General features: G+C 63.6%; 211 protein-coding genes, 1 tRNA gene and 1 pseudogene (2 of these 213 only partly in view). 99 read left to right on the forward strand and 114 right to left on the reverse strand.

What is annotated here, in order from left to right; genetic code table 11:
* On the forward strand, positions 1–1,184 hold the 3' portion of the coding sequence (locus IEV38_RS03830; protein WP_188394866.1) for a SurA N-terminal domain-containing protein. The gene continues 736 nt to the left of window position 1, outside the view; only the last 1,184 of its 1,920 coding nucleotides appear in the window; its start codon lies beyond the left edge, outside the window; it ends in the stop codon at positions 1,182–1,184.
* Positions 1,185–1,244: 60 nt separating this feature from the next.
* Here IEV38_RS03830 and IEV38_RS03835 read toward each other — a convergent pair whose 3' ends face one another.
* Positions 1,245–1,853 (reverse strand): arylesterase, encoded by a 609-nt coding sequence (locus IEV38_RS03835; protein ID WP_229728618.1) that lies wholly within the window; start codon positions 1,851–1,853, stop codon positions 1,245–1,247.
* A 37-nt stretch (positions 1,854–1,890) separates the two neighbouring features.
* Here IEV38_RS03835 and IEV38_RS03840 point away from each other — a divergent pair, with 37 nt between their 5' ends.
* Complete coding sequence (locus IEV38_RS03840; protein ID WP_188394868.1) at positions 1,891–2,574, forward strand: ABC transporter ATP-binding protein; 684 nt, start codon at positions 1,891–1,893, stop codon at positions 2,572–2,574.
* Positions 2,575–2,591: 17 nt separating this feature from the next.
* Here the strand turns inward: IEV38_RS03840 and IEV38_RS03845 are convergent, their stop codons facing one another.
* The 3 genes from IEV38_RS03845 to IEV38_RS03855 all read right to left on the reverse strand — a co-directional run bounded on the left by IEV38_RS03845 (position 2,592) and on the right by IEV38_RS03855 (position 5,788).
* Entirely contained in the window at positions 2,592–4,124 is a 1,533-nt protein-coding gene (locus IEV38_RS03845) for an NAD(P)H-hydrate dehydratase (RefSeq protein ID WP_229728621.1), read from the reverse strand.
* A gap of 80 nt (positions 4,125–4,204) precedes the next feature.
* Complete coding sequence (locus IEV38_RS03850; protein ID WP_188394869.1) at positions 4,205–5,467, reverse strand: D-amino acid dehydrogenase; 1,263 nt, start codon at positions 5,465–5,467, stop codon at positions 4,205–4,207.
* A gap of 171 nt (positions 5,468–5,638) precedes the next feature.
* Positions 5,639–5,788 (reverse strand): lmo0937 family membrane protein, encoded by a 150-nt coding sequence (locus IEV38_RS03855; protein ID WP_188394870.1) that lies wholly within the window; start codon positions 5,786–5,788, stop codon positions 5,639–5,641.
* A 288-nt stretch (positions 5,789–6,076) separates the two neighbouring features.
* Between IEV38_RS03855 and IEV38_RS03860 the strand changes: the two genes are divergently transcribed.
* The 4 genes from IEV38_RS03860 (at position 6,077) to IEV38_RS03875 (ending at position 12,710) form a co-directional block, all read left to right on the forward strand.
* Positions 6,077–7,255, forward strand: a complete 1,179-nt coding sequence (locus IEV38_RS03860; protein WP_229728628.1) for an AI-2E family transporter — start codon at positions 6,077–6,079, stop codon at positions 7,253–7,255.
* Positions 7,256–7,326: 71 nt separating this feature from the next.
* Positions 7,327–7,731: a DoxX family protein gene (locus IEV38_RS03865; RefSeq protein ID WP_188394871.1), complete on the forward strand. Its 405-nt coding sequence runs from the start codon at positions 7,327–7,329 to the stop codon at positions 7,729–7,731.
* A gap of 178 nt (positions 7,732–7,909) precedes the next feature.
* On the forward strand, positions 7,910–11,920 hold the full coding sequence (gene purL / locus IEV38_RS03870) for a phosphoribosylformylglycinamidine synthase (protein WP_188394872.1): 4,011 nt from the start codon (positions 7,910–7,912) through the stop codon (positions 11,918–11,920).
* Positions 11,921–12,032: 112 nt separating this feature from the next.
* Entirely contained in the window at positions 12,033–12,710 is a 678-nt protein-coding gene (locus IEV38_RS03875) for a DJ-1/PfpI family protein (protein WP_188394873.1), read from the forward strand.
* 75 nt (positions 12,711–12,785) lie between these two features.
* Here IEV38_RS03875 and IEV38_RS03880 read toward each other — a convergent pair whose 3' ends face one another.
* From IEV38_RS03880 to IEV38_RS03900, 5 genes are all read right to left on the reverse strand, one after another.
* On the reverse strand, positions 12,786–13,562 hold the full coding sequence (locus tag IEV38_RS03880) for a peptidylprolyl isomerase (RefSeq protein ID WP_188394874.1): 777 nt from the start codon (positions 13,560–13,562) through the stop codon (positions 12,786–12,788).
* Between the two features lie 71 nt (positions 13,563–13,633).
* Positions 13,634–13,903 (reverse strand): BolA family protein, encoded by a 270-nt coding sequence (locus tag IEV38_RS03885; RefSeq protein WP_188394875.1) that lies wholly within the window; start codon positions 13,901–13,903, stop codon positions 13,634–13,636.
* 31 nt (positions 13,904–13,934) lie between these two features.
* Entirely contained in the window at positions 13,935–14,555 is a 621-nt protein-coding gene (locus IEV38_RS03890; protein WP_188394876.1) for a septation protein A, read from the reverse strand.
* Positions 14,556–14,570: 15 nt separating this feature from the next.
* Positions 14,571–14,978, reverse strand: coding sequence for a peptide-methionine (R)-S-oxide reductase MsrB (msrB, locus tag IEV38_RS03895; protein WP_188394877.1), 408 nt, complete (start codon positions 14,976–14,978; stop codon positions 14,571–14,573).
* Entirely contained in the window at positions 14,975–16,456 is a 1,482-nt protein-coding gene (locus IEV38_RS03900; RefSeq protein ID WP_229728635.1) for a protein adenylyltransferase SelO, read from the reverse strand. Before IEV38_RS03900 ends, msrB begins: the two co-directional genes overlap by 4 nt.
* A 180-nt stretch (positions 16,457–16,636) precedes the next feature.
* Between IEV38_RS03900 and IEV38_RS03905 the strand changes: the two genes are divergently transcribed.
* The 5 genes from IEV38_RS03905 (at position 16,637) to IEV38_RS03925 (ending at position 21,636) form a co-directional block, all read left to right on the forward strand.
* Positions 16,637–17,896 carry a branched-chain amino acid ABC transporter substrate-binding protein gene (locus tag IEV38_RS03905; protein WP_188394878.1) on the forward strand — a complete coding sequence of 420 codons (1,260 nt, stop codon included), beginning with the start codon at positions 16,637–16,639 and terminating at the stop codon, positions 17,894–17,896.
* A gap of 88 nt (positions 17,897–17,984) precedes the next feature.
* A complete protein-coding gene (locus IEV38_RS03910) occupies positions 17,985–18,926 on the forward strand; it encodes a branched-chain amino acid ABC transporter permease (protein WP_188394879.1) in 942 nt (313 codons plus the stop codon).
* Between the two features lie 27 nt (positions 18,927–18,953).
* Positions 18,954–20,159, forward strand: coding sequence for a branched-chain amino acid ABC transporter permease (locus IEV38_RS03915; protein WP_188395427.1), 1,206 nt, complete (start codon positions 18,954–18,956; stop codon positions 20,157–20,159).
* Positions 20,156–20,938, forward strand: a complete 783-nt coding sequence (locus IEV38_RS03920; RefSeq protein WP_371869833.1) for an ABC transporter ATP-binding protein — start codon at positions 20,156–20,158, stop codon at positions 20,936–20,938. Before IEV38_RS03915 ends, IEV38_RS03920 begins: the two co-directional genes overlap by 4 nt.
* Positions 20,935–21,636, forward strand: a complete 702-nt coding sequence (locus IEV38_RS03925; RefSeq protein ID WP_188394880.1) for an ABC transporter ATP-binding protein — start codon at positions 20,935–20,937, stop codon at positions 21,634–21,636. The genes IEV38_RS03920 and IEV38_RS03925 overlap by 4 nt, the downstream gene beginning before the upstream one ends.
* A gap of 13 nt (positions 21,637–21,649) precedes the next feature.
* Here the strand turns inward: IEV38_RS03925 and cls are convergent, their stop codons facing one another.
* Complete coding sequence (cls, locus tag IEV38_RS03930) at positions 21,650–23,068, reverse strand: cardiolipin synthase (RefSeq protein WP_188394881.1); 1,419 nt, start codon at positions 23,066–23,068, stop codon at positions 21,650–21,652.
* A gap of 277 nt (positions 23,069–23,345) precedes the next feature.
* On the opposite strand from cls, the gene IEV38_RS03935 reads away from it, so the two are divergent.
* Positions 23,346–23,948: a DUF924 family protein gene (locus tag IEV38_RS03935; protein ID WP_188394882.1), complete on the forward strand. Its 603-nt coding sequence runs from the start codon at positions 23,346–23,348 to the stop codon at positions 23,946–23,948.
* A gap of 88 nt (positions 23,949–24,036) precedes the next feature.
* Here IEV38_RS03935 and IEV38_RS03940 read toward each other — a convergent pair whose 3' ends face one another.
* A complete protein-coding gene (locus IEV38_RS03940; protein ID WP_188394883.1) occupies positions 24,037–24,666 on the reverse strand; it encodes a TetR/AcrR family transcriptional regulator in 630 nt (209 codons plus the stop codon).
* 273 nt (positions 24,667–24,939) lie between these two features.
* Here IEV38_RS03940 and IEV38_RS03945 point away from each other — a divergent pair, with 273 nt between their 5' ends.
* From IEV38_RS03945 to IEV38_RS03965, 5 genes are all read left to right on the forward strand, one after another.
* Complete coding sequence (locus IEV38_RS03945) at positions 24,940–25,122, forward strand: hypothetical protein (protein ID WP_188394884.1); 183 nt, start codon at positions 24,940–24,942, stop codon at positions 25,120–25,122.
* A gap of 180 nt (positions 25,123–25,302) precedes the next feature.
* The gene (locus IEV38_RS03950; protein ID WP_188394885.1) at positions 25,303–26,538 is read left to right on the forward strand and encodes an efflux RND transporter periplasmic adaptor subunit; all 1,236 of its coding nucleotides are present in this window, start codon (positions 25,303–25,305) and stop codon (positions 26,536–26,538) included.
* A 39-nt stretch (positions 26,539–26,577) separates the two neighbouring features.
* On the forward strand, positions 26,578–29,793 hold the full coding sequence (locus IEV38_RS03955) for an efflux RND transporter permease subunit (protein WP_188394886.1): 3,216 nt from the start codon (positions 26,578–26,580) through the stop codon (positions 29,791–29,793).
* 1 nt (position 29,794) lies between these two features.
* Positions 29,795–31,258 (forward strand): efflux transporter outer membrane subunit, encoded by a 1,464-nt coding sequence (locus IEV38_RS03960; RefSeq protein WP_188394887.1) that lies wholly within the window; start codon positions 29,795–29,797, stop codon positions 31,256–31,258.
* A 95-nt stretch (positions 31,259–31,353) separates the two neighbouring features.
* The gene (locus IEV38_RS03965; RefSeq protein WP_188394888.1) at positions 31,354–32,538 is read left to right on the forward strand and encodes a multidrug effflux MFS transporter; all 1,185 of its coding nucleotides are present in this window, start codon (positions 31,354–31,356) and stop codon (positions 32,536–32,538) included.
* Here the strand turns inward: IEV38_RS03965 and IEV38_RS03970 are convergent.
* From IEV38_RS03970 to IEV38_RS03980, 3 genes are all read right to left on the reverse strand, one after another.
* The gene (locus IEV38_RS03970) at positions 32,528–33,385 is read right to left on the reverse strand and encodes a DUF3014 domain-containing protein (RefSeq protein WP_188394889.1); all 858 of its coding nucleotides are present in this window, start codon (positions 33,383–33,385) and stop codon (positions 32,528–32,530) included. The two genes, IEV38_RS03965 and IEV38_RS03970, sit on opposite strands and share 11 nt — an antisense overlap.
* Positions 33,386–33,515: 130 nt before the next feature.
* Positions 33,516–34,628, reverse strand: coding sequence for an alpha-hydroxy acid oxidase (locus tag IEV38_RS03975; protein ID WP_188394890.1), 1,113 nt, complete (start codon positions 34,626–34,628; stop codon positions 33,516–33,518).
* A gap of 7 nt (positions 34,629–34,635) precedes the next feature.
* Positions 34,636–35,316, reverse strand: coding sequence for a Fe2+-dependent dioxygenase (locus IEV38_RS03980; RefSeq protein ID WP_188394891.1), 681 nt, complete (start codon positions 35,314–35,316; stop codon positions 34,636–34,638).
* 229 nt (positions 35,317–35,545) lie between these two features.
* On the opposite strand from IEV38_RS03980, the gene IEV38_RS03985 reads away from it, so the two are divergent.
* Positions 35,546–37,765: a TonB-dependent receptor gene (locus IEV38_RS03985; RefSeq protein WP_188394892.1), complete on the forward strand. Its 2,220-nt coding sequence runs from the start codon at positions 35,546–35,548 to the stop codon at positions 37,763–37,765.
* Between the two features lie 110 nt (positions 37,766–37,875).
* Here the strand turns inward: IEV38_RS03985 and IEV38_RS03990 are convergent, their stop codons facing one another.
* From IEV38_RS03990 to ku, 3 genes are read right to left on the reverse strand one after another with little or no spacing between them, the layout of a single operon-like run.
* Positions 37,876–38,088 carry a hypothetical protein gene (locus IEV38_RS03990; RefSeq protein WP_188394893.1) on the reverse strand — a complete coding sequence of 71 codons (213 nt, stop codon included), beginning with the start codon at positions 38,086–38,088 and terminating at the stop codon, positions 37,876–37,878.
* Positions 38,089–38,098: 10 nt separating this feature from the next.
* On the reverse strand, positions 38,099–40,768 hold the full coding sequence (gene ligD / locus IEV38_RS03995) for a DNA ligase D (protein WP_188394894.1): 2,670 nt from the start codon (positions 40,766–40,768) through the stop codon (positions 38,099–38,101).
* Positions 40,769–40,770: 2 nt separating this feature from the next.
* Positions 40,771–41,814, reverse strand: coding sequence for a non-homologous end joining protein Ku (gene ku / locus IEV38_RS04000; protein WP_188394895.1), 1,044 nt, complete (start codon positions 41,812–41,814; stop codon positions 40,771–40,773).
* 161 nt (positions 41,815–41,975) lie between these two features.
* Between ku and IEV38_RS04005 the strand changes: the two genes are divergently transcribed.
* Together IEV38_RS04005 and IEV38_RS04010 are read left to right on the forward strand one after the other, a co-directional pair.
* Positions 41,976–42,911 (forward strand): DNA ligase, encoded by a 936-nt coding sequence (locus tag IEV38_RS04005; protein ID WP_188394896.1) that lies wholly within the window; start codon positions 41,976–41,978, stop codon positions 42,909–42,911.
* Between the two features lie 96 nt (positions 42,912–43,007).
* Positions 43,008–43,700, forward strand: coding sequence for a DUF4197 domain-containing protein (locus IEV38_RS04010; protein WP_188394897.1), 693 nt, complete (start codon positions 43,008–43,010; stop codon positions 43,698–43,700).
* Positions 43,701–43,778: 78 nt separating this feature from the next.
* On the opposite strand, the gene IEV38_RS04015 is transcribed toward IEV38_RS04010, so the two are convergent.
* On the reverse strand, positions 43,779–44,783 hold the full coding sequence (locus tag IEV38_RS04015; RefSeq protein ID WP_188394898.1) for a zinc-binding alcohol dehydrogenase family protein: 1,005 nt from the start codon (positions 44,781–44,783) through the stop codon (positions 43,779–43,781).
* 121 nt (positions 44,784–44,904) lie between these two features.
* On the opposite strand from IEV38_RS04015, the gene IEV38_RS04020 reads away from it, so the two are divergent.
* Positions 44,905–45,822: a LysR family transcriptional regulator gene (locus tag IEV38_RS04020; RefSeq protein WP_188395429.1), complete on the forward strand. Its 918-nt coding sequence runs from the start codon at positions 44,905–44,907 to the stop codon at positions 45,820–45,822.
* 48 nt (positions 45,823–45,870) lie between these two features.
* Here IEV38_RS04020 and IEV38_RS04025 read toward each other — a convergent pair whose 3' ends face one another.
* The 5 genes from IEV38_RS04025 to IEV38_RS04045 all read right to left on the reverse strand — a co-directional run bounded on the left by IEV38_RS04025 (position 45,871) and on the right by IEV38_RS04045 (position 51,871).
* Positions 45,871–46,794, reverse strand: coding sequence for an NAD-dependent epimerase/dehydratase family protein (locus IEV38_RS04025; protein ID WP_188395430.1), 924 nt, complete (start codon positions 46,792–46,794; stop codon positions 45,871–45,873).
* A 169-nt stretch (positions 46,795–46,963) separates the two neighbouring features.
* Positions 46,964–49,399 carry a TonB-dependent siderophore receptor gene (locus IEV38_RS04030; RefSeq protein WP_188394899.1) on the reverse strand — a complete coding sequence of 812 codons (2,436 nt, stop codon included), beginning with the start codon at positions 49,397–49,399 and terminating at the stop codon, positions 46,964–46,966.
* 179 nt (positions 49,400–49,578) lie between these two features.
* Positions 49,579–50,586 (reverse strand): FecR family protein, encoded by a 1,008-nt coding sequence (locus IEV38_RS04035; protein WP_188394900.1) that lies wholly within the window; start codon positions 50,584–50,586, stop codon positions 49,579–49,581.
* 2 nt (positions 50,587–50,588) lie between these two features.
* Positions 50,589–51,113 (reverse strand): sigma-70 family RNA polymerase sigma factor, encoded by a 525-nt coding sequence (locus IEV38_RS04040; RefSeq protein WP_188394901.1) that lies wholly within the window; start codon positions 51,111–51,113, stop codon positions 50,589–50,591.
* A gap of 215 nt (positions 51,114–51,328) precedes the next feature.
* Positions 51,329–51,871, reverse strand: a complete 543-nt coding sequence (locus IEV38_RS04045; protein ID WP_188394902.1) for a M15 family metallopeptidase — start codon at positions 51,869–51,871, stop codon at positions 51,329–51,331.
* 129 nt (positions 51,872–52,000) lie between these two features.
* On the opposite strand from IEV38_RS04045, the gene IEV38_RS04050 reads away from it, so the two are divergent.
* The 3 genes from IEV38_RS04050 to IEV38_RS04060 all read left to right on the forward strand — a co-directional run bounded on the left by IEV38_RS04050 (position 52,001) and on the right by IEV38_RS04060 (position 54,952).
* Positions 52,001–52,582: a restriction endonuclease gene (locus IEV38_RS04050; RefSeq protein WP_188394903.1), complete on the forward strand. Its 582-nt coding sequence runs from the start codon at positions 52,001–52,003 to the stop codon at positions 52,580–52,582.
* Positions 52,583–52,766: 184 nt separating this feature from the next.
* Positions 52,767–53,195 carry a MarR family winged helix-turn-helix transcriptional regulator gene (locus IEV38_RS04055; protein WP_188394904.1) on the forward strand — a complete coding sequence of 143 codons (429 nt, stop codon included), beginning with the start codon at positions 52,767–52,769 and terminating at the stop codon, positions 53,193–53,195.
* Between the two features lie 23 nt (positions 53,196–53,218).
* Positions 53,219–54,952 carry a chloride channel protein gene (locus tag IEV38_RS04060; protein ID WP_188394905.1) on the forward strand — a complete coding sequence of 578 codons (1,734 nt, stop codon included), beginning with the start codon at positions 53,219–53,221 and terminating at the stop codon, positions 54,950–54,952.
* Positions 54,953–55,029: 77 nt separating this feature from the next.
* Here IEV38_RS04060 and IEV38_RS04065 read toward each other — a convergent pair whose 3' ends face one another.
* On the reverse strand, positions 55,030–55,485 hold the full coding sequence (locus tag IEV38_RS04065; RefSeq protein WP_188394906.1) for a PAS domain-containing protein: 456 nt from the start codon (positions 55,483–55,485) through the stop codon (positions 55,030–55,032).
* A 62-nt stretch (positions 55,486–55,547) separates the two neighbouring features.
* Positions 55,548–56,723: an HPP family protein gene (locus tag IEV38_RS04070; RefSeq protein ID WP_188394907.1), complete on the reverse strand. Its 1,176-nt coding sequence runs from the start codon at positions 56,721–56,723 to the stop codon at positions 55,548–55,550.
* Positions 56,724–57,035: 312 nt separating this feature from the next.
* On the opposite strand from IEV38_RS04070, the gene IEV38_RS04075 reads away from it, so the two are divergent.
* Positions 57,036–58,220 (forward strand): alpha-hydroxy acid oxidase, encoded by a 1,185-nt coding sequence (locus IEV38_RS04075; protein ID WP_188394908.1) that lies wholly within the window; start codon positions 57,036–57,038, stop codon positions 58,218–58,220.
* A gap of 50 nt (positions 58,221–58,270) precedes the next feature.
* On the opposite strand, the gene IEV38_RS15450 is transcribed toward IEV38_RS04075, so the two are convergent.
* Both IEV38_RS15450 and IEV38_RS04080 read right to left on the reverse strand, forming a co-directional pair.
* Positions 58,271–58,603 carry a Rap1a/Tai family immunity protein gene (locus IEV38_RS15450; protein ID WP_371869835.1) on the reverse strand — a complete coding sequence of 111 codons (333 nt, stop codon included), beginning with the start codon at positions 58,601–58,603 and terminating at the stop codon, positions 58,271–58,273.
* Between the two features lie 29 nt (positions 58,604–58,632).
* The gene (locus IEV38_RS04080; protein WP_188394909.1) at positions 58,633–59,604 is read right to left on the reverse strand and encodes a hypothetical protein; all 972 of its coding nucleotides are present in this window, start codon (positions 59,602–59,604) and stop codon (positions 58,633–58,635) included.
* Between the two features lie 203 nt (positions 59,605–59,807).
* Here IEV38_RS04080 and IEV38_RS04085 point away from each other — a divergent pair, with 203 nt between their 5' ends.
* Complete coding sequence (locus IEV38_RS04085; RefSeq protein WP_188394910.1) at positions 59,808–60,950, forward strand: PA0069 family radical SAM protein; 1,143 nt, start codon at positions 59,808–59,810, stop codon at positions 60,948–60,950.
* Positions 60,951–60,960: 10 nt separating this feature from the next.
* Here IEV38_RS04085 and IEV38_RS04090 read toward each other — a convergent pair whose 3' ends face one another.
* Entirely contained in the window at positions 60,961–61,716 is a 756-nt protein-coding gene (locus IEV38_RS04090) for an SDR family NAD(P)-dependent oxidoreductase (protein WP_188394911.1), read from the reverse strand.
* Positions 61,717–61,848: 132 nt separating this feature from the next.
* Between IEV38_RS04090 and IEV38_RS04095 the strand changes: the two genes are divergently transcribed.
* The 4 genes from IEV38_RS04095 to IEV38_RS04110 all read left to right on the forward strand — a co-directional run bounded on the left by IEV38_RS04095 (position 61,849) and on the right by IEV38_RS04110 (position 65,475).
* A complete protein-coding gene (locus tag IEV38_RS04095; RefSeq protein WP_188394912.1) occupies positions 61,849–62,760 on the forward strand; it encodes a LysR family transcriptional regulator in 912 nt (303 codons plus the stop codon).
* Positions 62,761–62,862: 102 nt separating this feature from the next.
* Entirely contained in the window at positions 62,863–63,174 is a 312-nt protein-coding gene (locus tag IEV38_RS04100) for an ArsR/SmtB family transcription factor (protein ID WP_194429325.1), read from the forward strand.
* 28 nt (positions 63,175–63,202) lie between these two features.
* Complete coding sequence (locus IEV38_RS04105) at positions 63,203–64,381, forward strand: MFS transporter (RefSeq protein WP_188394913.1); 1,179 nt, start codon at positions 63,203–63,205, stop codon at positions 64,379–64,381.
* 35 nt (positions 64,382–64,416) lie between these two features.
* Positions 64,417–65,475 carry an alkene reductase gene (locus tag IEV38_RS04110; protein ID WP_188394914.1) on the forward strand — a complete coding sequence of 353 codons (1,059 nt, stop codon included), beginning with the start codon at positions 64,417–64,419 and terminating at the stop codon, positions 65,473–65,475.
* Between the two features lie 62 nt (positions 65,476–65,537).
* On the opposite strand, the gene IEV38_RS04115 is transcribed toward IEV38_RS04110, so the two are convergent.
* Complete coding sequence (locus tag IEV38_RS04115) at positions 65,538–65,867, reverse strand: GNAT family N-acetyltransferase (RefSeq protein ID WP_188394915.1); 330 nt, start codon at positions 65,865–65,867, stop codon at positions 65,538–65,540.
* 79 nt (positions 65,868–65,946) lie between these two features.
* On the opposite strand from IEV38_RS04115, the gene IEV38_RS04120 reads away from it, so the two are divergent.
* Positions 65,947–66,375 (forward strand): YybH family protein, encoded by a 429-nt coding sequence (locus IEV38_RS04120; RefSeq protein ID WP_188394916.1) that lies wholly within the window; start codon positions 65,947–65,949, stop codon positions 66,373–66,375.
* A 16-nt stretch (positions 66,376–66,391) separates the two neighbouring features.
* Here IEV38_RS04120 and IEV38_RS04125 read toward each other — a convergent pair whose 3' ends face one another.
* The 3 genes from IEV38_RS04125 to IEV38_RS04135 form a co-directional block, all read right to left on the reverse strand.
* Entirely contained in the window at positions 66,392–66,790 is a 399-nt protein-coding gene (locus IEV38_RS04125; protein WP_188394917.1) for a lysozyme inhibitor LprI family protein, read from the reverse strand.
* Positions 66,791–66,921: 131 nt separating this feature from the next.
* Positions 66,922–67,683 carry an ABC transporter permease gene (locus IEV38_RS04130; RefSeq protein ID WP_188394918.1) on the reverse strand — a complete coding sequence of 254 codons (762 nt, stop codon included), beginning with the start codon at positions 67,681–67,683 and terminating at the stop codon, positions 66,922–66,924.
* 10 nt (positions 67,684–67,693) lie between these two features.
* Positions 67,694–68,620, reverse strand: coding sequence for an ABC transporter ATP-binding protein (locus IEV38_RS04135; protein ID WP_229728640.1), 927 nt, complete (start codon positions 68,618–68,620; stop codon positions 67,694–67,696).
* 228 nt (positions 68,621–68,848) lie between these two features.
* Between IEV38_RS04135 and hemN the strand changes: the two genes are divergently transcribed.
* From hemN to IEV38_RS04155, 4 genes are all read left to right on the forward strand, one after another.
* A complete protein-coding gene (hemN, locus tag IEV38_RS04140; RefSeq protein ID WP_188394919.1) occupies positions 68,849–70,288 on the forward strand; it encodes an oxygen-independent coproporphyrinogen III oxidase in 1,440 nt (479 codons plus the stop codon).
* A gap of 416 nt (positions 70,289–70,704) precedes the next feature.
* Positions 70,705–72,861 carry a cellulose biosynthesis cyclic di-GMP-binding regulatory protein BcsB gene (bcsB, locus tag IEV38_RS04145; protein ID WP_188394920.1) on the forward strand — a complete coding sequence of 719 codons (2,157 nt, stop codon included), beginning with the start codon at positions 70,705–70,707 and terminating at the stop codon, positions 72,859–72,861.
* Between the two features lie 11 nt (positions 72,862–72,872).
* Positions 72,873–74,057 carry a cellulose synthase complex periplasmic endoglucanase BcsZ gene (gene bcsZ, locus IEV38_RS04150; RefSeq protein ID WP_229728644.1) on the forward strand — a complete coding sequence of 395 codons (1,185 nt, stop codon included), beginning with the start codon at positions 72,873–72,875 and terminating at the stop codon, positions 74,055–74,057.
* Entirely contained in the window at positions 74,054–78,079 is a 4,026-nt protein-coding gene (locus tag IEV38_RS04155) for a cellulose synthase subunit BcsC-related outer membrane protein (protein WP_188394921.1), read from the forward strand. The genes bcsZ and IEV38_RS04155 overlap by 4 nt, the downstream gene beginning before the upstream one ends.
* A 60-nt stretch (positions 78,080–78,139) precedes the next feature.
* Here IEV38_RS04155 and bcsG read toward each other — a convergent pair whose 3' ends face one another.
* The 4 genes from bcsG to fnr all read right to left on the reverse strand — a co-directional run bounded on the left by bcsG (position 78,140) and on the right by fnr (position 84,190).
* Positions 78,140–79,705 (reverse strand): cellulose biosynthesis protein BcsG, encoded by a 1,566-nt coding sequence (gene bcsG / locus IEV38_RS04160; RefSeq protein ID WP_188394922.1) that lies wholly within the window; start codon positions 79,703–79,705, stop codon positions 78,140–78,142.
* A gap of 24 nt (positions 79,706–79,729) precedes the next feature.
* Positions 79,730–82,366 carry a UDP-forming cellulose synthase catalytic subunit gene (bcsA, locus tag IEV38_RS04165; protein WP_229728652.1) on the reverse strand — a complete coding sequence of 879 codons (2,637 nt, stop codon included), beginning with the start codon at positions 82,364–82,366 and terminating at the stop codon, positions 79,730–79,732.
* A 134-nt stretch (positions 82,367–82,500) separates the two neighbouring features.
* Complete coding sequence (locus IEV38_RS04170; protein ID WP_188394923.1) at positions 82,501–83,271, reverse strand: YoaK family protein; 771 nt, start codon at positions 83,269–83,271, stop codon at positions 82,501–82,503.
* Positions 83,272–83,425: 154 nt separating this feature from the next.
* Positions 83,426–84,190 carry a fumarate/nitrate reduction transcriptional regulator Fnr gene (gene fnr / locus IEV38_RS04175; RefSeq protein WP_188394924.1) on the reverse strand — a complete coding sequence of 255 codons (765 nt, stop codon included), beginning with the start codon at positions 84,188–84,190 and terminating at the stop codon, positions 83,426–83,428.
* Positions 84,191–84,492: 302 nt separating this feature from the next.
* Between fnr and IEV38_RS04180 the strand changes: the two genes are divergently transcribed.
* Positions 84,493–86,850, forward strand: coding sequence for a penicillin-binding protein 1A (locus IEV38_RS04180; RefSeq protein WP_229728863.1), 2,358 nt, complete (start codon positions 84,493–84,495; stop codon positions 86,848–86,850).
* Between the two features lie 58 nt (positions 86,851–86,908).
* On the opposite strand, the gene IEV38_RS04185 is transcribed toward IEV38_RS04180, so the two are convergent.
* Positions 86,909–88,471, reverse strand: coding sequence for a bifunctional diguanylate cyclase/phosphodiesterase (locus IEV38_RS04185; RefSeq protein WP_188394926.1), 1,563 nt, complete (start codon positions 88,469–88,471; stop codon positions 86,909–86,911).
* 210 nt (positions 88,472–88,681) lie between these two features.
* On the opposite strand from IEV38_RS04185, the gene IEV38_RS04190 reads away from it, so the two are divergent.
* Positions 88,682–89,008 (forward strand): hypothetical protein, encoded by a 327-nt coding sequence (locus tag IEV38_RS04190; protein WP_188394927.1) that lies wholly within the window; start codon positions 88,682–88,684, stop codon positions 89,006–89,008.
* A gap of 12 nt (positions 89,009–89,020) precedes the next feature.
* On the opposite strand, the gene def is transcribed toward IEV38_RS04190, so the two are convergent.
* Positions 89,021–89,545, reverse strand: coding sequence for a peptide deformylase (gene def / locus IEV38_RS04195; RefSeq protein WP_188394928.1), 525 nt, complete (start codon positions 89,543–89,545; stop codon positions 89,021–89,023).
* A 61-nt stretch (positions 89,546–89,606) separates the two neighbouring features.
* Positions 89,607–90,062 (reverse strand): Cd(II)/Pb(II)-responsive transcriptional regulator, encoded by a 456-nt coding sequence (gene cadR, locus IEV38_RS04200; RefSeq protein WP_308633541.1) that lies wholly within the window; start codon positions 90,060–90,062, stop codon positions 89,607–89,609.
* A gap of 101 nt (positions 90,063–90,163) precedes the next feature.
* Between cadR and IEV38_RS04205 the strand changes: the two genes are divergently transcribed.
* The 9 genes from IEV38_RS04205 (at position 90,164) to IEV38_RS04245 (ending at position 101,954) form a co-directional block, all read left to right on the forward strand.
* A complete protein-coding gene (locus IEV38_RS04205; protein ID WP_188394929.1) occupies positions 90,164–92,407 on the forward strand; it encodes a heavy metal translocating P-type ATPase in 2,244 nt (747 codons plus the stop codon).
* Positions 92,408–92,449: 42 nt separating this feature from the next.
* Complete coding sequence (locus IEV38_RS04210) at positions 92,450–92,800, forward strand: DUF2946 family protein (protein WP_188394930.1); 351 nt, start codon at positions 92,450–92,452, stop codon at positions 92,798–92,800.
* Positions 92,801–92,897: 97 nt separating this feature from the next.
* Positions 92,898–94,262 (forward strand): TolC family protein, encoded by a 1,365-nt coding sequence (locus IEV38_RS04215; RefSeq protein WP_188394931.1) that lies wholly within the window; start codon positions 92,898–92,900, stop codon positions 94,260–94,262.
* Positions 94,259–95,557 carry an efflux RND transporter periplasmic adaptor subunit gene (locus IEV38_RS04220; protein ID WP_188394932.1) on the forward strand — a complete coding sequence of 433 codons (1,299 nt, stop codon included), beginning with the start codon at positions 94,259–94,261 and terminating at the stop codon, positions 95,555–95,557. Before IEV38_RS04215 ends, IEV38_RS04220 begins: the two co-directional genes overlap by 4 nt.
* A 12-nt stretch (positions 95,558–95,569) precedes the next feature.
* Entirely contained in the window at positions 95,570–98,704 is a 3,135-nt protein-coding gene (locus IEV38_RS04225) for an efflux RND transporter permease subunit (protein ID WP_188394933.1), read from the forward strand.
* Positions 98,705–98,884: 180 nt separating this feature from the next.
* The gene (locus IEV38_RS04230; protein WP_188394934.1) at positions 98,885–99,604 is read left to right on the forward strand and encodes a DUF4198 domain-containing protein; all 720 of its coding nucleotides are present in this window, start codon (positions 98,885–98,887) and stop codon (positions 99,602–99,604) included.
* A 21-nt stretch (positions 99,605–99,625) separates the two neighbouring features.
* Positions 99,626–99,916, forward strand: a complete 291-nt coding sequence (locus tag IEV38_RS04235) for a DUF3649 domain-containing protein (protein WP_188394935.1) — start codon at positions 99,626–99,628, stop codon at positions 99,914–99,916.
* Positions 99,913–101,604, forward strand: a complete 1,692-nt coding sequence (locus IEV38_RS04240) for a PepSY-associated TM helix domain-containing protein (protein WP_188394936.1) — start codon at positions 99,913–99,915, stop codon at positions 101,602–101,604. The genes IEV38_RS04235 and IEV38_RS04240 overlap by 4 nt, the downstream gene beginning before the upstream one ends.
* Complete coding sequence (locus IEV38_RS04245; protein WP_188394937.1) at positions 101,601–101,954, forward strand: DUF3325 domain-containing protein; 354 nt, start codon at positions 101,601–101,603, stop codon at positions 101,952–101,954. The genes IEV38_RS04240 and IEV38_RS04245 overlap by 4 nt, the downstream gene beginning before the upstream one ends.
* A gap of 56 nt (positions 101,955–102,010) precedes the next feature.
* On the opposite strand, the gene urtE is transcribed toward IEV38_RS04245, so the two are convergent.
* From urtE to IEV38_RS04295, 10 genes are all read right to left on the reverse strand, one after another.
* On the reverse strand, positions 102,011–102,709 hold the full coding sequence (gene urtE, locus IEV38_RS04250) for an urea ABC transporter ATP-binding subunit UrtE (RefSeq protein ID WP_188394938.1): 699 nt from the start codon (positions 102,707–102,709) through the stop codon (positions 102,011–102,013).
* 16 nt (positions 102,710–102,725) lie between these two features.
* On the reverse strand, positions 102,726–103,589 hold the full coding sequence (gene urtD, locus IEV38_RS04255; RefSeq protein WP_188394939.1) for an urea ABC transporter ATP-binding protein UrtD: 864 nt from the start codon (positions 103,587–103,589) through the stop codon (positions 102,726–102,728).
* Positions 103,586–104,710, reverse strand: a complete 1,125-nt coding sequence (urtC, locus tag IEV38_RS04260; protein ID WP_229728658.1) for an urea ABC transporter permease subunit UrtC — start codon at positions 104,708–104,710, stop codon at positions 103,586–103,588. The genes urtD and urtC overlap by 4 nt, the downstream gene beginning before the upstream one ends.
* Complete coding sequence (gene urtB / locus IEV38_RS04265; RefSeq protein WP_188394941.1) at positions 104,707–106,323, reverse strand: urea ABC transporter permease subunit UrtB; 1,617 nt, start codon at positions 106,321–106,323, stop codon at positions 104,707–104,709. Before urtB ends, urtC begins: the two co-directional genes overlap by 4 nt.
* A 127-nt stretch (positions 106,324–106,450) precedes the next feature.
* Positions 106,451–107,704: an urea ABC transporter substrate-binding protein gene (gene urtA, locus IEV38_RS04270; RefSeq protein ID WP_188394942.1), complete on the reverse strand. Its 1,254-nt coding sequence runs from the start codon at positions 107,702–107,704 to the stop codon at positions 106,451–106,453.
* A gap of 253 nt (positions 107,705–107,957) precedes the next feature.
* Positions 107,958–108,680 carry a GntR family transcriptional regulator gene (locus IEV38_RS04275; protein ID WP_229728660.1) on the reverse strand — a complete coding sequence of 241 codons (723 nt, stop codon included), beginning with the start codon at positions 108,678–108,680 and terminating at the stop codon, positions 107,958–107,960.
* 14 nt (positions 108,681–108,694) lie between these two features.
* Positions 108,695–112,297, reverse strand: coding sequence for an urea carboxylase (gene uca / locus IEV38_RS04280; RefSeq protein ID WP_188394943.1), 3,603 nt, complete (start codon positions 112,295–112,297; stop codon positions 108,695–108,697).
* Positions 112,298–112,325: 28 nt separating this feature from the next.
* Positions 112,326–114,137: an allophanate hydrolase gene (gene atzF / locus IEV38_RS04285; protein ID WP_188394944.1), complete on the reverse strand. Its 1,812-nt coding sequence runs from the start codon at positions 114,135–114,137 to the stop codon at positions 112,326–112,328.
* A 246-nt stretch (positions 114,138–114,383) separates the two neighbouring features.
* On the reverse strand, positions 114,384–115,163 hold the full coding sequence (locus IEV38_RS04290; protein ID WP_188394945.1) for an SDR family oxidoreductase: 780 nt from the start codon (positions 115,161–115,163) through the stop codon (positions 114,384–114,386).
* Entirely contained in the window at positions 115,163–115,489 is a 327-nt protein-coding gene (locus tag IEV38_RS04295) for a nuclear transport factor 2 family protein (protein ID WP_188394946.1), read from the reverse strand. The genes IEV38_RS04290 and IEV38_RS04295 overlap by 1 nt, the downstream gene beginning before the upstream one ends.
* Before the next feature lie 97 nt (positions 115,490–115,586).
* Here IEV38_RS04295 and IEV38_RS04300 point away from each other — a divergent pair, with 97 nt between their 5' ends.
* The 3 genes from IEV38_RS04300 to IEV38_RS04310 all read left to right on the forward strand — a co-directional run bounded on the left by IEV38_RS04300 (position 115,587) and on the right by IEV38_RS04310 (position 117,713).
* Positions 115,587–115,943, forward strand: coding sequence for a winged helix-turn-helix transcriptional regulator (locus tag IEV38_RS04300; RefSeq protein WP_188394947.1), 357 nt, complete (start codon positions 115,587–115,589; stop codon positions 115,941–115,943).
* Between the two features lie 109 nt (positions 115,944–116,052).
* Positions 116,053–116,628, forward strand: a complete 576-nt coding sequence (locus IEV38_RS04305) for a M23 family metallopeptidase (RefSeq protein ID WP_229728670.1) — start codon at positions 116,053–116,055, stop codon at positions 116,626–116,628.
* 74 nt (positions 116,629–116,702) lie between these two features.
* Positions 116,703–117,713 (forward strand): alpha/beta fold hydrolase, encoded by a 1,011-nt coding sequence (locus IEV38_RS04310; RefSeq protein WP_188394948.1) that lies wholly within the window; start codon positions 116,703–116,705, stop codon positions 117,711–117,713.
* Positions 117,714–117,731: 18 nt separating this feature from the next.
* On the opposite strand, the gene IEV38_RS04315 is transcribed toward IEV38_RS04310, so the two are convergent.
* Positions 117,732–118,244, reverse strand: a complete 513-nt coding sequence (locus IEV38_RS04315; RefSeq protein ID WP_229728671.1) for a gluconokinase — start codon at positions 118,242–118,244, stop codon at positions 117,732–117,734.
* A 97-nt stretch (positions 118,245–118,341) separates the two neighbouring features.
* Entirely contained in the window at positions 118,342–118,629 is a 288-nt protein-coding gene (locus tag IEV38_RS04320) for a PsiF family protein (RefSeq protein WP_188394950.1), read from the reverse strand.
* 218 nt (positions 118,630–118,847) lie between these two features.
* Here IEV38_RS04320 and gntA point away from each other — a divergent pair, with 218 nt between their 5' ends.
* The 10 genes from gntA (at position 118,848) to IEV38_RS04370 (ending at position 130,020) form a co-directional block, all read left to right on the forward strand.
* Positions 118,848–119,645 carry a guanitoxin biosynthesis heme-dependent pre-guanitoxin N-hydroxylase GntA gene (gene gntA, locus IEV38_RS04325; protein WP_188394951.1) on the forward strand — a complete coding sequence of 266 codons (798 nt, stop codon included), beginning with the start codon at positions 118,848–118,850 and terminating at the stop codon, positions 119,643–119,645.
* A gap of 2 nt (positions 119,646–119,647) precedes the next feature.
* Positions 119,648–120,253: a DUF1989 domain-containing protein gene (locus IEV38_RS04330; protein WP_188394952.1), complete on the forward strand. Its 606-nt coding sequence runs from the start codon at positions 119,648–119,650 to the stop codon at positions 120,251–120,253.
* Between the two features lie 195 nt (positions 120,254–120,448).
* Positions 120,449–120,736 (forward strand): hypothetical protein, encoded by a 288-nt coding sequence (locus IEV38_RS04335; RefSeq protein WP_188394953.1) that lies wholly within the window; start codon positions 120,449–120,451, stop codon positions 120,734–120,736.
* Between the two features lie 120 nt (positions 120,737–120,856).
* The gene (gene fdnG, locus IEV38_RS04340; RefSeq protein WP_188394954.1) at positions 120,857–123,928 is read left to right on the forward strand and encodes a formate dehydrogenase-N subunit alpha; all 3,072 of its coding nucleotides are present in this window, start codon (positions 120,857–120,859) and stop codon (positions 123,926–123,928) included.
* A 3-nt stretch (positions 123,929–123,931) separates the two neighbouring features.
* The gene (gene fdxH / locus IEV38_RS04345; protein ID WP_188394955.1) at positions 123,932–124,876 is read left to right on the forward strand and encodes a formate dehydrogenase subunit beta; all 945 of its coding nucleotides are present in this window, start codon (positions 123,932–123,934) and stop codon (positions 124,874–124,876) included.
* Positions 124,877–124,885: 9 nt separating this feature from the next.
* The gene (locus IEV38_RS04350) at positions 124,886–125,506 is read left to right on the forward strand and encodes a formate dehydrogenase subunit gamma (protein WP_188394956.1); all 621 of its coding nucleotides are present in this window, start codon (positions 124,886–124,888) and stop codon (positions 125,504–125,506) included.
* A gap of 22 nt (positions 125,507–125,528) precedes the next feature.
* Positions 125,529–126,548, forward strand: a complete 1,020-nt coding sequence (fdhE, locus tag IEV38_RS04355; RefSeq protein WP_188394957.1) for a formate dehydrogenase accessory protein FdhE — start codon at positions 125,529–125,531, stop codon at positions 126,546–126,548.
* A complete protein-coding gene (selA, locus tag IEV38_RS04360; protein ID WP_188394958.1) occupies positions 126,548–127,996 on the forward strand; it encodes an L-seryl-tRNA(Sec) selenium transferase in 1,449 nt (482 codons plus the stop codon). Before fdhE ends, selA begins: the two co-directional genes overlap by 1 nt.
* A 7-nt stretch (positions 127,997–128,003) precedes the next feature.
* Entirely contained in the window at positions 128,004–129,917 is a 1,914-nt protein-coding gene (gene selB / locus IEV38_RS04365; protein WP_188394959.1) for a selenocysteine-specific translation elongation factor, read from the forward strand.
* A gap of 7 nt (positions 129,918–129,924) precedes the next feature.
* Positions 129,925–130,020 (forward strand) — tRNA-Sec (locus IEV38_RS04370).
* A gap of 49 nt (positions 130,021–130,069) precedes the next feature.
* Here the strand turns inward: IEV38_RS04370 and IEV38_RS04375 are convergent.
* From IEV38_RS04375 to IEV38_RS04410, 8 genes are all read right to left on the reverse strand, one after another.
* Positions 130,070–130,684 (reverse strand): class I SAM-dependent methyltransferase, encoded by a 615-nt coding sequence (locus tag IEV38_RS04375; protein WP_188394960.1) that lies wholly within the window; start codon positions 130,682–130,684, stop codon positions 130,070–130,072.
* A 14-nt stretch (positions 130,685–130,698) separates the two neighbouring features.
* The gene (phnE, locus tag IEV38_RS04380) at positions 130,699–131,496 is read right to left on the reverse strand and encodes a phosphonate ABC transporter, permease protein PhnE (RefSeq protein WP_188394961.1); all 798 of its coding nucleotides are present in this window, start codon (positions 131,494–131,496) and stop codon (positions 130,699–130,701) included.
* Positions 131,493–132,323 (reverse strand): PhnE/PtxC family ABC transporter permease, encoded by an 831-nt coding sequence (locus IEV38_RS04385; RefSeq protein ID WP_188394962.1) that lies wholly within the window; start codon positions 132,321–132,323, stop codon positions 131,493–131,495. Before IEV38_RS04385 ends, phnE begins: the two co-directional genes overlap by 4 nt.
* Before the next feature lie 4 nt (positions 132,324–132,327).
* Positions 132,328–133,143, reverse strand: a complete 816-nt coding sequence (locus IEV38_RS04390) for a phosphonate ABC transporter ATP-binding protein (protein ID WP_188394963.1) — start codon at positions 133,141–133,143, stop codon at positions 132,328–132,330.
* 54 nt (positions 133,144–133,197) lie between these two features.
* Complete coding sequence (locus IEV38_RS04395) at positions 133,198–134,073, reverse strand: putative selenate ABC transporter substrate-binding protein (RefSeq protein ID WP_229728672.1); 876 nt, start codon at positions 134,071–134,073, stop codon at positions 133,198–133,200.
* A 129-nt stretch (positions 134,074–134,202) separates the two neighbouring features.
* Positions 134,203–135,258 carry a selenide, water dikinase SelD gene (gene selD / locus IEV38_RS04400; RefSeq protein ID WP_188394965.1) on the reverse strand — a complete coding sequence of 352 codons (1,056 nt, stop codon included), beginning with the start codon at positions 135,256–135,258 and terminating at the stop codon, positions 134,203–134,205.
* Positions 135,259–135,297: 39 nt separating this feature from the next.
* A complete protein-coding gene (gene mnmH / locus IEV38_RS04405) occupies positions 135,298–136,362 on the reverse strand; it encodes a tRNA 2-selenouridine(34) synthase MnmH (protein WP_188394966.1) in 1,065 nt (354 codons plus the stop codon).
* Positions 136,363–136,373: 11 nt separating this feature from the next.
* The gene (locus IEV38_RS04410) at positions 136,374–136,544 is read right to left on the reverse strand and encodes a hypothetical protein (protein ID WP_188394967.1); all 171 of its coding nucleotides are present in this window, start codon (positions 136,542–136,544) and stop codon (positions 136,374–136,376) included.
* 238 nt (positions 136,545–136,782) lie between these two features.
* Here IEV38_RS04410 and IEV38_RS04415 point away from each other — a divergent pair, with 238 nt between their 5' ends.
* On the forward strand, positions 136,783–137,097 hold the full coding sequence (locus tag IEV38_RS04415) for a hypothetical protein (protein WP_188394968.1): 315 nt from the start codon (positions 136,783–136,785) through the stop codon (positions 137,095–137,097).
* A gap of 199 nt (positions 137,098–137,296) precedes the next feature.
* A complete protein-coding gene (locus IEV38_RS04420) occupies positions 137,297–137,467 on the forward strand; it encodes a hypothetical protein (RefSeq protein WP_188394969.1) in 171 nt (56 codons plus the stop codon).
* Between the two features lie 145 nt (positions 137,468–137,612).
* Here the strand turns inward: IEV38_RS04420 and IEV38_RS04425 are convergent, their stop codons facing one another.
* The 6 genes from IEV38_RS04425 to IEV38_RS04450 all read right to left on the reverse strand — a co-directional run bounded on the left by IEV38_RS04425 (position 137,613) and on the right by IEV38_RS04450 (position 141,863).
* Positions 137,613–137,951: a copper-binding protein gene (locus tag IEV38_RS04425; RefSeq protein WP_188394970.1), complete on the reverse strand. Its 339-nt coding sequence runs from the start codon at positions 137,949–137,951 to the stop codon at positions 137,613–137,615.
* 36 nt (positions 137,952–137,987) lie between these two features.
* Entirely contained in the window at positions 137,988–139,262 is a 1,275-nt protein-coding gene (locus tag IEV38_RS04430) for a multicopper oxidase family protein (protein ID WP_188394971.1), read from the reverse strand.
* A 10-nt stretch (positions 139,263–139,272) separates the two neighbouring features.
* The gene (locus IEV38_RS04435; protein ID WP_188394972.1) at positions 139,273–140,703 is read right to left on the reverse strand and encodes a TolC family protein; all 1,431 of its coding nucleotides are present in this window, start codon (positions 140,701–140,703) and stop codon (positions 139,273–139,275) included.
* A complete protein-coding gene (locus tag IEV38_RS04440; protein ID WP_188394973.1) occupies positions 140,693–141,022 on the reverse strand; it encodes a hypothetical protein in 330 nt (109 codons plus the stop codon). The genes IEV38_RS04435 and IEV38_RS04440 overlap by 11 nt, the downstream gene beginning before the upstream one ends.
* 76 nt (positions 141,023–141,098) lie before the next feature.
* Positions 141,099–141,530 (reverse strand): hypothetical protein, encoded by a 432-nt coding sequence (locus IEV38_RS04445; protein ID WP_229728673.1) that lies wholly within the window; start codon positions 141,528–141,530, stop codon positions 141,099–141,101.
* A gap of 60 nt (positions 141,531–141,590) precedes the next feature.
* On the reverse strand, positions 141,591–141,863 hold the full coding sequence (locus IEV38_RS04450) for a metal/formaldehyde-sensitive transcriptional repressor (protein ID WP_188394974.1): 273 nt from the start codon (positions 141,861–141,863) through the stop codon (positions 141,591–141,593).
* Positions 141,864–141,922: 59 nt separating this feature from the next.
* On the opposite strand from IEV38_RS04450, the gene dmeF reads away from it, so the two are divergent.
* Complete coding sequence (gene dmeF / locus IEV38_RS04455; protein ID WP_188394975.1) at positions 141,923–142,855, forward strand: CDF family Co(II)/Ni(II) efflux transporter DmeF; 933 nt, start codon at positions 141,923–141,925, stop codon at positions 142,853–142,855.
* 15 nt (positions 142,856–142,870) lie between these two features.
* On the opposite strand, the gene IEV38_RS04460 is transcribed toward dmeF, so the two are convergent.
* Positions 142,871–143,566: an alpha/beta hydrolase gene (locus IEV38_RS04460; RefSeq protein ID WP_188394976.1), complete on the reverse strand. Its 696-nt coding sequence runs from the start codon at positions 143,564–143,566 to the stop codon at positions 142,871–142,873.
* Positions 143,567–143,726: 160 nt separating this feature from the next.
* A complete protein-coding gene (locus tag IEV38_RS04465; protein WP_188394977.1) occupies positions 143,727–145,301 on the reverse strand; it encodes an OpgD/OpgG family glucan biosynthesis protein in 1,575 nt (524 codons plus the stop codon).
* A 272-nt stretch (positions 145,302–145,573) separates the two neighbouring features.
* Here IEV38_RS04465 and IEV38_RS04470 point away from each other — a divergent pair, with 272 nt between their 5' ends.
* Complete coding sequence (locus tag IEV38_RS04470) at positions 145,574–145,801, forward strand: hypothetical protein (protein ID WP_188394978.1); 228 nt, start codon at positions 145,574–145,576, stop codon at positions 145,799–145,801.
* 231 nt (positions 145,802–146,032) lie between these two features.
* A complete protein-coding gene (locus tag IEV38_RS04475) occupies positions 146,033–146,863 on the forward strand; it encodes a serine hydrolase (protein WP_188394979.1) in 831 nt (276 codons plus the stop codon).
* Positions 146,864–146,935: 72 nt separating this feature from the next.
* Here IEV38_RS04475 and IEV38_RS04480 read toward each other — a convergent pair whose 3' ends face one another.
* The 3 genes from IEV38_RS04480 to IEV38_RS04490 are packed head-to-tail and all read right to left on the reverse strand — an operon-like array spanning position 146,936 to position 149,328.
* Complete coding sequence (locus tag IEV38_RS04480) at positions 146,936–147,235, reverse strand: DUF6587 family protein (RefSeq protein ID WP_188394980.1); 300 nt, start codon at positions 147,233–147,235, stop codon at positions 146,936–146,938.
* On the reverse strand, positions 147,232–149,064 hold the full coding sequence (feoB, locus tag IEV38_RS04485; RefSeq protein WP_188394981.1) for a ferrous iron transport protein B: 1,833 nt from the start codon (positions 149,062–149,064) through the stop codon (positions 147,232–147,234). Before feoB ends, IEV38_RS04480 begins: the two co-directional genes overlap by 4 nt.
* A gap of 24 nt (positions 149,065–149,088) precedes the next feature.
* A complete protein-coding gene (locus tag IEV38_RS04490) occupies positions 149,089–149,328 on the reverse strand; it encodes a FeoA family protein (RefSeq protein WP_188394982.1) in 240 nt (79 codons plus the stop codon).
* 171 nt (positions 149,329–149,499) lie between these two features.
* Between IEV38_RS04490 and IEV38_RS04495 the strand changes: the two genes are divergently transcribed.
* Positions 149,500–149,709: a DUF3820 family protein gene (locus tag IEV38_RS04495; protein ID WP_188394983.1), complete on the forward strand. Its 210-nt coding sequence runs from the start codon at positions 149,500–149,502 to the stop codon at positions 149,707–149,709.
* A gap of 20 nt (positions 149,710–149,729) precedes the next feature.
* On the opposite strand, the gene IEV38_RS04500 is transcribed toward IEV38_RS04495, so the two are convergent.
* The gene (locus IEV38_RS04500; RefSeq protein ID WP_229728677.1) at positions 149,730–150,359 is read right to left on the reverse strand and encodes a TetR/AcrR family transcriptional regulator; all 630 of its coding nucleotides are present in this window, start codon (positions 150,357–150,359) and stop codon (positions 149,730–149,732) included.
* A gap of 108 nt (positions 150,360–150,467) precedes the next feature.
* On the opposite strand from IEV38_RS04500, the gene IEV38_RS04505 reads away from it, so the two are divergent.
* The 3 genes from IEV38_RS04505 to IEV38_RS04515 are packed head-to-tail and all read left to right on the forward strand — an operon-like array spanning position 150,468 to position 151,625.
* Complete coding sequence (locus IEV38_RS04505) at positions 150,468–150,911, forward strand: YybH family protein (protein ID WP_188394985.1); 444 nt, start codon at positions 150,468–150,470, stop codon at positions 150,909–150,911.
* Positions 150,912–150,936: 25 nt separating this feature from the next.
* Positions 150,937–151,134 (forward strand): hypothetical protein, encoded by a 198-nt coding sequence (locus tag IEV38_RS04510; RefSeq protein WP_188394986.1) that lies wholly within the window; start codon positions 150,937–150,939, stop codon positions 151,132–151,134.
* On the forward strand, positions 151,131–151,625 hold the full coding sequence (locus IEV38_RS04515; protein WP_188394987.1) for a VOC family protein: 495 nt from the start codon (positions 151,131–151,133) through the stop codon (positions 151,623–151,625). Before IEV38_RS04510 ends, IEV38_RS04515 begins: the two co-directional genes overlap by 4 nt.
* A 29-nt stretch (positions 151,626–151,654) precedes the next feature.
* Here IEV38_RS04515 and alkB read toward each other — a convergent pair whose 3' ends face one another.
* The 6 genes from alkB to IEV38_RS04545 all read right to left on the reverse strand — a co-directional run bounded on the left by alkB (position 151,655) and on the right by IEV38_RS04545 (position 158,189).
* On the reverse strand, positions 151,655–152,305 hold the full coding sequence (alkB, locus tag IEV38_RS04520; protein ID WP_188394988.1) for a DNA oxidative demethylase AlkB: 651 nt from the start codon (positions 152,303–152,305) through the stop codon (positions 151,655–151,657).
* A gap of 112 nt (positions 152,306–152,417) precedes the next feature.
* A complete protein-coding gene (locus tag IEV38_RS04525) occupies positions 152,418–153,725 on the reverse strand; it encodes an MFS transporter (RefSeq protein ID WP_188394989.1) in 1,308 nt (435 codons plus the stop codon).
* A 312-nt stretch (positions 153,726–154,037) separates the two neighbouring features.
* Positions 154,038–154,406 carry a response regulator gene (locus tag IEV38_RS04530; RefSeq protein ID WP_188394990.1) on the reverse strand — a complete coding sequence of 123 codons (369 nt, stop codon included), beginning with the start codon at positions 154,404–154,406 and terminating at the stop codon, positions 154,038–154,040.
* An 18-nt stretch (positions 154,407–154,424) separates the two neighbouring features.
* Entirely contained in the window at positions 154,425–154,976 is a 552-nt protein-coding gene (locus tag IEV38_RS04535; protein WP_188394991.1) for a hypothetical protein, read from the reverse strand.
* 17 nt (positions 154,977–154,993) lie between these two features.
* A complete protein-coding gene (locus IEV38_RS15435; protein ID WP_188394992.1) occupies positions 154,994–155,716 on the reverse strand; it encodes a methyl-accepting chemotaxis protein in 723 nt (240 codons plus the stop codon).
* A gap of 58 nt (positions 155,717–155,774) precedes the next feature.
* A complete protein-coding gene (locus IEV38_RS04545; RefSeq protein WP_188394993.1) occupies positions 155,775–158,189 on the reverse strand; it encodes an Hpt domain-containing protein in 2,415 nt (804 codons plus the stop codon).
* A gap of 300 nt (positions 158,190–158,489) precedes the next feature.
* Between IEV38_RS04545 and IEV38_RS04550 the strand changes: the two genes are divergently transcribed.
* The 4 genes from IEV38_RS04550 (at position 158,490) to IEV38_RS04565 (ending at position 163,508) form a co-directional block, all read left to right on the forward strand.
* Complete coding sequence (locus tag IEV38_RS04550; protein ID WP_188394994.1) at positions 158,490–159,158, forward strand: tRNA-uridine aminocarboxypropyltransferase; 669 nt, start codon at positions 158,490–158,492, stop codon at positions 159,156–159,158.
* A gap of 94 nt (positions 159,159–159,252) precedes the next feature.
* Entirely contained in the window at positions 159,253–160,887 is a 1,635-nt protein-coding gene (locus IEV38_RS04555; protein WP_188394995.1) for a VRR-NUC domain-containing protein, read from the forward strand.
* A complete protein-coding gene (locus IEV38_RS04560; RefSeq protein WP_188394996.1) occupies positions 160,884–163,133 on the forward strand; it encodes a helicase C-terminal domain-containing protein in 2,250 nt (749 codons plus the stop codon). Before IEV38_RS04555 ends, IEV38_RS04560 begins: the two co-directional genes overlap by 4 nt.
* Positions 163,134–163,262: 129 nt before the next feature.
* Complete coding sequence (locus IEV38_RS04565) at positions 163,263–163,508, forward strand: hypothetical protein (protein ID WP_188394997.1); 246 nt, start codon at positions 163,263–163,265, stop codon at positions 163,506–163,508.
* Between the two features lie 31 nt (positions 163,509–163,539).
* Here the strand turns inward: IEV38_RS04565 and IEV38_RS04570 are convergent, their stop codons facing one another.
* Complete coding sequence (locus IEV38_RS04570) at positions 163,540–164,097, reverse strand: flavin reductase family protein (RefSeq protein WP_188395439.1); 558 nt, start codon at positions 164,095–164,097, stop codon at positions 163,540–163,542.
* Positions 164,098–164,250: 153 nt separating this feature from the next.
* Between IEV38_RS04570 and IEV38_RS04575 the strand changes: the two genes are divergently transcribed.
* Positions 164,251–164,841, forward strand: a complete 591-nt coding sequence (locus IEV38_RS04575; protein WP_188394998.1) for a TetR/AcrR family transcriptional regulator — start codon at positions 164,251–164,253, stop codon at positions 164,839–164,841.
* Between the two features lie 22 nt (positions 164,842–164,863).
* Complete coding sequence (locus tag IEV38_RS04580; protein WP_188394999.1) at positions 164,864–166,141, forward strand: MFS transporter; 1,278 nt, start codon at positions 164,864–164,866, stop codon at positions 166,139–166,141.
* Between the two features lie 15 nt (positions 166,142–166,156).
* Here the strand turns inward: IEV38_RS04580 and smpB are convergent, their stop codons facing one another.
* On the reverse strand, positions 166,157–166,609 hold the full coding sequence (gene smpB / locus IEV38_RS04585; RefSeq protein ID WP_188395000.1) for an SsrA-binding protein SmpB: 453 nt from the start codon (positions 166,607–166,609) through the stop codon (positions 166,157–166,159).
* Between the two features lie 123 nt (positions 166,610–166,732).
* Here smpB and IEV38_RS04590 point away from each other — a divergent pair, with 123 nt between their 5' ends.
* From IEV38_RS04590 to IEV38_RS04600, 3 genes are all read left to right on the forward strand, one after another.
* A complete protein-coding gene (locus IEV38_RS04590; RefSeq protein ID WP_188395001.1) occupies positions 166,733–167,461 on the forward strand; it encodes a sulfite exporter TauE/SafE family protein in 729 nt (242 codons plus the stop codon).
* 175 nt (positions 167,462–167,636) lie between these two features.
* Positions 167,637–168,221 (forward strand): biliverdin-producing heme oxygenase, encoded by a 585-nt coding sequence (locus IEV38_RS04595; RefSeq protein ID WP_188395002.1) that lies wholly within the window; start codon positions 167,637–167,639, stop codon positions 168,219–168,221.
* Positions 168,218–170,422, forward strand: a complete 2,205-nt coding sequence (locus tag IEV38_RS04600) for an ATP-binding protein (RefSeq protein WP_188395003.1) — start codon at positions 168,218–168,220, stop codon at positions 170,420–170,422. Before IEV38_RS04595 ends, IEV38_RS04600 begins: the two co-directional genes overlap by 4 nt.
* 34 nt (positions 170,423–170,456) lie before the next feature.
* Here the strand turns inward: IEV38_RS04600 and IEV38_RS04605 are convergent, their stop codons facing one another.
* Positions 170,457–170,894: an NUDIX hydrolase gene (locus tag IEV38_RS04605; protein ID WP_188395004.1), complete on the reverse strand. Its 438-nt coding sequence runs from the start codon at positions 170,892–170,894 to the stop codon at positions 170,457–170,459.
* A 431-nt stretch (positions 170,895–171,325) separates the two neighbouring features.
* On the opposite strand from IEV38_RS04605, the gene IEV38_RS04610 reads away from it, so the two are divergent.
* Positions 171,326–171,745 (forward strand): GreA/GreB family elongation factor, encoded by a 420-nt coding sequence (locus IEV38_RS04610; RefSeq protein WP_188395005.1) that lies wholly within the window; start codon positions 171,326–171,328, stop codon positions 171,743–171,745.
* Between the two features lie 145 nt (positions 171,746–171,890).
* On the opposite strand, the gene IEV38_RS04615 is transcribed toward IEV38_RS04610, so the two are convergent.
* Complete coding sequence (locus IEV38_RS04615; protein WP_188395006.1) at positions 171,891–172,826, reverse strand: response regulator; 936 nt, start codon at positions 172,824–172,826, stop codon at positions 171,891–171,893.
* Entirely contained in the window at positions 172,786–176,157 is a 3,372-nt protein-coding gene (locus tag IEV38_RS04620; protein ID WP_188395007.1) for a hybrid sensor histidine kinase/response regulator, read from the reverse strand. The genes IEV38_RS04615 and IEV38_RS04620 overlap by 41 nt, the downstream gene beginning before the upstream one ends.
* A 274-nt stretch (positions 176,158–176,431) precedes the next feature.
* Between IEV38_RS04620 and fmdA the strand changes: the two genes are divergently transcribed.
* The 3 genes from fmdA to IEV38_RS04635 all read left to right on the forward strand — a co-directional run bounded on the left by fmdA (position 176,432) and on the right by IEV38_RS04635 (position 178,637).
* Positions 176,432–177,661, forward strand: a complete 1,230-nt coding sequence (gene fmdA / locus IEV38_RS04625) for a formamidase (RefSeq protein ID WP_188395008.1) — start codon at positions 176,432–176,434, stop codon at positions 177,659–177,661.
* A 10-nt stretch (positions 177,662–177,671) separates the two neighbouring features.
* Entirely contained in the window at positions 177,672–178,016 is a 345-nt protein-coding gene (locus tag IEV38_RS04630) for an FmdB family zinc ribbon protein (RefSeq protein ID WP_188395009.1), read from the forward strand.
* Between the two features lie 108 nt (positions 178,017–178,124).
* Positions 178,125–178,637 carry an AmiS/UreI family transporter gene (locus IEV38_RS04635; RefSeq protein ID WP_188395010.1) on the forward strand — a complete coding sequence of 171 codons (513 nt, stop codon included), beginning with the start codon at positions 178,125–178,127 and terminating at the stop codon, positions 178,635–178,637.
* 27 nt (positions 178,638–178,664) lie between these two features.
* Here the strand turns inward: IEV38_RS04635 and IEV38_RS04640 are convergent.
* Positions 178,665–179,338: pseudogene (locus tag IEV38_RS04640) on the reverse strand (MarC family protein).
* 173 nt (positions 179,339–179,511) lie between these two features.
* Here IEV38_RS04640 and IEV38_RS04645 point away from each other — a divergent pair.
* Positions 179,512–179,706 carry a hypothetical protein gene (locus IEV38_RS04645; protein ID WP_188395011.1) on the forward strand — a complete coding sequence of 65 codons (195 nt, stop codon included), beginning with the start codon at positions 179,512–179,514 and terminating at the stop codon, positions 179,704–179,706.
* Here the strand turns inward: IEV38_RS04645 and asd are convergent.
* The 4 genes from asd to IEV38_RS04665 form a co-directional block, all read right to left on the reverse strand.
* Positions 179,703–180,575, reverse strand: coding sequence for an archaetidylserine decarboxylase (asd, locus tag IEV38_RS04650; RefSeq protein ID WP_371869837.1), 873 nt, complete (start codon positions 180,573–180,575; stop codon positions 179,703–179,705). The two genes, IEV38_RS04645 and asd, sit on opposite strands and share 4 nt — an antisense overlap.
* Positions 180,576–180,621: 46 nt before the next feature.
* Positions 180,622–180,843 carry a hypothetical protein gene (locus tag IEV38_RS04655; protein ID WP_188395013.1) on the reverse strand — a complete coding sequence of 74 codons (222 nt, stop codon included), beginning with the start codon at positions 180,841–180,843 and terminating at the stop codon, positions 180,622–180,624.
* Between the two features lie 80 nt (positions 180,844–180,923).
* The gene (locus IEV38_RS04660) at positions 180,924–182,780 is read right to left on the reverse strand and encodes an AsmA family protein (RefSeq protein WP_229728685.1); all 1,857 of its coding nucleotides are present in this window, start codon (positions 182,778–182,780) and stop codon (positions 180,924–180,926) included.
* Between the two features lie 200 nt (positions 182,781–182,980).
* A complete protein-coding gene (locus IEV38_RS04665) occupies positions 182,981–184,180 on the reverse strand; it encodes an NAD(P)H-dependent flavin oxidoreductase (protein WP_188395015.1) in 1,200 nt (399 codons plus the stop codon).
* Positions 184,181–184,339: 159 nt separating this feature from the next.
* On the opposite strand from IEV38_RS04665, the gene IEV38_RS04670 reads away from it, so the two are divergent.
* From IEV38_RS04670 to IEV38_RS04680, 3 genes are all read left to right on the forward strand, one after another.
* Positions 184,340–185,068, forward strand: a complete 729-nt coding sequence (locus IEV38_RS04670) for a VIT1/CCC1 transporter family protein (protein WP_188395016.1) — start codon at positions 184,340–184,342, stop codon at positions 185,066–185,068.
* Between the two features lie 93 nt (positions 185,069–185,161).
* Positions 185,162–186,115, forward strand: coding sequence for a DnaJ C-terminal domain-containing protein (locus IEV38_RS04675; protein ID WP_188395017.1), 954 nt, complete (start codon positions 185,162–185,164; stop codon positions 186,113–186,115).
* Positions 186,116–186,119: 4 nt separating this feature from the next.
* Entirely contained in the window at positions 186,120–186,443 is a 324-nt protein-coding gene (locus IEV38_RS04680; RefSeq protein ID WP_188395018.1) for a chaperone modulator CbpM, read from the forward strand.
* On the opposite strand, the gene soxR is transcribed toward IEV38_RS04680, so the two are convergent.
* A complete protein-coding gene (gene soxR / locus IEV38_RS04685) occupies positions 186,440–186,907 on the reverse strand; it encodes a redox-sensitive transcriptional activator SoxR (protein ID WP_188395019.1) in 468 nt (155 codons plus the stop codon). The two genes, IEV38_RS04680 and soxR, sit on opposite strands and share 4 nt — an antisense overlap.
* A 68-nt stretch (positions 186,908–186,975) precedes the next feature.
* Between soxR and IEV38_RS04690 the strand changes: the two genes are divergently transcribed.
* Positions 186,976–187,551, forward strand: a complete 576-nt coding sequence (locus tag IEV38_RS04690) for an NADPH-dependent FMN reductase (protein ID WP_188395020.1) — start codon at positions 186,976–186,978, stop codon at positions 187,549–187,551.
* A gap of 50 nt (positions 187,552–187,601) precedes the next feature.
* On the opposite strand, the gene IEV38_RS04695 is transcribed toward IEV38_RS04690, so the two are convergent.
* The 6 genes from IEV38_RS04695 to IEV38_RS04720 all read right to left on the reverse strand — a co-directional run bounded on the left by IEV38_RS04695 (position 187,602) and on the right by IEV38_RS04720 (position 193,344).
* Positions 187,602–188,486, reverse strand: a complete 885-nt coding sequence (locus IEV38_RS04695) for an efflux RND transporter periplasmic adaptor subunit (RefSeq protein ID WP_188395021.1) — start codon at positions 188,484–188,486, stop codon at positions 187,602–187,604.
* Between the two features lie 12 nt (positions 188,487–188,498).
* Positions 188,499–188,696 (reverse strand): DUF1656 domain-containing protein, encoded by a 198-nt coding sequence (locus IEV38_RS04700; RefSeq protein WP_188395022.1) that lies wholly within the window; start codon positions 188,694–188,696, stop codon positions 188,499–188,501.
* A complete protein-coding gene (locus IEV38_RS04705) occupies positions 188,686–190,896 on the reverse strand; it encodes an FUSC family protein (protein ID WP_188395023.1) in 2,211 nt (736 codons plus the stop codon). The genes IEV38_RS04700 and IEV38_RS04705 overlap by 11 nt, the downstream gene beginning before the upstream one ends.
* A gap of 5 nt (positions 190,897–190,901) precedes the next feature.
* Positions 190,902–191,396 (reverse strand): MarR family winged helix-turn-helix transcriptional regulator, encoded by a 495-nt coding sequence (locus IEV38_RS04710; protein WP_188395024.1) that lies wholly within the window; start codon positions 191,394–191,396, stop codon positions 190,902–190,904.
* The gene (locus tag IEV38_RS04715) at positions 191,393–192,889 is read right to left on the reverse strand and encodes an efflux transporter outer membrane subunit (protein ID WP_188395025.1); all 1,497 of its coding nucleotides are present in this window, start codon (positions 192,887–192,889) and stop codon (positions 191,393–191,395) included. Before IEV38_RS04715 ends, IEV38_RS04710 begins: the two co-directional genes overlap by 4 nt.
* Before the next feature lie 164 nt (positions 192,890–193,053).
* The gene (locus tag IEV38_RS04720) at positions 193,054–193,344 is read right to left on the reverse strand and encodes a DUF378 domain-containing protein (RefSeq protein WP_188395026.1); all 291 of its coding nucleotides are present in this window, start codon (positions 193,342–193,344) and stop codon (positions 193,054–193,056) included.
* Between the two features lie 252 nt (positions 193,345–193,596).
* Here IEV38_RS04720 and hpf point away from each other — a divergent pair, with 252 nt between their 5' ends.
* Positions 193,597–193,962, forward strand: coding sequence for a ribosome hibernation-promoting factor, HPF/YfiA family (hpf, locus tag IEV38_RS04725; RefSeq protein WP_188395027.1), 366 nt, complete (start codon positions 193,597–193,599; stop codon positions 193,960–193,962).
* Between the two features lie 43 nt (positions 193,963–194,005).
* Here hpf and IEV38_RS04730 read toward each other — a convergent pair whose 3' ends face one another.
* The 5 genes from IEV38_RS04730 to IEV38_RS04750 all read right to left on the reverse strand — a co-directional run bounded on the left by IEV38_RS04730 (position 194,006) and on the right by IEV38_RS04750 (position 197,318).
* A complete protein-coding gene (locus IEV38_RS04730; protein WP_188395028.1) occupies positions 194,006–194,920 on the reverse strand; it encodes a DMT family transporter in 915 nt (304 codons plus the stop codon).
* Positions 194,921–195,025: 105 nt separating this feature from the next.
* Complete coding sequence (locus IEV38_RS04735; RefSeq protein ID WP_188395029.1) at positions 195,026–195,415, reverse strand: tautomerase family protein; 390 nt, start codon at positions 195,413–195,415, stop codon at positions 195,026–195,028.
* A 47-nt stretch (positions 195,416–195,462) separates the two neighbouring features.
* Positions 195,463–195,879 carry a MarR family winged helix-turn-helix transcriptional regulator gene (locus IEV38_RS04740; RefSeq protein ID WP_188395030.1) on the reverse strand — a complete coding sequence of 139 codons (417 nt, stop codon included), beginning with the start codon at positions 195,877–195,879 and terminating at the stop codon, positions 195,463–195,465.
* 74 nt (positions 195,880–195,953) lie between these two features.
* On the reverse strand, positions 195,954–196,172 hold the full coding sequence (locus tag IEV38_RS04745; RefSeq protein ID WP_188395031.1) for a hypothetical protein: 219 nt from the start codon (positions 196,170–196,172) through the stop codon (positions 195,954–195,956).
* Positions 196,173–196,199: 27 nt separating this feature from the next.
* Positions 196,200–197,318, reverse strand: a complete 1,119-nt coding sequence (locus IEV38_RS04750) for a methyltransferase (RefSeq protein ID WP_188395032.1) — start codon at positions 197,316–197,318, stop codon at positions 196,200–196,202.
* Positions 197,319–197,644: 326 nt separating this feature from the next.
* On the opposite strand from IEV38_RS04750, the gene IEV38_RS04755 reads away from it, so the two are divergent.
* Together IEV38_RS04755 and ppnN are read left to right on the forward strand one after the other, a co-directional pair.
* The gene (locus IEV38_RS04755) at positions 197,645–198,601 is read left to right on the forward strand and encodes a DnaJ C-terminal domain-containing protein (protein ID WP_188395033.1); all 957 of its coding nucleotides are present in this window, start codon (positions 197,645–197,647) and stop codon (positions 198,599–198,601) included.
* A gap of 92 nt (positions 198,602–198,693) precedes the next feature.
* Positions 198,694–200,064 carry a nucleotide 5'-monophosphate nucleosidase PpnN gene (gene ppnN, locus IEV38_RS04760; RefSeq protein WP_308633542.1) on the forward strand — a complete coding sequence of 457 codons (1,371 nt, stop codon included), beginning with the start codon at positions 198,694–198,696 and terminating at the stop codon, positions 200,062–200,064.
* 54 nt (positions 200,065–200,118) lie between these two features.
* Here the strand turns inward: ppnN and IEV38_RS04765 are convergent, their stop codons facing one another.
* Together IEV38_RS04765 and apbC are read right to left on the reverse strand one after the other, a co-directional pair.
* Positions 200,119–201,627 (reverse strand): DUF1631 family protein, encoded by a 1,509-nt coding sequence (locus IEV38_RS04765; protein ID WP_188395034.1) that lies wholly within the window; start codon positions 201,625–201,627, stop codon positions 200,119–200,121.
* A gap of 157 nt (positions 201,628–201,784) precedes the next feature.
* Positions 201,785–202,873 carry an iron-sulfur cluster carrier protein ApbC gene (apbC, locus tag IEV38_RS04770; protein ID WP_188395035.1) on the reverse strand — a complete coding sequence of 363 codons (1,089 nt, stop codon included), beginning with the start codon at positions 202,871–202,873 and terminating at the stop codon, positions 201,785–201,787.
* Positions 202,874–203,097: 224 nt separating this feature from the next.
* On the opposite strand from apbC, the gene moaA reads away from it, so the two are divergent.
* The 3 genes from moaA to moeA are packed head-to-tail and all read left to right on the forward strand — an operon-like array spanning position 203,098 to position 206,226.
* Entirely contained in the window at positions 203,098–204,210 is a 1,113-nt protein-coding gene (gene moaA, locus IEV38_RS04775; RefSeq protein WP_188395036.1) for a GTP 3',8-cyclase MoaA, read from the forward strand.
* Between the two features lie 29 nt (positions 204,211–204,239).
* Positions 204,240–204,830 (forward strand): molybdenum cofactor guanylyltransferase MobA, encoded by a 591-nt coding sequence (gene mobA, locus IEV38_RS04780; RefSeq protein ID WP_188395037.1) that lies wholly within the window; start codon positions 204,240–204,242, stop codon positions 204,828–204,830.
* Between the two features lie 19 nt (positions 204,831–204,849).
* A complete protein-coding gene (gene moeA / locus IEV38_RS04785) occupies positions 204,850–206,226 on the forward strand; it encodes a molybdopterin molybdotransferase MoeA (RefSeq protein WP_188395038.1) in 1,377 nt (458 codons plus the stop codon).
* Positions 206,227–206,455: 229 nt separating this feature from the next.
* On the opposite strand, the gene IEV38_RS04790 is transcribed toward moeA, so the two are convergent.
* From IEV38_RS04790 to mltG, 7 genes are all read right to left on the reverse strand, one after another.
* Entirely contained in the window at positions 206,456–207,130 is a 675-nt protein-coding gene (locus IEV38_RS04790; RefSeq protein ID WP_188395039.1) for an ankyrin repeat domain-containing protein, read from the reverse strand.
* Between the two features lie 12 nt (positions 207,131–207,142).
* On the reverse strand, positions 207,143–207,922 hold the full coding sequence (locus IEV38_RS04795; RefSeq protein ID WP_188395040.1) for a TatD family hydrolase: 780 nt from the start codon (positions 207,920–207,922) through the stop codon (positions 207,143–207,145).
* A 51-nt stretch (positions 207,923–207,973) separates the two neighbouring features.
* The gene (locus IEV38_RS04800; protein ID WP_188395041.1) at positions 207,974–208,483 is read right to left on the reverse strand and encodes a GNAT family N-acetyltransferase; all 510 of its coding nucleotides are present in this window, start codon (positions 208,481–208,483) and stop codon (positions 207,974–207,976) included.
* A gap of 67 nt (positions 208,484–208,550) precedes the next feature.
* Entirely contained in the window at positions 208,551–208,913 is a 363-nt protein-coding gene (locus IEV38_RS04805; RefSeq protein ID WP_188395042.1) for a PilZ domain-containing protein, read from the reverse strand.
* Positions 208,914–208,923: 10 nt separating this feature from the next.
* On the reverse strand, positions 208,924–209,952 hold the full coding sequence (locus tag IEV38_RS04810) for a DNA polymerase III subunit delta' (protein ID WP_188395043.1): 1,029 nt from the start codon (positions 209,950–209,952) through the stop codon (positions 208,924–208,926).
* The gene (tmk, locus tag IEV38_RS04815; protein WP_188395044.1) at positions 209,949–210,563 is read right to left on the reverse strand and encodes a dTMP kinase; all 615 of its coding nucleotides are present in this window, start codon (positions 210,561–210,563) and stop codon (positions 209,949–209,951) included. The genes IEV38_RS04810 and tmk overlap by 4 nt, the downstream gene beginning before the upstream one ends.
* 15 nt (positions 210,564–210,578) lie before the next feature.
* Positions 210,579–211,562 (reverse strand): endolytic transglycosylase MltG, encoded by a 984-nt coding sequence (gene mltG, locus IEV38_RS04820; RefSeq protein ID WP_188395045.1) that lies wholly within the window; start codon positions 211,560–211,562, stop codon positions 210,579–210,581.
* Positions 211,563–211,677: 115 nt separating this feature from the next.
* Between mltG and ygfZ the strand changes: the two genes are divergently transcribed.
* From ygfZ to IEV38_RS04835, 3 genes are read left to right on the forward strand one after another with little or no spacing between them, the layout of a single operon-like run.
* Entirely contained in the window at positions 211,678–212,724 is a 1,047-nt protein-coding gene (ygfZ, locus tag IEV38_RS04825; RefSeq protein ID WP_188395046.1) for a CAF17-like 4Fe-4S cluster assembly/insertion protein YgfZ, read from the forward strand.
* Entirely contained in the window at positions 212,724–213,035 is a 312-nt protein-coding gene (locus tag IEV38_RS04830; RefSeq protein WP_229728689.1) for a DUF4936 family protein, read from the forward strand. The genes ygfZ and IEV38_RS04830 overlap by 1 nt, the downstream gene beginning before the upstream one ends.
* Positions 213,026–213,820, forward strand: coding sequence for an NRDE family protein (locus IEV38_RS04835; RefSeq protein ID WP_188395047.1), 795 nt, complete (start codon positions 213,026–213,028; stop codon positions 213,818–213,820). Before IEV38_RS04830 ends, IEV38_RS04835 begins: the two co-directional genes overlap by 10 nt.
* 29 nt (positions 213,821–213,849) lie before the next feature.
* On the opposite strand, the gene IEV38_RS04840 is transcribed toward IEV38_RS04835, so the two are convergent.
* Together IEV38_RS04840 and IEV38_RS04845 are read right to left on the reverse strand one after the other, a co-directional pair.
* Positions 213,850–214,746, reverse strand: coding sequence for an SDR family oxidoreductase (locus tag IEV38_RS04840; RefSeq protein ID WP_188395048.1), 897 nt, complete (start codon positions 214,744–214,746; stop codon positions 213,850–213,852).
* Complete coding sequence (locus IEV38_RS04845) at positions 214,743–215,186, reverse strand: PaaI family thioesterase (protein WP_188395049.1); 444 nt, start codon at positions 215,184–215,186, stop codon at positions 214,743–214,745. The genes IEV38_RS04840 and IEV38_RS04845 overlap by 4 nt, the downstream gene beginning before the upstream one ends.
* A gap of 244 nt (positions 215,187–215,430) precedes the next feature.
* Here IEV38_RS04845 and IEV38_RS04850 point away from each other — a divergent pair, with 244 nt between their 5' ends.
* The 4 genes from IEV38_RS04850 to nadB all read left to right on the forward strand — a co-directional run bounded on the left by IEV38_RS04850 (position 215,431) and on the right by nadB (position 222,888).
* Positions 215,431–217,092, forward strand: a complete 1,662-nt coding sequence (locus IEV38_RS04850; RefSeq protein ID WP_188395050.1) for an MFS transporter — start codon at positions 215,431–215,433, stop codon at positions 217,090–217,092.
* A 196-nt stretch (positions 217,093–217,288) separates the two neighbouring features.
* The gene (gene purT / locus IEV38_RS04855) at positions 217,289–218,521 is read left to right on the forward strand and encodes a formate-dependent phosphoribosylglycinamide formyltransferase (protein WP_188395051.1); all 1,233 of its coding nucleotides are present in this window, start codon (positions 217,289–217,291) and stop codon (positions 218,519–218,521) included.
* Positions 218,518–221,175: an EAL domain-containing protein gene (locus tag IEV38_RS04860; RefSeq protein WP_188395052.1), complete on the forward strand. Its 2,658-nt coding sequence runs from the start codon at positions 218,518–218,520 to the stop codon at positions 221,173–221,175. The genes purT and IEV38_RS04860 overlap by 4 nt, the downstream gene beginning before the upstream one ends.
* A gap of 108 nt (positions 221,176–221,283) precedes the next feature.
* Positions 221,284–222,888 carry an L-aspartate oxidase gene (nadB, locus tag IEV38_RS04865; protein WP_188395053.1) on the forward strand — a complete coding sequence of 535 codons (1,605 nt, stop codon included), beginning with the start codon at positions 221,284–221,286 and terminating at the stop codon, positions 222,886–222,888.
* A 62-nt stretch (positions 222,889–222,950) separates the two neighbouring features.
* Here the strand turns inward: nadB and nadC are convergent, their stop codons facing one another.
* The 4 genes from nadC to ldcA all read right to left on the reverse strand — a co-directional run.
* On the reverse strand, positions 222,951–223,817 hold the full coding sequence (gene nadC, locus IEV38_RS04870) for a carboxylating nicotinate-nucleotide diphosphorylase (RefSeq protein ID WP_188395054.1): 867 nt from the start codon (positions 223,815–223,817) through the stop codon (positions 222,951–222,953).
* A complete protein-coding gene (gene nadA, locus IEV38_RS04875; protein WP_188395055.1) occupies positions 223,814–224,953 on the reverse strand; it encodes a quinolinate synthase NadA in 1,140 nt (379 codons plus the stop codon). Before nadA ends, nadC begins: the two co-directional genes overlap by 4 nt.
* A gap of 188 nt (positions 224,954–225,141) precedes the next feature.
* Positions 225,142–226,743 carry an ABC-F family ATPase gene (locus IEV38_RS04880; protein WP_188395056.1) on the reverse strand — a complete coding sequence of 534 codons (1,602 nt, stop codon included), beginning with the start codon at positions 226,741–226,743 and terminating at the stop codon, positions 225,142–225,144.
* Between the two features lie 102 nt (positions 226,744–226,845).
* Positions 226,846–227,491: the 3' portion of a muramoyltetrapeptide carboxypeptidase gene (gene ldcA, locus IEV38_RS04885; protein ID WP_188395057.1), read on the reverse strand. It continues 314 nt past the right edge of the window; 646 of the gene's 960 nt are visible here — the last part of the coding sequence; its start codon lies off the right edge, out of view; its stop codon occupies positions 226,846–226,848.

The following is a 227,491-nucleotide window of genomic DNA, read 5'->3' on the forward strand; positions in this document are numbered from 1 at the left end:
TCAGCGATGCGGACATCGAGTCGTACTACGAACAGAACAAGTCGCACTACGGCACGCCGGAGCAGCGCCGCGCCAGCCACATCCTGATCGCGGTCGACAAGAACGCGCCGCAGGCCGAGCAGACTGCCGCGAAGGAAAAGGCCGAGAAGCTGCTGGCCGAAGTGAAACAGAACCCGCAGCAGTTTGCCGAGCTGGCAAAACAGAATTCCGATGATCCCGGTTCGGCCGAGCGCGGCGGCGATCTGGATTTCTTCTCGCCGGGCATGATGGTCAAGCCTTTCGAGGATGCTGCGTTCAAACTCAAGCAAAACGAGATCAGCGATCTGGTGCAGTCCGATTTCGGCTATCACATCATCAAGGTAACGGCCATCAAGCAGGCGGCAGCGCGTCCGCTGGCGGAAGTGAAGAACGAGATCGGCAACGAGATTCGCAAACAACTGGTGGCGAAGAAGTTTGCGGAAACCGCCGAAGTGTTCAACGACACCGTGTATGAGCAGTCGGAGAGTTTGAAAGCGGTGGCCGACAAGCTGCAGTTGAAGATTCAGACGGTCGACAATCTGTCCCGTCAGGCCGATCGCAATGCGGGCGATGCGCCGTACAACAACCAACGTTTCCTGTCGGCGCTGTTCGCCGACGATTCCCTGCGCAACAAGCGCAATACCGAGGCTGTGGAAGTTGCACCCAACACCTTGATCGCGGGACGTGTGGCCGAATACACGCCAGCCAGCAAGCGCCCGTTCGAGCAGGTGAAGGCCGCGGTGCGTGAGCGCGTCATTCAGCGCGACGCCATGGCGCTGGCCAAGGCAGCGGGCGAAGCCAAACTGGCGGCGTTGAAGGAGAAGGATGATGCAGCAGGTTTCGGTGCGACGCAGACGTTCTCGCGCGCCAGGGCGCAGGGTGTCAATCCGGCGTTGTTTGTCGCGGTCATGAAGGCCGATACCGGCACCTTGCCATCCTATGCCGGCGTCGAATTGCCGAATCAGGGATATACCGTGATTCGTCTCACGCGCGTGGTGCAGCCGACCAATATCGATACGGCCAAGCGCGATGCGGAAAAACAGCAGATTGCCGAAGTGCTGGCAGAGGAAGAGACCCTGGCCTATATCGAAGCGTTGAAGGAGCGTGCCAAGGTGAAGATTCTCAAGCCGATCGCGGCCAAGTCGCAGGATGGCGAGCAGGAGTGATCCGAATCGAAGAATAAAAAAAGCCGCATGATGCGGCTTTTTTTATTGCGAGATCAGTCTTCACTTTGCGATCAGCGGTTTGATGCGTGGCCAGATGTTATCGAGAATGATGGGATGCGCCGCTGGTGCCGGATGAATGCGATCGGGCTGGAATAGTTCCGGTTTTTCTGCGACGCCCTTCAGCATGAAGGGAACCAGTGCAGCACCGGTTTCCTTGGCCACCGCAGGGAACACGGCAGCGAACTGCCTGGTGTAATCGCCGCCGTAGTTGGGCGGGATTTGCATGCCGACCAGCAGTACCTTGGCCTTGACGGCCTGCGCGCTCTTGACCATGTTCAGCAGGTTGTCGCGCGTGGAGGAAAGAGGCAGGCCGCGCAGGGCATCGTTGCCGCCAAGCTCGACCACCACCACATCAGGCTTGTGACGTTCGAGCAGCCCTTGCAGGCGGGCGCGTCCGCCGCTGGTGGTTTCGCCGCTGATGCTGGCATTGACGATGGTGCCCTGGATCTTTTCGGCAGCCATGCGCTGTTGCATCAACTGAACCCAGCCTTCGCCGCGCTGCAGGCCGTATTCGGCGGACAGGCTGTCCCCGAGCACGACGATGACTTTTGATGCAGAATAGGCGTTCACCGATAACGCCAGCAACGCAACCGCCAGCGTTGCGCGCATCGTCTTCCCGATCTGGAAACTCCTGAAAACAACCTGCATGCCTGAATCCTCTCTCTCGTATCCTGCGATCGAAGCAATCAACCTGACAAAACGTGTGGCCGATGCAACGGGTGAACTGACCATCCTGCATGGCATCGATTTTACCGTGCAAGCCGGCGACACGCTGGCCATCGTCGGTGCATCAGGTTCGGGAAAGTCAACCTTGCTGGGTCTGCTGGCGGGACTGGATACGCCCTCAAGCGGTACGGTGAAGCTGGGCGGCATCGATATCTTCGAACTCGACGAGGATGGCCGTGCCGGTTTGCGCAAGGCGCAGCTCGGTTTCGTGTTCCAGTCGTTCCAGTTGCTTGGCCACTTGAACGCGCTCGAGAACGTGATGCTGCCGCTCGAATTGCGCAGCGATCCGGCGGCGCGCAGCAAGGCCGAATCGATGCTGGCGCGCGTGGGTCTGTCGAGTCGTCTCAAGCATTATCCGAAATATCTGTCGGGCGGAGAGCAGCAGCGCGTGGCGCTGGCGCGCGCCTTCGTCAGCGAGCCGCCGCTGCTGTTTGCCGACGAGCCGACCGGCAGTCTCGATGCCGCGACCGGCGAGTCGGTGATCCGCCTGATGTTCGAGTTGAACGAGGAACGCAATTCGACGCTGGTACTGGTGACCCACGATCCTTCGATCGCGGCACTGTGCAAACGCACGATCACGATTGCAGCTGGCCGCCTGGCCTGAATTTTTAGACGGGGGCGTCAGCGGGTCCGGCGCTTGCCGGCGTGGCTGGCGATCAACCGATTGAACGTGCTGCGGATTTCAGGAATCAATTCTCCGGCCAGCAGGCCGACGGGACCAATGCCGCGCGCGACCAGTTGATCGGCTGCCGCGCCGTGCATCCAGGTTGCCGCCAGCGCCGCCTCCCATGCAGGCCATCCCTGCGCCAGCAGGGCGCCGCATACGCCTGACAGCACATCGCCCGCGCCTGCGGTCGCCAGCGCCGGATTGCCGTTGGGGTTGATGGCGACGTTGCCTTCCGGTGTGGCGATGACCGATCCCGATCCCTTCAGAATCACCGTGGCATGCAGGCGCGACGCCAGCGTGCGGGCTGCTGTGATGCGATCGTTCTGCACCTCGCGCGTCGTGCTTTTCAGAAGACGGGCGGCTTCGAGCGGGTGCGGCGTCACGATCAGCGCTCGCCGATGGCCGCGCAGTTTCTTCTGCAAGCCGGGCTCTTCGGCAATCAGGTTGAGGGCATCGGCATCGAGAACGGCTGGTGCGTCCGTGGCCAGCGCGCGTACCAGCGCATCGTGTGCCTCGCGCGTCGTGCCCAGGCCGGTGCCGAGGATCAATGTCTTGTCCTGATAATCGATTTCTCGTGCCAGGCGCCACATGATTTCCGGCCGCAGCGGATCGAGCGAGAAATCGTCGGAGATGGCGGCGACGAACACGCGGCCGGCACCCAGCATGGCGGCACAGCGGGCGGCGAGCATCGCTGCACCCGTCATGCCGCGTGCGCCGCCGAGCACGGCGACATCGCCATAGCTTCCCTTGTGCGTATTGTGGCGACGGGGCTGCAGATGCTCGGCAAAGGCACGCACATCGTTGAGCGTCATGTGTGCGGTTTGCCCGGCAGCGGCGATGCCGAGTTCCGCGACGGATACCTCGCCGGCATGGTCGCGGCCGTCGCCGGTATGAAGGCCGGGCTTGTCGGCGATGAAGGTAATGGTATGCGTGGCTTCGATGGCGCAGCCGTCGGGAGCGCCGACGATGACGCCGGTATCGGCATCCAGTCCGCTCGGCACGTCGAGGGCAAGCACCTGCGTGTCGAGGCGGTTGACGGTATGGATCAATGTGGCGACCGGCTCGGCGATCGCGCGCGTCAGACCGATGCCGAACAACCCATCGATGACCAGCGACCAGTCGGTGCCGGTGATCGCGTCGAGGTCATCGATATCGAGATGCGTCATGTCGGCAGAGCGCGCATGTTGCCAGGCTTGTGTGGCGTCTGCCGGCAGACGTGCCGGGTCGCAGGTCAGCAGGAGAGAGACGCGGCATCCGTTCCGGGCAAGCAGCCATGCGGCTTCCAGCGCATCGCCGCCATTGTTGCCGGGGCCGGCGAGTACCAGCACTTCCGGTCGGGCCGGTGCAGCTGCCAGCAGTTCGGTCGCCAGCGCGGCGGCTGCCGCGCCCGCCCGTTGCATCAGGGTAAAGGCGGGCAGGGCGTCGAGTGCGGTTCGTTCCATCCTGCGGATGGTGCCGACGGAATGCAGGGCAGGAATGAGTGGCATGCGGTCGTTGTTCTGAGAGGTGCGGCGGAGACCGTGCAGGAACGTCCGGCACGGCGGCACATGCTCGATTCTAGCCGACTCTATGCGGCGGCTGCGGTTCGCTGATAGCGCAGCGGCGTGAGACCGTCCAGATCGATGTCGGCAGCACGCGACGACATCAGGTCGGCCAGCAGTTTGCCGGATCCGGCAGCCATGGCCCAGCCGGCATGGCCGTGACCGATATTGAGATAGACATTTTCCAGGCCGCTCGGCCCCAGCAGCGGCACGCCGTCGGGCAGCGCCAGGCTGCTGCCGCTCCAGAACGTGGCGGCATTGTAGTTGCTGGCATCGGGGAACCAGTCGTAGGCAACCTTGAGCAGCGCCTGGATCGCATCCTCGCGCGGGGTGTCCTGGCGCGAGCCGAGTTCGGCGGTGCCGGCAATGCGCAGCCGGTTGTCGAGACGCGTGATCGATATCCGGTGGTGTTCATCGAACAGCGCATTGACGGGTGTCGATTCGAAGTTGCGGATGCGCGCCGTCATGGCATGATGGCGAACCGCAATGGTCGGCAGCGCAAGCCGCAGCGATCGCAACAGGCTGCCGCTGTCGGCGCCGGTCGCCAGCACGACCGCATCTGCCGAGTAGTGCACGCCGTCAACCTCCAGCATGACGCCGCGATGCGATCGATGGATATCCTGCACGTGGCAGCCGAAATGAAACTGGACGCCGAGCTGCTGGGCAAGCTGGCGCATCTGGCGCGTGAAGAGCGGGCAGTTGCCGGATTCCGCATCGGGCAGATGGAGTGCGCCGGCCATGGCGGTCTGCGCATGCAGGGCAGGTTCCAGTGCATGCGCTTCCTCGGCACCGATGAAGCGATGCGCGATTCCCGCTGCCTGCAGGAAGTCGCGCGCGGCCTGCAGGCGCTGCAGGTCTTTCTCGGTGCGGAATATCTGCAGCAGTCCGGTGCCTTGCTCGTAGTCGAGCTGATGATGTTCGCGCAACTGCTGCATGACGGACTGGCTGTAGGCGGCGACGCGATGCATGCGCTCGCGATTGAGACGGTAGCGTTCCACATCGCATTCGCGTCCCCATTGACCCAGCCATTTCCAGATCTCGGTATTCCATTTGCGCTGCACGAAGAACGGCCCATCCGGTTTGCGCAGCAATTGCAGCATGGAGGTGGGCATGCCGGGACCGGCCCATGGCGCGACGGCATCGGCCGCCATCAGCCCGGCATCGCCGAAACTGGCTTCCTCGGCGACATGGTTGCGGCGTTCCATGACAACGACTTCGTGACCAGCCTCGGCCAGAAAATAGGCCGTGCATACGCCAATCACTCCCGCACCGACAACCGCAACTTGCATGTACCGTCACCTTTCGCCAAATCGAGGCGCCATGTTACCAAGGCAGGAGCGGGAAAACATGGCCGTGCGGAAATTTTCATGCGTCGGCCGGTGGCTGCCGTATTCGAAGAGCGGCGCCGGATATGAAAAAGCCGCTTCCGGGGAAGCGGCTCAAGGGGAAGTGTCTGGTCCCTACATCGGCTTGCGGCCGGTGATGATGCGCAGCAGAACCAGCACGATGGCGATCACCAGCAGGATATGGATGAAGCCGCCGATGGTATAGGAGCTTACCAGGCCAAGCAGCCAGAGGATAAGCAGGACGACAGCAATGGTATAGAGCATGGCAGTTCCTTTCTTTATGATGTGACGAGCTGCCCGGGGCAACCTTGCTGCAGGCGCCTGCAGCGGCATTCGGCGCTGGCCGAACAACGATGCATGCGTCTGGTTGACACCTTTGCAGCGACACGGGGCTTCGGTTGCGAGGCCCCTCTTCGACTGTGAGGCCAGTCTATCGGGACGTTCCTGGCGGCATCTGTACGTTAGCGTACATTGATAGAGTGACAATCGGGTGCATGATCGATCCCGCAACATGGCTTGTCATCAGCAGGTTTCACTCATATCAAAAAAAGCATGTCGAACGATCATAGAGACCCGGCACCGCCCTCGACCGCCATGACCGCCTTGTCCGGGACGACAGAAGGGGAGCGCGCGAATTCGCCCCTGATGGATTTTCCGGTCGATGCGCGAGGTCTGTCGCTGAAAATCCTGGCGGTTCTGGCGGTGGTGTTCGCATTGTCTGCCGGGCACAGCTTCTTCATCCCGCTGGTATTCGGCATTTTCTTCGCCTACATGCTCAATCCTCTGGTGCGATGGCTGGAGCGCATTCATATCCCGCGTGCGGTGGCAACCAGTCTCGTACTGGGCAGCCTGGTGGTGGGCTCGCTGACGGGTGCCTACAATCTGCGCGACGAATTCAATACCATCCTCAAGGATCTGCCGGTCGCCACCAAGAAAATGTCGCGCGCCCTGCAGTCCCTGAACGATGGTGAACCCGGCACTTTTCAGCAGATGCAGGCGGCTGCGGCGGAAATTGAAAAGGCCACCAACCAGGCGGCCGGCGTGCGTGTGACGCCCAAGAGGGCGATGACCGACCAGTCGGTCGTCAATCTCACGCAATGGCTGTGGGCAGGCTCGATGGGGGCGGTGGCCTTCGCCGGGCAGACCATGATGGTGATCTTCCTGGTGTTCTTTTTTCTGCTATCCGGCGATACCTTCAAGCGCAAGCTCGTGAAAATCAGCGGCCGTTCGCTGTCAACGCGCAAGATCACGGTGCACATCCTCGATGCGATCAACATGTCGATCCAGCATTACATGCTGATCCTGCTGGTGACCAATGTCCTGTTCGGACTCATGATGTGGATCGGGCTGAAGATCATCGGCGTCGAGAATGCCGGTGCGCTGGCGGTGGCTTCGGCCTTCATCCACATCATTCCGTATTTCGGCACGGTGCTGATCATCGGCCTGCTCGGCATGACGGCCTTCATGCAGTTCCAGACCATCGCTTCCGTGGTGGCAGTGGCGGCGGCCACCGTGATCGTGGCAACCATCGTCGGTACCTTCGTCACGACCTGGATGACAGGGCGGATCGCCAAGATGAACGCCGCCGCCGTGTTCGTCTCGCTATTGTTCTGGACCTGGCTGTGGGGCGTGTGGGGCATGTTGCTGAGCATCCCCATCATCTTCATCGTCAAGGTGATTTCCGATCATGTGGAAGAACTGCACGGGGTGTCGGAACTGCTCGGCGAATAGCATCTTGTCATCGTCTGTCAGAGGCGTATCATGCTGCCGCATGCCGCAAGGCGATTTAAACGGAGCAAGACATGGGCAATACCGACGATCTGGGAAAACTGCTGCTGCGCCTCGCACTGGGCGTGCTGATTCTGCTGCACGGCATCGCCAAGGTGCTGTCGGGGCCGGGCTTCGTGCTGAGCGCCGCGGCCGGCGCCGGCCTGCCGTCGGCCATCGGCTATCTGGTCTATGTCGGCGAGGTGCTGGCACCGGTATTGCTGCTCCTGGGCGTCTGGTCGCGCCTGGCGGCCGTCATCGTGGCCGGCAACATGCTGTTCGCAATCTACCTGGTGCACATGAAGCAGCTGTGGTCGCTGAACTCGACCGGCGGCTGGTCGCTCGAGCTGCAGGGCATGTTCCTGGCGACCGCGGTGGCAATCGCGCTGCTTGGCGCCGGACGCTTCAGCATCGGCGGTCGCGGCGGCCGCTGGAACTGACGGTTCCCCCCGTCCTGCCGCCGTTTCGGGCGGCGGGCGGAATTGCTCTCTCGCCGGTGCCGCACGGCCTGTTTTGTTCGATGGCAGGCGCCCCGGCGGGGTATAATCCTGCATTCTGATTCAACACGCGGGAGAGGGCGAAAACGCCGCTTTCTTCCGCTTCAACCATCATCTCGCCATGCTCATTCTGCCAGGTTCCGACGCCCTGTCTGCCTTCCGTACCCACCGCCTCCTGCAGCAACTTCACCAGATCGATTCCGCGATTGCCGATATCAGCGCCCGCTACCTGCATTTCATCGATGCATCGGCGCCGCTGTCCGCGACCGACGTGCAGCGTCTGGAAGGGCTGCTGACCTACGGCGAACCGTTCGAGGGCGGTGCCGAAGGCGAGGAATTCGTGGTGATCCCGCGCTTCGGCACGATCTCGCCATGGGCCAGCAAGGCAACCGACATCGCGCACAACTGCGGCATGCCGCAGGTGCGCCGCATCGAGCGCGGCATCAGCTACGTGGTCCACATGAAGACGGGACTGCTCGGCGGCGAGAAGAAGCTGCCGCCGGAAGCGGCCGAACAGATCAGGGAACTGCTGCACGACCGCATGACCGAAACCGTGCTGCGCAGCGCGGACGAGGCCGCCGGCCTGTTCGATGAACTCGAAGCCAAGCCGCTGGCGTTCATCGATGTGCTGCAGGGCGGCAGGCAGGCGCTGACGGAGGCGAATGCCGAACTGGGTCTTGCCCTGTCGGACGACGAGATCGACTACCTGTTGAACGCCTTCACGACCGCCAAGCGCAACCCGACCGACGTCGAACTGATGATGTTCGCGCAGGCCAACAGCGAACACTGCCGCCACAAGATCTTCAATGCCGATTGGACCATCGATGGCGAGCAGCAGGACCGCTCGCTGTTCGCGATGATCCGCAACACGCACCAGCTGGCGCCGCGCGGCACGGTGGTTGCCTACAGCGACAACTCGTCCGTGATCGAAGGCGCCAGCGTCAAGCGCTTCTATGCGCGCGGCGCGGCGGCCGGCAATCAGTACGCCGAGTCGGAAGAACTCACGCACATCCTGATGAAGGTCGAGACGCACAACCATCCGACCGCGATCTCGCCATTCCCGGGTGCCTCCACCGGCGCCGGCGGCGAAATACGAGACGAGGGTGCAACCGGCCGCGGTGCCAAGCCGAAGGCCGGTCTGTGCGGTTTCACGGTCTCCAACCTGATGCTGCCGGATGCGATCCAGCAATGGGAAAACCGTCACGACGTGACGCAGCCGCTGGCGGACGGCGAACAGCCGCCAGCCTACGGCAAGCCGGAGCGCATCGCCTCGCCGCTGCAGATCATGATCGACGGTCCGATCGGCGCGGCTTCCTTCAACAACGAATTCGGCCGTCCGAACCTGACCGGCTATTTCCGCGCCTACGAACAGAACGTCGGCGGCACGGTGCAGGGCTATCACAAGCCGATCATGATCGCCGGCGGTCTCGGCAACATCTCGGCGCAGCACACGAAGAAGCACGACCTGCCGGTCGGCAGCCTGCTGATCCAGCTCGGCGGTCCCGGCATGCGCATCGGCATGGGCGGCGGTGCCGCTTCGTCGATGGCGACCGGTGCCAACACGGCCGACCTCGATTTCGACTCCGTGCAGCGCGGCAATCCGGAAATGGAGCGGCGCGCGCAGGAAGTCATTAACGCCTGCTGGGCGATGGGTGAACACAACCCGATCCTGTCGATCCATGACGTCGGCGCCGGTGGTCTGTCCAACGCCTTCCCGGAAATCACCAACGACGCCAAGCGTGGCGCGATCTTCGACCTGCGCAAGGTGCCGCTCGAGGAAAGCGGCCTGTCGCCGCGCGAAATCTGGAGCAACGAATCGCAGGAGCGCTACGTGCTCGCGATCGCGCCGGAAAGCCTGACGCAGTTCCGCTACCTGTGCGAACGCGAGCGCTGCCTGTTTGCGGTGGTCGGCACCGCGACCGAGGAGCGCCAGCTCAAGGTGATCGATCCGGAACACGACAATAACCCGGTCGATATGCCGATGGACGTCCTGCTCGGCAAGCCGCCCAAGATGCACCGCGACGTGCAGCACGTGCAGCAGCAACTGCCGGCGCTGGAACTGACGGGCATCGATCTGCTGGAAGCCTCGATCCGCGTGCTGCGCCTGCCGACCGTGGCCGACAAATCGTTCCTGATCACGATCGGCGACCGTACCGTCGGCGGCATGTCGGTGCGCGACCAGATGGTCGGCCCGTGGCAGGTGCCGGTGGCCGACTGCGCGGTGACCGCGATGAGCTTCGAAGGGTATCTCGGCGAAGCGATGGCGATGGGCGAACGCACGCCGCTCGCCGTCATCGACGCCGCCGCTTCCGGCCGCATGGCGGTCGGCGAGGCGATCACCAATATCGCCGCGGCACCGATTGCCGACATGTCCGACATCAAGCTGTCGGCCAACTGGATGGCCGCCTGCGGCCAGCCGGGACAGGATGCTGCGCTGTTCGACACCGTCAAGGCGGTCGGCATGGAACTGTGCCCGGCGCTCGGCATCAGCATCCCGGTCGGCAAGGATTCGCTGTCCATGCGCACCACGTGGCAGGATGGCGACGAAGACAAGGCGGTGGTGTCGCCGGTGTCGCTGATCGTCTCGGCCTTTGCGCCAGTGACCGACGTGCGCCGTTCGCTGACGCCGCAGCTGCGCACCGACCTTGGCGATACCGTGCTGATCGCGATCGACCTCGGTCGCGGCAGGAGCCGCCTCGGCGCATCCGCCTTCGCGCAGGTCATGCAGCAGATCGGCAACGACGCGCCGGACGTCGATAACCCGCAGGATCTCAAGAACTTCTTTGTCGCGATCCAGCGCCTGAATCAGGAAGGCCGGCTGCTCGCCTATCACGACCGTTCGGACGGCGGCCTGTTCGTCACGCTGTGCGAGATGGCCTTCGCGGGTCACGCCGGCCTGTCGGTCAACCTCGACATCCTGACGCTGGCAGGCGGCCATGCCGACGACGAGGGCGATGCCAAGAACTGGACCACGCAGGTTGCCGAACGCCGTAACGAAATGACGCTGCGCGCGCTGTTCAACGAGGAACTTGGCGCCGTGATCCAGGTGCGCGAGAGCGAGAAGTCGGACGTCATGAACGTGCTGCGCGAGTACGACCTCGGCGCCTGCAGCCACATCATCGGCAAGCTGATCCCGGAGAACACGATCGAATTCACGCGCGACGGCAAGGTCATCTACAGCCAGGCGCGCATCGACCTCCACCGTTTCTGGAGCGAGACCAGCTGGCGCATCGCGCGCCTGCGCGACAATCCCGATTGCGCCGACGAGGAATACAAGCGTCTGCTGGACAAGCTCGATCCGGGCATGAAGCCGCTGGTACCGTTCAACCTGCAGGAAGACATCGCCGCGCCGTTCATCGCCAGCGGCAAGCGTCCCAAGGTCGCGATCCTGCGCGAGCAGGGCGTCAACTCGCAGGTCGAGACCGCCTACGTGATGCACAAGTCGGGCTTCGATGCGGTTGACGTCCACATGAGCGACCTGATCGCAGGCCGTGCCGACCTGGCCGACTTCAAGGGCGCGATCGCGGTCGGCGGCTTCTCCTACGGCGACGTGCTGGGTGCGGGCGAGGGCTGGGCCAAGACCATCCTCTTCAACGCGCAGCTGGCCGAGCAGTTCGCGACCTTCTTCAGCCGCGCCGATACCTTTGCGCTCGGCATCTGCAACGGTTGCCAGATGATGAGCAACCTCAAGTCCATCATCCCGGGCGCCGAAGCCTGGCCCAAGTTCACGCGCAACAAGGCCGAGCAGTTCCAGGCACGCTTCTCGATGGTCGAGGTGGCGTCGTCGCCATCGATCTTCTTCGACGGCATGGCCGGCACCCAGGCGCCGATCGCGATCGCGCACGGCGAAGGCTTTGCCGATTTCTCGCAGACCGGCGACATTGAAAAGGCCATCGTCGCGATGCGCTTCATCGACAACAAGGGCAACGAGACCGAACTCTATCCGTACAACCCGAACGGCTCGCCGCAGGGCATCACTTCGGTCACCACGCCGGACGGCCGCTTCACGGTGCTGATGCCGCATGCCGAGCGCGTGTTCCGTACCGTGCAGCAGTCGTGGCATCCGGACGAGTGGGGCGAGTATTCGCCGTGGATGCGCATGTTCCGCAATGCGCGCAAGTGGGTCGGCTGATCCCGCAGGAGAAAGAAAAAAGAGAGGCGCATGCCTCTCTTTTTTTATGTCCTGCTATGCTCGGATATTCCTTCACCATGCGACCGCCCGAGCGGTTGCTCAGGATTCCGTCATGCGCGTCAATTTCCTTCTGTTCCCGGCCCTGACACAGCTCGATCTGACCGGGCCGTTCGAGGTACTGGCCCGGGTTCCCGGTTTCGAGATCGACCTGGTGTCGGCCTCGATGGAACCGGTGCGGTCGGACCGCGGACTCGTCCTCATGCCGACCGCCACGCTTGCATCGGCGTTGCCCTGCGATGTGCTGGTGGTGCCGGGCGGTCCGGGTACCGACGATATTCTGAACGACCGGCCTTGGGTTGATTTCGTTGCGCGCCAGGGTGCGCAGGCGAAGTTCGTGCTCGGCATCTGCACCGGATCGCTGTTGCTGGGTGCTGCCGGACTTCTGCGCGGCAGGCGTGCGGCCTGTCATTGGCAGGCGATCGAATTTCTGGCGTCGTTCGGCGCGATCCCGGATGCCTCACGCATCTGCGTTGACGGGAACATCTTCACTTCGGGTGGTGTGACTTCCGGCATCGACATGTCACTCAAGGCGGTGGCGCTGATACGCGACGAAGACACGGCGCGCCAGATTCAGCTGCAGATCGAGTACGATCCCGCTCCGCCATTTGCCGGCGGATCACCGAATACCTCGCCCGCGCATATCGTCGAGCGTTGTCTGGATGCGAACAGTGCGCGTCGCGAGGTTCGCGCTGCTGCGGTGGCGCGCGCAGCGCAAGCACTGGAAAGATGAGCCAGACAGATCGTGTTTTAAATATGAAAAAAGCCGCTGAAATTCAGCGGCTTTTTCGTTGGTGCGATCAGGCTCTTACTTGATGACTGCCTTGGAGCGCAGTTCCTGCTGGTAGGCCTGCAGTTTGCGCTGTTGCAGCGATTCGGCGACCTGCGGCTTGACTTCTTCCAGCGTCGGGATCTTTGCCGCGCGTACGTCGTCAAGACGGATCACGTGGTAGCCGAACTGGGTTTGTACCGGGGTTTCGAGCAACTGGCCTTTCTTCAGCGAGACCATCGCGTCGGAGAACGGCTTCACGAAGGCAGACGGGGCCGCCCAGTCGAGATCGCCGCCGTTGGCAGCCGAACCTGGATCCTTGGATTGCTTGGCCAGGTCTTCGAACTTGGCGCCGCCCTTGAGCTTGGCGATGATGGATTTGGCTTCATCCTCGGTTTCCACCAGGATGTGGCGCGCATGGTATTCCTTGTCGCTGGCCTGGGCGCGGAACTTGTCGTACTCGGCCTTGATATCGGCATCCTTGACCGGATTCTTCTTCAGGTAGTCGGCGACCAGTGCGCGGATCAGGATCGACTGGCGTGCGATTTCCATCTGCGCCTTGACGTCGGCATTGTTGGCGAGGCCGAGCTTGTCGGCTTCCTGGATCAGGATTTCACGATTGATCAGTTCTTCCTTGACCATGGCGCGCAGTTCGGGCGTGTCCTGCTGGCCTTGCGCGGCCATCTGCTTGATCATGGCGTCGGCGCGGGAAGAGGGGACGTTCTTGCCGTTCACCACGGCGAGGTTCTGCGCCATGACGGGCACGGAGGCGGATACGAGCAAAGCGACCAGCAAATGAGCGGGTTTCAGGATCATAAGGTTTCCTAGAGGATTTTTAGAGTCGTTATGGATGGCAATTTCGGGCGTGAGCCCGGGAACGGCGCATGTCAGACTTCGGATGGCGCCAGTGCCGTAATGGCCAATGCATGGATGTCTTTTTTCATCATGTCATCCAGGCAATCATACACCAGCCGATGCCGGTTAACGCGACTCTGATTTTCAAATTTCGCTGCAACAATGGTCAGGCGAAAATGCCCGCCACCCGAGGCAGCGCCTGCATGTCCGGCGTGTAAGGCCGACTCGTCCTCCAGTTGACACACCTGGGGAGAGAAAGTTTCGAGAAGGCGGCTGCGGATGCGTTCGATGCGGTCGGTCATGGGTTCCTTTTATACGTTCTTCCGTGCAGTTTTACTGCGGTTCTTTCATGTGCTTGGACAGCACCAGGCTCTGCACCACGATGAACAGGAACATCAGGCCCATGCCGCCGAACATCTTGAAGTTGACCCAGGCCGCGGTCGAGAAGCTGTAGGCGACGAACAGGTTGAGCAGGCCCATCGTGATGAAGAAGGCGACCCACGACAGGTTGACACGGCGCCACAGGCCTTCCGGCAGCGACATCTGCTTTTCGAGCATGGCGCGCACCAGGTTGCGGTTGAAGAACATCTGGCTGAACAGCAGCACTGCGGCGAAGCACCAGTAGAGCACGGTCGGCTTCCACTTGATGAAGGTCTCGTTGTGGAAATAGATGGTGGCGCCGCCGAACACGGCGATGATCGCCAGCGAGATCCACAGCATGTTATCGACCTTCCTGCCGCGCACCAGCAGGTAACCGATCTGCGCGAAGGTGGCGAGGATGGCGATCGCGGTCGCCAGCAGGATCGGCGCCTGCGCGGCGGTCACCGTGCCGTCGGAGACGAGCGCCGACAGGTACTGCTGGCCGATCGCCTGCGCGGTCTCGGCATTGCCTTCGCCCCACTTGAAGACGCCGAAGAAGAGGATGACGGGGAACAGGTCGAACAGGAACTTCATGGAAGGCTCGCGTGGTCAGGTCAGATCGGTCAGCGGGGAAAAGCGCAGCGCCCCGGAATTGATGCAGTAACGCAGGCCGGTCGGCGGCGGGCCGTCGTTGAAGACGTGGCCGAGGTGCGCGTCGCAGACGTTGCAGATGACTTCGGTGCGCACCATGCCGTAGCTGCGGTCGAGCTTTTCCTTCACCAGCTTCGGATCGAGCGCCTTGAAGTAGCTCGGCCAGCCGCAGCCGGATTCGAACTTGGCGTCGGATGCGAACAGCGGCGTGTCGCAGCAGACGCAGGTGTAGATGCCGGCTTCGTGGTGATCCCAGTAGCGGCCCGAGAACGGCGCTTCGGTGGCGGCGTGGCGCGTGATTTCGAATTCCTCGTCGCCGAGCAGTTCGCGCCATTCGGCTTCGGTCTTGATTACTTTGTCGGTCATGATGAGCAACTCACTTCCAGGTCGTTGGCCCAGTCGGGCGGCAGGGCGGCGTAATGGTCGTTTTCCGGCTGTTCGTCGAACGGTCTTTCGAGCACGGCGAGCAGCCGCGCGACTTCCGAAAAATCCTTGTGCTGCGCCTTTTCGATCGCATTCTGCGCCAGATAGTTGCGCAGCACGTACTTGGGATTGACGGCGTTCATCGCCGCTTTCCGCTGCGCATCGTCGCTGTCTTCCGCTTGCAGGCGTGCCGCGTATTGTAGCGCCCAATCGTCGAAGGCGGCGCGGTCGAGGAACAGGTCGCGCACGCCATCTGCCTGCTGCGGACGCGCGGTTTCGAGCTCGGCCAGACGGCGGAAGAACAGCGTGAAATCGGCGCGGCCATCCTGCATCAGGCCGAACAGCGCATCGAACAGTTCGGGGTCCTCGTTCTGCGCCGTGCGCAGGCCGAGCTTGGCGCGCATCAGGTCCATGAAGTGTTCGGCAAAGGCCGGACGATAAATGCGCAGGGCCGCCTGCACGCCTTCCACCGAACCGATCAGCGGCAGCATCGCCTGGCCCAGCGCATGGCAGTTCCAGTCGCCGATCTGCGGCTGGCGCGCATACGAATAGCGGCCCTGCTGGTCGGTGTGGTTGCAGATGTGGTGCGGGTCGAAGGCTTCCATGAAGCCGAACGGGCCGTAGTCGAGCGTCAGGCCGAGGATCGACATGTTGTCGGTGTTCATCACGCCGTGCATGAAGCCGACCGCCTGCCAGTGCGCGATCAGTTGCGCGGTGCGCAGCGTGGCCTCGGTCAGCAACGCCCGGTAGGGATTGTCGGCGGTGCGGAAGTCCGGATAGAAGGTGTCGATCACGTAGTCGGCCAGCGTCTTCAGTTCGTCGTGCTGCTTGTTGTAGTACCAGTGCTCGAAGAAGCCGAAGCGCACGAAGCTGGGTGCCATGCGCGTGACGACGGCGGCGGTTTCCGGCCGCTCGCGCAGCACCATCTGGTCCGAGCCGGTGATGCAGAGTGCGCGCGTGGTCGGGATGCCGAGCGCGGCCATCGCTTCCGAACACAGGAATTCGCGGATTGACGAGCGCAGCACGGCGCGGCCGTCGCCCATGCGCGAATAGGGCGTGAGTCCGGCGCCTTTCAACTGCAATTCGAGGCGCGCACCGCCATTGGCGGCCGGCACGTCGCCGAGCAGGATGGCGCGGCCGTCGCCGAGCTGGCCGGCCCAGACGCCGAACTGATGGCCCGAATAGACGGCGGCCAGTGGCTCGATCTGCTCGGGCACCTGGTTGCCGGTGAACAGCGCAATCGCGTCGGTATCGCGCAGGAAGTCCGGCTCAAGGCCGATCAGGCGGGCGGCGGCAGGGCTGGATGCCACGGCGTAGGGCGCCGGCAGCGGCGTCGGCATCAGTTTGGTGTAATGCGTGGCGGGCAGTGCGGCAAAGCCGCTGGCAAAGGCGAGCTGCTGGGGCGAGACGGAGGAATTCAATATGCGGCGTCCTTGTCGAGGTCGGTCCGTGAAGAGGCAAAAGGTGCCGGAATGTGGCGCAAGACCTCATTCTGACAGAGAGCAGAAAAGCATGTCGGCCAGAGCGATTTCACATTGGTGAATACCATGAATATGGTATAAACAACATCAGTTGCCATAAAGAACGATCAGAGACGCCTCATGACGATTTCCCTCCCTGTTTTTCCTCGCTCCTGGCGCAATGTCGCTACGGCCCTGCTGCTCTGCGGCGCGGCCGGCAGTGCTGCCGCGGAGACAGTGCGCATCGCCTTCATCGATCCGTTGTCCGGCCCGTTCGCGCCGGTCGGCAACAACGTGCTGCGCAGCTTCCAGATGGTGGCCGAGCTTGCCAACGGTGAGCAATGGGCGCAAGGCCATACCATCGAGGTCAACGGTTTCGACAACAAGGGCAGTCCGCAGGAATCGCTGATCCAGCTCAAGTCCGCCATCGACCAGGGTTACCGATACGTCACGCAGGGCAACGGCTCGGGCGTGTCGCTGGCGTTGATCGATGCGATCAACAAGCACAACGCGCGCAATCCGGGTAAGGAAGTATTGTTCCTCAACCATTCTGCCGGCGATCCGGTGCTGACCAACGGCAAATGCAGCTTCTGGCATTTCCGCTTCGACGCCAACTCGGACATGAAGCTCGAATCGCTGACGAGCTACATGGCGACGCGGCCGGAAATCCGCAAGGTCTATCTGATCGGCCAGAACTATGCATTCGGGCGGGAGGTCGCTCGTTCGGCACGCGCCTATCTGCAGCGCAAGCGGCCTGACATCCAGATCGTTGGCGACGAGCTGCACCCGATCGGGCAGGTCAAGGATTTTTCTCCCTACGTTGCCAAGATCAAGGCTTCGGGCGCCGACACCATCATCACCGGCAACTGGGGTACCGACCTCGCGCTGCTGGTCAAGGCTGCGCGCGATGCCGATCTGAAGGCGAACTTCTACACGCTGTATGCCGCGACTACCGGCGTGCCGACCGCGATGGGCGCAGCCGGCCTCGACCGCGTGCGCTACATCGCCTACTGGAATCCCAACAACGAAACCTACGCCGGCAAGGAACTGATCGCGCAGTTCAAGAAGCGCTACGACGACGATTACTATGCGATGGTCTCCTACACCATGCTCGCGATGCTGGGCAAGGCGATCACGGCGACCAACTCCACCGAACCGCTGCGCGTGGCCTATGCGCTGGAAGGCATGAAGGTTAAGAGCCTGAACGGCGAGGTCGAGATGCGCGCAACCGATCACCAGGCGCAGCAGCCGCTGTACATCGGCAACTGGGTGCGCAGGAACGATACCGACGTGCGCTTCGATTCGGAAAATACCGGCTTCGGCTGGCGCACCGAGCGTAAAATCGACGCCTATGTGGCTGCGCAGCCGACCTCCTGCCAGATGAAGCGGCCATCGCGTTGAACGGCCGCCGTCGCTGCGCCATACGCTCGTCGATGAGTGGCGTCGGCGGCCGCAGGCATTTCGTGGATGCATGGCCCGGGACCGCTCCGTGGAATTCTTTCTGATCTCTTTGTTGAACGGCGTCAGCTACGGGCTGCTGCTGTTCATGCTGTCATCGGGCCTGACGCTGATCTTCAGCATGATGGGCGTGCTGAACTTCGCGCATGCGAGCTTCTACATGCTCGGTGCCTATTTCGCCTATGCGCTGAGCCAGTTCGCCGGTTTCTGGGTCGCGCTGCTGCTGGCGCCGCTGACGGTCGGCGCGCTCGGCATGCTGGTCGAGCGCTACGGCCTGCGCCGCGTGCATCGCCACGGCAAGATTCCCGAACTGCTGTTCACCTTCGGCCTGGCTTACGTGATCGTCGAACTGGTGCAGCTCGTATGGGGCCGCATGGCGGTGCCGTATGCGATTCCGGGTGCCCTGCAGGGTTCGCTGTTCACGCTCTACACCACCACCTTTCCCGTCTATCGCGCCTTCATGATGCTGGTGGCGGTCGTCATGCTGCTGAGCCTGTGGCTGCTGTTGACGCGCACGCGCATCGGCCTCGTGATCCAGGCCGCGCTCACGCATCCGCAGGCGGTCGAGGCGCTCGGCCACGACGTACCGCGCGTGTTCATGTGGGTGTTCGGCGGCGGCTGTGCGCTGGCGGGGCTGGCCGGTGTCATCGGCGGCAATGCCTTCGTCACCGAACCGGGCATGGCGCATGCGCTGGGCAGCATCATCTTCGTGGTGGTCGTGGTCGGCGGCATGGGATCGTTGACCGGCGCACTGGCGGCCTCGCTGCTGATCGGCGTGCTGCAGACCTTCGCGGTTTCGCTCGACGTGTCGCTGGCGGATCTGCTGCACGCGCTTGGCGCATTGGCGGGTGGCACGGCGCATCCCTTGTTGACGATCACCATCTCGCAGGTGGCACCGGTGCTGCCGTATCTGCTGCTGGTCGGCATGCTGATCCTGCGCCCGCGCGGGCTGCTCGGCAGGCGGGAGGGCTAGGTGGCGCATCGTTCCTGGAAGCCGTGGATGACGTGGGGCGCGTATGCCGCCGTGCTGATTGCGGCACCGCTGGTGTTCAACGGCGGTGCCTCGGTCTCGCTGCTGTGCCAGATGGCGACCTTCATCGTGCTCACGCTGTCGTGCAACATGCTGCTGGGGCAGGGCGGCATGCTGTCGTTCGGCCATGCCGTCTATTCGGGACTGGGAGCGTTCTGCAGCGTGCATGCGCTGAACATGGCGGCCGACGGCTGGCCGCTGCCGGTTTCCCTGATACCGCTGGTCGGCGGCGTTGCCGGCATGCTGTTCGGTGTGCTGTTCGGTTACGTCACCACGCGCAAGGCCGGCACCACCTTCGCGATGATCACGCTCGGCATTGCCGAACTGGTGTTCGCCTGCTCGCTGATGTTTCCGGGATTCTTCGGCGGCGAGGGCGGCGTCATGAGCGATCGCGTGATCGGACAGCCGGTGTTCGGCATCACCTTCGGTCCGCAGATCGAGGTCTATTACCTGATCGCGTTCTGGCTGTTCGTCTGCACGGTGGCGATGTACGCCTTCACGCGCACGCCGCTGGGCCTGATCCTCAACGCCGTGCGCGACAATCCCGAGCGTGCCGAATTCATCGGCTACGACGCGCGTCGCGTGCGCTACCTGGCGCTGATCCTGTCGGCCTTCTTCGCTGGCGTCGGCGGCGGGCTGACGGCGATCAATTTCGAGATCGTGAGCGCCGAGAACGTCGGCGTGATCCGCTCCGGCACCATCCTGCTGTTCACCTTCATCGGCGGCGCCGGCTTCTTCTTCGGTCCCGCCATCGGTGCCGTGGTCGGCGTGCTGCTGACGGTCAGCCTGTCGGGCCACACGCCGGCGTGGCAACTCTATCTTGGCCTGTTCTTCATTGCGATCGTGATGGCGGCACCCGATGGGTTGGCCGGACTCGGCATGCGCATCCTTGCCGCATGGCGCAGCGGACGGCGCACGCAGATGCTGCCATTGGCGGCCGCCGTGCTGCTGATTGGCGCGTCGCTGCTGGCCGGACTGATCCTGCTGGTCGAGATGCTGTACCACCTGAGCCTGGAACGCCATGGCGCCAGCGAGATGGCCGTGCTCGGCTTCACGATCGATCCGCACCACGTGGTGACCTGGCTGGCGGCGGTCATGCTGCTGCTCAACGGCGTGGTCGGCTGGCGCGTGGTGCTCGGCATGGTGAACGAGCGACGGCGCGAGGTGCAGGCATGAGCATGCAGGCTCCGAATTCCACGCCCGCGCTCGAGCTGCGCAATGTCCGCAAGGATTTCGGCGCGCTGGCCATCCTGCGCGACGTCAGCCTGCAACTGCAGCAGGGCGAGCGGCTGGCGCTGATCGGGCCCAACGGCGCTGGCAAATCGACGCTCTTCAACCTGATTTCCGGCCGGCTGGCGCCACAGGGCGGCGAGATCTTCCTGCTCGGGCACGACATCGCCGGCCGCAAGCCGTATGAAATCAATCGCCTGGGTCTTGCGCGCAGCTTCCAGATCACGCATCTGTTCCCGCGCCTGAGCGTGCTGGACAACCTGCGTTGCGCCGTGATGTGGTCGCATGGCGGCCGCTACGCGTTCTGGCAGCGCCTGAGCCGGATGACGGCGGTGCGCACCCGTGCCGAGGAAGTCATGCTGCAGATCGGTCTCGAGGCGCGGCGCGATGTGGCGGCGGGCGAACTGAGCTATGCCGAGCAGCGCGCGCTGGAGATCGGCGTGACGGTGGCCGGCGGCGCCGAAGTGATCCTGCTCGACGAACCCACGGCCGGCATGAGCCGCGCCGAATCGGAGGCCGCCATCGCCCTGATCCGGCACGCCACGCAAGGACGCGCACTGCTGATGGTCGAGCACGACATGAGCGTGGTGTTCGGCCTGGCCGACCGTATCGCGGTACTGGCGCAGGGTGAACTGATCGCCTGCGACACGCCCGAGCGCATACGCGCCGACCAGCGCGTGCAACAGGCCTATCTCGGCGACCTGGCAAGCGAGGAGAGGCAATGAGCGCGCTGCTCGAGATCGAGGACTTGCAGGCTTGGTACGGCAAGAGCCATGTGTTGCGCGGCGTCGGCCTGCGCATCGAACGCGGCGAGATCGTCGGCCTGCTGGGCCGCAACGGCTCCGGACGTTCGACGCTGGTGAAGGCGGTGATGGGGCAGGTGCAGGCGAGCGGTTCGGTTCTGTTCAGGGGCGAGCAATTGCTGGGACTGCCGACCAGCCGCATCGCGCGCGCCGGCATCGGCTACGTGGCGGAAAACCGCGACATCTTCCCGACGCTGACAGTGGCGCAGAACCTGACGCTCGGGGTGCAGCGTAGCCGGCCCGGCAGGTGGTCGCTGGCCGACGCGCTGCGGCTGTTTCCGCAACTGGAGGCACGCATGCAGGTCGCGGCCGGCGTGCTGTCGGGCGGCGAGCAGCAGATGCTGGCGCTGGCGCGCGCCATGATGGGTAATCCCGAGCTGATGCTGATCGACGAGCCGACCGAAGGATTGGCGCCGCAACTGGTGGCGGCGATTGCCGTCTTCCTCGAGGAACTGGCCTCGCGCGGCACGGCGGTGCTGCTGATCGAGCAGAAGCTGGCGATCGCGCTGGCGGTTTCGCAGCGCATCTATCTGCTGGGCCACGGCCGCGTGGTGCATCACGGCGCGCCGGACAGCCTGCGTACGCAGCCCGAACTGAGCCGCGATTGGCTGGCGGTTTGAACCGCCCGCGTACTCAGAGCCAGTAGCCGAAGCGCCGCGCCAGCCATTCGCGCATGCGGTCGCCCGTCGGGCGCTTCTCCCATTCTTCCGGCGTGATCTCGATCGAATTGCGCAAGTCTTCCTGGAAGGCGCTTTCCATGATGGCGCCAAACTCCAGGTCCAGTGCGATCAGGTTGACCTCGGTGTTGTGCAGGAAGCTGCGCATGTCGAGGTTGGTGGAGCCCACCGTGGACCAGTAGCCGTCGATGACGGCGGTCTTGGCATGCAGCACCGACGCCTGCAGTTCGAAGATGCGCACGCCCGATGCCAGCAGTTCGCTGTAGAACGAGCGGCCTGCATGCATGACCAGGCTGGCGTCCGACATGCCGGGGAAGATCAGCTTCACATCGACGCCGCGCCGCGCGGCACCGGTCAGCGCATCGATCAGTTGCGCATCGGGCACGAAATAGGAGTTGGTGATGTGAATGGTCTTCCTGGCTTCCTGCATTGCCAGCACATAGGCTTTGTAGACTTCGTAGTCGCTGCCGGGCTCGCTGGCGATCACGCGCACGATCTTGTTGCCGGCCGCCTTCAGCGGCGGGAAATAGTTGCGGTCGGCGAGGTTGTCGTTGCGCTGGCTGACCCAGGTCTGCATGAACAGCCACTGGAAGGATGCCACGGCCGGGCCTTCGATGCGGATATGCGTGTCGCGCCAGCCCAGATTTTCCTGGTTCTTGGCGCGCGAACGGAACAGCGAGGCGGAAGAATATTCGTTGGTGATGTTGATGCCGCCGGTGAAGGCGACCTTGCCGTCCACCACGAGGATCTTGCGATGGTCGCGGTTGTTGAGCTTCCAGCGGCCGAAGCGCGCGAAGGGATTGATCGGATTGAATTCGACCACGGCCACGCCGGCATCGCGCAGGCGCTGGAAGAATTCGGGCGGCGTGGTCATGGAGCCGACGCTGTCGTAGATCAGGTTGACCTGCACGCCTTGCTTCTGTTTCTCGATCAGCAGGTCGGCGAATTCCTGCCCCAGTCCTTCCTTGCCGAAGATGTAGGTTTCGAGGTTGACGTGATTGGTGGCGGCGCGGATGGCCTCTGTCATGGCCGCGATGGTTTCGGGGCCGTCATTGAGCAGCTTGAGTTCGTTGCCGGCGATCAGCGGGCTGCCGGTCGCGGCTTCTTCCAGCGCCGCCAGTTGCGGCAGGTCGACCTTGTCGCGTCGCAGCCGCTTGGCGAGCAGCGATTCGGCCTTTGTGCCGGAGAGTTTGCCGTCGGCGGTCTTGATGGTAGGGGAGGAGGGGGTGTCGAGCGAGGTGTTCAGATAGCGCACATCGGGCAGCGACGCGCAGGCAGCAAGAACAAGACTGGCAGCGGCGACGGCGAGTCGCGAAAGCAGGGCGCGAGACAGGATGCGGTGCGGCAGAGAGCCTTGATGAAAAACGACATTCATTTTTATTATCCTGAGTGAATCTTGCGTCGTGCCGGAGCACGCAGGGACAAAAATCGCGCAGCGAACAATGCCTCAAATTTCCGGAGCGGGCAAACGACATCGACGATAGGACCTTCGTTTGCGACAAAAGTTGTCCTGCGGATAAAGATCGCGAGACGAATGTGCGCTTTCTCGCATAGGATGCGACTGACGAACCATTCCCGTTCGGCTGCTGTCCATCTGCTGCAGTGGACGATGGAGCGCATCGCCGCGTCGAGACACTCATTGGGAGCATACATTGACCGAAACATCCGAATCGATACTCGCCTTCTGGTTTGGCACCGGCAAGGACGACACCGCCGTCGCCAGGGCGCAGACGAAGCTTTGGTGGGCCAAGGACGAACACACGGATCAGGAAATCCACCGCCGTTTCGAGAGCAGCACCGAGGCTCTGGGGCGTGGCGAGATCGACGACTGGGCCGCAACGCCGCGCGGCTTGCTGGCGATGGTGCTGCTGGCCGACCAGTTCCCGCGCAATATGTACCGCGGCCTGCCGGAATCCTTTGCCTTCGATCCGCTGGCGCTGCGCTGGAGCATGCATGCGCTCGAGCGCGGCATGGACGGCAGCCTGCGACCGATCGAGCGTGTGTTTCTCTATCTGCCTTTCGAGCATTCCGAGTCGCTGGCCGACCAGCAGCGGGCAGTCTTCCTGTTCGAACAATTGCTCAAGGATGTGCCGGAAGAGCAGCGCGACATCTTTGCCGGCTTTGTCGATTTCGCGATACGCCATCGTGACGTGATCGAGCGGTTCGGTCGTTTCCCGCACCGCAATCGCATACTGGGACGCGAATCGACAGCGGAGGAAACCGCTTTCCTCAAGCAGCCGGGCTCGTCGTTCTGAGCCGATGCGCACGTCACGCAGGAGCTCATGCCGCAACAAAAACGCCCGTTCATGACGGGCGTTTTCAATTAGACGGAGCGAACGGTTGCTAACCGTTTTTGCCGGGCCAGGCGCGCATGGCCGCGTTGGCGATCGCCAGCAGGCGGTCGCGGTTGCCGCCGGTGTCGCGCGCCTGCATCGACATGCCCTGCAGCACGGTGCTGTAGAAGCCGGCCAGCACGCAAGGATTGGTGTCGGCCGGCAGTTCGCCGTCGGTCACGGCCTGTTCGAAGCGGTGGCGGATGATGGATTCCACGTCGTCGCGCCGCTCGCTGACCGCATCCTGCACATGCGAGGCGGAGGCCGAGCAGTTGACGGCGGAGGAGGCGACCAGGCACCCCGGCGGATGGCTGGGGCAGGTCATCTCGACGGCGCTGCTTTGCAGCAGGCGCTCGATGGCGTCGCGCGCGGTCGGTGCTTCGTGCAGCAGGCACTGCAGGCTGTCGCAGCGCTCGGACGAGTAGCGCTCGACGGCTTCCAGGTAAAGCTTTTCCTTGTCGCCGAAGGCCGCGTACAGGCTGGGCGGCGTGATGCCCATCGCCGAAGTCAGTTCCTGCAGCGAGGCGGCCTCGTAGCCGTAACGCCAAAAGACCAGCATCGCGCGTTCAAGCGCCGCTTCGCGATCGAAGGAAAGCGGGCGGCCCGACTTCTTGCGTGGTTTTTTGGATACGTCTTCCATTTTCATAGCGATCGTTATTAAAACCCTTGACAGCTTAAAACAAGCTGACTAAAGTCTCAACTATATTTCGTAGTGATCGATACGAAATATAAAAAGTGTAACTGGCGAAACATTCACGGAGCGGCGGCAACCGCTCCGGGCAGAAGGGCAAGGACAGGCGGCAGAGTTTTCCGCACGCATGTCCCGTTCGCCGCATCCACCTGCATTTCATCTCATGGAGGGTGGTTTTCCCGTTCCGCTTCGGGACGGAAAGGCCACCGGGAGCTGCGTCAAATGAAAAAGAGAATATACCAAGTTACGGCACTTGCTGCCGGTTCCATTGCGCTTTCCGCCGCGGTCCACAGCGGACCCTTGCAGGAAACGCTGTGCGACAGCGCCATGGCGGGCGGTGCTGTATGGGCGAGCGCCACCGCTTCGCTCGGCGACCTCGGCCGCATGCTGGCGCCGGATTCCTGAACCGCGCCGATGTGCGCACACTTTCTGGAACACAGCCATGAACCGATGTCGTCGCCCCGCGCCAGACCGGCGCTGATCTAGTCCCCCGAACCGAATTCCCGATGCGATGGATGCGCTTGCGCGTCCCGGGTATCGCTTTGTTTTTTTAGCCGTTTTTGAACAATTTTCGACAGGAAATCCATGAAGAACCCTATTCAATCCCATACTGTGTCGCGACGTTTTTCGCGCAGCGCCATCGCGATTGCGGTCGGCGCACTCCTGATCGTCGGCGCCGCCGGCTATTCGCTGTCCGGCCACGCCGAAAAACCGGATGCCGCCAGCGCCGCGCCGCCGGCCACGCCGGTGACGGTGGCCGGCGTGCTCGAACGCTCGATCATCGAATGGGACGACTTTTCCGGCCGTGTCGAATCGGTCGAGCGCGTCGATATCCGGCCGCGCGTTTCGGGCACCATCGAAGCCGTGCACTTCAAGGACGGGCAACTGGTGAAGAAGGGCGACAAGCTGTTCACCATCGACCAGCGGCCGTACAAGGCGGAACTGGCGCAGGCCGAAGCTACACGGGCCGGTGCCCAGGCGCGCGCCGCGCTGACGCGCACCGAACTCGAGCGCACGCGGCGCCTGATCGAGGACCGCGCAGTGGCGCGGCGTGAACTCGACGAGCGGGAGAACGCCTGGCATGAAGCCGAGGCCAACCTGAAGGCGGCCGAAGCCGCCGTCATCTCGGCACGCCTGAACCTGCAATACACGGAAATCACCGCGCCGGTCAGCGGCCGCGTCTCGCGTGCCGAGATCACGGTCGGCAACCTGGTCGCCACCGGCCCGACCGCGCCGACGCTGACCACCGTGGTGTCGGTGTCGCCGGTCTATGTCAACTTCGAGATCGACGAACCGACCTACATTCGCTACGCCAGCACCGGCGCGGTCGGCAATGCCAACGTGCAGCGCATCCCGGTCGCCATCGGCCTGACCAGTGAGACCGGTTATCCGCGCGAAGGCCACGTGCAATCCTTCGACAACCGGCTCGATACCGGCTCCGGCACGATCCGTGTGCGCGCAGTGTTCGACAATGCCGATGGCACGCTCACTCCAGGCATGTACGCGCGCGTGCGCACCGGCGACGCCAATGCCAAGAACGCCTTGCTGATCGACGACCGCGCGGTCGGCACCGACCAGGACAAGAAATACGTGATGGTGGTCGGCAGCGACAACAAGGCCGTCTATCGTCAGATCACGCTGGGACCGATGGCGGATGGTCTGCGCGTGGTGCGCGGCGGTCTGAAGAAGGATGAGCGCATCGTGGTGAACGGTCTGCAGCGCATACGCCCGAATGATGCCGTGACACCCGAAGTGGTGGCTATGGATGCACGCGTGGCGGGGCTGAACAAGGCGGCCGGGCAGATGGCTTCGGCGCAGTAAGCGCGGCCGTGCTTGCATATTTAAACAAGAAGAATCCTCATGAATATTTCCCGCTTTTTCATCGACCGGCCGATCTTCGCCGGTGTGCTGTCGGCCATCATTCTGATGGGCGGCCTGATCGCGATGCTGAACCTGCCGATTTCCGAATATCCGGAAGTCGTGCCGCCTTCGGTCGTGGTCAAGGCTAACTTCCCCGGCGCCAACCCGCAGACCATCGCCGAAACCGTCGCCACGCCGATCGAGGAACAGATCAACGGCGTCGAAGGCATGCTCTACATGTCGTCGCAGGCTACCTCGGATGGCCTGATGACGCTGACCGTCACCTTCAAGCTCGGCACGCCGCCCGATCTGGCGCAGCAACTGGTGCAGAACCGCGTCAACCAGGCGCTGCCGCGCCTGCCCGACGTGGTGCAGCGGCTTGGCGTGACCACGGTCAAGAGTTCGCCCGACATGACGATGGTGGTCCACCTCGTCTCGCCGAACGACCGCTACGACATGACCTACTTGCGCAATTACGCCGTGCTGAACGTCAAGGACAACATCGCGCGCCTGCCGGGCGTGGGGTCGGTGCAATTGTTCGGCGCGGGCGATTATTCGATGCGCGTCTGGCTCGATCCGCGCAAGGTGGCTGAACGCGGTCTGGCGGCCAATGATGTGGTGGAGGCGATCCGCGAACAGAACGTCAACGTGGCAGCCGGCGTGATCGGTGCATCGCCGTCGGTGCCCGGCGTCGATTACCAGATGTCGGTCAATGCGCAGGGCCGCCTCAAGACCGAGGACGACTTCCGCGACATCGTGATCCGTACTTCGCCGGACGGCGTGGTCACGCGTCTGCGCGACGTGGCACGGGTCGAACTTGGCGCCAGCGAATATGCCTTGCGTTCGCTGCTCGACAACAAGCCGGCGGTGGCGATGCCTATCTTCCAGTCGCCGGGATCCAACGCGCTGGAAATTTCCGACAACGTGCGCAAGCTGATGGCGGAACTCAAGAAGGACATGCCGGAAGGCGTCGATTACAGCATCGTCTACGATCCGACCCAGTTCGTGCGCGCCTCGATCAATGCCGTCGTGCATACGCTGCTGGAAGCCATCCTGCTGGTCGTGATCGTGGTGATCGTGTTCCTGCAGACCTGGCGCGCGTCCATCATTCCGCTGCTGGCGGTGCCGGTCTCGGTGATCGGCACCTTCGCGGTGATGCTGGGCTTCGGTTTTTCGATCAACGCCTTGAGCCTGTTCGGGCTGGTGCTGGCGATCGGCATCGTGGTCGACGATGCGATCGTGGTGGTGGAGAACGTCGAGCGCAACATCGAAGAAGGCTTGACGGCACGCGAGGCGACCTACAAGGCCATGCGCGAAGTGTCGGGTCCGATCGTCGCGATTGCGCTGACGCTGTGCGCGGTGTTCGTGCCGCTGGCTTTCGTCAGCGGCCTGACCGGGCAGTTCTTCAAGCAGTTTGCGCTGACGATCGCGATATCCACCGTGATCTCGGCCATCAACTCGCTGACGCTGTCGCCGGCCTTGTCGGCTCTGCTGCTCAAGGGCCACGGCGCACCGAAGGACAGGTTCCAGTTGCTGATCGATAGGTTGTTCGGCTGGTTCTTCGTGCGCTTCAACAAGGTCTTCCATCGCGGTTCTGGCAATTACGGCAACGGCGTGCAGGGCATCCTCAAGCGCAAGTCGATGTCGCTGGTGGTCTATGCGGTGCTGATCGGCGCAACCATGCTGCTGTTCAACAAGGTGCCGGCCGGCTTCATCCCGGGACAGGACAAGCAGTATCTGGTGGGCTTTGCGCAGCTGCCTGATGCGGCATCGCTGGACCGTACCGAAGACGTGATCCGCCAGATGTCGGAGATCGCGATGAAGACGCCGGGCGTGGAATCGGCGGTGGCTTTCCCAGGCCTGTCGATCAACGGCTTCGTCAACAGCCCCAACTCGGGCATCGTGTTTACCACGCTCAAGCCGTTCAACGAACGCACCAGCGCAGACCTGAGCGGCGCGGCCATCGCGCAGAAGCTGAACCAGCAGTTCTCCGGCATCCAGGGTGCGTTCATTGCGATGTTCCCGCCGCCGCCGGTGCAGGGACTGGGCACGATCGGCGGCTTCAAGCTGCAGATCCAGGATCGCGCCGCACTCGGCAAGGAAGCGCTCAACGATGCGCTGAAGGCCTTCATGACCAAGGCATACCAGACGCCCGAACTGGCCGGCATGTTCTCGAGCTACCAGATCAGCGTGCCGCAGTTGTATGCGGACCTGGATCGCACACGTGCCCAGCAACTGGGGCTGTCGATTCCGGCGGTGTTCGACACGCTGCAGATCTATCTCGGCTCGTTGTACGTGAATGACTTCAACAAGTTCGGCCGTACCTTCCAGGTGCGCGTGCAGGCCGATGCGCCGTTCCGCGCGCATGCCGAGGATATCGGGCTGCTGAAGGCGCGCAACAAGAATGGTGAGATGGTGCCGCTGTCGTCGGTGTTGAAGATGACGCAGAGCTATGGCCCCGACCAGTTCGTCCGTTACAACGGATTCCCGGCTGCCGATGTGAATGGCGGTCCTGCACCCGGCTACTCGACCGGGCAGGCGCAGGCGGCCATCGAACGCATCGCGGCCGAGACGCTGCCGCGCGGCATCAGCTTCGAATGGACCGAGATCACCTATCAGGACAAGATCGCCGGCGACACGCTGTTCATCATCCTGCCGCTGGCGATGCTGCTGGTGTTCTTCGTGCTGGCTGCGCAATACGAGAGCCTGACGCTGCCGCTGGCGGTGCTGCTGATCGTGCCGATGGGCCTGCTGTCTGCCATCTTTGGCGTCTGGCTGACCGGCGGCGACAACAACATCTTCACGCAGATCAGTCTGATCGTGCTGGTGGGACTCGCATGCAAGAACGCGATCCTGATCGTCGAGTTCGCACGCGAGCTCGAGCATCACGGGCGCGGCACGTATGAAGCGGCGATCGAGGCGGCCCGTCTGCGGCTGCGTCCGATCCTGATGACCTCGATCGCCTTCATCGCCGGCGTGGTACCGCTGATCCTGTCGTCGGGCGCCGGCGCAGAGATGCGGCATGCGATGGGCGTGGCGGTGTTCTCCGGCATGATCGGCGTGACCGCCTTCGGCCTGTTCCTGACGCCGATCTTCTACGTGCTGCTGCGCACGCTGGAGAAAAAATTCACACCGAAGCACGAGCCGGAAGAAGTCGCCTATGGCGCGCATCCGGCGCCGCTGGCGGTGGAAGCACCACATCATTACGAGGGTTGAGATGAAAAAAACGATATGGACATTGAGCGCGCTGGCCGCCGCATTGGTACTGGCCGGCTGCTCGACGGCGCGGCCGCCGGCCGAGGTGCACCTCGAACTGCCGAACCAGTACCGCGAGCAGGCGAATCTGGACGGCGCGTGGAAACTTGCTGCGCCGGCCGATGACAAGGATCGCGGCGCATGGTGGACCGTCTATGGCAACGAGGAGCTGAACCGGCTCGTCGTCGCTGCCACCGAATCCAACCAGAACCTCGCCATTGCGCTGGCGCGCGTCAAGGATGCGCGTGCGGCGGCCGGCGTGGTGGATGCCGACCGCGGCGTGCAGGCCGACGTCGGCTTCGGCCCGACGCGCAGCGGCAATGCGCAGGGCGCATCGACCACCTATCGCGCGCCGCTGTCGTTCTCGTACGAGGTCGATCTGTTCGGCCGTCTGTCGGACGCCAGCCGCGCCGCGCAACTCGACGCGCAAGGGCAGGAGGCCGCCTACCGCTCGGTGCTGCTGGCGCTGCAGTCGGACGTCGCGCAGCTGTATTTCACGATCCGCTCGCTGGATTCGGAAATCGACGTGCTGCGCAAGACCATCGCGCTGCGGCAGGAAGCGCTGGACCTCGCGCAGCGGCGTTATGACGCCGGCGACACCAGCGAACTCGACGTGGCGCAGGCCAGGACCGAATGGGCGACCACCAGTGCCGAGCTCGAAGGCGTGACGCGCGAGCGTGCGCAGCGCGATCATGCGCTGGCCTTGCTGCTGGGCCGCGCGCCGGCCGAGTTCTCGCTGGCGGCGGCGCCGTTCAATGCGCCCATCGTCACGGTGCCGGCAGGTCTGCCGTCGGATCTGCTGGAACGCCGGCCCGACATCGCGCAGGCGCAGCGCCAGTTGGCGGCGGCCAGTGCGCGTATCGGCGCTGCCAAGGCGGCGTTCTTTCCGCGCCTGCTGCTGACGGGTTCGGCCGGTTATGAATCGGACGAGCTGCGTGATCTTTTCAAGTGGTCGAGCCGCAGCTGGCTGCTGGGACCGCTGGTCGGCACCATGCTGAGCATGCCGATCCTCGACGGTGGCCGCAACCGTGCCAACCTCGCGCGTGCCGACGCCGGTTACGAGGCGACGGTCGCCAATTACCGCCAGCAGATCCTGGTCGGCTTCCAGGACGTCGAGGACAATCTGGCCGCCTTGCGCACGCTGGACCGCCAGATGGTGTTCGAGGAACAGGCGATCAACTCGGCGCAACTGGCGGCGCGGCTCGCCGATTCGCGCTACCGCAACGGTTCGGCCAGCTACTTCGAGGTCATCGACGCGCAACGTTCCAATCTGGCTTCGCAGCGCGCGCGCATCCGCAGCGCAGGACAACGCGCAGTGGCTTCGGTCGGCCTGATCCGTGCGCTCGGCGGCGGCTGGCAGACCGAACCGCACGGAGAGCTGCAGACAGGGCAGGCGACGCCGGTGGCCTTGGCACGAAATCCGTGAACGTGAAATAATCACGTGCCGGCAAGGACTTGGTCTTTGCCGGCTTTTTCTTTTTGCGCGGCCGGTCCGTGCTTCCGTTTTTTTCCTTTGCTTCAATGAACAACCATTTCTTCAAGAACGCGCTGGTGCTCGGCCTCTTGTCGGCCATCGGCCCGTTCGCCATCGACATGTACCTGCCGGCGCTGCCCTCGATCGGGCAAAGCCTGAATGCGCCAATGAACGCGGTGCAGGCGAGCCTGATGGCATTCTTCATTTCGCTCGGCATCGGGCAACTGCTGTACGGCCCGATTTCCGACATGGTCGGCCGCAAGCCGCCGCTGTACTTCGGCCTCGGGCTGTTCGCGTTGTGCAGCGTCGGCTGCGCGCTCGCGCCCGACATCGAAACGCTGATCGTGCTGCGCTTTCTGCAGGGCCTGGGCGCGAGCGCCGGCATGGTGATTCCGCGCGCCGTGGTGCGCGACCTGCATACGGGCAACGACGCGGCCAAGCTGATGGCGCTGCTGATGCTGGTGTTCAGCGTGTCGCCGATCCTGGCGCCGCTGGCCGGCAGCTTCCTGATCGAATGGGCGGGCTGGCGCAGCGTGTTCTGGTCGGTGACGGTGGCGGCCGTGATGGCGCTGGTGCTGCTGGCGACCGGGCAGAAGGAAACGCGTCCGGCCAGCGAGCGCGCCGGCAGCAGCGTGCGCGGGGCCTTGCAGGCCTACTGGCTGCTGCTGCGCGACTGGCATTTCCTGGGGCTGGTGTTCATCGGTGCCTTCGGCATTTCGAGCTTCTTCGCCTATCTCGCCAATTCCTCGTTCGTGCTGATCGACCATTACGGCCTGACGCCACGCCAATACAGCATTGCCTTCGCGGCGAACGCGGCGGCCTTCATCGGCGTGTCGCAACTGACCGGCAACCTGACGCGCCGTTTCGGCCTCGGGCCGCTGGTGAAATTCGCGGTACGCGGCTACGCGCTGTTCATGGTGGCGCTGCTGGTGCTGAACCTGTTTGGCATGGACAGGTTGGATGTGATGCTGGGGATGCTGTTCGTCGGCTTCGGCTTCCTCGGCCTGGTGATTCCGACCACGGCGGTGCTTGCGCTCGAGGAACACGGAGCGATCGCCGGTACCGCATCGGCGCTGATGGGTACCTTGCAGTTCGTCACCGGCGCGGTGGTGATGGGTGTGGTCGGTCTGTTCGCCAATGGACTGGCCGGGCCGATGATCGCCGGCATCGCCGGCTGCGCCATCCTTGCCGCACTGGTGGCAAGGCTGACGCTGCCGCACGTTAAGGTGTAACTGCGGGTGTAGTTGCAGGCGTGGCTGCAGGTGCCGGTTGACGGGTGATTGCCGCACGCAGTTCGCGCAGCTTCATCTTGACGATCTGCGCATTCTCGACGCCGATGCGCAGCATGATCTTCTGTCCGGCCGAACGTTTTTCGAGGTCGGGATCGGCGAACTGGTAGATTACCTTGTCCTGCATCAGGCGCGGCGCTTCCAGCGGTTCCGGCGTTGCCAGCAGATCGTCGATCGTGACCACCAGGCGATCGTTGAAGTAGGCGTCCGGATAGCCGAGATCGGCATAGGCTTGCTGGAACAGCGGATAGTACCTGCGGTAAATGGTCACTGCCTTGTCGACCGGCACGTTCTGCACCAGCGTCATGTAGGGCGCATAACGTTCGGCGTTGGCGGGCGAGATGATGAGGTTGCCTTCGCCGCCGACGGTTTCCATCCAGGTTCCGGCCGGCTGCAGCGGCCACAGTTTGGCTGACGCTTCACGGCGCGGCAGGTTATCGACGGTGGTGACGATGCGGCGAATGATTTCTTCCGGATAAAACAGTTCGCTCCAGGCCTGCTTGCCGACCAGCGCCGATAGCGGTGGCGTGATCAGGCTGTCGCTGTCGCGCACGGCGGGCAGCGTTTCCTCGACAGGTGCCGGTTCTATCGGATGCTGAACCGGCTGCGGCGCATCCCAGGCGGGGGCTTCGGGTGCGGGTTCGGCTTGTTCCACCAGTGCCGGGGTTTCCGGCGCAGCGGCTTGTGGTGGCGGGGCCGGCGTGCGGTCTCGTTGCAGCCAGTAGTAATAGCCGGCCGCAAGTGCGGCGGCGACGGTGATGGCAATCAATATGCGGGTGACGGTCTTCAATATGGACTCCTGGCTGATACGGCGTGGCAACGCCTGCGGATAAACAATCCGCCGATGGACAGGGTGAGGGAAGCAGTCAGTCTACCGCATGCGAGGGTAGTCGGCTTTCAAGCGGCCGGCATGCGCCTTGTCAGCTATTGCGAAAGAGCAGTTCCGCAGAGACCTGTTCGAGCGTGGCGACGCCGCTCAGCGCCATCGCGATCTCCAGTTCGTCGCGCAACAGCCGGATGACGTGCGCCACCCCCATGGCCCCCGCATTGGCAAGGCCATGGACATACGGTCGTCCGATCAGTACGGCGTTGGCACCGAGCGCGATCGCTTTCAATACATCCGTGCCGCGCCGGATGCCGCCGTCCACCAGCAGCGGCATGCGGCCGCCAACCGCCTGCGCGATGCGCGGCAGGACGGCTGCGGTGGCGGGCGTGGAATCCAGCGTGCGGCCGCCATGGTTGGAAACGATGATGCCGTCGAGTCCAAGGCCCGCCGCGATGCGCGCATCTTCTTCATGCAGCACGCCCTTGATCAGGACCGGCAGGCGGGTATGGGCTTTCAGCCATGCGAGATCGTCCCAGCCCGGCGCGGCCAGCAGCAGATCGTCGAACAGCGCACTTTGCCCCGGCTCGAGTTGGCGGCTTTGACGATACTGCTGCGCCAGATGAACCGCCGAGACGCCATCGGGAAGACGAAAGCCGCTGCGCCGTTCGCGGTCGCGCACACCGCTGGTCGGCGCATCGACCGTAACCACCAATGCTTCATAACCGGCTTCTTCAGCCTGCCGCACGAGGTCGAGCAGGAACCCGCGCTCGTAATGCATGTACAACTGAAACCACATCGGCCCGCGCGCAGGTTCGGCCTGCACGGCCTGCGCGATGGTCTGCATCGCCACGCTGGTCTGCATGCTCAGCACGAAACCGGCACCTTGTGCGGCTGCCGCATAGGCGCTCGCCAGTTCGCCGTCGCCATGCGCCATGCGTTGGTAGGCAACCGGTGCCAGCAGGACCGGATGCTCGAGCGTGCGACCGAACAGGGAGATGCGCGTATGTCCGCGCGCCACGGGTCGCAGGATGCGCGGCTGCAGCTGCAGCCGGGTCCAGGCGTCGCGGTTGTCGCGCAGCGTGTATTCGTCGCCGGCGCCGCCGCTGAAGTAGGCCCAGGCGATCTCGTCCATGCGCGTTTGCGCCTGTGTGGCGTGATCTTCCAGATTGGTCAGTCCCGGCGGAAGCGATTGAAGCTGTGCAGTCATGTGTTCCTCAGGTATCCGACCATTGGCGCAACAGGTTGTGATAGACGCCGCTCAGCTTGAGGACAGCGGGGTTGTCCGGTGCATCGGCGCTCAGTTGCTGGATCGCCGTATCGAGCTCGAACAGCATGGTGCGCTGCGTGTCGTCGCGGACCAGGCTCTGCACCCAGAAGAATGCCGCCAGCCGTACGCCGCGGGTGACCGGCGTGACGTGATGCAGGCTGGTGCCCGGGTACAGCACCATGTCGCCGGCCTTGAGCTTGACCGCATGACGGCCATAGGTATCGGACACCACGAGTTCGCCGCCGTGGTAACTGTCGGGCTCCGACAGGAACAGCGTGCACGAGATGTCGGTACGCACGCGGTGTGGGGTGCCGGGCACGCTGCGGATCGCGCCGTCGACATGGTCGCCATAGGTGCCGCCACCTTCGTAGCGATTGAACATCGGCGGCACCACCTTCAGCGGCAGGGCGGATGACAGGAACAGCGGATTGTTGCCCAGCGCTCCCAGAATGAAATCCGATAACTGCTGGGCGACCGGATCGTCGGCCGCCAGTTGCCGGTTGTTCTTGGCCCTGGCGGCCATGTGGCCGGCCGTGTTCCTGCCGTCGTGCCATTCCTGGCGCAACAGCGCGTCGCGGAACTGTTCCGCCTGTTCCGGCGTAAGGAAGCCGGGAATCTCCAACATCATGGAAATGGCCTTTCGACTGCGAGGGAAGCCCGATGGTAATGCACAAGCGCCGGGTTGTAAAAACGGAACATTAGCCGTTCCTGCATAGAAATTTTGTTGTAAATCTGCTTTTTCGGAAACAAACGTAAAAATTACGTTAAGAAATAAATGGAAATGCCAATGATAAGCGTTACTATTTGTCTCGCGGTAACAATTTTAGCCGTTCATTAATACAGAAAAGGGACAAGTAATGAAAAATCACGCTTTTCGTTTGACGCCAATCGCGTTCGCCATCCTGTCGCTGAGCGCGCATGCGCAGACCGCGCCGGCGGCTTCCACCTTGCCGGCCGTGGAAGTCTCGGCCGACCAGGAGCGCCAGTCGTCGCCCAAGGCAACCGCGCCGCTGGTCGATACGCCGCAAACCGTGCAAATCATTCCGAAGGAAGTCTTCAACGAGCAGGGCGCGCGCAACCTGACCGACATCCTGCGTAACACCACCGGCATCACCTTCAACGGCGGCGAGAACGGCTTTGCCACCAGCACCGCCAACTTCAGCCTGCGCGGCTTCGACACCAGCGGCAACATCTTCGTTGACGGCTTCCGCGATTCCAACAGCTACAACCGCGATGCCTTCAATCTGGAACAGGTCGAAGTCGTGAAGGGGCCTGCCGCCGACAACGGCCGCGGTGCGGCGGGTGGTTACGTCAATCTGGAAACCAAGTCGCCCAAGCTGCAGAACTTTGCGACCGGTAGCGTCAGCTTCGGTTTCGATTCCGAGGATTCGGACAACCGTCAGCGCATCACGGCAGACATCAACCGCGTGCTGAGCGAAACCTCGGCCTTCCGCATCAATCTGCTGGCCGAAGACGGCGGCGTCGCCGGCCGCAAGCATGCACAGGTCAATTCCATCGGCATCGCGCCATCGGTCGCCTTCGGCATCGGCACGCCGACCACGGTGACGTTGTCGTATCAGCACGTGACGCAGAAGGACCGGCCGGACTTCGGCGTGCCGGGCGCGATCGTCGAGGGTTTGCAGACCTACAATCCGGCCTTTGCCGGCGTCAGCCGCGACAACTTCTACGGCTTGCTGTCCGATTATGACGACGTGAAGTCGGATTCCTTCCTGGCCAAGGTCGAGCATCGCATTTCGCCGAATGTCCTGTTGAGCAACCATACGCGCTGGGCAAGAACCGATCGCGACGCGCGCTTCATGGTGTTCGGCAATCCGGCGGTGGCAGCGGGTACCGAGAACGTCTCGACCTCGCGTGCCGGTTACAACCGCGAAAACAACTCGCTCGCCAACAACACCAATCTGTCGGTCAAGCTGGATGCGGGCGGCGTCAAGCACAACCTTGCGTTCGGCCTCGAACTGTCACGCGAGGAAGCCGACGCGACCGGTTTCGGCAATGCAGGAACCGGACCGACGAACATCTTCAATCCCGATCCGGGCCGTGCCGATCCGAGCCTGCCGGTGACGCAGACCTCGACCGTCAAGGTGGATACGGCTGCGCTCTACGCCTACGACACCATCGAGTTCAATCCGCAATGGCAGTTGACCGGCGGTCTGCGCGCCGAGCATTACAAGGTCAGCATTAACGGCACCAATGCAGCCGTTGACGGCTATGACGTTTCGGAAACCACCTTCGGTGGCAAGCTGGGGGTGGTGTACAAGCCGGCCTCGAACGGTAGTGTGTATGTTTCCTACGGCCAGTCGGCTTTGCCGCCCGGATCGTTCCTGTCCAACTCGGACATCTCGCGTTCGGACGCGGCTGCGTTTCCGGGCCTGACCGGGCAGAACAGCCAGGGTTCGCGCGTGCAGAAGGCGGCCAATCTCGAGATCGGCACCAAATGGGACCTGCTGGATAATCGTCTGTCCACCACTGCCGCCATTTTCCGCACCGAGCGCAGCAACATCGGCATGGGGCCGACTGCCAATGGACCTACCGGTTACGGCAAACAGATCGTGCAGGGCATCGAGCTCGGCGCCTTGGGTCGCGTCACCAATGCATGGACGATATCGGGCGGCCTGACGCTGCTCGACAGCGAACGCAAGCATAGCGCGGCGATCGACGATGCAATCCGTTCCACCGGCGACTACGGTCCGGGCGTGTTGTCGACCAATGGCGACGAACTCGCGTTCACGCCCAAGGTCACTGCCAACCTGTGGACCACGTATCGCGTGCAGCCGAGCCTGACGGTTGGTGGCGGCGTGCAGCACGTCGGCAGCGCCTATATCGGCCGTCCGGACAATGCCGATCGCGTGATCAAGAACGGCCGCTATGGCAAGACGCCGAGCTTCACCGTGCTGAACCTGATGGCCGCATACGAGGTGAATCCGAACCTCACGCTGCGCTTCAATATCGACAACGTGACCGACAAGGAATATGTGATCGCCTCGAACTGGAACGCTCAGCGCGTCATGCTCGGCGCGCCGCGCACCTTCCTCGTCAGCGCCGATATCAGGTTCTGATCGAATCGTTGTTGCTTTGCCGGAAAAGCCTCTTCTTCGAAGAGGCTTTTTTATTGGAGCAGGGTGTTTGTCATGCGCGGCGCCATGGGAACTGGCACGGCCATGCCGGTTCAGGAGATGAGCAGCCTGGCGCGCGCGATGGCTTCGGTTTCGAGCTGTCTGATCGTCAAGGCCTCCGCATCGGCTTCCGATATGGCGATGGTGAAGACTCCGTAGTCGGTCTTGCGTGTCTTTTCATCGTCTTCATGGAAAGTGGCGCTGAGCTTGACGAGATAGCCGGGCGTGAGGAGGTCGTGTTCGATCGAGATGAGTTCCAGCTTCATGAAGTCCTTTCTATTTCTGCTTGACCGGTACAAAGCCTAGCATGCGCATGGCGGCGGTCAGCGATTGCGCGGATTTGGCGTAGTCCTGCCACGGCGCGTTGCCCTGGTCGAGCCGGGTGTGGATGTTGGCGACATGCCATTGCGCGCTGCCATGCAGTTTCTCGATCTCGTCCCAGCCGACCGGCACCGAGACGCCTAGTCCCGGTCGCGAACGGATCGACCAGGCCGATACCGTGGTGGCGCCGAAGCCGTTGCGCAGGTAGTCGATGAAGATCTTGCCGACGCGGTTCTTCGGGCCGCTCTTGGCGACGAAGCGCATCGGCAGCGTGTTCGCCATGTGTTCGACGATGGCCTTTGAAAAGTCCTTGACCGTGTCCCAGTCGTACTGCTGCTTGAGCGGAACGATCACGTGCATGCCCTTGCCGCCGCTGGTCTTGGCGAAGCTTTTCAGGCCGAGCTGCTCGAGAAAGGATTTCATCAGCAGCGTGGCTTCCTGCATCAGCGGCCATTCCACGCCTTCGCCCGGATCGAGGTCGAAGGTCATGCGGTCGGGCGTGCCGATGGCGGTCTTGACTGCGTTCCACGTATGGAACTCGACCACGTTCATCTGCGCCGCCGACAGCAGGCCGAGCGGCTTGGCGACTTCCATCAGCGAGGCATGGTCGGGATCGAGCGCCGGGTCGAGCAGGGCGATGCCGTCCAGCTTGTGTTCCATGTGCTTCTGGAAGAACAGCTGGCCGCCGATGCCCTCGGGCGCGCGCACCAGCGACACCGGCCGGCCTTTCAGGTGTTCCATCATCAGCGGCGCGACCAGTGCGTAATAGCGGATCAGGTCGATCTTGGTCAGCCCGCTTTGCGCGTCAACCACGCGCTCGCCATGGGTGACCTTGAAGTCCTTCGGCAGCGTGCCCGGCAGATCGGGATGGTTGGCGGCGGCGGATCTGGACTGGGCTTTCGAATTTGCATTTGAGTGCGTGCCCGCGCCCGATTTGCCGTTCACGTGGGTTGCCTGTTCGCGCACGATGCTGCGCGCCTTCTTGTCCGTGCGCAGGCCGTGAAAGACAGAATGGCGGATACGGCCGGTGTTGGTCCATTCGCCGAACGAGACTTCCGCCATCAGCGCCGGCTTGACCCAGTGTGCCTTGCCGGTATCGGTCTCGGACGAAAACGGGTTCTTGTCGCTGCCAATCGCGTCGAGCTGGCGGCGCAGTTCGGCCAGCGTGCGTTCGCTGAAACCGGTGCCGACATTGCCGGCGTAGAGCAGGTTGCCTTCCTGGTCGTGCACGCCGAGCAGCAGCGAACCGATGCCCTTGCGCGAGCCCTTGGGGTCGGTAAAGCCGCCGATCACGAATTCCTGACGCTGCGCGCACTTGAGCTTGATCCAGTCGCGCGAGCGGCGTGTCACGTACGGTGAATCCTTGCGCTTGCCGATCAGGCCTTCGAGCCCGATGCGGCACGACGACGCCAGCAGGTCCTGCACCGAGGCGTCGAAGGAATCGCTGTAGCGCACCAGGTCACTGGGCGAGCGTTGCAGCACCATCTGCAGGATGCGGCGGCGTTCGATCAGCGGCACCTGCCGCAGGTCGTGGTCGGCGCAGTAGGGCAGGTCGAACACGTAATAGGCGATGTTCTGTGTCCTTGCGGTATCGAAGGCGTTCTGCAGCGCCTGGAAATCCGGCAGGCCGTTCTCGTCGGCCACCACGATCTCGCCGTCGAGCCAGCACGACGGCAGCTGCATGGAGGCGAGCGCCTGCGCGAGCGCCGGCAGCCTGGCGGTCCAGTCGTGGCCGTTGCGCGTGACGAGGCGCACCTCGCCGCTATCGATGCGGGCGACGATGCGGTAGCCGTCGAACTTGATTTCGTAGAGCCAGTTTTCCGTGTCGGCAGGGGGGGCGTCAACCAGTGTCGCCAGTTGCGGCGACAGGGAGTCTGGCAGCGTCGAAGGGACGGCACCGGCCGGCGGACCGGCGTGAGGGTGCACGGCTGCGTCTGAAGAAGCCGTGCCGCGTTGCTTGCGTGCTGGCTTGGCAGAAACGTTGGCTGCGGCTTTACGCGTGCTTGCACCGCGTTTGCCATTGCCGGTGTTGGCCGCCGCCGACTTGTCGTTCGCCGGCTGCGCGCCATCCGGCATGGGCAGCGCAGCCACGCTGTCCGGCAGTTCATCGACCACGCTGTATTCGGTGGCGGGACGCATGAACGCGTCCTTTTCCTTGATCAGCAGCCACGGCTCCTGTTTTTCACCCTTGCCCTTCATGCGCACCAGCACCCATTTGCCGCGCAGCTTGTGGCCGCGCAGCTCGAATTTCAGGTTGCCGTTGCGATAGCCTTCGCGCGGATCGCCGAGCGGAATCCAGGTGCCCTTGTCCCAGATGATGACCTTGCCGGCGCCATACTGCTTTTCGGGAATCGTGCCTTCGAAGGTGTTGTACGAGATCGGATGGTCCTCGACGTGGACCGCCATGCGCTTGTCCTTCGAATCGAAGCTCGGGCCCTTGGGCACGGCCCAGCTTTTCATGGTGCCGTCCAGTTCGAGCCGGAAGTCGTAATGCAGGTGCGACGCCCAGTGCTTCTGGATCACGAAGGAGCGCGCCTCGACGTTCGGCTCGCCGCCTTCCTTCGGTTCGGACGTGATGTCGAAATTGCGCTTGCTGCGGTAGATGCTCAGGGAATCGAGTGCCATGGTCATGCCGTCCTGCGCGTTTTGGGTTTGGCGGCGCTCTTGCTTGCCGCGCTACGGGGGGCGGATTTGGCGGCTGCCTTCTTTGCTGCGGTCTTCGCGGCTGTCTTTGCAGCGGTCTTTGCCGCCGGCCGCTCGGCGTCCTTGCCGGTCTTGCGCGCCGCGGCCTTGGCGGCGGTCTTGATCGAGACCGTCTTTGCCGGCGCCGCATCCTCGTCATCCCTGGCGGGCTTGGCCTTGCCGGATTTTCCCTGCAGGCTGCGCTGCAGCATCTCGGTGAGGTCGTAGATGCGCGCGGTCTCGCCGCTTTCCGCCGATTCGACGGGCGTGACGGTTTCGGTCTCGCCGGCCTTCACCTTTTCCTCGACCAGCTTCAGGATCTGTTCCTTGAAGGAGTCGGTGAAGTGCTCGGGATTCCATTCGCCGCTCATGTCCTCGACCAGTTGCTCGCCCATTTTGATTTCCTTGTCGGTCAGGCCGGCCGCCTTGGCGCCCTTGGCCGGCAGGTCGAGTGCTTCCCAGCTGCGCACCTCGTCGCCCCAGCGCAGCAGGTTGAGCACCAGCGCCGGGCCGACCGGGATCAGCACGGCCAGGTGCTGCTTGGTCTGGATCACGACCTTGGCGATGCCGACCTTGCCGCTGCGCTGCAGGATCTCGCGCAGCAGCGCATAGACCTTGTGGCCCTTGTTGATTGGCGAGACGTAATAGGGCCGTTCCAGGTACATGAACGGAATCGCGTCGGCCTCGACGAAGGATTCGATCTCGATGGTCTGCGTGGTCTTGGGAAAGGCGGCGCTGATTTCCTCGGGCGAGAGCACCACGTAGTGCCCGTCTTCGATCTCGATGCCCTTGACGATGTTCTCGCGCGCGATTTCCTTGCCGGTCTTCTTGTTGACGCGCTTGTAGCCGACCGGGTCCATGGTGCGCTTGTCGAGCCAGTCGAAATTGAGGCTGTGCTCCTCGGTCGCGGTGTGCAGGGCGATCGGAATGTGCACCAGTCCGAAGGAGATGGCGCCTTTCCACAGGATGCGTTTGCTGGTGGTAGCCATGGTCGATGAACGTAGCGATAGAGGAGCCATGATGCGCCGCGCTCTGGCATGTCGTCTGTAGGACGAGTCCGAAATTCCTGTCGGAACTCCCGAATAATGGGGATGTTGCCCACATGCATCGCGGCTTATGCTGACAGCTTTCTCATTGCTCGATGCACGCCATGTCTTTCCTCATCCGTTTTTCAATCGCCCTGCGGCTTGTGCTGCTTCTTTCGTTTTCCGCCTTCATGGGCACGGCTCCGGTCCTTGCGCAGACGCCGGCGCCGGTCATGCTGGCGAATACCTATCATCCGGGGATCGACCTGTCGGCCTACTGGGTCAGCGAGAAATACGACGGCATCCGTGCCTACTGGGACGGCACGCGTCTGCTCACGCGCGGTGGCGAGATCATCCATGCGCCGGCATGGTTCGTCGCGCGCTGGCCGCGCGTGCCGCTCGACGGTGAACTGTGGGCCGGGCGCGGCGGGTTTTCGGAGGCGGTCTCGACCGCGCGCACGCAGGTGCCGGACGAGGCGGCCTGGCGCCGCCTGCGCTTCATGGCGTTCGACCTGCCCGCGCACGGCAGTACCTTCGACCAGCGCCTGCCGGCCCTGCGTCGGACCGTGGAAGCCATCGGCAGCACGTGGGTGCAGGCCGTGCCGCAGGAGCGCATCGCCAGCCATGCGCTGCTGCGCAAGCGGCTGCAGGAAATCGGCAGGGGCGGCGGCGAAGGGCTGATGCTGCATCGCGGCGATTCCTTCTACAAGGCCGGGCGCAACGACGACCTGCTCAAGCTCAAGCTGCACGACGATGCCGAGGCGCGCGTGATCGGCTATCTGCCGGGCAAGGGCAGGCACCAGGGACGGCTCGGCGCCTTGCTGGTGGAAACCGAGCACGGATTGCGCTTCCGCCTCGGCACCGGCTTCACCGATGCGCAGCGCGAGGCGCCGCCGGCGATCGGCACCTGGGTCACCTACCGTCATCGCGGTTTCAACGACAGCGGCATTCCGCGCTTCGCGAGTTTCCTGCGGGTTCGCCCTGACGTGGCTCGTCCTGACGCGGGTCGCCCCGATATGCCGCCGGCAGCGGATGAGGTAAAGTCACGGACAGGTTTGTAGCCAGGGGATGCCGCGTTGTGCTGGCAGCGTCGCCGGGCGCTTTGCCGTTCCAGTCCCGCCGCTGCGGTCCGCGGCTTCATCTTCAGGAGAATAAGCATGTCGTTTTTCAGACTTCCCCATGTCGTCACCGCTGCCGCCTTGCTGTCGGCTGCTTCGCTGGCCTGTGCCTTGTCGCTGTCCGACCTGAGCAGCAAGGATGCGACCAGCGGCGTCAAGACCGCGCTCGAGAAGGGCGCGACGGTGGCGGTCGCCAAGCTCGGCGTGCAGGACGGCTTCCTGAACAACGACAAGGTGCGCATCGGCCTGCCCGGCCCGGTCGAGAAGGCCAAGCCGATCCTGAAGATGCTGGGCCAGAGCAAGCGGGTCGAGGAGCTCGAGGTATCGATGAACCACGCGGCCGAATCGGCCGTGGCCGAGGCCAAGCCACTGCTGCTGGATGCCGTGAAGAACATGTCCGTCACCGATGCCAAGAACATTCTGACCGGTGGCGAGACCTCGGTGACCGAATTCTTCCGCGGCAAGACCTCGGCTTCGCTGACCACCAAGTTCCTGCCCATCGTCAAGAAAATCACGGACGGCAACGGCCTGTCGGCCCAGTACAACACGCTGATGAGCAAGGCCAACGCCTCCGGCCTGACCAAGGAAAATGCCACCGTGGAAGATTACGTGACGCAACGCGCGCTCGACGGCCTCTACACCATCATCGCCGACGAGGAAAAGGCGATCCGTGCCGATCCGGTCGGCACCGGCAGCGCGATCCTCGGCAAGGTGTTCGGTGCGGTGAAGTAATCGCTGCGCTGCACGATGCAGTCATCGCAAACGAACGGCGCCATCAGGCGCCGTTTTTCATTGCGGAATGCCGACGATTCAGAACCCTTCGAGCACGATCTTGCCCTTCGCGGTATTGCTCTCGATCAGCGCATGTGCGCGCTTCAGGTTGTCCGCGTTGATGGTGCCGTAGTGCTCGGCCAGCGTGGTGCGCAGCGTGCCGGCATCCACCAGCCGTGCCACTTCGTTCAGCAGCGCGTGCTGCTTTTGCATGTCCGGCGTTTCGAACATGGAACGCGCGAACATGAATTCCCAATGGATCGCCGCGCTCTTGCGCTTGAGCGGCATGGCGTCCAGCACGGCGGGATCGTCGATCACGGCAAGATGGCCTTGCGGCGCGATCAGCTTGACGATCTCTGCGTAGTGGCGGTCGGTCTGGTTCAGGCTGGCGACGTACTTCACTTCCTTGAAACCGATGCCTTCGAGTTCCGCGGCCAGCGGTTTCGTATGGTCAATGACGTGATGCGCGCCGAGTTCCTGCACCCATTGCCGCGTTTCCGGGCGCGAGGCGGTGCCGATCACGGTCAGGCCGGTCAGCTTGCGCGCGAGTTGTACGAGGATGGAGCCGACGCCGCCGGCCGCGCCGATCACCAGCAGCGCATCCTTGCTGTCGACGGTGACGGCCAGCCGGTCGAACAGCAGTTCCCACGCCGTGATCGCGGTCAGCGGCAGGGCTGCGGCCTGCGCGAAATCGAGCGAGGCCGGCATGCGGCCGACGATGCGCTCGTCCACCAGGTGCAGCTCGCTGTTGGCACCGGGGCGCGTGATCGAGCCTGCGTAGAACACGCGGTCGCCCGGCTTGAACAGCGACACGCCATCACCGACTGCCTTCACCACGCCGGCGGCGTCCCAGCCGATGACCTTGTGTTCGCCGTCCGGCGGATTGGCGCTGCCGCGCACCTTGATATCGACCGGATTGACCGAGATCGCACGCACCTCGACCAGCAGGTCGCGGTTGCCCGGAACCGGATCGGGCAGGGTGACGTCGAGCAGGGCGTGCGGGTCGGTGATGGGCAGGGCCTGGCGGTAGGCGACGGCTTTCATGTTCTTTTCCTTTACAGTGAACGGTTGGGTGGCGCTGTGATGTCGTTGCCTGCAGTTTCGGCTATATTCGCTTATCGATAAATATGCCTAATCCAATAACACTTTCAAAATAAAAATGAAAATGCCGCGCATCGAGGACTTGCAGCTGTTCGTCTGTGCCGCCGACCACGGCGGGCTGTCGGCCGCCGCGCGTGCACTCGACATGGCGCCGGCCGCCGCCAGCGCCGCGCTCAAGCGCCTGGAAACCGCGCTCGGCGGACGGCTGTTCGTGCGGTCCACGCGCAGCCTGCGCCTGACGATGGAGGGCGAACGCTATCTGGCCTACGCGCGCGGCGTGCTGCAACTGCTGGAAGAGGGCGCGGCCAGCGTGGCACAGGCCTCGGCCGTGATCGGCGGCGAACTGAACCTGTCGATCCCGTCCGACCTCGGCCGCAACGTGCTGCTGCTGTGGCTCGACGATTTCCAGGCGCGGCACCCGGACGTGCGCCTGCGCATCCGCATCAGCGACCGCCTGGCCGACCTGTACCGCCAGCCGGTGGATATCGCGATCCGCTACGGCGAGCCGGAGGATTCGAGCATGGTGGCCTTGCCGCTGGCGCCCGACAACCGGCGCGTGCTGTGTGCCGCGCCGGCCTACCTGAAGCGGCATGGCGCGCCACGCGCCGTGAGCGATCTGGCCGCGCACAATTGTCTGCGCTTCGTACTCGGCGAGCAGATTCACGAACGCTGGACCTTTCATCGCGGCAAGCGCACCGAGCAGGCGACGGTGCAGGGCGACCGCATCGGCGACGACGGCGACCTCGTACGGCGCTGGGCGCTTGCCGGGCAGGGCCTAGCGTACAAGTCCACGCTCGACGTGGCCGACGACCTGCGGCGCGGGCGGCTGGTGGCGCTGCTGGAAACGCATCAGGGAGAGACTGCGCCGCTCAATCTGGTCTGCGCCCATCGCCTGATGCTGTCGCCGGCCGTGGTTGCGCTACGCACCTTCCTGCAGGAGCGGCTGGCAAGGCACGCCGTCGTTGCGCGTCCCACGAAATGAACAACCCGGCGCCTGGCCGGGTTCTCGATGGAGCAGGTCTGCCGACGATCAGCGCGGATTGACGACCGGCAGGTCGGTGCGCATGTCGTCGAGTATCCATTCGAATACCGAGGTGTGGCGCGGCTGCCAGCCCAGTTCACGGCGCGCCTTGTCGGCCGTCACGCGGCTGTTGGAGCCGAACGAATAGACGGCGTGGCCGAAGCCCCATTCCTTGATCGCTTCTTCCACCGGCCACGCTTGCGGTTCGCCGAGGTTCAGGCGGCGGGCGATCGCGGCCACGATGTCGGCATAGGATGCCTCGCCGTTCTCGACGAAGTAGAACGAGCCGGCCGGCGCTTTTTGCAGCGCCAGCAGGTAGAGCTCGGCCACATCTTCGATGTGCACATTGGACCAGACGTTGAGCCCGCGTCCGACGTAGCGTGCGATGCCGCTTTTCTGCGCCTGCGCCACCAGCGGCGGAATCTGCACGCTGTTCGGGCTGGCGCCGAGGCCGGTGCCGTAGATCATGGTGTTGCAGAGAATGACCGAGCGCACGCCGCGCTGCGCGGCATCGAGGATCAGCTTGTCGAGCGCGGCGCGCGCGGCTTTCTCGGGCACCACCTCGACCGGCGTGTTCTCGGCAAACACCTGTTCCGACTTCCATTCGCCGCGCGCATCGTCGCCGACCACGCTGGAACCGCTGGTGTGGAGGAACGGCTTGCCCGAGCCTTCGAGCGCGTCGAGCATGGCCTCGACCGAGGGCCGGTGATCGGAGCTGGCGGCGTTGATCACGGCATCCGCCGCCGCGGCTTCGCGCGCCAGGATGCCTGCATCGTCGAGCGTACCGATGACGGGATCGATGCCGAGCGCACGGATGCGCTCGGCCTGTTCCGCCGTGCGCACCAGTCCGCGCACGCTGTGGCCTTCGCGCAGCATCCGGTGGGCGACCGAGCCGCCGATGTAGCCGGCTGCGCCGGTGATGAAGATGTTCATGGTGACGTCCTTTCGTTTGAATGACATGCCGCGCGCTCCGGCGATGACGTCACTATGCTGGTTTTGATTGCGGAGAAAAACGGCTGGAATGGAAAAAGATATTTGCCTGTCGATCAGTAATGGCCAGGAAAAATGGCTGCCGCGCCGGAGAGCGCGGCAGCCGGTGCCGTCAGAACGTGTATTTGAGATTCAGCATCACGCTGCGCGGTTCGCCCCAGGTGTAGGTGCTGTACCAGTCGAAGACGGTGTGGTACTTCTTGTCCAGCAGGTTGTTGACGTTGACCGAGCCGGACAGGTTGTCGCTGAACTGGTAGCTGGCCATCGCGTCGAGCAGCCAGTAGCTCGGCGTCACATGTTTGACGCTGCTGTTGTCCGGCAGGTACGCCATGCTCCAGCTCTTGTCCTGCCAACGTGCGCCGCCACCGAGGGTCAGGCCCTGCCATTGCCCCTGCAGCTTGTAGCTGGTGAAGAAGCTGAACTGGTTGGCGGGATTGAGCGTGGTCACGCGCTCGCCCTGCTGGCGCGACACGCTGTGCGTGTAGCCGGCCTGCACCTGCCATGCCGGAGAGAGCTGGCCCGATATTTCGAGCTCGTAGCCACGCGTCTTCACACCCTGTGCCGCGCGGAAGGCTGGCGTTCCTCTGGGCGTGACGCCACCGGTCGCCAGCGCGAAGTTGTCCTGCACGAGGTCGAAGTAGGCGGCGCTTGCATTCAGCCGGCCATCGAGGAAGGCTGCCTTGAGACCGATCTCCCGGTTCTTGCCTTCGAGCGGATCGAGCGTGCGGCCCTGTTCGTCCTGTGCCGACTGCGGTTTGAAGATGCCGGTATAGCTGGCATAGACGGAATAGTTCTGGTCGAGGTCATAGACCACTCCCAGGTAAGGCACGAATACACCGGATTCGTCGAGTTCCTGGTCGCGGTTGCGGTAGCTCGACCAGCGTCCGCCCGTGATCAGCTTGAGGTCGTCGCGCAGGTTCCAGCGCGCGGTGGTGTAGAGACCGTGTTCACGCGTGGTTTCGTTGTTCGAGTAGTCGGGCGCGCCCCATGCAGGTTCGGGCGCGTTGCCCTGCCACTGGTAATAGTCGGGGACCGTGAAGTCGTAGCCGGGCAGGTTCCAATAGCCGTCGTTTTTCCAGCGCCGCTTGGCGAAGCTGCCGCCAATCACCAGTTCGTGTTCGCGCCCGACAAGCGAGAAGGGACCGCTCACATAGACGTCGGCTGCATCGCTGGTGGTGCGGCCGATGTATTGTCCGACCCAGAGTTCGGTGCCGGTGCCGTTGGCCGGATTCGGATAGCCGGCCGCCGCTGCGCCCAGGTTGGCGTCATAGCCGTTGATCTGGTGATTGAGCTGCATCTTCGCGACCCAGCCGTTCTCGAGCTGGTGTTCGAGCGTGGCGAAGGCAGTGCGCGTGTACTGCTCCCAGTGGCTCCAGTTGGCGCCGTTGTTGAACGAGCGCGGCATGTCGTTGAAATTGCCGTTGCTGTCGTGGATTGGAATGCCGCCCCAGGTCGAGCCGCGCGGCTTGTTGTTCTGGTAGTCGGCGCCCAGCGTCAGCAGCGTGCGTGGACCGAGATCGGCTTCCAGGATGCCGTAGAACACCGTGGTATCGCGCTGGTAGCGGTCGAGATGCGAATGGCGGTCCTGATAGGTGGCGACGGCACGCGCCCGCAGCGAGCCGCTTTCGTTGACCGCGCCGCCGACATCGACCTCGGTACGGTAGTTGTCCCATGACCCCGCGCCGACGGCGACATGACCCTGGAACTGCCTGGTCGGCTTTTTCCGCACCAGATTGATGGTGGCCCCCGGATCGCCGCTGCCGGTGAGCAGGCCGGTCGCACCTTTCAGGACCTCGACGCGGTCGTAGATCGCCATGTCGCTCAGGGTATTGCCGGCCGAATAGGCGGAGTCGCGCTGCATCGGAATGCCGTCGTACTGGAAGTTCTGGATCGCGAAGCCGCGCGAATAATATTCGGTGCGCTCGCTGTCCCAGGTCACGATGCTGATGCCAGGCGTATGGGCCATCACGCTGTCGATGGAAGTCAGGTTGAAGTCGTCCATCTTCTGGCGCGTGATGACGCTGACGGACTGCGGCGTTTCCCTCGGCGTCAGCACCAGCCGTGTCGCGGTGGCGATGGCGCCGGCTGTGTAGGAGCCGGTGCCTTCGGAAATCTCTCCCAGCTGATTGGCCATGACGGTGACCTGCGGCAGCACCGAGTCGTCGGGCGCGGCATCGCCGGCATTGGATGCGGCCGGCAGCAGCACGTAGCCGGCCGGTGTCTTGCCGATGCGGAATCCGCTGCCCTGAAGCAGCACGTAATAGCCGCGTTCGACACTGTAATTGCCCTGCAGGCCGCGCGTCTGCAGACCCTGCAGCCTGTCGGCCTCGAACGAGAGCGGTGTGCCGGACTGCTGGGCGAACAGGCTCAGCGCCTCGGCCAGCGAGCCGGCCGGTATCGTGTAGCTGGCGGTGCTGCCTGCCTGTTGCGCCTGCGCCGGCTGTATGCCGGCGACGATCAGGCCGGCGCACGCCAGATGGACGGCCAGCGCGAGGGCCGGTAGTGGTTTGCGGGAAAAGGGAAGTGCGCGGAGTTGCGGCGAATGCATGAAGTCCATCCTCTGATTACGTTGAGCCCTGCGGGCGGGTAACGAAAACCGGGAACTGGCTAATGCTGGAATCTCTGCGCTTGGCGGTCCGCTTTCGTCGTGCTGTGCGTTTCATGTGCCTTGACGGATGAAACGCGCGAACACGAACCTGTCGGAAGAAAAATTTTTGAATGCCCGGTTCAGTGATCGCCGGCAGGGCGGTCAACCATGACCAGATACGGGGTGAGCCGACGTATGCGCAGGCCGGGTACGCTGTTGGCAAGCAGTTGCAGCGCCTGCCCGGTGTCTTCCAACGGCAGCACGGCGGTCATGCGGATGTCCTGCAGTTGATCGGCGTCGTAGAAGATGCGCCCGCTGTGGTAGCGATCGAGCTCGTCGAGAATCTGCGGCACCGGACGCGCGCTGACCACGAGCTGATGACGGTTCCAGGCGCTTTCCAGGCGTTCCTGGTTTACGGTCTCGATGGTGCCGAGGCCGTCGCCGTCTATGCGCAGGCGCTGGCCTGCATGCACGATCAGGTGATCCTTGCCATGCGCCGTGCGTACCAGCGTATCGGATTCGAGCATGCTGAGCGTGGTGGTGTCGCGATGTCGATCGACGATGAAACGCGTGCCGAGGGCGCGAATGTCGGCTTCGGCCGTGTCCACCACGAAAGGGCGGGCTGCATCGTGCGCCACATCGATCAGGATGTTGCCGTCCACCAGTTCGATGCTGCGTCGCTCCGCGCTGAAATGGAGATTGACGGCGCTGCCGCCGGCAAGCGTGAGGCGCGTACCGTCTTCGAGCACGTGCGACTGCCACTCTCCGCTTGCCGTCCGCAGGTCTGCGGTCAATGCAGCCGGCGGAAAGGCCTGCGTGGCGAGCCATCCCGCCAGCACCAGGCATAACGCCGACAGGCCGACGGTCACTGCGCGGCGCATGCGCTGCTTCGTCTGCAGGCCGCTTTTCAGTGCGGCCTGCGCCGGCTCCGTGCGGCCGTCAGTCGCTGCACGGATGTCGTCCATCCTGCCAAGCACGCTGTGCAGGCGCGCGGCGGCTTCGGCATGGCTTGGGTCGCGCTGCTGCCAGGCTTCGAATTCGGCGCGTGCCTGCTTGCGCTCGGCCGGTGTGCCGTAGCTCAGCAGCACGATCCAGTCGGCGGCCTGTTCGGCGATCTCGGGCGGCAGCCCGGCGACGTCAGTCTGCATGGTCAGTGTCGCTCGTCCGCCAGCGCCGCGTGGCAGTGCAGCAGCGCCTGCGCCAGATACTTTTGCACCATGCGCACGGAAATGCCGAACTCGGCGGCGATTTCGGGCTGAGTTTTCTCATGGAAGTAGTGCAGGATGAAGGCTTCGCCGGCCTTGGCGGGCAGGGCGGCCAGCGCGTCGGCAAACTGCCGCAATGCCTGGACCGCCATCAGTACGGCTTCCGGCGAGGGTGCGACCGGCAGGTCGTCGGCGATCAGGGCCAGTTCCGCAAGGTAGGCCTGTTCGATCTGCTGGTGGCGTGCGCGGTCGATCAGCAGGCGGCGCGCCATGGTGGTCAGAAAGGCGCGCGGCTCATGGACGCCCGGCAGGATGTCACGTGCGGACAGCAGCTTGAGAAAGGTGTCGTGGGCCAGATCGGCGGCCTGGTCGTGGCAGCCGAGTTTGCGCCGCAGCCAGTTGCGCAGCCAGCCATGGTGATGGCTGTAGAGGGCTTCAACTTGCTCGGTATGGGAATCGGCGGCCGACATGCGTATTTCGGGATCGGCAGGCGACCCGGATGATCGAGAATGATTCGCAATTATAGGGTGGCGCTTCGCCGTGGCGCAAACACGATCGTGTTGGCGGATTTGGTGCCGCAAGCGGTCTGACGTCAAGAATCCATGCTCATGTATTACATGATGTGTATGTGAAATTCTTTATTAATCAATAAGTTGAAATTAAAACTTAATGTAATTTATTGATTTTAATTTTCGTTGTAGAACCAGTGCCACGGCTCGTGAATAAAACCCAGAGTGTTGTCTTTGGGGTACGAAAGGGTGAAGCCGAAGCCGCCGGCATGCGCTTGCAGCCAGCGGTAGGCGTCGGTGTCCTCGAATTCCGGCTCGGTGGCGCGGCAGCCCGGCGTGTTGATGTCGAGCGCGCAGCCGGTGTGGTGTTCGCTGTAGCCGGGCGGCGCGCTGAGGGTCAGGATTTTCTCCATCGGCATGTTGCGGTCGAGCTTGGCCTGGATGATGTCGATCTGCCGTTCGATGGTGCGGAAGGACGACACCACTTCGAGCACGATGCCGTCGCCGCGCGCGGCCATCTTCATGGCCGCCCAGGCGCGGCTGGCGCCCGGCGTCATCAGGCATTCGCGGCCTTCGGGGCTGAAATCGCCGAGCACCAGTTCCCGTGCTTCCGGGTAGAAGGGCAGTTTTTTGTCTGTTATCCACTGCATCGGAATGCCAAGGCGATGCAATTCGCGATGAATGCGCTGCCGGTAGTCGTCGTCCTGCTCAATGTTCATGCGGGTTTTCCGTGATCGGGTGAATCGATGGCGATTTATTCGGCGCGCGCCTACGTGAAATCCCGTATGCGTCCGCCCAACTTTGCTATCATGCCGCCTGCAAAGGAGAGCTTATCCGTGAAATTGAAGATGGCAAAGAATTCGGTGTTCGCTGTGCTGCTGCGCTCGAACTGGTGGGTCAGCGGCGTGGTCGGCCTGGTGTTGGGGCTGATCGGCGTGGTCAGCATGCCGCCCGGATACCGATTGTTTGGCACCATCATGGGCATTCCGTTCCTGATCATCAGCATGATTCGCTTCAAGCAGCAGTGGGACGAGCCAGGCCCGATGCGCACCGAGGAAGTCCTGCAGAAGATGCGCAAGCTGAGCTGGGACCAGTTTGCCGCCGAGGTCGAGGCGGCGCTGCTGCGCGACGGTTTTGCGGTCACGCGCGTGCAGATGGCGGAAGCCGATTTCTCGATCACGGCCGACGGCCGCACCGCGCTGGTGGCCTGCAAGCGCTGGAAGGTACCGAACACCGGCGTCGAGCCGTTGCGCGAACTGCACAAGGCGGTGCAGCGCGAGGGTGCGCACGAGGGGTTCTACATCACCTCCGGTGAATATACGGATACTGCGATCCGCTTTGCGGCCGAAAAGAACATCCGTCTGGTCAATGGCATGCCGCTGGTCAAGCTGCTGCGCGAACTGCGTTATACGGAGACCGGCAAGGTCTGACGGGCAAGGAATTCCGGAGCCTGGCGCAGGGCGTGTCCTGCATCAGGTAGTGGAGGAGGCAGAAGAGTCGGCACAAGCCGACCTGCAACAGAAACCGGCGGGCCGGGCGGCTCGCCGGTTTTTTTATGCGGATTTATATCATAAAGTGATATGATTCCGGCTCGACTTTTCCGGGCCGGATTGCATGGACACGCCTTCCACACTGAAAAAAAGCGATTTCGAGGCGCTCTCGGAATTCCGCTACCAACTGCGCCGCTTCGTGAAGTTCAGCGAGGAAGCGGCCCAAAACGCGGGACTGACGCCGCTGCATTACCTGGTGCTGCTGCATATCAAGGGCTTTCCGGGGCAGGACTGGGCCAGCATCGGCCAGATCGCCGAGCGCCTGCAAATCCAGCATCACGGCGCGGTGGCGCTGGTGTCGCGCTGCGAAAAGGCCGGGCTGGTCACGCGTTCGCCGGGACGCGAAGACCGGCGCCAGGTGCGCGTGCACCTGACCGCGCTGGGCGAGAAGCATCTGCACCACCTGGCCGACCTGCACCGCAAGGAACTGCGCTCGCTTGGCCACGTGTTCCGCGTGGCGCAGATTTCCGCCTTCAACGACGGCGACGCCTAGGCTTCGTCTCTCCAGGATTCTTCATGCACAATCATCTGCGCGATTTCTCGGTTGACCGCCGCCTGCTGTTCTTCTGCACGCTGGCGCTCGTCATCGGCATGGTCAGCACGCTGGCGGCCTGGGTGCTGCTCAATGCCATCCATTTCTTCACCAATCTGTTCTTCTTTCAGGAACTGTCGTTTGCGGACCGGTCGCCGGCCGGGCATACGCTGGGGCTGTGGGTGATCGCGCTGCCGGTCGTCGGCGGGCTGATCGCGGGGCTGGTTGCGCGCTACGGCTCGGACAAGATTCGCGGGCACGGCATTCCGGAAGCGATCGAGGCGATCCTGTTCCGCAAGAGCCAGATGTCGCCCAAGGTCGCGGTGCTCAAGCCGCTGACCTCGGGCATCGTGATCGGCAGCGGCGGGCCGTTCGGCGCCGAAGGGCCGATCATCATGACCGGCGGCGCGATCGGTTCGCTGATCGCCCAGCATTTCCGCATCACTGCGGCCGAACGCAAGGTGTTGCTGGTGGCGGGTGCCACCGCCGGCATGACGGCCGTGTTCGGCACGCCGGTGGCAGCAGTTATGCTGGCGGTCGAACTGCTGCTGTTCGAACTGCGCCCGCGCAGCCTGCTGCCGGTCATCATGGCCTGCGCGACGGCGGCGTTCTGCCGGCCTTTCCTGCTGGAGGGCGGCCCCTTGTTCGCGATGCAGACGGCGGCGCCGGTGTTCCAGGACTTTGCGATCTGCCTGGCTGCCGGTGTGCTGTGCGGCGCGCTGGCGACCCTCATGTCGCGCTGCCTGTACCTGGTCGAGGACTGGTTTTCCAGCTTGCCGCTGCACTGGATGTGGTGGCCCGCCATCGGCGGGCTGATCGTCGGCATCGGCGGCTATTTCGAGCCACGCGCGCTCGGTGTGGGCTACGACGTGATCGCGGACCTGCTCGGCAATCATCTGGCGGTGACGGCGGTAGTCTCGCTGCTGGTGGTCAAGGCCGTGATCTGGATCTTCGCGCTCGGTTCGGGCACCTCGGGCGGCGTGCTGGCCCCGCTATTGATACTCGGCGCCGGACTCGGCACGCTGGTGGCGAGCGTGGCGCCCGGCAGCGATGCCAACCTGTGGCCGCTGGTCTGCATGGCGGCGGTGCTGGCCGGCGTGCTGGGCGCGCCGTTGACGGCGGCCATCTTCGGTCTCGGACTGACGGGCGACTTCAATGCCTTGCTGCCGCTGCTGCTGGCGACCGGCGTGTCCTACGGCTTCACGATCCTGGTCATGCGCCGTTCCATCATGACCGAGAAGATCGCGCGGCGCGGCCTGCATATCTATCGTGAATACGGCGTCGATCCGCAGGAGCGGGCGTTTGTGGCAGACGTGATGTCGGCCGATCCGCTCAGCCTGTCGGGCAGCATGACGTTCGAGGCCGCGCACCGGCTGTATTTCGGTCCCGAACAGCGCTATCGCTTCTATCCGGTGACTGACGACGAGGGCGCCATCGTCGGCATGATGGATCGCAACCTGCTGGCGCGCGGTCTGCGCCTGCATCCCGGGGCCGGCCTGGCCTCCGTTTTCGAGCAGGGGCCGCAGGTAGCGCTGACGACCGAAAGTTGCCAGCGCGTCGGACGCCGCATGGCCGACCTGAACCTGGAATGCCTGCCGGTGGTGGCCGATCTGCATTCGAAGAGATTGATCGGCGTGGTCAGTCGCAGCGACCTGCTGAAGCCGTCGCGTTCCGTCTTCCATGAAGAGCACGTGCGCGAGCGGTTGATCGGCGGCTAGGACGGGACGATAAAAAAGGGGAGCGCATGGCTCCCTTTTTTCTGGCTTGCATCGATCCCTCGATGACGCAGTCTTTTTTACGCGGTCTTTTCCGCCAGCGCCTTTTCGAGTTCGGCCATCTTGACGCGCGTGGCGGCGTCGTTGGCCTGGCGCTCGGTGACGTCGCGCGCGAAGGCGACCGCGCCGAGGATGGTGCCGGCCGCGTCGCGCACCAGATCGAAGCTCATATCGACATAGATGCGTGAGCCATCCTTGTGCATGGAGCGCGTGGTCAGCACCTTGTTGACGTACTTCATCTCGCCGGTCTCGACCGCGTGGTCGAAGCCGCGGTTGTGGGCATCCACCATGCGTTCGGGGATGATGATGTCGAGCTTGCCGCCGATCACGTCTTCCGCCTTGTGGCCGAAGATGCGTTCGGCACCGGCGTTCCAGACCTGCACCAGGCCGTCGCGGTCGGCGAAGATGATGGCGTCGGTGGCGTGGTCGATGATGCTCTTGGCAAGAGCGGGATCGTAGTCGTTGGGGGTTGGCATGGCTATCTCCAGTTGGCTGTGCGCAAGGGTTCGGGCGGAATGCGTGTGTTTTTGCGTGTTTCTCAGCGATCCGCCATCGTGTGTTCGTAGAGGGCGGCGATCAGGTCGCTTTGCGACAGGATGCCGACCAGTTGCTGCTTGTCGTCGATGACAGGCACCTGATGCAGTTCGCGGTCCGACATCAGCGGCACCAGATCGACGATCGACTGCGTGGCCTGGGCCGTGACGACTTCGCGCGTCATGATCTGGCCGACCACCTCGTGCTTGTCGCTGTGACTCATCTGCGACGGCTTGATGAAGTGCGCCAGGCGCTGGCCAAGGCCGGCGTGCGTGTCGCCGGCCGCGTGCGCCAGGTAATCGGCCTTGGTGATGATGCCGATCACATGACGGCCGCGATCGATCACGGGCAGGGCGGTCAGGTCGTGCCGCTGCAGTTGCAGCCAGGCTTCAGCAAGAGGCGTGCCGAACTCGGTGGTGACGACGTCCTTCGACATGATGTCCGCACAGCGCGTGGCACCGACCTTGCGGCGGTAGGCCTGCATCTCGGTCTGCAGCATGATGGCCTCGAGGTCGCCGCGGCTGATGTCGAACACCTGGTTGTAGCGCTTGAGGACTTCGTCGAGGTCCTGCGCCGTGATGCCGGTGCGTTCGGTCGGCGGCGGATCGGCGGTGTCGTGCTTCTTGTTCTGTTCGGCCAGGGCCTGCGGATGGTGCGGGTAGGTGCGGCGCGTTGCATTGTTGTAGAACAGCGCCATCAGGACCATCAGGAAGGAATTGACCATCACCGGCGCCAGCACGAATTCATAGCCCATCGCATGTACCGCGGGGCCGCCGAGCACGGCAGTCAGGGCCACCGCGCCGCTTGGCGGGTGGATGCAGCGGAACCAGAACATGCAGCCGATGGACAGCCCGGCCGCGACGCCGGCCGCCACCACCGGCGCATCGATGAGCTTGACGCAGGTGACGCCGATCACCGCCGCGACGAAATTGCCGCCGATGATGGACCACGGCTGCGCCAGCGGGCTCGACGGCACGCCGAACAGCAAGACCGAAGAGGCGCCCATGGGCGCGATCAGCCAGGCGGTGCCCACCGTGTCGCCGAGCATCAGGTAAGTGACGGAGCCGGTCAGCACCAGGCCGAACAGCGCGCCTGCCGAAGCGCGCATGCGTTCGTAGCGATCGACATAACCCTGGGTAGGAAGAAACCTGCGAAGCCAGTTGCTGAGTAGTGGATGCATGCGGTGTGATGACGACGTTCGAATTCGGGTTGCCGATGATACAGGCAAGGCGTCAGTTTAAATAACATGCATTTTATATGCAATATTGAAGGGAGGTGGACGGATGGGGAAACTGCGTAGTGCGGCGGGCAGGGCGCATGAAAAGCTTTCATCCATACGCCGGGAAGATGCACCGTTTTTGCGCCGCGCCCGCACAAGAGGAAATAGAATGCTTCCAGCATAAACCGAAACCGGACCCAGAACCGGCCTGCGCCGCAAGACCGCATCGCAGTACGTCAGCGCGGCAGGACAATCGACCACCGAGGAGACTGCATGCCCGTCATCACCTGCATCGAAGACCTGCGCGTGCTCGCGCAAAAGCGCGTCCCGCGCATGTTCTACGACTACGCCGACGCCGGTTCGTGGACCGAATGTACCTACCGCGCCAATTGCAGCGACTTCGCGCCGATCAAGTTCCGCCAGCGCGTGGCGGTCAACATGGAGAACCGCACGCTGCGCACCACCATGGTCGGCGAGGATGTGCGCATGCCGGTCGCGCTGGCGCCGACCGGCTTTACCGGCATGCAGCATGCGGACGGCGAAATCCTCGCGGCGCGCGCGGCCGAGCGCTTCGGCGTGCCGTTCACGCTCTCGACCATGAGCATCTGCTCGATCGAGGACATCGCCGCGCATACCAGCAAGCCGTTCTGGTTCCAGCTTTACATGATGAAGGACCGCGCCTTCATCGAACGCCTGATCGCACGCGCCAAGGCCGCCAACTGCTCGGCGCTGGTGCTGACGCTCGACCTGCAGGTGCTGGGCCAGCGCCACAAGGACCTCAAGAACGGCCTGTCGGCGCCGCCCAAGCTGACGCTGCCGAACATCGTGAACATGATGACCAAGCCGCGCTGGTGCCTGGGCATGCTGGGCACGCAGCGGCGCGGTTTCGGCAACATCGTCGGCCATGCGAGCGACGTGTCGGACCTGTCGTCGCTGTCGGCCTGGACTGCGCAGCAGTTCGATCCGGCGCTGTCGTGGGCCGATGTGGAATGGATCAAGCAGCGCTGGGACGGCAAGCTCATCATCAAGGGCATCATGGACCCCGAGGATGCGCGGTTGGCGGTACAGAGCGGGGCGGATGCGATCGTGGTGTCCAACCACGGCGGGCGCCAGCTCGACGGCGCGCTGTCCAGCATCGCCGCCTTGCCGGGCATCGTCGATGCGGTCGGCAGCGAGATCGAGGTCCACATGGATGGCGGCATCCGCTCGGGGCAGGACGTGATCAAGGCGCTCGCGCTGGGCGCCAAGGGCGTCTATATCGGCCGCGCCTTCCTGTACGGACTCGGTGCGATGGGCGAGGCCGGCGTGACCAAGACGTTGGAAATCATCGAGCGAGAACTCGACCTGACCATGGCCTTCTGCGGCTTGACCGACGTGCGCAAGGTCGATAAGGCGATCCTGATTCCGGGCACCTGGCAGGTTCCGCAGAGCTATATTCTTCCTGGCGATCTGGCATAAGAGATATGCGAGATGAAAGAAAGATACCAAAGACAAAGGCGATGGTAGCCTCATCTACAAGGAAACGTATCCTTAAGTAATCCTCCAAACAGGACTTCCGAAGGTAGATGACGTATTTGAGGTTCGTCGCGCAATTGTTTCTTGAATAAGTCGATGAGTTGTAACGTAGTCACATGCTCAGGGAGACAAAAGAATTTTTGCTGCTTCGTAAGATATGCTTGTGCACTTACACCATTCATGAAGCCATTTATAAAACCTACGCAGATGCCTTCTCTCGCATCCTTCGCATTGCAGACATTGTGGTAGTAGTTGCCGTCCAAAGCGAATGTATTAAATGAGCCAACAAGAAGCATTTGCATTAATAATATATTTTTAATTTTCATTTTATGAATAGGAAGTTATTCAAGATTAATTAAGATTGCACAGTCTTTATAAGTTGGGCTGCACGAATCTGTCCGCGAATGATTGTTGCATTAACTTCCAGCTTTACCGGTAGACGTTTTTCAGCACATTCCCAAATTTTCTTGCGGCTGTCTGCATCGATTTCTTCATCTAGGATTGTGATCGAAAACTCACCAGTTTCAGCACTCGCAAGCCAGATTTTTGTGGCACTTTCTCTAAACTCCATGCGAACGATGACAAAATCGTTGGAGATAATTTTTGCGTCTGCCTTTTCTTTTGCAGCTCGCTGATTAATTTCTTGAATTTCTTCCGAATCGAAGGTGATTCTGCCAATTTTTATTTCGGCAGCATCTGATGCCCCTTTAACGATTGCACGAGTACCTTCTTCCGAGGCTTTAGAAAAACGTGCTGCTACTTGGTTCTTCTCAGCTAGTTTGCTGAATTCTTGTAACCGCGCAGTTTCTTGCTGGTTTCCATCAATTGCTATCTGCGCAGCGATTTCAGCCTTTTTAACATCTGCCAATGTCTCGGTAATAGTTATAGCTCCCCATCCAATTGCAATAATTAACGCGACAGTAATGATGGTTTTCCGTTTATCTATGCTATCCATAGAGGTCATGCCTTCCGCGAGCTTTTCTAAAAATCCAGTAATAACAGCAGTAATACTGGTGGAACCTTCATTCACATTGAAAATGAGTTGAAAATCAATTCGCTGCTCACCAGTGAGTTTCCGAATATCATCTGATCCATACAAAGCAAAGGCGGCCGCCCTGTAGAGTTGTTCTTGAAATTCCCACAAGCCTCGAGCAAGTTCAGCTGGGATGCTCGAATCGTATTTCGTGCCTTCAATATGGGCAGTCCATTCCGAAAGTTCTCCAGTAAAAACCAACGGCACGTCAAATTTAGCCCCGTCAGAAATTTTTAAAAGTGCTTCGTCAATTGTTGAGATTAATTCAGCTTGATTATCATTGCGGCCGGGCATTAGAGTTCCTTTTTGTTTTTTGTAAAAGATATTTTTACTTTTCGTAAGTTGCCATACGAGATGGCGAAAGTTTGACGTTTCGTGGATGTACCTTGAAAAGCCTCATGTAACCCCTAATTATCATTGCTAAACAGTAATGTTGCACCACATAAATATGGGATGCCGCCCTGTTTAACTGTATTTATATACAGTATAGTGGGCGCATGATTAATCGTGATTGGCCTCTTGTCTTCAAGCCGTTTCCACTCAAGGCGGAAAAAGGGCGCGGCGCTGTCTCCAATCTGCAGGGCCGCTACGAGGTGCTTGGGCGCGAACGCTTCGACGACGGCTGGACACATGAGGACGAGGAAGAAGACGGCCGCCGTATCGTCACTACCGTCCACCACGAGCAGGCAAAAACCATCCTGAGCCGCAACGCCTCGCCCGACATCCCGTTCGGCGTGTCGCTGAATCCCTACCGTGGTTGCGAGCACGGCTGCATCTATTGTTTCGCGCGTCCCACGCACAGCTATCTGGGCCTGTCGCCCGGCATGGACTTCGAGACGCGGCTGTTCGCCAAGGTCAACGCGCCGGAACTGCTGCGGCAGGAACTGGCGAAGCCTTCCTATATGCCGGAACCGATCGCGCTCGGCATCAACACTGACGCCTACCAGCCCTGCGAACGCACGCTGGGCCTGACGCGGCGCGTACTCGAGGTGCTGCACGAATGCCGTCATCCGGTCGGGCTGATCAGCAAGTCGTCGCTGATCGAGCGCGACATCGACCTGCTTGCGCCGATGGCCGCCGACCGCCTGGCCGGCGCCGCCGTCACGCTGACCACGCTCGATCCGACCATCGCGCGGACGCTGGAACCGCGCGCGGCGGCACCGGCGCGTCGTCTGCGCACGATACGCACGCTGGCCGAGGCCGGCATTCCGGTCAGTGTCAGCATCGCGCCGGTGATCCCGTTCGTGACCGAGCCGGACCTCGAGCACATCGTGCAGGCCGCCTTCGATGCCGGCGCCTGCAGCGCGCACTACATCGTGCTGCGCCTGCCGTGGGAAGTCAGCCCGCTGTTCCGCGAATGGCTGGAGGCGCATTTCCCGGACCGTGCGCAACGCGTGATGAACCGCATCCAGGACATGCGCGGCGGCAAGGACTACGACGCCGACTTCGCCACGCGCATGAAGGGCGAGGGCATCTGGGCCGACCTGATCCGCCAGCGCTTCGAAAAGGCGGTGGCGCGCTACGGCGTACAGGGACCGGACCGTTTTGGCGGGCTCGATACCTCGCAGTTCCGCCGCCCGCTGACGGTGCCGACAAAAGAAAAGGCCGGCAAGCATGCCGGCCAGCTCGACCTGTTCTGATAGAAGGTTCTTAAAGGAACATGCCGCCCGAGGCCTCGATGCGCTGCGCGTTGACCCAGCGGTTGTCGTCCGACAGCAGCGAGGCGATCACGCCGCCGATATCGTCCGGCAGGCCGACGCGGCCGAGCGCGGTCTGCGCGGCGATCATGTCGTTGAGCTGCTTGTTGTCGCGTACTGCGCCGCCGCCGAAATCGGTCTCGATCGCGCCGGGCGCCAGCGTGTTGACCGCGATGCCGCGCGCGCCGAGTTCCTTGGCCATGTAGCGCGTCAGCACCTCGATGCCGCCTTTCATGGTGGCGTAGGCGGCATAGCCGGGCAGGGCGAAGCGGGCCAGGCCGCTCGAGATGTTGATGATGCGTCCACCGTCGGCGATCAGCGGCAGCAGCTTCTGCGTCAGGAAGAACGGCCCCTTCAGATGGATATCGACCAACTGGTCGAACTGTTCCTCGCTGGTGTCGGCAAACGACGCGTGGATGCCGATGCCGGCATTGTTGACGAGGAAATCGAAGCGATCGCGCTGCCAGGTGTTCTGCAGTTCGGCGCGCAGGGCATCGGCAAAGGCGGCGAAACTGGCGCTGTCGGCCACGTCGAGCTGCAGCGCAACGGCCTGCCGGCCGAGGCGGCGGATCTGCGCGACGACCTCGGCCGCCTCGTCCTTGCCGCTGCGGTAGGTCAGGATCACATCGTGGCCCTTGGCCGCCACGTGCAGGGCGGCGTTCTTGCCGAGGCCGCGGCTGGCGCCGGTGATGAGTGCAATCTTGGTCATGTCGTTTCTCCTTGATGAGATTGGTTTGAAGGGTTGGGAAAGGCTGGAAACAAGTCTAGGCGCAGCGCGCGCGTGGATAAATCGGCTTGTTCCAATTACACTGTTCATATAAAGCGAACAATCGGAGCAAAAATGGACAAACTGGAAGCGATGCGCACCTATATGCGCGTGGCCGAACTCGCCAGCTTCACACGTGCGGCCGACAGCCTGGGTTTGCCCAAGGCCAGCGTTTCGACCTCGGTACAAAAGCTCGAGAACCTGCTCGGCACGAGGCTGCTGCACCGGACCACACGGCGTGTGCAGATGACGCAGGACGGGCAGGTGTTCTACGAACGCTGCAAGGACATGCTGGGCGACATGGACGAGCTCGAGTCGCTGTTCCGGCAGACGCCCGACAGCCTGCGCGGACGGCTGCGGGCGGACATGCCGACCGTGGTCGCGCGCGAGGTCGTGATGCCGCGGCTGCCTGAATTCCTGGCGCGTCATCCGCACGTGCGCATCGAACTGAGCAGCACCGACCGTCGCGTCGATCTGGTCGAGGAAGGCTTCGACTGCGTGGTGCGTGCCGGCACGCTGCAGGAATCCGACCTGATCGTGCGGCCGCTCGGCATGCTGCCGATGGTCAATCTCGCCAGCCCGGCCTACATCGAACGGCATGGCGCGCCGGAATCGATTGCCGACCTGGCGCATCACTTTGCGGTCGGCTACGCACCGCGTCTGGGCAGCAGGCCGGACGGCTTCGAATACATGGATGGCGACCAGCGACGCTGGGCAGAGATCGGCATCATCCTTACCGTCAACAACGTGGATGCCTACCAGCAGGCCTGCCTGGCCGGACTCGGCATCATCCAGGTGCCGCGCGCCGGTGTGCGTGCGCTGCTGGCGCAGGGCAGGCTGGTCGAGGTGCTGCCGCAGGTGGGTGCGGCCCCCATGCCGTTGTCGCTGCTGTATCCGAACCGGCGCCACCTGGCGCGGCGCGCGCAGGTGTTCATGGACTGGCTGGCCGGTTTGCTGAAGGATGACTACGCCGAGCAGGCAGGGTAAGCGGCGCGTTTCGCCGGTATCCTGCACGCTTTTCATTTATATCGTAATATGCCGATATAAATTTTTATTTTTCCCGATATTTATTTCGGATTGTTTCGAACCATGACCGACACTCACATCGACATCGACGCCATCCACAAGGCGCTGGCCAATCCCGTGCGACGCCAGATCCTGGCCTGGCTCAAGGAACCGGAAAAGAATTTCCCGGAGCAGGAGCATCCGCTCGACTTCGGCGTCTGCTGCGGCCAGATCGACAAGCGCAGCGGCCTCTCGCAGTCAACGATTTCGGCGCACCTGGCGACCCTGCAGGCGGCCGGCCTCGTCAATTCGCGCCGGGTCGGGCAGTGGGTTTTCTACAAGCGCAACGAAGCGGCCATCGAAGCCTTCCTCTCTTCCATCCACAGCGATCTCTGATCTCCGTCCACCTTCTGCGGACCATCCCATGCCTTTTGCCTTGCTCGTCCTGGCGCTCAGCGCCTTTGCCATCGGTACCACCGAATTCGTCATCATGGGTTTGCTGCCCGACGTCGCGCGCAGCCTGTCCGTTTCCATTCCGAGCGCCGGCTGGCTGATCAGCGGCTATGCGCTGGGCGTCGCCATCGGCGCACCCATCATGGCGGTGGCGACCGCCTCGCTGCCGCGCAAGCGCGCCTTGCTGATCCTGATGGGCATCTTCATCGTCGGCAACGTGCTGTGCGCGGTGGCCGGCAGCTACGGCTTCCTGATGCTGGCGCGCGTCGTCACCTCGCTGTGCCACGGTGCCTTCTTCGGCATTGGCTCGGTGGTGGCTGCCAGCCTGGTCGCGCCGAACCGCAAGGCGTCGGCGGTGGCGCTGATGTTCACCGGCCTCACGCTGGCCAACGTGCTCGGTGTACCGCTTGGCACCGCGCTCGGCCACCTGGCCGGCTGGCAGACGCCGTTCTGGGCAGTGGCGGTGCTCGGCCTGCTGTCGCTGGTCGGCCTGTGGTTTGCGATGCCGTCGCGCAGCGACGAGGAAAAGACCGACCTGCGGGCCGAGATCGGCCAGCTGCGCAGCGCCGGGCTGTGGGTCGCGCTGTCGATGACGGTGCTGTTCTCGGCCGCGATGTTCGCGTTGTTCACCTACATCGCGCCGCTGCTGGAAGAAGTCACGCACCTGCCGCCGCAGGGCGTCACGTGGTCGCTGTTCCTGATCGGCCTCGGCCTCACGGTCGGCAACTACATTGGTGGCCGGCTTGCCGACTGGCGCCTGGGCGCGGCGCTGACCGGTATCTTCATCGCGCTGGCGGTGGTCGGCTCGCTGGTGCGCTGGAGCAGCCCGCACCTGATCCCGATGGAAATCAACCTGTTCCTGTGGGCGCTCGTGAGTTTCGCCGCGGTACCGGGTTTGCAGATCAACGTGATGACCTTCGGCAAGGACGCGCCCAACCTGGTGGCGACGCTGAACATCGGCGCCTTCAACGTCGGCAATGCGCTTGGCGCATGGGCCGGCGGCAGCGCCATCGATGCCGGTCTCGGCCTGCAGTCGGTGCCGCTGGTGGCCGGCGCGCTCGGCGTGCTGGCGGTGGTGGCCACACGCATCTGCATGCGGCTGGCGGCACGCGCCGAGCGGCGCGCGGCGGCTGTGGTCGCCTGCCACTGATTCTCTTTTTTCGATCAACCCAACAGGAAGGAAACATGAGCAATACTCTTTTCACCCCCATCAAGGTCGGCGATCTGGAACTGCCGAATCGTGTTTTCATGGCGCCGCTGACGCGCCTGCGCAGCAGCCCCGGCCGTGTGCCGAACGCGCTGATGGCCGAATACTATGCGCAGCGCGCCTCGGCCGGCCTGATCCTGAGCGAGGCGACCTCGGTCACGCCGCAGGGCGTCGGCTATCCCGATTCGCCGGGCATCTGGTCGGAAGAGCAGGTCGCGGGCTGGAAACTGGTGACCGAGGCCGTGCACAAGGCCGGCGGCCGCATCTTCCTGCAGCTCTGGCACGTGGGCCGCATTTCCGATCCGGTCTATCTCGATGGCGAGCTGCCGGTGGCGCCGAGCGCGATCGCGGCCGAGGGCCACGTGAGCCTGGTACGTCCGAAGAAAGGCTATGAGACGCCGCGCGCGCTGGACCTGGCCGAGATTCCGGGCGTGGTCGCGGCCTACCGCAAGGGCGCGGAGAACGCCAAGCGCGCCGGCTTCGACGGTGTCGAGGTGCATGGCGCCAACGGCTACCTGCTCGACCAGTTCCTGCAGGACAGCACCAACAAGCGCACCGATGCCTACGGCGGCCCGGTCGAGAACCGCGCGCGCCTGATCCTCGAGGTGGTGGACGCCTGCGTCGATGTCTGGGGTGCGCAACGTGTCGGCGTGCATCTGTCGCCGCGTGGCCAGTCGCATTCGATCAGCGACAGCGATCCGCTGGCGACCTTCGGCTACGTGATGAAGGAACTCGACCGCCGCAACGTCGCCTTCGTTTGCGTGCGCGAAGTACTGGGTGACGACCGCCTCGGCCCGCAACTGCGCAAGCTGTATCGCGGCGTCTATATCGTCAACGACGGCGTCTCGCAGGAACAGGCGGAACGTGCGCTGGCGACGGGAGAGGCCGATGCCGCCGCCTTCGGCCGCGTCTTCATCGCCAACCCGGACCTGCCGGCGCGGCTGCAGAAAGGCTTGCCGCTGAATGCGCAGCATCCGGAAACCTTCTATGGCGGCGGGGCGGAAGGCTATACGGATTATCCGGCTGCCGCCGCGTAACCGTAAGGCTCTTGAAGAAAAGCCCTTCCATCGCGGAAGGGCTTTTTTGTTGGCGGCTGCCGTTAGCCGGCGGTATCGCTCCCGCCGATCGCGAACAGCTTTGCCGTCTCCGCGCTGACCATGTCGTGATGCTGCGGCCGCGTGCGCAGGAAGTGCGCAAAGAAGGCGCAGACCGGCACGATGTGCGCGCCCGTCGCCCGGAAATGCGCGACCGCGCTTTCGGCGACGGCGCTGCCATGTCCCTTGCCTTGCAGCGCGGGATTGGTCTCGGTATGCACGAGGACGATGGTGCTGCCGAAGCGGTAGTAGTCGATGAAGCCGAGCAGCGTCTCGCCGTCGAAAACGCGATGGCGTTCGGCCGGCGGGGAACCGTGGGGCAGGGAATCATTCATACTGGTGATGTTCGCATGTTTGTGGCGCTGCCGCATGCATGCTGCACGCAATCCATCATCACAAGAAAGGAGACCCGGCATGCCCGCCGACAAAAAACCGAACAGCCGTACCGCCATGCAGCCCGACGATGCAAGCCGCATCCTGGTCACCGCGATCGAGGTCGGCGACATCGAGACCATCGTCGCGCTCTACGAGCCGGATGCCATCCTGTTCAGCAAATCGGGACGCGCGATGCAGGGCGCGGAGGCGATTCGCCAGGACAATCTGGGCCTGATCGCGCTCAAGCCGACCTTCACGATCGACTTCATCACGGCCACCGTCAGTGCCGACGGTCAGCTCGCGACCAACCGCATGAAGGCCGATCTGGCCTGGACCGACAAGGAAGGGAAGGAAAAGCGGGGCAGCGTGGATACGCTGGAAGTGCTGCGGCGCCAGGCCGACGGATCGTGGCGATACGTGATCGACGATCCGTACGGCAGCATGCGCGCCAATCTGGAACGGCGCTAGGCCGTCATCGCAGCGATCAGGACTTGGGCGCGCGCACGAAGCGGCTCAGGTCGTGGATGCGCTGGTCGGTATGCACACGCATGCAGGAGAAGTACTCGATGCCGCGCAGCGCCGAGCCGCGGTTGTAGATCGCGATGGCCTTGCAGTCGGCGTCAACGAAGTTTTCCCAGGCGCTTTGCGCCTTGTCCATCTGCCTCTTGACGGCCTTGTACGGAATGCCGTCCTCGTCCTTGGATGGAATCTGCTTGAGCAGCGCGGCGTGCGTCTGCGCCAGCTTTTCTTCCGACTCGCGGTAGCGCGCTTCGGCACAGGCGCTCATTTCCTGCGCATTTTCTTTCGACAGGCAGGGGTCAACCTGCTGGGCGAAAGCGGAAACCGGCAGCAGGGCAAGGGCGAACAGGAGGCTTTTTTTCATTGTGGACTTTCCTGAAAGAGGGGAAGAAACCGATGTCGGCCGCGTATGGCGGCGGCCGTTATCATCATGCGCGGACAGCTTGCGTGAAAATTTGCGCAAGGTCAATAAAACCCGTCTTTTTCCCTCGGCAATCAGTGTTTGAGGCGGTAGCCGGTGCGGAAGATCAGCGCCGTCACGCCAAGGCAGACCGCGAGGAAGAACAGCGTCATGCCGATGCTGACGCCGACGCTGACGTCAGCCACGCCGAAGAAGCTCCAGCGGAAGCCGCTGATCAGATAGACCACCGGGTTGATCAGCGCGATCTTCTGCCAGATGTCCGGCAGCATGGAGATCGAATAGAAGCTGCCGCCGAGGAAGGCGAGCGGCGTGATGACCAGCAGCGGGATGATCTGCAGTTTTTCGAAGCCGGTGGCCCAGATGCCGATGATGAAGCCGAACAGGCTGAAGGTGACCGAGGTCAGCAGCAGGAAGAAGATCATCCACAGCGGATGCAGGATCTCGAAGGTGACGAAGAACTCCGACGTGACCAGGATCAGCAGTCCCAGGATCATCGACTTGGTGGCGGCCGCGCCGACATAGCCCATGACGATCTCCGCATGCGAGATCGGTGCCGACAGGATTTCATAGATGGTGCCCGCGTACTTGGGCATGAAGATGCCGAACGAGGCGTTCGAGATGCTCTGCGTCATCAGCGTCATCATGATCAGGCCGGGCACGATGAAGGCGCCATAGCTGACGCCATCGATCTCGGCCATGCGCGAGCCGATGGCGGCGCCGAACACGACGAAGTAGAGCGAGGTGGAAATGACCGGCGAGGCGATGCTCTGCATCAGCGTGCGCCAGGTGCGCGACATTTCGAAATGGTAAATGGCACGGACAGCATAGAGATTCATGACGGCGCTTTCAGGAGTCGGCGTGGACCAGGTTGACGAAGATTTCCTCGAGCGAACTCTGGCTCGACTGCAGGTCGGTGAAATCGATCCCGTATTCGCCCAGGCGGCGCAGCAGGTCGGCAATCCCGGTCTGCTCGGCCTGCGCGTCGAAGGTATAGACGAGCTCGCTGCCGTCGGCCGACAGTTCGAGCTGCGGCGAGGCGAGCGCGGCCGGAATCGCCGCCAGCGGTTGCCGCAGCTGCAGGCGCAGCTGCTTCTTGCCGAGCTTGGCCATCAGCGCATGCTTTTCCTCGACCAGGATGATCTCGCCCTTGCGGATCACGCCAATGCGGTCGGCCATTTCCTCGGCTTCCTCGATGTAGTGCGTGGTCAGGATGATGGTCACGCCGCTTTCGCGCAGGCCGCGCACCATTTCCCACATGTCGCGCCGCAGTTCGACATCGACGCCGGCGGTCGGCTCGTCGAGAAACAGGATCTGCGGCTCGTGCGACAGCGCCTTGGCGATCATCACGCGCCGCTTCATGCCGCCGGACAGCGCGAAGATCTTGCTGTCCTTCTTGTCCCACAGCGACAGCGCGCGCAGCACTTTTTCCACGTGCGCGTGATCCTTCGGCTTGCCGAAGATGCCGCGGCTGAAGTTGACGGTGGCCCAGACGGTCTCGAAGGCGTCGGTTGACAGCTCCTGCGGCACCAGCCCGATCTTGGCGCGCGCGGCGCGGTAGTCGGCGATGATGTCGTGGCCGTCGGCCAGCACAGTGCCGCTGCTCGGATTGACGATGCCGCAGATGATGTTGATCAGCGTGCTCTTGCCGGCGCCGTTGGGGCCGAGCAGGGCGAAGATTTCGCCGCGCCGGATATCGAGATCGATGTCCTTGAGCGCCCGATAGCCGGACGCATACTGCTTGGTCAGTTGCCGGACCGAGATGATGGATTGCAAGCGAACTCCGGAAATGATTCTGCAATCGGGCATTGTAGCGCCGCCGACGCGCCCGTGCATTTGGGGCTTCATGACGCATGGCATGCGGTCGTTGCCTGATATGCATCGGTGAGGCGAGACAGGTCGAGTCGCGCGTTTTTGATGTAAATCAATCGTCCCGCACATGTGCAACCTACACTGCATGCATGGCGCGGCATTCCGGCGGCGCCGCATGGCGGAGCAGGTGGTATGACAGTTTTCAAGGCGGCAACGGCGGACGGAACGGGCATCGAATTCGACACGGCGCTGATACGGCGTCTGGACCGGCCGGGCCCGCGCTACACCTCCTATCCGACGGCCGATCGTTTCGATCCGGGGTTTTCGTCGCGCGATTATCTGCAGGCGGTCAACGGCGCGGCGGTGCGCGGCAATGTACCGCCGCTGTCGCTCTACATCCATATTCCATTCTGCGAATCGATCTGCTACTACTGCGGCTGCAACAAGATCGTCACGCGCGACCGCAGCAAAGCGGCCACCTATCTCAGTTATCTCAAGCGCGAAATCGACATGCACAGCCGGCTGCTGGCCGATGTCAACCGCGTCGAACAGCTGCATTTCGGCGGCGGTACGCCCACCTATCTGAGCGACGAGCAGATGGGCGACCTGATGGCGCATCTGCATCGTCGTTTTCGCTTTGCGCCGGATGCGGAAGGCGAATACTCGATCGAAGTCGATCCGCGCACGGTCACGCGCGAACGTGTGCTGAACTTGCGGCGACAGGGATTCAATCGCATCAGTCTCGGCGTACAGGATTTCGACCCGCAGGTGCAGAAGGCGGTCAACCGCATCCAGCCCGAGGAGGAAACGCGCGCCATCATCGCCGCCGCGCGCGAGGCACGGTTCCGTTCCGTGAGCGTCGATCTGATCTACGGCCTGCCCAAGCAGAACCTGGCGACCATGCAGACCACGCTGGACAAGGTGATCTCAGCCGACCCCGATCGTATTGCGATCTACAACTACGCCCATCTGCCGCATCTGTTCAAGCCGCAGCGACGGATCGACGAGGCCGATCTGCCGATTGGCGATGTCAAGCTGGCGATGCTGGCGCTGTGCATCCAGCGGCTGACGGCAGCCGGCTATGTTTACATCGGCATGGATCATTTCGCCAAGCCGAGCGACGATCTGGCAATCGCGCAGCGGCAGGGCCGGCTGCACCGCAACTTCCAGGGCTATTCGACGCATGCGGAAGCCGATCTGATCGCCTGCGGTGTATCGGCCATCGGCGCGGTGGGCGCGATCTATACGCAGAATGCCAAGACCCTCGACGATTACTACGAAAGACTGGATCGCAACGAGCTGCCGATCGTGCGCGGCCTGCAGCTTGGCATGGACGATCTGCTGCGGCGCATCGTGATCCAGATGCTGATGTGCCACTTCGAGTTGTCGATCGCCGCGATCGAGCTGGCTTATCCGGTGACGTTCGCCGAGTATTTCGCGACCGAACTCGATGCGCTGCGCGAACTCGAGCAGAACGGCTTGCTGGTGATGGACGACGAATGGATCACCGTCACGCCCAAGGGCAGATTGCTCATCAGGAACATCTGCATGGTGTTTGATCGCTACCTTCGTACATCGGCCAAGACCGACGAGGCAGCGGCGCCACTGCGGCGCTATTCACGCGTGATCTGAATTTCCATACGCACGCAGATTCTTCTTTCGGTTCCCTGAGGCAACGAAGCGCGCAGGACTTCTTGCGCGTGGGCACGTATTTTTGCGCATGCAAAATCCACACGGTGCGTAAATATTTCGGTCAGGGAATTTTGTCATGAAAAATATGTCTGAATCATGACTTTGCGTGAAAGAGATGCCGCTACAATCTGGCGTCGCGTCATTGCCTTTCATGTGCGCGTAGTGCCTGTAGGCGTGTGGAAACATGGTCTTCCATCATCTGCAGAGCGCCGACCTCGTTCAACCTTTCCTCGTTGCCGATGCCGACATTTACGTCTCGTCTTTCCTTTCTTCTGTTCTTCATCGCACTGTCGTATTGCATCGCCATTGACGTGGCGGCCCAGCAGCCGCCTGAAGAAAGAGATGCACTGCAGAGCATGACTCCTTCGGCCAATGCGCCCGTGCGCAAGGCCAGCGTGACGCTGCAGAGTCTGGGACTGGGGCGGCCGATGGAACTGCGTGGTGTGGAGGGCGCGGGAGAGATCGGATTCTCCGTGCGGCTCGACGAGATCGTCACGCGCGCGCGGCTCAACCTGAATTACACACTGTCGCCGGCACTGCTGCCGGGACTGTCGCACATCAAGGTCTTCCTCAACGACGAAGTCGTGCAGATCATTCCGGTCACGCGCGAGAACGTGCTGGCGCCACAGCGCATTGCGCTCGATCTCGATCCGCGCTACATGACCGATTACAACCGCCTGCGCTTTCAGCTCATCGGTCATTACACGATGGAGTGCGAAGCGGCGTTCCACTCGAGCCTGTGGGCCAACATCAGCAATCAGAGTTCGCTCGACATCGACTACCAGTCGCTGCCGCTGCGTGACGATCTTGCCACCTTTCCGGTCCCGTTTTTCGACCCGCGCGACAACAGCCAGTTGAACCTACCTTTCGTGTTCGGCGCACAGCCGGACCTGGCGACGCTGCGTGCGGCCGGCGTGCTGGCCTCGTGGTTCGGCGCGCAGGCCGATTATCGTGGCGCGCGCTTCCCGACCTTCTTGAACAGTCTGCCGACCAAGCACGCGATCGTGTTCCTGACCAATGCCGAGCGGCCGGTATTCCTGGCCGACCTGCCCAAGGTGGATGCGCCGACCATTTCCGTGATTCCGCATCCGAACCGGCCGGGCCAGAAGCTGTTGCTGGTACTCGGGCGCGATGCGGCCGATCTGCAGAAGGCGGCCGACGCGCTGGCCTTCGGCCAGTCGGGCATGACGGGCGACACGATCACGGTCACCGATCTCAAGTATCCGAAGCGCCGCGCTGCCTATGACGCGCCGCGCTGGTTGCCGGTCGGCCGGCCGGTGCGCTTTGGCGAACTGGTCGCCAACCCGTTCGAGTTGCAGAACCGTGGCATCTCGCTGGGCGGCATCAGCGTCAACGCGCGCATGCCGGCCGACCTGTTCGGCTGGGATACCAAAGGCGTGCTGATCAACCTCAAGTACCGGCACACGCCGGTGACCGAAGGGCAGAACGCGCGCCTCAACGTCGAGATCAACGACGAGTACGTGGATTCCTTCGAACTCGGCACCGGACGCCGGGCCGACAGCAGCAGCCGTCTGCAGTTGCCGGTGCTGCGCGACGACCTGACCGTTTCGCGCACCGACATCAACATCCCGGCGTTCCGCATCGGCAGCGACAACCGGCTGTTCTTCAAGTTCGAGATGCCGCCGGCCGAAACCGGCCGCTGCGGCTCGGGCAACATCAGCGAAAGCCGCGCCGAGATCGATCCCGATTCGACCATCGACCTTTCGCGCTTCGACCATTACGCGGCGATGCCCAACCTGGCCTTCTTCGCCAACAGCGGTTTTCCGTTCACCAAGTTCGCCGATCTGGCCGAAACCACGGTGGTGATCCCGGATCAGCAGAACGCGAGCGAGCTGTCCACCATGTTCGGCGTGCTGGGCCGCTTCGGCGCATCGACCGGTGCGCCGGCCACGTATTTCAAGCTAGCCGCGATGCGCGACATCGACAAGACCGGCAACACCGACGTGCTGATGATCGCCGGCAGCGGCAAGGCCGAGGCGCTCGACAAATGGGGCAAGGCGATGCCGGCGCTGATCGATGCCGCCCAGCGCAGCTTCAAGCCGCTCGGCGGCGTGCTGGATCAGGTCTATGACTGGCTGGGCTTCAACCGCAAGCCGCCTGAAATCCACGGCGCGGCATCGACGCTGCGCGGCGACGGTCCGCTGGCGGCCATCCTCGGTTTCGAGTCGCCGCTGTCGAACGGCCGCAGCGTGGTGGCATTGACCGCTACCAGCGCCGATTTGCTGTCGGGCGCGCTCAATGCGATCGAGGATCCGGGCAAGGCGCGCAACGTGCGCGGCGATCTGGCGCTGATCAGCGGCGCCGAGGTGCAGAGTTTCCGTACCAGCGACGATCCGTACTACGTCGGCCGCCTGCCGTGGTGGCGCTGGATCTGGTTCTACTTCACCAGCCATCCGATCCTGGTGGCGCTGATCGGCATCGTGGTCGCCATTCTGGTGTCGCTGCTGGCATTCCGCGCATTGCGACAACTGGCTGCGCGCCGTCTGAAGTGAAGGGCAGCGGATTGAAGCGTCCCGACCTGTCGCGACGCAGCGCCTTGCTTGCGCTGGCCGGCATGCCGCTGCTTGCGCTGGGTGCGCCGCAGCGTGTATTGCAGCATGTACCGCAGACACTGGTCACGCCGGCTGTTTGCGGCGGCGGCTGGCCCGCGTGGGAGAGTTTCAAGCGGCGGCTGCTGAGCAAGGATGGACGCGTCATCGATCCCAGCCTCGACACGCAGGGGACGACCTCGGAAGGACAATCCTATGCACTGTTCTTCGCGCTGGTTGCCAACGACCGCGCCGCGTTTGCGCGCATCCTCGAATGGACCGAGAACAATCTGGCCGACGGCGACCTGACCGCACGACTGCCGGCCTGGCTGTGGGGCAGGAAGCCGGACGGCGGCTGGGGCGTGATCGACGGCAATTCGGCTTCCGATTCCGACCTGTGGATCGCCTACGCGCTGGGCGAGGCCGGCCGGCTCTGGCGCCAGCGTCGTTACATTGCAATGTCCGCCTTGCTGGCGAACCGCATCCTGGAAGCCGAAACCGCCGACCTGCCGGGGCTGGGGCCGACGCTGCTGCCGGGACCGCAGGGCTTTGTGCCCATGCCGGGATTGTGGCGCCTCAATCCGAGCTACCTGCCGCTGCAGCTCATGCAATGGTTCAGCGACAACAACAGCGACCCGCGCTGGGAGCAACTGCTGCACAGCGCGCGCCGCGTGATTTACGAATCATCGCCGCAAGGCTACGTGCCCGACTGGATTCTGTATGCGGCCGACAAGGGCTTCCTGCCCGACGGCGGCGGCACGGAAAAAGGCGAGGGCGCCTATAACGCGATTCGCGTCTATCTGTGGGCAGGCATGCTGGCCGAGGACGGCGCGGACCGCGCGGCGCTGCTGACGCATCTGGCGCCGATGCGCGCCTACATCGAACGCGAAGGCGTGCCGCCCGAATCCATCGACATCGCCACCGGCGTTGCGGCGCGCGCCGGTTCTTCCGGCTTTTCGGCGGCGATGCTGCCATTCCTTGCGGCTTCGGGCGCCGAGCGCGCGGTACGCGAACAGCTGCAACGCGTGCAGGCACAGCCGATCGCTGCCGATGCCTATTACGATCAGGTGCTCGGCCTGTTCGGGCAGGGCTGGATGGAACGTCGCTATCGTTTCGATGCCGGCGGCCGTTTGCTGCCGGCCTGGAGGGAATGCCGATGAAGGCGTCTTCTCTGATGCTGGCTCTGATGTTGCCGCTGCTGGTACCGATCGCGCTGCCGCCGGCGCTGGCCAACGCGCCTGTCTCGCAGGAAGAGAACCTGCGCAACCTGCTGCAGGCGGCGCGCCTGTGGGATGGCAAGGACCGCCCCGACATCGCGCGCGACTTCCTGCAGAAGGCGCTGCTGATCCGGCCCGATTATGCCGATGCCATCCTCATGCTCGGCATGGTCGAACTGCGCACCGGGCGCAACAACGTCGCGCTGCAGCTGCTGCAGCGGCTCGAGCGCGTCGCGCCGGGCAGCCGGCAACTGGCCGAGCTGCGCACCAGCTATCGCGTGGCGACCTACGACAAGGAAAAGCTCGCGCGCATGCGCCTGCTGGCGCGCGCCGGCCAGATCGAGGAGGCCGAAAAACTGCTGCGCCAGCTCTATCCGAACGGGCCGCCGCGCGGCGAGGCGGCGCTCGAGTACTACAGCATCATCGGCAGCGCGCCGCGCAACGCGGCACAGGCACGTGCCGCGCTGGCCAGGCTCTATCACGAGACCGGCGACGTGCGCTACCGGCTCGGCGAACTGAACATCCTCGCCGACGATTACGACACGCGCCACGCCGCCATCCGCGGCTACGAGGAACTGGCGGAGTCGCGCAGCGTCAACACGCGCCGGCTGCAGGAGTCGTGGCGCCACAATCTCTACCGCCTGCCCAACGATGCAGCGACGGTGGACGCAATCCGGCGCTATCTGAAGACCTTCCCGGACGATCAGTCCATGGTCACGCAGATCGCCGCGGTGGAGAAGAACGCGGCGCAGGAGGCGAGCGTGGAAGCCGGCGGCGGTTCGGAAATCGTGCTCGACAGGCAGGCCGCCGATCCCTACATCGTGGCGCGCGCGCAGGCGCTGGATGCGCTCAACCACGGCCGCTTTGATGCCGCCGAGCGCCAGCTGCAGCAGTTGCTGCGCGCGCGTCCTAACGACGACGAAGTGCTGGGCGGGCTGGGCCTGCTGAACCTGCGGCGCGGCCGCCACGCCGAGGCCGAGGACTATTTCGTGCGCGCCGCGCGCGCGGCCGGCGGCAGCAGCCGCTGGAACAGCCTGGCGGGCACCGCACGCTTCTGGCAATACCTGGCCGAGGCCGACGCCTATCTCGAAGCCGAACGCCTGCTCGAGGCCGAGGCCATGGTGCGCAATGCGCTGGCGCTGCAGCCGGGCAGTCCCGACGGTCTGGCGCTGCTAGGCAACGTGCGGCTGGCGGCCGGCGATCCGGCCGATGCCGAACGGCTGTTCCGCGACGCGTTGCGGCGCGAGGGCGACAACGGCCGCGCAATGCGCGGTCTCGTCAGCGTGCTGTCGCGCACCGAACGGCGCGAGGAAGCGTACGCCTTGCTGGCCGATTTCGCGCGCCGCCATCCGAAGGAAGACATGAAGTACGCCGGCGTGCATGCCGACCTGCTGCGCGAGGAGGCCGATGCCGAACTCGCCGCCGGCCGCCCCGGCAGCGCGATCCAGGCGCTGGAGGCGGCCGTCGTGCTGCAGCCGGACAATGCCTGGCACCGCTTCACGCTGGCGCGGCTGTATGCCTCGCTCGACCTGCCGCAGCTGGCGCGGCAGGTGATGGACGATGGTGTGGCGCGCCTGCCGGCCGACCCGGAAATGCGCTATGCGCGCGCGCTCAACTTCATCAGCCTCGGCGAGAATGCGCGCGCGCTGGACGACCTGTCGCGCATCTCCGAGCGCGACCGCAGCGAAGGCATGCGCAGCGCCGAAGTGCGCGCGGCGCTGAACCTGGCGATCGAATCGGCGCGCCAACGGCTGGCCGCCGGCGACGCGGACCAGGCACGCCGCATCATGGGTGACGCCGAATACATCGCCACCCGTGCCGACAGCATGTCCGCCACGCGTCAGGTGGTGGAGGCATGGTTCTCGCTGGACCAGCCCGAGCGCGGCCTGTCGCTGATGCGTGCGCGGCTGGAACCGGACAGTGCGGTTGACGACCAGCTGTATTTCGCCTCGCTGCTGAACCGCGCGCAGCGCGACGCCGAACTGGCGGCCTGGCTGCCGGCACTGACCGACGCCGTGGCGCAGCAACCGCCGGGCGATCTGCTGGCTGGCAATGCGGTGCGCCTGCATGAAATCCGCAGCGCGCTGCAGGACCGCGACCTGGTGCGCCTGGTGGACAGTGGCAGGCTGGAAGAGGCGCGTCGCATGGTGGCGGCGCGTGCCGCCGGCGAGCAGGGCGATCCGTCGCGGCGCACGCTGGCGCGGCAGTGGCTGATCGTGCGCAAGCCGGAGCAGGCGATCCCGCTGTTGCAGGGATTGGTGCGGCGCCAAAGCTCCGATGCCGAAAGCCGCAGCGCGCTGGCAGTTGCCTATCACGAGGCCGGCGACCATGCGGCGGCGCGCCGCGAAACCGCCGAACTGCTCACGATGACGCGCGCCGACGATCTCTCGTCACGCATCGAGATCGCGCGCCTCATGATCCGCATCGAGGATTACAGCGGCGCGCAGCAGATGCTGGCGGCGCTGTCGGCACAGGCGCAGAACAATCCGGACATCCTGTTCCTGCAGGGACGCGCCGCGCGCGGCCTCGGCGATTACCGCCAGGCGATGCAGTATCTGAAGCGCAGCGAGGCGATGTCCTCGACCGCGCACCTGACGACGCAGGTCGCGCCGGAAGTGGCGCGCGACCTGCTGCCGCCGCAGGCGCCGCGGCAGACCGAGGCCGTGTCGTCGGGCCAGGAGCGGCCATGGAATCGTCTGTTGACGCCGATGGCGGGCGCGGCGGTGCCGGCGGCCGGCGACAGCCTGCCGGTGCTGACCGCGAGCGGCAATCCGGAACGCGACCGTGCGCGCGAGGAGATCGCCGCCATCGAGGAACGGCGACAGCCGCGCATCGAGGCTGGTTTCGATTTCCTGTCGAAGTCCTCGTCCGATGGAACGTCCACCTTCCATGGCCGCGAGGTGCCGCTGGTGGCGTGGGTGCCGGTCGGCTACGATGGCCATGCCTTCGTCCATGCCGACCGCGTTGAGCTCGATGCCGGCAACCTGCCGGCGGCGCGTTACGACGCCTCGCTGTTCGGCACCGTGCAGCTCGGTGGCACGGACCTGCCGGGCGACGTGCCGCAGCGCGTATCCGGCACGTCGGTCGGCGTCGGCTACGAGAAGGACCGTTTGCGCTACGACATTGGCGTGATCGGCTTCGGCTTTCCTGTGACGAATGTGGTCGGCGGCGTGCAGAAGGAATGGCGCGTGGGCGACATCGACTACGCGCTGGGCTTCGCGCGGCGGCCGCAGGTGTCGAGCCTGCTGTCGTATGCGGGTGCGGTCGATCCGCTGAGCGGCCGTACCTGGGGCGGCGTGACCGACAACGCTGTGACGGCGCGCGCGTCCACCAAGGTCAACGACAATTATCTGTTCGCGAGCGCCGCCTACGGTCTGCTGCGCGGGCGCAATACCAGGGACAACGACCGGCTGGCGCTGCGCGCGGGCGTCGATCGCGACCTGTACCGGACCGACAGGCTGATCGTCAATGCCGGCCTGACCCTGAGCCATCTGCAGTACGGCAACAACCAGGGCTTCTATACCTACGGCCACGGCGGCTATTACAGCCCGCAGCGCAGCACGGGACTGTCGATTCCGTTGCAGATCAATGGCCGCACCGAACGGCTGTCGTACATGCTGCGCGCCAGCGTCTCGTATTCGGATACGCGCGAGGATGATGCCGATCTCTATCCGAACGATCCGGCGCTGCAGGCGCAGGCGGTGGCGGCCGGCAGCCCGTATCCGGCCTATTACGACAGCGCCCGGCATCCGGGCAGCAAGGGTGGCGGCATGGGGCATGCGCTGCGCGCGGTGGCCGAGTATCGCCTGACGCCGCACTGGACGCTCGGTGGCCGCATCGACATCGACCGTTCCGCCTACTACACGCCGAACGCGGCGCTGGTCTATCTGCGTTATCACTTCAAGCCGCAGACCGGTCCGGTCTCGCTGTGGCCGACCACGGTCACGCCATACTCGCGCTACTGATATCGGCGGTCCGTGTCCGGTTTGCGGCCGGGCACGATTCGGTCGTGGTTCAGCCCTGGTTCAGTCGTTGTACCTGATCCAGGTACCTTCGGCCGAGCGCATGAAGTAGTCGTTCTCGCCCTGCATCACGATGATCTTTTCGTTCTCGCTGACGAAGCGCGTGGCGGGCAGGGTCTTGGCCATGTCGGCCAGCTGCAGGCGGTCGAGCGTCGATGCTTCCTGACCCAGGATGGACGACAGCAGCGTGAACAGCGCGGTGTAGCTGGTCGGATGGTCAACGAACACCGGCGGCGAGGGCTGGCCTTCGTTCTTCATGCCGATCACCTTGACCGCGGCCGGCACCAGCGTCACCCGCGGGTTCGGAATCTCGCGCAGGCCGGCGATCTGCACCTTGTCGCCGCGCAGCGCCGCGCCATGCTCGGGCACCATGATCACCACCACCGGCCGTCCGGCGTCCTCGAGCTGCGTGATGAAGCGGTCGAAATCCTGCAGCATCTTGTCCAGGCGCGGCTTGTAGGTCTGCAGGCTGCCGCGGCCCTTCATGCCTTCGACCACGTTGCCGTCGTGCAGCGAGATGGTGTTGTAGTAGAGCGCGACCGGCTTGGTCGATCCGGTCGGCGTGTTGAGGCGATGCGCGTTCCACCACCTGGACAGCACGGAGAGATCGCCATAGATCGGGCGGCCGTCAAAGCTGCGCATCGCCACTTCGCCCTCGGTGGCGATTTCCGGATGCTGGCCCAGTCCGCTGTAGGTTTCGAGATCGCTGGCGAAATGACCGAACACGCCGTCATGGTTGAGCAGGGCGTGGGCATCGTAGCCGGCCGCCGTGAAGTTCTTGAACAGCGAACATTCGTCGGTGACGGCGCTGTACAGGCTCGCGTGCGCAGTCTGGCCGCAATTGCCGCGCAACACGCGCAGCGCGGCGGGGCCGCTGTAGCTGGCGGCCGAGTTGAAATGGCGGAAGATCACGTCGAAGCGCTTGAGGATTTCCGGATTGCCTTCGCCGACGAAGTCAAGGTCGTCCCACGACAGTGAGCAGACGTGCAGCAGCACCACGTCGAACGGCAGGCGACCGCTCTGGGTGGCGGGGAAGCTGATCGGCACGCGCGCGCGTTCCTCGGTATAGAAGGCGTCGAGCAGCGCCGCCGGGTCCTGTGCGTTGAGCGGGGCCTGGCCGGCGCGTGCGGTCATGACGGCCTGGCGGTCGTCCACGGGCTGGCGGAAATGCGTGACCACCGGCACCATGAAGATCACCAGGAAGGCGAAGCTCGTGAAGCGGATGCGCGAAGCCAGCAGGCGATAGACGAGCAGCATGGCGGCGACGATTGCCAGGTCGCGCCAGTTGACGAAGCGCCCGATCAGCTCCATCAGGTAGCCGGGGCTGAAGCCGGCGAGATCCTTGGCGGCGGCCAGCGCGCGTTCTATCGGGGGCAGGTTGGATTCGCTGTAGAGCAGGGCAATGGCGACCGGAATCGCGATGCATTGCTGCGCGATGCGCCAGCGGCGGTCGCGGAAGCGCAGGCTGACGAAGATCGCCAGCAGCAGGTTGGACAGCCAGCCGAAGCGGATGACCTCGGCCAGGAACAGTCCGAACTTGGCAAAGAAATACAGGCTCCAGTAGTGCATTGCGTCCTTTCGGCAATGTCGATGTTAGCGGCTGGCCTTGCGCGCGAAGCGCGCGCGCATGCCGGCCTTGCGTCGGGTCCAGCCGTCGGCCAGCATGTGCAGCAGCTTGCGATAGCCTGCCACGCCCAGCGTGAAGATTTCGTGCAGACCCTGCATCGGGCGGTCGACGTCCTGGTCGTCCTTCCAGCCGCGCCAGGCTTCGGGGCGCGCGAAGGTGCACTGCACGAGGTCGGCCTGCGCCTGCACGTCGAGCGGCGCGAACTGCAGGCCGACGGTGCCGGTGTTGCGCACCACCACGCGCGCCGGGAAGCGGTGTTCGCGCAGGCCGTTCCACAGCGAGACCTGTACCTCCATGCCGAGCGCCAGCGCATGCTGGTCGGAGATTTCCAGTCCCAGACCGTTCATCGAATAATCCTGCGTGAAGCACGGCACCGTCGTGCTGTCCGGCAGGTGCAGCGCCGCCGGCAGGCGCGAGGCGACGCGATGCGCGCTGCGCACCTGGCGTGTTTCAGTCGCCACGCCGACCGCCACACCCAGCATCAGGAAGTTGTAGAGCGTCCAGACCATGTTGAGCAGGACGGTGCCGGCCTCGTGCGAATTGAAATAGAACAGCCGCAGCAGTCCGGCTGCCAGTCCGGCGAAGTTGAGCACGATCAGCAGCAGATAGGGGCGCGAGATATGCCAGTCGAAATAGGTCTTTTCGATCAGGCCACCCTTGCTGGTGACGTTGAAGCTGCCGGCCGAGGGCTTGAACATGGCGATCGTGGTCGGCAGCGCGATGTACCACGCCAGCACCGTCTCATAGACCTCGGCCCAGAACGAATGGCGGTACTGGCCCTGGATGTGGGCGTTGGCCAGATTGGACATGACGATGTGCGGCAGCACGTAGAGCGCGATCATGCCGGCCGCCGCGTTGATCACGTGCAGCTCGAAGAACAGGTAGGCCAGTGGCGCAGTCAGGAAGATCAGGCGCGGGATGCCGTAAAAGAAGTGCAGCATTGCGTTGCCGTAGCAGATGCGCTGGAAGAAGCTCAGGCCCTTGCCGAGGAAGGGATTGTCGATGCGGAAGATCTGCGCCATGCCGCGCGCCCAGCGGATGCGCTGGCCGATGTGGCTGGAAAGACTCTCGGTCGCGAGTCCGGCCGCCAGCGGCGTGTTGATGTAGGCCGTGGTGTAGCCGAGCCGGTGCAGCTTGAGCGCGGTATGCGCGTCCTCGGTCACGGTCTCGACCGCGATGCCGCCGATCTGTTCGAGCGGCTTGCGCTTGATGATGGCGCAGGAGCCGCAGAAATAGGTGGCGTTCCAGAGGTCGTTGGTGTCCTGGATCAGGCCGTAGAACAGCGCGCCTTCGTTCGGCACGCGGCGGAAAGTGGACAGGTTGCGCTCGAACGGATCGGGCGAGAAGAAATGGTGCGGCGTCTGCAGCATCGCGCACTGGCTGTCGCGCTGGAACCAGCCCATGCATTCGTGCAGGAAGCTGCTGGTCGGCAGGTGATCGCAGTCGAAGATGGCGACGTATTCGCCCGAGGTCACCGCCAGCGCATGATTAAGATTGCCGGCCTTGGCGTGGCGGTTGTCGGGACGTGTCAGGTAGCCGATGCCGGCTTCTGCGGCGAATGCGCGGAAGGCATCGCGGCGGCCGTCGTCGAGCAGGTGGATGCGCAGCTTGTCGGCCGGCCAGTCCATGCTGCGCGCCGCCAGCACGGTCGGCCTGACCACGCTCAATGGCTCGTTGTAGGTCGGGATATAGACATCGACGGTCGGGTAGTCGCTGCGTTCGCCGGCCAGCCGCGTGACCGGACGCTTCAGCGGCCACGCGGTCTGGATGTAGCCGAACAGCAGGATGATCCAGGTGTAAGCCTCGGCCAGCAGGAGCAGCGCGGCGAAGAAGGTTTCCCAGCCGGTCTCGAGGTCCAGCGTCGAGGTCAGGCGCCACCACGCGTAGCGCGCCGAAGCCATCAGCGACAGCGCGATCAAGATCAGCTTGGACATGTTGCCCATCACGCGCCGCACGATCAGCGCGGCCAGCCACATCGCGAGCAGGAACACGAGCTGCGCCTGCAGCGAGAACGGCGTGGTGCAGACGATGGCGAACATGGCCAGCGCCAGTGCCAGCGTGGCCCAGCGCACCGCAGGCAGCGCGAGCAGGTCGCTGGAGGCGAGCCGGTCCAGCCTTCTTTCGAGCTGCAGGAAATCCAGGTCAGGCAGTCGCGCCGAGAGGAAGTCGGTGGCGCGCTGGGTAAAGGCGATGAGCTGGCCGAACAGCGTCAGCACCAGGCGGATCAGCAGGTCGAGCGAGCGGAAGGTGGTATGGACCGCGAAGCGGGCCGGCCGGAAATTCGAGGCGTGCGCAGCGCGCTGCGCCGGCGGCACGAAAAACAGGGCCGACAGCCAGGCCTGCCAGCCGGCACCGGCGGCAATCCCGAAATGCGCGGCGAGCCGGTGCGGCAGCTCGGCAATCTCGTCGGTGGCGATCGTGACAGCTTCGCTCGGGGACGGCCGCAGGAACGCACCGCGCAGCCACGAGCGCAGGCGAGCCGGATGGGCGACCTGCATGCGTGTCGCGAGTCGGGCGACGGCGCGCTGCCAGAGCGGCGGTGTGTGGTCCGACGCCGGTGGCGTCGTGTCTGCGTGCTGATCGGTCGGAATGAATGATTCCACAGGGAAAATTCACTGAGGGTGCGCAGGCCCGCAAAGCAGGCAATCGCCGGAATCCGGTCATCGTTCGCCGTGGCGACGGAAAAAGCCGGGTCTTCGTTGTTCTTTCTCTCAGAGTGGAAACGGTGGCGGCAGGTTCAATCGGCGGCCGACCTTCTTTTGCGCAGGATGGCGAGCGCATCGTCGCCGAGCGGAATGCAGGCCAGCAGCACCAGCAGCGCCGAGAACGGCAGCACGGTGGAAAAGCCGAAGGTCTTGAAGCCGACCGCGCCGATCAGGCAGCCCGAGAAGAACATGCCGAGGATCAGCAGGTGGGTGATCAGCTTTTCGCGGTTGGCGTGCACGTGGCCGTCGCTGTCGGGACGGTGGGTGTGGTTCCAGTAGATCATCTTGCCGAGTTCGATGCCGAGGTCGGTGATGACGCCGGTGACATGCGTGGTGCGGATTTCGGCCTGCGACAGCTTGGTCACCAGCGCGTTCTGCAGTCCCATGATGAAGCACAGCAGCAGCACCGTGGCCGGCAGCGTGATGGCGATGAAGGATTGCAGGTTGGCGCCGAGCAGGCCGAACAGGAGCAGCAGCAGGGCTTCGATCATCAGCGGCAGCGCGTATTCCGAGAACAGGCGCCGGTGCCGCGCCCAGTTGACCATGACCGAGGTGGAGGCCGCGCCGCCGAGGAAGGAAAGGATGGAAGAGACGCCACCAATGACCAGCAGCGTATTGCCGAGCACGAGGTTGTCGGCGATCGCCGAGACGAAACCCGTCATGTGGGAGGTGTACTGCTTGACGGCAAGAAAACCGCCGGCGTTGACCGCGCCGGCGACCAGCGCCAGCATGGCGCCGAGCTGGCGATTGGCACGGCGGGTGCGTTGGTTTCCGGACAGATGACGCAGGTAATTCAGAGGCATTCGACATCCAGGGTGCGAATGAGGCAATCGGTCGTTGCGCTCGCATTGCAGTACGTCAACCATAGCACAAGCATGTCGCGCCTAACGCGGCAAGGCTGGACCCACCCGTTTCGCACGGCAAAAAACAACAGCCGTGTGACCCTCGATCACTTGCTCAGGGACAGACTTCGGTGCCGGCCGCCATGGCCTTCAGGGTCGGCATGTCGAGCAGTTCGATCTCGCGGTTGTTGACCTTCAGCAAGCCTTCCTTCTTGAAGCGCGACAGCAGGCGGCTGATGCTTTCGATGGTCAGGCCCAGGTAGTTGCCGATGTCCTCGCGCGACATGCGCAGCTGGAAGTTGGTCGAGGAATAACCGCGCGTGGTGTAGCGCGACGCCAGGTTGACGAGGAAGGCGGCGAAGCGCTGTTCGGCGCGCATGTTGCCGAGCAGCAGCATCACGCTCTGCTCGCGCGTGATTTCCTGGCTCATCATGCGATGGAAGTGGCGCAGCAGGGTCGGCATGGTGCCGAACAGTTCTTCCAGCCGGTGGAAGGGGATCTCGCAGACTTCGCTGTCTTCCAGCGCGATGGCGTCGCAGTGGTGGCGGTCGGTGCTGATCGCATCCATGCCCAGCAGTTCGCCCGTCATCTGGAAGCCCGTGATCTGCTGCTCGCCGCCGGCGTTGACCTGGCAGGTCTTGAAATGGCCGAGCCGCACCGCGTACAGATTGGTGAACGGATCGTTCATACGGTACAGGTGGGTGTCGCGCGGCACCTTGCGGCGGCGGCCGATGATCTGGTCGAGGCGGTCCATGTCGTTTTCTTCCAGACCCATCGGCAGGCACAACTGGTGCATGCTGCAGGTCGCGCATCGCGCGCGCAGCGCCTGTACTTCGACGGTGTCGGCGGAGGGCGCGGAGCGGGACAGGGCTTTATTCATGAGTTCAGGAATGAATGCGATTGAAAACAGTCAATGAAAGGACGTTTCGCCTGACAGGGTGCTGCCATTGTAAGGGCAGTAGGAGGATGGTGCCAGTCGCACGACCGGCAGAGCAGGAAATCCCGCGCGGACCACACCTTCCGACGACTTGACAGGAAAGCAAGAAATAAATGGTTTCAACCTCGTTGGGCAATGCCTGATAAAGTTGCGGCGCAGATTTTTGGATTTTCAGGGGTTTTGCCTTGCGTTTTTTTTCGACCATCTCTTCCGCCATCGTTGCATGGTCGGAACGTCCGACCGACATCAAGCTTCGCCAGGCGGCCATCGCCGCCGCCATCGGATTCGCCTCGCTGCTGCTCCTGCTGGCAATCTGGGTGTTCGCCTTCATCCTGCCCAACTTGCCGTCCATCGATGCGCTGACCGATTACCGGCCGAAGATTCCGCTGCGCGTCTATACCGCCGACAACGTGCTGATCGGCGAATACGGTGAGGAACGGCGCGACTTCGTGCCGATCGCGCAGGTGCCGGACAGCCTCAAGAACGCCATCATCGCGATCGAGGACAACAACTTCTACGAACACGGCGGCGTCGATTTCCTCGGCATCGTGCGGGCCGGGCTCGCCAATCTGGTGCGCAGCAAGTCGCAGGGGGCCTCGACTATCACCATGCAGGTGGCGCGCACCTTCCTGTTGACGCGGAAGAAAACCTACAGCCGCAAGCTGCAGGAAGTGCTGCTGGCCATGCGTATCGAACGCAACCTGAGCAAGGACCAGATTCTCGAGCTCTACATGAACCAGATCTATCTGGGGCAGCGCGCCTACGGCTTCGGCAGCGCGGCGCGCATCTATTACGGCAAGCCGATCGGACAGCTGACGATCGCCGAATCGGCGATGCTGGCCGGCCTGCCCAAGGCACCGGCCAGCGCCAATCCGGTGGTCAACCCCAAGCGCGCCACCGAACGCCAGCAATACATCCTCAAGCGCATGCACGAGCTCGGCTTCATCACCCAGGCCGAATACGACCAGGCGCGCGCCGAGGAACCGAGCGTGCACAAGGATGGCGGACAGTACCGCACGCACGCAGAGTACGCGGCCGAATCGGTGCGCCGCTTCATGTATGCGCAATATGGCGACGACATCTACACCAGCGGCTTCACCGTCTATACGACGCTGGTCAAGGCCGACCAGGACGCCGCCTATGCGGCGGTGCGGCGCGGCGTGCTCGATTACGACCGCCGCCACGGCTATCGCGGACCGGAAGGCCACGTCGAACTGCCAGCCGATGCAGAAGACCGCCAGGATGCGATCGAGGATGCGCTGGTCAAGCATCCGGACAGCGACGACCTGAAGGCGGCGGTGGTGCTGGAAGCATCGCCCAAGCGCGTGCAGGCGGTGCTGCTGTCGGGCGAAACGGTGGAAGTCGCGGGCGAAGGCCTGCGCTTTGCGGCGTCCGGCCTCGCGGCCAAGGCGGCCGAAGCGAAGAAGATCAAGCCGGGTTCCATCGTGCGCGTCGTCAAGCTCAAGGACAAATGGTCGCTCGTGCAGCTGCCGGAAGTGGCGGCCGCCTTCGTCGCGCTCAACGGCAGCGACGGCTCGATCCGCGCCATGGTCGGCGGCTTCGACTTTGCGCTGAACCAGTTCGACCACGTCACGCAGGCGTGGCGCCAGCCGGGGTCGACCATCAAGCCCTTCATCTATTCGGCTGCGCTGGAAAAGGGCTTCTCGCCGAGCACGCTGATCAATGACGCGCAATTGTCGGACGACGGCGGCCTGCAGCAGGACGGCAAGATCTGGAATCCGGGTAACGACAACGGCCAGTACGACGGCCCGATCACCATGCGCAACGGCCTGAAGCGCTCCAAGAACCTGGTTTCGATCCGCATCCTGCGCAAGATCACGCCGCCTTACGCGATCGACCATCTCGCGCATTTCGGCTTCGATCCGGCGCGTCAGCCATCCAACCTGACGCTGACGCTGGGCACAGGTTCGGTCACGCCGCTGCAGATGGCGGGTGCCTATGCGGTGTTCGCCAACGGCGGCTTCAAGCTGCCGCCGTACCTGATCCAGAAGGTGGTGGACGGGCAGGGCAAGGTAGTGCTGGAAGCCGATCATCCGCAGGCCGGCGATGAAGTCGCGCGCGCGATCTCGCCGCGCAATGCCTTCGTCACCGATTCGATGATGCGCGACGTGGTGCGTTCGGGCACCGGCTATCTGGCCGGCCAGCGCCTGGGTCGCGGCGATCTCGCCGGCAAGACCGGTACCACCAACGATTCCATGGATGGCTGGTTTGCCGGCTACGGGCGCGACATCGTCGGCGTCGCCTGGATGGGCTACGACAAGCCGCGCTCGCTCGGCGGGCGCGAGTTCGGCAGCACGCTGGCACTGCCGATCTGGACCGACTACATGCGCGTGGCGCTGCGTGGCAAGCAGGAATTCTCGCCGGTGGTGCCGACTGGTCTGGTGCGCGTGGACGACGACTGGATGTACACCGAGTATGTTGACGGCGATGCGGTCAAGTCGCTCGATATCGACGAGGAAAAGAGTTTCTGGGAGCGTTTCTTCACGCCTTCCGACCAGCCGGTGCCGGTTCCCGGCGAGCCAGTACCCGGCAGTCCGGAAGAGCAGGAGAGAAAACGGCTGGAAGAGCTGTATCGCGGCTAGCAGTCGCGATGAAGCAAGTGAAAAAGGCGGAAATCCCGCCTTTTTCTTTGTCCGTCGTTCAGTTCGAGTTGTGTGCGGTCGCGACGCGGCGGCGACCGGTTTCCTTGGCGCGATACATGGCGACGTCGGCGCGTTGCAGCAGGATTTCCGCCGTGACCCCCGATTCCGGATAGCTGGCCACGCCGATGCTGGCGGAAATATGCAGTACCAGGTCGTCGATTTCGTAGGGCAGCGACAGGCTGTCGACCAGCTTGCCGGCAACGATCGCGCTGTCGTGCATGGTGGCACCGACCATGATGATGGCAAATTCGTCCCCGCCCAGGCGCGATACCATGTCCGAATGGCGGCTGCCGGCCTTCAGCCGGGAGGCGACGTTGCACAGCAGCTTGTCGCCGACCTCGTGCCCGTGCCGGTCGTTGATGGCCTTGAAGCCGTCGAGGTCGATGTAGAGGATGGAAAGGACCGAGCGATTGCGTTCGCACAGCGACAGGTGCTGGTTCAGCATTTCGTCGAACAGCGCGCGATTGGCAAGGCCGGTCAGGATGTCGTGATTCGCCCGATGCTGGGCGTGATGCAGCATCTCGGAGACCCGCACCAGCGAGGCGCCAACCTCGTCTGCCTCGCGCAGGTTCAACGGCGGCACCGTCACGATCTCGCCGGAACCGAGCGCCAGCGCCGGCCCGGTCAGGCCGTGAATGGATTCGGCGATGCGACCGCCGATCAGCCATGCCGCGCCGAGGCTGCTGCTCAGCAGGGCAATGGTGGCCAGCACCAGCCACATCATGGTGATGCGCAGTTCCTTGTTGATCAGCTCGGTCGGAATGCCGATCGCAAGCGACCAGTCGGAGACATTGGAATGGCTGACCGCCGTATGTACCTTGGTGCCGTCATAAGTGGTCGAAATGAACAGCGGTTCGCCGGCCTGCATGTGCTGCAGCAGCGAGGGCGATCCCTTGCGGCCGACGAAACGCTGCATTTCCGCGCTGCGCGCGATGATGGTGCCCGAGCTGTCGAACACCGCAGCGACCCAGTCCGAAGGCAGGCGCTGCTGCTGTAGCAGCTTCTCGAAGCGTTCCGGATAGATGGCAGCGTGCAGCGTATGGCGTGTGGCTTCGGTTGCCGGCACCGGCACGCCGATCGTCAGCAGGTGGCGATGCGTGATCGGACTGACGAACAGGTTGGAAACGAAGGGCTTGCCGCTTTCGCGAATGGTGCCGAAACCGACCGCCGCCGAATAGTCGGGCAATGCCTCGCGAAAAGGACGGCGTGTATTGAGTATCTGGCGGCCATGAATATCGAGCAGGGCGATATGGGTATTCTCGCCGCTGTTCTGTATCTTCAGGACGGTTTGTGCCTGCGCATAGAAGCTGCGAAAATTGCCGGCCTGCAGTTGCGACGAAGTCGCCAGCGCCACCAGCGACGATTCGATGCTGGCGATGTCGCGGTCGACCACCGACATCATGGTGCGCGCCGTCGTCAGCAGATTGAAGAGCAGGTGTTCGCGGGCGCGCTGGTATTCGTGCGCGATCAATACCACCGCCATCAGCGAAGCCGGCACCACGCACGCCAGGACCAGCATGACGAGCTTGGAGCGGATGGTGGGGGCGCGCTTTGCCTTCATTTTCCGTGCAGGGAATGATGGGGAGGAGATTGACCAGCGGCGATTCTAGCGCAGGCGGCTCGCCGGATTGTTGCAAAGCGGAAAACCAAATGTAGATGATTGTTAAATGTTGCTTTTAACGTTTTTAACGCTAGCGGATATCGACCGGGCGGCGCGGATACGGCGTTTGCGCGCGATTCGCACCAAACACACTAATGATGAGCAGGAAAGATGAAGACCTGGATTGAGATACACGGCTGTTTCCCCGCACTGCGCACGCTCGACGCGCGGCAGTTTTCCGAAGCCATCGCGCAGCGCCTGATCGACATTCGCAACCCGGCGACCGGATTGCAGGTTGATCTGTTCGGCAAGGTCGGTCAGGTGGAAATCAACGAGGAACAGGGCAGGGTGCGCGCCGAACTCGATATCGACGATGCCTTCTTCAGCCGCCACGGCCTGACGCGCGAACAGATCGATCCATTGCTGGCGGCGCGCGTCTCCAAGCTGCGCCATCCGGCTACCGGCGCCATGCATCCGGTATCGGCCAGGCTTTCCTGAAAAGCCTGATAGTCAGCGTGTGCGCCGGCCCGGTGCGCGCGCTTTTGCGTGGCCGCTCGCGCGTTCCTTCTCGAGCCGCGCGCGTTGCGCGGTCGGCAGGTGGTCGGTAAAGACGATGCCCTGCAGATGATCCATCTCGTGCTGGATGCACATCGCTTCCAGGCCGTCGGCGCGTACCTCGAACAGTTCGCCGCGTTCATCGACAGCCTGCACCTGCACCCATTCCGCGCGCCGCACGCGCACCGACACGCCGGGCACCGACAGGCAGCCTTCCTCGTGGCTGGCGCTGCCGCCTGAGCGCACGATCTCGGGATTGATCAATACCAGCAATTGATTTTGTTGATCGGAAACGTCAACCACGATCACGCGCTGGTGCACGTCGATCTGCGTGGCGGCGAGGCCGATGCCCTGCGCGGCGTACATGGTCTGCGCCATGTCGGCAATCAGCGTGCGGATGCCGTCGTCGATGACGGCGACCGGCGCCGCCACCTTGTGCAGGCGCGGATCGGGATAGCGGAGAATCTTGCGGCGCGTCATGGCAGGGCGATGCGTTCAAAAGTCGGCAAGCATACCGTGTTCACGGCGCTGGCGGCATGTTTCAATGGCAGCCGCCCGCGTGCGTGCCGAGGTTGCGCGGTTCCGCGGCCTCTGCATTCTCGAGTTCGTGCAGGATGCCGCAGGCATCCGTGCTCTGCACGGCCTGGCAGCGGCTGCGCAACTCCTGCAGCTGCGCCTGCAATCCCTGCAGTTCCGCAATCCGGTGCGCGACGTGTTCGATGTGATGATCGAGCACCTTGTTGACGCCGCCGCAATCGGCCTCGGGCCGGTCGCGCAGGGCAAGCAGGGTGCGGATCTCGTCGAGCGTCATGTCGAGCGAGCGGCAGTGGCGGATGAACTGCAGGCGCTTGACGTGCAGCTCGCCGTACAGCCGGTAGTTGGCGGCCGAACGTGCCGGCGGCGGCAACAGATCCTGCTGCTCGTAATAGCGGATGGTTTCCACGGTGGAGCCGGTCTGGGCCGCCAGCTCGCCGATCTTCAAGGCCTGGGACGTCATGAGATGCCTTTCGACAATATTTCCAAAAAAGATGCTTGACCCTAAAGTGGCTACAGGGTCTTTAATTGCAAGGGTATATTGAATCCGCAAGGAGAGGGGCCATGAGCTGTTGCGACCACGATCATTCCTGCTGCGCCGGCAACGCTGCCGCTGCTACCGGTGCGTCTGCTGCCGCCGTGCAGCCGACGGTGCCCGGCGCCGCGCAGGCGGTGCTGCTGATCCGCAAGATGGATTGCCCGACCGAGGAAAAGCTGATCCGCGACCGCTTCCAGAAAATGGACGGCATCGTCGGCATGCAGTTCAACCTGATGGCGCGCGAACTGACCGTGCAGCACACGCTGCCGTCCATCGCCGGCATCGTGCAGGCGCTGAAGAAGATCGATCTGGAACCGCTGGTCAAGTTCGATTCGCTGGATGCGGAAGCCGACGCGCACGGCGACATCGGCGCCGACCTGCACATCGCACCGCACAAGCGCTGGCTGATGGCGGTCTCGGGCGTGGCCGCCATCGGCTCCGAGATTCTTGCGTGGGCCACCGGCAGCGACAGTTCGCCGCTGGTGATCGCGCTCGCATTGCTGGCGATTGCGACCGGCGGCCTCGATACGCTGAAGAAGGGCTGGATCGCGCTGCGCCACCTGTCGCTGAACATGAACTTCCTGATGTCGCTGGCGGTGATCGGCGCGATCGCGATCGGCCAGTGGCCGGAAGCGGCAGTCGTGATCTTCCTGTTCGCGCTGGCCGAGATGATCGAGGCCATGTCGCTCGACCGCGCGCGCAACGCGATCCAGAGCCTGATGGCGCTGACGCCCGACATGGCGACCGTGCGCGATGCCGACGGTGCATGGCAACCGCTGCCGGCGGCCGAGGTGCCGCAGGGCGCGATCGTGCGCATCCGTCCCGGCGAACGGCTGCCGCTGGACGGCGTCATCACGCAGGGCAGCAGCACCATCAACCAGGCGCCGGTCACCGGTGAGAGCATCCCGGTCGAACGCAGCGTCGGCGACCAGGTGTTCGCCGGCACCATCAACGAGCACGGCGGTTTCGAATACCGCGTGACGGCGGTGCAGGCCGAATCGACGCTCGCACGCATCATCCGCAGCGTGCAGCAGGTGCAGGGCGAGCGCGCGCCGACGCAGCGCTTCGTCGATGCCTTCGCGCGCTATTACATCCCGGTCGTGGTGCTGCTGGCGCTGCTGGTGGCGGTGCTGCCGCCGCTGCTGTTCGGTCAGCCGTTCCAGCCGTGGCTGTACAAGGCGCTGGTGCTTCTGGTGATCGCCTGTCCGTGCGCGCTCGTGATCTCGACGCCGGTCACCATCGTCAGCGGACTGGCTGCTGCCGCGCGGCACGGCATCCTGATCAAGGGCGGCGTCTATCTGGAGATGGGACGCAAGCTCAAGGCCATCGCGCTCGACAAGACCGGCACCATCACGCTCGGCAAGCCCAAAGTGGCCGAGGTGCTGGCGCTCGACGGCGAGCGAGACCAATTGCTGGCAATCGCCGCCAGCCTCGGCCATCTGTCAGACCATCCGGTGTCGGGCGCAGTGTTCGCGGCATGGCGTGCGGAGACGCAGAACGAGCAGGATGCGCTCCATGCCGTGACGGATTTTGCGGCGCTGCCGGGTCGCGGCGTGCGTGGCACGGTACAGGGCCGCAGCTGGCATCTCGGCAATCATCGCCTGATCCATGAGATGGGCATCTGCAGCGCCGAACTCGAAGCACTGCTCGACAGCCACGAGCGAAAAGGACGGACCGCCGTGGTGCTGGCCGACGACAGCGGCCCGCGGCTGGTGGCGACCGTGGCCGACAGCGTGCGTGAAGGCGGCCGCGAAGCGGTAGCACGGCTGCAGAAACTCGGTGTGCACGTGGTCATGCTGAGCGGCGACAACGCGCACACCGCGCAGGCGATTGCCGGAGAGGTCGGCATCGCGGATGCGCGCGGCGACCTGCTGCCGGACGACAAGCTGGCCGCGATCACCGAACTCGGCGCACGGCACGGCCGCATCGGCATGGTCGGCGACGGCATCAATGACGCGCCGGCGCTGGCCAAGGCCGACATCGGTTTCGCGATGGGCGCGGCCGGCACCGACACCGCGCTGGAAACCGCCGACGTCGCGCTGATGGACGACCGCCTCGGCAAGCTGGCAGACTTCATCGGCCTGAGCCGCGTCACGCATCGCGTGCTGGTGCAGAATATCGCGATCGCGCTCGGCATCAAGGCGGTGTTCCTCGCCATGGCGCTGGCCGGACAGGCCACGCTGTGGATGGCAGTGTTCGCCGACATGGGCGCTAGCCTGATCGTGGTGGCCAACGGCCTGCGGCTGCTGCGTGCGCCGCGCGTGCTATGATCCGCTCCGCCTGATTGCCCGCCATTGCGCATGAAAACCTGCATGAAGCGTATCCTGCTCATCCTCCTGATCGCGATCCTGCCGTACCAGTTCAGCTGGGCGGCGGCGGCCGTCTATTGCGAGCATGGCGGGGCGGCGTCGGCCAATCATTTCGGCCATCACGCGCACAAGGTCGATGCCGACTACCATGCCAAGCACGGCGATGCCGAGCTGGCCAAGGTGCACGGCGACTGCGGCTACTGCCATGCGGCCGCGTCGCAGGCATTCTTCACGGCGCCGGTGCTGCCGGCCGTGGTGCCGCCGCCGCGCGTCTATCTCGATGCGCCGCCCGCGCGCTTCACCTCTCACGTTCCCGAGGGCCCCAGACGGCCCGATCGTCTGCCCGCCGCCTGACGCGGCGGGACCGGCCAGCTTTTCCATCATCAACACCGGCATGCGCCGGTACTGATCGCCGTCCCGTCGAATTCCATCCGTTTTTCAGGAGAATTCGATGTACAGGGTATTGCTTTCGCTGGGCATGGCGTGCGCGCTGTTGCCCTTCATTCCGCGCCACGCGATGGCGCAGGCAGGCGAGCCGCCTGCGCCGCCTGCCTATGATCTCAACCATGTTCTTGAACCTGCGCCGACGCGTCCGTCCGCGCTGCCGCCGGTCGAGACCATCGGCCTGCAGCAGGCCCTCGATCTGGCGCTGGCTGCCAGTCCGGAACTGTCGGCCGCACGGCATGAATCGGACGCGGTCGCCGCGACGATCCGACAAGCTGGCCTGATCCCCAATCCCTCGGTCAGCATGGGCATCGAGGATACGCGGCGCGACACGCGCACCAGCACGCTCGAGATCAGCCAGCCGATCGAACTCGGCGGCAAGCGCGCCGCGCGCGTGACCGCCGCCACACGCGCGCACGAGGCGGCGCAGGCCGAACTGTTGGGCCGCCAGGCCGACGTGCGCGCCGCCGTCATCACCGCCTTCTTCACCGTCCTGCATGCGCAGGAACGCCTGGAGCTGGCCGAGGCCTCGCTCGACATCGCGCGCCGCGGCAGCGAGATCGCGGGCAAGCGCGTCAAGGCCGGCAAGGTGTCGCCGGTGGAAGAGACACGCGCGCGCATCGCCGAGGCCGGTGTGCGGCTGGAGGCCAACCAGGCAGCCGGCGAGCTCGCGGTGGCGCGCCGCAAGCTGGCCGCCACCTGGGGCCGCGGCCAGCCGCATTTCGCGCGGGCCGACGGCCGCATGACGGCGCTGCCGGAACTGCCCGCACTGGCGACGATGGAAGCGCAGCTGGACGCGTCGCCCGCAATGCAGCGTGCCCGCGCCGAGGTGCAGCGCTGGGAAGCCGTCAGCGATCTCGAAAAGCGCAAGCGCACGCCCGATCTCACCGTGAGCTTCGGCGTGCAGCGCGAGGCCGAGCTCGGGCGCAACCAGGGCCTGATCGGCGTATCGATTCCATTACCGCTGTTCGACCGCAACCAGGGCAACCTGCTGGAAGCCCTGCGCCGCACCGACAAGGCGCGCGACGAGCTGCAGGCCGCCAGCCTGCGGCTGGATGGCGACCTGGCGCAGGCGCATGAACGGCTGAACCAGGCGCGCATCCAGGCCGGCACGCTGGAGCGCGAGGTGCTGCCGGCCGCCCAGAGTGCCTACGATGCGGCGGCCAAAGGCTTCGAGTTCGGCAAGTTCGACTTCCTCGACGTGCTCGACGCACAGCGCACCTTGCTGCAGGCGCGCTCCCAGTATCTGCGCGCCCTGGCCGAGGCGCACACGGCCGCGGCCGAAATCGAGCGCCTGCTCGGCAGCGCCGCGCCATCCCCGATTCCCGCATCGCCGCATGGCGATGCCATCCCGCATAGCGCAGGACGATGAACATGAAAAACACACTGAACAAGAAACAGACGCTGGCCATTGCCATCATCCTCGTGGTCGGCCTGCTGCTGGGCGGGCTGATCCTGCTGAGCGATCGACAGTCCGCATCGGAAAACGGCCATGCGCATGAGCATGGCAAACAGGAGCATGCCGATGACGACCATGATCATGGCGAGCATGCGCACGACGATGACGATGACGGTCACGACCACGGTGACGAGAAAGAGGGCAAACCGGCTCCTGCGAAGGAAGAAGGTCACGCCGACGACAAGGTGGCGATGAGCGCTGCGCAGATAAGCGCCGCCGCCATCCGTATCCTGGCGGCCGACCATGCGCTGATCCGCACCGTTTCCACGCTGCCCGGCGAAATCCGCTTCAATGACGATCGCACCGCGCACATCGTGCCGCGCGTGGCCGGCGTCGTGCAGAGCGTGCCGGCCAACCTCGGGCAGCAGGTGAAGAAGGGCGAGGTGATGGCCGTGATGGCGAGCACCGCGGTGTCGGAACAGCGCAGCGAACTGCTGGCGGCGCAGAAGCGGCTGACTCTCGCGCGACTGACCTGGGAGCGCGAAAAGACGCTGTGGGAAGAAAAGATTTCGGCCGAGCAGGATTTCCTGCAGGCGCGCCAGGCGGTTCAGGAAGCCGAGATTGCGGTGCAGAACGCGCGCCAGAAACTGGCGGCCATCGGCGCCGCGACCGATGCGCGGGATGCGCTGAACCGCTATGAAATCCGTGCGCCATTCGACGGCATCGTGGTCGAGAAACACATCTCGCTGGGCGAGGCGCTGAAGGAGGACGCCGCCGTCTTCACGCTGTCCGATCTATCGACCGTGTGGGCCGAGATCGCGGTGCCGGCCGGCGACCTCGATCGCGTGCGCGTGGGCGAGAAGGTCACGGTCAAGGCCGATGCCTTTGATTCCTCCGCCAGCGGCACGGTGGCGCACGTGGGTTCGCTGCTCGGCGCGCAGACGCGTACCGCGACCGCGCGCGTGACGCTCGCCAATCCGAAGGGAAGCTGGCGTCCGGGTCTGTTCGTCACGGTCGAAGTGCTGACCGGCGAAGCCGAAGTGCCGGTCGCCGTCACGCGCGAGGCCGTGCATCGCATGGAAGGGCGCGACACGGTCTTCGTGCGCACCGCCGACGGTTTCGCCGCGCAGACGGTCAGGCTCGGGCGCAGCGACGGCCGCATGATCGAGATCGTCGAGGGCCTGCAGGCCGGCACCGAATACGCGGCCGACAACAGCTTCGTCGTGCGCTCCGAGCTCGGCAAGGCCGGCGCCGAACACGCGCACTGACGGGAGACGCACATGTTCGAACGACTCATACGCTTCGCCATCGAGCAGCGCTGGCTGGTCATGCTGCTGACTTTCGGCATGGCCGCCATCGGCATCTACAACTACCAGCGCCTGTCCATCGACGCGGTGCCGGACATCACCAACGTGCAGGTACAGGTCAACACCGCCGCGCCCGGCTATTCGCCGCTGGAAACCGAGCAGCGCATCACCTGGCCGCTGGAAACGGTGCTGGCCGGGCTGCCGGACCTCGAGCAGACGCGCTCGCTGTCGCGCTACGGACTGTCGCAGATCACGGTGATCTTCAAGGACGGCACCGATATCTATTTCGCGCGGCAGCTCGTCAACGAGCGCATCCAGGAAGCGCGGCAGAGCCTGCCGCCCGAGATCGTGCCGGCGATGGGACCGATCTCCACCGGTCTCGGCGAAATCTACATGTGGACGGTGGAAGCCGACAAGGACGCGCGCAAGCCCGACGGCACGCCCTATACGGCCATGGACCTGCGCGAGATCCAGGACTGGATCATCAAGCCGCAGCTGCGCAACGTGCCGGGCGTGGCCGAGGTCAACACGATCGGCGGCTTCGAGCGCGAATACCAGGTCGCGCCGCTGCCGGAACGGCTCGCCGCCTACGGGCTGACGCTGCAGGACGTGGTGCTGGCGCTCGAGCGCAACAATGCCAATGTCGGCGCCGGCTACATCGAGAAGAACGGCGAGCAACTGCTGATCCGCGCGCCGGGGCAGGTGGCGACGGTGGAAGACATCGGCAACATCATCCTCGGCAACAGCGGCGGCGTGCCGATCCGCATCCGCGAGGTTGCCGAGGTCGGCCTCGGGCGCGAGCTGCGCACCGGGGCGGCCACCGCCAACGGCGAGGAAACCGTGCTTGGCACCGTGTTCATGCTGATCGGGCAGAACAGCCGCGCGGTGTCGCAGGCGGTTGACGCCCGCATGCAGGACATCAACCGCACGCTGCCGGCCGGCGTGAAGGCGGTCACCGCGTACGATCGCACGCATCTGGTCGATAAGGCGATCGCCACGGTCAAGAAGAACCTGCTCGAAGGCGCGGTGCTGGTGATCGTGGTGCTGTTCCTGTTCCTCGGCAACGTGCGCGCGGCGCTGATCACGGCGCTGGTGATCCCGCTGTCCATGCTGTTCACCTTCAGCGGCATGGTCGGCTACAAGGTCAGTGCCAACCTGATGAGCCTGGGCGCGCTGGACTTCGGCATCATCGTTGACGGCGCGGTGGTGATCGTCGAGAACTGCGTGCGGCGTCTCGCCCATGCGCAGGCGCACGCGGGCCGTGTGCTGACGCGCAGCGAGCGTTTCAAGGAAGTGTTCGCGGCGGCGCGCGAGGCGCGGCGGCCATTGATCTACGGCCAGCTCATCATCATGGCCGTCTATCTGCCGATCTTCGCGCTGACCGGCGTCGAAGGGCGCATGTTCCATCCGATGGCGATCACGGTGGTGATGGCGCTGGCCGGCGCCATGATCCTGTCGATCACCTTCGTGCCGGCGGCGGTCGCGCTGTTCATCGGCGAGCGCGTGGCCGAAAAGGAAAACGTGCTGATGCGCAAGGCGCGCGGCTGGTATGCGCCGGCGCTCGACAGTGCCATGCGCAACAAGCCTGTGGTGCTGACGCTGGCGGGGACCATCGTGGTGCTGTCGGCCTTGCTTGCCACACGTATCGGCAGCGAGTTCGCGCCCAGCCTGAACGAGGGAGATGTCGCGATCCAGGTGCTGCGTGTGCCGGGCACCAGCCTCACGCAATCGGTCGCGATGCAGCAGCAACTGGAAAAGGCGCTGCTTGCCGAACATCCGGAGGTCGCCCGCGTGTTCGCGCGCGTCGGCACCGCCGAGGTTGCCTCCGACCCGATGCCGCCCAACATCAGCGACACGGTGGTCATGCTCAAGCCGATGGACCAGTGGCCCAAACCGCGCAAGACGCATGCGGAACTGGTCGCGGCGCTGCAGAAGACGGCCGATGCGATTCCCGGCAGCAACTACGAGTTCTCGCAGCCGATCCAGCTGCGCTTCAACGAACTGATTTCGGGCGTGCGCAGCGACGTCGCGGTCAAGCTGTTCGGCGACGACATGGACGTGCTGAACCGCAGCGCGGCCGAGATCGCCGCCGTGCTGGGCGGTGTGCGCGGCGCCACCGGCGTCAAGGTCGAGCAGACCACCGGCCTGCCGATGCTGACCGTGCAGATCGACCGCGAGAAGACCGCGCGCTACGGCCTGAACGTGGCCGAGGTGCAGGCCGCCATCGCCACCGCCACCGGCGGCACGCCGGCCGGCACCGTGTTCCACGGCGACCGCCGCTTCGACATCGTGGTGCGCCTGCCGGATCGCGTGCGCGAGGACATCGAGGCGATCCGCCGCCTGCCGCTGGCGCTGCCACGCGAGCAGGGCATGGGGATGGGAACAGTGCGCTTCATCCCGCTCGGCGAGGTCGCCAGCATGAACATCGCGCCCGGCCCCAATCAGGTCAGCCGCGAGAACGGCAAGCGCCGCATCGTGATCAGCGCCAATGTGCGCGGGCGCGACCTCGGTTCCTTCGTGACCGAGGCCGAGGAGCAGTTGCGCCAGCGCGTGCAGATTCCGGCCGGCTACTGGACCACGTGGGGCGGCCAGTTCGAGCAGCTGCAGTCGGCCAGCCAGCGCCTGCAGATCGTGGTGCCGGTGGCGCTGCTGATCGTCTTCACGCTGCTGTTCGCGATGTTCGGCAACGTGCGCGACGGCCTGCTGGTGTTCAGCGGGATTCCGTTCGCGTTGACGGGCGGCATCGTCGCGCTGTGGCTGCGCGGGATTCCGCTGTCGATCTCGGCCGCGGTCGGCTTCATTGCCTTGTCGGGCGTGGCGGTGCTGAACGGCCTTGTCATGATTTCCTTCATCCGCAACCTGCGCGAGGAGGGCATGGCGCTGGCCGAGGCGGTGCGCGAGGGCGCATTGACGCGGTTGCGGCCGGTGCTGATGACGGCGCTGGTGGCGTCGCTCGGCTTCCTGCCGATGGCGCTCGCCACCGGTACCGGCGCCGAGGTGCAGCGGCCACTGGCGACGGTGGTGATCGGCGGCATCCTGTCCTCGACCTTCCTGACGCTGCTGGTCTTGCCATTGTTATATCGCATGGTGTGCCGGCGCGAGGAATAGGGGAAAAATCGCGGAGAAATAGCGGGGAAATCGGCCTGTCCATGCGTTTTCGCGCGTTTTCATTTGCGGGCGGCGGCGATTCTCTTTAGAATGGCAACGATAATTGTTCTCATTAAAAACGAGGGCGGCGGGCATCGGCTCGCCGTCTTTCTTTCATCTCCTCCAGAAAAGGATGCTTCCATGAAACGACTCGCTCTGCTGCCCCTGGTTTCCGCACTGCTGTTCGCCGGTTCCGCCCAAGCCCACCAGGTCTGGCTCGAACAGAACGACAAGGGTGCCAACCTGTACTTCGGTGAATTCGGCGACAACCTGCGCGAAGCCTCGCCGGGCCTGCTCGACAAGTTCGTCAAGCCGACCGCCACGCTGGCAGGCGCCAAGGGCGAGCAGCAGCTGTCGCTGAACAAGACGTCCAACGCGTTTGCGCTGTCGGGCCGCGCCGGCAAGAACGAAACCATCTTCGCCGAGGAAGCTTCCTATCCGGTGATCGAGCGCAAGGACGGCGACAAGGTCGTCTCGCGCATGGTGTGGACGCCGGCTGCGCGCCTGGTGACTTCCAATGCCGCCGTCGAACCCAAGCTGACGCTGGACATCGTGCCGACCGGCAAGGAAGGCGAATTCAAGGTCACCTACAAGGGCGAGCCGCTGGCCAAGACCAAGGTCGGCATCATCGTGCAGTCAGGCTGGGGCAAGGAAGGCTGGACCGACGAGCAGGGCATCGTGAGCTTCGACCGTCCGTGGCAGGGCACCTACGTGCTGGAAGTCCACCACACCGACAAGACGCCGGGCGAGCGCAACGGCGAGAAGTATGACGTCGCCAGCTTCGTCACCACGCTGTCGCTGAACCAGCCAAGCGGCCTCAAGGCCGTGCCGGCAGGTCCGGCCGCCACGCCCAACAAGTAAGCAGCGAGCAGCCGGAACAAGATGAAAGCGAACGAAGGATTGCGCTACCGCCTCGGCGTGGCGTCGCGTGCGGTGGCCGCCATCATCGGCGGCTATGCGCTGGCGGCGGCCGCCACGGCGTTCATGGCGCTGACCCTGCCGATGGCGCGGGCGGATGCGGTACTGACCGCCACGCTGCTGTCGTTCACGGTCTATGTCTGCGCGGTGGTCTGGGTATTCGCGGCGCGTGATGCGCTGCGGGCCTGGCTCGGCATCGGCATTCCGGCGCTGCTGCTGGGAATGGGCGTCATGGCTTTGCGGAGTACGGCATGAAGGAAGGTTTCCGCCAGTCGATGGCGTGGCTGCACACGTGGTCGGGACTGCTGGTGTGCTGGATATTGCTGCTGGTGTTCTCGGCCGGTACGGCTGCCTATTACCGCGACGAGGTTTCGCTGTGGATGAAGCCCGAGCTGCACGAGGCGGCCATGACGCCGGTACCGGTTGAGGTCGCGATCGAGAAGGCAGTGCACGTGCTGGAACGCGATGCAGCCGGCGTGCCGCGCTGGTTCATCAGCGCGCCCAGCGAACGCAATCCTTCCGTGTCCGTCGGCTGGTTCACGCCGCCGCCTCCGGGCGAAAAAGGCCGCGGCAAGTTCGAAAGCCGCGAGCTCAATCCCGCCACCGGCGAGGAACTCGGCGAAGCGCGCGACACGCGCGGCGGCGATTTCCTCTATCGCCTGCATTTCGATCTGCACTACATGCCGGCGGTGTGGGCACGCTGGATCGTCGGCTTCTGCGCGATGTTCATGCTGGCTGCCATCATCAGCGGCGTCATCACGCACAAGCGCATCTTCAAGGATTTCTTCACCTTCCGTCCCAAGAAGGGGCAGCGCTCCTGGCTGGACGCGCACAACGCGGTGGCCGTGCTGGCACTGCCGTACCACCTGATGATCACCTATACCGGGCTGATCACGTTGATGTTCCTCTACATGCCGATCGGCGCGCAGGTTGCCTACAACGGTGATGAAAAGACCTTCTTCGCCGAAGTCTTCCCGAATGCCGAGAACAAGAAACCGGCTGGCGTCGCCGTGCCGCTGGCGCCGCTCGGGCCGATGATCGCGCAGGCGCAGAAGCACTGGGGCGGCGGCGAGGTTGACCGCATCACCGTCAACAACGCGGGCGATGCCAACGCGACCGTCAACATCTCGCGCCAGCTCGGGCCCAAGCTGTCCTACCTGCGGCAGGCCGTGCAGTTCGATGGCGCGAGCGGCGCCTTGATCGCCACCACCGGTGATACGCCGAGCGGCGCCGCCGAATCGCGCGGCGTGCTGATGGGCCTGCACATTGCCCACTTTGCCGACAGCTGGCTGCGCTTCCTGTTCTTCCTGTGCGGCCTGGCCGGCTGCGCGATGGTCGCAACCGGCGCCTTGCTGTGGGCGGTCAAGAAGCGCCAGGAATACGCGAAGGTGCTGGCCAAGGGCGGCCGTATCGGCTTCGGCCTGCGCTTGGTCGAGGCGCTCAACATCGGTGCCATTGCCGGCCTGCCGATCGCCTACGCGAGCTATTTCTGGGCCAACCGCCTGCTGCCGGTCGGCATCGACAAGCGGCCGGAAACCGAAATCGCCAGCTTCTTCATCGCCTGGGCCGTCGTCGCGCTGCTGGCGCAGATACGGCCCACGCGCGGCATGTGGCAGATCATGCTCGGCATCGGCGGCGCGATGTTCGTCGGCCTGCCGCTGCTGAACGTCTTCACCACCGATTCGCATCTGGGCATCACGCTGCTGCAGGGCAAAGGACCGTGGCCGGTGGTCGGTTTCGATCTGTTCGCGCTGGTGTTCGGCATCGCGCTGTTCTATGCGGTGCGCCATCTGCAGAAAAAGAAGAGTGCGATGAAGCCGGTCGCCAAGGCGCGCCCGCAGACGGCGGCACCGACCGCCAAGGCAGCGCCTGTCGCCGCTTCGGCCGGATCGAAACCGACGCCGGCCGATGGTGACGATCTGGTGCCGCGGGAGGCGACATGACGGCTTTCGGTTTCGTGACGGGCCTGGCTTTGGCCTACGGCGGCTGGACCGCGCTCAGCATCGGCATGGATCGCCATTACGCCGACATCCACGGCCGCGGCAAGGAGCCCGACCAGAAAACACGCAAGGTCTGTCGCCTGCTCGGCACCGTTGCGCTGCTGCTGACCTTTGCGGTCTGCGTGCGCCTGCAGGGCTGGACCGTCGGTTCCGTTTTGTGCCTGGGCACCATGACGGCCGGCGCCTTGCTGCTGGTGCTGTTGCTGACGTATGCGCCGCAGCGCGCGATCCGCACCGGGCAGCTGGCGGCGGTGGCGGCGGCGATCTTCGGGGTGATCTGGCTGGCCTGGTGAAAGGCTGATACACAAAAAAGCGGGCTGCGGCCCGCTTTTTTTTCGGCATCGAACGATCAGACGGCCAGGTGCCGCTTCACATCCTCGCCATCCATCTGCGCGTGCGTGCCCGATGTCACTACCTCGCCACGCGACAGGACGACGAAATCATCGGCCAGTTCGTGTGCGAAGTCGAAATACTGTTCGCATAGCAGGATGCCGATGTCGCCGCGCTCGCGCAGCAGGCGGATCACGCGGCCGATGTCCTTGATGATGGACGGCTGGATGCCCTCGGTCGGCTCGTCGAGGATGATCAGCTTCGGATCCGCCAGCAGGGCGCGCGCGATCGCGAGTTGCTGCTGCTGGCCGCCGGACAGGTCGCCGCCGCGCCGGTGCAGCATTTCCTTCAGGACCGGAAACAGTTCATAGACTTCGCCGCGTATGGCAGACGCCTTGCGGCCGGACTTGGTTGCCATCCCCATCAGCAGGTTTTCCTCGACCGTCAGGCGCGCGAAGATTTCACGGCCCTGCGGCACGTAGGCGATGCCGAGCGCGGCGCGCTGGTGCGGCTTGAGCTTCGTGATGTCGCGGCCCTCGAGCGTGACGTTGCCGCGCGCGACGGGCAGCACGCCCATCAGGCACTTGAGCAGCGTGGTCTTGCCGACGCCGTTGCGTCCGAGCAGCGCCAGGCAGCGGCCTTTTTCGAGCGTCAGCGAGACGCCGCGCAGCGTGTGCGCCGCGCCGTAGTACTGGTTGAGTTGATCGACTTGCAGCATGGTGGTCAGGTCTCCTTCAGCGTCCCAGATAGACTTCGATCACGCGCTCGTTGGCCTGCACCTGCTGCATCGTGCCTTCGGCCAGCACCGATCCCTCGTGCAGCACGGTGATCTTGCCGCCTTGCGCGATCTCCTCGACGAAGCCCATGTCGTGCTCCACCACCATGATCGAATGCTTGCCGCGCAACTCGTTGAGCAGTTCGGCAGTGCGTTCGGTCTCGGCGTCGGACATGCCGGCCACCGGCTCGTCGAGCAGCAGCAACAGCGGCTCCTGCATCAGCAGCATGCCGATTTCCAGCCACTGCTTCTGACCGTGCGAGAGCAGGCCGGCGGCTCGACGCTCTTGCCCGTCGAGCCGGATCAGCGTGAGGATGTCGGCGATCTTGTCGCGCTGCTCCCGGTTCAGGCGCGCGAACAGCGTGGTGCGCACGCGCTTGTCGGCCTTCATCGCGAGCTCGAGGTTCTCGAACACCGTATGCTGCTCGAACACGGTCGGCCGCTGGAACTTGCGGCCGATGCCCGCATGCGCGATCTCGTATTCGGTCATGCGCGTGAGGTCGATGGTCTGTCCGAAGAACACGGTGCCCGAGGTCGGGCGCGTCTTGCCGGTGATGACGTCCATCATGGTGGTCTTGCCGGCCCCGTTGGGACCGATGATGCAGCGCAGTTCGCCGACCGAGATGTCGAGGTTGAGCTTGTTGATGGCCTTGAAGCCGTCGAAATCGACCGTGATGTCGTCCAGGTAAAGGATCGCGCCGTGCGCGGTATCGAGTCCCTGCGGCTTGACGCGGCCGTAGCTGGTTTCGCCCTGGTCGCCGGCACTGTCGATGCCGGCATCGATCGTGCGGCCCTGGTGGTCGATGGGATGGGTGACCTTCATGCCGTTTCTCCGTCCTTGATGCGTTTCTTCAGTTTCTGCACTACGCCGAGGATGCCCTGCGGCATGAACAGCGTGACGAGGATGAAGATGAGTCCGAGCGCGTACAGCCACAGGTCCGGGAAGGCGGCGGTGAACCAGCTCTTCAGGCCGTTGACGCTGAAGGCGCCGATGATCGGTCCCAGCAGCGAGCCGCGCCCGCCGACCGCAGCCCAGATCACCATCTCGATCGAATTGGCCGGCGACATTTCGGATGGGTTGATGATGCCGACCTGCGGCACGTAGAGCGCGCCGGCGATGCCGCACAGCACGCCCGACAGCGTCCACACGAAGAGCTTGAACCACAGCGGGTTGTAGCCGATGAACATCAGGCGCGATTCCGAATCGCGCACGCCCTGCAGCACGCGGCCCAGGCGCGAGGTCACGATGGCACGGCACAGCAGCAGCGAGCCGAGCAGGGCGGCCAGCGTGACGAGATACAGCACGGCCTTGGTCTCGGGCGTGGTAATGGTGAAGCCGAGGATGCGCTTGAAGTCGGTGAAGCCGTTGTTGCCGCCGAAGCCGGTGTCGTTGCGGAAGAACAGCAGCATGAAGGCGAAGGTCATGGCCTGCGTGATGATCGAGAAATACACGCCCTTGATGCGCGAGCGGAACGCGAAGTAGCCGAACACGAAGGCCAGCAGTCCCGGCACCAGCACCACCAGCAGCATGGCGAACCAGAAGTGTTCGGTCATCCACCAGTACCACGGGTACTCGCTCCAGTTCAGGAACACCATGAAGTCCGGCAGATCGCTCTGATAGACGCCGTCGCGGCCGATTGCGCGCATCAGGTACATGCCGTGCATGTAGCCGCCGAGCGCGAAGAACACGCCGTGGCCGAGCGACAGGATGCCGGTATAGCCCCAGACCAGGTCCAGCGCGAGCGCTGCCATCGCATAGCACATGAACTTGCCGATCAGGCCGACCGTGTAGCTCGACACGTGCAGCGGATGCTCGGGACCGAATGCCAGGTTCAGCAGCGGCAGGGCAGCCAGGATCACGCCGCAGACGACGATGGCGATCCATGCCGGGCGCGAGAACAGGGAAGAGAACGGAGAGGAAAACGAAGGTGCGTTCATGTTCATTCGACGCTCCTGCCTTTCAGCGCGAACAGGCCCTGCGGACGTTTCTGGATGAAGACGATGATGAAGACGAGGATGGCGATCTTCGCCAGTACCGCGCCGGCCACCGGCTCGAGGAACTTGTTGACCTCGCCCAGGCCGAAGGCGGCGATCACGGTGCCGGCCAGCTGGCCGACGCCGCCGAGCACGACCACCATGAAGGAGTCAACGATGTAGGCCTGGCCGAGGTCGGGGCCGACGTTGCCGAGCTGCGACAGCGCCACGCCGCCGAGTCCGGCAATGCCGCAGCCGAGGCCGAAGGTCATCATGTCGATGCGTCCGGTGGAGACGCCCACGCAGTCCGCCATGCGGCGGTTCTGCGTGACGGCGCGCACGAACAGGCCGAGGCGCGTCTTGTTCAGGATCAGCCAGACCGCCAGCACCACCAGCAGCGAGAAGACGATGATGACGATGCGATTCCACGACAGCGAGAGAGAGCCGAGCACGGTGAAGCCGCCGGACATCCAGGCCGGGTTGGAAACTTCCACGTTCTGCGCGCCGAAGATCGAGCGCACGGTCTGCATCAGCATCAGGCTGATGCCCCAGGTGCACAGCAGCGTTTCGAGCGGACGGCCGTAGAGCCAGCGGATCACGAGCCGTTCGATGACGATGCCGACCGCGGCCGTGACGACGAAGGCGGCGGGCAGCGCGACCAGCAGATAGCCGTCGATCGCGTCCGGGAAATACTTGCGGAAGATGAGCTGGCAGACGTAGGTGGTGTAGGCGCCGATCATCAGCATCTCGCCGTGCGCCATGTTGATGATGCCCATCAGGCCGAAGGTGATCGCCAGGCCGAGCGCCGCCAGCAGCAATACGCTGCCGAGCGACAGGCCGTAGAACACCTTGCCCGCGAAGTCGGTCATGCGCAGGTGGTTCTGCAGTGCGGCCATGGTCTTGGCGGCCTCGGCGCGCACGCCGGCATCCGGTTCGGCGTAGCTGCCGTCGGCGTTTTTCTCCGTCATCTGCCGGAAGGTCGCCAGCAGGCTGGCGTCGCTGGTGTCGCGCAGGGCGATCAGCGCTGCCTTGCGCGTCTGGGCGTCCTCGGCGCCGAGATTGGCGATGGCGCGCACCTGGTTCAGCACGGCGGTGACTTCCGCGTCGTCCTCGTGGGCGAGCGCTTTTTCCACCAGTGGCAACTGCGCGGGATCGGCGTTGCGCAGCATGGCGCGTGCCGCCGACAGGCGCTCGTCGCGTTGGTCCGAGAACAGCCGCATGCCGGACAGCGCGCCCTGCAGCACGCCGCGCAGGCGATTGTTGACGCTGACGTCCTCGACGTCGTCGGGCACCGGCGCGGTTTCGCCGGTGGCCGGATTCCAGGCGTCGCCGCCGTCGATGACGAGCACGTCGCCCGCCGGCGTGACGACCAGCGTTTCGTTGTTGAGGGCGTCCAGCACCTTGCGTGCATCGGCATTGGCGAGCGCGGCGATCAGACCGACTGCCTCGATGCGCGCGTCTGGATCGTCGCCGCCGAGCGGTGTCAGCAGCGCACGGTCGATCGCGGCATGCGCGCCGAACGAGGCCAGGCAGAGCAGGCCGGCCAGCCACGCATGCATCAGGATTCTTGAAAGACGTGTCATGGTAGGAATTCATGCGGCGGCGCCGCAGCGCCTGCCGTGTTTGCGGAGAATGCATTCCCGCCGCAAGGGCGGGAGAACATGGCTGCGCCTGCCATGGCCGGCGCAGCCCGTTTGCCGTGGTGGCGAATTACATCTTCTGCTTGCCTTCGTTGCCCTTGATGTAGGGGCTCCACGGTTGCGCGCGGATCGGTTCCTTGGTCTTCCAGACCACGTTGAACTGGCCGTTGGCGCGGATCTCGCCGATCATCACCGGCTTGTGCAGGTGGTGGTTGGTTTCGTCCATCTTCAGCGTGTAACCGGACGGCGCCTTGAAGGTCTGGCCGGCCATGGCGGCGATCACCTTGTCGGTATCGGTCGATTTGGCTTTCTCGACCGCCTGCTTCCACATGTGGATGCCGACGTAGGTCGCTTCCATCGGATCGTTGGTTACGACCGTGCTGGCGTTCGGCAGCTTCTTGGCGACGGCGTAGGCCTTCCATTTCTTGATGAAGTCGGCGTTGACCGGATTCTTCACCGACTGGAAGTAGTTCCACGCAGCGAGGTGACCGACCAGCGGCTTGGTATCGACACCACGCAGTTCTTCCTCGCCGACCGAGAATGCCACCACTGGCACGTCGGTCGCCTTCAGGCCGGCATTGCCGAGTTCCTTGTAGAAGGGCACGTTCGAGTCGCCGTTGATGGTCGAGATGACGGCTGTCTTGCCGCCTGCCGAGAAGCGCTTGATGTTGGCGACGATGGTCTGGTAGTCGGAGTGGCCGAAGGGCGTATAGACCTCGTCGATGTCGCTATCCTTGACGCCCTTGCTGTGCAGGAAGGCGCGCAGGATCTTGTTGGTGGTGCGCGGATAGACGTAATCGGTGCCCAGCAGCACGAAGCGCTTGGCTTCGCCGCCTTCCTTGCTCATCAGGTATTCCACGGCCGGGATCGCCTGCTGGTTGGGTGCGGCGCCGGTATAGAAGACGTTCTTCTCGAGTTCCTCGCCTTCATACTGGACCGGGTAGAACAGCAGGCTGTTCAATTCCTTGAACACCGGCAGCACCGACTTGCGCGAGACCGAGGTCCAGCAGCCGAACACGACCGAGACCTTGTCCTGCGAGATCAGCTGCCGCGCACGCTCGGCGAACAGCGGCCAGTTGGAGGCCGGGTCCACCACCACCGGCTCGAGCTTCTTGCCCATCACGCCGCCATTGGCGTTGATTTCCTCGATCGCCATCAGCGCCACGTCCTTCAGCGAGGTTTCGGAAATCGCCATGGTGCCAGACAGCGAATGCAGGATGCCGACCTTGATGGTGTCGGCGGCGAACGCGGGAGGGAGCCAGGAAGACGCGGCAAGCGTGAATGCACCGAGTGCGGTGGCTTTCAGAATCAGACGACGTGACATGTTGGTGTGCTCCTAAGTGGTTGAACGAGAAAACACGGTGCAAAGAACGGATGGAAACAATGAAACGAACGGGCTGCCAGGTTGGATTTCATCTTGGATACAAGACGGTTCAATAAAAGCAAGTTCCAGACCACGCCCGACAGCGGCATGAGGATCGAATCGCGGCGCATGGAAGTCCAACGTCCGGCCTCGTGTGCGCAATCGCATCACTGGTCGGATACCCGGCTGCGCCGCATCGGTGCATCTGCACGATTCAGGGGCTGCCGACTTGCGGCGTGCCGTATTGCGCGCGCGCGTTGTGCAGCATGAACAGCGTGATGCGCTTGACCTCGTCGCGGCTCTCGGCGATGTGCTCGGACAGCATCTGCTGCGCGCTGTCGGCGTCGCCGGCGAATATTCTTTCGAGGATCGCCGCGTGCTCACGGTAGGTGGCGTCGATGCGCGGCGTCTTGGTGAAGTCGAGGCGGCGGATGATGCGGATGCGCTCGGTCACGTCCTGGTGCATGCGCGCCATCTCGTTGTTGCCGACGGCGGCCACCAGCCGCGCATGGAAGCCTTCGTCGAGCGCCGCCATCTTGCCGAGTTCGTCGAGCTGTTCGCCGGCCGGCACGCACCAGATTTCGCGCAGGGGTTCGAGATGCGCAGTCAGGTCGTGCGCCACGATGCGCGCGACGGCGGCCGTCTCCATCATGATGCGGATCTCGTAGAGGTCCTCGAAGTACTTGAAGTCGAAGCTGCGCACCTGCCAGCCGCTGCGGAAGTGCACATCGACATAGCCTTCGCGCTGCAGCCAGAACAGGGCCTGTCGCACTGGCGTGCGGCTGACCTGCATGCGCTGCGCGATGTCGCCTTCGCTGAACTTGTCGCCGGGCAGCAGGCGGAAGTCGAAGATGTCGGCCTTCAACTGCGTATAAATCTGCGCCGCGAGGTTGTTGGCGCTGCGGGCGGGCAGGGCGGCCGAGGTGTCGTCCATCATGTTGCGCTCCGGTTTCATTGGATGGACACCAGCGGATCGCCGGCATTGATCATCATGCCGGGCTTGCAGAGGAAGTCGCCGACGATGCCGTCGCACGGTGCGGCGATGTGGAACTCCATCTTCATCGCCTCCAGGATCAGCAGCGGGTCGCCCGCCTTGACGGCGGCGCCGGCCTCGGCCACCAGCTTCCAGACGTTGCCGGTGATGTCGGCCGAGACCACGGCGCCCGACAGCTCCGCGGCATCTACCGTTTCATGCCGCATGTCGGCGGCCGCCGCGGCGCTGTCGGCCTCGTTGGCCCAACGCGCCACCTCGAGCTCGAAGGCAGCCTTCTGCCGCACGCGAAAGCCTTCCATTTCGGGTTCGATGCGGGCCAGGAATGCGTTGTACTTGCCGAGATCGAAGATCTCTTCCTCGATGCGCACGCCGCAGCGTCCCTCGCGGAAATCGTTGCGCAGCGAATCGAGTTCCGGCTCGGTCACCGGGTAGAAGCGCACCTGGTCGAAGAAGCGCAGCAGCCATGGCTTGCCGTCGATGAACATGCTGTTCTTCATGAACTTGTTCCAAATCGGCAGCGTGCGGCCGACCAACTGGTAGCCGCCGGGCGAATCCATGCCATAGATGCACATATAGACGCCGCCGATGCCGACCGTGCCTTCGGCGGTGTAGGTGCGCGCCGGGTTGTACTTGGACGTCAGCAGGCGATGGCGCGGATCGACCGGCACCGCGCACGGCGCGCCCAGATAGACGTCGCCCAGGCCAAGCACCATGTAGCTGCTTTCGTAGATGGTGTTGCGCACGTCCTCTTCCGAATCGAGGCCGTTGATGCGGCGAATGAATTCGGTATTGCTCGGCAGCCACGGCGCGGTATCGCGCACCGACTGGCGGTAGCGCGCGACCGCATCGAGCGTGGCCGAATCGTTGTAGGCCATCGGCAGATAGACCACGCGGCTGGCGACCTGCATGGTGGCAATGCCGCTGAGGCCGGCGTCGGCCGCCGCCAGCGCGGCGACCAGCTTGTCCTGCGCGATGATGCGGCTGTCGTAGCGCACCTGCAGTGAACGCACGCCCGGCGACAGTTCGAGCACGCCGGGCACGACGTTGGTCTTCAGCGCTTCCATCAGCGCGTGCACGCGGAAGCGCAGGTTGAGGTCGAGCACGTTCTCGCCGTATTCGATCAGGATGTACTTGTCGCCGGCCTGGCGGAACACGGTTTTCGGCCGTTCGCCGCTGGCCGCCTGCTCGAACAGGATGGGCGAGCCGCGTTCCGGCGACAGCAGGGCCGGGCGCATGCGGCTCGCATCCCAGTCGTCGAGGAAGGCATCCTGGCGCTGCTCGAGCGCGAGCGCCTCGTCGAACGTCATTTCGACGAAGCGTATCCTGTCGCCCGGCTTGACCTGGCCGACCTTCCACAGTTCGCCCTTGACGATGGTGGCGGCGCAGACGAAGCCGCCCAGGCTGGGGCCGTCGCGCGTCAGGATCACCGGCATGTCGCCGGTGAAGTTGATGCTGCCGATCGCGTATTCGCAGTCGTGCACATTGGAAGGATGCAGGCCGGCCTCGCCGCCGTCGGAACGTGTCCACGTCGGTTTGGGGCCGTTGAGGCGAATGCCGAGGCGGTTCGAGTTGTAGTGGACTTCCCATTCGCTGGCGAAGAAGGTATCGATCGCATCGCGCGTGAAAAAGTCGGGCGCGCCGTGCGGGCCGTAGAGCACGCCGATTTCCCAGGTCTTGCCGTAGCTCGGAACCAGTTGCGGCGGCAGCGCGGCCGGCGCATGCAGCGGCGCCAGATCGGCGGTGGCGGGCAGGGCGGGATCGGCCACCGGCAATACGTCGCCGGGGCGCAGCGTGCGGCCGGCATGACCGCCGAACTGGCCGAGCGCGAAGGTGGCGCGGCTGCCCAGATAGACCGGCAGGTCGAGGCCGTTGCGGACCGCCAGGTAGCTGCGGCAGCCGCTGTTTGCCTTGCCGATGCGCAGCACCTGTCCGGCCGCCACCGCGATCGGCGACCAGAACGGCACGGCCTGGCCGTCGAGCGTGGCATCGGTCGGCGCGCCGGTCAGGGCGACCACGGCATCGGTATGGAAGCGCAGCGTCGGACCCAGCACCGTGGTCTCGATGCCGGCCGCATGCGGCGCGTTGCCGACGATGCGGTTGGCGAGCCGGAACGCCCAGTCGTCCATCGGGCCGGATGGCGGCACGCCGATGTCCCAGTAGCCGACGCGGCCCGGATAATCCTGCACCGTGGTGTAGGTGCCACCATCGAGCACTTCGACCACGGCCGGCTGGTAGGCGAAGCTGTCGAGCTTGCGCGTGGAGACGCGGCCGGCGCGGAAGTCGTCGCTGCGCACGATCTTGCGCAGGTAGTCGAGGTTGGTGGCGATGCCCGACAGGCGCGTGGCATCCAGCGCCTGCGCCATGGCATCGATGGCGGCATCGCGATCCCTGCCGTGCACGATCAGCTTGGCGATCATCGGATCGTAATGCGCGGACACCTCGGTGCCGGTCTCGACCCAGGTGTCGATACGGACGTTGTCGGGGAAGTGCACCTCGGTCAGCGTGCCGGGACTCGGCGCGAAGTTGCGCAGCGGATTCTCGGCATAGATGCGCACCTCGATCGAGGCGCCCTGCGGCACGACGTTCTTGTCGAGCGCGGGCGGCTTGCCGGCGGCGGTGCGGATCATCCATTCGACGAGATCGATGCCGGTCACGCTTTCGGTGATCGCATGCTCGACCTGCAGCCGCGTGTTCACTTCCAGGAAGTAGAAGGCCTGGTGTGCCGGATCGTAGATGTATTCGACGGTGCCGGCCGAGCGATAGCCGACCAAGCGTCCCAGGCTTTCGGCCGAAGCCAGCAGCGCACGGCGCAGTTCTTCGGAAAATGCCGGGGCCGGCGTTTCCTCGACCACCTTCTGGTTGCGCCGCTGCAGCGAGCAGTCGCGTTCGCCGAGCGCGATCACGTTGCCGCGGCCATCGCCAAAAATCTGTACCTCGACATGGCGCGCCTGATCGACGAAACGTTCGACGAAGGCGCCGGCATTGGCGAAGAAGGATTTGCCGAGACGCTGCACCGATTCGAAGGCGGCGATCAGTTCTGCTTCGTCGTTGCAGCGCGTCAGACCGATGCCGCCACCACCGGCCGTGCTTTTCAGCATGACCGGATAGCCGATGCGCGCAGCTTCGCGCCGGGCTTCTTCGACGTCGGCCAGCAGGCCCGAACCCGGCGTCAGCGGCACGCCGGCTTTCTCCGCCAGTTCGCGCGCCGCATGCTTGAGGCCGAACTGTTCCATCTGCTGCGGCGTCGGGCCGACGAAGGCGATGCCCTCGGCTTCGCACTGCGCGGCAAAGTCCGCGTTTTCGGACAGGAAGCCGTAGCCGGGAATGATGGCCTGGGCGCCGGTTTGCTTGGCGGCCGCGATGATCAGGTCGCCGCGCAGATAGCTTTCGGCCGCGGTCTGGCCGCCGAGCGCGACGGAGACGTCGGCCGCGGAGACGTGCAGGCTGTTGCGGTCGGCATCCGAATAGACGGCGACCGAACGGATGTTCATCTTCTTGAGCGTGCGGGCGATGCGGCAGGCGATCTCGCCGCGGTTGGCGATCAGGACGGTATGAAACATGCGGTTCCTCGGAATGTCGGCGTGTGGTTTATGGTTGCGCGGCTTGCTGGCTCGCGATGTAGGCGGCCCAGCCGCCGGACGCGGTGATGTCGCGTGCGCCGTCGAGTCCGGCCGGTTCGCAGATGAAGCCCTTGACCGTGCTACCGTCGGCCAGCGTGACGTTGCCGATGCCCAGAGGCGCCGGCACGCCGGCGACGAAGGAGCCGAAGGCGGCGCTGGGCACGTCCCACAGTTCGAGACGGATCGCCGCGCCGCTGTCGGCGCGTACCAGGCCCGGCTTGGGCGGCACGGTGTTCGCCAGTGCGTAGAGGCGGTAGTTGTCGGCGCTGGAGGTCGCCGCGACGAAGCGCGCATCGCGCGAGGTCAGTTCATGGTTGAGCGGCATGCCGCGCAGATGGGCGCCGACCACGGCGACGCGGATGGTGCCGGGTGCCGGTGTGTCTGCGTTATCCGGCGTCGCTGCCGCCAGCGGCAGCCCGGTGGCGCCGCGTGCAAGGCCGGTCGTTTCATGCCAGCGCGCCGCGAACAGGGCCAGCGCGCGCTCCTGCCATGCATCGGCGATGAAGGTGATGCCGAACGGCAGGCCGTCCGGGCGCAGGCTGGCGGGCACGGCAAAGGCGCTCCAGTCGAGCAGGTTGACGAAATTGGTGTACTTGCCGAGGTGGCTGTTGAGGCGCACCGGGTCCGCGAGCACGGCGTCGATCCGGTAATGCGTGGGCGCGGTCGGCACCACCAGGCCGTCGAACTGCGCCATCAGCGCATCGGCGCGACGCTTGAGATCGGCCAGGCGGTACATGCCTTCGAACGCGTCTGCAGCGGAGAACTGTTTCGCCTTGAAGATGATGTCGCGCACCACGGGATGGATGTCGCTTTCCTGCGTGGCGGCAAACGCGCGGATGGCCGCGTAGCGTTCGGCTACCCAGGCGCCGTCATAGAGCAGCTGCGTGACTTCATCGAACAGCGAGAAGTCCGTCGGTACGCATTGCGCGCCTTGGGCCTCAAGCTGGGCGATGGCATCTGTGAAGGCCTGCTCGGCCAGCTTGTCGCCATAGAACTCCGGCTGGGCCGGAATGCCGAAGCGCGGTTGCGTCGGCAGGCGGCGGTCCTGCGCATCGGCCGGCAGGCGACGCGACAAGCCATCGCTTGGATCGAAGGATGCGGCAACGTCATAGACCGCCACCGCATCGGCGCAGGTGGTGGCAAAGACCGAGACGCAATCGAGCGTGCGGCAGGCCGGTACCACGCCGGTATTGCTGAAGGCGCCGCGCGTCGGCTTAAGACCGACGATGTTGTTGAGCCCGGCCGGCACGCGACCGGAACCTGCGGTGTCGGTGCCGAGCGCGAAGGGCACGATGCCGCGCGCTACCAGCGAGGCCGAGCCCGAGCTGGAGCCGCCGGAAACATAGGCCGGATCGAAGGTGTTGGTCGGAATGCCGTAGGGGGAGCGCACGCCGACCAGCCCGGTGGCGAACTGGTCGAGATTGCTCTTGCCGATGACGATGGCGCCTGCGTCCGCGAGCCGCCGCACTACGCTGGCATCGGTCTCCGGCGTAGTGGCGAAGGCAGGGCAGGCGGCGGTGGTGGGCAGGCCGGCGACGTCGATGTTGTCCTTGACCGCGTACGGCACGCCATAGAGAGGCAATCGGGATGGATCGTTGCCGACCTGCTGCAGCCGTTGCGCGAGCCGCGCCAGTTGGGCCTCCAGCATGGATGGTTCGATGACCGATATCCAGGCCGCATCAGGCGCGGGCAGCGAAGCGAGCAGTTCGCCGAGAAGTGTTGCGGGTGTGTGACCCGCGCGGTAGGCGTCCTGCCATTCCGTGATTGTCCATCCGAGCATGTGGTATCCCTTCTTGTGTACAAGACGGGATTTAGCAAGCGCTGTGCCATCGCGTTGCCAAAGTGGCAGGCCGCGTAACCATGCGGGATAGAGCCGGGCAGATCATTTCGGTGCGTTGACATTGCACTTGAGTGATGCGCCGACGCCCGATCTTCGTGCGTCGGCGCGGTGCAATGCGGCACGCTATCCATGTACCGGAGCTGCGGGTAAGACAGCTTGGGAGAGCGTTTGCGTTGACGCGCGAATCTAGGCGGTCGGTATGGTGCCGCCGTCGATGACGTACTCGGTGCCGGTGATGGCGGCGGCGCGCGGAGAAGCCAGGAAGGCAATCAGGTTTGCCACTTCCACCGGTCTGGACGGTCGTCCAAGCGGAATACCGCCCAGCGACTTCATGATGATCTGCTTGCCGCCCTCGTAGTCGGTGCCGGTCTGTTCCGCAAGCCGCTCCGCCAGTGCAACAGCCGCTTCGGTTTCGACCCAGCCGGGAGAAACGCGCACCACGCGCACGCCTTTAGGTGTCACTTCCTTTGACAAACTCTTGCTGTAGGTCGAGAGCGCGGCCTTCGCGGCCGCGTATGCCGTGGTCGATTCCGGCAGCGGAAGTTGGTGCTGGATCGACGTCACATGAATGATCACTCCCGATCCCTGCGCGATCATTCCCGGCAGCAGGGCACGGTCCAGCCGTACCGCGGGAAACAGGTTCAGAGACAGTTCCTTGTGCCACTCGCTCTCGTCCAGCGCGGCAAAGCCGCCGGCGGGCGCGGACGAACCGCCCAGCACGTGGACAATGACATCCACGCCGCCCAGCCTGCGCTTGACGGCATCGACCACGGCGGTGCAGCCGTCGAGGGTGGCAAGGTCTGCGGCGACGAACGATTCTTCCGGCAGAGATTCCGGACGGACGCGCGCGGTTGTGATCACCCTGGCGCCGAGTTGACGAAACAGTTCGACCGTCGCCTGGCCGATGCCCTTGGTTCCTGCCGTGATCAGTACCCGCAGGTCTTGTAATTCGAGATCCATGCTCATCAGTGAATCTCCAGCGCGTTGATTTTGTCGTCGGCAAGTTCGAACAGGTATTCGAGTTGTGCCGGGCTGCCCGGGAAATTGCCGGTCAGGCGGGCAAGGACGGTGACGCTTGTGCCATCCTCGGAGACGTGCAGCGGTTCGGCGATGTATTCATATTTCGCATGGGCATCGAGCAGCCAGGACAGAATGGCCTGCTGTCCCTGATGGGTATGCCCTTCATCGCGAACGACGGCATCGCGTGCGAAGCCTTGGGCGGCGCGCTCGGCGTCCGCGGAGTTGTCCGCCTCGAAAAAGGCGGCGATTGAAGAGGGGAGAGGAATGGACATGGGATTTTCTTCTGAAAGTGATGGACGAGCCATTTTCGGCATACACTTTCTGATTCGCAAGAACGCACGATAAAGTAAGCTACTTACTCAACAACAAATGAGCATCGCCTATACCCCACTTACGGCTGCCGTCGGCGTCGAAGAAGTGCTTCGGCTCCTCGAAGGACGCTGGAAGCTGGTCATCCTGTTCCATTTGTTCGGTGGCCAAGTCCAGAGATACTCGGATCTCGAAAAACTGATTCCCGGCATTTCGCAAAAGATGCTGGCCCAACAGTTGCGACAACTGGAAGCCGACGGCATCGTCCATCGCAAGCTCTACCCTCAGGTACCGCCCAAGGTCGAATACAGCCTGACCGATTGGGGGCAGGCGCTTTGTCCGGCGCTCGATGCATTGCTGCAATGGGCCGAGCGTAAGGATGCGCTGTCGCCATCGCAGAACGCGGATGCGGAATGAGCATCCGTTGTTGCGCGCATCGCGTGCATTTCCCTTTCAGCGGTGTCGTTTCTGCGCGCCGCTTCCCTGAAACATAGAACGCACGGCGTCCTGCGTGGTCCCATGCTGCATGGACGACGCCGACGACATCGTGCAACGCTCTCCGCGCTGGCGCGCGCCGCTGCTGTGGCTCGTGCTGATCGGTGGCGGCTGGCTGGCGTGGCCGTGGGTGCCGTCGGTCGTCAAGATGCCGTTTCACGTGGTGCGGCTGTCGATGATGGATGCGCCGCTTTCCTTGCCGGTGCCTGTCGAGGGTGTTGCGTTGCGCCAGTTGCGCGATACCTGGAATGCCTCGCGCAGCAATGGCCGCGTGCATGAAGGTATCGATATCTTCGCCGCGCGCGGCACCGCCGTTCTCTCGACCACGGAAGGCATCGTCACCAGTGTCGGCACCAACAATCTCGGCGGCAAGGTGGTATGGGTGCTGGGGCCGGGCGGGCAACGCCATTACTACGCTCACCTCGACGATTACGCCGAAATCGCCGCTGGCGACCGCGTAATGCCGGGCGCTGTGCTCGGCACCGTCGGCAATACCGGCAATGCGCGCGGCACGCCGCCGCATCTGCATTACGGCATTTACAAGAACGGCGCCTTGAATCCGTATCCATTGCTGCGCGGCGAGGCAGCGACCGCCCGCACCGAATGAGTTCTTGCCGGCCGGAACCAAATCCGGCTGTGGTAACTCGATGGAAGAGTCCATCCGTTTCCGAAGGAGTCCCCATGCCCGTTTCCCTGTCGCGACTGTTGCTCGCTTCCGTCATCGCCGCCATGCTGCCTGCCGCCGTCTCGGCGCAGGAGACCGTTGCCTATGGTCCCGAGCTGGAAGGCTTCGACTATCCGCACCCGGTCCGCCACTTCGCTTTCACTTCGCAAGGCCAGTCAATGCAGATGGCCTATATGGACGTGGCGCCCGCACGCGCCAACGGACGCACCGTGGTGCTCATGCACGGCAAGAATTTCTGCGCGGCGACCTGGGAAGGCACCATCCAGGCCCTGAGCGATGCCGGTTACCGGGTGATCGCGCCGGACCAGATCGGCTTCTGCAAATCGAGCAAGCCGGCGCACTATCAATTCAGCTTCCATCAACTGGCGGCCAACACCCACGCCTTGCTGCAGAGCCTGGGCGTTGCGCGGGCGACCGTGATCGGACATTCGATGGGCGGCATGCTCGCCACGCGCTATGCGCTGCTGTACCCGCAGCAGACCGAGCAACTGGTGATGGTCAATCCGATCGGGCTCGAGGACTGGAAGACGCTGGGCGTGCCGTACCGGACCGTTGACCAGTGGTACGAAAACGAGCTCAAGACCAATTCCGCCGGCATCCGCAACTATCAGCAGAGCACCTATTACGCCGGCCAGTGGCGCCCGGAGTTCGATCGCTGGGTGAACATGCAGGCCGGCATGTACGCAGGACAAGGCAAGGAGATCGTCGCCTGGAACTCGGCGCTGACCTACGAAATGGTCTATACGCAACCGGTGGTCTATGAATTCCCGCGACTGACGGTACCGACGCTGCTGCTGATCGGCACGCGCGACAACACCGCGATCGGCAAGAACTTCGCAGCACCGGAAGCACGCGCGCGACTCGGCAATTACGCGGTGCTCGGCAAGCAGGCCGCGCAAAGCATTCCGCATGCAACGCTGATCGAATTCGACGATCTCGGCCATTCGCCGCAGATACAGCAGCCCGAGCGCTTCCATGCGGCGTTGCTGCAGGGGCTGAAGAAATAGGAGAGAACGTCAGGCAGGCTATGGCGTGTCGTCAGTCAGCGCCAGTGCCGCCTGCTCGGCCAGTTCCTGCGGTGTGTGAAGGATGTCGAGCACCACGCCTTGTTCGTCCGGTTGCAAGGGTTCGAGATCGGCGAACTGGCTGTCGAGCAGCGCAAGCGGCATGAAATGCCGTTCGCGCATGCGCATGCGCTCGGCGATCAATGCGCGGTCGCCATGCAGATGCACGAAGAACAGTTGCGCATCGGCCTGCCGCAACAGATCCCGATAACGGTGCTTGAGGGCGGAGCAGGTCAGGACCACGCCGCTGCGCTGCGCCGCGTGGTCCTGCAGCGTCTGCTTCAGGCGATGCAGCCAGTCCTCGCGGTCGGCATCGGTCAGCGGAATGCCGGCTGCCATCTTGTCGAGACTGGATGGCGAATGCATATCGTCGCCCTCGACGAAGGCGAAGTCCAGGCGTTGAGCCAGCAGGCGCGCGACGGAACTCTTGCCGCAGCCCGAGACGCCCATGACCACGATGCGGCGGTCAGGCAAGGGCGGCTCCTGCGGCATGACATGAAGGAATGTCCCCCGCCCGCAGTCGCGGAGCAGGGGATGAATGGAAAAAGTCTGGACGGAATGACGCGGACAATCAGTCTCCCTTGAGGCAGCCGCTCATGAAGGTCTTGCGTTCATCGCCTTTCCTGTCGCCGGCCGCGGCATTGCAGGACTTCATCTTTTCACGCTGGGCCTGTTGTGCGTCGCTGACCTTGGGCTTGCTGCTGAGGCAGCTCTTCATGAAGGCCTTGCGTTCGTCTCCCTTCATGGCACCGGCTTCCTTGTTGCAGGCGGTCATCTTGTTCTGCTGGCTGGTGTCCGCATGCGCGGGATGAAAAGCGAGCGGCAGCAGCAGTGCGGCAATACCCATTATTTTTTTCATGGCGCAAGTCCTTTCGGGGTGAGTTATGAGCTGAACGTGACAGTCAGCCCAGGCATTACAGCATGAAATGTCTAGTGTCGCCATCGGATTGCGCGGCGTGTCGGCATGGACCGGCCATGGACCTTCCAGATGCCCTACACCGGCTTGCGAACTTGTCCGATATGCGTGATGGCGGCACCGCATTATCGTAAGTGCAGTTTCACCACCGGGCCGGACATATGGAAAGCGAGACGCTGGAAAAAAGGGAAAATCCCTTCAACAGCCGCGAAGCGATCGAGAAAAGCAATTACGCTGCCTTCATCGACCGCAAGCTGGTGGCGGGCGACGATCTGGATCAAAAACCGCAAGCCTTGCTGGATTTCATTCACGATTCGTTTCGCGCGCTGGTGCTCAATCCGCAGTTTTCCTGCGTCGGCGCCAAATCCGCCATTCAGCAGGGTGGATACCGGATCGGGCACTACGAGATGCTTGGCAGCAAGGAATCGGCTGCCGGGCTGGCACATGACCTGTTTCATTTCCTGCAGGAACAGCCCGTGCTGGATGGGGAATTCTCCACTTTCGTCGCGACGTTTTCGCATCCGGTCATTCAGTCCGAGCAGCAGTTCGAGCAACTGCTGTGGCAACAGCTGCAGCAATTGCACGAGATCGATGCGCCCCTGCATGCATGGGACCCGGCCGTCAGCGACGATCCGGACAATCCGCATTTCGCCTTCAGTTTCGCCACCAGCAGCTTTTTCGTGGTCGGACTTCATCCGGCGGCATCGCGTTACACGCGCCGCTTCGCATGGCCGACGCTGGTATTCAACCTGCACGCACAGTTCGACAAATTGCGCGAAGAGGGCCGATTCGAGCGCATGCAGCAGGTGATTCGTTCGCGCGAGGAGAAACTGCAGGGCTCCATCAATGAAAGTCTGGGCGAATACGGCAGCATGTCTGATGCGCGCCAGTACGCGGGCAGGGCAGTCGGGGCGGACTGGCGTTGTCCGTTCAGCCGCTTGAATGGAAAGAAGGAGTGAGGTTGGAACATGCTATCGAATGCCGTCATATTGAGCGGCAAAGCGGCACCGGGTTCCGCTTGAAGCGCGGCCAGATTCTGCGAGTCATCGATCCGATGGGCGAACAGGTCGCCGACCTGATGGCTTTCAATGCGCACGATCTGGACGAAGTGCTGTCTTCCGGCCGCAGCATCGACTACGCCAATACCATTTATCTGACCACCGGGCATGTCCTGTATTCGAATCGCAGCACGCCGATGTTCACGATTCTCGAAGACCAGGTCGGGCGCCACGATTTTCTGCTGACGCCGTGCAGTCCCGAGACATTCCAGATCATCTATGGTAACTACGCGCCGCATCCCAGCTGTTTCATGAACCTGGTCGAGAATCTGACGCCGTTCGGCATCGCGCCGGACCGGATTCCGACCACCTTCAACATTTTCATGAACGTGCGCATCGCCGAAAGCGGCGAACTGACGATCGGTCCGCCTATCTCGAAGGCGGGGCAGTATATCGAGTTGCAGGCGGAGATGGATCTGATCGTCGGCGTGACGGCCTGTTCGGCGGAGCTGTCCAACAACCATTCGTTCAAGCCGATCGATATAGAGATTCGCGGACAGGGAGCATGAGGCACATGCGCCTGCAGCCGCGACTGGCGCGAGTCGCGAAAGGAGTTACTTCAAAAGAATGAAAACTTGGGATCAATTTATTTCAGGTATGGAACAGGAAAGATAATTGAACCTTGGACACAAGCCTGTTATATTGAAAAAAGCCAAACCCCTCACGGGGGCGAATTTGATGTTTCACATCGTTCGGGATAGCCAATGAATACGTTCCATGCCTTTGCCGGCCTTGCTGCCGCGCTTCTTGTCCTGTCCGCCTGCGACAGCAAATCTCCTGAATCTTCCGCTCCGGCAACGCCGAGCGCCGCCACCACGGTCAATACACCGCCACCTGGCACCATGCCCGAGGCAGTTCCCGGCACAGGTCCGGGTGAGGGCGGAACCGCCATTGGTGGCGTGGTCAGCAATCAGGATGGCAGTGGCGCCTCGACCAGCGATGCGCCGGCCAGTACTGGCGGTGACGGCAGCAGCACGCCGGCGGAAAAATAAGGACCCGCATGCGCACATTCCCTTTATCGCCAGATTCCTCGCGCAGCCACGGTGCCGCGACGGATACCAGTTTGTTTTCAATGTCATGCGTTCGCCAGAAACGCCAAAGGAGGTGATGAGATGGACATGAACCGAAGGCAGTTTTTCCGTGTGACCACGGCCGGCCTGATGGGCTCGAGCCTGGTTGCGCTCGGCTTCTCGCCGACGGAAGCGCTGGCGGAAACCCGGCAGTTCAAGCTGGCGCGCGCCACCGAGACCCGCAATACCTGTCCGTACTGCTCGGTCGGTTGCGGCCTGATCATGTACAGCATCGGTGACAAGGCGAAGAACGTGCAGGCCGACATCATGCACATCGAGGGCGATCCCGATCACCCGGTCAATCGCGGCACGCTGTGCCCGAAAGGCGCCGGCCTGCTCGATTTCGTGCACAGCCCGCAGCGCCTCAAGTATCCGGAAGTGCGCGAGCCCGGCAGCAAGGAATGGAAGCGCATCTCCTGGGATTCGGCGATGGATCGCATCGCCAAGCTCATGAAGGAAGACCGCGACGCCAACTTTGTTGCCCGCAACGACGACGGCAAGCTGGTCAACCGCTGGACTACCACCGGCATGCTGGCGGCGTCCGCATCCCCCAATGAAACCGGCTACATCACGCACAAGGTGATGAGATCGATGGGGATGCTCGTCTTCGACAATCAGGCGAGGGTCTGACACGGTCCTACGGTAGCCAGTCTGGCTCCGACGTTTGGACGAGGCGCGATGACCAACCACTGGGTGGACATCAAGAACGCCGATCTCGTACTCATCATGGGTGGCAATGCCGCCGAAGCGCATCCATGCGGCTTCAAGTGGGTCATCGAGGCAAAGAAACAGAACAAGGCACGGCTGATCGTCGTCGATCCGCGCTATACGCGCTCGGCTGCGATGAGCGATTATTACGCGCCGATTCGCGCCGGCAGCGACATCGCCTTCCTGGGCGGCGTCATCAACTACCTGCTCTCCAACGACAAGATCCAGAAGGAATACGTTCGCCATTACACGAACGCGACCTTCATCGTCGGTGAGGATTACCGTTTCGAGGATGGCATCTTCAGCGGTTACGACGAATCCAAGCGCCGCTACAACAACAAGAGCTGGGGCTACGAGCTCGACGAGCAGGGCTATGCCAAGGTCGATCCGACCATGGAGCATCCGCGCTGCGTGCTGCAGGTCATGAAGCAGCACTATTCGCGCTATACGCCCGAGATGGTCAGCCGCATCACCGGCACGCCGAAGAATAAGTTCCTCAAGGTGTGCGAGATGATCTCGGCCACGGCCGTTCCCGACAAGGCCATGACCATCATGTACGCGCTCGGCTGGACCCAGCACAGCCAGGGTTCGCAGATGATTCGCACCGGCGCCATCATGCAGCTCCTGCTTGGCAACATCGGCATTGCCGGCGGCGGCATGAATGCACTGCGCGGACACAGCAACATCCAGGGACTGACCGATCTGGGCCTGTTGTCGAATTCCTTGCCTGGTTATCTTTCCCTGGCAAACGATGCCGAGCAGGATCTGGAGACCTATTACAAGACCCGTGCGCTCAAGCCCCTGCGTCCAAACCAGATGAGCTACTGGCAGAACTATCCGAAGTTCTTCGTCAGTCTGCAGAAAGCCTGGTGGGGCGATGCCGCGACGGCCGAGAACAACTGGGCATTCGATTATCTGCCGAAGATCGACAAGCTCTACGACGTGCTGCAGGCGTTCGAGCTGATGAATCAGGGCAAGATGAACGGCTACATCTGCCAGGGCTTCAACCCGGTCGGTTCGTTCCCGAACAAGCGCAAGATCATCGACGGCCTGTCCAAGCTCAAGTTCCTGGTTTCCATCGATCCGCTGGAAACCGAGACCGCCGAGTTCTGGCAGAACCACGGCGAGTTCAACGACGTCAAGCCGGAGGAAATTCAGACCACGGTGTTCCGCCTGCCGTGCGTGTGCTTTGCCGAGGAAGACGGTTCGCTGACCAACTCCGGCCGCTGGCTGCAGTGGCATTGGAAGGGCGCCGAACCGCCGGGCGAGGCGCGCGGCGACGCGGAAATCATTGGCGACCTGTTCCATCGGATCAAGAACGCCTACCTCAAGGAAGGCGGCGCCTTCCCCGATCCGATCGTCAACCTGACCTGGCCGTACAAGATTCCGGGCAAGCCCTCGCCGCAGGAACTTGCAATGGAAGCCAATGGCAAGGCGCTCAAGAACGTGGTGGATCCCAAGGATCCCACCAAGATCCTGGCCAAGGCGGGCGAGCAGCTTTCCGGTTTCGGCCTGCTGCGCGACGACGGCAGCACGACGTCCGGCTGCTGGCTCTATACCGGCTCCTGGACCGAGGCGGGCAATCAGATGGCGCGGCGCGACAACTCCGATCCATGGGGTATCGGCCAGACGCTGAACTGGGCATGGGCATGGCCTGCCAACCGGCGCATTCTCTATAACGCTGCATCGAGCGCGCCGGACGGCAAGCCGTGGGACGCCAGACGCAAGCTGGTGCAGTGGAACGGTACCACCTGGGGTGGCGCCGATATTCCGGACATCCGTCCGGATGCCGATCCCGGCGAGGAGAGTCGAGTGCAGCCTTTCATCATGACCTCGGAAGGTGTGGCGCGGATGTTCGCCCCGAGCGGCATGGCGGAAGGACCGCTGCCCGAGCACTATGAACCGTTCGAATCGCCGTTGGCCAACAATCCGATGCATCCGAACAATCCGAAGGCGCGCGCCAATCCGGGGGCGCGCATCTTCAAGAGCGACATGGAGGCCTTGGGCTCGCCGGATAAATTCCCTTACGTGGCAACGACTTATCGCCTGACAGAGCACTTCCACTACTGGACCAAGAACGTGCGGACCTCGGCCATCATTCAGCCGCAGCAATTCGTGGAGATCGGCGAAGAACTGGCCAAGGCCAAGGGCATCGCCAATGGCGACTGGGTCAAGGTTTCGTCGAATCGCGGCTTCATCAAGTGCGTGGCGGTAGTCAGCAAGCGCATTCCGCAGCTCGATGTCGATGGCAGGAAGATCGATACGGTCGGCATGCCCAACCATTGGGGCTTCGTGGGTGTCGCCAAGAAAGGCTATCTGGTCAACACCCTGACGCCATTCGTCGGCGACGCCAACTCGCAAACACCCGAGTTCAAGTCGTTCATCGTCAACATCGAGAAAGGATAAGCTATGTCATCACTCCAATCTCTCGATATTGTGCTGCGCTCGGCGACCACCACACCGCCGCCGCAGGCGCGCAAGACGCCGGCGCTGGCCAAGCTCATCGACGTGCCGAGCTGCATCGGCTGCAAGGCCTGTCAGGTCGCGTGCATGCAATGGAACGATCTGCGCGACGAAGTCGGCGAGAACCACGGCGTCTATGACAATCCGCGCGATCTGACGCCGGAATCGTGGACCGTCATGCGCTATTCCGAAGTGGAAATGCCCGTCAAGGGCGAAGACGAGGAAACGCGCCTCGAATGGCTGATCCGCAAGGACGGCTGCATGCACTGCGAGGACCCGGGCTGCCTCAAGGCCTGCCCGGCGCCTGGCGCCATCATCAAGTACAGCAACGGCATCGTCGATTTCATCAGCGAGCATTGCATCGGTTGCGGCAACTGCGTGATCGGCTGTCCGTTCGACGTGCCGCGCATCAGCAAGAAGGACGACAAGGCCTACAAGTGCTCGCTGTGCTCGGATCGCGTGGCTGTCAACCTCGAGCCGGCCTGCGTCAAGGTCTGCCCGACCGGCGCCATCCGCTTCGGCACCAAGGAAGACATGCACGAATACGCGGCCGAGCGCATCGTCGACCTGAAGGAGCGCGGCTTCGAGAATGCCGGCGTCTATGATCCGCAAGGCGTGGGCGGCACGCACGTCATGTATGTGCTGCAGCATGCCGACCAGCCCAAGCTCTATCACGGCCTGCCGGAGAATCCCTCGATCAGCCCGCTGGTGTCGCTGTGGAAGGGCGCGGCCAAGCCGCTGGCGGTGGCCGCGATGATCGGCGCGGCCTTTGCCGGTTTCTTCCATTACATGAAGGTCGGTCCGCTGGAAACCACCGACAAGGACGAGGAAGAGGCCGAGCGTGAGCGCCTGGCGCGGGAGCGGCAGCCGAACGATGCGGACATCGTCTAGGAGACTGACATGGCAAAACTCATTCAGCGTTACGGCGACCGCACCCGGCTCAATCACTGGTTCGTCGCCATCCTGTTCATTTGTGCGGGACTGACCGGGCTGGCGGTATTCCATCCGTCGATGTATTTCCTGAGCAACCTGTTCGGCGGCGGGCAGTGGACGCGCATCCTGCATCCGTTCTTCGGCCTGCTGATGGTGATCGGCTTCGTCTTCCTGTTCTTTCAGGTGGTGCGCGACAACTTCTGGACCCGCGAAGATACGCAGTGGGTCAAGCACTCGCCCGATCTGCTCAAGGGCGACGAAGAAGCAATGCCGCCGGTCGGCAAGTACAACGCGGGGCAGAAGATCGTGTTCTGGATTTTCGGCATCAGCCTGTTGCTGCTGCTGGTGACCGGCTTCATGTTCTGGCGGCCCTGGTTTGCGGAGCTCTTCCCGATTCCTGTTCGTCGCATCGCGGTGCTGGTGCATGCGATCTCGGCCACGGTGCTGATCATCAGCGTGATCATTCACATCTATGCGGCGATCTGGGTCAAGGGCTCGGTGGGAGCGATGACGCGCGGTACGGTCAGCGAAGGATGGGCGCGCAAGCATCATCCTCTGTGGTACCGGAAAATCACTGGCGGCAAATAATGTTTGAGGGCACAATCGCTGCATGACGATCAGCCAAGCAAGACCGCTATTGAGCCCCGAGGAAATCGCCGTCCGCGCCGGACAGCAGATCGAATTCCTGCGCTTGCCGCCGGACGATCTGTTTGCCGTGCGCGAGGCGCGCCTGCGCCAGCGCGCGCATGAGCATGCGATGCGCGACTTCCTCCTGTTTGCGGCAGACATCGCGCATGCCCAGCATGCCGCGTTCAAGACCTTTCCCGCCGTCACACTGCCAGACGAGGCTGCGCTCGACGCTGCCGCACTGGCGGGCAAGCCGGCCTTGCCCGCCGCGCTGTGGCCACGCGATCCGCAGTGGATCGTGTCGCTGCGCGGCATGCTCGAGCAGATGCTGCCGACGCTGGCCGCCCAGCCCGCCGCGCGCGACGTGGTGGACAAGGTGCTGCACATGCGCGACCAGGAGATCGAGCAGCAGGCCGATCGCCTGCTCAACAACATCATGTTCGGCCTCGACCTGGCGACCGCACCGCTGATCGCGGCCGGCCTGCAGGTCTATTGGACGCATCTGGTCACGGCCGTGCAGAAGACGCATGGCGCCAATCGTGTCGCGCCGTTCGGCCGTACCGACGATGCGACGCGCTGCCCATGCTGCGGCAGCCTGCCGACGGCATCTGTGTCGCGCATCGACGGCGACGGCCACTACCGCTACCTGCATTGCTCGCTGTGCTCGGCGCAATGGCACATGGTGCGCATCAAGTGCACGCATTGCGAAACCACCAAGGGCATCCATTACCAGTCGCTGCAGTCGGCCGAAGACGAAGGTCCTGCAGAAGCGCGCAAGGAAGCGATCGAGGCCGAGACCTGCGACGAATGCGGCCACTACCTGAAGATCGTGCGCATGGAGCGCAATCCGCATGTGGAACCGGTAGCCGACGACCTGGCGTCGCTGACGCTCGACCTGCTGGTTTCCGAAGCAGGCTTCCAGCGCCATGGCATCAACCTGATGCTGCTGTTCGGCGAACCCGACGATCCCGATCCAGACGCGAACCGAAGCAGGGGGCACTGATGTCCTCGACCGGAGAGTCCGTGGTTCACGGCTCGAAGGCCAGGCCCCAGGATCTGCCTTCGATCGATAAACTGCTGCGCCTGCCAGAGGTGCAGCCCCTGTTGCAGGCGCACGGTCATACGCTGGTCGCGACCGAAGCGCGCGGCCTGCTCGATGGTTTGCGTTCCCGCATTCTCGATGAAGGCATGGACAGCGCCACGATCCAGCCGGAAACGCTGGTGCGGCAGCTCGCCACGGCAATCGATGCGCGCCTCAAGCCGCGCATGCAGCGCGTCATTAATCTGACCGGCACCGTCATCCATACCAATCTCGGCCGTTCCGTGCTGTCCGAAGCGGCGATCCGTCATCTGACCGCGATGATGGAAGGACCGAACAACCTTGAATACGACCTGGCCGGAGGCAGCCGCGGCGACCGCGACAGCATCGTCGAAGGCTTGCTGTGCGAGATCACCGGCGCCGAGGCTGCCACCGTCGTCAACAACAATGCCGCCGCCGTGCTGCTGACCATCGCCGCGCTGGCCGGCGGCAGGGAAGTGGTGGTCTCGCGCGGCGAACTGGTCGAGATCGGCGGCGCCTTCCGCATGCCGGACGTGATGGCCAGCGCCGGCGCCATCATGGTCGAGGTCGGCACCACCAACCGCACGCACCTGGCCGACTACCAGCGCGCCATCAATGCGCGCACCGCCTTGCTGATGAAGGTCCATACCAGCAACTACGCGGTCGAAGGCTTCACCTCGTCGGTGCCGGAAGCCGAACTGTCGGTGCTGGCGCGCGAGCATGGCGTGGCGATGGCGACCGATCTCGGTAGCGGTTCGCTGGTTGACATGACGCAATATGGTTTGCCGCATGAACCGACGCCGCAGGAAATGCTGCGCGACGGCTGCGGGGCGGTGACCTTTTCGGGCGACAAGCTGCTGGGCGGACCGCAGGCCGGCCTGATCGTCGGTGAGCGCGACCTGATCACGAAGATCCGCAAGTTTCCGATGAAGCGCGCGCTGCGCCTGTCCAAGCTGCCGCTGGCCGCGCTCGAAGCGACACTGATGCTCTACCTGCAACCGGAACTGCTGACGCGTGAACTGCCGACGCTGCGCTGGCTGACGCGCGACGGCGAAACCGTGCTGCGTACCGCGCAGTCGCTGCTGGAACCCATGCAGACGGCACTGGCGCCGCGTTACGAGGTCCGCGTGCAGACGATGGCGAGCCAGATCGGCTCCGGCTCGCTGCCGGTTGACCGCCTGCCGTCGGCCGGGCTCGCGATCACGCCGGTGCTGTCGGGCAAGCGCGGCACCGGTTCGGCGCTCGATGCGCTGGCGAATGCGCTGCGCGCGCTGCCGACGCCCATCATCGGCCGCATTGCCGACGACAGCCTGCTGCTCGACTGCCGCTGTCTCGACGACGTGGCTCCCGTCCTGGCGCAGCTCGACGCCTTGCGCGCGCAGCTTGCATGAGGCGTCCATGATCGTCGGCACCGCGGGGCATATCGATCACGGCAAGACCGCGCTGGTGCGCGCGCTGACCGGCATCGACGGTGACCGCCTGCCGGAGGAAAAGCGGCGCGGCATCACACTCGAACTCGGCTATGCATGGATGCCCGCGGCCGACGGCAAGCTGATCGGCTTCGTCGATATGCCGGGCCACGAAAAACTCGTGCGCACCATGGTAGCGGGCGCCAGCGGTATCGATTACGGCTTGCTGCTGATCGCGGCTGACGACGGCATCATGCCGCAGACGCTGGAACACCTGACCATCCTGTCGCTGCTCGGCGTGCGGCGCGGCGCCGCCGTCATCACCAAGATCGACAAGGCCGACGATGCCTTGCTGCAGCAGCGCGAGAACGAAGTGCGCGCGCTGCTCGCCGCACATGGACTCGACGATTACGCGATGCTGCAGGTCTCGGCCATGAACGGGCAGGGCATCGATGAATTGCGTGCGCTGCTGCTGGAACAGGCGCGGCAGACGGAAGATACACGCGAAGACAAGGCTGGATTCCGCATGGGCCTGGACCGCGTGTTCACGCTGGATGGCGTGGGCACCGTGGTGGCCGGCAGCATTGCCGCCGGCAGTGTCAAAGTCGGCGACAGTCTGTGCCTCGCACATGCGCCGGAGCGGCAATACCGCGTGCGCAGCCTGCACGTGCACAACCGCGGCGTCGAGCAGGCGCATGCGGGGCAGCGCTGTGCGGTTGGTTTGGCCGGGCTGGATCGTGCCGAGGTCGAACGCGGCCAGATGTTGTGCGAACCTGGCATTGCGCAGAGCACGCAGCGCATCGATGTCTGGCTGCAGCTTGCCGCCAGCGAGGACAAGGTCCTGCGCTCGGGCACGCAGGTGCATCTGCACTTGGCGACGCAGGATTGCCTGGCTTCGGTGGCGATCCTTGGACAGTCATCGATCGCACCGGGCGAAGCCGGGCTGGCACAGCTCGTCTTGCAGCGCGAGATTCACGCCTGGCAGGGCGACCGTTTCATCCTGCGCGATGCCTCGGCCACGCGCACCATGGCCGGCGGCAGCGTGCTCGACGTCCATGGGCCGGTGCGTTACCGGCAGACGCTGGAACGCATCGCATACCTGCACACGCAGCATGCAGACGATGCGGCCGAACGCTTTCAGGGGGCGCTGGCATTCTCGCCGTTCGGCATCCACGGCCGCGACTGGCTGCGCAGCGCCGGGCTGCGCGATTGGCCCTTCGACCCGCTGGCGCTGGAAGACGTGGTGGCGGACGAGGCCGGAAGCTGGGTGGTGTCGCGACAACGCCTGGCGGAAAGCGAACGTGCCGTGACGGCTTCGCTTGAAGCTTTCCATGCGCGCTTCCCGGAAGACATCGGCCCCGACCGCCAGCGCGTGCGGCGCCTCGCGGTGCCGCGCATGCCGGAGTCGCTGTGGAGCAGCCTGGCGGATCGCCTGCGTACGGCGGGCGTCATCGGTGAACGCAACGGCTTCCTGCATCTGCCCGAGCATGGCGTGCAATTATTGGCGGCCGAGAAGATCGTTGCCGAGCGCGTGCTGCCGCTATTGCGTGAAGGCCGCTTCGATCCGCCGTGGGTGCGTGACCTGGCCGCGACCACCAATCTGCCGGAAACGCAGTTGCGCGTGGTGATGGCGCGCATGACGAAAGCGGGAGAAGTATTCCAGATCGTGAAGGACCTTTATTATCATCCTGATGTCGTACAGCAACTGGCCGGTCTGGCGCGGTCGCTGGGACAGGATAAGGGCAGCGTGACCGCTGCCGACTATCGCGACGCCACCGGCCTCGGCCGCAAGCGCGCGATCCAGATACTCGAATTCTTCGACCGCATCGGCTTCCTGCGGCGTGTCGGAGACGAACACCTGCTGCGACCGGGAACCAGTCTGTTTCCGTCAGCGCAGGATTGAAGGATAAGGAAGGAAATCGTCCCTGGTGGGGCGGCCGGGCTTCAAACCCGGTTGGTGGCGCCATGCGTCGCCGGGTGGGTTCGACTCCCGCTTCCTTCCGCCATCTTGATGACCGTCGGCCGCCCTCATTGGCCGTTATTATCGGCCGGCGGTCATTCCACGCGGCAGTAGCAGTAGAGGAACTGCTGGGTGGTGCCGAACGGCGTCTCGTGCAGTTCGATCGCGCTTTCCACCAGACGGAAGCGCTCGCCGAATTCGCCGTGCAGGCCTTCGCTGTCGTAGCGCACGGTTTCCAGCCCGCTGCAGCTCACCGGACCTTCAGGACCGAAGGTCGCCACGATCACATTCCCGCCCGGCTTCATTGCGCGCATTACCTGCCGCACATAGGCTTCGCGCTGCGCGGGCTCGGTCAGGAAATGGAACACGGCGCGGTCGTGCCAGACGTCGTAGCGTTGCGCTGGTAGCTCGACGCCCGTGATGTCGGCCACCAGCCATTCGATGCGCGCGGCATCCTGCCCCAGCCGCGCCTTGCAGGCATCGATGGCGGCCTGCGAAATGTCGAGCATGGACAGATCGCGGTAGCCGCGCCCGAACAGGTCGTCGATCAGCGTCGATTCGCCGCCGCCGACGTCGATGATGGCGGCATCGAACGAACCGGCCGTGCGCGCGATGAGCTCCAGCGACTTGTCCAGGTGCGGCGCATACCAGCTGACAGCGTCCGGTGCCTTCTCGGTATAGACCTTGTCCCAGTGATTGATCTTGTTCATTTCGTTGTCCTTGACTAACGTGTCATGCGACGACGCAGCGCAAAACTCGCGGCGTCCACCACGCAGACCAGCAGCAGCATGGCGATGATGACGGTGGCTGCCTGGTGCATCTGGAACAGCGACAGGTGGTACTTGAGCATCTGCCCCAGGCCGCCGGCACCGACCACGCCGAGGATGGCGGCGGCGCGGATGTTGTTTTCCCAACGATACAGCACATAGGACATCATCTGCGGACTGCAATGCGGCAGCGTGGCGTACAGGAAGGCCGAGGCCGGCGGCACGCCGTTGATGCGCAGCGTGCTTTCGGCCAGCGGCGGGCAGTTTTCGAGCGTGTCGGCGAACAGGCGGCCGAGCACGCCCGTGGTGTGCACGGCGAGCGCCAGCGTGCCGGCAAACGGCCCGAGTCCCGCCGCGATCAGCAGGATCGCCGCCCACACCAGTTCCGGAATCGAGCGCAGCACGTTCAGCGCGCCGCGCGTGATGAGCCGCGCCGTCATGCCGAAACGGCCGCTGGCCGGCAGGCTCAGGAGCAGGCCGAACAGCGCCGCCAGCAGCGTGCCGATGGCGGACATGGCAAGCGTTTCCAGCGTGGCAGTGCCGATGCGCGCCAGGAAGTTCGGCGCCATCTCCGGCGGCGAAAAGCCGCGCAGGAATTCGACGGTGGTGTCGATCGCCTCGCGGCCGAAGAATTCGCGCCACTTGAGCGGCAGCGAGACGAAGCTCGCGATCACCAGCAAGACCAGCGCTGCCAGCAGCAGCCAGGTCGAGAGCCGTACGCGCGGCGCGGGTGGCAGGGCAGCGGGGCGCGTCATTCCAGCCTCCGGCGCAGCATGGCCGATACGCCATCGGCGCAGGCCACGAGCAGGATGAAGACGAGCAGCATGGTCGCCAGTTCGTCGCCGGCCAGCATCTTCATCGATTCGTCCATGCGCTGACCAAGCCCGCCTGCACCGACGAAGCCCATCACGACCGAGCCGCGGATCGCGCATTCCCAGCGATAGACGGTATAGGAAACGAGTTCCGACGCCGAGGCGGGCAGGGCGCCGTAGAGGAAGGCCGACAGGCGGCCGCTGCCGTTGCGCAGCAGGCTGTCGCAGGCCGACGGGTCGGACGACTCGAGGATATCCGCATAGACCTTGCCCAGCATGCCGCAATAGGTCAGTGCGATCGCGATCACGCCGGCGGTCGGCCCCAGGCCGACGATGCGCACCAGCAGCAGCGCCCACACCAGTTCCGGCACGCTGCGCAGCAGAATCAGCAGCCAGCGCACGAGCTGGCGCAGTGCCATCGCCCAGCGCGCGATGCGGCCGGTGCCGAGGCGCGAGATCGACAGCCGTTCGGTCGCGATCAGCGTCATCGGGATCGCGCCGAGCAGCGCGAGCGTCATGCCGGCGGTCGCCATGGCGATGGTTTCCCAGGTCGAGTAGGCGACCATTTCGAGGAATTCCAGCGAATGCGCGGGCGGGAAGAAGCTGGTGAGGAATTGCCAGGTTGCCTGCAGGCTTTGCGCATCGAACAGGATCCACGGCTTGAACTCGGCCATCGTCAGCATCGGCCACAGGATCACGATGGCGACGATGCAGGTGGCGATGCGGCCATTCCAGGCCGGGTCGCGCAGGGAAGCGGGAAGGGACGTCATGACGCTAGCAGCGCGGAATGACGGAGGCCGCATCGGCCGCCGGGACTTCTTCCGGCCTGGGCGCGTCGTCATTGCGGTTGCGGTAGAGCGCAGCGATGTCGGCGTCGCCGATGGCGCTGCTGGCGGCATCGAACACCACGCGGCCGTCGCGCAGGCCGATCACGCGCGCAAAGTTGCTGCGCGCCAGTTCCACCTGGTGCAGGCTGCAGATCAGCGTCGCGTTGCGCTTGCCGGCTTCGCGCTGCAGCACCTGCAGGGTCTGCAGCGAGAGCGTCGGGTCGAGCGCCGACAGCGGTTCGTCAACCAGGAAGGCTTCGGCCCGCGAGATCAATGCGCGCGCCATGCCGCAGCGCTGGCGCTCGCCGCCGGACAGGCGATCGACGCGCGCATACAGCTTGTCCTGCAGGTTGAACGGCGCCAGCGCCTCGTAGGCGCGTGCCGGGTCGATCGGCTTGACCAGCGAGCGCATCGCTTGCCACACGCTCCATTGCGGCAGCGCGCCGGCCAGCACTGCATTGACCACACGCTGGCGCGGCGGCAGCGGCGGCGTCTGAGGCGCAAGGAACAGGCGCGAGCGCAGCGCATGGCGCGCCGTGCCCGGCAATTGCCACGGATCTTCGTCGAACAGCCGGAAGCTGCCGGAATCCGGCTTCAGCGCGCAGGCGAGCGTGTGCAGCAGGCTGGTCTTGCCGGCGCCCGAAGGACCGATCAGAGCAATCTGTTCGCCCTGGCGGATGGAAAGCGTGATCTCGCGCAGCGCCAGCGCCGACAGCGCGGCACCGTCATGGCGCACCGAGACCGATTCGAGTTGGAATGTCATGAGGGAATGCGCCCGACCAGCGGTACAGTACCGGGGCCGGGCGGGGCGCGAGGATTACTTCAGCAGGCCCGCATCGCGTGCGGCCGCCTCGATATCCTTGTAGTTTTCGGCCTTGGTCGGGATGAAGCGCGTGGCACGCTGCAATTCGAGGATCTGCTTGCCTTCCGGCGTATCCGGCGTCAGCGACAGGAAGGCGTCGGTCAGCTTCTTGCGCACGGCAGGGTCGAGGTCGGAACGCACGCTCCAGTTGTAGTCGTAGTAACCGGGCGTGGTGTAGAACACGCGCACCTTGGTCGGATCGACCTTCTTGGACTCGACCAGTTTTTCCCAGACCGAGATGTTGAGCGCACCGGCGTCAACCTTGCCGCCAGCGACTGCCGCCACCGTTGCGTCATGTGCGCCGGAGAAGGAGATGCGCTTCATGTCGGCGTCCGGATTGATCTTGGCCGCCAGCAGGAAGTGGCGCGGCATCAGGTGGCCGGAAGTCGAGGATTCGGAACCGAAGCTGAAGTTCTTGCCCTTCAGGTCTTCCAGCTTGTTGATCGACTTGTTGGTGGTGATGAAGACGGACTGGAATTTCTCGTCTTCCTCGCGCTGCACCAGCGGTACGACCTTGCCGCCGCTGCGCACGTTGGCCTGCACGAAGGTGAAGCCGCCGAACCAGACCATGTCCAGTTTATTGGTGATCAGGCCTTCGACCGAGGCTGCGTAGTCGGTGACCGGCGTGAATTCCACCTTCATGCCGAGCTTCTTCGCCAGGTAGTCGCCGAGCGGCTTGAACTTTCGCTGCAGTTCGGTCGGAGACTCGTCGGGGATGGCCGATACGCGGAATACCTGCTGCGCATGGGCCACGCTGCTGGCGCCAATGGCGACGGTGGTCACCAGGGCAGCAAAAAGGGCGGAGATTTTCGGAACGGACAGGCGAATCATGCTGCACCTCATTGTTGTTGTGGATGGATGGGTAAAACGCTTGGCAAAGCCAAGGTGAAGCGGCGATGCATCGCGGAAGGCGCAGTCACGGCACCTTCCTTGAATCCTGTTTTTCTTCAGGCGAGCGGCTCAGGACACTTTCACCTGCGGTGCACCGGCACTCATCCTGCCGATGACGGCAGCGCCGGCAAAGCCTTCCGCGCGGAATAGCGCAAGCACGTCCTCGAGGGCTTCCGGTGCACACGATACCAGCAAACCGCCGGCCGTCTGCGGGTCGGTCAGTAGTGCGCGCTGCACCGGCGTAATGGATTGCGCCAGATCGACTTCGTTCCCGTAACCGAGCCAGTTGCGCTCGGACGCGCCCGTGATGCAGCCCTTCTCGGCCAGAGCCCGCACCTGAGGCAGGAAAGGAATGGCGTCCATGTCCAGTTGCGCCTGCAGGCCCGAGCCGCGCGCCAGTTCGAGCAGATGGCCAAGCAGGCCGAAACCGGTGACGTCGGTCAGCGCATGCACGCCGGAGAGTTCGGACAGTTTCCTGCCCGGCGTGTTGAGCTTTGTGGTGCTGGCGATCATCGCGGCGTAGCCGGCGTCGTCGAGCACGTTCTTTTTAAGTGCGGCCGACAGCACGCCCACGCCGAGCGGCTTGCCGAGGACCAGCACGTCGCCGGCCTGGGCATCCGCGTTGCGCTTGAGGCGGGAAGGGTGGACCAGGCCAAGCGCGACCAACCCGTAGATCGGTTCGACCGAATCGATGGTGTGGCCGCCGGCGATCGGAATGCCGGCTTCGGCACAGATCGATTCGCCGCCGCGCAGGATCTGGCCGATGACTTCGACCGGCAACTGGTTGACCGGCATGCCGACCAGCGCCAGCGCCATGATTGGCGTGCCGCCCATGGCATAGACATCGGACAGCGCATTGGTCGCGGCGATGCGGCCGAAATCGTAGGGATCGTCAACGATCGGCATGAAGAAGTCGGTGGTGGCGATCAGCGCCTGTTCGTCGTTGAGCTGATAAACCGCTGCATCGTCCGAGGTTTCGATGCCGACCAGAAGCTGCTGCGGCAGCGGGAAGCCGCCGGTGCTCTTCAGGATGTCGCGCAGCACGCCGGGCGCGATCTTGCAGCCGCAGCCGCCGCCGTGCGAAAAGCTCGTGAGTCTGATGCCCGAAGGTGCGGTATCTGCCATTGGAATCCTGTATCTGAAAAATGTCCGAGGACGGTGGCTCTAAGCGACGGTCGTAACCAACTGTCGTGCGGCCGCTTCGAATGCCGGCTCGGAGAAATCGTGAATCTGCAGCGATCCGGCCTCGCCCAGTTGCTGGAAGTTGCGTTTGACCGATTGCGCGTACAAGGCATCGTAATGCGTTGCCAGCAAGGTCTCAACCAGTTTCGGCATCTCGCCGGATGCAACGAGTTGGTGCCACTGCGCGATCTTTTCCTTGCCATGCAGCGGCGTGAGCAGATCGAGCTGCGTACCGAGCTGCGCCGTATCGTCGGTGAAATGCGCATATTCGTCGAGCAGCAGGGCGACGCGATCGGGCAGGGGCAGTGACAGCACGGTGCAGGACGAAGCCCGCATGCGTTCCATCAGCGCATCCGGTACACGCAGACGGCCAACCTTCTTGCTTTCCGCCTCGACAAATACCGGCCGTGCGGAATCGAAGCCGCGCAACAGATGCCAGATGCTGCTTTCAAACCGTTTCTGGGCAGGCTGCGGACTGTCGGGCAGATTGCCGAGGACAGAGCCGCGATGATTGGCCAGTTGCTCGAGATCCAGCACCTGCGCGCCCTGCGCTGCCAGATGACGCAGCAGCCGGCTCTTGCCGCTGCCAGTCGGGCCGCACAGCACATGGAAGCGAAACGAGGCGGGCAGTGCGGCGAGTTCGGTATTCACATGGCTGCGATAGGCCTTGTAGCCGCCGTCTATGCGCGTCACCGGCCAGCCGATGCGCGCCAGGATGTGCGACATCGCGCCGCTGCGGTTGCCGCCGCGCCAGCAATAGACCAGCGGCTTCCAGTTTTGCGGATGATCGCGGAACGGACCTTCGATATGCCTTGCGATGTTCTTCGCCACCAATGCCGCCCCCAATTTCTTGGCCTCGAAGGCGCCGACCTGGCGATACAGCGTGCCGACCTCGACACGCTCCTCGTTGCTCAATACCGGGCAATTGATCGCTCCCGGGATGTGATCCTCGGCGAATTCCAGCGGGCTGCGCACGTCGATGATCGTGTCGTAGCTGTCGAGCGTGGCAATGAGTTCGGAGAACGGCAGAACGGCGGGATATTTCATGCAGTCGCGGCTCAGCCCTCGGCGTCTTTCAGGAACTGCTTGGCCAAGGCAACCGGATCGGGCGTGGTATCGAAGCCTTCGTCGCCGTAAAAGATGTCAAAGGCATCCAGTGCGCTTTCCATATCCACGCCTGCATTGAGCAGCGTCTCGACCCAAAGGGCGCGCCAACGTTGTTCGTCCATGTCCTGTTCCTGTAGCTACCGAATTGAATGATGCAGACGAGCGAGTACCTGTCTGCGGGCAGGAATGATAGCAGAGCGTAAAAAAGACTTCTCTGAAACACGAAAATCCCTTTCGGCGTCCGCTTCATGTATTGGCCGTGCCGGCAATCTAAACAAATGAAAATAACGAGGTCATGGGATTGAAGGTTGCCTGGAAGAAGCTTTACATTGTTGAATTAGTTAATTTAACAATCCCGTCATGGATTACTTGTTCTCGCTCCTGGATCGACCTGCAGTGCTGGCTGGCCTCGTCAGCGCGGGCTGCCTTTGCTACGTGGTGTGGTGGTATTTGATCCTGCGCGAACCCGGCAACGTGCCGCTATCCGTGGCGGAAAAAGCAGTAGAAGCACGCGAAAGACTGATCGTCACGCTGCATGGCGATTGCGCTGCGGCGGATCGCCTCATCGAATATGAGCAAAGGCGAGCGGGTCCATCTGGTTGTGGAAAGCTGGACGCTGCGGAGCGCGCGTTGTCACGCTTGCAGTATGACCGGTCGCGTGGACAATGGCCGTAATGCTTGCGAAGGAGGACGTTGAGATTCGCTGACGTAGGGCGATACGTCGCTTTCGGATTCTCTGTTATTTTACATAATGCAAATTATGCGAATATATTGATGTGTCTGGAACGGTCGGAAAGGCACAGAAAAGGCTCCGTACCGTTTATCATGCTCGATCTCGCCTTCAAGCTCGTCATTTCATACATCGGAGATCAAATTGGGTTGGACTGCTGCCGTATTGCTTGCCGCATTGATTCTTGCCATTCTGGCGGCCAGAGAGTCGATGAAAAGCTCTCCGAAGAAAAAAGAAGATGCTCTTCCAGAAGAACCCGATGCGGGCGAAAAGGAAGCACGAAATGGAAAAGTAAAGAAGCATAAAGGGCGTTGAGTAATCGTCCGGCCTTTTGGATTCTTGGTCATGCAGCATGGTAAAACTCATCCAATTTATTAAATAAAATGGATGAGATATGTTCCACAGAACATTGAATAAAAAGGATTTTCTATTTAATTTCTTGGCGCTGCTTGCTCGGAGGCTAGAAAATCTCCAGTCGAGTGACCGTATAAACGCCCTCGCGTTTCTCGGCAACGAAACGGATGCGGTCTCCCTCCTTGATCCCCTCCATCATCCCGGGTTCGGCCAGCCGGAACACCATGGTCATGCCGGGCATTCTAAGGTTCTCGAGCGGACCGTGCTTGATGGTGATCTTGCCGGTTTCCCGATCGATCTTTCTGATTTCCCCCTCGCTCATGGCGCTGGTTGTCTGTGCATGCGTGTCATGGGCCTGTTCGGTGGCTTCGCTGCCCTGCTCCGCTGCATGTACGGCGGGCAGGAGCGTGAAAAGGGCGGCGGCACACAGGTTGAATAGCTTCATTTTCTGTTCCTTCTGAAAGCGATGTTTGAGTCAATGTCAGGCTTCGCGGGCGACGCTGCCGCTTGGATGGCGATACCAGCCGGGATCGGTGTAGTCGCCGGGTTTCTGGTCCTTGCGTACCTTGACCAGCGTGAACATGCCGCCCATTTCGATGGGCCCGAACGGGCCGTGACCGCTCATCATCGGCAGCGTGTTGTCGGGAATCGGCATTTCCATCTCTCCCATGTCGGCCATGCCGCGTTCGCCCATGACCATGTAGTCGGGAATGATGCGGATGATCTTGTCGGCGATCTTGCGGTGATCAACGCCAATCATGGTCGGCACGTCGTGGCCCATGGCGTTCATGGTGTGATGGCCCTTGTGGCAATGGAAGGCCCAGTCGCCAAGGTCGGTGGCGTCGAACTCGATGGCGCGCATCTGGCCGACCGCCACGTCCGTCGTGACTTCCGGCCAGCGTGCGGTTTTCGGCACCCAGCCACCGTCGGTCCCGGTCACTTCGAATTCGTGGCCATGGATGTGGATCGGGTGGTTAGTCATGCTGAGATTGCCGATGCGGATGCGCACGCGATCACCCTGCCGGCACGGCAACGAGGCGATGCCGGGAAAGACGCGGCTGTTCCAGGTCCACAGGTTGAAATCGGTCATGGTGTTGACCTTGGGCGTGCTGCTGCCGGGTTCGATGTCATAGGCATTGAGCAGGAATACGAAATCGCGGTCGGCACGGTGCAAGGCAGGATCGCGCGGATGCGTGATCCACGATCCCATCATGCCCATCGCCATCTGCGTGACTTCGTCGGCATGCGGGTGGTACATGAAGGTGCCGGCGCGCCTGGCTTCGAACTCATAGACGAAGGTCTTGCCGACCGGGATCTGCGGCTGCGTGACGCCGGCCACACCATCCATGCCGTTGGGCAGGCGCTGGCCGTGCCAGTGGATGGAGGTCGGCTCGGGCAGCTTGTTGGTGACGAAGATGCGTACCTTGTCGCCTTCGACTACCTCGATGGTCGGTCCCGGGCTGGAACCGTTGTAGCCCCACAGCGTGGCCTTCATGCCGGGCGCCAGTTCGCGGATCACGGGCTCGGCGATCAGATGGAATTCCTTCCAGCCGTTCTTCATGCGCCATGGCGCACTCCAGCCGTTGAGCGTAACGACGGGATGGAACGGCCGGCCGTTGGGCGGCAATGGCGGCGGCAAGGTATCGGCGTGCTGCACGATCTGCGCCTCGGGAATGGTGGCGGCGCCAGCCTTGCTGACCAGCCCTGCGCCGATCAGCGAGCCGGCACCGGCCAGAAAATGTCTGCGTGAAAGCATGTAAGTCCTCTTAATGGTCGCTATGGCCGGCGTGATCGGCGGGCATGGTTTGGGGTGCGGAATCCGCTGCTGCAGCGGAATTTCCCGGCAGCGGACCATTGATGGCCGCCTGCAGATCGGTTTCTGCCACCCAGAAATCGCGTTGCGCTTCGATGGCGCTGTTGACGGCAGCGATCTGCAGCCGCGCATCGGCCAGCAGGTCGAACACGCTGGCCAGCATGCCGTTGTAACGCAGCAGCATCTCGTCCGAGACTTTCTTGCGCAGAGGCACTACCTCGTCACGATAGTGGCGCGACAGATCCCAGGCGGTGCGGTAGGCGGACCATGCCTGACGTACTTCCAGACGGGCGCGGACGGCGGTATCCGCAGTGTGGTGCACGGCTTGCATGTAAAGGGATTCGGCCTTGACGGTACGCGCGCTGCCCCAGTCGAACAGCGGCAATTCCAGGCTGATTTCGTAGCCGTTGCTGCGCGGCTGCCCGGTTTCGCTCTTGTTTCGGTAGCCGGCGTCGAGCACGTTGATGAAGCGCGTCGCCTTGCTCAAGCCGAGCGCCCGCGCGGTGGCTTCCGTATCCCGCCTGGCTGTCTGGATGTCGAGCCGTTGCGCGACTGCGCGTTGCTCGAGTCCTGCAAGATCCGCCGGCTTTTCCGGAATGGTCGGCAGGGTCGCCGGCAATTGCAGTTGCACGCCCTCTTCCCATAGCCCCAGCAGGCGCATCAGGTTGCTGCGTGCCTCGGTTTCGGCGTGCCGGCTGCGCGCCAGTTGGGCCACGGTATCCGCATAGAGAAGCTGTTCGCGCGCCGCATCGATACGGTTCCAGTTGCCGACGGCCTGCATGCGTTGCGCAAGTTCGGCGCCGGCTTCGGCGGCTTCGGCTGCACGCGCCATGAATTGCGCGCCCTGCTGGGCGGCAACGGCATTGAAGTAGGCGCGACGGGTATCGCTTGCCAGCGCAACTGCGCGCTCGGCGGCCTGCAGTTGCGCCTGATTGAAACGCCCCTCTTCGATACGAGTGCGCATCGGCATGGTCAGCAGGCCCGCCAGATCGAACATGATGCCGCGCTCGATTTCGGTATCGCCGCCGCCACGCATGTGGCCGAACGACAGGCTGGGATTGCGCAATCGTCCGGCCTGCACCAGATCGGCTTCGGCAATCCCGATTTCCGCCAGTGCCGCCTGCAGTCCGCGATTGTTGAGCAAGGCGATGCGCACCGCGTCGTCTGCACTCAGCGGACGAGCCAGCAGCTCGCTAATCGTCGCCTCGCTTTCATGCGGCTGCCCATCGCTGTCGCGCGCTACCGTCTGGCCGATACTGGCCTGGGTCATGTCGGACACGGCCTGCAGGCCGCCGTCGCCTGAAAAGCCGGCACAGCCGCTCAGCAGTACGACAATTGCCAGCGCAGCGGAAGCCTTGCCGCTGAAAATCCGGTCAGTGAGCATGATGGTGCCCTCCTTCGCGTACCGGCGGCAGCTGTTTTGGCGTGACGTGGTTCGAGTGATCGTGTGCCGAGGCACCGGCCGCATCGATATGGCCGGCATGGCCGCCAAGCCGCCCTACTTCGTCGTTGGCCGCACGCCAGCGTTCCAGTGAAGGCGATGACGGGTCCGTGTGCGGCAGATAATTGTCGAAGGCAGAGCGATAAGGCGGCAGTGCGCCGGCCTGCGAGGCATCGGCAGGATCCGCATGGCGGCTACCTTCTGCGTGAACGACCGCAGTCGCCGCCAGCAAGGCCGGCAGCAGGAAAAAGGAGAATTTCATGATGTTCTCGTCAAGGATGCAGATTCATGCGCAGACGCGCACAAACGGGTGACCGCGCAAGCGGTCAGCGAAGCAACTAGCCGAGAATGTGCCGGGGTGGACGCTTGATGCCGTCCGCAATATGGCCGAGGAAGAGAGAAAGAGGCGCCGCGACGACAGGCGAAGAACCGTGCGCGGGAGCAGAAAGATCGGGCATGGCAGGCAGCAGGGCCATGCCGACATAGCAGGCGGCACAGGCGCTGCATGTCACCTTGCCGTGTTTGCCGGCATAGTGGTTGTCTGTGTCACTAGCGGCATGATCCTGCATCGGACTCGCTGACTCGGCATGATGATGCGCGGCATGGTCGTGATGATGCAGATCGCCCTGCATCGAGGCCGTATGTTCCATCTGAACCGCTGGCGCGTGCATGGACGGCGCACAGGCGGTTTGCACGGCCGCAGCCCAGCCCTGCACCGGCAAGGCCAGTGCGAGCATGTACAACAAGGCAATGTGCAGGAACCGCTTCATGGCGTGCAGTCTAGCACGGAGAAATCGCCGCGTGCAGCGGGGGCATGGTTGTTGCGCGTTTCATTTGAGATAGGAACGCAATACGCCGATGACCTGTTCCAGTTCCTGACGACGTTGCGCTTCGGGAAGTGCGCCGGGGCCCAGATGCTCACGCACGTGGCTTTCCAGAACCTGCCCCATCAGCCCATTGGCGGCGCCTCGTATCGCGGCGATCTGCTGCAGGACGGCAGCGCAGTCGGCGCCTGTCTCGAGCGCATGTTCGACGGCCTGTACCTGCCCTTTCATGCGGCGCACGCGCGCCAGCAGCTTCTTGTCTCCGATGGTGTGGCTCATTTGTTTACTCAGGTTGTTATATACTGGGGTACAGTATATTTCAATCAAGCGTGTTTGGCATGAAAACCATTGACTCTCATTCGGCCGGCCCCCACAACCACGCCTTCAACGAAGGCAATCCGGTTGCCGAGCGCAGGACGGCCTGGGCGCTGGCGCTGACCACCGCCATGATGATTGCCGAGATCATCGGCGGCTATGCCTTCAATTCCATGGCCTTGCTGGCCGACGGTTGGCACATGAGTTCGCATACGCTGGCGCTGGGATTGGCGGTTGGCGCCTATGTGCTGGCGCGACGATTCGCGCAGGATCGGCGTTTTGCCTTTGGCACATGGAAGATCGAGATTCTGGGCGCCTATACCAGCGCCCTGCTGCTGGTACTGGTGGCAATCCTGATGCTGTACCAGTCCATCGAACGCCTGCTGCATCCGGTCGCCGTTCATTACGACCAGGCCATTGCCATCGCGATTGTGGGATTGCTGGTGAATCTCGCCTGCGCGTTTCTCCTGAGAGGCGAACATGACCACCACCATCATGCGCATGCGCATGAAGAACATCATCATCACCATCATCACGATTTGAACCTGCGCTCGGCCTACCTGCATGTGCTGGCGGATGCGGCCACTTCCGTACTGGCGATCGTCGCCCTGTTTGGCGGCAAGTTGTGGGGAGCCGATTGGATGGACCCGCTGATGGGGATAGTCGGCGCCATTCTGGTGTCGGCGTGGGCTGCGGGATTATTGCGCGACAGCGGACGCGTGCTGCTCGATGCCGAAATGACGGCGCCGGTAGTCAATGAAATACGCGAAGCCATCGCCGCCAGCCCGGTCCCGGCCACGATCTATGACCTGCACGTCTGGCGCGTGGGCAAGGAGAAATATGCGTGCATTCTGGGCCTGAGCGTGGCGGCGGAAGTCTCGGCCGATTATTTCCGCCGCCTGCTCGCCATCCATGAGGAGCTTGCGCACGTGACGGTAGAGGTCACGCGCGCATAACGGCCCGGCCAGGCATCAGCCCGCCTGTTGCGCCTCGCCGAGGAAGAAGTCCATCGCGAGTGCAACGATAGGCGGATGAATGATGTGCAGACCGTTGAATTCCACGTACTGCACCTCGTAACCTGCCGCCTTGAGCTGTTCGGCATGCTTGCGGCCGCTGGTTTCGATCGGCAATTGTTCGTCGATCAGGCCGTGCGCGATGAATACCTTGGGCGCGCCCTCCTGCATGAAGACCGACATGAAGCCGCCGGAAAACACGATCACGTGGCTGACGATGTCGCCATTGGTGATGCCGGTTGACAGCGAATAGCTGCCGCCGTCCGAAAAGCCGGCAAAGCCGAAGTGCGACGGATCGATCTCGAACTGCGAGGCCACGGCCGTCAGCGCCAAGCCCAGGCGCTCGAGGTCGGGACCGTTGCCGCCGATGACGATGTCCCAGGTCGGATAGATCGATTGCGGCAGCAGCAACAGAAAGCCAAGCCGTTCGGCATGCTCTTCCAGGAATGGTCGCACCTTCTCGGCGCTGCCGCCGGCGCCGTGGAACATCACCAGCAGCGGCACCGGTCCCTCCTTCTTCAAGGTTGACGGCACGTACAGCATGGCGTCGCGCTCTTCGGCAATGCCCAGCGGATGCAGTCCGGCGGGGAGCGACGGCCTGGTCGGTGCGCTCAGGGTAAAGGAAAGGCGGCCTAACAGCGAGGGATCGAACATTGCGGACCTTCTGGTAATGAACGGGTAAAAACGCGGAAGATGACAGGCGAAGTCGATCGCCCGTCATGCAGCAACGGGCGATTATGACAAACTTTGAGAGGGAAAAGGCATTTGCGCGGCGATCAGGCCAGGCACATGGCCTGCCTGACCGCCGCGTGCATCAGAAGCGTCTGTCTTCCGGCGGCGTCCACTGATAGAGCCAGGTTTCGGTCAGGGCCTGCCCGTCCGAACTCAGGAACAGGCGCAGATCGACCGGGCCCTTGTAGTCGTCGGGCACGCGCACGTCGAAGATCGCGCGGTAGCCCTTGATCTCGTGCAGCGGCCGTGCCGAAGGAATCTCGATGGTGCCGTGGCTGGCCGTGATGACGGGTTCGACCTTGACGTCCTTGCCCAGCAGGCCGAGATCGCCGCCGGCAAAATCCACCGCGAAACGCCACGAGAAATAGCTGCGCTGCTTGCCGACCACGCCGCCGATGCCGGTGCGCGTGGCAACCGCGGTCGCCAGTTGCGGCACGATCGGCATCTTGTCGCCCCAGTGCAGCTTGTAGCCGAACAGCAGTTCCTCGCCGGGCTGCGGCTTGGCTTCCGGATTCCAGAAGGCGACGATGTTGTCGAAGGTTTCATCGACGGTCGGAATTTCGACGAGTTGGATCGAGCCCTTGCCCCACCCTGCCTTGGGCTCCACCCACAGGCTCGGACGGCGTTCGTAGAACACGCCGTCGTCCTGGTAATGGTTGAAGTCGCGGTCGCGCTGCATCAGGCCGAAGCCGCGCGGATTCTCGTCGGCGTAGGCGTTGAAGCGCAGGTGGGCCGGATTGACGAGCGGACGCCAGATCCATTCGCCGCTGCCTGACAGCATCGCCAGGCCATCGGAATCGTGAATCTCGGGACGCCAGTCGTTGTTGATGCGACGGTCGTTCTCGGCCGTCAGGAACATGCTGGTCAGCGGCGCGATGCCGAGGCGTTCGATTTCCTTGCGCGGATAGAGCGCGGCATCGACATCCATCACGGTAGTGGCGCCCGGCGTGATCAGGAAGCGGTAGGCGCCCGTCACGCTCGGCGAATCGAGCAGCGCATAGACCACCAGCGTGCTCGACTGCTTGGCCGGCTGTTCGAGCCAGAATTCGCTGAAGCGCGGGAATTCCTCCGGACGTTCCATGCCGGTATCGATAGCCAGACCACGGGCCGACAGGCCGTATTGCCAGTCGCCGCCGACCGCGCGGAAATAGCTGGCGCCGAGGAAGGCGACGATGTCGCGCACCAGATCGGTGTGGAAGTTGATGCGGAAACCCGCGAAGCCGAGGTCCTTGGGCAGATCGCGTCCGCGCAGGCCGCTCTTGCCGTAGTTGAACATCTCCGGATCGTAGGCCAGCACGCGCGCCTGGCCGTCCACGACCTCGTGGATCGTGACGGACTGCGTGGCATACATGCCGAGATGGAAGAACTTGGCCTGGAAGCGCAGCTTGTCCTTGCCCCACAGCGCGTGGTCGTCGCGGTAGCCGATCGACTGGTACTGGTCCCAGTCGAGCTGCTTGACCTTGGCCGGCACCTTGTCGGGCGGCGCTTCGTACGGCTTGGCGGCGAGCGAACGGGCGTGGCCCTTGAGCCAGGCGTAATCGAATTTCTCCGCCTTGCCGAGCGTCTTGAGATCGGTCTTGGCGGCGGCATGAATCTGCGGTGCGGACAGACCTGCGAGTGTCAGGGCTGCGGTCTTGAGTAAGTCACGGCGTTGCATCTGGCTCCTTTACTGACAAATATGATTCGCACACTTTGGCAAGACTGCAATAATAACGTTCAATCCGGAAATCGGCATTGCTGCGCGTCATGATGAGAATTCACCTTAAGCTTTGAAACTTTGTTTAATGAATTCAATGCGTTAAAATGCGAATCTCATGTTCAAGATGATTTGCATGAAATGCGTGCGGCGAGCCGATGGAACGATCGAAACGCTGCGCTGACAAACCGGATGCAAGGTCATCCATCCACCGCCATTCTGAAAGGCACCACATGAGCGATACACAAACGCCACAGGTCGAGACCCTGAACAAGAACGAGGTTTTTTCCTTCTGCCGCCACCTGGGCCGCGCCCTCAAGAACGCCGACTCCACTGATTCGCTGCTGGCCTCCAAGCTGGCCCGCGAAGCCGAGCATCTGCAAAAGAACGGCTTCGACACCGCATCCGAGATGTTCCTCGTGGTCGCACAGACGCTGGCCCCGACGTCGCCGAACAACTGATTTTCCCTTCGGGCAGCCATCCGTCATCGGGGCTGCCCGTTCTCTTCTTCCCTTCCCGAAAAACGGAACACATGTTCATCCTGCCAACGGTTGTTTGCAGGACGATATCGCCTGCGCGCAGCCATGCGCATTGCGGCGTGAAATTTCGCAACACCCTGTGCGATAACCGTATGCTGCCCTGAGGAAACGTTCTACACTTTCTGCTCGATCTCTCCACGGGCAGGTGTAAAGATGAAGTCCTGGTTCCTCGCTTCCTTCGCGTTCCTCGCGCTTGCCGCTTCATCCGTCATGGCCGCCCCGCTCGGTTCGCGTCATGCGATCGTCATCGACGAGCAGACCGGCGACGTGCTCTACGAAAAGAATGCCGCCGACATCGTTCCCATCGCCTCGATCACCAAGCTGATGACCGCCATGGTCGTGCTCGATGCCCGGCTCGACCTCGACGAACCCATCATGATCAGCGAGGACGACGTCGATAACTTCAAGTTCAGCTCCTCGCGCCTGCCGGTCGGCGCCCTGCTGTCGCGCCATACCCTGCTGGAACTGGCGTTGATGTCTTCCGACAATCGTGCCGCGCATGCGCTGGCCCGCACCTATCCGGGCGGACTCATGCAGTTCCGCATGGCGGTGCGCAACAAGGCCTATGCGCTGGACCTGCGGCGCACCAATATCGAGGAACCGACCGGCCTGTCGCCGCACAACACCTCGACCGCGCGCGACCTGGCACGGCTGGTGACGGCCGCCGCGCAGTATCCGGAAATCGAACGCATCACTACCGTTGCCGGCGATCTGGTCGAGGTCGGCGGCACGCTGCAGCGCTACCACAACACCAATCGCCTGGTCAGCGAACCGGGCTGGACCGTGCTGCTGTCCAAGACCGGATTCACGCGCGAAGCCGGCCGCTGCCTCGTCATGCGGGTGCGTGCCGCCGGACGCGATGCGATCATGGTCCTGCTGAATGCGAAGGAAACGGCCGTGCGCACGGCCGACGCACAAGTCCTGCATCGCATGCTCAACGACATGCAGCGCACGCAGGTGATGGCGGACCTGAAGATCAGATAGAAATTGCTCGGGGAGCGGGGGAAGCGGAACGCCCACCAATTGGTGGGCGTTTTTTTTCTAGAGTTTCTAGGCTTATGGATGGCGGCGGAATTCCAGCGGTTTGGAATCGTCGTTCTTGCCCGTGGTATCGGAACCGGCGGTGTCGCAGCTCGAACAGGTATTGCATCCACTGCCGCACCCGCCGGCACTTTCTCCCGGCCGCAGGAAGCGCCCTGCCGCCCGCAGCGCGTTGCCGCGGCCGGGCCTGTCCAGCCATTGCGCCAGCGCCTGCTGCCGACCGCGCGACCACGCGGGCAACAGACGGCGTATCACCGACAGCAGCGCGGCGAAGACGATGACGCCAATGATGATTTCCTGCAAATAATCCGTCATGTCAGTGCAAGAGTAATGCGATAGGTCAGGAAGGCTGCGATATAGGCCAGCGCAAACAGGTAACCGGCGGAAATGGCGACCATCTTCCACGAATTGGTCTCGCGCTTGATGATGGCCCAGGTTGCCAGGCATTGCGGCGCAAACACGAACCAGGCCAGCATCGAGAACGCCGTTGCCAGCGGCCACTGTGTGGCGATCAGCGAACCCAGTTGCTCGGCCACTGCATCTTCAGACCCCGACATGGCATAGACGGTTCCCAGTGCCGCCACCGCCACCTCGCGCGCGGCCATGCCCGGCACCAGCGCGATGCAGATCTGCCAGTTGAAGCCGATCGGCGCGAACACGTATTCGAGCGCGTGGCCGATGCGGCCGGCGAAGCTGTAGTCGATCGGCGGCAGCGTAGCGCCCTCCGGCGGTCCCGGGAAGGTCGTCAGGAACCACAGCAGCACGGTGAGCGAAAAGATGATGGTCGTCACACGCCGCACGAAGATCATGGCGCGCTCCCAGAGGCCGATCGCCACGCTGCGCACGTTCGGCAGGCGGTAGGATGGCAGTTCCATCAGCAGCGCGTGGTCGCTCTTGTCCTTGCGCAGGTACTTGATGACCCAGGCCACCACCAGTGCGCTGACGATGCCGGCCACGTACAGCACGAACAGCACGATGCCCTGCAGGTTGAATATGCCCCCTACCGTCTGTTCCGGGATGAAGGCTGCGATCAAGAGCGTATAGACAGGCAGGCGCGCCGAGCATGTCATCAGTGGCGCCACCAGGATGGTCGTCAGGCGGTCGCGCGGGTCCTGGATGCTGCGCGTGGCCATGATGCCGGGAATCGCGCAGGCGAAGCTCGACAGCAACGGAATGAAGGCGCGGCCGGTCAGGCCCGCCTTGAACATCACGCGGTCCAGCAGGAAGGCGGCACGTGGCAGATAGCCGGATTCCTCCAGCACCAGGATGAAGAAGAACAGGATCACGATCTGCGGCAGGAACACCAGCACCGCACCCAGGCCGGCGAACAGGCCGTCAACGATCAGGCTGTGCAGCAAGCCTTCGGGAATCGAGGCGGCAAACCATTCGGCGGCGGCGCCGATGCCGCCCTCGATGCCGTCCATGAAGGGTTCCGCCCACGAAAACACGGCCTGGAAGATCAGGAACATGACGGCCGCGAGGATGATCATGCCGAACACCGGATGCAGCACCCAGCGGTCGATGGTGTCGTCCACGAGCGAGGTCGAGCGCGGCATGGTCACCGCGGCGGCCAGGATGCGGCGCACCTGCGCATGCAGGTCCGGTTCGACGGTGGAGGCATCCACCGGCTGCGGCGTGTCGATGCGGTCCAGGTGCGCCACCAGTTCGTCGGCACCGCCGCTGCGGATGGCGACCGTCTCGATGACGTCCATGCCGAGCTGGCGCTGCAGTTCCTCGCGGTCGATGCGGATACCGCGCTTGCGCGCTGCGTCCATCATGTTGAGCGCCAGCACCATCGGGCGTCCGAGGCGCTTGACCTCGAGCACGAAGCGCAGGTGCAGGCGCAGGTTAGTGGCATCGGCCACGCAGACGATCATTTCCGGCAGTTCCTCGCCCGCCACCTTGCCGAGGCAGATGTTGCGCGTGATGACTTCGTCCGGGCTGGTGGCATCCAGGCTGTAGGCACCCGGCAGGTCGAGCACGCGCACGGTGCGGCCGGACGGCGCGGCAAAGCGCCCTTCCTTGCGCTCGACGGTGGCGCCGGCGTAGTTGGCGACCTTCTGGCGGCTGCCGGTCAACTGGTTGAAAAGCGCGGTCTTGCCGCAGTTCGGGTTGCCGACGAGGGCAATGCGGGAAATGGCCATGGAAAATCCAGCGTAGGACGGGAATCAGGAAGCGAGGTGAACCGTGACGCGCTGCGCTTCGGTACGGCGCAGGGCGAAACGGGTGTAACCGATCTGGACCAGCAGCGGATCGGCGCCGATCGGGCCGCGCGCGACGATGCTGACCGGCTCGCCCTCGACAAAGCCGAGTTCGCGCAGACGCTTGGAAATGGGATCGTTGCTGTCGAGTCCGCTGACGGAGTCAACCACGGCCGGAGTGAAGGGAGAGAGTTCGGAAAGGTTCACGGTCGATAAATACAAATAAAAACTATTTCGTTAGTGGGGCGATTGTAAGCGTATTTGCCATTCCCTGCCGAGTCCGGAACCGCAAATATGCGCTGTCGCGATGCAAAATGCGCATTGCCGCCCGTTCTGCCACGCGTTATCCTGCGCATCCCGCCTGTCTCCCGACCACGAATGGACGCCGACGCCCTGCACTCGCTATTGATAACGCCCATGCCATACGGGAAATACAAGGGCCGCATGATCGCCGATCTGCCCGGTCATTATCTTGGATGGTTCGCACGAGAAGGTTTCCCGGCAGGCAGGCTCGGCACCCAACTGGCGCTCATGTATGAGCTGGATCACAACGCCTTGCGGCATCTGCTCGATCCCTTGCGCGGCTAGGCGCGCTGCGCGGGCTTGTCTTACAGTCCGCGTTCGACCATGTCGATCAGGCGCTGCCCGACGATTTCCGCATGCGTATCGTCCATCGCGCGCAAGGGACCGTCGATGAGCAGCATCGCCAGTCCGTGCACCGACGACCACGCCAGGAATTCCGCCGCCATACGCCGCTCCGGCGCCAGCACACCAGCGGCCAGCATTTCGTCGAGCGCCTGGCCCAGCAACTGGAACGGCGTCCTGCCGCTGTTACCCGCCATCTCGGGAATTCCCGCCCTTTCCAGGTCCTGATGCACGGAAAACGCCGTGCGAAACAGGCCCGGTTCACGCCGTGCAAAACGCAGATAACCGGTACCGACCGCGCGCAGGTGATCGCGCGCCACCGCTGCCTTGTTGCGCCTGGGCTTGCATGCATTCCATTCCTGCTCGATCGCAATGGCAAGTTCGGCCTGCGCCGCAGCGCATACCGCCAGCAGCAGCGCATCGCGATCGGCAAAATGGCGATAGGCAGCGTTCGGCACCACGCCGGCCTGTCGCGTCGCCTCGCGCAGCACCACGGCCGAAGGCCCGCCCTCCCTTGCCAGCCGCACGCCGGCTTCAAGCAGGGCACGGCGCAGATCGCCATGGCGGAAGGTGGTACGGGCTCTGGTCGGCATCCCTGTTTCGTTTTTTCTGGTCATGGCAATTATTGTGTACAGCGTCCACAATATGTCCTATATTAAGTGCACACTGTACACAATAATTCTTTACCAAGGAGAAACAACATGACGGAGACAGCAAATCGCGCGCAGGAACAGGAAGTGCGCAACCTGATCGACAGCTGGCTGCGGGCAGTCGCCACCTGCGATACGGACCGCATCATGAGCCACTATGCGCAGGACGTCTGCGCCTTCGACGCGATCGGCCCCTTGCGCTTCGATGGTTCCGAAAGCTATGGCAGGCACTGGGCGCAATGCATGGAGCATTGCCAGCCGCCGATGGAGTTCGTGCTCGACGAACTGCAGTTGACGGTAAGCGGCGACCTTGCCTGCAGCCACTTCCTGAATCACTGCAAGGGCACGGACAAGGAAGGCAACGAACATGCAATGTGGATGCGCGGCACCGCGCACTACCGCAAGCGCGATGGCCAGTGGAAGATCGTCCACGAGCATTTCTCGGCGCCCTTCGATCCGATGAGCGGCAAGACCTGCTTCGATCTGAATCCCTGATCGGCCCCGGCTTCAGACGCTTTCCATGCAGCCTGACAACCGCCCTGCGCTGCACGACGCGGCATTGACGCCGGAGAATCATCGCGCATGGACGGCGCGCTTCGATGCGCTGTGGTCGGCCTCGGCCGGCGATGACGACAGGCGGGAGATGGAAACCATGCTCGTCCTGATGGAACGATACGAGCGGCATGTCAGCGATAACCCAGTAAAGGAGAATTCATGAGCACACCACAGGTAAAGCCCATTCCGGACGGCATGCATGCCGTCACCCCTCATCTCGTGTGTGCCGGCGCAGCCGATGCCATCGCGTTCTATGTGAAGGCATTCCAGGCGGTCGAGCTGGCCCGGCTGCCGGGACCCGACGGTCGCCTCATGCACGCCATGATCGCCATCGGCGGTTCTCCGATCATGCTGGCCGACAGTTTTCCGGAGTACGGCTCGCAGGATCCGAAAGCGCTCAACGGCACGCCGGTGACGCTGCACCTGTATGTGGAAGACGCCGACAAGACCTTTGCGCAGGCCCTGGCGGCCGGCGCAACCGAGAAGATGGCACTGCAGGACATGTTCTGGGGCGACCGCTACGGCATCGTCACCGATCCCTTCGGCCATGCGTGGTCGATCGCGACCCACAAGCAGGATCTCACGCCCGAGCAGATCGCCCGCGCCGCCAAAGAGGCCTTTGCTTCGGGCGAGACGGGCTGCTCGGCGCAGTGAAAGGATGAGCGGCAGGCAGCCGTGTTGCGTCAGCCCGCCTTGCGAAAGGTCAGATTGATGCGATACGGCCCCGTCAGCGGATGTACGTTCGGCTTCAATGGCGCCACCGCGTGATAGGCGAGCCGCGAGCGTCCGCCCCACACCACCACATCGCCGTGCAGCAGCGGCACGCGAACTTTCGCGTCGTTGCGCTGCATGCCGCCGAACTGGAAGACGGCAGGCACCCCGAGCGAAACCGATACGATCGGCTGTGTCATGTCACGTTCGTCGCGGTCCTGGTGCAGCGACAGGCGTGCGCCGGCATCGTAGCGGTTGATCAGACAGGCATCCGGTTCGAAGTGCGTAAAGCCGGCACTGGCTGCAGCCGCGCTGGCGAGTCGTTGCAACACGTCGGGCATGGCCGGCCACGGTGCACCGGTTAGCGGGTCCGCCGCATCGTAGCGATAGCCGCGCCGGTCGCTGACCCAGCCCAGCGGACCGCAGTTGGTCATCGCCACCGACATCGTGAAGCCGCCGGGCGTCACCAGATGACGAAACGGCGCCGCGGCCGCGATCCGCTCCACTGCATCCAGCAAGGCATGCTGATCGGCCAGCGCAAAACCGTGCAGCAGCACCGCATCGTCCGCCAGCCTTTCCTGCCAGACAGTGGCTCCTTCAGTGTCGAACAGATCGCCGGTCATGACTGCGCCTCGTCTTTCGTTTGCATGCCGAACCTTTCCATGCACGCAGTGTAGCAAGCGCAAAAGAAAATGCCCGCCGAAGCGGGCATTGCGCAGGCAATCCGGAGGTGGATTACTTGTTGACCAGCGCGCGCGGCTGCAGCAGTGCCAGCAAGGCGCCGAGCACCAGCGCGCCGGCGACGAAGTACATGCCGGTGTTGGTGCTGCCGGTGACGTCCTTGAGCCAGCCGACGATGAACGGGCTGACGAAACCGGCGAGGTTGCCGACCGAGTTGATCAGGCCGATACCGGCTGCCACCGCTGCGCCACCCAGGATCGCGCTCGGATAGGTCCAGAACACCGGCATGGTCGAGAGCATGCCGGCAGTGCCGAGCGACAGCGCGCACAGTGCGAGGAACACGTTGTCGCCATAGACGGTGCTCAGGAACAGGCCCAGGCCACCGAGCGCGCTGGCGACGGCGAAGTGCCAGCGGCGTTCGCCGGTACGGTCGGCGCTGCGCGCGACCAGCAGCGTGGCAATGATGCCGATGGTGTAAGGCACGGCAGTCAGCAGGCCGACGTCCAGCGCATCCTTGACGCCCGATGCCTTGACCAGGGTCGGCAGATAGAAGCTGATGCCGTACAGGCCCATCATGCAGCAGAAGTAGATCGCGGCCATCAGCCATACCTTGCCGCTGGTGAAGACACTGGAGATCGAATGTGTCTGCTTGGTGCCGGCTTCGACCTTGATGTTGGCTTCGAGGATCGCCTTTTCATCTTCCGACAGCCATTTCGAGCTGCGGATCGTGTTGGGCAGGTAGAACAGGCACATGATGCCCAGCGCCAGCGACGGGATCGCCTCGATCAGGAACAGCCATTGCCAGCCATGCCAGCCGTTCCAGCCAGCAAAGTAGTTCATGATCCAGCCCGACAGCGGACCGCCGACCACGCCGGCGACCGGGATGCCGATCATGAACAGCGCGTTCATGCGGCCGCGGCGCTGCGCCGGGAACCAGTAGGTCAGGTACAGCACGATGCCGGGGAAGAAGCCGGCTTCGGCCACGCCGAGCAGGAAGCGAATGACGTAGAACGCGGTTGGCGTCGTCACGAACATGGTCGCGGCCGACAGGATCGACCACGTGATCATGATGCGTGCGATCCAGACGCGCGCACCGACGCGGTGCATGATGATGTTGCTCGGCACTTCGAACAGGAAGTAGCCGATGAAGAAGATGCCGGCGCCCAGGCCATAGACCGTTTCGCTGAATTGCAGGTCATTGAGCATCGACAGCTTGGCGAAGCCGACGTTGACGCGGTCCAGGTAGGCCGCCACGTAGCAGAGGAAAAGGAAAGGCAGCAGGCGCAGGGTGACCTTTGCGTAAATGCCGTCTTCCAGTTTTTGACGGTCGCCGCTGGCGGCCGTGGAATGGGTAGCGCTCATGTGTTATTTGTCCAGATACGTCCAGGTACGATAAGGCTGTGCGGAGGCTGGTTCTGATTGAACGCATTGCGACGCACGCCGGATGACAGTTTCTTGTGCGAGATCGGATTCGCGATCAAGAGCAAACAGGCCGGATCAGGCCGGACGACGATGATAGCGTGGGCACTTCTGCCGCCAGATGCAAAAAATTCACACGATTGTGAAAAATAATGCGGATGTGGATAACACGTAGTTCCGGCCACACCCGCTTGCTTTTTGCGCAGGACCGCCCGGTATCGCGACCGGCATCGGTCCTGCCGTTGTTCCTGCTGATCAGGCGCCGACCAGCTTCTTGAACGTGGGCAAAACGGCGTCGCCCTTGAACGGCTTGACGATCCAGCCCTTGATGCCGGCAGCCTTGCCGCGTTCCTTCATGATGGGCGAGTTTTCCGTGGTCAGCATGATGATGCTGACGCTGGCATTGCCGAGCTCGCCGCGGATTTTCTCGGCCATCGTCAGGCCATCCATATTGGGCATGTTGACGTCCGACACCACGAGCCTGATGCCGGGATCGCCCTTGAGCTTGGCCAGGCCATCGCGCCCGTCAACCGCCAGCGCCACGTCCAGACCGTTCTTCTTGAGAAAGTCCCCTACTTCGGTACGCACCGTGCTCGAATCGTCAACCACCAGAATTTGCGCCATGTTATTTCCTTGCAATGATTAAAACAGTTCCAGTTCGCCGGTGCTGCTGCCCGCCTCTTCCTCGGACACGCTGAAATCGATCTCCGCGTAATCCGATACGCACAGCGTGACGTGAAAGCGTGGTGCCTGGTCGATCCCGATCTCGAAGTGCTGGACATGCCCGCAATTGAGCATCTGCAGATATTCCGCGCAGCGGCGATCGATCACGTTCGGCGTGGACATGCCGATATGCGGGAAGAACCTGCCGAGATCGCGATTGAGAATGCCGCAGCACAGGTTGCCGCATTCCGCGATGGCGTCGAGAAAGGCCTGCTCGTCCATGTCGGTGCGGGCGACGTGATTGAGGCGCGCGAAATGCGCCTTGGTCTGCTCATCCGGCGTGAAGTAGAACATCACCATCAGGCGGAACAGATAGGACGAGACGGTCAGCACCACCATCCTGCTTTCGTGGATGTCGGTGGAATCGGGAAGTATCGAGATATCGCAGGCGTCGTCGGATGACACCATGCTGTTGCGCAGGGCCTGCATCAGCAGGAAATCGAAGCCTTCTTTGGCGGACTGAGTGATCATGAGGAGTCTTGCTAGTTTCAGGCAGCCAGGGCTTCCCGGGTTTTCTTGTTGATCAGGTCCAGCCCGATGACGGCGCCAACGATCATCTTGCCGCCGGCCTGCAGGTCCTGAAAGGTGGTGGTCGTGATCAGATCGTTCTGATAAAGACTGCTGCGATAGCTCTTGGAAAGCTTCTCCGCGCGCTGCGCAAGGTCGCGCACTTCCGCCGCCACCACGCCGAAGCCGCGTCCGTGTTGGCCGGCGCGCGCCGCCTCGATCGAGGCATTGAGCGCCACGATGATGACCTGATTGACGATCAGCGCGAACTCGTCGTTCTTGCGATGCATGTCGCGGTTGTGCGTGATCAGCACGTTCATGTCGTCGTGCCAGCGCTCGAAGGTGCGCATCAGCCCGAGCAGATTGGCAATGGTTTCCTGCGAGGCGTCGCAGCCTTCGAGCACACGCGCCATGCTTTCGGAGTTCTGCGCCTGCAACTGGGCCAGCATCGCGCCGTTTTCCTCGCGCATCTGCTCCAGAAGCTGCTCGGCATCGCGACGCTCCTCATCCAGTTTCTGCAGATGTTCGTCCAGTTCGCGCTGCTGCTCTTCCATCGCCAGATGCACATTGTGTTTCAGCGCTTCCACCTGCTCCACGTCGATCATGTGCGCAAGGCGCTGCTTCAGCCGACGGACTTTCCAAATCAGCGGCGCGCTGCCCAGCACCAGGCCGAGCGCAAAAAGGAGAATTGAATCCAGAGTCATGAAAATATGTTCCTGTGAAACGCGTTGGGTTGTGCTCGATTGACGACGTTCCGGTTGCTCAAGCCACGCGCGGATCGGTATCGGCCGACGGCAGCGCAGCACTGCCCTGCTCCTGGCCTGCGACCGGATACGGCACGTCGATGCCATCCACTTCGACCACCACGCGCTCCGGCAGTTTCACGATGACCTGGAACGCGCGGAAGTCGGCACCTTCGAGATCGTCGGTGAAGTGGATATCGATCTGGCCGTGTTCACGCGCCACGAAATCCAGCACCGCATCCATGCCTACGCCGCGTCCGGACACTTCCGTTACTTCGCTGCGGGTGGAAAAGCCGGGCTCCATGATCAGCCGTGCCGTCTGCGCATCGGTTGGCGTGGCGTCGGCGGCGATCAATTTCCTTTCCGTCGCGATCTGGCGAATACGCGCCAGTGCCAGGCCGCGTCCGTCGTCGCCGAGCGCCATGTGTGCCATGCCGTCCATCACGCCGAGTTCCAGCTTGATGGTGCCGACCGCCGGCTTGCCGCGGGCGATACGTTCACCCGCCGTTTCCAGCCCGTGGTCCATCGCATTGCGGATCAGGTGCATGAAGACATTCTTGAGCATCGGCGAGGCATGCGTATGCACGACGTAGCCGTTGTCCTCGATGACGAAGGCAGGCGCCGCCTTGCCCAGGTCCTCGGCCAGTGCCGGCAGCGATTCGGTGACGCTGGCAAGGGTTTCCGCAATCGGCTCGGTGCCGAGCAGGCGCAGCGTGCGGCGCACCGCATTGCGCACGGCCACCAGTTCGTGCAGGTTGGCGGTGTTGACGGTTTCCAGACGGTGCAGGCTTTCCTGGATGTGCTTGCGGTCGATCGTCAGCGTGTGGTGCGCATCGGCATCGGCCTGCTCGGCGTTCTGACGGCCCAGCGTTACTTCGCTGATGCGTGCATACCGATCGACGATCTCGCGCACTGCCGCAAGGTCGGCCAGCAGACGGCTCTGATCCCACACCGCACCGGTTTCCGGATGGCGCAGATCGTCGTAGTGCTGTTCGACGGCATGGACGACGTTGGCCAGATGCAGCAGGCCATAGGTGCGGCCGTTGCCCTTGATCGTATGCATGTTGCGGAACAGCTTGGCGATTGCGAAGGCGGTGGCTTCCGGATTCTGATGCACGATCTGTTCGTTTTCCGCGAGGAAGCGGCGCGAGGTCGCGATGAATTCCTGGAACTTGCCTGCGCTGATGGCAAGAATCTCGCCGATCATTTCCAGTTCGCGTTTCTGTTCGTTGGCTTCGGCCGTCAGCTTGCGCAATTCGGTGACGTCGCGCACGCACAGCATCAGGCGAATGACAATGCCTTCCTCGTCGGTGATCGGCGACCAGCTCAGGTCCAGAATCTTGACGCGGCCATCGGCCATCTTCTTCTCGACCTCGCCCACCATCAGGTGTTCGTTGAAGGTGAAGTTCATCACATCCTCGCCGATGCAGGCGCCGCCGATCGCCTCGATCTGGGACAGCGTGTCGGCACCGAGATTGGTGTCGGTAAACACCAGCTCCATCAGGTCGCGGCCGGCGATGTCCCGCGTTTCGAACACGGTTTCGAGGAAGGCCGAATACTCGGGATGAATCCGATTGCCGTCAACCACGGTCAGGATGCCCTGCGGGATGTTCTGCAGCATGGCCTGCATGTCGGCCGTCTTCTGCTTCAGTTGCGCCGACGCCTGCTGGATCTTCTCGATCATGCCGTTGAAGGCGACGATCGAATGGCCGACCTCGTCCATGTGCTGCACCGGCAGGCGACGCGTGAAATCCTGGCTGGCGGCGATCTCGCTCATCATGCCCTGCATGCGGCTGATGGGGCCGGTGATCTGGCGGTAAAGCAGGAAACCGATCAGTGTCAGCAGCGCCACTGCAGCGGCGGAGACGATCGCGATCGCCGTGCTGGTGGTCGCCAGATTGCTGTTCAGGGAGGCGACCGCGACATCCTTGCCGCGATTCTTCTCGACCCGCATGGTGTTGACGATGTCTTCCAGCTCACTCTGGTACTGGACGACGTTGCCGAAGAATGTAGCCTGCGCGATATCGTTCTTGCCGGCCAGCTTGAACTGCGCCACGTTGTCGATCGCGTCAAAGTAGTAGTCCAGGCTTTCCTTGGCCTGTTCCACCAGGCCGCGCTGCGCGGCGCCGTCGGCATGTTTCAACTGGAAGTCGAGCGCCTGCTCGAGCGCCGCCTTCTTGGCGCCGAGCCGCTCGTTCTGCTGCGGCACCAGCTTGTCGTCGGTCTCGCTGACCATGATCATCGCCGCCAGCTGCACATCCTTCAGTTGCCCGACCAGGTCGGAAGAAGCCAGTACGCTGGGCATCATGCCTTCCGTTACCGACCTGACCTCGACCGCGCTGCCGCGCGACTGGAAGACGGCATAGACGCCAATCGCGGAGATCGCGATGAACGTGAGAATGACGAGCAGGCTGATGCGCAAACGGATGGTCATGCTGTTCCCTCAAACCGATGTGCGGGTCCCGATCTCGACGAGATCGGCCGAACCGCGACTATCATTGATTGCGGGAAATTATTGCCTCCAAGTATGACTTCGCCATGACAGGAATATGACCAAAGGTGACATCGCATCGGCAGCGGCGATATCGACGGCGACGACCTGCACCGGGGATGAACGATAATGCGCGTTGTTCAGCTTCCCATGGAGAACCAGCTTGCCGTGCCCTGTGATTCCCTGCCGTCCCGCCGCATATCCGCTGCGGAACACGGCTGTCCTGCAGACGGCGATTCGCGCATGAACGTTGCCGATGGCGCAACACGCCGCGCGCACTGCGCACGCTGCCTGCGGCCGCAGCGCACCTGCATCTGCCGCTGGATCGTGCCGACCGACAACGGCACCGAGGTGCTGTTCCTGCAGCATCCGCTCGAGGTCGGTCACGCCAAGGGCAGCGCGCAGCTACTGCATCAGAGCCTGCGCCGCAGCACGCTGGCGGTCGGCGAACAGTTCGATGAAGCGGTTCTGCATGCGCTTCTTTACGCGCCCGTCCCCGACGCACCCGCCGGCTCCGTGGTGGTGCCCGCCCTGCTTTATCCGGCGGAACAAGATGCAGACGCCGTGCCGCCGGACCTCTCATCGCGCCCCAACCGGCTGGTCGTGCTCGACGGGACCTGGCGCAAGAGCCGCAAGATGCTGCATGTGAATCCCCGGTTGCGCCAATTGCCGCGCATTTCCCTCAACAACCTGCCACCCTCGCGCTACCGCATCCGCAAGGCGCATCGCGCGGACCAACTGTCATCCTATGAGGCGACCTGCCATGCGCTGGCGCAGCTCGAGCAGAATTCCGGCAGGTACGCACCGCTGCTGCAGGCGTTCGACGGCTTCGTGGCGCAGCAGGCATCCTATGGTCCCGCCACCGATGGAGCTGATGGAGAGATATCAACATTCCATTCGGACAAGCAGTGACGCGCTGCCGTTTCGACGGTAACATATGGATATCCATCCAGTAGTTTGAGGCGGATCGTCCGACCGCGACGCCGCCTTTTTTCGTCGCCCTGTCATGTCCGTCTCCTCCGAGCGCTTTTACTATCTGCACAATTTCCAGCAGGTGCTGGACTGGGTGGCGACGCGCTATGACGATCTGCTGGACGATGCGGAGCGCGCCTTCCTGCGGCAATTCCCGCAGTTGCCGCAAGCCTCCCGCGCCCTTCTGGTGCGGATGGTCATGCGCAAGGGCGAGGTCTTCCGCGCCGGTCGCCTTCGTTACGACGAAATCGGCTGTTCCGTCCAGGCCGCCGAACCGCTGATCGCGCAAGGCTGGTTGACGGCCGACCCGCTGCTCGACATCGACGAGCTGTTCTCCCTGTTGCGCAAGAACGAGCTGCTCGCCGCCTTCCGCGTATCCGACAACACCACGTCCAAGACTGCACTGCACGCCGAATTGTGCGAAGTCTTTACGGAACCGCGCACGCTCGCCGGCTGGCAGGTTGAGACCGACGAGGTCGTCTATCGTGTCGCGGTCGGCCCGCTGTGCGAGCGCCTGCGCCTGATGTTCTTCGGCAACCTGAGTCAAGACTGGTCGGAGTTCGTGCTGTCGGACCTCGGCATCTATCGCTACGAAACGGTAGCCTGCTCGCATGATTCGCGCGCCTTTCGCGCGCGGCAGGATATCGACGACTATCTGCATCTGCATGACTGCCGCCAGCGCATTGCCGAGGAAGACGACCCGCAGACAGTCCTGCAGGAGATTCCCGCCATCCCCTTCGAGAATGACTGGCTCGAAATGCGACGCAACAGGCTGCTGTTCCTGATCGGCCGCCAGCACGAACGCCGCATGCAATGGGAGCTGGCGCATGAGGCGTATGCGAACTGCGCCTATCCGGGTGCGCGCCTGCGGCGGCTGCGCGTGCTGGAGCGCGCCGGGCAATGCCAGCAGGCGCTGCCTTTGGCCGAGGCCGCCTTTGCACAGCCCGAAAGCGAAGCCGAACGACAAGCCCTGCTGCGCCTGCTGCCACGCCTGCGCCGCCGTTGCGGCCAAACCGTTGCCAGGCAGCGGCGCTTGCTGCCCGAGCGCATCGATCTGGTTCTGCCCTGTACGGCCCAGCCAATCGCGGTCGAATGCAGGGTGCGCGATCATTTCAGCACCGATGGCGGCACGGTCTGGTATGTCGAGAACACGCTGATCAATTCCCTGTTCGGCCTGCTGTGCTGGCCGGCGGTGTTCGCGCCGGTGCCGGGTGCCTTCTTCCACCCTTTTCATCACGGCCCGGCCGATCTGCACAGTCCGGACTTTCATCGACGCCGCACAGCGTTGTTCGACGCCTGTCTGGCACAGCTGGACGATGGCAGCTATCGACAGGCGATTCTGGCAACGTACGACAGCAAGTTCGGCATCCAGTCACCCTTCGTGTTCTGGAACAGCCTCGATGCCGCTCTGCTCGAGACGGCGCTGGCCTGCGTGCCGCCGGCGCATCTCAAGGTGCTGTTCGTGCGCCTGCTGGCGGATATCCAAGCCAACCGCTTCGGTTTTCCGGACCTGATCCAGTTCTGGCCACAGCAGGCACGCTATCGCATGCTCGAGGTCAAGGGCCCCGGCGACAGGCTGCAGGACAATCAGCTGCGCTGGATGGAATACTGCATGGCGCACGGGATCCCGGTCGCGGTATGCCATGTGCAATGGCAGGAGGCGGCATGAAACATATCGTAGCTGTGCGTGCACTGTGCGCCTTCACTGCGCGTGCCGGCGATCTCGATCTGCGCTTCACGCCGTCGCCCACGGCACTCGAAGGCATGACCGGACACGCCACGGTCGCGGCGCGCCGCCATCGCGATTACGAATCGGAAGTTACCTTGAGCGGCAGCCATGGCGGTCTGCAGGTGCGCGGCCGTGCCGACGGCTACGACCCGCGCCTGCGGCGTGTGGAGGAAGTCAAAACCTTTCGCGGCGATCTCGGCAAGGTGCCGGACAACCACCGCGCCCTGCACTGGGCGCAGGCCAAGATCTATGGCTGGCTGCTGTGCGAATCGCGACAGCTGGATGCGATCGAAGTGGCGCTCGTCTATTTCAATATCGGCAACCAGAAGGAAACCGTGCTGGTCGAATCGCACGACGCCGACTCGCTCAGGCACTTCTTCGAGGCGCAGTGCGAACGTTTTCTGGCATGGGCGCAACAGGAAGACGCGCATCGCGGCGCGCGCGACGATGCGCTGCTGGCATTGTCGTTTCCGCATCCCGCATTCAGGCCCGGTCAGCGCGAACTGGCTGCGGCGGTCTATCAATCCGCCGCCACGCAACGCCGCCTGCTGGCGCAGGCACCTACCGGCATCGGCAAGACAGTCGCCACCCTGTTCCCGCTTCTGAAGGCGATGCCAAGCCAGCAGTTGCACAAGCTGTTCTTCCTCACGGCAAAGACATCGGGACGCCAGCTCGCGCTCGAAGCCGCCTCGTTGATACAAAAGAGCCGACCCGCCATGCCCTTGCGCGTGCTGGAACTGGTGGCGCGCGACAAGGCCTGCGAACATCCGGACAAGGCTTGTCACGGCGAATCCTGTCCGCTGGCGCAAGGTTTTTACGACCGCCTGCCAGCCGCGCGCGAGGCCGCTGTCGGCGCAGCCATGCTGGACCGGCAGTCCCTGCGCGATATCGCGCTGGCGCATGCCGTCTGTCCCTATTACCTGAGCCAGGAACTGGCGCGCTGGGCCGACATCGTGATCGGCGACTACAACTATTATTTCGACGGCAGCGCCATGCTGTATGCGCTGACGATGGAGAACCAGTGGCGCGTCGGCCTGCTGATCGACGAAGCGCACAACATGGTGGAACGCGGGCGCGGCATGTATTCGGCGCAGCTGGACCAGACCGCGTTCCGCTTCGCACGATTGGCTGCACCGAAGAAAATCAAACGCGTGCTCGACCGCGTGCAGCGCGAGTGGAATGCGCTGCACGCGGAACAGGAAGAAGACTACGCCGTGCATGCGGCGATCGGCGAACGCTTCCTGTTCGCTCTGCAGCAGGCTGCCGCCGACATAAGCGACCTGATGGCCGAACAGCCGGATGCCGTCACCCCCGATCTGCAATCCTTCATGTTCGACGCATTGCATTTCGCGCGCCTTGCCGAATCCTTCGGCACACATTCGATGTTCGACATCACGAAAAAACAAGGTGCACGGACCGAATCGCTGCTGGCGCTGCGCAATATCATTCCGGCGCCGTTCCTGCGTCCGCGCTTCGACAGCGCGCATACCGCCACGCTGTTCTCGGCCACCTTGAGTCCCTGGCATTTCCACGCAGACACGCTCGGCCTGCCCGACGATACGGCATGGATCGACGTCGCCTCGCCGTTCGAGGCGTCGCAATTATCGGTGCACATCGCGCGCACGATCTCGACGCGGTTCCGGCATCGCGATCGTTCACTGCAGGCGATTGCCGACCTGATGGCGCGGCAGTATCGCGCCCGTCCGGGCAACTATCTGGCGTTCTTCAGCAGCTTCGATTATCTGGGCAAGGCGCTCTTGCTGTTCAATCAATGTCATCCCGACATCCCGACCTGGCAGCAATCGCGCGGCATGGAAGAATCGGCACGCACCGCATTTCTCGAGCGCTTTTGCCTGCACAGCCAGGGCATCGGTTTTGCCGTGCTCGGCGGCGCATTCGGCGAAGGCATCGATCTGCCGGGAGATAGACTGATCGGTGCCTTCATCGCCACGCTCGGCCTGCCGCAGATCAATGCCGTCAACGAGCAGATGCGCGAGCGCATGGAGCAGGTATTCGGGAACGGTTATTGCTACACCTACCTGTACCCGGGACTGCAGAAAGTGGTGCAGGCCGCGGGCCGCGTCATACGCACGCGCGAGGATCGCGGCGTCGTTCATTTGATCGATGACCGCTTTGCAAGTGCCGAGGTGCGCGCCCTGCTGCCCGCGTGGTGGTCGATCGATTAACGGTTTTTGCGCGCTATCGCATTTACGCAACGGCGCATGCAACAAACCTGAAAGTTCGCACTCCAATTTGTATTGCCGCAAGCAAACCACTTCTATAATGAATCCGGGCAATCAGACTGCGAGGCCATCATGACCGATCGAAAAATGTTCTCTGAAATGGACGCCGAAAGCCGGCTTTTTTATTCCAGGATCGTCAACGTCGCCCTCTTCAATTTGTATGCGGTAGAGAACAAACTGTTCGATTCGCTGATCTGCCAGTCCGACGATCCGCATGTCCTCGAACGTTGGGAAAAGGCCGAACCGCTGATTCTCGACACCCTGCAGAGCCGCGCCGAAGGCGATCCCAACGAAGACAGCATCTGGGGCGATTTCTAAGGCCTGACGATCGCAACATACCCCGCACGTCTTACAGCATGTGCGGGGCGAATCGGGCGCGGCGGTTGAGCGTTCTTTCAGTCGTCCGGAATATGCCGTCGCCGGTGTAATGCACGGTCTTCGGATATTTCGGCGTGGGTGCCGCCTGCGCGGCGATAACCTCGAAAATGAAGAAGTTATAGGCTGCCACCATCTTGCGGTCGTACAGACGGCATTCGAGATTCGCATGGCATTCCGCGATCAGCGGTGCCTTCACCTGCTGCGCCTCCGCCGCTGTCAGCCCGAAGCGCTCGAACTTGTCTGCCTCCGCGCCCGTGCAGCTCCCGATCCCCACCACCTGATCGATCATGTCCATGGTCGGGATATTGATCACGCACTCGCCGCTTCTGCGGATCATCTCGAAACTGTGATTGCCGGCGGCAATGATGCAGCCCACCAATGAAGGCGAAAATTCCATGACCGTATGCCAGCCCATGGTCATGATGTTGTTGCGTCCCTTCCAGCGCGACGAGACCAGCACGATCGGGCCGGGCTCCAGGTAGCGCCGTATCTGCTCGACGGGAAACGGTTTCTTGGTCGGCTTCTTCATCCTTGCACCTTGTCGAATGAGCGTGTCGGTAGGACTGCCGGACATCCGTGCAAGTTGCGCCATTTCGTCAACTTTATAGATGACAATTGACATCTATTGTATTCATGACGACTGTCATGTATATTAATTTCGTTAACAGCGAAGGAGACCGCCATGCCACGCGTATCAAGGGAACAGGCCGACCGTAACCGGGTCGCCATCGAAAAGGCATCCGCGCGCCTGTTTCGCGAAAAGGGATTCAATGGCGTCAGCGTGGCGGACCTGATGGGCGCCGCCGGCCTCACGCACGGCGGTTTCTATGGGCATTTTTCATCCAAGGACGAGCTGGCGGCCGTGGCCTGCACCAATGCCTTCACACAGGCAGCGGAACGCTGGACCACACGCGTCAGGAATCGGCCGCACGATACGTCCGCCCTGCATGCGATCCTCGATCCCTATCTGTCTCCACGCATGGTGAAGAACATGGGCGAAGGCTGCCCCGCCGCGAGCCTGAGCGTCGATGTCGCACGGGAACCGACAGACAAGCCGGTACGGGCTGCCTATCAGGACGGCACGGCTCGCCTGGTCGAACTGCTTGCCGCCCACTCGCCGGGAGATGATCCGGCCCAGCGCCGCAAGCAGGCGCTGGTGCAGTGGAGCACCATGGTCGGCGTCATGATGCTGGCGCGCGCCACGCAAGGCGATCCGATCTCCGAGGAACTGCTGGCGGCGGTGCGCGAGCACATGCTGGGCAACCAGGCCTGACTCTCTTTCATCTTTCCATCCCATGTTTTCCCAACCGTTCTCGGCATGGCTGCATCGCAGAGGCCTGCATTTCTCGTGGATGATCGTTGCGATCACCTTTCTGACCATGCTGACCTCTTCGGCCGCACTCGGGCTGCCGGGAGCGCTGCTGCAACCCCTGAGTCGTGAATTCGGCTGGAATACCGATCAGATATCGTCCGCGCTGGCGATCCGCTTCATGCTGTTCGGCCTGATCGGCCCGTTCGCGGCGATCTTCATGGAGCGCTTCGGGTTGCGCAAGGTGGTCTGCCTTGCGCTGGCCCTGATCGCGGCCTGCCTGATTCTCTCGACGCAGATGAGCCAACTCTGGCATCTGTTCGTGCTGTGGGGACTGGTGCTCGGCGTCGGTTCCGGCATGACGGCGCTGGTACTCGGCGCCGTGGTCGCCAACCGCTGGTTCGACAAGCGGCGTGGCCTGGTGATCGGCGTCCTGACCGCGAGTTCGGCCACCGGCCAGTTGATCTTCCTGCCGTTTGCCGCCTGGCTGATCGAACATTATGGCTGGCGCTTGGCGATGCTGCCGGTGTTCTTTGCCTGTGCGCTGGTCTGCGTGCTGGCTTTCCTGTTCATGCGCGATCGGCCGCATGACGTCGGCCTGGTCCCGTATGGCGGCGCACCGGATGCGCCAGCGCCGGCGCCTGCTACGGCCGCCAGCATGACGATGATGGAACCCTTGCGCGTTCTCGCCAGCGCCTCGCGCAACCGCGCATTCTGGATTCTGGCCGGCACCTTCTTCATCTGCGGTCTCAGCACCAGCGGCTTGATCCAGACCCATTTCATCTCGCTGTGCGGCGACTACGGCATGGCGGCAGTGCCGGCGGCCAGCGTGCTGGCGATGATGGGCGCCTTTGACTTCGTCGGCACCATCCTGTCGGGATGGCTGTCGGACCGCTACGACAACCGCAAGCTGCTGTTCTGGTACTACGGCTTGCGCGGCCTCTCGCTGTTCTGGCTGCCGCATTCCGAATTCACGCTGTACGGCTTGTCACTGTTCGCGATGTTCTACGGGCTGGACTGGATCGCCACCGTGCCGCCCACCGTGAAGCTGGCAGGTGCCACCTTCGGCAAGGAGCGCGCGGGCATGGTGTTCGGCTGGATTTTTGCTGCGCACCAGATCGGCTCGGCAGTGGCCGCCTACGGTGCCGGCCTGACGCGCACCTGGCTGCTCACCTACAACCCGGCGCTGTACGCGGCTGGTGGTGCGTGTCTGCTGGCGGCAGCGGTGATCTTCATGCTGCGCAAGCCGGCGCACGCGACGTGACGAACCGGCGCGGTATCAGCGCCGGTGGATCTTCATGATCTTCTGCTGTTCGCGCTGCCAATCGCGCTCGCGTTCGGCGTTGCGCTTGTCGTATTCGCGCTTGCCCTTGGCCAGTGCGATGTCGCATTTGACGCGGCCTTTCACCCAGTGCAGGTTCAGCGGCACCATGGTGAAGCCGGCCTGCCTGACCTTGCCGACCAGCTTGTCGATCTCGCGTGCGTGCAGCAGCAGCTTGCGCGTGCGGCGCGCTTCCGGATGCGAGAACGATGAGGTGCTGGTCAGGGCGCTCACATGCGCGCCGAACAGAAAGAGCTCGTCATTGCGTGCAACGACATAGGCTTCCTTCAACTGCACCCGCCCCTGGCGGATGGCCTTGACTTCCCAGCCCTGCAGCACGAGGCCTGCTTCGTAGCGGTCTTCGATGGCGTAGTCGTGCAGGGCTTTTCTGTTATCGACGATGGTTTTCATGTTTTCCCGTTCAATGGCGACAGTGTAGCGCCGGCAGAGGTTGCTGGACTGCGTTAAGATGGCTTTCTTCTCGTTCCTCACCGCTTTCGCGCTTTTCGTGGCTCCTGCCCTTCCTCCTCTTCCATGACCGGTTATCTGTTCGTCCTTGTGGTCGGGCTGGCGGCCGGCGTCGTCAGTGGCGTGGTCGGAACCGGCTCGTCCATCATGCTGTTGCCGGTGCTGGTCTATACCTTCGGCCCGATCGAAGCCGTGCCGATCATGGCAATCGCGGCGGTAATGGCGAACCTTGCGCGCGTCATGGCGTGGTGGAAGCTGATCGACTGGCGCGCCTTTGCCGCCTATTCCGCCACCGGCATTCCCGCCGCCGCACTCGGCGCGCGCACTTTGCTGGCCTTGCCCGACAACCTGATCAATACCTGCCTGGGCGGATTCTTCATCATCATGATTCCGGTACGCCACTGGCTCAGGGCGCACGATTTTCGGCTGCGGCTCTGGCAATTGTCGATTGCAGGCGCGATCATCGGTTATCTGACCGGCATCGTGCTGTCAACCGGACCGCTGAGCGTGCCTGCCTTCAGCGCCTACGGGCTAGTCAAGGGCGCCTTCATTTCGACGGAGGCGGCCAGTTCCCTGTTTCTTTACATCAGCAAACTGGCGATCTTTGGTCAGTCCGATGCGTTGCCGTTCGACATCGTTCTCAAGGGACTGCTGGTCGGCGCTTCGATCATGGCGGGCACCTTTGCCGGCAAGGTCGTCATGCTGCGTCTCAGCGAACGCGCCTTCCAGCACCTGCTCGACGCACTGCTGCTGTGCTCGGGCTTGTCGCTGCTGTGGGCCGCACTGGTGCGCTGAAACAACCATCCGACATTATTTCACGCCGTATCCGTCAGGCCTCGCGTACAATGGTCCGCATATCTGATTGCGGCAAACGGCCACGGCGTCACCGCCGATTCAGCCCAATGTCTTCTTTTCCTGCTCCTGTTCGGGAGCGGCCTTTTGCCTTGATTCCAGCTTCATTGGAGATTATTTGATCGAACCAGTTTCCGGCCTGACCAGATTGCGACAAGCCACGCAGGATATCCATGCCGACTTCGAGAACCGTCTGAAGATTGCGCAGCCTGACGCCGGCAAACACGACTACCGCGTGTTCATCGAGGCAATGTGGGGCTGGCTGTCTCCCTTCGAAGATGCATTGTGGTCTGCGCAATGGCCTGCGGAGCTGCAGGCACAGGAACGCAATGGCAAACGCGCCTGGCTGCTCAACGATCTGCGCGGTGCCGGCCTCAGCGAGGAACAAATTGCCGCCCTGCCCCTTGCGCCCTGCACCCTGGACCTCGATTCGCCCGCGAGCCGCTTTGGCATCGCCTATGTACTGGAAGGCGCGCAACTCGGTTCGCAGGTCCTGTTGCGGCGCATCGGCAGCGTGCTCGCGCCATGGCCGACGCGCTGGCTGACCGGCTATGGCGAGGCATGCGGCGCGAACTGGCGCCAGTTCATGCAGAGCGTCAATCGGTACCTTGTCGAGGAAGAGGCGGCGCGCGACGCGGCGAATGCGGCACGCGCGACCTTCCTGTCGCTGCAATCGTGGTTCATGCAACGGGGAGCCGCATGATCACGCCCATTTCCTTTACCGGCAGCAGGCAACCCGTCGATCTGACCAACTGCGATCGCGAACCCATCCACATTCCGGGTTCGATCCAGCCGCACGGCGCGTTGCTGGCATTTTCGCGCGACGGCGCACTGGCCGTCCGCAGCGAGAATGCCGACACCATGCTGGGTTCGTTGCCGGCCATGGGCGAAACGCTGGAAGCGTCCCATCTGACGCCAGCGATGCGCGCGGCGATTGCCGATGCACTGGCGGGCGACGGCATTCCCGATGACATGTTGGGCGCCGAGCTGCGCGATGGCCGCTTCGACGTCATCTTCAGCCGCTCCGAAGAACTGGTCCTGGTCGAGTTCGAGAAACTGCAGGATGGCGGCGCCACGCTGGACACTTTTGCCATGGCATCGCAACGCGCGATCGCGCGCATCCAGTGCCAGGCCAGCATCGATGAGCTGCTGCGGGTCGCGGTCGATGAAATCCGCACACTGACCGGCTTTGACCGCGTGATGGCCTACCGCTTTCTGCCCGACGACAGCGGCGAAGTGGTGGCGGAATGGCGCCGCGACGATCTCGAGCCCTTTGTCGGACAACGCTATCCGGCCGGCGATATTCCGGTACAGGCACGCCGCTTGTACATCCTCAATCCGCTGCGCCTGATTGCGGACATCGGCTACCTGCCTGTGCCGCTGGCCCCGCAGGAAAATCCGCTCACGCAGAAACCGCTCGATCTGAGCCGCAGCGTATTGCGCAGCGTCTCGCCGATTCACGTCGAATATCTGACCAATATGGGCGTATCGGCATCGATGAGCATTTCCATCGTCGTCAACGACCGGCTGTGGGGCATGATCGCCTGCCATCACATGTCACCCTATCTGGTGCCGCGCGCGGTGCGCATGTCCTGTCAGTTGCTGGCGCAGATCGTCAGCGTGCTGGTGGAGCGCACGCTGTCGCAGGATCATGCGCGCGCGATTGAGCGCTCTGCCGCAGTGCGCATCCGCATCACGGAACGCACCACGCAGGCCGGCGATCTTCTGCATGCGCTGTCCGAAGACAAGCCCAGTTTTCTCGATCTGGTCGGTTGCCAGGGCGCGGCGGCTTGCATAGACGGCCGCGTCGTCCTGTTCGGCGAGACGCCGGACGAAGGCGCGGTACTCGACTGGATAGACTGGCTGCAGACGAACGACACCGCGGACATCTTCGCCACCGATTCCATCGAGCGCGACGTGCCCGCTCTGGCATCGTCACGCGCCGCAACCGCCGGCCTGCTGGCGGCGCGCTTCCATCGCGAACGCAACGGCTATCTATTCTGGTTTCGCGGCGAGCAGATCGAAAGCGTGCGCTGGGGCGGCAATCCCGAGAAGACCTACACCACCGGTCCGCTCGGCGACCGCCTCACGCCGCGCGGATCGTTCGCGGAGTGGAAGCAGGATGTCGAGGGCAAGAGCCACGCATGGCTGTCGAGCGAGCTGGAGATCGCCACCCAGTTCCGCGGCGATCTGCAGGATATCGCGCTGGCCAGGAGCACGCTGTCGGAACGCGCGCGCGACATGCTGTTCGCCACGCTGGGGCATGATCTCCGGGATCCGCTCCAGGCCATCATGATGGCGGCGCAAATGCTGGAGCGGCAAGGCGCCGCCGATACGAACCTCGCCAATTCGACATTGGGCAAGCGCATCACCAGTTCCAGCGGACGCATGAAGCGGCTGATTTCCGAAGTGCTCGACGTCAGCCGCATCCAGAACGGTCTGGGCCTGGGCATCACGCGCAGCAGCACCGAGATCGGCCCGCTGCTGCACGATCTGGTTCGCGAGGTCACGACCGCCCATCCCGGCCTGCAGGTGCGGCTTGCATGCGACGGCGTGGGTTCGGCCGACATCGATGCGGACCGGATCAGCCAGGTCGTCTCCAATCTGCTCAGCAATGCGCGCCATCATGGCGACAACGCCATGCCGATCACGGTGAGCGCCAGCGCCGATGCGCAAACGGTACGGCTGATGGTCGTCAACCACGGCGCGGCCATCGATCCCGAGCTGCTGCCTTCCCTGTTCGATCCGTTCAAGCCGGCCTCGACGCGCAATCGCGGAAATCCTGGCGGCCTCGGCCTGGGCTTGTACATCGTCAACGAGATCGTCAAGGGACACGACGGCAGCGTCGATGTGCGCTGCGCGGATGGCCTGGTGACATTCGAGGTTATCCTGCCGAAACGCTGATCCTTCGGCGCCAGCCTCCCTGCCTGTTGCGGGCTCAGCGCTCGCGTGCTGCTTCGACCGCCAGCGCCGCCACCGTGTCGACTGCCAGGATCAGTTCGCGTTCGCCGTTGCACAACTCGGCCAGCGGCACCCATTCCGCCTTCGCGGCATCGTCGGCCGCAACCGGTTCGCCGGAAATCCATCGACATGCGATGGCCGGCAGGATGAAATGGTGCGTCAGCGCGCCATCGTCATCGCGATGAAACGAATCGAGCACCGTCAGAACTCCTTCCGCTTCGGCCGTGATCCCCGTTTCCTCGTGCAGTTCGCGCAGGGCCGCCTGTTCGATGGTTTCGCCGAATTCCATCTTCCCGCCGGGAAATCCCCACATGCCCGCATCGGGCGGCGTCTTGCGACAGACGAGCAGGATATGGTCGCCGCGCAGGACGACGGCAATGACGGCGGGAACGGGAGTGCGCGGATCGGTGCTCATGAGTACGGTGGCAATTGCATGGCCGGCCATTGTAACCGCGCTCGCAGCGCATCGCGGCGGGGCACAGGTTGACGGAATCCTGCCAGAGGCTATACTCAAGGCTTTCGTGTCTTCAAAAACCGTATCCGCAATGTTGTCGCTCCGTTTCCTGCCAGCCTGCGCCGGTCCCCTGATGGGACAGGACGACGCACGCCTGCAGGTTTCGCGCGCGGGCCGCATGCCGGCCGTTGCGCCTTTCGCGCACACCCCTTCCAGCACCAAGAGCCTCGCCTGCCTTTCTTTGGCTCGGTGAGCATCTTCGAGGGAAGCACTCTTCCCGCCTGCTCCCGAGCCTTCTCCCCGCCTTGATCGATCGCCGGCTGCCCTGAGCGCCGTTTTCTGAACTTGTCATTTGGCCGACGCATTGTTGCCCGGCCGGGAGTAATACCGCCATGAAGGACCAACGTTACCTGTCGCAGGATGATGCCGCCATCCTCTATCGTCTTGCCGAACACCTGCTGCGCCTGGACGGCGCCGAAAGCGAAGCCGCCGACGAACTCAGCGACATCGTCGCCGGCGCCAGCCGCGTGCCGCCCGGCTCCAAGCGCAAGGACATCGTGCAGCTCGGCACCGTCGTCACGCTGTCGTTCTTTTCCACCGGACAGGAAAGCAGCGTCACGCTCGTGCATCCGTCGGAAGCCAATGCGGCAGCCGGACGCATTTCCGTGCTGACGCCGATCGGACTGGCGATCATCGGCCGCAAGATCAACGCCTGCGTCGAGGTCGATCTGCCGACCGGACGTCAGGAAAAGATCCGCATTGCCGACGTACGTGCGCCCGAGGCGGAAGCCGTGGCAACCGGCACTTCGTGAAACACGAAGTCCTCAAGCGTTCGCGGCAACATGTACAACGCAACAGACGCCGAAGAAAATGGGTGGGCATTGCCGCGCTCATCGCCGCTACCGCAGCGCAAGCCGTGGTGTTCATTCTGGGAGAAGGATGATGACGGCACCGTCTTCAAGGACGGTGCACTGTCTCGTCCAGTTGCAGGCTGGTGGCCATGGCGGCCGCTGCCGAGCGCGTTTCGACGCCCAGCTTCTGGAACACGTGTTCGAGATGCTTGCTGACGGTACGCGGGCTCAGTTGCAGGATGTCGCCGATATCGCGGTTGGTCTTGCCCTTGGCGAGCCAGCACAGCACCTCGGTTTCGCGCGGCGTGAGCGACAGCCGCGCCAGGCCGTCGATATGCACCGGCGCATCGGGCACGGACACCAGCAGCATGATCTCGCCCCTGGCCGATACGGCGAGATGGCGCAGATCGAGGTCATTGCCCTTGCCCGGAATCCGCACGCTTTGCCCCGCTTCTGCGGGTAGCCATGCCGGCGGCAGTTCCCGCGCCGACAGATCGATACCCGCGTCATTCAGCAGGCGCGCCGCGCAGGAAGACTGCCAGATCAGGCGGCGACCATGCCCGAGCACCAGCAGCCCCGCCCCTTCCGCATCGATGACCTGCTCCACCGCGCGCAACGACTGCATGGTGGCAATATGCGTGCGCAGCCGCGCCAGCACCTCGACGGCCTGCACCGGCTTGACCACGTAATCGACACCGCCGGCGGCGAATCCTTCGAGCACATCGGAAGTCTCGCTGAGCCCCGTCATGAAGATCACCGGAATATGCCGCAAGGCCGGGTCCGCCTTCAGGCGCCGGCATGCCTCGAAACCGGACATGCCCGGCATGACCGCATCCATCAGGATCGCGTCCGGCACCACCTTCTGCAGACGCTGCAGGGCTGTCTGCCCATCGTCGGCAACCAGCACCGTGTAGCCCGCGTTTTCGAGCGTCTCGTGGATCATGCCGAGACTGCCGGGCACGTCATCAACCACCAGCACCACGGGGCCGGTGCGCCATGTGTCATTCGTCAGCGTGGACACGTTGGTTCTCCTCCAGTGCATCTTCCAGCGCCGCCAGTTCGAAACGTTCCAGCAGCGATTCCGCCAGCCGGCACGATGCCAGTGCCGACGGCTCTTCTTCCGCGATGCGGCGCAAGGCGCGCTTGAGCCCGCCGACATGGCCGATGCGGCACAGGTGCAGCAGTTCGTGCACGTCGTCTTCCGCAAAGCGCAGCTCACGCAAGGCCACCTCGACTGGCAGCGCTCTCGCTTCTTCCCCATGGTGCCATTCGAGATTCAGTGCCTGTTTCAGCATCTGCAGCAATTCCGATTCGAGCACCGGCTTGGCGATGAAACCCTGGCAGCCGTAGCGGCGCAGCTTGCCGGCGTCGTTGCCGAACACGTCGGCCGACACCATGATGATGGGCGGCGTCGCGCCATGACACTGTCGCAGCAGTGCCGCGGTTTGCCAGCCATCCATGCCGTCCATGCCGATATCGAGCAGGATCGCATCCGGCATGCTCTCGCCCAGCGCGTCGAGGCATTCCTGCCCGCTGGCCGCCTCGCGCACCTCGAATCCGAGCGGCAGCAGCATGCCGGCCAGCATGTGACGCTGCACCGGCTGGTCGTCCACCACCAGCAGCATGCGGCGCGATCCGCGATAGGCCACCGGTTGCGGCGACGAGGCAGGCATCGAGGCATCCGCGCGTTCGAACGGCAGCGTGACGGTGAACGTGCTTCCCTCGCCCTGCGTGCTGGCGACGTCGATGGTGCCGCCCATCAGCCTGACCAGCTTCTTGGTGATCGCCAGCCCCAGGCCCGCGCCCGGCTCGCCGCGCAGCCGGCCGGTCGCGCCGCGTTCAAAAGGCTGGAAGATGCGTTCCCGATCCTGCGCGGCAATGCCGATGCCGGTGTCGGCCACCGTGAAGCGGATCGCTTCCGAGGCAGCCGCCACCCGCAGCGTGACGACGCCGCGGTCCGTGAAGCGCACGGCATTGGTCAGCAGATTGATCAGCACCTGCCGCATGCGCTTGCCGTCGGCGAGAATGTATTCGGGCAGGACATCGCGGCATTCGTAGCGCAGTTGCAGACGCTTGGCCTCGGCCTGCGGCCGTACCATGCTCAGCAGTTCGTCGATGAAGTCGCGCAGGCAGACCGCGCTCGGCTCCAGCCGCAGGCGGTCGGCTTCTATGCGCGCCAGATCGAGCAGTTCGTCAACGAGCCCGAGCAAGTGTTCACCGCTGCGTTGCATGGTCTGGATCGCCGCGCGCGAACCCGCGTCCCCGTGGTGCTGCTTGAGCAGGATCTGGGTATAGCCGAGGATGCTGTTCAGCGGCGAGCGCAGTTCATGCGACATGCCCGCCACATAACGGCTCTTGGCCTGGTTGGCTGCTTCCGCGGCTTCCTTGGCGCGATGCAGCGCCGCATCGGTACGCTGATGCGCCTCGATCTCGTGCAGCAGCAAGGCATTCTGGCGGTTCAGGTCTTCCTGCGCCAGGTGCCGCCCTTCGTTGCCGAGCACGATCCACCAGCCGGCGATCGCCACCAGCACCAGCAGCACGGCGCCGATGCGCAGGAACAGGCTGTCGATCAATGCCCGCCCTTCCGGCGCCAGCGGCACCGATATCTCGTGCATGTAGAGCATGCCGAGCGCAATGCAGCCGACCGCGCACAGGGCCGCGACCACCACCAGATAATTGCCGACGCGGCGGTTGACGAGGTGCGCGACCGAATCCGGCAGCAGCCGCGACAGGCCTTGCTGCAACTGCTCGGCCACGCGCGAATGCTTCTTGCACATGTCGTGGCAGCGCGATTCGAGCGTGCAGCACAGCGAGCAGATGGCCGCACCATAGGCCGGACAGCGCGCCATGTCTTCCGATTCGAAGGCATTGCTGCAGACGCTGCACGACACCAGTTCGCCCGGTGCCGCGACGGGCGTCGGCGACCGTGCCAGATAGAAGCGCCCGCGCGTGCGCCAGGCCAGCAAGGGCGACACCACGCAGGCGGTGCCGAGGGTCAGAAAAGGCGAAAATGCCACCGCGATGGGGCCGCCCATGCCGGAAAAGGCCGTCATGCCGACGATGGAGGCGATCAGCAGCGTTGCCAGTCCGACCGGATTGACGTCGTACAGATGGGCACGCTTGAACTCGATGCCCTTGGGACTCAGGCCGAGCGGCTTGTTGATGACCAGATCGGCGAACAACGCGCCGACCCAGGCCACCGCCACGTTGCTGTAGAGCGCCAGCACGTTCTCGAGCGCGGCGAATACGCCGAGCTGCATCAGCAGCAGCGCCAGCAAGGCATTGAACACCAGCCACACCACGCGCCCCGGATGGCTATGCGTGAGGCGCGCAAAGAAGTTCGACCACGCCAGCGAACCGGCATAGGCGTTGGTCAGGTTGATCTTGACCTGCGACACCAGCACGAACAGCAGCGTCGCCGCGAGTATCCAGGCCGGGCTGTCGAACAGGTAGGAAAAACCGAGCAGGTACATGCGCGTCGGTTCGATCGCCTGCAGCGCCGGCACGCCATGCTCCATCACCAAGAATGCGAGGAAGGCGCCGCCCAGCATCTTCAGCGCGCCGGGCACGATCCAGCCGGGACCGGCCACCACCACCGCAGTCCACCAGCGCCACTTGTTGGCGGCCGTGCGCTCGGGCAGAAAGCGCAGGAAATCGACCTGCTCGCCGATCTGCGCGATCAGCGAGAACGCAACGGTTGCTGCCATGCCGAACATCAACGGATCGAAGCCGCTGCTGTGCGAAGTTGCACCGACCAGTTCGGTGAAGTCGCGATATGCCTGCGGCTGCTTCCACAGGATTGCCGCATAGGGCGCGATCAGCAGCAGGAGCCACAACGGCTGGCTCCACATCTGCAGGCGCGAGATCAGCGTCACGCCGCGCGCCACCAGCGGCACGATGAACAGCGAACAAATGATGTACCAGACGCCGAGCGGCCACGGTATCCACATCTGCAGCGCCACCGCAAGGATCGCGGCCTCGAGCGCGAAGAAGATAATGGTGAAGGTGGCGTAGATCAGCGAACTCAGCGTCGATCCCATGTAGCCGAAGCCGGCGCCGCGCGTCAGCAGGTCCATGTCGATGCCGTAGCGCGCCGCGTAATAGCTGATCGGCAGTCCGGTAATGAAGGTGATGAGCGCGACGATCGCGATCGCCCATACGGCATTGGAAAAACCGTAGCTGATCGCGATGGCGCCGCCGATCGCTTCCAGCGCAAGAAAGGAGGCGGCGCCGAACGCGGTATTGCCGACGCGCCATTCCGACCATTTGCGAAAGCCGAGCGGCGCGTAGCGCAACGCATAGTCCTCCAGCGATTCGTTGGCGACCCAGCGGTTGTATTCGCGGCGAACGCGAAATATTTTTTGTTGCGCCATGGCTTGTCGAGGAGGAGGAACCGGGCCGGGCCGTCGTGCGGAACGGTGCGCTTCGATGTGCTTGCCTGCGAGGAAAAATTAACCGAATTGCCACTGCTTGGCAAGAAAGCGACGCGCCATATACGTCAATTGACGTATGGAACATCCGCCGCGATCGGCACATGATTGTCGCCGGAGCAATCGATGTCGGACTTTCAGCGCACGGCACAGCGCATCCGGAACGCGGATGCCATGCCGGCTCATCATCCACCCGCAACGCGAGGAGACAAGCATCATGGCCGAAACACTCATCAAGGTCGATCTCGACCAACCCGCCACCAGCAACGAGAACGTCCACAACCGCTGGCATCCCGACATTCCGATGGCGACCTGGGTCAAGCCCGGCGACGACTTCATCCTCGAAACCTACGACTGGACCGGCGGCTACATCCAGAACAACGACAGCGCCGACGACGTGCGCGACGTCGATCTGACCACCGTGCACTACCTGAGCGGTCCGGTCGGCGTGGAAACCGCCGAACCCGGCGACCTGCTGGTGGTCGACCTGCTCGACATCGGCGCCAAGGACGAATCGATGTGGGGCTTCAACGGCTTCTTCTCGAAGAAGAACGGCGGCGGCTTCCTGACCGATCACTTTCCCGAGGCGCAGAAGTCGATCTGGGACTTCAAGGGCATGTTCACCTCGTCGCGCCACGTGCCAGGCGTCGAATACGCGGGCCTGATCCATCCGGGACTGATCGGCTGCCTGCCCGACCACAAGCTGCTGGCCGAATGGAACAAGCGCGAGACCGGCCTGATCGCGACCGAACCGAACCGCGTGCCGCCACTGGCCAATCCGCCCTTCGAAAAAACCGCGCACATGGGCAAGCTGCAAGGCGCCGCGCGCGACAAGGCAGCCGCCGAAGGCGCGCGTACCGTGCCGCCGCGCGAACACGGCGGCAACTGCGACATCAAGGACCTGTCGCGCGGTTCGCGCATCTTCTTCCCGGTGTATGTAAAAGGCGCCGGGCTGTCGGTCGGTGACCTGCACTTCAGCCAGGGCGATGGCGAGATCACCTTCTGCGGCGCCATCGAGATGGCCGGCTGGGTGCACATGCGCGTGTCCGTCATCAAGGGCGGCATGGCGACCTACGGCATCAAGAACCCGATCTTCAAGCCGAGCCCGATCACGCCGCACTACAACGACTACCTGATCTTCGAAGGCATCTCGGTGGACGAGCAAGGCAAACAGCACTATCTGGACGTCAACGTCGCCTATCGCCAGGCCTGCCTGAACGCGATCGAGTACCTGAAGAAGTTCGGTTACAGCGGTGCGCAGGCGTATTCGATTCTCGGCACGGCACCGGTGCAGGGTCACATCAGCGGCGTGGTCGATATTCCGAACTCGTGCGCCACGCTGTGGCTGCCGACGCAGATCTTCGACTTCGACATCAATCCGAGCGCGGCCGGCCCGGTGGTGCAGAAGTTCAAGGGCATCGACATGCCGATCTCGCCGGACCGCTAGGAGAGCCATCATGCCTACCTACGACTATGCCTGCGACCAGTGCGGGCCGTTCGAGTCCTTGCGCAGCATGGCACAGCGCGATGCGCCGGCCGTCTGCCCGCAGTGCGGCACGGCATGCGAGCGCGTGCTGATCGGCGCACCGCGACTGGCGGTGATGTCCGACCGGCAGCGCCTTGCCATGAGCACCAACGAACGCGCCTCGCACGAACCCGTGAGTTCCAAGTCCTACGTGCCCAAGGCGCATCCGAGCGGTTGCAGTTGCTGTTCCGGCGGCGCAAAGGCGAAGGCGACAGCGGTGGCGCCCAACGGCAACAAGTCGTTTCCCGCCAAGCGACCGTGGATGATCAGCCACTGATTCGCTGCGGCAGACAGGCTGCTGACGCATGGGGCGCCGCCGGCCTGTCCCCTTTCGCTTCATGACGCCCGGCCTCGCGAATCATCGGACCGGGCACAAGGAGACATCATGCTGCTGGGACTTTCATTGCTGTATGTGGGCGCCGTTCTTTTTCTCAACGGCCTGTGGCTGCTCGATCGCATCGGCGACCGCGAGATCTGGATCATCAACGTCTTCTCGGGTGGACTTACCCTGCTGATTGCGCTGTACATGGCATTCAACGGCAATGCCGATGCCGCCTCGATCAAGGGCGCCGCCCTCACCCTGCTGTTCACCTTTACCTATTTCTGGGTGGCATTCAATCGCTTCAACGGTGCCGACGGCCGCGGCCTGGGCTGGTTCAGTCTGTTCGTGGCGATTACCGTGGTGCCGGTCGCGTTCGACACCTTGCGGCATGCGGGCAGTACCTGGGACGTCTGGTTCGGCCTGTCGTGGGCGGCATGGGCGGTGCTGTGGTTCATGTTCTTCCTGCTGCTGGCCATGCAGCGCAACATCGCGCGCCTGACCGGCGTGGTCACCGTGGTGATCGGTATCGCCACCGGCTGGCTACCCGGCTATCTACTGCTCGACGGCGTGCTGTAGGCGGATGCGATCGGCTGCAACTCGCCGTCAGGCCAGCCCTGCCTCGAGCAGCAGGTCCAGCACGCCGTGCCACAGGATTTCGATGCCGATGCACAGCAGGATGAAGGCCGACAGGCGCAGCACCACCATCGTGCCGAGCCGGCCCAGCAGACGGATCATGCCGTTGGCATAGCGGTAGCAAAGGAAGATCACGAGCGCCGTCAGTGCCGCGCCGACCGCCGCGCTGCCGAGCGAGATCACCTGGTCGAGCAGACGGTTCGGCGCGTTGGCACCGAGCGTGATGGAAGCGGCGATCGAACCCGGACCGACCGTCAGCGGAAGCTGATCGGATAGAAGCTGCGCACCTTGAATTCCTCGTCCGACCAGACTTCGGTCTGGTTCGTCGCGACCTGCGTGCGGATCGCGTCCTGGCTGTTGTCGTGCAACAGCCGCCAGGCAGTCGCCATGACGAGTATGCCGCCGCCGATACGCACTATGGGCAGCGAGATGCCGAAGAACATCAGCACGTGCGAGCCGATGAACATTGCCCCCAGCAGCATGAAGAAGCAGTTGAGTGCGACCTGCCGCGCCAGTTTCTTTTCCGCATCGCGGCCGAGATTGCCGAGCAGGCTCGCGAACACCGGCGCATTGCCGAAGGGATTGAGGATCGGCAGCAAGGTGATGGGCACCAGAATGGCGGCCTTGAGGAACAGGATCAGCATGAGCCGGAGGACCGATGAAGGAACATGCGCGCCATTATCGGTTGGCGGCATGCGGCACGGCAAGCCGGAAAACGCTTGCGTGAAGGAAAGAGCGAAACGGCAGGAAACGCAGGCCGAATCTTTGCGCCGGCGCCGGGTCCAATCCGCATGTTCATCTTTTCAGGAGCGCCATCATGCCCGACAAACACATGATCCAGGAAGACGATATCGGCAGCGGCGAACGCAGTCCGGGTGCGGCGGATACGGAAAAGGAAATCCGCAAGGTCGGCAAGCGTGCCGACCATCCCGATCGCGAGCAGCAGAAGCAGGAAGAAAAGGACAAGGGGCTGGTCGATGAAGATCATCCCTTCCCCTCCAAGGGCAACTAGCTGGAAGAAGTTGCCGACGGCGACGGCGCCAGATTCGCCATCGCCTCGCCCAGCCGTACCGCGCCGGTCGGCTGCCAGGCCGGTGCGAAGGCCAGCGTGTCCTTGCGGAACAGCATGACGACGGTGGAGCCGAGCAGGAAGCGCCCCATTTCCTCCCCCTTCTTCAGCACCAGATGCTGCTTGTCGTAGCGCCATTCGCGCAGCCGGCCGGTGCGCGGCGGATTGATCACGCCGTGCCAGATCGTCTGCATGCTGCCGACGATGGTGGCGCCGACCAGCACCATCACGAACGGTCCCTGCGCCCCCTCGAACACGCAGACCACGCGCTCGTTGCGCGCAAACAGGTTGGGCACGCCGCGCGCGGTGGTCGGATTGACCGAGAACAGCGCGCCCGGCACGTAAATCATGCGCATCAGGCGACCGTCGCACGGCATGTGCACGCGGTGATAATCGCGCGGACTCAGGTACAGCGTGGCAAAGCTGCCGTGGCGAAACTGCTCCGCCAGCTCACGGTCGCCGCCGACCAGCGCCTCGGTCAGATAATTGTGGCCCTTGGCCTGGAAGATCTGGTCGTCCTCGATGCGTCCGAACTGGCTGATCGCGCCATCGACCGGGCTGACGAAATCCGCCGATGCCAGCGGACGTGCGCCCGGCCGCAGCGCGCGCGTGAAGAATTCGTTGAAGGTCGCATAGCTGCCGATATCGGGATTGGCCGCTTCCGCCATGTTGACCTTGTACTTGCCGATGAACCAGCGGATCAGGCCGGTCGTGATGCGGCCCGCGCGCGCGCCGGCAACCAGGCCGGCAAACGCGGTCAGTGCCTTCTTCGGCAGAAAATACTGGGGAATGACTGGCAATCGGGTGAACACGATAAGGGCCGGCTCCATGAAAGGTGAGAAAAAACAGCGGCAACGCTTACGTCGATACCCTGATGACGGTGATGCGGTCGATAAAGAACTCGCCGTTGACAACCCGGCGATGCGGCACGTCCGCCAGTTCGAAGCCGCGCCCTTCGTCCTCCAGCCAGAGCTTGACCAGCGTGTCGAACTCTTCGACACCTACCCGCAGCATCTGCGCCGTAATCACGAAACGGGCACCGTCCTCGTACTTGCCGACGATGTCTTGCAACCTTGCCATGCACCATCCTTTTGCAAATTCAGCATCATAGCGGGAGTTTGCCGCGAATTCCATCCCGCCTTGCATGCGCGTGCCGCTCATCACGGCCGCGGCTTGTGCGCGAACACCTGCTGGCACGGGTCCGATCCGGGGTTCGCGCCATCCCAGATCGAGGTCGCCACGATGCTGATACCGCCGGTCACGATGGCCGCGCCGATACGCGCCAGCGCTTCCGGCGCGCCCGCCTCGTCCATGTTCATCTGCGGCCGCGTCACCTTGCCGGCAATTCGCACCTCGCTGGCAAAGGTCGAAATGCCGAGGCTGATGCCGGCGCGCGCCCTGACGCGGCCGCGCAGGTCGAGCGTCTGCGTGCGCATGTCGACTGCGCCGCTGGTCAGCAACTGGCTCGCATCGCTGCGCGCGCCGACGATGCCTTCGCCCTTGGCCAAGCCGTTTCTGAACGGCAACCTGGCCGACAGACAGGCCATGTCGATGTATTTGGAATCCCGCGCCGAGAACAGACCGTTGAGCCAGTATTCGGCCTGTCCCGCCGATTCGGAATGAATGCGCGCTTCGGCAATGCGAAGATCGAGCGGACCATCGATGTTGGCCGCCAGCTGCTTCATGCTCTCGCCCTGCGTTTGCACACGCAGGGTCGCCTGCATGCGACCGCCCTCGATGCGCGATTTCTTGCCGGTTTCGGCAAACCACTGGCCGAGCAGCGTCTGGTCGAGCTGCAGGTTCAGCGACACCGCGCGATTGCGCGCCGTGAATATGGCATCGCCCCGCGCGCTTCCGCCCAGCAGTTTGCCGCCGAACGAAGTCACCGTCATGCGATCGTCACGCGTATCGGCCTGCGCCACTGCCTCGCGCACCTCGATGCCGTTGCGCAGGCGCAGCGCGTCGATGCGTGCCGCAATCGTGCCATCCATGCCCTGCAGGGCGCTCAGCAGCGGCCACGGCAAGGGGCGGTCGCGGAACAGTTCGCCCTCGGGCTTGGGCGGCAGCGGTGGCCGGCCGGCGTCGAGGAAGGTCTGCACCATATCGACCCGGTCTGCCTTGAGGTCGGCGCGGAATGAAGGACGCGATGCGCTGCGGTCGAATTGCAGCGCGCCCGCCAGGTTCAACTTGCCCATCTGCAGCTTCAGATCGCTGACATAGAGTTTGCGCCCCGCGCCCTGCACCTGCAGATCGAGCTTGATGGGCACCGGCGGCTTAAGGTCAATGGCGAGAAAGCGATACGCTTCTTCCAGCGAAGGGGCATCGATCGCCGCCGAAAAGGCATAGCTTTGCGGTTCCAGCGAAATCGGCAGCGTGCCCTTGATCAGCGCGGTCGATCGGCCGCTCTTGACGAACACCATGCCGCCGCTGCTGGCACCGGGTCTGCCAAACGCCGCCAGATCCTGCAGCTCGCCCTTGATCAGCAAGGCCTGCTCGTTGCGGCTGAGGGTGGTCTCGAACTCGATGTTGCGCAAACGCCCCGCGCTTTCGGCCTCGAACCTGTCGATATGCAGCGCAAACGGCTCGTCGTGCGGACGGCGTATGGTCAGCAGACCATCCTGCACGCGCAGATCGCTCAGATCGATGTCGGAAGTCTGCAGTGAACGGCCGCGCGGCATATCCCAGCTGCGCCGTCCATCCTCCGCAACCTCCAGATTCGCGCGCAGGCCTTCGAAGTGCAGGCTTTCAAGCACGAAACTGCCGCGCAGCAGCGGCAGCAAGGCGAAGCGCGCCTTGACGCCATCGGCTTCCAGCAAATGCGCATCCTGCGTCCACGCCGGATTGCCGACGCGCACATCGCGCGCTTCAAGATGCGGATAGGGAAACAGGGCCATCGACAGGTCGCCGATCGCCAGTTCGCGGTTCCAGGTCTGTGCCACCTTGTCGCGTGCAAACTGCTTCAGACGGTCACCATCGGCCAGCCGGTACAGGAACAGCGCGGCAAGCGCCAGCAGCATGCACACTGCCGCCGTAACGCCCCATCTCCATGTCCGCCATCCTCGCATCGCTCATCCTCGCCTGTTACCGCCGCTGTGCAGGCGGTTTTCTCGGTGGACAGCGAGGATAGACCAGTTGACGCGCGCCGTCACCCGGTCAATCACGCAACCTGCGGTAGGAATGCGATGACAAGGCGCGGTTCGGAAGGAAGGATGATGGCTCAGGCCGGCTGCATGCCGGCTGCGGACAAGGCCTGCGACGCAGCCGGACGCACGCCGTTGAGCAGATAGTCGATGAGTTCGCGCACCGGGCGGATCGCATTGCCGAACGGCAGCGGTTCGGAGCCGCGGAAGAACAGGCCGCGCCCGACGTCGCCCTGCAGCGCGAACGCCAGCTGCGTGTCGATGCAGAACTGGCCGGCCTTGGCAATGCCGTCGCGCAGGCCGCATTGATGCAGGCAGTCGAAGCCGACCGTGCAGGCCTTGGGACCGGCCTTGTCCTGCAGTTTCTTTTCCTTTTCGAGATAGCGGATCAGCCATGGTGTGCGCACCGCGCGCGCCGGCAGACCGGCGCAGCTCATGAAGGTGACGATATCCTCGGGCTGGGCGCCGGCGAGGATGCGCTTGAAGTTCTCGTGCGCATCGCCTTCGGTCGTCACCGCGAACGAGGTCCCGAGCTGTACCGCACTGGCGCCCAGCGCCAATAGTTCGCGCACCTGTTCATGCGAATGGATGCCGCCGGCCACAATCAGCGGGATGCGGTCGCGCGCGATGCCGAGCTGGTCGAACAACGCCAGCGTGCCCTCGATCACGACAGAGAACGCGAAGTGCGGATCGTTGATGCTGTCCAGGCTGGCCGCGCCCAGATGGCCGGCCGCGAACTGCGGATTCTCGATCACGATGGCGTCCGGCAGGCGGTCGCGCCGCATCCATTTCTTCAGGATCAGGCCGATGCCGCGCACGTCGGACAGGATCGGAATCAGCGCCACGTCCGGATAATCGGCCGCCAGTTCCGGCAGGTCCATCGGCAGTCCGGCGCCGACCACGATGGCGTCGGCGCCGCTTTCGCAGGCCTGCTTCACGTACGGCGCATATTCCGCCACCGCACGCATGATGTTGACCGCGACCATGCCGCTTCCTTCCGACAGCGCACGCGCGGCGCGAATCTCCCGGTCCAGCGCCTCGAGGTTGGCGGCGTTGATGACCGCCTTCATGTCGTCCTTGCGCGCCTTGCCGGTGCGCGCCATCAGGTCCGGATGATGGCGCCGCAGATCGACGCTCGAGATCGTGCCCATCGCGCCCAGCCGCGCCACGTTGCCGGCCAGGCGGTGCGCCGAAACGCCCACGCCCATGCCGCCCTGTACGACGGGCAGCAGCGATTTTCCCTTGATGCGGAGCGGCGGAAAGACGGTGTCGAGCATGATGTTCCTCTGGAATTCTGGATGGCCACACTCTAGCAAGCGGGTGCCGGCGACTATTGACATGGATCAAATCCGCACCGTTTCCCGGCCACGCTTTTCGCCGTTCGTCCCGCCATTCTTTTCATGCCGGCCGGCTTGCCGAAGTGATACATTGCCTGCATGAATCCCCTCATCCCGCACATCACACCCGTCACCGCCCCACCCCATTCCGAATCCCACGTCGGCAACCGCATCGGCTGGCTGCGCGCCGCCGTGCTCGGCGCCAACGACGGCATCATTTCCACCGCCTGCCTGCTGCTCGGCGTGGCCGCATCCGGTGCGAGCGCAACGCAGATGCTGACCGCCGGCATCGCGGCGCTGGCGGCGGGCGCAATGTCGATGGCGGTCGGCGAATACGTCTCCGTCAGTTCGCAGGCCGATGCCGAGCGTGCCGAACTCGACCTCGAGCGCCGCGAGATCGCCGCCCGGCCCGAGGCCGAACACCGCGAGCTGGCCGCCATCTACGTCTCGCGCGGACTGGAACCGGCGCTGGCCGAACAGGTCGCCACGCAGCTGATGGCCAAGGATGCGCTCGACGCCCATGCGCGCGAGGAACTCGGCCTCAATGCCATCACCGCGGCGCGGCCGACGCAGGCGGCGCTGGCTTCCGCGCTGGCGTTTTCGTCGGGTTCGGCACTGCCGCTGCTGATCGCCATCACCAGTCCGGCCGGCGCGACGATCCCGGTGCTGGCGGTGGTGTCGCTGCTGTCGCTGGTACTGCTCGGCGCCCTGGCGGCGCGCGCCGGCAATGCGCCCATGCTGCGTGCCGCCGTGCGCGTCGGCAGCCTCGGCGCGCTCGCCATGGTCATCACCAGCGGCATCGGCTGGCTGGTCGGCGTGTCGGTGTGAACCGCGATCCGAATCGTCGAGTCGAACCTTGAACGACAGCCGGGGCGCCACCATCTGCAAGGAAATATTTCCCCGCGAACAGGGAGCCAAGCAATGAAATTCAAGGATTACTACGAGATACTCGGCGTCAAGCGCGATGCGTCGCAGGACGAGATTCGCAGCGCCTATCGCAAGCTGGCGCGCAAGTACCATCCGGACGTCAGCAAGGAAGCCGATGCCGAGGCGCGCTTCAAGGAAATGGGCGAAGCCTACAAGGTCCTCAAGGACCCGGAATCGCGCGCCTCCTACGACCGGCTCGGCGCCAACTGGCAGAACGGCCAGGACTTCCAGCCGCCGCCGGGCGACGGCGGGTTCGACTTCCGCAGCGCCGGCTTCGGCGGCAATGGTGGGGGTGGCGGATTCGAAGGCATGGACTTCGGCGACTTCTTCGAACAGATGTTCGCGCAGCAGGCCGGGCGCGGCCCGCGCCGCACCATGCAGATGCCGGGCGAGGACATCCACGCCAAGATCCAGATCGATCTGGAGGACGCCTATCGCGGCGCGCAGCGTTCGATCTCGCTGCGCCTGCCGGAAACCGACGAACACGGCCGCACCTTGCACCGCGAACGCACGCTCAGCGTGACGATTCCCAAGGGTATCCGTGCCGGCCAGAACCTGCGCCTGGCCGGCCAGGGCGGCGCCGGCTTCAACGGCGGCAAGGCCGGCGACCTCTATCTCGAGATCGCCTTCAAGCCGCATGCGCACTACCGCATCGACGGCCGCGACGTCTATGCGGACCTGCCGCTGGCGCCGTGGGAAGCGGCGCTCGGCGCGACGGTGGCGGCCGATACACCCGAAGGCAAGGTCGAACTGACGATCCCGCCCAATTCCGTGGCCGGTCGCAAGCTGCGGCTCAAGGGCAAGGGTATTCCGGGCAAGGAAGCCGGCGACCTGTACGTGGTGCTCGGCATCGCGCTGCCGCCGGCCGACAGCGAGGCGTCGCGCCAGGCCTATCAGGCGTTCCGCGAGGCCTTCGATTTCAATCCCCGCACTGATTCCTCGAGGTGACACGATGAACAAGACCGTCATTCGCCATGTACAGGCGCAAGTCATCGACGAAGACATGATGCTGACGCTTGCCGACCTCTGCCAGAGCTGCGGCGCGCCGCGCACCACCATCGAAACCTGGGTCGTGGAAGGCGTGCTGGTGCCGACCGGCAAGCAGCCGCGCGACTGGCGCTTCAGCGGCAACATGCTGCGGCGCGCACGCCTGGCGCGGCAGATGGCCGAGGACATGGAAGTCAATGCCTCCGGCATCGCGCTGGCGCTCGACCTGCTCGAACAGATCGACGCCCTGCGCGCGCAACTGGCGCGCACCGGACGCCACCAGCTCTAATCCTCGCCCTGCTCCAGCAGGCGCGGTCCGCTGCCCTGCAGTCCGAGTTCGTCCTGCGGATTGCGCAGACGGCAGTGGTCGATCGACAGGCAGCCGCAACCGATGCAGTCGTCGAGATGATCGCGCAACAGCGTGAGCCGCGCGATGCGTGCATCCAGTTCCTTCTTCCACCTGGCCGACAGCCGCGTCCAGTCGCGCATGCTCGGCGCACGGCCCTGCGGCAGCGTTGCCAGGGCGGCGCCGATATCGGCCAGCGGAATGCCGATGCGCTGGGCGACCTTGATCAGCGACACGCGCCGCAGCACGTCGCGCGCATAACGCCGCTGGTTACCCGCATTGCGGCGGCTCGCGATCAATCCCTTGGCCTCGTAGAAATGGATTGCCGACACCGCCAGGCCGCTGCGCCTGGCGACCTCGCCCACGGTCAGTTCCTGCCTGGGCTCCTCGTCTTCCTCGTTTGCCATGTCGGCCCTTGACCTCAAGTAAAGTTGAGGTTTTACACTCCTTTGCACCGAACCACAAGGGAGCATGCATGACCGACCTGAACATCGCCCTGATCTACGGCAGCACGCGGGAAGGACGATTCTGCGACACCGTCGCGCGCTGGAGCGCGGCGCAACTTCTGCGGCACCAAGGCATCCGGCTCGACATCGTCGATCCGGCGAAGATCGAACTGCCGATGCGGCTGGAACGGCAATGCAGTCCGGCACTGACCACGCTGAAGACGCGCATAGGTGCGGCCGATGCCTACGTAATCGTCACGCCGGAGTACAACCACGGCTATCCGGCGATCCTCAAGCACCTGATCGATTCCGTCTATGGCGAATGGCAGGCCAAGCCGGTCGGCTTCGTCTCGTATGGCGGCTTGCATGGCGGCACGCATGCGGTCGAACAGTTGCGGCAGGTCTTTGCCGAGGTGCATTCGGTGACCATGCGCAACACGGTCTCGTTCACCGAAGCGTGGAAGCAGTTCGACCGCGACGGCCGCCTGCTCGAACCGAACCTGGCCGAGCAGTCGATGCGCATGATGAGCGCGCAGCTACGATGGTGGGCCGAGGCGCTACGGCAGGCGCGCCGGCAGCAGCCCTATGCCGAAATCGCGACCTGATGGTGTGAGCGGGACGCCAGGAACTGGATGATGCGCCCCGATCCGAAGGATCAGCCGGCGGTGTGCCGCGCACTTCCCTGCAGAACGGTCACGGTACAGGTCGTGCCGGCGATCAGCTTCTGCGCCGCTTCCGGATCGTCGAGCCGCACGCGTACCGGGATGCGCTGCGCGAGGCGCACCCAGTTGAAGGTCGGATTGACGTCGGCCAGCAGTTCCCTGCCGGTTGCCGCATCGCGATCGGTGATCCCGCGCGAGATGCTGTCGATATGGCCGTGCAACACCTGCTCGCCGCTCATCAGGCGAATCTCCACCGCGTCGCCCACGGCCAGGTACGGCAGCTTGGTTTCCTCGAAATAGCCGCTGACATAGAACGAATGACTGTCGATCAGCGCCAGCTGCGGCGTGCCGCCATTGGCGAAATCGCCCGCGTGCACGTGCAGATTGGTCACGTAGCCGTCCACCGGTGCGCGGATCTCGGTACGCGCCAGGTTCAGCTGCGCGGTATCGCGCGTGGCGAGCGCGGCCAGGTAGCGCGCATGCGCGACCGCAGCGGCCGACACGGCTGCTTCGCGGTTTTCGTCGGTGACGATGGCCGCATCCAGTCCCTTGCGGCGCGCCGCTTCCCTGCTGCGCATCGCCTTCTCGGCCTGCTGTGCCGCCAGGCCCGCCTCGGCCTCGGCCAATGCATGCGCATAGCGGTCGCGGTCGATGCTGAACAGCACGTCGCCCTTGTGCACGAACTGGTTGTCATGCACGGCGACCTGCGTCACCACGCCCGAGACGTCGGGTGCGATGTGGATGATGTCGGCCTTGACGCGACCGTCGCGCGTCCACGGCGACGTCATGTTGTCGTCCCACAGGAACTTGCCGAACACGAAGGCGGCGAGCAGCAATACGGCGGTAATCAGATAGCGGATGGAAACGGAAGCACGCATGGCAACCTCGAATCAGTAAAGGAGCAGCGCCATGGCGCCGAAGATGCAGACCAGCAGGCACAGGCGGAACAGCGCGCGATGCCAGACGTGGCGATAGACGCCGAAGTGGCCGCACAGCAGATCGACGCCCAGATGCACGATCAGGCTCAGCACGAACACCGGCAACAGGGACGGCAGCAGGATGCCGAAGACGGCGATTTCACGCGGCATGATCGGCCTCCTTCTGCGCCTCTTCGGGCACCAGCGCCCGGTCGAGCAGGGAACTGTAGATCAGATGCAGATCGGTCAGCGCGCGTTGCAGCATGTCGGCCGTCTCGCCGCCCTGCTCCATCGCCAACTGCGCGCGGATCGCCTGCCCGGCCTGCCGTACCGCGACCAGGGCCTGCGCATGGGCCTGCGGCTGGCGGGAGCGAAAATAGACGGCCAGCGCGGCTATGCAGGCATGCTGCGCGAGCCGGGCTGCATGGCCGGCCGGCAGACGATTGGCCAGTTCGCGCAGGTCGAGAATGGCGTGGCCGATCTCGAGCAGCGTGATCGCCTGGTTCAGGGTCTGCCGCGTGGCGGCGTTCGCCGTGCCGCGCATGCCCATGTTCAACTGGTTCAGCAGGTCGCGCATGCGGCTTTCGAAGCGATGCCGCAGCGAAGGACGATGGCTGATGCACAGCTGCCAGGCTTCGTCCCACAGCGCGGCCGCGATATGGCGCTGCGATCCCTGCCGGTGCGCGGGCAGGATCAGCACGAACATCAGCGCCGCCAGCACCAGCCCGAGCACCTGGGCCATGCTGTCGTTGAGAAAGCTCGTCACGTCGAAGCGCATCATGTTTTCGGGGGCGACCATCTGCGCGAACATCAGGTTGAAGCCGATGCCGATGCCCGCCACCTTGCGCCAGGTGCTCAGATAGCTGCCGGCCAGCAGGAACGGCAGCATCGCCAGCACCAGCATGCCGTAGCCCTCGACGTGGTTGAGCATGAAGAAGGCACAGAGGAAGGCGAACGGCACGGCCAGCGCAAAGCCCAGCGTGGTCTGCCGGATCAGCGCGTCCGGGTCGGCGGAAGACGCGGCCAGCCCGCAGAAGATCACCGTCATGATGACGGCGCCGCCGGCGCTCGGCCAGTTCAGTCCGTACCACGCCAGTGCCAGCAGCAACAGCGCGGCGGCGCTGCGCAGGCCGGCGGCCACCGCGATCATCGGCGGCGTGCTCGGGCTGTAGGACAGGATCTTTCTCTGCGTGCCGGCCGGAACCAGCGTCAGGCGCCCGGCCAGTGCGTGGTAGTCGCCGACCAGTGCCAGCAGCTCGTCATGCAGGCGCCGGAACAATTCCAGCGCAGTATCCATGGCCAGTCGCTGCTCGGCGTTCGCGGCCTGCTCTTTGAATTCGTTCCTGAATCCGGCGCTGAATTCGCTACGTACTGCCGCAAGCCGCTGCGGCAGGCTCAGCGACAAGGCGGCCAGACGCTCACGCGTGACGCCGGCCTCGCGCGCGCTGCGCGCCGGCGCGTCCTCGACCAGCAATGCCTGCGACAAGTCGGCGAACAGTGGCTGGAGGTGTTGCGGCACCAGCGTCTCGTTCTGCGCGCGCAGGCGCTGCATCAGCCGATGCAGCGTGTGGAAAGTGGTCAGCGCCACCATCAGCGAGGCGTTGAACGCATGCAGCTGGCGGCTGCGCATACGGATGTCGCCCGCCTCGAACCACGAGGCGGCGCGGCCGGCTTCGAGCGCGGCCACCTCGGCGGCGAACTGCAAATGCAGGCGTTCCATCGCCGCATCGTCGAGCCGCCCCAGCAAGGCATCGTGAAACAGCTGCGTCGCATTGCGGTACAGACCGCGCACCGACTGCACGAGCTGGTCGCTCTGGTGCTTCGGAAACAGCGCATCGTTGACGAAGGCCGCGCACAGGATGCCGAGCGCGATTTCGGTGAAGCGCGCCACCGCCAGTTCGAACACGTTCAATGGTGCGGCGATCGCCGGCAAGGCGATCATGCACACGGTATAGCCGGCCAGCACGAAGCCGTAGGAGCGCGCATTGCGCATCATCGCCGAACCATAGGTGCACAGGCCGACCCACAGCGCGACCGCGATGAACAACAGCAGCGGCTGCTGCGGAAACAGGCCGACGATCGCGAGCGCCGCACCGCAACCGACCAGCGTGCCGAACAGCCGATAGATGCCCTTCTCGAGCGCCATGCCGCTGCTGGGCAGCGCCACGATGAAGACCGTCATCATCGCGCTGCGCGGCGAATCGAAGCCGAGGCGGAACGCGATCCACAAGGCGAGGAAGGCCGCGGTCAGCGTCTTGAGGATGAAAATCCAGCGCTGCCCTTCGCTGCCGATCCAGTCCTGCAGCGCACGGCGCGCGTGGCGCTGCCACGGTGCACGCGTGCGGGAACGGGACGAAGAAACGGCGCGCATGGCGATCAGTCCCGTTCGATGTTCTGCAACTGCTGGCGCAGCATGGCTTCCTGCTGTTCGAGGTCGCCATCGGGAATGCCGTCGTAGGTGCGATGCAGGATCGCCCAGTATTCGGGCGCGACCTGCTCGACGCGCCTGCGGCCGGCGGCGGTCAGCGAGATGACCACGCTGCGGCGGTCCTCGACGCTGAAACGGCGCTTGATGAAGCCCTGCCTTTCCAGGTCGTCGCAAATGCGCGTGAGGTTGGCGGGCTTTTCGGAACAGGCTTCGCTCAATTCGGAAGCGCGCTGAGTTTCGTTGTCCGAGCCGTAGAGCACCATCAGCGCGGTGTAGCCGACGGTGGTCAGGCCGTGCGCCTTCATCGCCGCATTCAGCAGGTCCTGGGTCCGCTTCTGCAGGTGATAGGAAAGCCGGTTCAGCGTCACGAGCCGGCTTGGATAATCGGGCATGCGTTCGACGCATCGGCTGATGCGGCGATCGGTGCTGTCAAAGGATGTCATGGTGTCTGTACCTTGCCGAGGAGAATGGATTGATCGGAAGAACGCGCCTGCTTATCGAGCGCCGCCACGTCGGCTGACGGCAGGCCGCCGCCCAGCGCCAGCATCAGTTCGGCGTGGCTTTCCAGCCGGTGCGCGAGCAGCCGCGCCTGATCCTGCTGGCGCGACAGCAGGTTGACCTCGCTGTCGATCAGAATCAGGTAGTCGGTCATGCCGGCCTTCACGCCCTGCTGCGCAAGTGCACGGGCACGCGTGGCAGTGGCCAGCGCCCGTTCGTTCAGGTGCAACTGCTGCTCGACCGAACGCGCCACGGCCAGCCGGCTGGCGACGCTTTCGAGCGCATACACCAGCGTGCCGTTGTAGCGCTCGACCGCCGCATCGTAGGCCGCGGTGCGCGCGCCGAGCTTGCTGCGCAAGGCGCCGCCGTCGAAGATCGGCAGCGAGATCGCCGGGCCCAGCCCGCGCACCGACGATTCGCCGCTCAGGAACTTGGTGAATCCGATCGACTGGAAGCCGATGAAGGCCATCAGGTTGATGTCCGGATAGAAGGCGGCGCGCGCGGCGTCGATTTCCTTCGCTGCCGCTTCCACGCTCCAGCGGCTGGCCGTCACATCGGGACGACGCCCGATCAGGTCGGCCGGCAGGCGTGCGGGCAGCGCCAGCGCGTCGGCATCGTCCAGTCGCATTGCCGGCCGCGCGATCGATTCGCCGCTGCCCGGCCCCTTGCCGGCCAGCGCGGCAAGCTGGTTGCGCAGGATCGCAATGCGTTCTTCATGTGCCTCGATTTCCAGTTGCAACGCCGGCAGCGTGGCATCGAGCTGCGTCGCCTCGACCTCGCTGGCAAGGCCGGCTGCAAGGCGCTTCTGCATGATCTGCACCGCCTGTCGGCGATGCGCGAGACGGTCGTTCGCCAGATCCTTGAGTGCATGTTCGAGCGACAGTGCGATGTAGCTGCGCACCACGGCCTGTTCCAGCGTCAGGCGCGCAAGCTGCGCCTCGGCATCGGCCACTTTCTTCTCGGCCAGCATGGCGGCCAGCGTGCTGCGCTGGCGTCCCCACAGGTCGAGGTCGTAGCCGGCCTCGAGCGCGACGCGGTTGTACCACGCATAGTTGCCGGCCTCGGGCGCCGGGATGAAGTCGTGTTCGGAAAACAGTTCGCGCTGCAGCGACATGCCGGCTTCGACGTGCGGCCGGGTGGCCGCCTGCCCCACGCCAGCCATCGCCTCGGCCTGGCGCGCCCGCGCCGCGGCTTCGCGCAACCCCGGATTGTCGCGCAGCGCGGTCTCGATCAGGCGATCGAGCTGCGGATCGCGATAGACCTGCCACCATTGCTCGGACGGCCATGCGCCGTGCGCATCGTCCGCCGCGATCGCGCTGCCGGCTTGCAGGGCGTTGGCGTCGAGCTGCGCCGACTGCGGGCGCGCGCTGCCCATATCGGCACAGCCACTCAGGGCGGCAACGATGCAAACCAGCAAGGGCAGGACGATGGGTTTCATGACGGCAAAATCTGCGGATACGATGCCATTTATTTTACTTAGATATATTTCATTAGTAAAGTAAATGACGAAATTACCGCGCAATTCCGCAACAGAATCTCAAGGCCGGCCAATAAAAAACCGGCGCACGGTTACCCGTACGCCGGCATGGCGATCAGTTCGGCTTATGCGGGAAGCTTGCCGCTTCTGCTCGACAACCTGATGCAGGTATAAATGGCATACAAGCCCGACAGGCCAACCGCCATATAGACAACGCGCGAAGCCACTGTCGCCTCGCCCAGCAGGACTGCCACCAGATCGATATTCATCAATCCGATCAGTCCCCAGTTGATCCCGCCGACGATCAACAAGACCATTGCGATCCAATCCACTGCATTCAAACTGCGTGAAGAACCGCCGGCGCGACGGTCGGCGAGATGACGCCGTTCAACCATGGGAGTATCGATAGCTGCCATGATGTCCCTCCTTCCATTGAAAACAGATTTCAGGAACCACTCTCCTCTGCGCCCACGTCTGAAATTTCATTCGTGAAATCGCATGCCCGCATCTTTTCACAAAGCCGGAAGCGCGATACGTAGGACAAACGCTACAGTTCCGGTCAGAATGCGTGTTAGAGACGTCGCTGAAATGCCCTCTCGAACGGCAAGGAACGAATCGACTTTACCGTGCTCCTATTTACAAGAACGTTTTCTTTGGGGGAATTGCTGATGAATACCTTGATCACCGGACACCATCTCGAACTGACGCCGGCCATTCGTGCCTATGTGGAAAGCAAGCTCGAACGCATCACCCGCCATTTCGACAAGATCGTCGAAATCGAAGTCATCCTGGCGGTCGATACCCTGCCGCAGAAGGAAATGCGGCAACGCGCCGAAGTCAACCTGCGGCTGAAGGGCGACACCCTGCACGCGGAAGAGTCGGCCCAGGACCTGTACGCTGCCATCGACGGCATGATCGAAAAACTCGATCGCCAGGTGCTGAAGGTCAAGGGAAAGATCAAGGACCATCGCCACGAAAGCGGCAAGCGGCTGGAAGAACTGCCGGCCGATGAGGAAACCGCGGACGGAAGCTGACATCCGGCCAGGTGCAAGCATCCGCCTCCACGCGGGTGCTTTTTCATTTGGCCATGGCTTGCCGGCGTGAGGAAATCACGATGCCGCCGACGATCAGCAGGAAGGCGACGGCGTGATACAGATGCGGCGCCTCGCCCAGAAAGGCGGCCGACATCAGCGCCGCAAACAACGGCGTCAGGTTGGCGAAGAAGCCGGCGATGGTCGGCCCCACCCGCTGCACGCCAAGTCCCCAGCAGCGCAAGGCAATGATGGCCGGACCGATCGCGACGAAGGCCAGGGCCGCCGCCAGCGGCCAGCCCCAGTGCACCTCCTGCACATCGAGCGCGTGCTCGACACCGGCGAACAGTCCCGACCACACGGCGCCGAAGGCGACCTGTGCCAGCAGGAAGGCACTCCAGTCGGCCCGCAGCGCAGGCGGGTCCTTCGGCAAGGTCAGCAGCCAACTGTAAAAGGACCAGACGATGGCGGCGGCAATCATCATCAGATCGCCAGGAACCAGTCGCAGCGACAACAGGAAATGCCAGTCGCCGCGACTCAGCACCAGCAGCACGCCGCCGATCGAGAGCACCGCGCCCACCGTCTGCCGCCGCGAGATCGCGGTGCCGAAGAACAAGGCACCGATCAGCATCATCCAGACCGGCATGCTGGCGGCCACCAGCGTCACATTGATCGGTGACGAGGTCTTCAGCGCAAGATACTGCAGCGTGTTGTAGAGCCCCACTCCCAGCAATCCGAGCAGCGCAAAACGCCGCCACGCCGGCCACAGAGGACTGTCGCGACGGAATACGCGATGCGCGAACGGCAGCAGGATCAGCATCGCGAGCGACCAGCGCAGGCAGTTGAGCAGCACTGGCGGCACCAGTTCGTGCACTGCGCGACCGACGATTGCGTTGCCGGCCCACATCACCGGCGCCAGCGTCAGCAGCAGGATGGTCGAGGGCGATAGCTTCTGGTTCATGCATTCATTCCAGTACGGCTGCACGATGCACGTTGAATGCATCGTGCAAAAGGCAAGAGGATACCGGATCGCGGTGCCGCCGGCAGGGTCTTCGCGTCGCGATCATCAATGGTGATAGCGGTACTCCTGGGTCAGTCCACCATAACCGTAGGATGCAGCACGCACATCCTCCACATGGATGTAGCTTTCCTCGTGCAGATTGCCGAGTATGCGTTCAAGGCCGGCGAAGGCTTCGCGGATATAGCGCGCCTTCTCTTCCTTGGTGTTGGTTTCGTCGGTGATCTTGATGTCGAAGTAGAAGCTGTTCTTGCCCTGCTCGCTGAGCAACCGGCCGCCGACCCACCAGCTGTCGCGCGACACATAATCGATCGCGATGGCCGTCACCTCGGGTTTCTTGCCGAGAATCCGGCTGGTCAGGTCCAGCAGCAGTTCCGCCACCTTTCTGCTCGTTTCCGGATTTTTCTCTGCACCAATCTTCACATTCAGAATGGGCATGACATGCTCCTTTTTAGTTTGATATGCAACTATTCAGGCAAAAAAATTTACTCGAGTATCGTGCGCGCCTTTTTTACGCCCGCTACCGTTTCCTCGAACTGCTCGGTACTCATCGCCTTCTTCAGGCGTCGCGTCACTTCGCCGCTGGCGGCGTCGAGCGCAGAATGCAAGGCCCTGCCCTGCGAAGTCGGTTCGATTGCCGACTCACGGCCGTCGTGCTCGGTGCCCTTACGCTCCAGGAGCCCGAGCCGTTGCAGACCGTCCAGCGTGCGCGTGGCCGTCGAGCGGGAAATCGACAGAGCCTGTGCCAGCTCGCTCTGCAGCAGGCCGGGCCGGGTCAGCACCACACGCAACATGAAAGCCTGCGGCGGCGTCAACCCGAACGGCTTGAACGCCCTGGCCCATTCCTTTTCCAGCGCGCGCGCCAGGGCGGTCGTATTGAAATAGAGGCAGCGATCGAACATGCATGCATCCTAGGACAAATTGATTCGCTATGCAACCATATATTACTGCCGGCAGTTTGCCGGCAGCGATTTCATCAATGGTGGTGATGCGTCCAGTTGGCATCTCCCGAGGCCAGCCAGGACTCGACCGCGTCCTTCTGCCCCGTGGCATGGCGGCGTATCTCGCCGCAATCGCAGATACCCATGTAGGGCTGGATGTGGGAACAGGCAGAGACTTTCTGCAGGAAAACCTTGACCGGCTTGGCGCACTGCGTGCACTTGAAGGTCAGGATGCGCGAAGGTTTGTTGCTCATGATGGGGCTTGAATATGAAAGATGTCATTACGCTGCGGCGAGTCGCCACAACGAAGTGATTTCCCGCGCACGCGCCTCATGCAGCGGATCAGTGGCATCGCCGGCACGCGCATGAACCGGGCGCGTGTCCATGCGCGCCACCACCTTGAGTCCGGCGTCGGCGATCATCTGCAGCAGTTCTTCGCGGCTGCGCAGTTCCAGATGCTCGGCCAGGTCGGACAGGATCAGCCAACCCTCTCCCTGCGGCGTCAGGTGATCCTTCAGGCCGGTCAGGAAGCCGCGCAGCATCGCGCTGTCCGGATCATAGATCGCGCGCTCGATGGCCGCGTTGGGGCGTGCCGGAATCCAGGGCGGATTGCAGACCACGAGCGGCGCGCGGCCGGGAGGAAACAGATCGGCCTCGACAATCTGCACGCGGTCGAGCAGATCCAGCCGCCCCAGATTGTCGCGTGCGCAGGACAAGGCGCGTGCATCGCAGTCGGTTGCCACCACCTCGCTCACGCCGCGCCGCGCCAGCAATGCCGCAATCACGCCGGTGCCGGTGCCGATATCGAATGCCAGGGTGCGTGCCGGCAATGGCGCCTCGGCGATCAGCGCCAGATACTCGCCACGTATCGGCGAAAAGACGCCGTACCAGGGATGAATGCGTGCCTCCAGCTCGGCAATCTCGACGCCCTTGCGGCGCCACTCGTGCGCGCCGATCAGCCCCAGGATTTCACGCAGCGGCACCACGAATGCGCCGGACGACGCGCCGTAGGCTTCGTTGCAGGCGAGCCGTATGTCGGGTGCGCGCCGCAAACCGATGCCGTAATCGGCATCGACCTCCACCAGCAGCATGCCCAGCGTGCGTGCGCGTTGCGACTGCGCCTGCCGATGCAGATTGAACGACTCGCGCGGAATGGCCGAGGTCTTGCGCGGCTTGCGTTCGATGCGGCGCGTGAGAGCCTGCAGCAATTGCCGTGCATTCTGGAAATCGCCGCGCCATAGCAGGCCGGTGCCTTCGCTGGCGAGACGGAATGCGCTATCGGCGTTCAGGGTGTCGTCTGCAATGACGACGCGTTTGGGCGGGCGCAGGCCGCTTTCGGATTGCCAGCGAAGGCTGCGAGTAACGTCGCCTTCCTGCCATTCGAGCATGGGATGGGTCATGGATAATGCTGGCCAGGTGAAGATCCGCTGCAGGCAGCGGATGCAAAAGCCTGCATTGTGCGCGAATGCCGTGGCAATGGGAACAGTCGGCTGCCACTTCAGCGCGCATGGCGACGGGCATCCGTTCCCTCACGACATGTTCGAATGCAAATATTGCAACATTGCTTTATCATGGGCACGCCTGCCTAATCGGATAACAGATTCGCAATTCCCCCTTTATTCCATCGATCATGTCGGCGAAATGCATGTCAGAATGGTTTTGCGACATGCTCCGTGCGGAGATCGGGCGTGGCGATCGGCATGTTGCCGCTACCAGAATCTGACAGATGAAATACAAGGATCATTACGCCACTCTCGGTATTCCACGCAATGCAACGCAGGATGCCGTCAAGAAAGCCTACCGCAAGCTTGCGCGCCGCTACCATCCCGACGTCAGTCGCGAACCGCTGGCCGAACTGCGCTTCAAGGAGGTGGGCGAAGCCTATGCAGTGCTGCGCGATCCGGACCGGCGCGCGGCCTATGATCTGATTCCGCCACCACGCAGCGCGCGGGATGAAGCGCCCTCGCCGCGCGCCAGCCGCAGCTACGGCGACGACACCCGCACCGACGACAGCAAATCCGGTTTCTTTCGCCGCCAGGACGAGAGTTTCGGCAACATTCTCGATGAAATGATGGGCCGGCCCGGCATGCACCCGCCGAGAACGCACGGACTGAACGTGCATGGCAGCGACCAGCACGCCAAGGTGCAGATCGATCTGGAAGATGCTTTCCACGGCACCGCGCGCAGCATTTCCATTCCCACCTATGCCACCGATGACCGCGGCATGCCGCTGGTTACCAGACGCACGCTCAAGGTCAACATTCCGCGCGGCATCCGCGCCGGACAGACCCTGCGCCTGGCTGGCCAGGGCCATGCCGGCATGGGCCAGGGCAAGGCTGGCGATCTCTATCTGGAAGTGGTGATCCGCCCCCATCATCGTTACCGTGTGGATGGGCGCGACGTCTATGTCGATGTGCCGCTGTCGCCGGAAGCCGCCAATGCCGGCACCACGGTCGAGGTCGCCACGCCTGAAGGCATTCTCCAGTTGTTCGTGCCGCCGGGCTCCGCTTCCGGCCGCAAGCTGCGCATGCGCGGCAAGGGCATTCCCGGCGATCCCGCCGGCGATCTGTATGCCGTCATCACGAGCGCGCCGGTGCGCCTGCACACCGCCATGGCGCAAAAAGCCTATCGCGCACTGAAGGCCGCCTTCGATTTTTCGCCGCGCGCCGATTCCGATCGCTGAACACGGCCACGCCGCACTCCGCCAGACGGCAACCGCTATACTTGCAGGCTGCAATCGTGCACAGCCCACCACAACCAGAAAAACATCCACACATGACATACGAAGTCATCGACACCCAGCTCTCCCCCGAAGGCCGTCTCGACATTCTTTCCAAAGCCGAAGTGCAACGCCTGCTCGATACGCGCAACGGCGGTCTTTACCAGCTGTTCCGCAACTGTGCGCTGGCCGTGCTCAACACCGGCAATGACACCGACGACGCCAAGGAACTGCTCGATCACTACAAGTCGTTCCAGATCAACATCATCCAGCGCGAGCGTGGTATCAAGCTCGAGCTCAAGGGTGCACCGGCGACCGCCTTCGTTGACGGCGTGATGATCAAGGGCATCCACGAACACCTGTTCTCCGTATTGCGCGACATCCTGTTCGCGCATGACGAAATCCTCGCCAATCCGACTTTCGATCTGCAGTCCTCGGTCGGCATCACGGATTCGGTGTTCCACATCCTGCGCAATGCCAACGTGCTGCATCCGCACCTGAATCCAAAGATGGTGGTGTGCTGGGGCGGCCACTCGATCTCGCGCGACGAGTACGAATACACCAAGCGCGTCGGCTACCAGATCGGCCTGCGCGACATGGACATCTGCACCGGCTGCGGTCCCGGCGCGATGAAAGGCCCGATGAAAGGCGCCACCATCGGCCACGCCAAGCAGCGCATTCCGACCGGCCGCTATCTGGGCATCTCGGAGCCAGGCATCATCGCCGCCGAGGCACCGAACCCGATCGTCAACGACCTGGTCATCATGCCGGACATCGAAAAGCGCCTCGAAGCCTTCGTGCGCACCGGCCATGGCATCGTGGTGTTTCCGGGCGGCGCCGGCACCGCCGAAGAGATTCTGTACATCCTCGGCATCCTGCTGCACCCGGACAATGCCGGCGTTCCGTTCCCGCTGATCTTCACCGGTCCTGCCGGCTCGGCCGACTACTTCAAGCAGATCGACCAGTTCATCGGCGTCACGCTAGGGCCGGAGGCACAAAAGCTCTACAAGATCATCATCGACGATCCGGAACGCGTCGCGCTCGACATGCAGGAAGGCATCGCCCAGGTGCGCGCCTTCCGCAAGAGCACGGGCGACGCCTACTACTTCAGCTGGACGCTGAAGATCGATCATGCCTTCCAGCAGCCGTTCGAACCTTCGCACGAAAACATGCGCAACCTGTCGCTGCACAAGAACCAGGAACGCCATCTGCTGGCGGCCAACCTGCGGCGTGCGTTCTCCGGCGTGGTGGCCGGCAACGTGAAAGAAAGCGGGATTCTGGCGATCGAAAAATACGGCCACTTCGAGATCAGCGGCGACAGCAGCATCATGGAACCGATGGATGAACTGCTGGCGTCCTTCGTGCGCCAGAGCCGCATGAAGCTGCCGGGCAAGACCTACACGCCCTGCTACCGCATCATCAAGTAAGCGGTATCGTGCATCGGATGCCGCCGGCCAAGGCGGCACACCGATGAGACATGCTCAGCGCGGGACGTTCGCCGCCGGGCTTACCGAACCTTCGCGCAGGCCCTTGATCAGGGCAATCGTGGAGTAAAGCAGCAGCGACGGCTGCCCTTGCGGCGCGAGCAGGCGGAACAGATAAAAGGTGCGCTGCTCGTCCGTCGCCAGCAGCATCGCGGGACAGGCACGGCCGGCACGCCAGCATGTCACTGTGATACCCGGATGCAGAACCTCCAGCCATGCCGCATCGGCGTTGTGCAAAAAGGCCGGCTCGTCATCGAACACGAGCGCCGCGTCGGCGCCCTGCTCCTTCAGCAATACGCGCAGACGGCTTTCCGACACGGTCGGCACCCTGATGGCCGGTGCCTCCAGACTTGCCGGTGACAGGCTCAGCGGTGCAAACCGGCGATGCAGTTCGGCCATGGACAGCACCGGCATGGCATTGTCCATTGGAAGCGGACGCAAGGCCCGCGCATGCAGTTCGACCAGCATGTCCATGAGCGCCTTCGTTTCCGGCTCCGGCAGATCGATCAGGCGCAATCCTTCGCGAATGCGCGTGGCCAGTGTCGGCACCAGCCGCATCAATCGGCTGCGCTCCGTCGCCTCCAATGCCTGCACACTCCACAGAAGATCCGGCACCACCGCCAGGAACGGCTGGCTGTCGAGCTCGCGATGCAGCGCAACATACGCCAGCACCCTGCTCCAGATGCGCACGATGAAATCGCGAACGCGCGTGTCCGTAGTCATGCCGGAAAGCCGCTCGCGCAGCGCATTGGCGATATGCGGCAGCACACCATCGGCGTCCTGCTGCACACTTTCGGTGGCAGCGATGACGGCCATGATGCGTTGCGCCTCCTGCTCGTCCTCGGCGAGGACGGCTGTCGCCACGCCGCCATCCACCGTCATCAGACGCGACGGTTCCCCTTGCGCATCGAACACCGCGAGCACCGCCCCAAAGTAATCGGGCAAACGGGTCGCCAGCGCACCGGACAGATGATCGAACAACATGGTGCAGACGTCGGTAGTACGTGTGGTCTCGCACAACACGTCATGCAGCGCGCGCGCCATCAGATAGGGACGGAACGGATTTTCCCGTTCGCGAATATCGGTTTCGCCATGCAGTTGCGCAATCATTGCGTTCAGCCGCTCCAGGCTGTGCTGGTCGGCCTCGCGCAAGCGCAACACGCGTCGCTCGATTTCCATCTGCCGCGTCGCCAGCGCATCGTCCATCAGGGTCGGTGCCTCCATGCTCGCCATGCGCAACGCGCGCAGATCGCGATACATGGTCTGCATGCCGCGATCCAGCCAGGCGCTGTACTTCTGCGTCAGGCGGGCCGGAAACGTGTCGGCCTGTGTCGCCAGATATTCGCGCACGGCAGCAATCGTCTTCGGTTCCGCAATCGCAGGCGCGACGGACACCTGTCGTTCCACGCTGTCGCGCGCGTCCTGCAGGATGCGCACGGCCAGCAGCGAAAAACGAAATCGCGCGCGCTCACTTGCCAGCAGAACGACGGGATGGAAAACGGGCATGGAGAGGTTTCGGGAAGAGTCGGATGAAAACGATCAACATCCGATAGTAGCGCTTCGTCGAGGCAGCGACGACCTGCAGTGCGCAACAAGGAGGCAGACACACGATACGGCGCCTGCCGCCGGCCCGAAGCAATCTTCGGGCCGGCATCCGAGCCGATCAGTCGTTCTTGACGACGATGCTCGGGAACTTGGACGTCATGTCCTTGGCTTTCTCGGCCACCTTGATCGCGATCTTGCGTGCGATCTGCTTATAGACGTCGGCGATCGGGCCGTCCGGCTCGGCCACCACGGTCGGACGGCCGGAATCGGCCTGCTCGCGAATGGACATCGTCAGCGGCAAGGCGCCGAGGAAATCGACGCCGAAATCGGCGCACATCTTCTCACCGCCGCCCTGGCCGAAGATCGCTTCGACATGACCACAGTTGGAGCAGACGTGCGTGCTCATGTTCTCGACGATGCCGAGGATCGGAATGCCGACCTTCTCGAACATCTTCAGACCCTTGCGCGCATCGAGCAGCGCGATGTCCTGCGGCGTGGTGACGATCACGGCGCCGGTCACCGGCACCTTTTGCGACATCGTCAACTGCACGTCGCCGGTACCCGGCGGCATATCGACGATCAGGTAATCGAGGTCGCGCCAGTTGGTCTGATCCAGCAGCTGCGTCAGCGCCTGAGTGACGATTGGACCGCGCCACACCATCGGCTCGTCGGGATCGATCATGAAACCGATGCTCGATACCTGCAGGCCGTGGTTTTCCATCGGTTCCATGGTCTTGCCGTCCAGCGTTTCCGGGCGGCCGGAAATGCCCATCATCATCGGTTGCGACGGGCCGTAGATGTCGGCGTCGAGGATACCCACGTTGGCGCCCTCGGCCGCCAGCGCCAGCGCCAGGTTGACCGAGGTGGTCGATTTGCCGACGCCGCCCTTGCCGGAAGCCACCGCAATGATGTTGCGCACGTTGCTCATCAGCTTGACGCCGCGCTGCACGCTGTGCGCGACGATCTTCATGGTCACGTTGGCCTTGACCTCGCCGACGCCGTCGAGCGCGCGCACGGCGCCTTCGGCCGCATTGCGGATCGGTTCGATCTGGCTTTTTGCCGGATAGCCGAGTTCGACGTCGAAGGCGACATTGCTGCCATCAACCTGAATATTGCGTGCCGAGCGGCTGCTGACCAGATCCTTGCCCGTATTGGGGTCGATCACCCCGGCCAGCGCTGCCTTGACGACATCGATCGTAATGCTCATTGCGACTCCTGAAATGTTTGTGCAAGTCTAAACCAATTGCCCGCGGCCCGCAGTGTACCCTCGCGGCAAAACGCCTGCCGAAAACACCATTTCCCTGCTTGACGAAACGCCGATCCGCCCCCATCTGCAAGAAGAAGCATGCCGATCCGGCATGTTGCAAAAAGCGCCGTCGATTCGACGCCATCGAGCGTAGCCCTTACAATACGGGTCTCACCGAATCCGCCATGACAGAAAAGATCATTCCGCTTGCCGATCACCGGTATCAGAACACGATACCCGTCATTCCCGCGCGCCTCGACACACCGACGGGCCTGCTGGCGGACAGACGCGCCCGTCCGCTGCAGGACCTGCGCATCTCGATCACCGACCGCTGCAATTTCCGTTGCGTTTATTGCATGCCCAAGGAAGTGTTCGACAAGGATTACAGCTATCTGCCGCACAGCTCGCTGCTGACCTTCGAGGAAATCACGCGCATCGCGTCCCTGTTCGTCGCGCACGGCGTGGAGAAGATCCGCCTGACCGGCGGCGAACCGCTGCTGCGCAAGAACGTCGAGCGCCTGATCGAAATGCTGGCCGCGCTGCGCACGCCCGACGGCCGCGAACTCGATCTCACGCTGACCACCAACGGCTCGCTGCTGGCACGCAAGGCGCAGTCGCTCAAGGATGCGGGTCTGAAGCGCGTGACGGTCTCGCTCGACGCGCTCGACGACGCCGTGTTCAAGAAGATGAACGACGTCGATTTCGCGGTTTCCGACGTGCTGCACGGCCTGCAGGTCGCGCACGATGTCGGCCTCGGCCCGATCAAGGTCAACATGGTCGTCAAGGGCGGCATGAACGACCAGGAAATCCTGCCGATGGCGCGTTACTTCAAGGACACGCCCTTCATCCTGCGCTTCATCGAATACATGGACGTCGGCGCCTCCAATGGCTGGAAGATGGACGAAGTCATTCCGTCGGCGGAAGTCGTGCGCCGCATCGGCCAGCAGATGCCGCTGGTGCCGGTCGCCGCCAATTACGCCGGAGAAACCGCCAACCGCTGGCGCTATGCCGACGGCGGCGGCGAGATCGGCGTCATCTCGAGCGTCACGCAAGCCTTCTGCAGCGACTGCACGCGCGCGCGCCTGTCCACTGAAGGCAAACTCTACACCTGCCTGTTCGCCACCGGCGGCCACGATCTGCGCGCCCTGCTGCGCACCGGCCGCAGCGACGCGGAAATCTCCACCGTCATCGGCGGCATCTGGCGCAACCGCGACGACCGCTACTCGGAACTGCGGACCGCCAACACCGATACGCTGCGCCCCGAACGCAAGGTCGAGATGTCCTATATCGGCGGCTGACGCCGTCCAGACCGTCCCGGAACACGCGCATGGACCACAGCCAGATCACCGGACTCATACTCGCAGGCGGCCGCGGCACCCGCATGGGCACAGTCGATAAAGGCCTGCAACTGCTGCGCGGCGAACCGCTGGTGCAACACGTGCTCAATCGCCTGGCACCGCAGGTCGGTCCCCTGCTCATCAACGCCAACCAGAACCTCGACGAATACCGACAGTTCGGCGTACCCGTCATCAGCGACGCCCTGCAGGGCCACGAAGGCCCGCTGGCCGGACTGCAGGCCGGGCTGCAGGTATGCCAAACGGAATTCATGGCGACCGCCCCCTGCGATTCGCCCTTCCTGCCCGAAGACCTCGTCGCACGGCTTGCCACCGCACTGCTCGAACGCGGAGCCGACATTGCCGTGGCCGTCACCGGCGAAGGTGCCCAGCGCCAGCAGCATCCGGTGTTCTGCCTGCTGCGCGCCTCGCTGGCGGCGCACCTGGACCACTACCTGCGCGAAGGCAACCGCAAATTTGCGCTATGGTATGCCTCGCTGCTCGTGGTGGAAGTCCACTTCGAGGACGAACACGCCTTTCTCAACATCAACACGCTGGACGAACTGCACCAGCAGGAAACATGACGATCGAACGGAACCGCCCATGAATCTGCGCGCCGCCTATCTGCTCAACGAGAGCAATCTCGACGCCCTGGACGACGATCTGCCGGTCGCCGCGCACAGCAACGCCACGGCCACGCCCGCCAACCTCGAACAAGTCGTCAGTTGCCTGTCGGACCACGATCCGAACGCCATGCGCGTGGAGGATGCGCAGGAAGTGATCCGCCAGTTCGTCCGGCCGATCGACGCCATCGAAAAGGTCGCCATCCGCAGTGCGCTCGACCGCGTGCTGGCGGCCGACATCATCTCGCCGATCAACGTCCCGGCCTACGACAACTCGGCAATGGACGGCTACGCACTGCGCGGTAGCGACGTGGGCACCGAGGATCGGGTCTTCAGGGTGGTCGGCACCGCCTACGCGGGCCATGCCTACGACGGCGGCGTGAACACCGGCGAATGCGTGCGCATCATGACCGGCGCCGTCATGCCGCAAGGCTGCGATACCGTGGTGCCGCAGGAATTCGTGCGCGATGCGAACGATACACAGATCACGCTGCCGGCGGCTGCCGTCAAGGCCGGCGACAACCGCCGCCTAGCCGGCGAAGACCTCGCCACCGGTTCGATCGCCCTGGCGAAGGGCCGTATCCTGCGTCCGGCCGACCTCGGCCTGCTGGCCTCGCTCGGCGTGGCCGAAGTGCCGGTACAGCGCCGCCTGCGCGTGGCCTTCTTCTCGACCGGCGACGAACTGCGTTCGGTCGGCGAGCCGCTCGACGAGGGCTGCGTCTATGACAGCAACCGCTACACGCTGTACGGCATGCTGACGCGCCTCGGCTGCGACATCATCGACATGGGCGTCATCAAGGACGAGCCGGAAACCATGAAGGCCGCCTTCCGCACCGCCTGCGAAAACGCCGATGCCATCATTACCTCCGGCGGCGTCTCGGTCGGCGCTGCCGATTACACCAAGCAGATGATGGCCGAACTCGGCGACGTGCAATTCTGGAAGCTCGGCATGCGCCCCGGCCGCCCGATGGCCTTCGGCCGCATCGCGTCCAACGGCAAATCCGCCTACCTGTTCGGCCTGCCGGGCAACCCGGTGGCCGTCATGGTCACCTTCTATTTCTTCGCACGGCAGGCGCTGCTGCACATGATGGGCGCATCTGCAGTCGAACCGCTGCCGCCGATGAGGGTGCGTTCCGGCGCCGCCATCCGCAAGCGTCCGGGCCGCACCGAATTCCAGCGCGGCATCCTGTCGGTCGGCGCGGACGGCCAGCAGGAAGTACGCATTACCGGCGCGCAAGGCTCGGGCATTCTGCGCTCGATGGCCGAAGCCAACTGCATCGTCGTGCTCGGCCACGACAGCGCCGAGGTCAAGGCCGGCGACATGGTGGATGTGATCCTGTTCAACGGCTTGATCTGACGCGAATCGCCGCCATCTATTGATCGGGGTGAAAGGAGGACGACATGAGCAAGAAGAAATGCTGCAAAAGCAAGAAACCTTGCAAGGATTGTCCGCGCAACAAGGAAAAGAAGAAGAAGTAGCGGGGTTGCTACAACTGAAGCAATGAAAAATGCCCAGTTTCGGACTGGGCATTTTTATGTTTGTACAAGAAGACCGGTAGCGTTCCGCCGTGGCCTCAGTGCGATCTTTACAGTTTCCCTGCCCGCTTCAACCTGTACGTCAGTCCTTCCACGATATCCGTATGACCGCCCTCCTTCGCGAAGTCGATGGCGGTCATGCCAAGTTCGTTCTTGAGCGTGGCATCGGCACCCGCATCCAGCAGCAGCTTGACCATCATGATATGCCCGCCGCGTGCGGCCATCATGACCGGCGTGGTACCGTTGGGCGAACGCGCATCGAGTTTTGCCTGACGGTCCAGCAGCAGCTTTGCGATGCCGGTATCGCCGCCGGCCGCCGCATAATGCAGCGGTGTCCAGCTATCGCGATTCACGGCAGCACCCTTGGCAAGCAGCAGATCGACGGCTTCGCGATTGGCGCTGAATGCAGCGATCATCAGCGCGTTGTCGCCGTTGCCGGTGCGCGCTTCGAGATTGAGGCGCGGCGATTTCAACAAGGCCTTCACGACCGCCATCGATTTCTCGCGCAGGGCGAGGATCAGGCCGGTATCGCCGCGCTCTTCCTCGATGGTGTTGGGATCGAAACCGCGCCGCAGCAGGTTTTCCACTGCAGATGCATCATCGAGCTTGACCGCCTTGAAATAGTCGTCATACGAACTGGCCTGCGCCGGCAGCAATGCCAGCATGCTCACCAGGGTGCAGGCACCGACGATCGCGCGACGCACGGAAAAGAAACGGGAAGTCATGGCGCTCTCCAATCAGCGGGGAATCTTGAACAGCTTGAAGAAGTTGTCGCTGGTCTGGCGCGCGACCTCTTCCAGCGGCACGTCCTTCAGGGTGGCGATGTATTCGGCAACATGGCGCACCAGTCCCGGCTCGTTCATCTTGCCGCGGAACGGCACCGGCGCCAGGTAAGGCGAATCGGTTTCGATCAGCATCTGCTCGAGCGGCACTTCGCGTGCCACCGCCTGCAAATCCTTGGCGCTCTTGAAAGTCACGATGCCCGAAAACGAAATGTAGAAGCCCATCTCCATCGCCGCGCGCGCGACTTCCAGCGATTCGGTGAAGCAGTGCATGACGCCGGCCGCGCCGCCCGCATCGGTGCCGGCGCCTTCCTCGCGCATGATGCGGATCGTGTCTTCGGATGCGGCGCGCGTATGAATGATCAATGGCTTGCCGGTTGCGCGCGAAGCACGGATATGCGTGCGAAAGCGTTCGCGCTGCCATTCGAGATCGCCTTCGAGCCGGTAATAGTCGAGTCCGGTCTCGCCGATGGCGACGATGCGCGGGTTGTCTGCCAGGCGGATCAGGTCATCGACGCTCGGCTCCGGCGTGTCTTCGTAGTCGGGATGCACGCCGACCGAGGCAAAGATGTTCGGATTGGTTTCCGCGATGCGCAGGATGTCCGGAAAGGTCGGCAGGTCGCATGACACGCAGAGCGCGTGCGTAACCTTGTTTTCCTCCATTTTCCCGAGAATCTCGGGCATGCGTACGGCAAGTTCGGGGAAATTGATGTGGCAATGGGAATCGATGTACATCCCGCCATTGTACGCGCCGCCACGCCGGTCTGCGCGCTGGCGAGGCGCGATTCAGGCGACGCGCCGGCCGACGATCACAAGGTCGCGTTCGATGCCGTCCAGCACCGCGATGCGCGGCATGTCGGCCCAGCGCACGAAGCCGAAGCGCTCGAACAGGCCCAGGCTGCGCGCGTTGTGGCCGAAGATCAGGCCGACCAGCGTGTGCACGTCCAGCGCCGGTGCTACCTCCATTGCTTGTTGCAGCAGGTAGCTGCCCAGGCCATGGCGGCGCATCGATTCATGGACGTAGATCGAAACCTCGGCGGTATGGCGATACGCCGCGCGCGGATGAAAGTTGGAAAACGACAGCCAGCCGACGATGCGCCCGTCCTGCTCCGCTACCCAGATCGGCCGCGTCGCGGGCGCATGCTCATGGAACCAGGTCAGCCGTGCATCGACAGTCACAGGCTCCAGATCGGCCGTGACCTCGCGCGAAGCGATCGTGCTGTTGTAGATATCGACGATGGCAGGCAGGTCGGCCAGCGTGGCGAGACGATGGGAAAAAGATGGCGAACGAGGCATGGAGCGAGGTGATGAACCTGATTGCGGAAAGTCCGGCTGTGGAATCAGGCTGGAAATCGGATGTGATTCAGAGCGTGTGCGTGGCGCGCGACGAGCCGAGCGCCGCACCCAGCAGTTCCTCGATGCGTTGCTTGACGCGCTGCCCGCTGTCGTCGGCCGAGAACTGCACGCCGATGCCTTGCGCCTTGTTGTTGGCACCGGCCGGCGTGATCCAGGCGATCTTGCCGGCGATCGGGTATTTGGTCGGGTCGTCGAGCAGCGTCAGGATCAGATAAATTTCGTCGCCGATCTTGTATTGCTTGGTCGAGGGCACGAAGATGCCGCCATTGGCGAGGAAAGGCATGTAGGCGGCGTAGAGCGCGGATTTTTCCTTGATCGGCAACGACAGGACCGATGGTCGGCCGGCGGGTGCATTCGGTGTGCTTGTCATCAACAACCTTTCAGGAAAAGAGTGCCGTGTAATCCAGCAGCATGTCCTCGATGAACAGCTTGGGCGCCAGCGGATGGTCGGCAATCGCGCGCCGCTCGCCGAGCGCCTTGATGCCGCCCAGCAGCGCGGCCGTCTCGACCCGCGTCGCCAGCCGTTCGATTTCCTTGCGGTAACGCGGATAGTAACGGATTGTGCCGGAAAGTTTGGCCGAAAGCACGTCGTAGAGCCAGCGTTGCTGCCAGCCCACAAGCGCGGCGACGGGCGTCTTCTGCAGTGCATCCGCCGTCTTCAGGGCCGCATCGACGGCCGGTTGCGCCAGCTGCTGCAGCAGCACGGTCATGGCCTCGCGGCTGTCGTTCTGCGAGGCTTCGAGCGCGGCCAGCGGCGCGCCGCCCTGCTCGGCCAGCCAGCCTTCGGCATCCGACAGGTCCTGCGCCTTCAGCCATTGCAGCGCCGCCTCGCGCGCCGGCATGCTCAATGCGAACTTGCGGCAGCGCGACAGGATCGTCGGCAGAAGGCGGTCGAGGCTGTTGCTGACCAGCAGGAAGGTCGTGTTCGGCGGCGGCTCCTCGAGCATCTTGAGCAGCGAGTTGGCGGCCGCCGTATTGAGCGCCTCGGCCGGATGCAGCAGCACCACGCGCATGCCGGAGCGGTGCGTGGAGATGTTCATGAAATCGCCGAGCGCGCGCACCTGGTCGATCTTGATCTCTTTGGATGGCTTGGAAGTCTTGGCCTTCTTGCTTTCGCCCGCCTCACCGTCCTCGCCCTCGCCGGCTTCGTCTTCCAGCGCCTCGGGACGCACGCGGCGATAGTCGGGATGGCTGTACTGCGCGAACCAGCCGCAGGCGTCGCACTGTCCGCAGGCATGGCCATCGGCGGACGGCGTTTCGCACAGCAGCGCGGCGGCGCAGGCTTCGGCAAAGTCGGTCTTGCCGATGCCTTGCGGACCATGGAACAGGATGGCATGCGGCAGGCGCGCGCGCAGTTGGCGCCACTGCGCCCATGCATCGCCCTGCCATGGATAGAGCGTGACGCTCACGCCGCCAATCCTTCCAGCAGGCCACGCAGTTGCGTTTGAATGTCGGCGATGGATTGCGTGGAATCGATCACGCGGAAACGCTGCGGGAATTCGGCGGCGCGGCGCAGGTATTCGGTGCGCGTGGCGGCAAAGAAGTCAGCCTTCTCCTGCTCGAACTTGTCGAGCGTGCGCGTCGCGTCGAGCCGCGCGCGCGCCACTTCGAGCGGCACGTCGAACAGCAGCGTCAGATCGGGTTGCAGCTGCGGGTGCACCCATTGTTCGAGCGCCTCGAGCTTGCTGCGATCCAGCTTGCGGCCGCCGCCCTGATAGGCGAAGGTGGCATCGCTGAAGCGATCGGAGATCACCCAGTCGCCACGTTCCAGGGCCGGTGCGATCACCTGCGCGATGTGTTCGCGGCGCGCCGCGAACATCAGCAACGCCTCGGTTTCCAGATGCATGGCTTGCTGCAGCAGGATGCCGCGCAGGGCTTCGCCGAGCGCGGTGCCGCCGGGTTCGCGCGTGACGACCACCTGTCTACCCTGCGCGCGCAGCAGATCGGCCGCGAAATCCAGATGCGTCGATTTGCCCGCGCCATCGATGCCTTCGAAGGTGATGAATCTGCCCTTGCTCATTGTCTCGATCGCAGCCTAGCGGCCGCGTATGTATTTGTTGACCGCATTGTTGTGCTCGTCGAGCGTCTGCGAGAAATGGCTGCTGCCGTCACCGCGCGAGACGAAGTACAGCGCCTCGGTCGGCGCCGGGTTCAGCGCCGCGAACAGCGACTCGGCTCCCGGCAGCGCGATCGGCGTCGGCGGCAGGCCGACGCGCGTATAGGTGTTGTGTGGAGTGTCGGTCTGCAGGTCGCGCTTGCGGATGCGTCCCTCATAGGCGTCGCCCATGCCGTAGATCACGGTCGGATCGGTCTGCAGCAGCATGCCGTGACGCAGTCGGTTGACGAACACGCCGGCGATCAGCGTGCGTTCCTCGCGGCGGCCGGTCTCCTTCTCGACGATGGAAGCCATCGTCAATGCCTGGTATGGCGTCTTGTACGGCAGATTGGGATCGCGCTTGGCCCATTGCTCGTCGAGCCGCTTCATCATCGCGCGGTGCGCCTGACGATAGACGAGGATATCGCTGGAATTCTTGGCGAACAGGTAGGTGTCCGGATAGAACAGGCCTTCCGGCTGCTTGAAGTCGGGGGAAATCTTCGCCATCAGTTCGGCGTCGGTCAGGCCGGCCGTATCGTGCTTGAGCGCCGGGTGCGCATCGATTTCCTGGCGCATCTGGCGGAAGGTCCAGCCCTCGATGATGGTCACGGCTTCCTGCGCGAACTCGCCGCGCACGATCTGTTCGAGCAGGCGCTTGGGCGTGGTGCCGTGCTTGAGCTCGTAGGTGCCGGCCTTGATGCGAGCCGCTTCGCCCTTGAACTGCGCCAGCGCCATCATCAGTATCGGTGCCACCGGCACGCCGGCTTCCTCGATCTGCCGCATGCTGCTTTTCAGACCGCTGCCGGACTGGATCGTGAATTCGATGGGAGGACCTTCGGTGGTGATCGGCCGATCAGCCCAGAACAGGAAGGATGCGCCAAGAATGATGGCGAACAGGAACAGCCGCCTTAGAGTTGTCTTCATTAAAACCGTGTCTCGTTGAAATCGGGTGCAATCCGACGCGTTTTTGCCACGCCACTATAATCAGCCCTAATGATAATGGCTGAATTCCCTTCCGCCCAATTTATTCACGGAAATCATGACAACCTGGCTGAATTTTCTGGCTGAACACGGCGCGCGCATCACCGATGACAACGGTACGCCCGTCATTGCATTCGAAAGCAACGAGGCCGCGGAAACCGCGCGCACCAACTTCGTCACGCCGCTCGTGCACCTGGGCCTGATCGCCGCCAGCGGCGAGGAAGCCGCGAGCTTTCTGCATAACCAGTTGACCAACGACGTCACGCATCTGCCGGACAATCAGGCGCGGCTGGCCGGCTATTGCTCGCCCAAGGGTCGCCTGCTGGCGAGCCTGCTGATGTGGAAGAGCGGCGAACGCATCCTGCTGCAGATTCCGCGCGAGATACAGGCCGCGGTGCAAAAGCGGCTGTCGATGTTCATCCTGCGCAGCAAGGCCAAACTGAACGACGCCGGCGAGGAACTGGTTGCACTCGGCCTGGCCGGCCCTGCAGCCGCCAGCGCACTGCTGCCCTGGTTCCCATCGCTGCCGCTGGCAATCTATGACAAGGTCGAGACCGAGGACGGCGTCGTGATCCGTCATCCCAACGCTTTCGGCATTCCACGCTACCAGTGGATCACCTCGCCGGAGCGCGCGGTCGCGGCATGGCCGCATCTGACCTCCATCCTGCAGCCATCCGGCGACGATGCCTGGAAACTGGCCGAGATCGAGGCTGGCGTGCCGCACATCACGGCCGCCACGCAGGAACAGTTCGTGCCGCAGATGATCAATTTCGAACTGATCGGCGGCGTCAACTTCAAGAAGGGCTGCTATCCGGGACAGGAGATCGTCGCGCGCAGCCAGTATCTGGGCAAGCTCAAGCGCCGCATGATGCATGCCACGGTGGAGGCCGACAAGGTCGTACCCGGGACCGAGATCTTTTCGGCCGCCGATCCGCAGCAGCCTTGCGGCATGGTCGTCAATGCCGCGCGCATCGATGCCAGCCGCATCGATTGCCTGGTCGAGATCAAGCTCGCGTCTGCCGAACAGGATGTGCACCTGGGCTCGGCCGGCGGCCCTGTGCTCGCCTTCCAGCCGCTGCCCTACGAACTGACCGATCCAGTCTGATGTCTGCGTCCCGTGCCATGGCGAGCGATCTCTATATCTATTACCGCGTAAGTGAAGCCGATGCCACGCACTTTGCGCAGGCGGCGGCACGCATGCAGCGCGAGCTCGCGCAACGGCATGGCGTGGCTGCCGCACTGAAACGCCGGCCGCAGGCGCAGGACGGCATGCATACGTGGATGGAGGTCTATCTGGCGGCCGATGACGGCTTCGAAGCCGCGCTGGCGCAGGCGGTAGCGAACAGCGATCTGCCCGCCTTTATCGCCGGCGAGCGGCATGTCGAACATTTCGTGGACGTGTCGCCATGTGCCTGATCGTCTTTGCCTGGAAAGTCATCCCCGGCCTGCCGCTGCTGGCCGCCGGCAACCGCGACGAATTCCTCGCGCGTCCGGCAACGGCTGCCGAATGGTGGACCAGCCATCCGCAGGTTTTTGCGGGACGCGACCTGCTGGCCGGCGGCACCTGGATGGGCATTACGCGCGACGGACGTTTCGCTGCCATCACCAATATCCGCGCTCCCGCCGAAATGCGCAGCGATGCGCCTTCGCGCGGTGCGCTGGTAGCAGACTACCTGGGCGGCAGCATGTCGCCGGCCGAGTACATTGCCGGCATCGCGCCCGAGGCGGCCAGGTACAACGGCTTCAATCTGCTGATCGGCAATGCGCAGGAACTGCTCTGGTTTTCCAATCGCGGCGATGGCGACGAACGCAACGGCAAGGCGCTGGAACCCGGAATCTACGGCATCTCGAATGCGCTGCTCGATTCGCCCTGGCCCAAGGTGGTGCGCGCCAAGGCGCAGTTCGCGAGCCTGCTGTGCCAGGGCGCGCCGGAAGATACCTTCTTCGACATGCTGTCCGACACCACCTGCGCCTCAGACTGCCGCCTGCCCGATACCGGCGTCGGTCTCGAGCGCGAGCGCATGCTGTCGCCGATCTGCATCGTCTCTCCCGATTACGGCACGCGCGTGTCGACGCTGGTCAAGCTGCATGCGGATGGCCGCGCCGCACTGATGGAAAGAGCGCCGGCGCCAGCCGCGCATGCGCAGCAGCAGGAACGCGCCAAGCCGGGTGTGTGCTGCAAGGGCTTTCGGGCCACCTGATCGGACCGCGCTGCAATCTGGCGCCGTCGTCAGCCCTTCAGCCGAGTGCGCAGCAACTCGCGCACATGCGGCACCGCATCATAAGGATCGCGCGGATTGCGGCCTTCGATCAGGTCTTCCATGCGCCGGCGTGCGTTCTCCAGCGGTTCCTGTTCCGAATACACATAGAAGCGCCCTTCGCGTATCGCATCGAAGGCCTGGGTCGCCACCTGCGCGGCGCTGACCTTGCCTGCCAGCACCGCTTTTTCCGAGAAGGCCTGCGCGGTGCGCTGGCTGACGGTCGGCACCGTGGTCTCGCCATCGGCGCGATTGCGCGCCGAGTCATGAATGCCGGTCGGCACGAAGTACGGACACAGCAGCGATACGCCGATCGGTGCTTCGATCAGTTGCAGGTCCTGGTACAGGGTTTCGGTCAGCGACACGACGGCATGCTTGGAGACGTTGTAAATGCCCATGGTCGGCGCATTCTGCAGACCGGCCACCGAGGCGGTATTGACGATGTGGCCGCGATAGCCGGGATTTTCCCTGGCGGCTGCCAGCATCAGCGGCGTGAAGATGCGCACGCCATGGATCACGCCGAACAGGTTGACGCCGAGCAGCCAGTCCCAGTCGGCTTCCGAGTTTTCCCAGATCAGGCCGCCGGCGCCGACACCGGCGTTGTTGAACAGCAGGTGCACGACGCCAAAGCGCGTCATCGCGGCATCGGCCAGTGCCTGAACCTGCTCGGCACGGCTGACGTCGCAGTGCAGCGCCAGTACTTCCGCGCCGGCCTCGCACAGCTCCGTCTCGATCAGTGCGAGGGCGGCGGGTTCGATATCGGCCAGTACCAGACGCATGCCGAGCCGCGCGCCAAGACGCGCGAACTCCCTGCCGAAACCGCTGGCGGCGCCGGTAATGACGACGACCCGCCCTGCGAACTCGGTCACCGCGATGTCCCCTGTTCGGTCCCGGAGAGTTTCCGGCCCACCTCTGCGCGGCGAATGAACTTGAAGGTGCCGGCGGCCTTCGCCACCAGGCGCTCGCCATTCCACAGTTCACCTTCGCAGAAATAAATGCTGGACGAGGCATGCAGCACCTTGCCCCTGGCACGCAGCACGCTGCCTTCGGTGCCGCCCGGCTGCATGAAGCTGGTTTTCATCTCGATCGTGACGCCGCTGCGTATCTCAGGATCGAGCGAGCGGCCGGCCAGCGACATCACATTGTCCAGCATGGTCATGACCACGCCGCCATGCGCGACATGCCAGCTATTGAGATGACGATGTGCGAGGGTCAGCTCGACCTCGGCCAGACCGTTGCCGGATTCGACAACCGAGATGCCGAGTTCTTCAAGAAAAGGAATGGGGATGGAGGTCGATGCGGCAGTCATGAATAGGAACCGGAAAGCGTATGTACAAGGATCGTCATTCTAAAGCATGACATCGGCGCCGCCCGCGGCGGCATCGCTCCATCCCTTCAATTCCACCGCCGTTGCCGGCCATTGCAGGATGTAAGCGTTACGTAAGACTGGCGCAAGCATTGCGTAAGTTTTTCGTCGCACACTTCCGCCCGTAAACACCGTGTGCAATTTTTTTCAACGCACATACAAGATTAATAAACTTCAGGAGACCCTCATGGCGACATCCACACCCGTCCGGGCAGGCATCACGCCGGAAGAAAGAAAGGTCATCTTCGCTTCATCGCTGGGTACCGTTTTCGAATGGTATGACTTTTACCTCTACGGTTCGCTCGCAGCCATCATCGCCAAGCAGTTCTTTGCCGGCACCGATCCGAACACCGCCTTCATCTTCGCGCTGCTGGCATTTGCCGCCGGCTTCATCGTGCGTCCGTTCGGCGCCATCGTGTTCGGCCGCCTCGGCGATCTGATCGGCCGCAAATACACCTTCCTCGTCACCATCGTCATCATGGGCGCCTCGACCTTCATCGTCGGCCTGCTGCCCAACTACGAATCCATCGGCATCGCCGCTCCGATCATCCTGATCATCCTGCGCATCCTGCAGGGTCTGGCGCTCGGCGGTGAGTACGGCGGCGCAGCCACCTACGTGGCCGAGCATGCCCCGCACGGCAAGCGCGGCGCCTTCACCTCGTGGATCCAGACCACGGCGACCATGGGCCTGTTCATGTCGCTGCTGATCATTCTCGGCACGCGTACCGCCGTCGGCGAAGAAGAATTCGCTGCATGGGGCTGGCGCATTCCGTTCCTGATCTCGATCTTCCTGCTCGGCATCTCGGTCTGGATTCGCATGTCGATGAATGAATCGCCTGCCTTCGTCAAGATGAAGGCCGAGGGCAAGACCTCCAAGGCTCCGCTGACCGAAGCCTTCGCACAGTGGAAGAACCTGAAGATCGTGATCCTGGCGCTGATCGGCCTGACCGCCGGCCAGGCCGTGGTCTGGTACACCGGCCAGTTCTATGCGCTGTTCTTCCTGACGCAGACGCTCAAGGTTGACGGCGCCACCGCCAACATCCTGATCGCCGCCTCGCTGCTGCTGGCCACGCCGTTCTTCGTGATCTTCGGCTCGCTGTCGGACCGTATCGGCCGCAAGCCGATCATCCTCGGCGGCTGCCTGATCGCCGCAGTCACTTACTTCCCGATCTTCAGCGCGCTGACCCACTACGCCAACCCGGCGCTGGAAGCCGCACAGCAAAGCTCGCCAGTGGTGGTGACGGCCGATCCGAACACCTGCCAGTTCCAGTTCAACCCGACCGGCACCAAGAAGTTCACCTCGTCCTGCGACATCGCCAAGGGCAAGCTGGCGGCCGCCTCGGTCAACTACTCGAACGTCGATGCGCCTGCGGGCACCGTTGCCACCGTCAAGATCGGCGATACCGTGCTGAACTCGTATGACGCCAATGGCCTGTCCAAGGAAGAAGCCGCCGAGAAGGACAAGGCCTTCACCAAGGAACTGACCGACGCCATCAAGGCCCACGGCTATCCGACCAAGGCCGATCCCGACCAGATCAACTACGGCATGACGCTGCTGCTGCTGTTCATCCTGGTGCTGTACGTGACCATGGTCTATGGCCCGATCGCCGCCATGCTGGTGGAGATGTTCCCGACCCGCATCCGCTATACCTCCATGTCGCTGCCGTATCACATCGGTAACGGCTGGTTCGGCGGCCTGCTGCCGACCACGGCCTTCGCGCTGGTGGCCTTCAAGGGCGATATCTACTACGGTCTCTGGTATCCGATCATCGTGGCCCTGATCACCTTCGTGGTCGGCCTGCTGTTCGTCAAGGAAACCAAGGACAACGACATTTACGCCAATGATTGAGTTTGTCTTACTGTAATCTCCTCTGATCCGGGAGTTGCAATTGGCTGCCAGGCAATATGCTGGCAGCCTTTTTTATATCCGCGCGCTGCTTTGGCTGTATCGAACCCGGTTTTCCCTGTGCAAATCCCGCGCAATTTGGTATTGTCGGGTCGTCAACGAATCTGTGCCTGAAAAAGGTGCATCCGCCCTCTTCAACATGAATACACGCAACACCAGCCTTTCCCCTCTTCGCATCGGCACGCCACTGTCTCCGCTTGCCACCAAGGTCATGCTGCTCGGCTCGGGAGAGCTCGGCAAGGAAGTCATCATCGCCCTGCAACGGCTGGGTATCGAGGTGATCGCGGTTGACCGCTACCAGAATGCCCCGGGCCACCAGGTCGCGCATCGCAGCTATGTGATCGACATGACCGATGAGGTGCAACTGGCCGCCCTCATCAACCAGGAAAAACCCGACCTCGTGGTGCCGGAGATCGAAGCCATCGCCACGCCGGCCCTGCTCGAACTGGAAAAGGCCGGCAGCGTGCGTGTGGTGCCCACCGCGCGCGCCACCTGGCTGACCATGGACCGCGAAGGCATCCGCCGTCTTGCCGCGGAGGAACTCGGCGTCGCCACCTCGCCCTACCGCTTTGCGGACAGCCTGGAAGAACTGCAGCTTGGCTGCACCGAGGTCGGTTTCCCCTGTATGGTCAAGCCGGTCATGTCGTCGTCGGGTAAGGGACAGAGCAAGGTGCGCTCGCTTGAAGAGGTCGAAACCGCATGGGAGAACGCAGCCGCCGGCGGCCGTGTCGATTCCGGCCGCGTGATCGTCGAGGGCTTCATCGACTTCGACTATGAAATCACGCTGCTGACGGTGCGTGCGCTCGGCAAGGATGGACAGGTACAGACCCATTTCTGCGAACCGATCGGCCACCTGCAGGACAATGGCGATTACGTCGAATCGTGGCAGCCGCAGGCGATGCCGCCGGCCGCACTGCAGGCGGCGCACGACATTGCGCGCAAGGTCACGGAAAACCTCGGCGGGCTCGGCCTGTTCGGGGTCGAGCTGTTCGTCAAGGGCGATCAGGTCTGGTTCTCGGAAGTCAGCCCGCGTCCGCACGATACCGGCATGGTGACCATGGTCACGCAGCGCCAGAACGAATTCGAACTGCATGCTCGCGCGATTCTCGGTCTGCCGGTCAATGCCGCGCTGTCTTCGCCCGGCGCCTCGGCCGTGGTCTATGGCAGGCACGATGGCAAGCCGATCGCTTTCGAGGGTGTAGCGGACGCACTGTGCGTCGAAGGGGCCGATCTGCGCCTGTTCGGCAAGCCGGAGTCCTTTGCGCGACGCCGCATGGGCGTGGCATTGGCCCATGCGCAGGACGTCGATACCGCCAGGGCGCGGGCGCGCGATGCCGCCGCTCGCGTCAAGACCGTTGCCGGGGAACGATGAAGGCAAAGGCACTCCGTCCTCTTGCCGTCTATGCGGGCAGCGACATCTTCCGTGTCGGCTCGCTGTTGCTGCATGCGACGCTGCTGCTGCACATCGCCATGCAGGTCGTCTCGCACCAGGTGCTGCTGTCGCATCTGGGCACAGGCGCCATCGTCGCCGTGGCCTTCACGCTGCTGGCATCCTTCCTTCGTTATTTCTGGCTACGCACCAGCTTCCTGCTGAGCCAGCCGTTCCTGCTGCTGGAATTGGCTGCGGTCACGGCCGCCATCGTCGCCTTCTCGCTGCTCAAGGAGTTCCCGGTCAGCCCGATTCCCTGGCTGATCGCCATCGCCGGCGTCTTCCCGCTGGTGCTCAGGGAGCGCATTGCGGCGGTCGTCATCATCGTGCTGGCCTTCGTCGGCTATCAGTTGAACTTCCACGAATCCGCGACCGTTGGCGAATGGGCGCCGGACCTGTTCGCCACGCTGTCGATCGGCTTCCTGTCGCTGCTGCTGGCGCGGACCCTGCATCTGAACCGCGTGGCGCTCGAGAAGATCCGCACCAACGAACGCCGTTTCGATGCCATCGTGCGCGTCACGCGCCATGTCTTCATCATCACAGACCGCCAGTTTCACCTCAAGTTTGCCAACCCTGCCCTGCAGGAGGTGATCGGCTACAGCTTCGAGGAACTGGCGGAAGGCAACATCCGCCCCGCGGTCCATCCGGACGATCTGGAAGAGCATCGCGAGAAAATGCATCATTTGCGCGACACACCGCACAGCGAGGTGTTCTCGCGGCACCGCATGCAGCATCGCGACGGCCACTGGGTCTGGCTCGAGACGCGCGGCTACAACATGCTGCACGACTCCGCCATCGCCGGCATGATCTTCAGCATCGAGGACGTGACCCTGCGCAAGAATGTCGAACTCAAGCTGCAGGAAGAAACCGCCCTGCTGCGCGCCGTGCTCGATCTCAATCCGTCGATGATCTATGCCAAGGATGCCGAAGGCCGCTTCACGATCAGCAACCAGCGCTTTCAGCAGCGCTTCGGCTATCGCAACGAAGACGAGTTGCGCGGCAAGACCACCTACGATCTGTGCCTGCAGACGGCAAATCAGGGCGACGAAATGAGCGCGCTCGACATCGCCGACGAGATTCGCGAACAGGACGAACAGGTCATGCGCACCGGCCAGCCGCTGCTCGACATCGAGGGCCGTGGCTTCTGGCGCAACGAGATCGACCGCTGGTTCCACACCAGCAAGTATCCGCTGCCAGATGCCGGCGGCCGCATCATCGGCGTGCTCGGCGTCACGCGCGACATCACCAAGCGCAAGAAATACGAGCTGCAGATCGAATATCAGGCGCTGCACGACATACTGACCGAACTGCCGAACCGCCGCTACCTGGTCAACACGCTGGATGCCGCCATGGTCGCCAGTCGCCAGCGCCAGGCCAGCCTGACGCTGCTGTTCCTCGATCTCGATTTCTTCAAGAGCCTCAACGACACCCACGGCCACGATTTCGGCGACAAGTGCCTGATCGAGATCAGCAAGCGCATCATCGCCTCGCTGCCGCAGAAGGACTTCGTGGCGCGCTTCGGCGGCAACGAGTTCGCGATCCTGACCAACGCCACGCTGGCCGAAGCAGCCGTCAAGGCCAACAAGGTCATGCGCGCGGTTTCCGAGCGCCTGATCATCGACGACGTCTCCGTCAAGCTGCAGACCAGCATCGGCATCGCGCAGCTGACCGAAGACCACCTGACGCCGGCCGACCTGATCCGCGACGCCGACGCCGCCATGTACCAGGCCAAGGAGCGTGGCCGCAACCGCGCCGAGATCTACGACGCCGCCATGCAGATCAAGCTGACGCGCCATGCGCGCATGGACGTCGCGCTGCGCTTCGCGCTCGAGCGCAACGAACTGTCGCTGGTCTATCAGCCCAAGGTCTCGCTGACCGACGGCAGCGTCGAGGGCTTCGAGGTGCTGATGCGCTGGGACAGCCCCGAGTACGGCAGCATCTCGCCGAGCGACTTCATCCCGATCGCCGAAGCCTCGGGCATGATGGTGCCGATCGGCATCTGGGCGCTGGAACAGGCGTGCCGCCAGCTGGCGACCTGGCAGCAGCGCTACCCCGGCATCGGCAAGATGTCGCTGGCAGTCAACGTCTCGATGCGGCAACTGCTGCAGACCACCTTCTTCACGCAGGTGCGCGAGATCCTCGACTCCAGCGGCGTACGGCCCGGCACCATGGAGCTCGAACTGACCGAAACCTCGGCCATGGCCAATCCGATGCAGACCATGGAAACGCTGTCGCTGCTCAAGAAACTCGGCCTGCGGCTGGCGCTCGACGATTTCGGCACCGGCTATTCGTCACTGGCCTACCTGCAGCGGCTGCCGATCGATATCCTCAAGATCGACAAGGCTTTCGTGCAGGGCCTGGGCTCCAACCAGAGCGACATGGAAATCATCCGCCTGATGATGGCGCTGGCCAAGACCCTGCACCTGGAAACCGTCGCCGAAGGCGTGGAAACCATGGCACAGATCGAGGAACTGCAGAAGATGGGCTGCACCCTGGGCCAGGGCTATCTGTTCTCGCCTCCGCTGTTGACGGCCGAAGCCGAAGCGCTGATCCGCAGCACCCACGTGTTCTCCCTCAACAGCGAACTCCCCGACTGAATCCTGCCCCCATGCCGACACGTCCCTGCCGCCATGGAGGTTTTACGCCAAGCGCACGCAAATGGAATATAGTCATGAGCTTTGGATTTTTTCTTACCGGCACCTCATATGAAATTTGATGTCGCGATCGTAGGCAGCGGCCTGGCGGGCCTTTCCGTCGCCCTGCACCTGGCAGAGACCCGCAAGGTCGCCGTGATCTCCAAGCGCACCCTGCTCGACGGCGCCAGCAGCTGGGCGCAGGGCGGAATCGCCGCGGTGCTCGATTCGCACGACAGCGTCGATGAACACGTGGCCGACACCTTGGTCGCCGGCGGCGGCCTGTGCGACGAGACCGCGACCCGCTTCATCGTCGAGAACGGCCGTGCCGCCATCGAATGGCTGATCGCGCAGGGCGTCCCCTTCACCCCGGACGCCACCGCCGAACTCGGCTTTCACCTGACGCGCGAAGGCGGCCACAGCCAGCGCCGCATCATCCACGCCGCCGATGCCACCGGCCACGCGGTGCAGGTCACGCTCGAGCAGAAGGTGCGCAACCACCCGAACATCACGCTGCTCGAACATCATTACGCGATCGACGTCATTACCTCCGACGCCGTCGAGAGCAAGACCAAAAAGCCGGGCGTACCGCGCTGCCTTGGTGTCTATGTACAGGACGTCAAGAGCGGCAAGGTCATCACCATCGCCGCCGAACACACGGTGCTGGCCACCGGTGGCGCCGGCAAGGTCTATCTCTACACCACCAATCCCGATACGGCCACCGGCGACGGCATCGCGATGGCCTGGCGCGCCGGCTGCCGCATCGCCAACATGGAATTCATCCAGTTCCATCCGACCTGTCTCTACCACCCTTACGCCAAGTCCTTCCTGATCACGGAAGCCGTGCGCGGCGAAGGCGGCGTGCTAAAGCTGCCGCAGAGTGCCGGCCGCAATGCCGGCAAGCGCTTCATGCCGGCGCACGACGAACGCGCAGAACTGGCGCCGCGCGACATTGTGGCGCGCGCCATCGATGCCGAGATGAAGAAGCGCGGCCTCGACTACGTCGATCTCGACATCAGCGATAAGTCGCCGGAATTCCTGCAGGAGCATTTCCCGACCATCATGGCGCGCTGCCTGCAACTCGGCATCGACATCACCAAGCAGCCGATCCCCGTGGTGCCGGCCGCGCACTACACCTGCGGCGGCATCATCACCGACCTGTCGGGCCGCACCGACCTGCCGGGCCTCTACGCAGTCGGCGAAGCGACCTGCACCGGCCTGCACGGCGCCAACCGCCTCGCCAGCAATTCGCTGCTCGAATGCCTGGTGCTGGGCCGTGCCGCCGCCCACTACATCGCCGAGCAGCCCAAGCTCAAGCTGCCTACCCTGCCCGCCTGGGACGAAAGCCGCGTCACCGATGCCGACGAGGAAGTCATCATCGCCAACAACTGGGAAGAACTGCGCCGCTTCATGTGGAACTACGTCGGCATCGTGCGCACCACCAAGCGCCTGCAACGCGCCCAGCACCGCATCCGCCTGCTGAAGGAAGAGATCGACGAGTACTACGCCAACTTCCGCATCACGCCCGACCTGCTGGAACTGCGCAATCTGGTCGAAGTGGCCTCGCTGATCGTCAACAGCGCGTTGTCGCGCCGCGAAAGCCGTGGCCTGCACTTCAGCCGCGATTATCCGGACACGCTGCCGAAGGCGTTGCCGAGCGTGTTGTCGCCGGACTGAAGCACTCATGGGGAATAAAAAAGCCGTTCAAACGAACGGCTTTTTTGTTGTGTCAGAACGATTTACTCGACGATGCGCAGAGAATAATCCGTCGCCTTCACGTCCTTCGTCAGCGAACCGATCGAAATACGATCGACGCCGGTCTCGGCAATCGCCACGATGCTTTCGTGATTGATGCCGCCCGAGGCTTCGAGCAGCGCGCGGCCGGCGGTCAAGGCGACCGCTTCACGCATCATCTCGAGCGAGAAATTGTCGAGCAGCACCGAGGTCGCACCGGCTTCGAGCGCCTCGGCCAGTTGCGCCAGCGTCTCGACCTCGATCTGGATCGGCACGCCGGCATCCAGCGCATGCGCGGCCAGCATGGCGGCGCGCACGCCGCCAGCCGCGGCGATGTGGTTTTCCTTGATCAGGATGCCGTCGTACAACGCCAGGCGCTGGTTCTTGCCGCCACCGACACGCACTGCGTATTTCTGCGCCAGGCGCAGGCCCGGCAGCGTCTTGCGCGTGTCGAGCACGGCCGCCTTGGTATGCGCGATCAGGTCGGCGTAACGGCGCGTGGCGCTCGCCACGCCCGACAGCAACTGCATGAAGTTCAGCGCGCTGCGCTCGGCTGTCAGCAGCGCGCGCGCCGGTGCCTCGATCGCACAGACTTCGCTGTCGGCGCGCATCAGATCACCCTCGCCGTACTGCCAGGTGATGCAGATGCGCGCGTCGAGCTGCTTCATGACGGCTTCGAACCACGGTGCACCGCACAGCACGGCTTCTTCGCGCACGATCACACGCGCCTTGACGATTTCCTGTTCCGGCACCAGTCGGCCGGTGACGTCGCCGCTGCCGATGTCCTCGGCCAGCGCGGCGGCGATGTTGGCTTCGAATGCCGCCTTGAGTGCGTCGTCGAATGGCGCGAACGGATTGCGCAGCAGGCTCATGCCGGTCCTATTCCCGAAAAGAGTGGTTGTTCCTTCGCCAGGTCCGACGAGGGCCGAACGTTGGCCTTCTGCGCGGCGGCGAAGTCGAGCATGCGGTCAATGCAGACGGTCGCCTTGCGGCCGATTTCCGGATCGACATGGATTTCGTTGCGGCCGGTTTCCAGCACGTCGGCCAGGTTCTGCAGGCCGTTCATCGCCATCCACGGGCAATGCGCGCAACTCTTGCAGGTCGCGGCGTTACCGGCAGTCGGCGCGTCGATGAAAATCTTGCCGGGTGCGGCGGCTTTCATCTTGTGCAGGATGCCGTTGTCGGTGGCGACGATGAATTCCGGCGCGTCCATGGTTTGCGCAGCGTGGATCAGCTGCGAGGTCGAGCCGATCGCATCGGCCAGCGCCACCACGGCGGCCGGCGATTCCGGGTGCACGAGCACCTTGGCCTGCGGGTGTTCCTTCTTCAGCAGTTCGAGTTCGATCGCCTTGAATTCGTCGTGCACCAGGCACGAACCCTGCCACAGCAGCATGTCGGCGCCGGTCTGCTTCTGGATGTAGCTGCCCAGGTGCTTGTCGGGCGCCCACAGGATCTTCTTGCCCTGCGCATGCAGGTGCTCGACGATCTTGAGGCCGATCGACGAGGTCACCATCCAGTCGGCGCGCGCCTTCACGGCGGCGCTGGTGTTGGCATAGACCACCACGGTACGGTCCGGATGCGCATCGCAGAAAGCGTTGAATTCATCCACCGGACAGCCGAGATCGAGCGAACAGGTCGCGTCCAGATCGGGCATCAGAATGGTTTTCTCGGGGCTCAGGATCTTGGCGGTCTCGCCCATGAACTTGACGCCGGCCACCACCAGCGTCTTGGCCGGATGATCGCGGCCGAAACGCGCCATCTCGAGCGAATCGGAAACGCAGCCGCCGGTTTCCTCGGCCAGGTCCTGCAGTTCGGAATCGACGTAGTAATGCGCGACCAGCACCGCCTCGCGCTCCTTGAGCAGGCGCTTGATGCGCTCCTTGAGGGCGACCTTTTCCTCGGGCGATGGCGACAGCGGTATCTTTGCCCAGGCGTGCGCAACACAACTGGTGCCGCTTTCCATCACGGGCAGTTCGAATTCAACGGTCTTGATTGGCTGATTCTGCATGGCTGGTCGTCTGATTGAATACGAAGGAGAAACGATGTTTCCGGTGTTTCATGAAGCGCAACAAATGAGCGTTCGCGTGGGGCAGATTGTAGCGCCAAACACAGTTGGCGGTGACGGGGGAAAATGCAAGTGGAAAGCACCATTGCATCCACGCGGGGAGGAGACACCCCTCCCCGCGCCGACGATGCTTACTCGATGCCCTGGCTGGTCAGGTATTCCTCGTAGCTGCCCTGGAAGTCGATGACCGCGCCATCCTTGACTTCGAGGATGCGCGTTGCCAGGGAGGAAACGAATTCGCGATCATGCGAGACGAAGACCAGCGTGCCCGCGTATTTTTCGAGCGCGATGTTCAGCGATTCGATGGATTCCATATCCATGTGGTTGGTCGGCTCGTCGAGCAGCAGCACGTTGTGGCGGCCCAGCATCAGCTTGCCGTACATCATGCGGCCCTTCTCGCCGCCCGACAGCACCTTGACCGATTTCTTGACGTCGTCGCCCGAGAACAGCAAGCGGCCGAGAATCGAACGTACGGCCTGGTCGTCGTCGCCTTCCTTGGTCCACTGGCCCATCCAGTCGGTCAGCGTCTTGTCGCTGGCGAATTCCTCGGTCGGATCCTGCGGCATGTAGCCGACGTCGGCGTTCTCGGCCCATTTGACGATGCCGCTGTCGGCATCGAGTCCCGTGATGTCCTTGCCGCCGATGCAGCGCAGCAGCGTGGTTTTACCTGCGCCGTTGGCACCGATGATGGCGATGCGCTCGCCGGCCTCGACCATGATGCTGAAGTTGTCGAAGATGGTGCGGTCGTACTTCTTGGTGATGCCCTGCGTTTCAACCGCAAGGCGGTGCAGCTTCTTCTCGCCTTCGAAACGCACGTAGGGGTTCTGGCGGCTCGACGGCTTGACGTCCTCGACCTTGATCTTCTCGATCTGCTTGGCACGCGAGGTAGCCTGGCGTGCCTTGGACTTGTTGGCCGAGAAGCGGCGCACGAAGTCCTGCAGTTCCGCGACCTTTTCCTTGGCCTTGGCATTGTTCGCCAGTTGCTGCGCACGCGCCTGCGACGACGCCAGCATGTAGTCATCGTAGTTGCCCGGATAGACCTTCAGCGTGCCGTAGTCCATGTCGGCCATGTGCGTGCAGACCTGGTTCAGGAAGTGGCGATCGTGGGAAATGATGATCATGGTGGAGCTGCGCTCGTTGAGCACGTTCTCCAGCCAGCGGATGGTGTCGATGTCGAGGTTGTTGGTCGGTTCGTCGAGCAGCAGGATGTCCGGGTTCGAGAACAGCGCCTGCGCCAGCAGCACGCGCAGCTTCCAGCCGGGCGCCACTGCGCTCATCGGTCCCTGGTGCTGCTCGATCGGCACGCCCACGCCCAGCAGCAGTTCGCCGGCGCGCGCTTCGGCCGTGTAGCCGTCATACTCCGCAAACCTGGCTTCGAGGTCGGCCGCCTTCATGTAGTCGTCGTCGGTCGCATCCGGATTGGCATAGATTGCGTCGCGTTCGGACATCGCCGCCCACATTTCGGTGTGGCCCATCATGACCACGTCGAGCACGCGCATTTCCTCGTAGGCGAACTGGTCCTGGCGCAGCTTGCCGAGGCGTTCGTTGACGTCGAGGCTGACGTTACCGGCGCTCGGCTCGAGGTCGCCGCCGAGGATTTTCATGAAGGTCGATTTGCCGCAGCCGTTGGCCCCAATCAGACCGTAGCGGTTGCCTTCGCCGAACTTGACGGAAATGTTTTCGAACAGCGGCTTGGGGCCGAACTGCATCGTGATGTTGGCGGTAGATAACACTTGGTAAAGCCTTTGCACAGAATAAGGATTGACAGCCCGCCATTCTATCATCCGCGGGGGCGTCCTCCCGAGGGAAAGCGCCGCACGCAACCGGAACGAGGACTAGCGGGACAGATACGGATAGGCGGAAACCGTGAGGGAAAAGCGCTCGCCCGAGGAAACGAGACGGCCGGGCGCGCCGACCGGCACGGTCGCCTTGTCCGCACCGTGCCCGACCGGAAAGCCGGCCAGGATGGGCACCGGCACGTGGGCGCGCAGCCAGTCCAGCATCTGCGCGAAGTCGTAACCGTTGTCGTAATCGCTCAGGCGATAACCCGAGAAATCGCCGAGCAGCACCGCGCGCTGGCGCTGCAGCACGCCGGCATGCATCAGTTGCAGCAGCATGCGCTCGACGCGGTACGGGTGTTCGTTGATGTCTTCCACGAACAGGATGCCGCCCTCCACCGCCGGCAGCCAAGGCGAGCCGACCAGGTGCGTGAGCATCGCCAGATTGCCGCCCCACACCGTGCCGTCAACCTCCAGCGCCGGATTGCCGGGCGCGCCGCCATGCACGACGTGCCGCTCTGAAGTCAGGCATTGCCAGAAGTCCGTCAGCGTGAAATCGCTCGGGGGCGTACGCACGAAGTCGTCGCACAGCATCGGCCCCGAGAAGCTGATGCCGCCCTCCTGCGCCAGCAGCGCCATCTGCAGCGCCGTGAAATCGCTGTGGCCGACGAACAGCTTGCCGCTGCGCGCCAGCAGGCCGAGG

It is taken from the genome of Oxalicibacterium flavum (genome assembly GCF_014635065.1).
Lineage (GTDB): Bacteria > Pseudomonadota > Gammaproteobacteria > Burkholderiales > Burkholderiaceae_D > Oxalicibacterium > Oxalicibacterium flavum.

Bases quoted from the DNA above. Each gene is read 5' to 3' on its own strand.
- IEV38_RS04205 (WP_188394929.1), top strand. From the start codon at position 90,164: ATGAGCTGTTGCGACCACGATCATTCCTGCTGCGCCGGCAACGCTGCC.
- IEV38_RS04835 (WP_188395047.1), top strand. From the start codon at position 213,026: ATGTGCCTGATCGTCTTTGCCTGGAAAGTCATCCCCGGCCTGCCGCTG.
- IEV38_RS04670 (WP_188395016.1), top strand. From the start codon at position 184,340: ATGAATCCCCTCATCCCGCACATCACACCCGTCACCGCCCCACCCCAT.
- IEV38_RS04645 (WP_188395011.1), top strand. From the start codon at position 179,512: ATGCCCGACAAACACATGATCCAGGAAGACGATATCGGCAGCGGCGAA.
- uca (WP_188394943.1), bottom strand. From the start codon at position 112,297: ATGTTTCATACCGTCCTGATCGCCAACCGCGGCGAGATCGCCTGCCGC.
- IEV38_RS04090 (WP_188394911.1), bottom strand. From the start codon at position 61,716: ATGACCAAGATTGCACTCATCACCGGCGCCAGCCGCGGCCTCGGCAAG.
- IEV38_RS04335 (WP_188394953.1), top strand. From the start codon at position 120,449: ATGAATACGTTCCATGCCTTTGCCGGCCTTGCTGCCGCGCTTCTTGTC.
- IEV38_RS04550 (WP_188394994.1), top strand. From the start codon at position 158,490: ATGAACGTTGCCGATGGCGCAACACGCCGCGCGCACTGCGCACGCTGC.
- IEV38_RS04715 (WP_188395025.1), bottom strand. From the start codon at position 192,889: ATGAAACCCATCGTCCTGCCCTTGCTGGTTTGCATCGTTGCCGCCCTG.
- IEV38_RS04435 (WP_188394972.1), bottom strand. From the start codon at position 140,703: ATGCTCACTGACCGGATTTTCAGCGGCAAGGCTTCCGCTGCGCTGGCA.
- IEV38_RS04275 (WP_229728660.1), bottom strand. From the start codon at position 108,680: ATGATGGACGACACCTCGGCCGCCCTGCCCGCCCGCAGCGCCAACAAC.
- atzF (WP_188394944.1), bottom strand. From the start codon at position 114,137: ATGCTCGGATGGACAATCACGGAATGGCAGGACGCCTACCGCGCGGGT.
- IEV38_RS04740 (WP_188395030.1), bottom strand. From the start codon at position 195,879: ATGTTCGATCGCTGCCTCTATTTCAATACGACCGCCCTGGCGCGCGCG.
- msrB (WP_188394877.1), bottom strand. From the start codon at position 14,978: ATGACCGACAAAGTAATCAAGACCGAAGCCGAATGGCGCGAACTGCTC.
- IEV38_RS04765 (WP_188395034.1), bottom strand. From the start codon at position 201,627: ATGCCCGTTTTCCATCCCGTCGTTCTGCTGGCAAGTGAGCGCGCGCGA.
- ygfZ (WP_188395046.1), top strand. From the start codon at position 211,678: ATGACAACCTGGCTGAATTTTCTGGCTGAACACGGCGCGCGCATCACC.
- cls (WP_188394881.1), bottom strand. From the start codon at position 23,068: ATGAATGTCGTTTTTCATCAAGGCTCTCTGCCGCACCGCATCCTGTCT.
- IEV38_RS04795 (WP_188395040.1), bottom strand. From the start codon at position 207,922: ATGTACATCGATTCCCATTGCCACATCAATTTCCCCGAACTTGCCGTA.
- IEV38_RS04415 (WP_188394968.1), top strand. From the start codon at position 136,783: ATGGATTACTTGTTCTCGCTCCTGGATCGACCTGCAGTGCTGGCTGGC.
- IEV38_RS04570 (WP_188395439.1), bottom strand. From the start codon at position 164,097: ATGAAGAAGCCGACCAAGAAACCGTTTCCCGTCGAGCAGATACGGCGC.
- nadB (WP_188395053.1), top strand. From the start codon at position 221,284: ATGAAATTTGATGTCGCGATCGTAGGCAGCGGCCTGGCGGGCCTTTCC.
- IEV38_RS04745 (WP_188395031.1), bottom strand. From the start codon at position 196,172: ATGAGCAACAAACCTTCGCGCATCCTGACCTTCAAGTGCACGCAGTGC.
- IEV38_RS04215 (WP_188394931.1), top strand. From the start codon at position 92,898: ATGTACAGGGTATTGCTTTCGCTGGGCATGGCGTGCGCGCTGTTGCCC.
- IEV38_RS03920 (WP_371869833.1), top strand. From the start codon at position 20,156: ATGAGCATGCAGGCTCCGAATTCCACGCCCGCGCTCGAGCTGCGCAAT.
- selB (WP_188394959.1), top strand. From the start codon at position 128,004: ATGATCGTCGGCACCGCGGGGCATATCGATCACGGCAAGACCGCGCTG.
- IEV38_RS04545 (WP_188394993.1), bottom strand. From the start codon at position 158,189: ATGACCATCCGTTTGCGCATCAGCCTGCTCGTCATTCTCACGTTCATC.
- IEV38_RS04635 (WP_188395010.1), top strand. From the start codon at position 178,125: ATGCTGCTGGGACTTTCATTGCTGTATGTGGGCGCCGTTCTTTTTCTC.
- IEV38_RS03940 (WP_188394883.1), bottom strand. From the start codon at position 24,666: ATGGAAGACGTATCCAAAAAACCACGCAAGAAGTCGGGCCGCCCGCTT.
- IEV38_RS04710 (WP_188395024.1), bottom strand. From the start codon at position 191,396: ATGACATCCTTTGACAGCACCGATCGCCGCATCAGCCGATGCGTCGAA.
- IEV38_RS04155 (WP_188394921.1), top strand. From the start codon at position 74,054: ATGAAGGCGTCTTCTCTGATGCTGGCTCTGATGTTGCCGCTGCTGGTA.
- urtA (WP_188394942.1), bottom strand. From the start codon at position 107,704: ATGTCACGTCGTCTGATTCTGAAAGCCACCGCACTCGGTGCATTCACG.
- IEV38_RS04065 (WP_188394906.1), bottom strand. From the start codon at position 55,485: ATGCCAACCCCCAACGACTACGATCCCGCTCTTGCCAAGAGCATCATC.
- urtB (WP_188394941.1), bottom strand. From the start codon at position 106,323: ATGACACGTCTTTCAAGAATCCTGATGCATGCGTGGCTGGCCGGCCTG.
- IEV38_RS04085 (WP_188394910.1), top strand. From the start codon at position 59,808: ATGATTAATCGTGATTGGCCTCTTGTCTTCAAGCCGTTTCCACTCAAG.
- IEV38_RS04610 (WP_188395005.1), top strand. From the start codon at position 171,326: ATGAAGGACCAACGTTACCTGTCGCAGGATGATGCCGCCATCCTCTAT.
- IEV38_RS03890 (WP_188394876.1), bottom strand. From the start codon at position 14,555: ATGAAGTTCCTGTTCGACCTGTTCCCCGTCATCCTCTTCTTCGGCGTC.
- IEV38_RS04750 (WP_188395032.1), bottom strand. From the start codon at position 197,318: ATGACCCATCCCATGCTCGAATGGCAGGAAGGCGACGTTACTCGCAGC.
- IEV38_RS04465 (WP_188394977.1), bottom strand. From the start codon at position 145,301: ATGCAACGCCGTGACTTACTCAAGACCGCAGCCCTGACACTCGCAGGT.
- IEV38_RS03960 (WP_188394887.1), top strand. From the start codon at position 29,795: ATGAAAAAAACGATATGGACATTGAGCGCGCTGGCCGCCGCATTGGTA.
- IEV38_RS03925 (WP_188394880.1), top strand. From the start codon at position 20,935: ATGAGCGCGCTGCTCGAGATCGAGGACTTGCAGGCTTGGTACGGCAAG.
- fmdA (WP_188395008.1), top strand. From the start codon at position 176,432: ATGGCCGAAACACTCATCAAGGTCGATCTCGACCAACCCGCCACCAGC.
- IEV38_RS03850 (WP_188394869.1), bottom strand. From the start codon at position 5,467: ATGCAAGTTGCGGTTGTCGGTGCGGGAGTGATTGGCGTATGCACGGCC.
- IEV38_RS03945 (WP_188394884.1), top strand. From the start codon at position 24,940: ATGAAAAAGAGAATATACCAAGTTACGGCACTTGCTGCCGGTTCCATT.
- IEV38_RS03835 (WP_229728618.1), bottom strand. From the start codon at position 1,853: ATGCGCGCAACGCTGGCGGTTGCGTTGCTGGCGTTATCGGTGAACGCC.
- dmeF (WP_188394975.1), top strand. From the start codon at position 141,923: ATGAAAACCATTGACTCTCATTCGGCCGGCCCCCACAACCACGCCTTC.
- IEV38_RS04440 (WP_188394973.1), bottom strand. From the start codon at position 141,022: ATGAAATTCTCCTTTTTCCTGCTGCCGGCCTTGCTGGCGGCGACTGCG.
- IEV38_RS04070 (WP_188394907.1), bottom strand. From the start codon at position 56,723: ATGCATCCACTACTCAGCAACTGGCTTCGCAGGTTTCTTCCTACCCAG.
- IEV38_RS04015 (WP_188394898.1), bottom strand. From the start codon at position 44,783: ATGAAAGCCGTCGCCTACCGCCAGGCCCTGCCCATCACCGACCCGCAC.
- urtC (WP_229728658.1), bottom strand. From the start codon at position 104,710: ATGAACATGAACGCACCTTCGTTTTCCTCTCCGTTCTCTTCCCTGTTC.
- IEV38_RS03985 (WP_188394892.1), top strand. From the start codon at position 35,546: ATGAAAAATCACGCTTTTCGTTTGACGCCAATCGCGTTCGCCATCCTG.
- IEV38_RS15435 (WP_188394992.1), bottom strand. From the start codon at position 155,716: ATGACTCTGGATTCAATTCTCCTTTTTGCGCTCGGCCTGGTGCTGGGC.
- urtD (WP_188394939.1), bottom strand. From the start codon at position 103,589: ATGAAGGTCACCCATCCCATCGACCACCAGGGCCGCACGATCGATGCC.
- ku (WP_188394895.1), bottom strand. From the start codon at position 41,814: ATGGCTACCACCAGCAAACGCATCCTGTGGAAAGGCGCCATCTCCTTC.
- cadR (WP_308633541.1), bottom strand. From the start codon at position 90,062: ATGACGTCCCAGGCCTTGAAGATCGGCGAGCTGGCGGCCCAGACCGGC.
- IEV38_RS03875 (WP_188394873.1), top strand. From the start codon at position 12,033: ATGCGCGTCAATTTCCTTCTGTTCCCGGCCCTGACACAGCTCGATCTG.
- IEV38_RS04605 (WP_188395004.1), bottom strand. From the start codon at position 170,894: ATGAGCACCGATCCGCGCACTCCCGTTCCCGCCGTCATTGCCGTCGTC.
- IEV38_RS04115 (WP_188394915.1), bottom strand. From the start codon at position 65,867: ATGAATGATTCCCTGCCCCACGGTTCCCCGCCGGCCGAACGCCATCGC.
- IEV38_RS03880 (WP_188394874.1), bottom strand. From the start codon at position 13,562: ATGATCCTGAAACCCGCTCATTTGCTGGTCGCTTTGCTCGTATCCGCC.
- moeA (WP_188395038.1), top strand. From the start codon at position 204,850: ATGAATCTGCGCGCCGCCTATCTGCTCAACGAGAGCAATCTCGACGCC.
- IEV38_RS04100 (WP_194429325.1), top strand. From the start codon at position 62,863: ATGACCGACACTCACATCGACATCGACGCCATCCACAAGGCGCTGGCC.
- IEV38_RS03915 (WP_188395427.1), top strand. From the start codon at position 18,954: ATGACGTGGGGCGCGTATGCCGCCGTGCTGATTGCGGCACCGCTGGTG.
- IEV38_RS04475 (WP_188394979.1), top strand. From the start codon at position 146,033: ATGAAGTCCTGGTTCCTCGCTTCCTTCGCGTTCCTCGCGCTTGCCGCT.
- IEV38_RS04525 (WP_188394989.1), bottom strand. From the start codon at position 153,725: ATGAGCGCTACCCATTCCACGGCCGCCAGCGGCGACCGTCAAAAACTG.
- feoB (WP_188394981.1), bottom strand. From the start codon at position 149,064: ATGGCCATTTCCCGCATTGCCCTCGTCGGCAACCCGAACTGCGGCAAG.
- IEV38_RS04080 (WP_188394909.1), bottom strand. From the start codon at position 59,604: ATGCCCGGCCGCAATGATAATCAAGCTGAATTAATCTCAACAATTGAC.
- IEV38_RS04010 (WP_188394897.1), top strand. From the start codon at position 43,008: ATGTCGTTTTTCAGACTTCCCCATGTCGTCACCGCTGCCGCCTTGCTG.
- IEV38_RS04220 (WP_188394932.1), top strand. From the start codon at position 94,259: ATGAACATGAAAAACACACTGAACAAGAAACAGACGCTGGCCATTGCC.
- IEV38_RS04445 (WP_229728673.1), bottom strand. From the start codon at position 141,530: ATGAAGCGGTTCCTGCACATTGCCTTGTTGTACATGCTCGCACTGGCC.
- IEV38_RS04575 (WP_188394998.1), top strand. From the start codon at position 164,251: ATGCCACGCGTATCAAGGGAACAGGCCGACCGTAACCGGGTCGCCATC.
- def (WP_188394928.1), bottom strand. From the start codon at position 89,545: ATGACGCGCCGCAAGATTCTCCGCTATCCCGATCCGCGCCTGCACAAG.
- IEV38_RS04495 (WP_188394983.1), top strand. From the start codon at position 149,500: ATGGACGCCGACGCCCTGCACTCGCTATTGATAACGCCCATGCCATAC.
- urtE (WP_188394938.1), bottom strand. From the start codon at position 102,709: ATGCTGCAAGTCGATCAACTCAACCAGTACTACGGCGCGGCGCACACG.
- IEV38_RS04580 (WP_188394999.1), top strand. From the start codon at position 164,864: ATGTTTTCCCAACCGTTCTCGGCATGGCTGCATCGCAGAGGCCTGCAT.
- IEV38_RS03840 (WP_188394868.1), top strand. From the start codon at position 1,891: ATGCCTGAATCCTCTCTCTCGTATCCTGCGATCGAAGCAATCAACCTG.
- IEV38_RS04860 (WP_188395052.1), top strand. From the start codon at position 218,518: ATGAAGGCAAAGGCACTCCGTCCTCTTGCCGTCTATGCGGGCAGCGAC.
- IEV38_RS04125 (WP_188394917.1), bottom strand. From the start codon at position 66,790: ATGAAAAAAAGCCTCCTGTTCGCCCTTGCCCTGCTGCCGGTTTCCGCT.
- nadA (WP_188395055.1), bottom strand. From the start codon at position 224,953: ATGCAGAATCAGCCAATCAAGACCGTTGAATTCGAACTGCCCGTGATG.
- IEV38_RS04615 (WP_188395006.1), bottom strand. From the start codon at position 172,826: ATGCACTGGAGGAGAACCAACGTGTCCACGCTGACGAATGACACATGG.
- IEV38_RS04185 (WP_188394926.1), bottom strand. From the start codon at position 88,471: ATGAAGGCAAAGCGCGCCCCCACCATCCGCTCCAAGCTCGTCATGCTG.
- hpf (WP_188395027.1), top strand. From the start codon at position 193,597: ATGAATACCTTGATCACCGGACACCATCTCGAACTGACGCCGGCCATT.
- mltG (WP_188395045.1), bottom strand. From the start codon at position 211,562: ATGAAGACAACTCTAAGGCGGCTGTTCCTGTTCGCCATCATTCTTGGC.
- IEV38_RS04735 (WP_188395029.1), bottom strand. From the start codon at position 195,415: ATGCCCATTCTGAATGTGAAGATTGGTGCAGAGAAAAATCCGGAAACG.
- IEV38_RS04410 (WP_188394967.1), bottom strand. From the start codon at position 136,544: ATGGACGAACAACGTTGGCGCGCCCTTTGGGTCGAGACGCTGCTCAAT.
- IEV38_RS03905 (WP_188394878.1), top strand. From the start codon at position 16,637: ATGACGATTTCCCTCCCTGTTTTTCCTCGCTCCTGGCGCAATGTCGCT.
- fdhE (WP_188394957.1), top strand. From the start codon at position 125,529: ATGACGATCAGCCAAGCAAGACCGCTATTGAGCCCCGAGGAAATCGCC.
- tmk (WP_188395044.1), bottom strand. From the start codon at position 210,563: ATGAGCAAGGGCAGATTCATCACCTTCGAAGGCATCGATGGCGCGGGC.
- IEV38_RS04005 (WP_188394896.1), top strand. From the start codon at position 41,976: ATGTCTTTCCTCATCCGTTTTTCAATCGCCCTGCGGCTTGTGCTGCTT.
- IEV38_RS04560 (WP_188394996.1), top strand. From the start codon at position 160,884: ATGAAACATATCGTAGCTGTGCGTGCACTGTGCGCCTTCACTGCGCGT.
- IEV38_RS04680 (WP_188395018.1), top strand. From the start codon at position 186,120: ATGAACAAGACCGTCATTCGCCATGTACAGGCGCAAGTCATCGACGAA.
- IEV38_RS03955 (WP_188394886.1), top strand. From the start codon at position 26,578: ATGAATATTTCCCGCTTTTTCATCGACCGGCCGATCTTCGCCGGTGTG.
- IEV38_RS04075 (WP_188394908.1), top strand. From the start codon at position 57,036: ATGCCCGTCATCACCTGCATCGAAGACCTGCGCGTGCTCGCGCAAAAG.
- purL (WP_188394872.1), top strand. From the start codon at position 7,910: ATGCTCATTCTGCCAGGTTCCGACGCCCTGTCTGCCTTCCGTACCCAC.
- IEV38_RS03965 (WP_188394888.1), top strand. From the start codon at position 31,354: ATGAACAACCATTTCTTCAAGAACGCGCTGGTGCTCGGCCTCTTGTCG.
- soxR (WP_188395019.1), bottom strand. From the start codon at position 186,907: ATGGCAAACGAGGAAGACGAGGAGCCCAGGCAGGAACTGACCGTGGGC.
- IEV38_RS15450 (WP_371869835.1), bottom strand. From the start codon at position 58,603: ATGAAAATTAAAAATATATTATTAATGCAAATGCTTCTTGTTGGCTCA.
- IEV38_RS04590 (WP_188395001.1), top strand. From the start codon at position 166,733: ATGACCGGTTATCTGTTCGTCCTTGTGGTCGGGCTGGCGGCCGGCGTC.
- IEV38_RS04030 (WP_188394899.1), bottom strand. From the start codon at position 49,399: ATGCATTCGCCGCAACTCCGCGCACTTCCCTTTTCCCGCAAACCACTA.
- gntA (WP_188394951.1), top strand. From the start codon at position 118,848: ATGGAAAGCGAGACGCTGGAAAAAAGGGAAAATCCCTTCAACAGCCGC.
- phnE (WP_188394961.1), bottom strand. From the start codon at position 131,496: ATGACGCGCCCCGCTGCCCTGCCACCCGCGCCGCGCGTACGGCTCTCG.
- IEV38_RS04095 (WP_188394912.1), top strand. From the start codon at position 61,849: ATGGACAAACTGGAAGCGATGCGCACCTATATGCGCGTGGCCGAACTC.
- moaA (WP_188395036.1), top strand. From the start codon at position 203,098: ATGACAGAAAAGATCATTCCGCTTGCCGATCACCGGTATCAGAACACG.
- IEV38_RS04730 (WP_188395028.1), bottom strand. From the start codon at position 194,920: ATGAACCAGAAGCTATCGCCCTCGACCATCCTGCTGCTGACGCTGGCG.
- ligD (WP_188394894.1), bottom strand. From the start codon at position 40,768: ATGGCACTCGATTCCCTGAGCATCTACCGCAGCAAGCGCAATTTCGAC.
- IEV38_RS04245 (WP_188394937.1), top strand. From the start codon at position 101,601: ATGACGGCTTTCGGTTTCGTGACGGGCCTGGCTTTGGCCTACGGCGGC.
- hemN (WP_188394919.1), top strand. From the start codon at position 68,849: ATGACAGTTTTCAAGGCGGCAACGGCGGACGGAACGGGCATCGAATTC.
- IEV38_RS03885 (WP_188394875.1), bottom strand. From the start codon at position 13,903: ATGACCGACCGCATCGAACGCATCCGCAGCCGCCTTCTCGAAACTTTC.
- IEV38_RS03950 (WP_188394885.1), top strand. From the start codon at position 25,303: ATGAAGAACCCTATTCAATCCCATACTGTGTCGCGACGTTTTTCGCGC.
- IEV38_RS04425 (WP_188394970.1), bottom strand. From the start codon at position 137,951: ATGAAGCTATTCAACCTGTGTGCCGCCGCCCTTTTCACGCTCCTGCCC.
- IEV38_RS04310 (WP_188394948.1), top strand. From the start codon at position 116,703: ATGCCCGTTTCCCTGTCGCGACTGTTGCTCGCTTCCGTCATCGCCGCC.
- IEV38_RS04045 (WP_188394902.1), bottom strand. From the start codon at position 51,871: ATGAACATTGAGCAGGACGACGACTACCGGCAGCGCATTCATCGCGAA.
- IEV38_RS04305 (WP_229728670.1), top strand. From the start codon at position 116,053: ATGGACGACGCCGACGACATCGTGCAACGCTCTCCGCGCTGGCGCGCG.
- IEV38_RS04450 (WP_188394974.1), bottom strand. From the start codon at position 141,863: ATGAGCCACACCATCGGAGACAAGAAGCTGCTGGCGCGCGTGCGCCGC.
- IEV38_RS04505 (WP_188394985.1), top strand. From the start codon at position 150,468: ATGACGGAGACAGCAAATCGCGCGCAGGAACAGGAAGTGCGCAACCTG.
- IEV38_RS04240 (WP_188394936.1), top strand. From the start codon at position 99,913: ATGAAGGAAGGTTTCCGCCAGTCGATGGCGTGGCTGCACACGTGGTCG.
- IEV38_RS04105 (WP_188394913.1), top strand. From the start codon at position 63,203: ATGCCTTTTGCCTTGCTCGTCCTGGCGCTCAGCGCCTTTGCCATCGGT.
- IEV38_RS03845 (WP_229728621.1), bottom strand. From the start codon at position 4,124: ATGCCACTCATTCCTGCCCTGCATTCCGTCGGCACCATCCGCAGGATG.
- IEV38_RS04210 (WP_188394930.1), top strand. From the start codon at position 92,450: ATGAAGCGTATCCTGCTCATCCTCCTGATCGCGATCCTGCCGTACCAG.
- IEV38_RS04555 (WP_188394995.1), top strand. From the start codon at position 159,253: ATGTCCGTCTCCTCCGAGCGCTTTTACTATCTGCACAATTTCCAGCAG.
- fdxH (WP_188394955.1), top strand. From the start codon at position 123,932: ATGTCATCACTCCAATCTCTCGATATTGTGCTGCGCTCGGCGACCACC.
- IEV38_RS04755 (WP_188395033.1), top strand. From the start codon at position 197,645: ATGAAATACAAGGATCATTACGCCACTCTCGGTATTCCACGCAATGCA.
- mobA (WP_188395037.1), top strand. From the start codon at position 204,240: ATGGACCACAGCCAGATCACCGGACTCATACTCGCAGGCGGCCGCGGC.
- IEV38_RS04790 (WP_188395039.1), bottom strand. From the start codon at position 207,130: ATGACTTCCCGTTTCTTTTCCGTGCGTCGCGCGATCGTCGGTGCCTGC.
- fnr (WP_188394924.1), bottom strand. From the start codon at position 84,190: ATGAATAAAGCCCTGTCCCGCTCCGCGCCCTCCGCCGACACCGTCGAA.
- IEV38_RS04460 (WP_188394976.1), bottom strand. From the start codon at position 143,566: ATGTTCGATCCCTCGCTGTTAGGCCGCCTTTCCTTTACCCTGAGCGCA.
- IEV38_RS04190 (WP_188394927.1), top strand. From the start codon at position 88,682: ATGAAGACCTGGATTGAGATACACGGCTGTTTCCCCGCACTGCGCACG.
- IEV38_RS04675 (WP_188395017.1), top strand. From the start codon at position 185,162: ATGAAATTCAAGGATTACTACGAGATACTCGGCGTCAAGCGCGATGCG.
- mnmH (WP_188394966.1), bottom strand. From the start codon at position 136,362: ATGAAATATCCCGCCGTTCTGCCGTTCTCCGAACTCATTGCCACGCTC.
- IEV38_RS04040 (WP_188394901.1), bottom strand. From the start codon at position 51,113: ATGTCGGCCGCCGATTCCCATACCGAGCAAGTTGAAGCCCTCTACAGC.
- selD (WP_188394965.1), bottom strand. From the start codon at position 135,258: ATGGCAGATACCGCACCTTCGGGCATCAGACTCACGAGCTTTTCGCAC.
- IEV38_RS04025 (WP_188395430.1), bottom strand. From the start codon at position 46,794: ATGAACATCTTCATCACCGGCGCAGCCGGCTACATCGGCGGCTCGGTC.
- IEV38_RS04225 (WP_188394933.1), top strand. From the start codon at position 95,570: ATGTTCGAACGACTCATACGCTTCGCCATCGAGCAGCGCTGGCTGGTC.
- IEV38_RS04385 (WP_188394962.1), bottom strand. From the start codon at position 132,323: ATGACGTCCCTTCCCGCTTCCCTGCGCGACCCGGCCTGGAATGGCCGC.
- IEV38_RS04720 (WP_188395026.1), bottom strand. From the start codon at position 193,344: ATGGCAGCTATCGATACTCCCATGGTTGAACGGCGTCATCTCGCCGAC.
- IEV38_RS04830 (WP_229728689.1), top strand. From the start codon at position 212,724: ATGTCTGCGTCCCGTGCCATGGCGAGCGATCTCTATATCTATTACCGC.
- smpB (WP_188395000.1), bottom strand. From the start codon at position 166,609: ATGAAAACCATCGTCGATAACAGAAAAGCCCTGCACGACTACGCCATC.
- bcsB (WP_188394920.1), top strand. From the start codon at position 70,705: ATGACTCCTTCGGCCAATGCGCCCGTGCGCAAGGCCAGCGTGACGCTG.
- IEV38_RS04705 (WP_188395023.1), bottom strand. From the start codon at position 190,896: ATGCGCGCCGTTTCTTCGTCCCGTTCCCGCACGCGTGCACCGTGGCAG.
- IEV38_RS04515 (WP_188394987.1), top strand. From the start codon at position 151,131: ATGAGCACACCACAGGTAAAGCCCATTCCGGACGGCATGCATGCCGTC.
- IEV38_RS04050 (WP_188394903.1), top strand. From the start codon at position 52,001: ATGGCAAAGAATTCGGTGTTCGCTGTGCTGCTGCGCTCGAACTGGTGG.
- IEV38_RS04665 (WP_188395015.1), bottom strand. From the start codon at position 184,180: ATGCTCGACACCGTCTTTCCGCCGCTCCGCATCAAGGGAAAATCGCTG.
- IEV38_RS04845 (WP_188395049.1), bottom strand. From the start codon at position 215,186: ATGACTGCCGCATCGACCTCCATCCCCATTCCTTTTCTTGAAGAACTC.
- IEV38_RS04530 (WP_188394990.1), bottom strand. From the start codon at position 154,406: ATGGCGCAAATTCTGGTGGTTGACGATTCGAGCACGGTGCGTACCGAA.
- IEV38_RS04020 (WP_188395429.1), top strand. From the start codon at position 44,905: ATGCCGCGCATCGAGGACTTGCAGCTGTTCGTCTGTGCCGCCGACCAC.
- IEV38_RS03980 (WP_188394891.1), bottom strand. From the start codon at position 35,316: ATGATGTTGGAGATTCCCGGCTTCCTTACGCCGGAACAGGCGGAACAG.
- apbC (WP_188395035.1), bottom strand. From the start codon at position 202,873: ATGAGCATTACGATCGATGTCGTCAAGGCAGCGCTGGCCGGGGTGATC.
- purT (WP_188395051.1), top strand. From the start codon at position 217,289: ATGAATACACGCAACACCAGCCTTTCCCCTCTTCGCATCGGCACGCCA.
- IEV38_RS04600 (WP_188395003.1), top strand. From the start codon at position 168,218: ATGATCACGCCCATTTCCTTTACCGGCAGCAGGCAACCCGTCGATCTG.
- IEV38_RS03975 (WP_188394890.1), bottom strand. From the start codon at position 34,628: ATGACTGCACAGCTTCAATCGCTTCCGCCGGGACTGACCAATCTGGAA.
- IEV38_RS04390 (WP_188394963.1), bottom strand. From the start codon at position 133,143: ATGACATTCCAACTCGAATCGGTCTCGGTGCGCCATGACGGTGCCGCG.
- ppnN (WP_308633542.1), top strand. From the start codon at position 198,694: ATGACATACGAAGTCATCGACACCCAGCTCTCCCCCGAAGGCCGTCTC.
- IEV38_RS04480 (WP_188394980.1), bottom strand. From the start codon at position 147,235: ATGACGGATTATTTGCAGGAAATCATCATTGGCGTCATCGTCTTCGCC.
- IEV38_RS03865 (WP_188394871.1), top strand. From the start codon at position 7,327: ATGGGCAATACCGACGATCTGGGAAAACTGCTGCTGCGCCTCGCACTG.
- IEV38_RS04110 (WP_188394914.1), top strand. From the start codon at position 64,417: ATGAGCAATACTCTTTTCACCCCCATCAAGGTCGGCGATCTGGAACTG.
- IEV38_RS04565 (WP_188394997.1), top strand. From the start codon at position 163,263: ATGACCGATCGAAAAATGTTCTCTGAAATGGACGCCGAAAGCCGGCTT.
- IEV38_RS04130 (WP_188394918.1), bottom strand. From the start codon at position 67,683: ATGAATCTCTATGCTGTCCGTGCCATTTACCATTTCGAAATGTCGCGC.
- selA (WP_188394958.1), top strand. From the start codon at position 126,548: ATGTCCTCGACCGGAGAGTCCGTGGTTCACGGCTCGAAGGCCAGGCCC.
- IEV38_RS04695 (WP_188395021.1), bottom strand. From the start codon at position 188,486: ATGCGTGCTTCCGTTTCCATCCGCTATCTGATTACCGCCGTATTGCTG.
- IEV38_RS04295 (WP_188394946.1), bottom strand. From the start codon at position 115,489: ATGTCCATTCCTCTCCCCTCTTCAATCGCCGCCTTTTTCGAGGCGGAC.
- IEV38_RS03855 (WP_188394870.1), bottom strand. From the start codon at position 5,788: ATGCTCTATACCATTGCTGTCGTCCTGCTTATCCTCTGGCTGCTTGGC.
- IEV38_RS04850 (WP_188395050.1), top strand. From the start codon at position 215,431: ATGGCGACATCCACACCCGTCCGGGCAGGCATCACGCCGGAAGAAAGA.
- IEV38_RS04800 (WP_188395041.1), bottom strand. From the start codon at position 208,483: ATGCCTCGTTCGCCATCTTTTTCCCATCGTCTCGCCACGCTGGCCGAC.
- IEV38_RS04290 (WP_188394945.1), bottom strand. From the start codon at position 115,163: ATGAGCATGGATCTCGAATTACAAGACCTGCGGGTACTGATCACGGCA.
- IEV38_RS04035 (WP_188394900.1), bottom strand. From the start codon at position 50,586: ATGCAGACTGACGTCGCCGGGCTGCCGCCCGAGATCGCCGAACAGGCC.
- IEV38_RS04805 (WP_188395042.1), bottom strand. From the start codon at position 208,913: ATGACAAGCACACCGAATGCACCCGCCGGCCGACCATCGGTCCTGTCG.
- IEV38_RS04660 (WP_229728685.1), bottom strand. From the start codon at position 182,780: ATGCTGCTGGCGCTTGCCGCGCTGTTCCTGTACCGGCTGGCCGATGGT.
- IEV38_RS04395 (WP_229728672.1), bottom strand. From the start codon at position 134,073: ATGATTCGCCTGTCCGTTCCGAAAATCTCCGCCCTTTTTGCTGCCCTG.
- IEV38_RS04230 (WP_188394934.1), top strand. From the start codon at position 98,885: ATGAAACGACTCGCTCTGCTGCCCCTGGTTTCCGCACTGCTGTTCGCC.
- nadC (WP_188395054.1), bottom strand. From the start codon at position 223,817: ATGAGCCTGCTGCGCAATCCGTTCGCGCCATTCGACGACGCACTCAAG.
- IEV38_RS04300 (WP_188394947.1), top strand. From the start codon at position 115,587: ATGAGCATCGCCTATACCCCACTTACGGCTGCCGTCGGCGTCGAAGAA.
- IEV38_RS04320 (WP_188394950.1), bottom strand. From the start codon at position 118,629: ATGAAAAAAATAATGGGTATTGCCGCACTGCTGCTGCCGCTCGCTTTT.
- IEV38_RS04510 (WP_188394986.1), top strand. From the start codon at position 150,937: ATGCAGCCTGACAACCGCCCTGCGCTGCACGACGCGGCATTGACGCCG.
- IEV38_RS04235 (WP_188394935.1), top strand. From the start codon at position 99,626: ATGAAAGCGAACGAAGGATTGCGCTACCGCCTCGGCGTGGCGTCGCGT.
- IEV38_RS04700 (WP_188395022.1), bottom strand. From the start codon at position 188,696: ATGCCGCGTGAAATCGCCGTCTTCGGCATCCTGCTGCCGTCCCTGTTG.
- IEV38_RS04375 (WP_188394960.1), bottom strand. From the start codon at position 130,684: ATGAACAAGATCAATCACTGGGACAAGGTCTATACCGAGAAGGCACCG.
- IEV38_RS04120 (WP_188394916.1), top strand. From the start codon at position 65,947: ATGCCCGCCGACAAAAAACCGAACAGCCGTACCGCCATGCAGCCCGAC.
- IEV38_RS04535 (WP_188394991.1), bottom strand. From the start codon at position 154,976: ATGATCACTCAGTCCGCCAAAGAAGGCTTCGATTTCCTGCTGATGCAG.
- IEV38_RS04430 (WP_188394971.1), bottom strand. From the start codon at position 139,262: ATGCTTTCACGCAGACATTTTCTGGCCGGTGCCGGCTCGCTGATCGGC.
- IEV38_RS03860 (WP_229728628.1), top strand. From the start codon at position 6,077: ATGTCGAACGATCATAGAGACCCGGCACCGCCCTCGACCGCCATGACC.
- IEV38_RS04055 (WP_188394904.1), top strand. From the start codon at position 52,767: ATGGACACGCCTTCCACACTGAAAAAAAGCGATTTCGAGGCGCTCTCG.
- IEV38_RS04500 (WP_229728677.1), bottom strand. From the start codon at position 150,359: ATGCCGACCAGAGCCCGTACCACCTTCCGCCATGGCGATCTGCGCCGT.
- bcsG (WP_188394922.1), bottom strand. From the start codon at position 79,705: ATGCACTACTGGAGCCTGTATTTCTTTGCCAAGTTCGGACTGTTCCTG.
- IEV38_RS04350 (WP_188394956.1), top strand. From the start codon at position 124,886: ATGGCAAAACTCATTCAGCGTTACGGCGACCGCACCCGGCTCAATCAC.
- IEV38_RS03990 (WP_188394893.1), bottom strand. From the start codon at position 38,088: ATGAAGCTGGAACTCATCTCGATCGAACACGACCTCCTCACGCCCGGC.
- alkB (WP_188394988.1), bottom strand. From the start codon at position 152,305: ATGACCGGCGATCTGTTCGACACTGAAGGAGCCACTGTCTGGCAGGAA.
- IEV38_RS04655 (WP_188395013.1), bottom strand. From the start codon at position 180,843: ATGGCAAGGTTGCAAGACATCGTCGGCAAGTACGAGGACGGTGCCCGT.
- IEV38_RS04690 (WP_188395020.1), top strand. From the start codon at position 186,976: ATGACCGACCTGAACATCGCCCTGATCTACGGCAGCACGCGGGAAGGA.
- IEV38_RS04170 (WP_188394923.1), bottom strand. From the start codon at position 83,271: ATGCCTCTGAATTACCTGCGTCATCTGTCCGGAAACCAACGCACCCGC.
- IEV38_RS04060 (WP_188394905.1), top strand. From the start codon at position 53,219: ATGCACAATCATCTGCGCGATTTCTCGGTTGACCGCCGCCTGCTGTTC.
- IEV38_RS04630 (WP_188395009.1), top strand. From the start codon at position 177,672: ATGCCTACCTACGACTATGCCTGCGACCAGTGCGGGCCGTTCGAGTCC.
- IEV38_RS04620 (WP_188395007.1), bottom strand. From the start codon at position 176,157: ATGGCGCAACAAAAAATATTTCGCGTTCGCCGCGAATACAACCGCTGG.
- IEV38_RS04470 (WP_188394978.1), top strand. From the start codon at position 145,574: ATGAGCGATACACAAACGCCACAGGTCGAGACCCTGAACAAGAACGAG.